This is a genomic window from Micromonospora sp. NPDC051196, assembly GCF_040682415.1.
In the GTDB taxonomy this organism is placed as follows: Bacteria; Actinomycetota; Actinomycetes; order Mycobacteriales; family Micromonosporaceae; genus Micromonospora.
Genome location: NZ_JBFBAY010000002.1, coordinates 277,186 through 507,871, shown reverse-complemented (window position 1 = coordinate 507,871; position 230,686 = coordinate 277,186). Strand labels below are relative to the sequence as shown.

Genomic DNA, 230,686 nt, shown 5'->3' with positions numbered 1-230,686 from the left:
CGCGCTGGTCAGGGGGCGTTTTTGCTGTCCAGGTGAGCGGAGGGTGTGGGATTCGAACCCACGAAGACATCGCTGCCTTACCGGTTTTCAAGACCAGCGCCATCGGCCACTAGGCGAACCCTCCCGGACCGCGCGCCGCGCGGCCGTGCTTAGTCTGCCACGCCCGGCACAGCGCCGAGCGGGGGGAGCTACCCGTTTCGTCATGATCACTCACCCTTCGTACGTGGTACCAGGTGAGGACCGTGAGGTGGAGTACGGGCGCATCGGGTAAGACTGGGGGCATGCGCGCGATCATTGTGTCCGAGCCTGGTGGGCCGGAGGTGCTGAGCTGGAACGAGGTGCCCGACCCGCAGCCGGGGCCGGGTGAGGTGCTGGTCGACGTGCGGGCGACCGCCGTCAACCGGGCCGACCTGTTGCAGCGGCAGGGGCACTACCCGCCGCCACCGGGTGCCTCGGAGTATCTCGGGCTGGAGTGCTCGGGCGTGATCAGCGCCGTCGGCTCCGAGGTGAGCGGCTGGGTGGTGGGGCAGGAGGTCTGCGCGCTGCTGGCCGGTGGCGGGTACGCCGAGCGGGTGGCCGTACCGGCGGGGCAGTTGCTGCCCGTACCGGATGGGGTTGATCTGGTGGACGCTGCGGCGTTGCCGGAGGTGGCGTCGACGGTCTGGTCCAACGTGGTCCAGCTGGCTCGGCTGGCGCCGAGCGAGACGCTGCTGGTGCACGGCGGCGGCAGCGGGATCGGCACGTTCGCGATCCAGTTGGGTACGGCATTGGGTGCGACGGTGGTCGCGACCGCCCGGGCTGCGAAACACGATCGACTGCGGGCGTTGGGCGCCGCCCATCTGATCGACTATCGGGAGCAGGACTTCGTGGAGGAGGTCCGCAAGATCACCTCCGGCGGGGGCGCGGACGTCATCCTCGACATCATGGGCGCGTCGTACCTGGGCCGTAATGTCGCCGCCCTGGCGTTCGACGGGCGGCTCGTGACGATCGGCATGCAGGGCGGGCGCAAGGGTGAGCTGGATCTTGCCGCGCTGCTGGCCAAGCGTGGCACCGTCGCCGCGACGGCGCTGCGGTCCCGTCCGTCGGCGCAGAAGAGCGCCATCGTCCGCGGGGTACGCGAGCAGGTCTGGCCGTTGGTCGAGGCGGGTCGGGTACGGCCGGTGGTCGACCGGCGGTTGCCGATCAGCGCGGCGGCCGAGGCGCACCGTCTGGTCGAGTCGAGCGACCACGTCGGCAAGGTGCTGCTGACCGTCGGTTGAGCTTCAGCGGGGCAGGGTCAGCCGCGCTCCCGGCCCTTCACCGGCCAGTTCGTCGCCCGGGTTGTAGAGGGCGCAGCGACTCAGGGACAGGCAACCGCAGCCGATGCAGCCGTCGAGGTCGTCGCGGAGCCGGTTCAACAGCCTGATCTTCTCGTCCAAGCGGTCCCGCCAGGCGGCCGACAGTTGCGCCCAGTCATCGGCGGTGGGCGTACGCGAGGCGGGCAGTGAGTCCAGTGCGGATCTGATCTCCTCCAGCGAGATGCCGACCTGCTGGGCGATCCGGATGAAGGCGACCCGGCGCAGTTCGCCACGGTGGTACCGGCGCTGGTTGCCGCCGGTGCGGTCGGCCCGGATCAGCCCGAGCCGCTCGTAGTAGCGCAGCGCGGACTGGGCCACCCCACTGCGGGCGGCGAGTTGACCGATGGTGAGTGCTTCGTGCATCACTTTCGCCTTGAGTTGAACCTCGCTTCAACTTGCAGGCTAGTCGCATGTCCTCACTAGCCACCATCACCACCCAGGTCGCCGAGGCGGCCGCACCTCTCGACGGTCGGCATCCGGTAGCCGGGCTGTTGGAACGGGTCCGTGCCGGCCGCGAATTCGGCCCGAACGTCTACTCGACCCTCGACGTGCTGTGGGTGCTCTACGACCGCGTCCTGCGGATCGCTCCGGCGACCGTCGACGACCCCGACCGGGACCGTTTCCTGCTCTCCAAGGGGCATGCGGTGGCCGGCTACTACGCGGTGCTGGCCGCGAAGGGCTTCATCCCGCCCGACTGGCTGGATGACCAGGGTGGGCCGGACAGCCGGCTCGGTGACCACCCGGATCGGACGCTGGTGCCGGGGGTGGAGATCGGTTCTGGTTCGCTCGGGCACGGTCTCGGCCTGGCCGTCGGCAGCGCGCTCGGCCTGCGCGCCCAGGGCCTGCTCGACCCCCGGGTGTACGTGCTGCTCGGCGACGCCGAACTGGACGAGGGCTCGAACCATGAGGCGATCGCGTACGCCGGTGCCGTCGGCCTGGCCAACCTGACCGCGATCGTGGTCGACAACTCCTCCGCCACGTACGGCTGGCCGGGCGGGGTGGCCACCCGCTTCACCGTCAACGGGTGGACCGCCGCCACCGTCGACGGGCACGACCAGGACGCCCTGCACACGGCCCTGACCGGCCACCACGGTCACCGACCGCACGTCGTCGTCGCGGTCGTCAACAACGGAGAGCAGGCATGAACGAGTTGAGCACGGTAGCGGAACTGAGCATGCGGGACTGTTTCGTCGACACCACCACCGCCCTGCTGGCGGAGAGTCCGCGTACCGCGCTGGTGCTCGCCGACATCTCCGCCGCCTCGTTCGCCTCGGCCGCCGTGCGTCATCCCGACCGGCTGATCAACGTCGGCATCCGGGAGCAGTTGATGCTGGGGGTGGCCGGCGGACTGGCGCTGACCGGGTTGCGCCCGATCGTGCACAGCTACGCGCCGTTCCTGGTGGAGCGGGCGTACGAGCAGATCAAGCTCGACCTCGACCACCAGGCGGCGAGCGCGGTGCTGGTCAGTGTCGGCGCCTCGTTCGACCGGGCGGAGTCCGGTCGAACCCACTTCAGTCCGGCCGACGTCGCGCTGTTCGACACCCTCTCCGACTGGACCGTGCACGTGCCGGGGCACCCGGCCGAGGTGTCCGGGCTGCTGCGCGCGACGGTGGCCGCCGACACGTCGGCGTACCTGCGGCTGTCGACGCTGGGCAACGCCCGGCCGTACGCCGATGCCGGGGAGTTGGTGGTGGTGCGGGATGCGGGCCCCGGCGCCGCCCTGCTGGTCGCCGTCGGTCCGATGTTGGACGCGGCGCTGGCCGCTGCTGCGGACCTGCCGGTCACGGTCGCGTACACCCACCGGCCGCGACCGTTCGACGTCGCCGGCCTGCGGGCGCTCGCCGGCACGGAGGTGATTCTGGTCGAGCCCTACCTGGCGGGGACTTCGGCCCGCGTGGTCTCGGCGGCGTTGGCGGATCGGCCGCACCGGCTGCTCGCGCTCGGAGTCGGACGGGATGAGCTGCGCCGCTACGGTTCGGCGGAGGATCATCTGCGCTGGCACGGGCTGGATCCGGCCGGGTTGCGTCGCTCGCTGACCGGCTTCCTCACGCCGGCCATGGCTTCGATCTAGGACTTGACGGCGGTGGGACGGCGGCGAGTGCGCTCGCGACCGAGAATCCAGAGCGCCTCGACCCCGTCCCGCCAGGTGATCTTCTTGCCTTCCTCCCGGCCCCGGGCCCGGTAGCTGATCGGCACCTCGTACGGCCGGATGCGGCGACGCAGCAGCTTGCCGGTCACCTCGGCCTCCATGCCGAAGCCTCGGGAGCGGACGTCCAGCGAACGGTAGAGCGCGATCGGCATCAGCTTGAAACAGGTTTCCAGGTCGCCGATGTAGGAGTTGAACAGCACATTGGCCGCCATGGTGACGCCTTTGTTGCCCATCACATACCAGAAGCTGTAGGCGCTGTGGCTGCCGAAGGTGCGGTTGCCGTAGACGACGGTGGCCCGACCGTCGAGCACCGGGGCGAGCAGTTTGGGGATGTCCTGCGGGTCGTACTCCAGGTCGGCGTCGAGGATGACCATGTACTCACCCTCGGCGGAGGCGACCGCCGTGCGGATCGCCGCGCCCTTGCCCGCGTTGCGCTGGTGCGTGATCACGCGCAGCCGGGCGTCGTCGGCACGGCCGAGGATTTCTCCGGTGCCGTCGCGGCTGCCGTCATCGACCACCACGAGTTCGATCTCGCACGGATATTCCACGGCCAACGCCTGCTTAAGGGCGTCCCCGATGCGTTCTTCCTCGTTGTAGACCGGCATGAGGATCGACAGCTTCACGGGAATCTCCACGAGGGCGGCAGTGTGTCGGCCATAGCCTAGCCTGGCAGCTCAGCACTGTGGTGGCGACTGCCGATGGCGAGCCGGCGTCAGGTATTCAGGCTGATGGTGTTTACTTCCGGCCATGTCGGCCGCCGGCTTTCCGCTCGTCCTGGCCCCTGTCGCCGCCATCGTCGCGCTCACCGTGGCGTTACGGCCACGGGCGGTGGACGGCGTCGCGCCCCGCCGGCTCGCGGTGATCCGGGCGGCCCTGGCCACCGGCGCGTTCGCCGTGTTGACCGTCGAGGTGCTGGGCGCGCTACGACTGCTGACACTACCGGCGTTCGCCGTGACCTGGCTGATCTTCGTGGCCAGTTGCATGGCGGCGGCCGGGTGGCGACGGCGCCACGATCGGGCACACCGGCGGGATGTGTCGACGCACTCCGCGACGGGGGTGTCCCTTCCGGTTTCCGTCGGCCGACCCGCCGCATCGCCGCCCGCCCTGGTCGCCGCCATGTCGGGCGCACCGGCACCGCTGGGCACCGCACCGGCCACCGACATCGGACCCACCGCGCCGGTACCGGCCCTGGCCCTGGCGAAGCCCACGCCGGGCGCGGGCGGTCCGGCCGGCTACCGGTCGGTGGTCACCGGTTTCTGGCGTACGGCGGGTCGGGGCGAACGACTGCTCGCCGGCACCGTCGGTGCCCTGGTCCTGGTCGAGCTGCTGATCGCGCTGCTGGCCGCACCGAACAACTTCGACTCGCAGACCTATCACCTGCCCAAGGTGGAACGTTGGGTGGCGCAGGGTGACCTGACCTTCTGGGCCACCGCGATCCATCGTCAGGTGACCATCCCGCCGGGCGCCGAGTACCTGCTGCTGCATCTGCGGTTGTTCACCGGTTCGGACGCGCTTCACAACCTCGTCCAGTGGGCCGCCGGGCTGGGCGCGCTGCTGGTGGTGACCCGGCTGACCGCCCAGTTGGGCGGGGGTCGACGGGCCCAGCTGTTGACCGCGTTCGTGCTGGCCACCACGCCGATGGTGGCGCTACAGGCCACCAGCACCCAGACCGACCTGGTCTGCGCCGCCTGGGTGGTCTGCGCCGCCACTCTCGCCCTGGACGGCCTGCGGCGCCGCGCCGGCCTCGGTGACCTGCTCGCCCTGGGGGCGGCCACCGGCCTGGTGGCGGTGACCAAGACCAGTGGTCTGCTCGCGGTGGGGCCGCTGCTGGTGCTCTGGGGGCTCGGCCAGTTGCGCCTGGCGTACCTGGCCCGGTCGGCGGGTCGACGGCGGATCCCGGCCGGTGGCCTCGCCCGTACCGTCGGTGCGTCGATGCTGATCCTGGTGGTCGCGGCCACGGTGGTCGGCCCCTTCCTGGGGCGGGTGTACGCCGAGTTCGGCCATCCGCTCGGCCCGGACCGGCTGCGCAAGTCCGTGCCGATGGAGCGACACGACCCACCGTCGGTGCTGGTCAACGCGCTGCGCATCGGGCACACCGCGTTGGACACCCCGCTGGCCCCGCTCCGTCAGGTCACCGCCGAGGCGATCATCGGCGTGGCCGGACTGGTCGGTGTCGATCCGCAGGACCGGGACATCACCTTCGGGCGGGAGAGTTTTCCGGAACCGTCCTGGTATCCGGACGAGGATCGGGTGGCCTTCCCACTGGCCGGGGTAATGGCGCTGCTCGCTGTCGCGGCGGCGGTACGCCGACCGGCCCGGATCAGCCCCGGGTCCGCCGGAGCGTTGCGGGCGTACGGCCTGGTGGTCGTCGTCGCGGTGCTGCTGCACACCACGATGATCAAATGGCAGCCCTGGGGGAACCGGCTGCTGCTCTACGCGGTGGCGGTGGCGGTGCCGCTGGCCGGGCTCTGGTTGGACGCACTGCTGCGTCGCGCCGGACGGGTCACCGGCACAACTGGACGCGCTGCGGACGGACGCCGGCCGATCGCCACGACCCTCGTCGCGGCGGTGTTGGCGACCTGTGCGCTGGCCGGCATGCTGGCGGTGTCGTACGGCTTCCCCCGCCGTCTGGTCGGCTCGGGCTCGGTCTTCACCACCGCCGAGTGGGATCTGCGTTTCCTGCGGCGGCCACAGTGGGCGGAGGAGTACCGGTGGGCCGCCGACGCGGTACGCGCCGCCGAGGCCCGCCGGATCGGCCTGTCACAGCGCAACGACGACTGGGAGTATCCGTGGTGGTTGTTGCTGCGTGACGAGGCCGGTCGGTCGCCCGAGTTGGTCGCGCTCCAGTCGGTGTTGGACGACCGCCCGGCGGCCGATCCGACGTCGGTGGACGCGATCGTCTGCGTCGGCAGCCGGACCCTCTGCGCGGATCTGGTGCCGGACGGCTGGCAGTTCGAGTTCCGCAGTTACGTCGGCTACGCGCTGCCCGGCCGCTGAGCACCTGCCCCATTGGCCCGGTTCGACGCTGCGCGCAAGTATCCCGAGACGTATTCACATAGCTGCATCACGCGCGTTACCGTCCGGTAATTCGATCGACGTCCCGCGATCGAACCGAAAGGAGCGCGTCGATGTCTGGTACCCCTGCCAGGCGTGAACGGACGCCTCGGCGGCGACTCGCCCAGGTCGCCGTCCTCGCCACCGCTCTCGTCCTGCCGATGTTGGCCGGGCCGGCCGCACCAGCCGCCGCGGCCGACCGCCCCGCCGTCCAGCCACTCCCCGCCCACCTCGAAACGATCCGCGCCGCCGAGGCCACCAAGCTTTACGGAGCGCCCGGCGTCCGCCCGCTCGACCAGCGCCGCACCGCACTGATCACGATGGGCGACAGCCAAATCTCCGGCGAGGGGGTGGGCAACTACGTGCCCGGCACCCACCAGCCGGGCAACTGGTGTGACCGCTCGTACGACCAGGCCGTGTTCCGTACCGGCATCGCCGCCGACGAGCGTTACAACATCGCCTGCTCGGGAGCCACCCCGTGGAACCTGATCGCGGGCGGCCCGACCCAGCACAACGAGCTGAACCAGGGCGACCACCTCGCCATCAAGGCGCGCAACACGAACATCAAACTGATCTGGGTGGTGGTCGGCGCCAACGGCGACGGCACGATCCAGTTCGGCCCGGTCGCCACCGACTGCGCGCTACGCCGAGTGCTGTTCCAGGGCCCCTGCTGGCCCACCTACACCGACCAGTGGGCGGTACGCACCGACGGCAGCCGGCGAGCCGTCGAGGACGCGCTGACCGACATCCGCGCGACCATGACCGGCGCCGGCTACCTCAGCTCCGACTACGAGTTGGTGCTGATGTCGTACTCCAGCCCGGCCAGCCCCGACGTGGAGGACAACCCCAACTTCCCCGGTTGGTACGCCGGCGGCTGCCTGCTCTACCTGGCCGACGCCGCGTTCGCCCGCAACAAGGCGGTGCCGCTGTTCGAGTCGGCGCTACGGGCGGCGGCGGCCAACACCGACACCCGCTACCTCGACGGCAGCCGACTGTTCCACGGCCACGAGGTGTGCACCGACAGCACCTCCGTGCGCGGCCTCTACATCGAGCTGGGCGTCTGGGACGAGAACGCGGCCCGCCAGTCGTTCCACCCGAACTACCGGGGCCACGGCATGTTCGCCCAGTGCATCACCCAGTTCTACGCCTCCGGGCAGCGACAGGGCACCTGCGTCGACCCGGCCAGCACCGGCAACGGCGTGGTCTACCCCGGCCTGCTGGAGTTCAAGCAGCTGCGCAACGCCGCCACCGGCACCTGTGTGGACGGCAAGGGATACGACTCGCGCAACAGCACCGTCCAGCAGTCGTACCGCTGCCACGGCGGCCGTAACCAGGGCTTCTGGTACGACCCGACCCGGCAGTCACTGCACTCCGAACTTTCCCACGACCGATGCCTGGACGTCTCCGGCGGCTCGTTGACCTCCGGCACGCCTGTCAACATCTACAACTGCCACGGCGGCAACAACCAGAAGTTCGTGTTCTCCGGCAACCAGATCCGGGCCGCCGGCAACAGCAACCTCTGCCTGGCCTTCGACAACCCGCTGCTGGGTACGCCCCGGCTGCGGCTGGCGAACTGCTCCAGCAGTTCCCGGCAGCAGTGGTCGTTCGCGTCGCGGTCGTTCGCTCAACCCGTGGGGTACGGGCACGACGACTTCATCGGGTCTCGCGTCTACTAGCGCGGGACCTGCATCGACGGCGAGGCGGTGGGTGAGCACCCACCGCCTCGCCGTTCGGGTGCTCAGCGACGATCAGTGGGCCACGACAGTGTGGAACGCGGTCGGACGGACGGCGGACGCCTCCGCCACGGTCGCCAGGATCCGGGGCCGGGTGCTGCGTACCCGGGTGCGGAAGGCGTGGTTGAGCAGCGCGTCGAACTGCCACACCTGCTTCGGGCGCTGGGTACGGATCAGGAAGCGTTCGCGGATGCCGTCGATGGCAGTGGCGGCCAGCTCGACGGAGTGCAGCCGAGGGTCGGGGCTCCAGGTGACGTGGCTCAGCTCGCGCAGCTCGGTGTTGAGATGCAGTTGCAGCCGATGCAGCACCCGGGTCTGCCGAGTGATCACGAGCCGCCGGTGGGTGAGCAGGAGAAGATACTCCCCGGACATCGGCCGATCCGGCCGGCTGCACCGGGTGACCAGGACGGTGGCGTCGCTGGAGCCGACGCAGCGACGGAACACCGGCATGTGCCGGGTGGCGGTCTGCACCGCCAGCCCGGCTTCGGCGGCGGCAGGAAGGAACGTTCGGGAGAAGACGTCCATGACCTTCCAACGACCCTGGTCATGCGGGTGACGTGGCTCACGCAACTGCTTTTTGCAAATTCCACGTTACGAACGCTCGGCTCACGCCGGGGTGAACGGCGCCGGTCAGTCCGGCACGTTGACCAACAGTTCCCCCAGTTCGCAGAGTGCAGGTCAGAGCAGTTCGACGATGGTCGCGTTGGCCATTCCGCCGCCCTCGCACATCGTCTGTAGGCCGTAACGGATGCCGTTGTCACGCATGTGCGCCAGCATGGTGGTCATGATCCGGGCGCCGGATCCGCCGAGCGGATGCCCGAGCGCGATGGCCCCGCCGCGCGGGTTGAGCCGCTCCGGGTCCGCCTCGGTCTCCGCCAACCAGGCCAGGGGCACCGGGGCGAACGCCTCGTTCACCTCGTACACCCCGATCTCCTCGATGCCCAGCCCCGCGCGGCGCAGGGCCTTCGCGGTGGCTGGAATGGGCGCGGTGAGCATGGCGACCGGGTCGTCGGCGGCGACCACGGCGGTGTGGATCCTGGCCAGCGGTCGCAGGCCGTGGCGGCTGGCCCACTCGCTGGTGGTGACGGCGAGCGCGGCGGCGCCGTCGGAGATCTGCGAGGCCGAACCGGCGGTGACCACCCCGTCCGGGCGGAACGGGGTGGGCAACTCACCCAACTTCTCCAGGGAGGTGTCCCGGCGCACGCCCTCGTCCGCCGCGAACTTGCCACCGTCGGCCAGCGCGACCGGGGCAAGCTCACCCTCGAACGCTCCCGCGTCCTGGGCGGCGGCGGCCTTCTCGTGGCTGGCCAGGGCGAACTCGTCAAGCTGGGTACGGGACAGCCGCCAGCGCTCGGCGATCAACTCCGCGCCGACGCCCTGGTTGAACGGCAGCGGTGAACCCTCGGCGACGCCCTCCACGCCCCGGTAGCGGGCCAGGATCTGCTCGCTGAACGGCTGCCCGCCGGCCACGCTGGAGCCCATCGGCACCCGGGTCATCGACTCCACACCGCCGGCGACGACCAGGTCGGCCTGACCGGAGAGCACGGTGGCGGCGGCGAAGTGCAGGGCCTGCTGGCTGGAGCCGCACTGCCGGTCCAGCGTGGTGCCGGGCACCGATTCGGGCCAGCCAGCGGCGAGCACGGCATTGCGCGCGACGTTCCAGGACTGCTCGCCGACCTGGGAGACACAGCCCCACACCACGTCGTCGACCTGAGCCGGATCGATCCCGGTCCGCCCGACGAGGGCCCGCAGCACGTGCGCCGACAGATCCACCGGATGCACCGTGGCCAGGCTGCCCTTGCGCCGCCCGACCGGGGTACGCACCGCACCGACGATGACCGCGTCACTCATATGTACTCCCCGGTAACTTGGGCTGCTTCGATCCTACGCCCACGCCCCGGACGTCCGCCCGCGCTGGCATGCTGGTCGCGTGCCAATCGAGACGACCACGAGGCAGTGGCGGACACCCCCGGCCCTACCGGTGCTCAAGCTCGTCGCGGCGGCCGGCGTTCTCGCCCTGGGAATCCTGCTCGCCGAGGGCGACCTGCTCCGGCCGGTGCTCGGCGCGCTGGGCGCCGCGCTCCTCGCCGGCTGGGGCATCCGAGACGTGATCGCGCCGGTACGGCTGGCGGTGGACCCGAACGGGATCACCGTGCCGGCGGGCTGGACGGGTCGGCGGCACCTGCCCTGGTCCGCGGTGGAAACCATCCGGGTCCAGCGCCGACCCGGACGCGGCTTCGCCGGCCCGGCGCTGGAGATCGACACCAGCGATTCGCTGCACCTGTTCAGCCGGCTGGATCTCGGCGCCGACCCGGAGGACGTCGCCGACGCCCTGGCCGCCGCCCGCCCGGAGCCCACCGACCCGGACCGGGCATGACCGGCTCGGCGGACCGGCCGGGCGTCAGGCGAGCAGGGCGGATCAGGCGAGCAGGGCGACCGTGCGGATCAGGGCCGCACCGAGCAGCAACACCATGATCACCGTTCCGCCCGCTGCCTGCACCAGCGTCCGATGTGATCTCGGGGCGTAGGCCAGCACCAGGGCCATGAGCGCGCCGAACACCAGGCCGCCCAGGTGACCGGCGATCGAGATCTGCGGCACGGTGAACGTGAAGATCAAGTTGATCACCAGGATCGGCAGGATCGCCGAGGTGTCCCGGCCGAGCCGCCGCATGATCACGAAGATCGCCGCGAAGAGGCCGAAGATGGCGGTGGACGCGCCGGCCGACATCTGGTTCGGCGGGCTGAACAGGTAGACCGCGACGTTGCCGCCGAAGCCGGCGATGAAGTAGAGCGCGGCAAAACGCAGCGGACCGAGCACCGCCTCCAGCGATCGGCCCAGCACCCAGAGCGCCCACATGTTGAGCAGCAGGTGCAGTACGCCGTAGTGCAGGAACATCGCGGTGACCAGGCGATACCACTGGCCCTCGGCGACCCCGCCGATGCTGCCGTCCAGGAACATCGCCCGGCCCAGCACGGCACCCCACTCGGTCAGCGGGGTGCTGCCACCCATCAGGCCGCCGAAGCCCGTGCCACCGGCCGCCGCGTCCCCACCCCGGTCGGAGGCGATCGACACCAGCATGGCCAGCACGTTGATCGCGATCAGTGCCTTGGTCACGTAGCCGTGTCGGCCGGCGGCACCGCCACCGAAGGCGGTACGCGCCGGCCGTACGCTGCGACGCCCCTGCGCCACACATTCCGGGCACTGGAATCCGACGGACGCCTCGCGCATGCAGTCCGGGCAGATCGACCGGTCGCACCGGGTGCATCGGACGTACGTCTCCCGCCCGGGATGGCGGTAACAGGCCGGGGTGGTCGGCGCGGACTCACTCACCGCAGGCCCCAGGTGCCCGAGCGCTCAGTCATGCGAGCAAAGGTACCTTGATCCGCCGCAGCGACGGGTCGGGCCGCACCCCGGCCGGATCCTCCGTGGCCGCCACACCCAGGCCCGGGCGGCGGACACGGCCGGACGACGTACGGGTCAGGCGCCCTGACGCTCGATCTCCACCCGCTCGATCACGACGTCCTGAAGCGGTCGGTCGCTCGGGCCGGTGGGGGTGTTGGCGATCGAGTCGACGACCTTCGCGGACTGCTCGTCGGCCACCTGACCGAAGATGGTGTGCCGGTTGTTCAGGTGCGGCGTCGGCGAGACGGTGATGAAGAACTGCGAGCCGTTGGTGCCGGGCCCGGCGTTCGCCATCGCCAACAGGTACGGCCGGTCGAAGCGCAGCTCGGGGTGGAACTCGTCGGCGAAGTTGTAGCCCGGGCCGCCGCGACCGGTGCCGGTCGGGTCACCCATCTGGACCATGAACCCGCTGATCACCCGGTGCGAGATGGTGCCGTCGTAGTACGGACCGCTGCCCGGCTTGCCGGTCCGCGGGTCGGTGTATTCGCGCGTGCCCTCGGCCAGCTCGACGAAGTTGCGGACGGTCTTCGGCGCGTGGTGGGGGAAAAGCTCCAGCCGGATCGGGCCGGCGTTGGTGTGCAAGGTGGCGTAGACAGCCTCGGCCACGGGTACTCCTCACTCGTTGGTCAGTTCCTTGCGGATCCTCCCATGTGCCCGATCTGGACATGCGGAGGCATCCGAAGGTGGAGGATGAGAGAGGACAACTCCCAGGAGGTGGGAACGTGTTTGGATTCGCGCGGCGCAAGACCCAGGGGCAACTGGCCAGGGCCGAACTGAACCGCGGCGTTGGTCACCTGCGGCAGGCCGCCACGCACGCGGCGCGGGGCGCCGGCGCCACGGTCGGTCCACGGGTCCAGGCGGCCCGCAGTGCCGTGACGCCAGCCACCGTCATGATCCGGGACCGCGCGTCTAGCGGCCTGGCGACGACGGCTGCGGCACTCGCACCGCTGACCCTGGCCATGCGGCAGGCGCAGGCCGAAGCAGCCGGCAAGGCTGCTGCCGGAAAGAAGGCCGTCGCCACCAAGCAGGCTGCGGCCACCAGGAAGGTCAAGGCGAAGAACATGAAGTCGAAGAAGAAGTCCCGCCGGAGCACCATGATCGGCCTGCTCGCCGCCGGCACGGTCGCCGGGTTGGCCGGCGCGATGGCCCTGCGGCGCTACCGGGAACAGCAGGTGTGGGCCGAGTACGACGCGGGCGCGGCACTTGAGCCGATGCGCGAGGAGGTGGAGACCATCGAGGTGCGTACGACCGGACCGGCCGGCGCCGGCAAGGCCTCGACCGGCGCGGGCAGCTCCGCGGTGGCCAGCGGCGACAGCGCCTCCACCACCAAGACCGCCACCTCGCCCAAGCCCACCCCGACCGACAAGGTCCCCTCGGTCGCCGAGGGCGCCCGCACCACCACCGGCCGCCCCGCCGACGACCTCACCAAGGCCGTCAACAAGTCCCCCACCACCTCCAACGGCCGCCCCTAACCCACCCGCCCACCCCGCCCCCTTTCTCCCCGTCGATCTTGCACTTTGTGTCGGTGCATAACGGGTGTAAGCCACGAATCCGCGACCAGAACTGCAAGATCGGCGGGGAGAAGGGCGGGGAGGGGGTTAGAGCCAGTCGTTGCGGCGGAACCAGCGGTAGAGGGCCAGGGAGATGGTGAGCATCAGGGCCAGGACCACGGGGTAGCCGTAGGTCATTCGCAGTTCGGGCATGAACTCGAAGTTCATGCCATAGATGCCGGCGATCGCGGTCCAGACGGCGGCGATGGCGGCCCACGCGGCGATCTTGCGCATGTCGTTGTTCTGGTCGACCGTCACCTGGGCCAGCCGCGCCTGGAGGATCGAGTTCAGCAGGTCGTCGTACGAGTTGACCTGCTCGACCGTGCGACTGAGGTGGTCCTGCACGTCACGGAAGTAACGGCGTACCTCCTTGGGCACCTCGCGGTTCATCTGAGTGGTCAACGCGAGCAGCGGACGCTGCAACGGCATCACTGCCCGCTTGAACTCCACCAGTTCCCGTTTCAGCTGGTAGATGCGCTGGATCCGGCCGGTGGCCTGCCGGTCGAAGACCTCGATCTCCAGCACGTCCATGTCGTCCTCAAGCTGGTCGGCGACCTCCAGGTAGAGGTCGACGACCCGGTCGGTGATCGCGTACGCGACCGCCCACGGGCCGTGCAGGAGCAGTTCCTGCCGGTTCTCCAGTTCCTCGCGTACCGGGGCGAGCCGGCAGGCGTCTCCGTGCCGGACACTGATCAGGAAGTGCGGGCCGATGAAGAGCATCACCTGCCCGGTCTCCACGACCTCGGAGGTCTCGGTCAGCTCGGTGTGCTCGCAGTAACGTGCGGTACGCAACACCAGGAAGCTGACCTCACCGAAGCGCTCCAGCTTCGGTCGCTGCTGAGCCTTGACCGCGTCTTCCACGGCCAACTCGTGCAGCCCGTAGCTGGCGGCGATCTCGGTCATCTCGGCCAGTTCCGGCTCGTGCAGCCCCAGCCACACGAAGCCGGTCTCCTCGCTGCGCGCCGCAGCCAGCGCCTCCGCGAAGTTCCAGTTGCCGGGCCGGCGCCTACCGTCGACATAGAGAGCGCAGTCCACCACCGCGCTGCGCGGCGAACCGGCCGGGGCCGCCACGGGCCGCGTTCCGTCCGGACTGAGTCGACGTGTCATGGCCCGTACCGGCGACCAGTTGCGGGGCCGTAGCGCCCGGCCGGCGTCCGCGAGTCGCGCCCGGTCCTGGTCTAGGGGGGTCGTCCGGTGGTCGGCGGTGGAAGTGTTCCGGTCTCGTCTGATCCGATCGGTCATCACGCCCCCTCCGCACGCCTGGTTGCGGCTTGCAGGGTACGCCGCCATGACGATCATGGCGGCTTCCGATGGCCCGACGAGGGTGGCGCCGGGCGGACCGGACCGCTACGGGGGGGGTGAGGCGGCGATCCGGCCCGCCCGGCGCCGTGGGGGCGGGGGTTGTGCTGCCACGTCACCCAAGGGCGTGCGGACGGCCGACTCGCGCCGGGCACGGTTCACGATGGCCGAAGCCCGAAAGGCCGCAGTACGCAGGTGAGTGACGCTCGCAGCATTGTGGGCCGCCGACCGCTCCAGCGGGAGTCCTGGAGCGGTCGGGTTAGCCGTACTGTCGTGAATCCGACAGATATTTCAGCCGCGAACCGCTTCCATGGCCTCGGCCAGCCGCCGTACACCCTCGTCGATGCGATCCGCCGTCACGGCCGAGTACGCCAGGCGGAGCGCATGCCGCCCACCGTCGATGACGAAGTCGCTGCCCTTGACCACCGCGACGCCACGCTCGGCGGCCGCCGGAGCCAACTTCTCGACGTCGACGTCCTCCGGCAGCTCGACCCAGAGGAAGTAGCCGCCGTCCGGCTCCACGAACCGGGCCTCGGGAATGTGCCGGCGCAGCGACTCGGCCAGCACCCGCGCCCGCTCGCCGAGCGCCGCCCGGACCGTCTCGATCGACCGCTCGATATCGCCGGAGACGCAGAACTGGTGCACGATCGCCTGGGCCACCATGCCGGGCGAGATGTAGAGGCTGGTCGCCTTGCTCGCGATGGCACCGATCAAATCCGCCGGGCCGACCAGGTAGCCCACCCGTACGCCGGGGCAGACCGTCTTGGTGAAGCTGGAGGCGTGCACCACAACGCCACGGGTGTCCATCGACAGCATCGACGGCAGTGGCTCGCCACGGAACCGGATGTCGGCGTACGGGTCGTCCTCGAAGATCGTGAAGCCGTACTCCGCGGCCAGCTCCAGCAGCTCCCGGCGCTTGTCCAGGGAGAGGGTCACACCGGCGGGGTTCTGGTAGTTCGGGATGACGTGCGCCAGCCGTGGCCGCACCCCGGACTCCAGCAACTTGCGCAGCTCGGCGGTGTCCAGACCGTCCGGCTGGATGGTGACCCCGTGCAACTCGCTGCCCATCCGCTGAAGGTTGAGCAGGGTGCGGTCGTAGGTCGGCCGCTCCACCACCACGGCGTCACCGGGACGCACCAGGTGGTCGAAGAGGAAGGCGTCGGCCTGCAGGGAGCCGTTGGTGATCAACACCTGGTCGGCCTCGACCCCGTGCTTCTCGGCGATCCACTTCCGCAACGGAAGGTAGCCGACGGAGGTGCCGTACGCGGTCACCCCGGTGGGATCGGCGTCGAACGCGCGGACGGCGGCGGCCTTGAGCCCTTCGACATCGACGATGTCCAGCGAAGGCGCGCCACGGGCGAAGGAGATCAGCTGCTCGGCGGTCATGGCTGTTCAGCGTACGTGCGGTGGTGGGGCGTACGCGGACGGCACGGCAATGTCCGCATCTTGAGCCACCGGGTCGGATGAACCGGCCGACCGGGGACGGTGAGCCGGTTCGACCGTGAGGTCAGCTCGGTCGCTCCGGACCGCGCGGGACACCTGACCGGACGGCGGAGCAGGTCAGGCCGCCTCAGCCCCACGCCACGTCGGTTCCCGGTCGACGAGCACCGGATCGCCGGCCGGTGCCGGGGCCACGGATGCCAACTGTGCGTGCCGGGACAGGCCCGCCACCTCCAGCCCGAGCGAGGTGATCAGCTGCCCCCAGTCGAAGTAGGACCGCCAGGTGACGATCCGGCCCCGCCGCACCCGGACCATGTCCACCACCTCCCAGGAGACGGTGCGCCCGGTCGGCGCGACGGTGCCGAACGGGGTGTGCAGCACCCCGGTGTGGGTGCCGGTGAGACGCTGCTCGACCGCCGCACCGCCGGCCGTGCGTACCGCGCCGAGTGGGTCGACCCGCAGGTCGGGGAAGGCACCCGTCCAGGTACGCAACAGGGCCGGCAACTCGGTCGGGCGTACCGTCACGCCGGGCATGGTGTAGCTGCCGTCCAACGCGTACAGCTCGGGCAGGCGGGCCACGTCCCGCCGCAGGAGCATCGCGTACTGCTGCTCGATCAACCGGTCCGCGCCGCGCATCCTGGCCTCCCTGCCGGCGTACTCAACCACCCCGGCAGGAATTCCTTACCCCCTACCCGCCCCCGCCACACCGCCCCCCGCGATCTTGCAGTTTCGGTCGCCGATTCAGGGCATATGCCCGCTGTAGGGAGACACAAAGTGCAAGATCGCCGAGGGCGGGAGGGGAGCATGGCGGGGGTGGGGGCGGGTGGGGTGGGGCGGTTACTGTTTCCGAGTGCCCACCGAGCCGCTGCGCTGCGCCGGAGCGCTGATCGTCGACCCCGAGGGACGCCTCTTCTTCCAGCGCCGCTCGCCGCACCGCCGCCTCTTCCCCAACTGCTGGGACATCGTCGGCGGCCACCTCGAACCGGGCGAGACCGTCGAGGAGGCCCTGCGTCGGGAGGTCACCGAGGAGACCGGCTGGCAGGTGGCGGAGATCCTCGGCCCGGTCGGTGAGTACCGCTACGTCGGCGACGACGGCCTGGCCCGGATCGAGTCCGACTGGTTGGTCCGGGTCGACGGTGACCTGGCCAGACCGGTGCTGGAGGCCGGCAAGCACACCGAGTACCGCTGGCTCGGGCCCGACGACGTCGACCTGCTGGACGAGCACCGCCACGTCAACGACGGCCTGATCCGTCGGATCGCGGAGCGGGCTTTCGCCGTGCTGCGGTCGACGTCTCCGTGAGCGACAGCGTCGGGCTGGCCCCGCACCGGTTCGCCGCGCTGATCGCGCCCGCCGTCGACCGGGTCTGCGTCGCCGCCGTACAGGCCGGCCAGGACGGCGGTGGGGCCGAACTGAGCCAGCGGTACGGCGGTCAGGCGGCCACTGGTTTCCTGGTGGAGTTGCGTACCCGACTGACCGAACCCGGCGGCACGGTCGACGGCCCCGGTTTCGCCGCCGTCACCCGGTACCGGGACCCGGCCGCCTGCCGTCGGGCGGTGGACCGGCACGTCGCGTACGGGATGGTCCACCGCCGGCCGGACGGCACGCTGGCCGCCACCGAGCGCGGCGCCGCCTTCCTCGCCGAGCTGTACCAGGTGCACGCCGAGGTGGCCGAGGAACTCTGGGCCGGGCACGAGGAGCGGGTGCTCCGGCTCGCCGCCACGGCCGGTCACCTGGTGGCCGCCGCATTGGCGTCGGGAGGCGACCCGGTATCCGACGGCGGGCCCGGCTGCGGCTCGGCGTTCACCGCGCTCGCTCCCCCGTACGAGCCCGACGGCACCCCGGCCGGCGTACTGCTGCTCAACCGGCTCAGCGCGCTCCGGCACCACCGCGCCGACGCGCACGCCCACGCGTGGGGCGCCGCCGGGCACACCGCCGCGAGCATCGTCGAACTGCCCGACGGGCCACAACGGCGGGCCATCGAGCTGGAGACCGACCGCCGCGCTGCCGGGCCGTACGCCACACTGACCGCGGCGCAACGGCTGGACACGCTCGCCGACCTGGCGGCACTGCCCGGCTGAGCCGACAGCATCCCGACGGGCGGCGCTATCCTCCTTCGGTGAACGCCGTGAAGACAGAGACTGATACCGGCATGGTCGGGATGGTGCTGGCAGCTGGTGCCGGTCGCCGGCTCCGCCCGTACACCGACACCCTGCCGAAGGCGCTGGTGCCGGTGGACGGCGAGATCACCATCCTCGACATCGCGCTGCGCAACCTGGCCGAGGTGGGACTCACGGACGTCGTGGTGGTGGTCGGCTACGCCGCGGACGCCGTCCGGGAACGTCAGGCCGAGCTGGAGCGCAGGTACGGCGTCACGATCACCCTCGTGCACAACGACAAGGCCGAGGAGTGGAACAACGCGTACTCCCTCTGGCTGGCCCGGGACTGGTTCGCCCGGGGGGTCCTGCTGGTCAACGGTGACACGGTGCATCCGGTGAGCGTGGAGAAGACGCTGCTGGCCGAGCGCGGTCCCGGTGTCCTGCTGGCGATCGACAACATCAAGCCGCTGGCCGAGGAGGAGATGAAGACCACCTTCGACGCCGCCGGCCAGCTCACCCGGATCACCAAGCTGATGGAGCCGGCCGAGGCGTACGGCGAGTACATCGGGGCCACGTTGATCGAGCCGCAGGTGGCCGAGGCGCTCGCCGACGCGCTGGAGGCGACCTGGCGGCGCGACCCGAACCTGTACTACGAGGACGGGTACCAGGAGTTCGCCGATCGTGGCGGCGAGGTCCGGGCCGCCCCGATCGGCGACGTGTCCTGGGTCGAGGTCGACAACCACGACGACCTGGCCCGGGCTCGGGAGATCGCGTGCCACTACTAGCCCGTACGGTCGCGACGCCGCTGTCGATCGAGGTCCGCCGCGGCGCGGTGGCGGACCTCGGCGCGCTGCTGGCCGATCGGCGGATCTCCGGCGGCGGCGACGTCGCGGTGGTGGTCGGCCCCGGGCAGGGCGAGAAGATCGTCGAGCTGTGCCGGCCCTCGCTCGGCTCGGCCGACATCTTCACCGTCAGCGGCGGCAGCGTCGACTCGGCGAACGAGCTGGGTGACCAGCTCCGGCGACGGCACTACGACGCGGTCGTCGGCATCGGTGGCGGTAAGACCATCGACACGGCCAAGTACGCCGCCACCCGATACGCCCTCCCGATGGTCACCGTGGCGACCAGCCTCGCCAACGACGGCATCGCCTCCCCGGTGGCTTCGCTGACCCACGAGGGCGGCAAGGGCTCGTACGGCGTGCACATCCCGATCGCCGTCCTGGTCGACCTCGACTTCGTGGAGAACGGGCCGGATCGGCAGACCCAGGCCGGCATCGGCGACGCGGTGAGCAACCTGAGCGCCTGCGCCGACTGGGAGCTGGCCCATCAGGTACGCGACGAGCCGATCGACGGGTTGGCCCTCACGCTGGCCCGGACCGGGGCTGAGGCCCTGGTCAACCACCCCGGCAAAATCACCGATGACGGCTTCCTGACCACGCTGGCCGAGGCGCTGATCCTGGGCGGCATCTCGATGTCGATCTGCGGTTCCAGCCGGCCGGCCAGCGGCGGCGACCACGAGATCTCGCACGCCATCGACCACCTCTACCCGGGCACCGGCTCGCACGGTGAGCAGGTCGGCCTGGGCGCGCTGTTCTGCACCTTCCTCCGCGGCGACCTGGAACGCTTCGGCCAGCTCGCCCGCTGCCTGCACCGGCACGGCCTCTCCACCCGGCCGGGCGACCTGGGCCTCACCGACGAGCAGTTCGTCGAGGCGGTCGCCTATGCCCCGCGTACCCGGCCGGACCGCTACACGATCCTCGAACATCTCGCGCTGCCCGCTGAAGACCTACATACCCGGCTGGGAGACTACGTTGACGCCCTCCGTGAGCACCTTGGCTGAGCCATCCCACCCCACCGTCGCCGACTTCCACCGGGTCAACCGGGGCGGCGGCCTGTTCAGCGAGTCGATCAGTCAGTGGATCGGTGCGGTCTTCGCGCTGGTCGCCCAGCGACTCGGGCTCCGGCCGACCGCGCTGACCATCACCAACCTGGTGCTCGGGCTGGCCACCTCGGTCACCGTGGTCGCCCTCGCCGGCCCTGTCGCCGCCGGGGACGTACCGGCCTGGGTGGTCGGACTGCTCGCGCTGGTCGGCTGGCAGGTGGCGTACGCCCTGGACTGCGCCGACGGCCAGTTGGCCCGGGTGACCGGTCAGGGCAGTGCGGCGGGCGCCCGGGTCGACGTGCTCTGTGACGTGGCGGCCCAGATCGCCCTGGTGGCTGCATTGGCGGCGACTGCGGTGGCGCAGCGCCCCTCGACCCCGGTCTGGTTGGTCGCCGCCTTCGCCGGCACCTGGATGGTCAACCTGGTCACCTCGGTGATGCAGTCCGGCCCGAACGCGGCCAGCATGGTCACCTCCACCTCGCTGCCCGTACGCCTGGTCAAGCTGGTCCGCGACTACGGCGCGGTGATCTTCGCCGCCGCCCTGGTGCTGGCCGTCGCTCCGGCGCTGGTGTTCTGGGTTCTCGTGGCGTTCACCGTGGTCAACGGCGGGTTCCTGCTGGCCAGCATCGCCTTCTCCGCCCGCGCTTCGCTATGAGACGCGTCGGGTAGCGGGCTGGTCCACCGGCTAATCACCGCGCGGGTGTGAGGTTTCAGGGCAGCCCGATCCGGTCCAGGATGCTTTCGCTGCGCCAACTTTGAGGTGATCGACAATTGTTGACACCTCAATCAACGCCTGGGAAGATCCCATAGATGGAGATCGCTTCCTGTCGAAGCGGATGTCATCTCTTCCCACACCACCCCACCCTTGGGAGACCTCATGCGCAAAACCGCCAAGCGGATTGCCTCGGTTCTCGCCGCCGCAGCCCTGACCACCACTCTGGCCGCCGCGCCCGCAGCCGCCACCACACCGGAGCGGGAGCCGTTCAAGGTGCCCGACCAGGGCTTGGTCATGTACACCGCGAACAGCGCCTATGTGGTCGCCCGACACACCGCAGTCGATGACCTCTGCCACCCGATGCAGGACGCGGTCACCTTGATCGCCTGGTCCCCCGTGTACGCCGTCGCCTACGCGAGTGACGACTGCACCGGCTACGGATTGGGCCTCAGCGCCTGGCAGGGCTGGAGCCCCGGCGTATTCCTCTCCTACAAGCTCACCTCGTACTAGCCCACCCCACCCGCCCCCGCCCACCTCGCCCCGCCCACCTCGCCCCGTTGATCATGAGGTTGTCGGCAGTCAAGGAGATCAACTTCGCCGTCAACCTCATGGTCAACCACTTCGCGCGCCGACCGGTGGGGTGGGCATGGGGAATGCAGAGTGCCCCGACTCGCGGGTGGGAGTCGGGGCACTTGGAGAGGGCGCGCTAGCTAATCTTGAGGGAGTCGACGAACCTGCGCCAGTCGTGGTCGGTGAAGGCCAGCGTGGGGCCGAACTTGTCCTTGCTGTCCCGGACGGCGACAACGCCGGGCAGGTTGTCCGCAACCTCAACGCAGGCACCACCGTTAGCGTCGCTGCGGGTGGACTTGCGCCACACCGCGCCGGTGAGGTCCGGGTTCGACATGTCAGCCCCTACTTGATCTCGTCAGCGATTCGCAGGATGAGCCTGCGGGACTCTGCCGGCCCCAGCGCCGCAGCTTGAAGGCGACCCCACAGCCGAGTGTAGGCGCGGACAGCCTCGGGGCTGTCGAGGTAATCCGCGTCCGTGAACGTCTCCAGGTAGATGACGTCCGAGGCGACTTCCTCCCCGAACCGCAGGATGATGGCCGCTGCGGTGCGTGAGGTGGCCTAGCGGGTGATCGACTCCGTTACGCCGTAGTGGCGGTATCCCACCCGTCCGGATCCCGCCGTTTCGGCGTAACGGAGTCGATCAACGGTGGGCGAGGTCGGCGTACACGGCTAGGAGTTGCTTGGTGACCACGTCGGGGTGGAAGACCCGTTCGTAGCGGGCTCGGGCGGGGGCGGCCAGCGCGGCGGCGAGCGCCGCCGGCTCCGGCGGAACCACCCAACCGGCCCCACCGGCAAGGACCCCGGCCGGCAGAGCGGACGCCACCCCGGACGCACCGCCCGGCCCGCCGGGGCTGGGTGGTGCGGAGGCCGAGGCGATCACGGCCGGGCCGGTGCCGGCGGGTTCCCGGGGGGTGTCCGCGCCGATCAGGTACGGGATGCCGCCCAACGCCGTGCCCAGGACCGGGCGACCGCTGGCCAACGCCTCGATGATCACGGTCGGCAGCAGGTCATGGCCGCCCTCCGCAACGCCGCCATCAGCGCACTCCGCACCGCCGGCGTCACCAACATCGCCGCCGCCAACCGACATCACGCCCGCGACAGCACCCGCCCACTGGCACTACTCGGCATCACCTGACGACTTTGCCGGGGCCCTGCCTGACCACTCTGGAGGCAGCCGCGTCGGTCAACTCTTGTCGGGTACAAACTCCGTGGCCAACGGCGGATCATGCGTGCGCCCTGCGGTTCTGCAACCCGGCAAGGGTACGAGCGGTGTCCTGTGATGGTTCTCAGCTGACCTGAGACGGCGACCGCCGTGCGGCGAAAGGTCCGACCGCATCGCCGTACGGCTACCTTGCCTGAACCCTGCTCCCAATTCTTGATTGTCGCATACCCGACAGCCGCCGCCGCATTATTCACGGGATATGGTCCATTGACGAGCATCACTGGCGTACCTGAAAGAGGTATACTTTGACGGACGTCGAACTCGACGTCTTCTCCGGAAGGCCGAATCCCCGTTGGACCCTCTCCGCCACCCAACGTGCTCACCTGATCGACCAACTTCGAGCTGGCTCGGTGCCCCTGCTGTCGGCGGCGGCGGGCGAGTCGCGCCTCGGCTACCGGGGTTTCGTCCTGCGATTCGATCCGGAGGAACTGCGCCTACTCGGCGTGCCGGCAACCACCAACCGCGACAACTCAGGGAACATCATCGTGGCGCCCGTGACCGCGAATCGGGGAAACTACAACACGGGCGGACGTCTCGTATGGGGTGCCGGCGACATGGTATCAGTAAGATGACACCATGATCCGATCGAAGAAGGCCATCTCAGCCATACTCGCGCTGACAATGATCGGGCTATCCGCATGCGGCCCGTCCGACAAGGCGGGCTCGGCAGATCCATACAAAGTTCTGGTTGATCTCTACTCGGGCAAAGAGAGCCCCGAGGTCAGTCTGAATACGCAGGTAGCCGACGATCTTTACAGCCAGGTGAATGGCCGGACCGGCGAGTTCGTTGAAACTGACGAACCGGAGCCGACGCTCGGATTCCGGGGATTCCTCGTGACACCCGCCGACGACGCACTGCCAACCCTGCGGATCACCCAGACCGACGTCTACACGATCGATGGCGCCGATCGACGACGACTCGCCGACCCCGGGGGGCACTACTACAAGCTGGTGCTCGACGACATCAGTGGAGATCTCCCACAGGAGGTCCTCAACGCTCTGCCCTGACACGCTCTCCAGCACGAAGAGAGGTTAAGAATGGCGAACGCGATCACCAGGCGGCAGCTCATCGTCTCGGTGGCCATGACGGGGGCCGCCCTCGCGCTGCCCACTTCGGCGGCTGCTCAGTCAAGCGAACGGACCGCTCACCCGACCCACCAACTGGAGACGTGGCTGCTCGGAACCTGCCCCAAGTAGGCACACCAGGCCTCTCGCGCAGGTTGTGGGCCTCCGCTCACCCTCGTTGATCATGAGGTTAGCGTCCCCGAGGAGATCAACTTCGCCGTCAACCTCATAATCAACGATGAGAGGTGGCCGGCCGGGGTCGGCCGTTGGGGTGGGTGGGGTGGTTCAGGGCTGGGCTAGGTCGGCGTACACGGCGAGGAGCTGCTTGGTGACCACGTCGGGGTGGAAGACCCGCTCGTAGCGGGACCGGGCAGCACCGGCGAGCGCGGCGGCACCGGCTGCGGCCAGCGGCAGCGCGGCGGCGAGCGCCGCCGGCTCCGGCGGAACCACCCAACCGGCCCCACCGGCAAGGACCCCGGCCGGCAGAGCGGACGCCACCCCGGACGCACCGCCCGGCCCGCCGGGGCTGGGTGGTGCGGAGGCCGAGGCGATCACGGCCGGGCCGGTGCCGGCGGGTTCCCGGGGGGTGTCCGCGCCGATCAGGTACGGGATGCCGCCCAACGCCGTGCCCAGGACCGGGCGACCGCTGGCCAACGCCTCGATGATCACGGTCGGCAGTACGTCGTGCCAGGTGGAGGTGGCCAGCACCACGGCGCTCGCGGCCAGTGCCGAGCGGACCCCGGCCCGGTTCAGCGGGCCCAGGAAGGTCACGTCGGCGCGTTCGGCGGCCGCCGCCTCGACCATCGGACGCAGCTCACCGTCACCGGCCACCCGCAGCGGCCCCAGGGCCCCGTCCGGATGCCGACGCCACGCCTCCAGCAGCAGACCGAGGCCCTTCTCCGGGGAGAGTCGGCCGAGGAAGAGGAAGCCCTGGCCGAGGGGGGCGGGGGTGCCCGGATCGGGAATGCCGTTCGGCTTCACCACGATCCGAGAATCCGGGATGCCGTAGTCGCGCAGATGGTCGGCGACCGCGCTGGTCAGGGCGATGAACCGGTCCACCGACTTCCAGGTGCCCCGGTGCACGGCCAGGGTGGTGGCCATCAGGGCGCTCTGCGCCCGGGACCCCCGGTAGCAGCGGTGCACCACGGCCGGCACCCCCAGGGTCCGGCCCCGGCAGTCCTGACAGATCACCCCGTCACGGAAGTACAGCCCGGAGGAGCAGACCTGGCGGTAGTTGTGCACCGTCTGCACCACCGGCACCCCGTGCTTGTGCGCGGTCCGCACCACCCAAGGGGAGAGCAAGGGGTACGGGTTGTGCAGGTGCAGCACATCCGGCCGGTGCTCGGTGAGCAGCCGGGACAGGTCGGCCTGCGCCTTCGGGGCGTACATCGGGGAGATCGGCAGCAGGGCCTTAGCCGCCTTCGACATCGACGGGATCTCGTCCGAGCTGCGCAGGAAGGGCAGCACCTGCACACCGGCGGCGGTGAGCTGGGCGATCTCCGCGTCGACGATGGTGTTCTCACCGGAGGGCTGAGCTTCCCGGTACCGGTTGTGCGCCACCACAATCTTCACGGGAAAGAAGGCTACCGTTGGACGATGCCCGAACTACCGGAGGTGGAGGCGCTCGCGGGTTACCTGCGGCAGCGCGCGGTGGGCCGCCGCGTCGACCGGATGGAGGCCGCCGCGATCAGCGCCCTGAAGACGTACGATCCGGCGCTCACCGCCGTCACCGGTCGACCGGTGACCGACGCCCGCCGGCACGGCAAGTTCCTCGACATCGTCTTCGACGGTGATCTGCATCTGGTGGTGCACCTGGCCCGGGCCGGCTGGCTGCACTACCGGGAGGCGTTCGCCTCGACCGTCCCGCTTCGTCCGGGTAAGGGCCCGGTCGCGCTGCGGGTACGCCTCGACGACGGTTCCGGATTCGACCTGACCGAGGCCGGTACGCAGAAGAAACTCGCCGTCTACCTGGTGACCGATCCGCAGGCGGTGCCCGGGGTCGCCAAGCTCGGGCCGGACGCGCTCGCGGCCGACCTCGCCGCGTTCGCCGGGGCGTTGCGCAGTCGCCGGGGGCAGGTGAAGGGGGTGCTCACCGATCAGGCGGTGCTGGCCGGGGTGGGCAACGCGTACTCGGACGAGATCCTGCACGCGGCGAGGCTGTCCCCGTTCGCCCTGACCGACCGGCTCACCGACGATCAGATGGCGGCCCTGCACGCGGCCACCCGGCGGGTGCTCGGCGACGCGGTCACCCGCTCGCTGGGGCAGCGGGCCGCAGAGTTGAAGGGCGAGAAGCGGTCCGGGCTGAAGGTGCACGCCCGTACCGGACTGCCCTGCCCGGTGTGCGGCGACACCGTACGTGAGGTCTCCTTCGCCGATTCCAGCCTCCAGTACTGCCCGACCTGTCAGACCGGCGGCAAACCCCTTGCTGACCGAAGGCTGTCCAAACTTGTACGGTGAGTAACGACACGCTTGACTACGGAGCGGAATCGGACGCGGGGTGCGCAACCACGGTCCGGCACTCTTCCCGGGCCGCCATCCATCGGTATAGTGGCTCGGTCCCCGGCTTCCGGATGGTGTGGAGCCGGCCAGATCCCAGGCGAACACGAGTCCGTCACGCAATGTCCCTCGGGTCGGCGTCGAGACGGAATCCGCGTGGGAAACTGGAACGGTGGGCGACTCGGGCCCTTACGGCGAGTAAGCGGTGCGGGTCATGCGGGAGGACATGGGTGAGGTGACGACAAGCCTCCAGCGCCCGGTAACCAACGAAGGCCGGAGCAGACTCGTGCGGCACGTCGACAGCTTCGAGATCCAGCCGCCGGACCCGCCGTCACACAACGGCGTACCCCGCTCGGCGTGGGCACGAGCCCGGCGACGCGTCTCCCGTTGGCACCGGCCCTACACTGCGATCCTGCTGCTGCTCGACTTCGCGGCGGCGGCCTTCGCCAGCTTCACCGCGATCCGCACCTTCGACCAGGCCACCGCCGGTTTCCACACGGCTCAGGACGACCCGACCTGGTTCTACACGGTCGCCTTCCTGCTGCTGCCGCTGGGCTGGCTGGTCATCCTGTGGTTCAACGGCGCCTATGACCGGCGTTGTCTCGGTCTGGGGCCGGACGAGTTCAAACGGGTGATCCGGGCCGGCGTGGCGGTCTGCGCGGCGGTGTCGTTCCTCGCCTTCGCCACCAAGACCGACCTGTCCCGGTTCACCGTCGGCACCGCCCTGCTGCTGGCCCTGCTGTTGATCCTGCTGGGCCGGATCCTGACCCGTTTCGTGCTGCACGTGACGCGCCGCAACACCCAGCAGGCGGCACACCGGATGGTGCTGGTCGGCACCCTGCCGGAATGCCTTGAGGTCTACACGGCGGTCACCCGCAACCCCGCTGCCGGGCTGGTGCCCGTCGCCATCCACATCACCGACGGTTACGCGGCGGCCAAGGGGGTGCAGACCCCGGTGCCGGTCTACGCCGGCCGTGACGTGCTGGCGCTGGTCCGGGAGGTGGGCGGGGACACGATCGCGGTCTGCGGCTCGGCCAGCGCCGAGCCGGGCGAGCTGCGCCGGCTGGCCTGGCAGTTGGAGGGCTCCGGCGTCGACCTGGTGGTGGCGCCGCAGCTGACCGACATCGCCGGTCCTCGGGTGCACATCCGCCCGATCGAGGGTCTGCCGCTGCTGCACGTCGAGGAGCCCACCCTGTCCGGGCCGGCGCTGCTGGCCAAGAACATGATGGACCGGATCGCCGCCGGCCTGGGTCTGCTGGTGCTGATCCCGGTCTTCATCGCCATCGCCATCGCCATCCGGATCTCCGACCCCGGCCCGGTCTTCTTCCGCCAGCCCCGGGTGGGGCACGAGGGACGCACGTTCCGGGTGTGGAAGTTCCGCACCATGTACGTCGACGCGGAGGACCGGCTGGCCAGCCTGGTCGACCAGAACGAGACCGACGGCATGCTGTTCAAGATGAAGCAGGATCCCCGGGTCTTCCCGGTGGGCCGCTTCCTGCGCGGCTCGTCGCTGGACGAGCTGCCGCAGCTGATCAACGTGCTGATGGGCGAGATGTCCCTGGTAGGGCCGCGGCCCCTACCCGCCGACGACGGCGACTTCCTCGGCGACGTACGGCGCCGGCTGCTGGTCCGCCCCGGGATGACCGGGTTGTGGCAGGTGTCCGGCCGCTCCGACCTGTCCTGGGACGAGGCGGTCCGGCTGGACCTCTACTACGTCGACAACTGGTCGCTGGCGTACGACCTGAGCATCCTGTGGCGCACGGTGGGCGTGGTGCTGGCGCGCAAGGGCGCGTACTGAATCACCTCTTTCCCCATGCCGCCGCAACCAGCAGGATCATCGACGTGGGTGGCAACCTCTCGGCCGTCATCGGAGTCCTGGCGCTGGTCATCGCGCTGACCGGGGCGCTGGTCGCGGTCGCTCGGCTGCGTGGCCGGCGGGGCATCGCCACAGCCAGCCAGCGGGCCACCTACGAGGTGCTGCACACCACCGGGCTGGCTGCCGAGCCGCTGCGCGCCGGACTGAGTCCGGCGGGCGCCGCGAAGGCGGCCCGGCACCTGCGCACCCTGGTCGGCGCGGCGGGGTTGGCGTTGACCGATACCGAGGAGGTGCTCGCCCTCGACGGGCGCGGCGCGCACCACGGTGAGCAACTGCTCGCGGCGGCCCGGCGGGTGGTGGCCACCGAGCGGTCCACCGTCCTCGGCGAGGCGGAGTTGTTCTGCGACCGCATCGACTGCCCGGTACGCGGGGCGGTGGTGGCGCCGATGGCCGGCACGGAGGGCCGGGTGGCCGGTGCCCTGATCGCGGTCACCGACGGCGTGCCCGGACCAGGTCTGGTGCAGGCCACCCTGGAGACCGCACGCTGGGCGGGCAGCCAGCTCGCCCTGGCCGAGTTGGACTCTTCCCGCCAGCGGCTGGCCCGGGCCGAGGTCCGCGCGCTCCGGGCGCAGATCAGCCCGCACTTCATCTACAACGCGCTGACCGCGATCGGCTCGTTCGTCCGCACCGACCCGGAGCGGGCGCGGGAGCTGATCCTGGAGTTCGCCGAGTTCACCCGCTACTCGTTCCGGGCCCATGGTGAGTTCACCACGTTGGCCGAGGAGCTTCGGTCGATCGACCGGTACCTGACCATCGAGCGGGCCAGGTTCGGTGATCGGCTTCAGGTGCGGCTTCAGATCGCCCCGGAGGTGCTGCCGGTGACCCTGCCCTTCCTGTGCCTCCAGCCGTTGGTCGAGAACGCCGTCCGGCACGGGTTGTCGCGCAAGCCCGGCACGGGCATGGTGAGCATCGAGGCGCGGGACGCGGGCGCCGAATGTCACATCACGGTGGAGGACGACGGAGTGGGGATGGATCCGGGCACACTGACCGCCGGGATCGCCGAGCTGGCCGGGGCCACCGGTGATCCGGGGGACGATCCGGGCCAGCACGTCGGCCTCTCGAACGTCGACGAACGACTCCGCTCGGTGTTCGGCAGCGACTTCGGCCTGGTGGTGGAGACGGGCGTGGGGTCGGGCACGAAGGTGAGCATGCGGGTGCCGAAGTTCCACCCCGGCGTACGGGCGCGTTCGTGACCGGCAACGGCGGTGCGCCGGGCTTCCTGCGGGTGCTGGCGGTGGACGACGAACCACCCGCCCTGGACGAGTTGGCGTACCACCTGCGGGCCGATGCCCGGGTGGCCCGGCTGCACACGGCCGGCGACGCCACCGAGGCGCTGCGGGTGCTCCGCGACGACGAGGTGGACGTGATCTTCCTGGACATCCGGATGCCTGGCCTGGACGGGATGGAGCTGGCCCGGGTGCTGCGCCAGTTCGCCCGGCCACCGGCGATCGTCTTCGTCACCGCGTACGACGACGGTGCCGCAGACGCCTTCGACCTGGGCGCCACCGACTACGTCCGCAAGCCGGTACGTGCCGAACGGCTGGCGGAGGCGCTGCGCCGGGTCGTCGGGTCTCGGGTCCTGCCGTCGCATCCGGCTGCCCTGGCCCGCGCCGAGGAGGACCCGACGATCCCCGTGGAGCTGGCCGGCTCCACCCGGATGCTGCCCCGCTCCGCCGTGCGCTGGGTGGAGGCGCAGGGCGACTACGCCCGGCTGCACACCGCGGAAGGCTCGCATCTGGTCCGGGTGTCCCTGGCGACGCTCGCCGACCGGTGGGCCGACGCGGGGTTCGTCCGGATCCACCGGTCCTACCTGGTGCAGTTGCGGCTGATCGCCGAGCTTCGACTGGTCAACTCCGGGTACGTGGTCGTGGTCGACGACGCGGAGCTGCCGGTGAGCCGACGACACACCCGGGAGCTGAAGGACAAGCTGGTCCGGGCCGCCAAGCAGGAATGGGGCCGCTGAGCGTCCACAGCAGACCAGACAGATCGGCGCTGGCCTATCCTCGTGGTGCCGATTCGATACGGGGCGCGGGTCGGCCGGGCAGGTGCCTGCACGGGTCGCCCCGCAGCCTCACGTTTGGACGCCCATGCAATTACCCCCCATCCGCCGGGCCGTACTGGCCGGCATCGCCGCGGTAGCCGTCGTGCTGCCCGGCGCCACCCCGGCCCTCGCCGCCACCACCGGAACGATCACTGGTCGGCTGACCACCAGCGCCGGCACCGCCGCCCCCGACGTTCCGGTCCTGGTATACCGAACCGGGAGCTACAACGTCATTGCGCAGACGTCCACCGACTCCCAGGGCAACTACACCCTCAACGGGTTGGCAGCGGGCTCGTACAGCGTGGGCTACCAACCCGCTGGTCGGCCGGAGCAGTACCACCGGCAGCAGCTCTATTCCTGGGACGCCGACCCCGTCATCGTGACGGCGGGCAACACCAGCACCGTCGACGAGCAACTGTTCGCCACCGGCACGATCACCGGTCGGATCATCGACAGCGTCGGCGAACCGGTGCCCGACCTGCGCGTCGAAGGCCAGGCCATCGGCGCCCCCACCTGGGGCAGCGCGCGCACCGACGACGACGGACGGTACGAGATGGCCGTCATCGCCGGCCGGTACCGGGTCAGCTTCGAGCCGGTGGCCGATTCGTACCAGGCCCAGTACGTGCCGGGGAAGATCGACGAGGACGAGGCCACCGTCTTCGAGGTGACCGCCGACGCGCAGATCGTGGCCGACGACACGGTGCTGCCGGTGGGCAACCTGTCGGGCCGGTTCACCACCGCCGACGGCCAGCCGCTGCGAGACGCGGACATCTCCGTGTACACGCCGAACATGCACACCGGCACCTGGACGCAGACCGACGCCGATGGGAGATTCGACGTCCAACTGCTCGCCGGGGCGTACCGGGTGGGCCTGTATGCGGGCGACCGGCAGCAGTACTACCGGGGACAGCTGGTGCCGGAACTCGCCGATCTGGTGACCGTGCACGGCGGTCAGCAGACCAGCATCACCGACGCCCTGCTCGGCACCGGCGCGCTGCGGATCCGGGCAGTCGACTCGGTCACCGGTGCTCCGGTGGCCAACTTCTGCGCCCACGAGCAGTGCAGCAACGGCACCGGCACGGTACTCATCCCGGATCTGCCGGAGGGCCGGCACGACATCTACCTGTACACGCCGGACCGCCGGTACTTCCCCCGGGAACGCACCGGCGTACGGGTACGGGCCGACCGGACCGCCGAGCTGACCATCAAGCTGCGCCCGGGAGCGGTCATCACCACCACCGTGGTCGACCGGCAGAGCGGGGCGCCCCTGCAGGGCGTGTGCCTCACGGCCTTCCTGGCCAAGCAGGTCACCCTGCCCGACACCAACTTCGAGTGCAGCGACCACAGCGGCCAGGTCAAGGTCGGGCCGCTGCGGGGCGGCGACCACAAGCTGTTCGTCGTGCCGCAGAACCTGACGTACGGCCGGCAGTGGGTCGGCCCGAACGGCGGCACCGGTGACGAGCGGGAGGCCGCCGTGGTCACCACCACGGTCGGTGCCGTGGCCACTGCTCCGACGGTGCAGCTCGACCGGGCGGGGCAGATCAGCGGCCAGGTCACCGACGCCCGGACCGGTGCCCCGCTGCGGAACGTCAGCGTGTCGGTGCTCACCGGCCACCCGGGCGTCGGCGCGGAGGACGCCCGCACCGACGATCAGGGTCACTACACCCTGACCCGGCTGGGCCCGTACGCGTGGCCGGTGGTTTTCAGCCGGCACGAGTACGCGACCGTCTGGTCGGGCGACGCGCCGAGCCGGTTCACCGCCGCACCGGTGACGGTCACCGCCAACTCGGCGGCCACCCTCGACGCGGCGATCAGCCCCGGCGTCGAGGTCACCGGCACCATCACGAACACCGAGGGCACTCCGTTCCGGAGCGGCTTCGTGCTCGCCCACAGCGTCGACACCGGTGACATCACGGGCAGCGGTTGGGTCTCCGACGGGCAGTTCACCATGCGTCTGACCGGCCGCCAGCGGATCTTCCTGAGCTACGACGTGCACCTCGTCGCCGACGGCGAGATGCACTCGGGCCGCTACCTGGTGACCGACCCCGAAGGGGTCCGTCGGCTGGCCCGGTTCACCGTGCCTGCGACTGGGTCGCTGAGCATCGACATGGCCATCCCGACCAGCTGAGTCGGGCGGGAAGGGGGTGGTGGCCATCCATGGTCGCCACCCCTGTCCACCGCTTCGTCCACAGGGTTCGCGGGTTATCCACAAGTTGTCCACAGCCGCTTGACATTCCCGTTAGGCGGACGAGACTGCCGGGGTGGCCGCCGAGGATTCACCACCGGCACCCCGCCGATCCGAGCCAGCCGGAACCGCCGCGCCGCCGCCCCAGGCCGCACCGCCGCCCCGGGCTGCGGAGCCGCTTCAGGCTGCGGAGCCGGCTGACGCGCAGTTGCGCGGATCGGGGCCGCCTGCGCGTACCCGGGTGGTGCTGGCCGAGGTTTCCGGTCGGCGGCACCGGGCCGGCGGCACCCGTACCGAGCTGACCCAGCAGACCCGGGTCGGCGAGACGTTGATCCGCGGCCTGGTACGCGCCCAACTCGCGCTGGCCCTGCAACTGGCGGCGGTGGTCCTGGTCGGGCTGGGCGGGTTGCCCTGGCTGTTCGCCATCGCGCCCTCGGTGGGCCGGATGACCGTGCTCGGCGTCAACCTGCCCTGGCTGCTGCTCGGCGTGCTCTCCTTCCCGTTCCTGGTCGCGGTCGGCTGGACGTACGTGCGGCTGGCCGAACGCAACGAGCAGGACTTCACCGACCTGGTCCAGCGGCCGGAGCGCTGAGGTGAGCAACGACCTCGTCGTACCGGCGATCGTGGCGGTCACCCTGGTCACCCTCGGGATCGGCTTCTACGGGCTGCGGTTGGCCCGCACCACCTCCGACTTCCTGGTCGCCTCGCGGGTGGTCAGCCCGACCTGGAATGCCGCCGCGATCGGCGGCGAGTACCTCTCGGCGGCCAGCTTTCTCGGCGTCGCCGGGCTGATCCTCAAGTACGGCGTGGACGTGCTCTGGTATCCGGTCGGCTTCGCGGCCGGCTACCTGGCCCTGCTGCTGTTCGTCGCCGCGCCGCTGCGCCGCTCCGGCGCCTTCACCCTGCCCGACTTCTGCGAACTGCGGCTGGGCTCCCGCCGGCTGCGCACACTGGCCACCGTCTTCGTGATCTTCATCGGCTGGCTCTACCTGGTGCCCCAGTTGCAGGGCGCCGGGCTGACGCTGGCCACCCTGGCCGGTTCCCCGTACCCGGTGGGGGCCCTGGTGGTCGCCGTGGTGGTGACCGCCAACGTGGCGCTCGGCGGGATGCGGGCGGTCACCTTCGTGCAGGCATTCCAGTACTGGCTGAAACTGACCGCGCTCGCCGTACCTGCGATCTTCCTGGCTCTTCAGTGGCAGTCCGACGGGCGGCCGGCGGTGACTCCGCCCGACGGACCGACCTTCCGGACCGCGACGACCGTCGTGGTCGAGCACCGCGCCGTGCTCACCCTGCCCGACGGGCAGACCCGTCAGGTGCACCCCGGCGACGAGTTGACCTTCGCGGCGGGCGACCCAGTGCCGGAGGTGTCCGGGGTGGCCACCAACGCCTCCGACTGGTTGCTGCCGAGCACCGCCGGTGACGACGACCGGGGGCTGTTCGCCACGTACTCGCTGATCCTGGCAACCTTCCTGGGCACCATGGGACTGCCGCACGTACTGGTCCGCTTCTACACCAACCCGGACGGCACTGCGGCCCGCCGGACCACGCTGGTGGTGCTGGCCCTGGTCGGGGTGTTCTACCTGCTGCCCACGATCTACGGCGTACTGGGCCGGATCTACACTCCACAACTGCTGGTCAGCGGCCAGACCGACGCGGTGGTGGTGCTGCTGCCCGAAGCGGCGCTCGGCGCCGGGACCACCGGCCGGCTACTGGCCGCACTGGTCGCCGCCGGGGCGTTCGCGGCCTTCCTGTCCACCTCGTCCGGGCTACTCACCAGCGTCGCCGGAGTGATCTCCACAGACGTGCTCGGTCGTGGCTCGGTACGCGGCTTCCGGATCGCCACGGTGATCGCCGGCGGGGTGCCGCTGATCCTCGCCCTGAACGTCTCCGGGCTGGACGTCTCACAGGTGGTCGGGCTGGCCTTCGCCGTCGCCGCGTCCAGCTTCTGCCCGCTGCTGGTGCTCGGCATCTGGTGGCGTGGGCTCACCGACGCGGGCGCCGCCGCCGGAATCCTGGTCGGCGGCGGCGCGGCGGTGTCGGCGGTGCTGATCACCGTGCTCGGGCCGCCGCTGACCGGCTGGCCAGCCACGCTCACCGCACAGCCGGCCGCCTGGACGGTGCCGTTGGCCTTCACGGTCATGGTCGCGGTCTCCCTGGCCACCCGCGGGCGCACCCCCGCCGACACCGGTCGCACCATGCTCCGCCTACACGCCCCGGACAGCCTCCGTCTGTAAGGAAGGGCACCTTATTAACGCCTCGTGTATGGAAAGGGCCCCTTTTTAACACTTGCGGCGGATGCGCCTACGACTGCGGGATGAACTCGGCTCGTCCTACGGGCTGGCGGAGCGCTGGCCGCAACCGGATACGGTCAGGCACATGACTGGTGAGTACCCTGCGCTGGCGCTGCGTGGCCTGGCCAAACGGTTCGACGGCAAGATCGCCGTGGCCGGGGTGGATCTGGACGTACCGGCCGGTTCGTTCTACGGGCTGCTCGGCCCCAACGGTGCGGGCAAGACCACCACCCTGTCGATGGCGGTCGGGCTGCTGCGGCCGGACGCCGGCGGCGCCTGGGTGCTCGGACGCGACGTGTGGGCCGATCCGGTCGAGGCGAAACGACTGTTCGGTGTGATGCCCGACGGCGTGCGGCTGTTCGACCGGCTCAGCGGCGCCGAACTGCTGGCGTACCACGGGCTGCTGCGGGGCATGGACCCGGCGGTGGTCGACCAGCGTGCGGCCGAGTTGCTCGACGTGCTCGCCCTCGCCGACGCCGGCCGCACCTTGGTGGTGGACTACTCGGCCGGAATGAAGAAGAAGATCGGCCTCGCCTGCGCCCTGTTGCACGGGCCTCGGCTGCTGGTACTGGACGAACCCTTCGAGGCGGTCGATCCGGTCTCGGGGGCACTGATCCGGGACATCCTCCAGCGGTACGTCACCGGCGGCGGGACGGTGATCTTCTCCAGTCACGTCATGGAGGTCGTGCAGCGCCTCTGCACGCACGTGGCGATCCTCGCCGAGGGCACCATCAAGCGGGTCGGCACCCTGGAGGACGTACGCGGGGGGCGCTCGCTGGAGGAGGTCTTCGTCGAGGTGGTCGGTGGGCGTACGGCAACCGGTGAGGAGTTGTCGTGGCTGTCCCGGTGACCGAACCGGCCAGCCGCGCACGTCCGGTCGCGGCGCGGCACTTCGTCCGGCTCAAGCTGCGGGTGATGGGCAACAACTTCCGGGGCCAAGCCTGGCGGGCCGCGTTGTTCGTGGTCGGATCGTTGATCGGGCTCTGGTTCGCGGTCGGCGCCTTCTTCGGCCTGGCGGCACCCGGACTCGTCGGTGACGACCAGTACGCGCTGCTGGTCGCGGCGTTCGCCGGCGGATTGACGGTGCTCGGCTGGCTGCTGCTGCCCCTGGTCTTCTTCGGTGTCGACGAGACACTCGACCCGGCCCGCTTCGCGCTGCTGCCGCTGTCCCGGCGGACCCTGGTCACCGGACTGTTCGCGGCGGCGTTGGTGAGCGTGCCCACCGTCGCCGTACTGGTGGCGCTCTCCGGCCTGGTGGTCACCGCCGGGGTGTTCGGTGGCTGGTCCGCCGCCACGGTGGCCGTCCTCGGGGTGATCTCCGGGCTGCTCCTCTGCGTCGCCGCGGCGCGGGCAGTGACCAGCGCCTTCGCCACCATGCTCCGCTCCCGCCGGGTACGCGACCTGGCGGCGGTCCTGCTCGCGGTGGCCGCCGCGCTGCTCGGGCCATTGCAGCTCGCCGGTCTCGCCGCGATCCGGGACACCGACTGGGACCGACTCACCGGTGTGGCGACCGTGATCGGCTGGACCCCGTTCGGCGCACCCTGGACGGCCGGCATCGACGTGGCGCAGGGCCGGGTCTGGGCGGCGCCGCTGAAGCTCCTGATCACCGCCGTGACGATCGTCGCGCTGCTGGCCTGGTGGTCACGCTCGCTGGAGTCGGCGATGGTCGGTGCCGCGAGCACCGGCCCGACCCGAGGCAAACCGCAGGTCAGCGGCGGTGCCGTGGGCCATCTGTTCCCCCGGGCCGCCGGCTGGCTGCGCCGGGACCGCTTCGGCGCGCTGGTCGCCCGGGAGGCCCGCTACTGGTGGCGCGACGCCCGGCGACGGGCCAACCTGATCACCATCGCGGTGGTCGGTCTCTTCGTGCCGGTGATGGTCAACGTGGGTGGTCAGGGCTTCAGCATCGACAGCGAGCAGGGCTTCAGCATCGCCGCCGACACCTCGCCGCTGCTGGTCAGCCTCTCCATGCTCTTCGTCGGGCTGCTCGCCGCCATGACCCTGGCCAACCAGTTCGGTTTCGACGGCAGCGCGTACGCGGCCAACGTGATCGCCGGTGTGCCCGGCCGGCTGGAGCTACGCGCCCGGATGGCCGCCTTCTCGCTCTACGTGCTGCCCATGCTGGCGTTCGTGGCCGTGGTGATGGCGTTGATCCTCGGCGAACCGACCTGGATCGGATTCATGGCCGGCACCCTGTTCGCCACCTACGGTGCCGGGCTGGCGGTCAACTCGTTCGTCTCCGTACTCGCCGCCTACTCGCTGCCCGAGACGAGCAACCCGTTCGCGATGAACAGCGGTGCCGGAGTGACCAAGAGCCTGCTGGCTCTGGTGGCCATGGTGGCCACCGCCGCGACCGGCGTACCGACGGTGATCGCCGCCGCGCTGCTCGGCGACGCCTGGCTCTGGCTGGGCCTGCCGCTGGGCGTGCTCTACGGCGTCGGCGTGGCGCTGCTCGGCTCCTACCTGGCCGGTGACGCCCTCGATCGCCGCCAGCCCGAACTGCTCACCGCCGTCACCCCGCGCCGCTGACAGTCCCCGGCCGGTCGCGGCTCAGCGATCGCTGGTCTCGGTCGACGGTCGCGGGCCGGCGGTCGCGGGCCGACGGTCGCGGGCCGACGGTCGCGGGTCGACGCTCGCGGGTCGACGCTCGCGGCTTGGCGGTCGACGCTCGCGGGTCGACGGTCGCGGGCCGGCGCTCGCGGCTTGGCGGTTGGCGGTCGCGGGTCACGGGGCAGGCTGTTCGGGGATGCGGGACGCAATCGTGCGGTGGCCACGGGAGCGCAGGGCGGCCCGCACCTCGGCGACGAAGCCGTCGAAGTCCTCGCGGAGGCGCTTCGCAGTCAGGTGCAGGACGATCCAGTCACCGCCGACCAGCCGGTTGAGCCTTCGGCGATCCGCGTCGAACTGCGCCGGGTCGTCGTGCCAGAGGCCGTCGTACTCGATCGCCACCCGATAGTCGGGCCAGGCAAGATCGAGACGGGCGAGGAACCGACCCTGAGCCGACACCACCCATTGGGTACACGGACGCGGCAGCCCGGCCAGCACGAGCCGGACCCGAGCGCGGGACTCCTGCGGCGACTCGGCACCGGCATCCGCTAGGTCGACCGCGCGCAGCATCGCCCGCCAGCCACGACGGCCCGCCCGAGCCAGGGCGTACCCACGCAGTGTCGACACGTCGGTGAGCCGTCGTGCCAGCAGGGCGTCGATGACCACCACCGCCTCCAGCAGGTCGAGCCAGCTAGACACATCCCAGCAGGTGCGCACGGGCGAGGTGACCGGGATGCCCGCCCGATCGACGACATCGCCCGCATCGACCGGTCCGCGATGGACGCGCAGCCCAGCGGTAGGACCAGCGGGTGTGCCACGCGGGACGAGGACGTCGACCGTGTCATCGAACGTCGTGTGGGCGCACCCGTAGAGCACGGCAGCGGATCGACCGGCGATCGCGGCACCAGCCGGAATGAGCCATCTGCCTGCGGCGGCGCACCGGGTGCGGTGGGTGACCGGCAACTGGGCATCGGCGTACACGTCGCGGAAGAGAGGCCGCCAGGCGGAACTACGAAGCTCGTTCCGGGTGAGCAGGCCATGCGATATCGCCCGCGAACCACGGAAGATGCGCCCCCGCAACTGCGGCGGCCGACGAGGCAATCGGGACATACCCAGACGGTGACAGCTCAGACACCCCGCGCGCTGCCCCTGTGGATAACCCCCCGACTGCCGCCTTCCCCAGCATGATCACGCTCGGCATCGAGCGTCCTCCCGCGCCCCAGCGAGGCGACCCTCGCACACAAAGTCACGCTCGGATCGGACGCCCTGACTCGCCCCAGCGGGTCGGCCCTCGCACAAGATCACGCTTGATGTGGGATCGAGTGGTTAAATGCTGGCAACCAGACCACTCGATCCCAGATCGAGCGTGATCTTGTCGGGTTGCGCCTCGCTGCAACGCGTGTCACCCCACGCCCACGCCTGTGCTCGCATCGCTCGGCGGATGGCCGGGCAGATCACGGCGGGTCAGCGAGGGGCGAAAGGCGATGCTTCGCGGGCCAGAGCGAGAAACGATCGCCAGGCGGCGGGCGTGAAGGTCAGCGCTGGGCCGGGGCGATCCTTGCTGTCGCGCACCAGCACCATCCCGGGCAGGTTGTCCGCCACCTCAACGCAGTTGCCACCGGTGTCGCCGGAACGGATTGCCGTGCGCCAGCGGGGTTCAGCAGCAGTCATGACGTCACCTTCAGCTTTCGGAGCAGGTCAAGCGAGGCGTTTGTGGACAGCGCTTCGCCAAGCAGGCTATCCCACTTGCGGTCGATCAAACGGATCATCTCCGGGTCGTTCACCACGTGCCCCCGAGCGGCGTTCTCCAGGTAGATCGCCTGCTCACCATCAGGTAGATCGGCTAGCACAAACCCGCCGGTGAGCCCGACATGCTCGCCGACGCTGAGCGGCACCACGTGTATGCGGACGTGCGGCCGCTCCGCTTCGGCCAACAGTTGACCGAGTTGCGCGTCGAGTACTGCTGGACTGCCCACCGGCCGGCGCAACGCAGTCTCGTCCATCAGGAACACGCACTGGGGTGGGTCATCCCGTTGCAGGAGTTGTTGGCGTTCCATTCGGACGGCTACCAGCTCGTCGACCATGGGTGGCTGGTGGAGTCCGCCGGCAGAGATCACGGCTCGGGCGTACTCCTCGGTTTGCAGCAGTCCGGGCACCAGGCAGGGTTCGAAGGCGCGCAACCGGGTGGCTTCCTGCTCATAGCCGCGCCAAGCGGCGAACCAGGAGGGGCCGCGCTCCCGATCGGCCTCCTTGAGCAGCTCGGCAAGGAGGCCGCCGGTGTGCAGGGCCTCGTCGGAGGCGATCGCGAACTCCATTGTCGGTCGGCGGCGGCCGGTCTCGATGGCGGCGATGAGCGACGGGCTCCATTTGATCAGGGCCGCGAGTCCTTCCTGGGATACCCCGGCGGCGGCGCGAGCAGCCTTCAACGCCCTGATCCACATTTCGAAGTTCATGCTCACCCATTCGGTAAGTACGCGAACGCGCTGGGTAGTAACCGCTGGCATCCTCCCCTGGGCTCGGCTCGGAGTCCAGGGTGGAAACACGCGGCCCGGCCGGTGGAGGCGACGATCCCGGCGGTCGGTCCTGCGACGGGCCGCCTCGGTCATTCCCCCGGCCGGGGCGGCCCCCGAAGCGAAGGAGGCACCAGTGCTGTTTCCACGACTCAGCTGCTCCCCGGCAGCCGCGACGTGACCGGGCAGCCGCAACGTGACCCGGCTGGTGGCGGCGTGACCTCGGCTAATGGCGCCGTGACCCCTACTGGTGGCGGCGCGACCCGGCTGGTGGCGCATCTGCCGATGCGGCCGCTCTGGCGTTGTCGGGGCTGCGGGGCGCCTTGGCCCTGCCAGCCGGCCCGACTGCGGATGTTGATCGAGTATCGCGAGGACCGGACGGCGCTGCTGGTGTACCTCGGCACGCTCATGCTGGAGGCCGGTGACCAGCTCGCCCAGCTGGGCGGGCAGGGCAGCCGAACCGAGTTGTACGAGCGGTTCGTGGGCTGGGCACGGGCTCGCGGAGCAGCAGAGCAGGTCACAATGTTTCACGTGAATCCAGAGCCGGGCGCCCAGATCCACCACACCGATCCGTTCGCGGTGCCGGCCGACCAGCGATCGCCCGTACGCCAGTTTCGGGGTCGGCTCGCCGCGCCGGTGACGTTGTGGACGGCGCCCGGGCCGGCGGGGCTGACGGTTTCCTCGACGCTGGTGGCCGACGGTGATCCGGGCCGGCTGCTCGGCCTGATCGACGCGGAGTCGGATCTCTGGGCGGCGGTCGAGGAGGCCGAACGGTTCGCGGTGGCGCCGCTCAGCCCGGCGCACCGGCAGCTCGCCGACCGGTTCGCCGGCCTGTTCCCGTCGCCCGGCGGCCTGTTCGCCATCGACACCTGGGCCGAGACGCCCTACGGGCCGGTGCCCGCCGACGGCGGCGGTTGGGCCGGCTGCCGGCTCGACAGCGCCCGGGAGTACGGCTGGAGCCTGCTGGTCGAGGCGACCATCGAGCGGGTGGAGCTGGCAGACGCGGGTGGGCCGCTGCTGCACCACCGCGGCCGGTACCACGAGCTGGGCTGATCCCACCGATACCGAGTCCGGCCGCACCACCCGACCATCGAGCCAGACAACTGACCACCGCTACCGGTCAACGGAGTGAGCCTGGTCACTGGGCGCAGCAGTGTGGCCATTCGGCGCACTCGTCGACCGGCCCCCATATCGCCCCTTTCCGGCGGGGAGCGCGCTTTCTAACGTGCGCGAAACTCCTGACGCCTGTGAAGGTGGTGATCCCACAAATGTCCACGGACACACCCGCAACCACGCCGACCGAGTCGGAACCGGAGCGGTACCTCGCCGTCCAACGGTCGGACGAGTTCGCCGGGCTGCGTCGCGCCCTGCGTGGCTTCGTCTTCCCGATGACCATCGCGTTCTTCCTGTGGTACGCGCTCTACGTGATCCTCTCCGCGTACGCGCGAGGCTTCATGGGCACGCGACTGTTCGGCAGCAACATCAACGTGGCGCTGGTCTTCGGCCTGCTCCAGTTCGTCTCCACCTTCCTGATCGCCTGGCTCTACTCCCGGTACGCCGATCGGAAGATCGACCCGGTAGCCGACAAGATCCGCGGCGAGCTCACCGGAGGTGAGTCGTGAACTCAATCGTTCTCGCGGTCGAGGCGGGCAACACCACCGCCCGCAACTTGACCATCGTGCTGTTCCTGGCCTTCGTGGCCGCCACCCTGGCAATCACGATCTGGGCCAGCCGGCAGACCAAGACCGCCACCGACTTCTACGCGGGCGGTCGGTCCTTCTCCGGCTTCCAGAACGGCATGGCGATCGGCGGCGACTACATGTCCGCCGCGTCGTTCCTCGGCATCGCCGGCATCATCGCGCTCTACGGCTACGACGGTTTCCTCTACTCGATCGGCTTCCTGGTGGCGTGGCTGGTGGCGCTGCTGCTGGTCGCGGAGCTGCTGCGGAACTCCGGCCGGTACACGATGGCCGACGTGCTGGCGTTCCGGATGCGTCAGCGCCCGGTGCGTACGGCGGCGGCGGTTTCCACCATCACCGTGTCGATCTTCTACCTGCTGGCCCAGATGGTCGGCGCGGGCGCCCTGGTGGCACTGCTGCTCGGCATCCGGCCGGGCACCACCTTCCTGGGCATGGACGCGGACACCGCAAAGGTGGCGACCATCATCATGGTCGGCGCCCTGATGATCATCTACGTGACCGTGGGTGGCATGAAGGGCACCACCTACGTACAGATCGTCAAGGCGTTCCTGCTCATGGGTGGCGCGCTGTTGATGACCCTGCTGGTGCTCGCGAAGTACAAGTTCAACCTCTCCTCGCTGCTGGGTGACGCGGCCGCCAGCTCCGGCCAGGGCACCGCATTCCTGGAACCCGGTCTGAGGTACGGCGTCGAGGTCGCCGGCAACGCGACACAGACCTTCTACAACAAGGTCGACCTGCTCTCCCTCGGCATCGCGTTGGTGCTCGGCACCGCCGGCCTGCCGCACATCCTGATCCGCTTCTACACCGTCCCGACGGCGAAGGCGGCCCGTAAGAGCGTGCTCTGGGCGATCGGCATCATCGGCTCGTTCTACCTGCTCACCCTGGCGCTCGGCTTCGGCGCGGCGGCACTGGTCGGCGGCGACGCCATCCGGGAGCAGGACCGGGCCGGCAACACCGCCGCACCACAGTTGGCCGAGGCCCTGGGCATCGACTTCTTCGGCGGCGAACTGGGCGGTGCGGCACTGCTGGCGATCATCGCGGCGGTCGCCTTCGCCACCATCCTGGCGGTGGTCGCAGGATTGACCCTGGCCTCCTCGTCCAGCCTGGCGCACGACTTCTACGCCAACGTCGTCAAACGGGGGGCGGCTTCGGAACGCCAGGAGGTGAACGTCGCCCGGATCTCCGCGCTGGTGATCGGTGCGGTGTCCATCGCCCTGTCGATCTACGCGCAGAACCTGAACGTGGCGTTCCTGGTGGCGCTGGCCTTCGCGGTCGCCGCTTCCGGCAACCTGCCGGCGATCCTCTACAGCCTGTTCTGGAGGCGGTTCAACACCTCCGGCGCGGTCTGGGCGATCTACGGCGGTCTGCTCGCGGCCGTGGTGCTGGTGTTCTTCTCTCCGGTGGTCTCCGGTGCGCCGACGGCGATGTTCCCGGACCACGACTGGCAGTGGTTCCCGCTGTCCAACCCGGGCATCCTGTCCATCCCGTTCGGCTTCCTCTGCGGCTGGATCGGCACGGTGATCTCCAAGGAGAGCGACGAGGAGAAGTACGCCGAACTGGAGGTGCGTGCGCTCACCGGTGCCGGCGCGCACTGACCCGTCCGTTTGTTAATAGGGGCCCCCTGTACCACGCCAGGCGTTAACAGGGGGCCCCTCCTTTAGGCTGATCGGCATGAAGGTTGAGCAGCGTTTCGGCCCCGGTCACCGGGTTCTGGTCACCGGCGGCGCCGGCTTCGTTCCCTCGCACCTGGTGGACGCGTTGATCGCTCGTGGCTGCACGGTGGTCGCGTTGGACAACTTCGTCACCGGGTCGAAGGAGAACGTCGCCCACCTGCTCGACACGCCGACCTTCACCCTGGTCGAGGCGGACGTCTCCGACGGGCTGCCGGATCATCCCGCGCTGGCGGAGCGGTTCGACGCGATCCTGCACATGGCCTCACCGGCCAGCCCGACCGACTTCGAGAAGCTGCCGGTGGAGATCCTGCGGGTGGGTTCGGTGGCCACCCTGCACCTGCTGGACCGCGCGGTCGCCGACGGCGCCCGGTTCCTGTTGGCCTCCACCTCCGAGGCGTACGGCGACCCGAAGGAACACCCGCAGCGGGAGACGTACTGGGGCAACGTCAACCCCATCGGCATCCGCAGCGTGTACGACGAGGCCAAGCGCTTCTCCGAGGCCGCGACGATGGCGTACCGCCGCAGCCGGGGGCTGGACACCGCCATCGTGCGGATTTTCAACACCTACGGTCCACGGATGCGGCCGGACGACGGGCGAGCCATCCCGACCTTCATCTCGCAGGCGCTGCGCGATGAGCCGATCACCGTGCACGGCACCGGCGACCAGACCCGCTCGATCTGCTACGTGGCGGATCTGGTCCGGGGCATCCTGCTGTTGCTCGACTCGACCGAGAGCGGGCCGGTGAACTGCGGCACCGAGCACGAGATGAGCATGCGGGAACTGGCCGAGACGATTGTGTCCCTCTGCGGCAGCAGCTCTGAGGTGACGTACGTCACCCGCAGCGCGGACGACCCGGAGATGCGCCGGCCCGACCTCAGCCTCGCCCGCGAGGTGCTCGGCTACGAGCCGACGGTGACGCCGGAGATCGGCCTGCGACGCACGATCGACCATTTCCGGGAGCGGCTGGCCTAGCCGGTCCGACACGGCGCGGGGGTTCGACGCAGGGCGACAGTGGCCGGGGCTGCGTACCCTGAGTTACATGTCAGCGACCAGCCCCGATGCCCACCGGCTCCCTCACCTGCACCGCAGCGCCGGGCGCGCGGCGGTGCCGGGCCCCGGTCGCGGCGGGCGTGCCGCCCGACCGGCCGACACCGCCCAGTGGCAGCCCGGCTACGACGAGGAGCCGGTACGGGCCGGCGGGCCGGGCGGCCCGCGTGGGCCGCTGGGGCCGGGCGGGCCGGGCAGTGGTCGGCCGCGCGGGCGGCGACCGCACTGGCGGCGCATCGCCCTGGTGGCCGGTGTCATCGTGTTGGCGCTGGCGTTGATCGGTGGCGGCGGGGCCTGGTTCTACGCCCGCAGCCTCGACAAGAACCTCGCCCGGACCGACCCCTTCTCGGAGATCACCGGCGGTCGACCGGCGAAGTCCGTGAACGGCGCGCTGAACATCCTCATGGTGGGCACCGACTCGCGGGATCCGGACGCCCCGATGGACCGGGCGGGTGAGTGGCGGGCCGACACGATCATCGTCATGCACATCCCGGCCGACCACCAGAAGGCATACCTGGTCTCCATTCCACGGGACCTGTACGTGCCGATCCCGCAGAGCGCGGGGGCGGACTGCGGCTCCGGCCAGCGCCGCAAGATCAACGCAGCCTTCGCCTTCGGTGGGCTGCCGCTGGCGGTACGCACGGTCGAGTGCTTCACCGACGTGCACATCGATCACGTGATGGCGATCGACTTCGCGGGCTTCAAGCAGGTCACCGATGCCCTCGGCGGTGTGGATCTGGAGGTCGAGCGGACGATCGCCTCGATCCACAAGCCGTACCGGAAGTTCACCAAGGGCACCAACCACATGAACGGGACCGAGGCGTTGGACTGGATCCGTCAGCGCAAGCAGTTCCCCGACGGCGACTTCGCCCGGATGCGCCACCAGCAGGAGTTCCTGCGTGCCCTGATGGACAAGGCGGCGAGCACGGGCACGTTGACCAACCCGAAGAAGCTCAACGCCTTCCTCCGGTCGGTGACCGACGCGGTCACGGTCGATCACGGCTTCTCGCTCACCGACATGGCGGTGCAGTTCCGCAACCTGCGGGGCGAGAGCCTCACCTTCGTCACCAGCCCGCACCTGGGCAGCCAGACCATCGACGGTGAGTCGGTGGTGGTCTCCGACCGGGAGAAGGCGCTGGCCATGTACCGCGCGATGACCGCCGACACGATGGCCGAGTGGATGCAGGCCAACAAGCCGTCGGCGACCGGCAACGGGTGACGGGGCATCCTGAGTACTCCCTGTGAGCCAACCGCCAATTGTCTAATTGAATCTGCCCGTTCGGACATTTCGGCAGGATGACGCGGCGGAGAACAGTAACTGGCCGTCATGAGAACTCGCTTCGGCAGGTATGTATACGTAAAGTGTCTCCGCCCCCTTTTGCTACACAAGAACTGGAGCGCGCATGCCGGTTCACAGCCCCGCCTTGCTCGAACCACCTCATGCGACCGCCACCCCGCCGCCGGTGTCCGGCGGTAAGAACCGATCCGGTAAGGCCAGGAAGGGGCGTCCGCGACGCAAGGATCCGCTCTGGGCCCGACTCACCGTGGTGGCCGGAGCCGTGCTGATGATGACCAGCGGGGTCGCCATCGTCGGCAGCAAGGCGGTGATCAGTCAGGCCACCGGCAGCATCACCCAGCGCAACCTGCTCGGCGACGCGGGTAAGACGCTGGCCGAGGGTGGGTCCGATCTGAAGGGCCCGATCGACATGCTGCTGCTGGGCGTGGACGCCCGGGAACGCTGGGCCGCCGACGACGTCCGGGCGGACAGCATCATCGTGCTGCACATCCCGGCCACCCACGACCAGGCGTACCTGATCTCGATTCCCCGGGACACCGAGGCACAGATCCCGGCCTGGCCCAAGGGCAACTTCGCCGGCGGGGTCGACAAGATCAACGCTGCGTTCCAGGTCGGTGCCCGCAACGGCGGCGGCTGGGAAGGTGGCGCCCAGGTGATGGCGCAGACGATCAAGAACATGACCGGCGTCAGCTTCGACGGGGCGGCGATCATCAACTTCGGTGGCTTCAAGAACGTCATCGACGCACTTGGCTCGGTGCGGATCTGCCCGAAGCAGGACGTCAAGTCCACGCACATGTCGTACGTCGACGGCAAGCCGATGTGGAACGCGGACGCCAAGAAGACCGGCAAGCCGCGTACTCCGGTGGTGCACAAGAAGGGCTGCCAGGAGATGGAGGGCTGGGCCGCGCTGGACTTCTCCCGGCAGCGCTACGGCCTGGCCAACAGCGACTACGACCGCCAGCAGAACCAGCAGCAGCTGATCAAGGCGATGGCGAAGAAGGCCAGCCAGAACGGCACGCTGACCAACCCGGTCAAGCTGAACGAGTTGATCAAGGCGGCGGGCAAGGCGTTCATCCTCGACACCGGCGGCGTCTCGGTGGAGGACTTCGTCTTCACCATGCGCGGCGTCACCGGCAACGAGCTGATCATGCTCAAGACCAACGGCGGCACCTACAACGCCAAGGGCAACGGCAACGAGGCGCTCGACGAGCAGACCCTGGACATGTTCCGTGCGGTCCGGCAGGACAAGCTCGCCGAGTTCGTGTTCTACAACCCCGAGGTGATCTCCAGCCGGAAGTGACCGGCAGGACGCGAATCTCCGGGAACTCCCATCACCCTTCGTGAACCTTCCCTAGCCTGAAGTGAGCAGGATTCGGGCTGACGGGAGGGGCGCCACGGCCAGGCGGGCGGGCGACGGCGGGACGCGGTCACCGGGGAATGGTTCCCGGCACCCGCGGTGGGCCCGCGTACTGCTCCGGACCGGGCTGGTGGTGGTGCTGCTCGCGGCGGTCGCCGTGGTCGGCCTCCGGGTGCTCGCCGACCGGTACGAACGCACGATCACCCACGAGCAACTGCTGGACCCGTCCGCCCGCACCAAACGCACCGACCTGGATGGGCCGCTGAACTACCTGCTCGTCGGATCGGACCGACGTCCTGGCGACACCGGCCCGGAGCAACGCACCGACACCATCCTCATCGTGCACATCCCCGCCGGGCTGCGCGAGGGCTATCTCGTCTCCGTACCACGCGACCTGCTGGTCACCATCCCGCCCGGCGCCGGCTGGCCGGGCGGCGAAGACAAGATCAACAGCGCTTACGAGTACGGCGGAGGCGGCCAGCCCGGCGCCCAGTTGCTCTCCCACACCCTTACCCGGCTCACCGGAATCCGCTTCGACGGTGCCGCCCTGGTCGACTTCGCCGGGCTACGCAGCGTCATCGACCTGCTCGACGGCGTCGAGATGTGCGTACGGACCGAGGTGCGCTCGATCCACACCAACCGGGTCTTCCAGCCCGGCTGTCAACGGATGGACGGCGCGCAGGCGCTCGACTACGTACGCCAGCGCTACGACCTGCCCGGCGGCGACTACGACCGGCAGACCCACCAGCAGCAACTGCTGGGGGCGATGCTCGAACGTGCGGGCGAGACCCGGGTACGCACCAACCCGGTCCAGTTGCACCAACTCATCCAGGCCGTCGGCGAGTCGTTGACCGTGGACACCAACGGGGTGCCGGTGGAGGACCTGCTGCTCGCGCTGCGCGGGCTGTCCACCGACGGGCTGCGCGGCGTGCAGGTGCCGTCGTACCCACAGACCATCGACCAGGTCTCCTACGTGATGCTCGACAACGGCGGCGAGGAATTGTTCGAGGCGGTACGCGGCACCCGGATGCCGCAGTGGGCCGGCGCGCATCCGCGCTGGGTGACCCGACTCTGACGACCCGATCGGCGCCGCCGGGCTCGTCGGGTCGGCCGAGGATCTACCCTTGGTACCCGTGTTCGGATCCCAGATTCCCACCGTGACCGTTTCCGAGATCACCGATGACACGTACCTGCTCGACGTGCGGGAGGACGACGAGTGGGCCGCCGGTCACGCACCGGACGCCCACCATCTGCCGATGATGGAGTTGCCGGCCCGGATCGCCGAGGTACCGACCGACCGCGATGTGGCGGTCATCTGCCGCTCAGGCGGCCGCTCCGCACAGGTCGTGGCGTACCTGATGCGCAACGGATGGGACCAGGTGCGCAACGTCGAGGGCGGGATGGGCGACTGGGCGACCGCCGGGCGGCCGGTGGTCGCCAGCGACGGACAGCCGGGCCGGGTCCTGTAGGGCGGGCCGGATGGGCGCCCCCCTCGTATTCGCGCACCGAGGCGCGTCGTACGACCTGCCGGAGCACACCCTCGCGGCCTATCTACGGGCCCTCGACGAGGGTGCCGACGGGCTGGAGTGCGACGTGCGGCTGACCCGCGACGGGCACCTCGTCTGCGTACACGACCGCCGGTTGAACCGGACCAGCAACGGCCGAGGGCCGGTCAGCACCCGTACCCTCGCCGAGTTGCAGCAGTTGGACTTCGGCTCCTGGCACCCGGGCTGCGTACCGCCCGACGGTGACGAGGTGCTCGACGACTCGCACACCCGGCTGCTCACCCTCGAACGGCTGCTGGAGGCGGTCCTCGCCGCGGGCCGACCGGTACGACTGCTGGTGGAGACCAAGCACCCGGCCCGCCACGGCGGGGACGTCGAACGCCGACTGGTCGCTCTGCTGCGCCGCTACGGCCTGGCCGAACCGCACCCGGGGGCCCCGGTACAGGTCACCGTGATGTCGTTCTCGCCGCTGGCCGTACGCCGGATCCGGGCCCTGGCCCCCGCGCTGCCGACCGTGCTGCTGCTGGAGGTGCTGCCCCGCTGGCTACGCCTCGGCCGCCTGCCGTTCGGCGCCGGCATCGCCGGGCCGGGCATCGGGCTGGTGCGGGCCCGCCCGATGCTGGTACCAGCCCTGCGAGCGGCCGGCAACCAGGTCTACGTCTGGACCGTCAACGAGCCGGCCGACCTCGACCTGGTGCTGGCCGCCGGAGTGGACGGCGTGATCACCGACCGTCCGGCGCACACCCTCGCCCGGTTGACCCGGTAACCCACTCGGGGGTGCCCAGGAACGCGAAGCGCGTGCACACTCGGGGTCATGCCGGACCGCACCGACTACTCGGCCCTAATCGCTGGGCACACCGTCGTCATCGAGATGATGAACTCAGGTGCTGCGGGCCTGCCGGTCCTGACCCGACTGCTCCGGATGGCCCAGCCGGCACTCGGTGCCGCGGGCATGGCGTTCGTGGAGTTCGCGGCGAGCGGCGGGCGGGTGATCGCCGCGACCGGCGCAGCCGAGTGGGCCATCGGCCGACCGCTGCCGGCCAACGACCCGGCCACCGCCTGCCTGCTCTCCGGGCCCCGCGTGCAATGCGTACGCATCGACCAGCTGACCAACCAACTCGCCCTCGAACTGGCTGAACGTGGCCTGCGGCAGATGGTCGTGTCCCGTGCGGAGATCGGCGGGCACACCGTCGGCAGCCTGCACGCCCTCTATCCCGCCGGCACCGAGGAGCCCGGCACCGAACAACGGGGGGTGGTCGCCTACCTCGGCACCTGCATCGCGCACATGTACGGCGACCAGAACGGCCTGCCGGTGCACAGCGACGGCCCGGTGGTGGCACCGGCCGACGGACTGGCCGTCCGTGACACCACCGACCAGGAACGTCACGACCACGAACGGGACCTTTTCGTCGCGGTCACCAGTCACGAGCTGCGTACCCCGGTGACCGTCATCAAGGGGTACGCCGACACCCTCAACGACCACTGGGAGTCGCTGAGCGAGGCCGACCGGCGGCAGGCGGCCCGGGTCATCGGGCAGCGGGCGAACGAACTGGCCCGGTTGCTCGACCGGCTGCTCTCCTCCGCCGCCGAGGTGTGGCCGGGTGACGGCCCGCCAGCGCCGTTCGACTTCGGCGAGACGCTCCGGGCCGCAGTCGCCGACCTGCCCACCGACCTGCGCCGCCGGACCACGACCCAGATACCGGCCGAACTGCCCCGGGCGGTCGGGCACCGGCAGAGCCTGGCCACCGTGCTCACCGAACTGGTCACCAACGCCGGAAAGTACTCACCGCCCGGCTCACCCATCGAAATCAGCGCGTCGGCCGACGGCCGGACCGTCAGCCTCCAGGTCAGTGATCGCGGCATCGGCGTACGCCCTGAACACGTCGAACGGGCCTTCGACCGGTTCTGGCAGGGCGACTCCGGCGACCGGCGTCGCTATCCCGGCACCGGTCTGGGCCTCTATCTCGTCCGCCGGATCGTTGAACAGCAGAATGGCTGGGTATTCCTTCGACCGAGAACAGGTGGGGGTACGGTCGCAGAGGTGCGACTGCCCCGCAGGTGAACGGTGTGATCACTGGGGCGGAAGAGGGGCAGAGGTGTCGACGGCAGCGGTCGAACGAGCGTGGTGTGTGGTGGTGCCGCACCACGCCACCGGGGCACGGGTCGCCCGGCACCGGCTCGCCACCGAGCTGGCCGAGGTGGTGACCCCGGCCGTGCTCGCCGATCTGGTGGCGGTCCTGGCCGAGTTGGTGGGCAACGCCGTCCGGCACGCCGACCCGCTGCCCGGCGGGGTGGTCCGGGTGTCCTGGCGGCTGCGCGTCACCACCGAGGGGGCGCAGGTCCGGCTCCAGGTCACCGACGGCGGTGCCACCTGCGGTCCGCAGATCCGTCCCGCCGACTCGGGCGCGGCCGACGGCCGTGGCCTGCACATCGTCTCCGGTCTGGCCAGCCGGTGGGGCGTGGAACGCGACGGCCTCGGCCAGAGCGTCTGGGCCGACTTCGACCCCGTACCGCAGCAGCGTCCAGGCCTGGTGGCGGCCGGCTGAACGGCCCGCCGGGGTGACGGGGGTGGGTCCGGCCCACGCCGTGCCGCCGGGGCCTCTAGGCTGTCTGGCCGTGAGCAAGCGTCGAAAGAACCAGCGGGCAGCCACGCCGAGCGCAAAGCGGGAGCGGGTACGGGACGTCTTCGTCCCCCGTCCCTTCGAAGGGCTGGCCGACGAGCCGGAGTGGATCGCCCTGCGCGAACTGGTGCCCGCCGCCTCCGCACCGCTGCGTCTCACGCCGGCGCTGGCCGAGGAGTACGGCGATCGTCCGGTCACGCTGGCCACGGTGCTGCCGATGGCCGCACCGGCGATGAGCCGGCAGGACGGGCGCGTATTCATCGGGCTCCAGCGGCACCAGCAGTCCGGTGACGTTTCCCGCGACCTGGCCGAGTCGTTGCTCTGCGCGCTGCGGACCGAACCGGGTGCCCCGGTCGCCGTGCCACCGCTGCCGGGCCCCGGACCTCGACTCCAGGACATCCTGGTCGACGGGCCGCTGGAGATCACCCTGCACGAGGGGTTCGAGTTCTGGCTGGTTCCGGAGGCCGTCGACGACCCGACCGTGCAGGCGTCGCTGGAGCGGGCCAACGCGGCGATCTACCCGACCGTACGATTGGCCGCCGCACCTGCCGCGTACTGGTGCCGGGTGCCGGAGAAGGCGCACGTGCGCTGGGTGTTGCCGGAGGACGAGGAGGCCGCCCTGAACGCCCTGGCGCGGCTGAGCGCGGCCGGCTCACTGACCCTCGGTGAGTCGACCAAGTTCGCCGGCATGTTCCGCGCGCACGGGCGGCTGGTGCCGGTCTGGGACCTGCCCGAGGCTGCGCCGGCCGGCGACTGGGAGGACCCGGTGGCCGAGTTCGCAAAGCGGTACGCCGAGGCGCTCGCCGAGACCGGGCCGCTCGACGCGGCCGCCCGCCGGTCCCGGCAGGGTCTGCTCGGACGCCAGCTCACCCTGCGCTGAGTCGCCGCGTTCGCCACCCTGGCGTTAACAGGGGGCCCTTTCTCTACCTGAGGCGTTAAGAAGGGGCCCCTCCTTCACCCCCGCAGCAGCGGGCACGACATGCAGCGCGGGCCGCCACGGCCGGAGCCCAGCTCGGAGCCGGCGATCGGGATGATCTCGATGCCGGCCCGCTCCAGTTGTGCGTTGGTCTCGATGTTGCGTTCGTAGCCGATGCACAGGCGGGGGGCCAGCGCCAGCGTGTTGTTGCCGTCGTCCCACTGTTCCCGCTCGGCGGTGACCGGATCGAGCCCGGTGTCGATCACCCGGAGCTGATCCAGGTCCATCGCGTCGGCCGCTGCCCGCAGGAACGGTGCCGGGCCGTCGACCCGCGGGTCGTCGCCGTCGGTGCCGGCGATCACGGTGTACGCCGACAGCGAGCTGGCCACGTTCGGGTACATCAGTACCGCGTCGACGTCGACCATCGTGCAGATGGTGTCGAGGTGCATGGTCGCCCGTTCCTGAGCGATCGGGACGACGAGGATGGTGTGTGCCAGTTCGGCGGAGAAGACCCGACGAGCCAGCCGCTCGGCGCCGGCCGGGGTGGTCCGCTCGCCCACTCCGACGGCGAGCACCCCGGGTGCCAGCAGCAGGACGTCACCGCCCTCCAGGTGCTCCAGCTCGGGCCGATAGACGAACTCGGTGTTGGCGAATCGCGGGTGGTACCGGTAGATCGCGTCGGTCAGCGTGGTCTCCCGCCGACGGGCCGGCATGGCCAGGCTGGTCACGCCCACCCGGTCACGGATCCACAACGACGAGTCCCGGGTGAACAGCAGATTCGGCAGCGGATCGATGACGAAGTCGTGCCGGTCCATCAGGGTGTAGACCAGTCCACCCCGGCGGTCCCGGCCGACTCTCAGCTCCTCGTGTGCCAGACCGGCCACGAGAACGCCGGCGAGAGCGGCCGGATCGAGGTACGACAGGTGCGCGGCGACCCGGGCCCGCAGGGTGTCGCCGAGCCGGGGTGAGCCGAGCACCTGCTCGGTCAACTCGGCGCGGGCATCCGCCACGGCCAGTGCCTCGGTGAGCAGATCGGTCAGGTAGAGCACCTCGACGCCGCGTTCGCGCAGTGCGCCGGCGAAGGCGTCGTGCTCCTCCTGTGCCCGCCCCACCCAGGGGATCGCGTCGAACAACAGGGAGTCGTTGTTTCGCGGGGTGAGCCGGGCGAGTTCCGGCCCCGGTCGATGCAACAGGACGGTGCCGAGTCGACCAACCTCACTGTCCACGTAGTGGGTCACTCTCGCAGCGTAGGTCAGGGTTTGGCGGTATCTGGGAAAACGACTGTGGATGAATACGGCATTCATCCACAGTCATTCCGGCGTTCCGGCTTGCCGACTACCCGGACCGGCAACGTAGGGTAGTGAGAAAGTAACTTCGAGGGACCTTTTGCCGGAGGTCGCGATGACTGTCTTCCCCGCTCGTCGAGCCGTACCCCCCACCCGGGCACTGCCGCCCGTGGCGGTACCGCACCCCCGGACGGAGGCGTCAGGGGTGACCGCGGCCGCTCGTCCATCCCCGTTGGAGTGGGCCCGGCGTCGCCGCGCCGAGCGGGGTGCCCGGCGACTGGAGGCGGCCGGGGCCCGCGCCTTGGGGCAACTCGGTCACCTCGGGCCGGCGTGGCACGTCGTCGACTGGCCACGGGTGGATCACACCGACATGCTGCTCGACGAGAGTGACGACAACCGGGCCGGGTTCCTCGCCATCGGACCGAGCGGGCTCTTCGCCGTCACCATCGCCGACCACGGTCGGGCCCGCGTGCTCGTCGCCGGCGACGTGGTGCAGATCAACGGCAAGCGTCCGCCGTACGTGACGGAGGCCCGGCGGGACGCCAGGCGGGCCAGCAAGGCGCTCACCGCGGCGGTCGGCCATCCGATTCCGGTCACGCCGGTGCTCACCTTCGTCGGCTCCGGCGTCATCAGCGTCTACGGCTTGCCGAAGGACTGCCTGATGGCGACTCATCGGGAGCTCGACCGGTTGCTCGTCGCGGGCGGCAACCGGATCAGCCCGGCCACCGCGGAGAAGCTTTCCCGAGTGGCCCAGCATCCCAGCACCTGGACACCCGGGGGGCATCAGCCAGCGGCGGACTACCGGTGGTACGAGGACGGCCGAACGGCCGCTGACAAGGCGGCCACCCACCGGTAACGTCTGCGGCGACGCCACGCGGCCGGGCGGTCCCGGCTCGGTACTCCGCCGGCCCGCGCCGTTGCCGACCGGGGCACCGATCCCACCGACGACCCGACACACGACGCACGGTCGGCGGTCGCCGCAACGACCGGCTAGCGTGGACGTACCGTCGGTGTACATAGGAGGCGCGGTGGCCCACGTCGAACTCTCGCTCTCGGAAGTGTTCGCGCCCACGACGGGGACATCGACAGAGCCGGGGTACGACAACATCGGCCGCTGGTCGGCAACGGTGTCCAGCGCCGACGAGCCCTGCCTGCTGATCGACGCCGAGACGCGGGTGGTGGCTGTCTCCGCCGCCGGCTGCGAACTGCTCTGCCTGGGCACGCCGGAGGAGCTGATCGGTCTACCCCTGCTCGACGGCGGGTTGCGGCTGCTCGACTTCACCGCAGCCAGGGGCGAGCTGACCGAGCCGGAGATCGACAAGATTCCACCACTGCTCGCGCTCACCTCGGGCCGCCTGGCCCGAGGTCTGCTGCGCATCGAGGCAGCCGACGGCGGATCCGACGCGACCGTGGACGCGGTCTCCACACCGGTGCTCGCCGAAGGCGCCGTCGCCGGCTCGCTGACGTTCTTCTCAGAGGTCTGAGCCCCTTCTTCTCCGAGGTCTGAGCCCGCCGCGCGGGACGAGGCTCGTCGGCGGCCGAGCGCTGCCCTTCCACCACGGCAACGGATCCTCCTACCATGGGCTCGGCCGCCGGCCACCCCATCACGCCCCTGCATTCGAGGACCTCCGTGCCGCCCAGCCCTCTCCGTCGCGCCGCTGCCGGCCACTCACCGGCGGGTCTCGGCCTGTTCCGGCATGCCCGGTGGGCCTGCGGTGCCCTGGCGCTGGCCGGGCTACTGCTGTCCGGCTGTGGCGAGCCTCCGGAGCTGCGCGAAGGCGCATCCGGACTGCCCACTGTCGCAACAACCCCGAGCGCGAGCGGGCCGGAAACGCCGCCGCCGCCCGTCGCCGTACCGCCCGTCGCCAGCACGCCCGTCCCGTCGGCGAATGCCGGCCTGGTCGCGGTGGCCTGCCAGGGCGAACCGTCCGCGCAGCAGATCATCAGTCTGATCCGCGGTCGCGCCGGCCTGCTGCCCCGCAACGCGAAGGTCCAGGCCAGCAATGGTCCGCTGTGCGCCGCGGACTGGCATTTCACCGCCCTCGACGTGACCGGGTACGAGCCGCTGCACGTGGTCACCCGGAAGCAGGCGGGGACGCTGCGGCTGGTCACCGCCGGCACCGACGTGTGCTCGGTCGAGGTACGGGTCACCGCGCCGCCTGGCATCCGTACGCTGGCCTGCGGCGACGACGCTCCGGGCACCGTTCCGCTGCCGACTGGACCGCCGACCACGCCGACGCCGCTGCCGACCACCCCCACTGCGACGCCTTCGGCCTCTTCGACCACCCCGGGTGCGTAGGCTGTACGCCATGCCGGGTACACCGCCGACACGCTTCGCCTTCCTCGGTCCCGAGGGCACCTTCGCGGAGCAGGCGCTGCGCACCCTGCCCGCAGCCGAGCAGGGCACCCGTACGCCGGCCCGCAGCGTCGGCGAGGCGTTGGACGCGGTACGCGCCGGCGATGCCGACGCCGCCCTGGTGCCGCTGGAGAACTCGATCGGCGGCGCCGTCGGCGTGACCCTGGACGAGTTGGCCGAGGACGAGCCGTTGATGATCACCCGCGAGGTGATCCTGCCGGTGGAGTTCGTCCTCGGTGCGCGTGCGGGCACCGACTTGTCGACGGTTCGCACCGTGGCCGCCCATCCGCAGGCGTCCACCCAGTGCCGTGGCTGGCTGCGGGCACACCTGCCGGACGCGACCGTGATCGACGTACTCTCCAACGGCGCGGCGGCGGCCGGCGCGGCCACGGGCGAGTACGACGCGGCGATCTGTGCGCCGGTCGGCGCGACGCGACACCGGCTGGCCGTGCTCGCTGACAAGCTCGCCGATCATCCCGACGCGGTGACCCGGTTCGTCCTGGTCGCCCGGCCGGGTCCGCCGCCGCCGCCCACCGGCGACGACGTGACGTCGCTGGCGGTGTACATCGCGCACGACCGGGTCGGTGCGCTGCTGTCCGTACTGATGGAACTCGCGGTCCGTGGTGTCAACCTGACCCGGATCGAGTCACGGCCGACCGGCAAGGCGCTCGGCGAGTACGTCTTCTTTCTCGACTGCACCGGTCACGTCGCCGATGCCCGACTCGGCGAGGCGCTGCGAGGGCTACGGCGGGTCTGCGCCGACGTACGTTTCCTCGGCTCCTATCCGCGTCACCGGTGGAGCGGGATCGCGGGCCCACACCCGGTTCCCGCCCCGAGCGGTCTCTCCGACACCGATTACGCCAATGCTGCCGCCTGGCTCGCCCGCATCAGGACCGGCGGACTGAGCTGAGGATCCACGCCGCCGCGTAGGTGGTCGTGATGTCGGCGGCCGTGGCCTTGGTGGTCGTGATATCGGCGGCCGTAATGTTGTCGGCCATGCCGCCGGCGGCCGTGGTGCCGGCAGCATGGGCCTTGGTGCCCGCCGCATTCGTGGGCGACCGGCTCAGCGGAACAGACCGCCGAGCACCCCACCCTGGTCCTGCTGGCCGCTGCCCATGATCGGCGGCTCCTCGGACGGCTGGACGACGACGAAGCCCTGCCCGGCGAAACTCATCGTGTACGCCTCGCCGGTGGTGCGGCCCAGCAGCGTGCCCAGACCGAGTTGGTCGGCCCGGTGGTAGCCGGTCTGCAACCCGGCCGACCAGCAGACCGCCGCCTGCGGATCTACGTAGGTGGGCGCGTCGACGGCGAGCACCACGGGGGTGCCCCTCGTGGTCACGGCGATGCGGCCGTGCCCGGTGAAGACGCAGTTGAACAGGCCGGTCGTGGCCATGCCCGCCCCGCCGACCATCTTGATGTCGTAGTGGAGAGTGGAGTCGAAGGCCAGCACGCTGGAGCCGTTGATGGACAGCGCGTCACCCGGCTCAAGGTCGATGATGTGGACGTCCTTGGCGAAGTCGGCGAGGAAGACGTCACCTTGGCCGGTGAGCTTCATCAGCGGCACGCCTTCCCCGGTCAGCTTCTGCTTGAGGAAGTTGCCCAGCCCGCCGGAGCCGAGCGCCTGGAACTGCACCTGTCCCTGGTACGCGACCATCGAGCCGACGCGGGCCAACATCTCACCGTTGAGCTCGACCTTCAGCATCTTGGAGTTCTGTAGCCGCATGCCGGGCTGCGCGGACTCCCGCTCAAGATTCGCCGCTGAGAACAGTTCGCTGCGCATGATTCCCCTCCGTACTCGCCGTGACTGGTCGAGACGGTAGGTCAGCAGCGCAACTGTCAACCCCAACCGAGGTCGTGCAGACGGGCGTCGTCGATGCCGAAGTGGTGGGCGATCTCGTGCACCACGGTCACCGCCACCTCGTCGACGACGTCGTCCTCGGTGTCACAGATCCGCAGGATCGGGTTGCGATAGATCAGGATGCGGTCCGGCAGGACGCCCGCGTAGTCCCAGCCCCGGTCGGTCAGCGCATGCCCCTCGTAGAGGCCGAGCAGATCCTCCCCCGGCGGGGGATCGTCCTCCACGAGAATGACCACGTTGCTCATCAGCGCCAGCAGTTCCTCGGGAACCTCGTCCAGCGCCTCCCCCACGAGCTCCTCGAACCGCTCCCGCTCCATCTCCACCGCCACCCACCCATTCTCCCCCACCCCCAGCCCCACCTTGCAGCGCGATCTTGCACTTTCAGTCGCCACAAACCGGAATGAATACCGCATTTGGCCGACAAGAAGTGCAAGATCGACGCTCGCGGGGTGGGAGGGGAGGGTGGGGTGGGAGGGTGGGGTTTAGGGGGTTAGGTGGGTGGTTAGGGTTATTTGGGCGGCGGGGGAGAGTAGGCGGGAGATCGGGCAGTTCTGCTTGGCGGTTTCGGCCAGTTCGGCGAAGCGTGCCTCGTCGATGCCGGGTACGACACCAACGGTCTCCAGCTCGATGCGGGTCACGGTGAAGCCCGCCTCGGTCTTGTCCAGGTGCACCTTCGCGGTGGTCTCCACCGAGGTCGGCGTCGTGCCGGCGTCGGCGAGGGCCTTGGAGAAGGCCATCGAGAAGCAGCCGGCGTGCGCCGCACCGATCAACTCCTCGGGATTGGTGCCCTCACCCTCCTCGAAGCGGGACTTGAAGGAGTAGTTGCCCTCCAGCCCACCCTTGCCCGTGCGAATGGTGCCGGACCCTTCGGGGAGGTTGCCCTGCCAACGTGCGGAAGCGGTACGAATAGGCATGCAGCTGACGCTAGTCGAATCCGTACCCGCCAGGCGACCGTCCCCGCAGCTGCGTCCACGTTCCATCACGGAAGTGGCCTGCTGTGCCATGATTCGTGGCAGACCTCGCCCTGGCGGTCAGGCCACAAGGAGGCGCAGCGGTGACCCACGACCTCCCCGTCCCCCGGCAGGATGACCGCACCGACGGCACCAGCGTCCTTGAGTGGGGAACCGAGGACGAGGAGGCAACCGCCGGCACGGGCCGGTGGCGTACGGCCCTCGGCGGCCTCGGCCGCGATCACCGGCTACCGCTGCTGCTCGCCGGGCTCGGGGCTGCCGCCGCCCTCGCCTCTCTGCTCGGCGAGTGGGCAACCGTCACCTTTCCCAGCGGCGGCGGCGAGGGGGACGAGCCGGTCGAGTTGCTGAGCAACGTGTCCGAGGTCGGCAATCTGGGGGTCGGCTATCTGGTCGGGATGCTCCTCCTGGGCGTCACGGCCGCACTCGCGCTGCGCGGCACCGTCGCCGTACGCGCCAATGCCCGGGTCGCCGGCCTCGCCCTGGTCCTGGGTCTGGTCGCCGTGCTGGTGGCCACCGCCGTATCGCTCGACGAGGGCGGCCGGCGGGCGATGGGCTACTCGGCCGAGGACGGCTTCCGCATCGAGTACGGGCGGGGCCTGGCCATGGCCTTCGCCGCTGTCCTGCTGTTCGCCGCCGCCCTCGCCCGAACCAGTTCCGGACCGGACGGATCGGCCGGCGAGCCGGGTCGACGTCCACCTCGTCCCCGCCGCCGGACCGATGTCGTGGACGAGGACGAGGACGAGGGCCGGCAGCCGACCGACATCACCGTCACTCCCACCGTGCCGTTCGCCCGCGAGGCCCGGTCCGACTGATCGGTTCCTGCGCCGCCCTGCGGTACACCGAGGGCGCCGGCAAGCAGGCCGAGGCTCGCGCGCGGCAGGCCGGACGTCAAGCAAGGCCCTTCCTTGCGCCGCACCCTGTTCACCTGGAAGCCATGGTTGCGACCCCTTCCGCGAGGTAAGGTTGCTGCCCGCCGTCACGCCGGGTCGCCAACTGACGACCGGAACGGCTGGCTGCGACGGCGGCGGGCGAAGGAGGAAAGATGACCCGCCCGGGCCTGCCCAAGCTGATCGCCACCGATCTGGACGGGACGCTCGTCCGCAGCGACGACACCGTCTCGGCGTACACCCATGAGATCTTGGACCGGGTGCGCGCGGCCGGGATTCCGGTGGTCGGCGCCACCGGCCGGGGCCCACGGTTGACCGAGTTGACCCGCAACGACATCCGCGCCGCGGATTTCCTGGTGATGGCCGGCGGCGGCCGGGTGGTCGACCAGAGTGACCCGTCCGGGCCGGTGGTGCTGCGCGACGAGCGGCTCTCCAGCGAGGTACTGGCCACCCTGTTGGCCGACCTGGAAGCCGCTGTCGGCCCGCTGACCGTGATGGTCGAGGCGTCCGACGAGCACGACGCGCCGCTGTGGGGTGACTACCACCCGGCCTGGCCGTATCAGGACCGATTCGAGGTACGCACCCGTGACGAGTGCCTCGCGGGCGATGTGATCAAGGCGTTCGCGCGTACCGCCGACCATCATGTCGACGAGTTGCTGGCGGCCGCCAGGGAGATCGTTCCGCCACACCTGGCCGCGCTCACCCAGGCCGGGCTCGGCTTCATCGAGATCAGCCCTTCCGGGGTGGACAAGGCGACCGGGCTCAGCGTGGTGGCGCAGAGCCTCGGCGTCGACCCGGCCGAGGTGCTGGTCTTCGGTGACATGCCCAACGACCTGCCGATGTTCGAGTGGGCCGGCTGGGCGCGGGTGGCGGTCGCGAACGCCCACCCGGAACTGCGCGCCGTCGCCGACGAGCTGACCCTGCGCAACGACGACGACGGGGTGGCGATCTACCTCGACCGGCTACTGTCCAGGTGATGGAGGCAATCCCCCGCCTGGTCGCCAGCGACATCGACGGCACCCTGCTACGCGACGACCGTACGCTCAGCGCACACACCGCCGACGTACTGGCCCGGATCTCCGCCCGGGGCATCCCCGTCGTGCTGGTCACCGGTCGGCCGATCCGCTGGCTGAAACTGGTGTACGACCAGCTGACCGAGCCGGTGCCCGCGGTCTGCGCCAACGGTGCGGTGGTCTACGACCCGGTCAACGACGAGGTGTTGCGAGCCGACCCGCTGGCCCCCGAACTGCTCGCCGAGGTGGCCCGTCGATTGCGGGCCGAGGTGCCCGGGGTGAGCTTCGCGGTGGAGATCGTCGACAGTCGGCAGATGCGGCACGAGTCGCACTACCCGATGCGCTGGGATGCCGACGACACGGCGATCCGGGTGGTGACGACTCCGGAGGAGCTGCATTCGCTGCCGGCGGTGAAGCTGCTGGCCCGAGCCGAGGAACAGCAGGATCCGGACCGGTTCACCGAGTTGGTCGCCGCTGCCCTCGCCGGCTTGGCGGAGGCCACCCACTCCTCGCGCTCCGGGCTGGTGGAGATCTCGGCGGCCGGGGTGACCAAGGCGGCCGGGCTGGCCTGGTACTGCCACCGGCTCGGCATCGAGGCCGACGACGTGCTGGCCTTCGGCGACATGCCCAACGACGTACCCCTGCTGACCTGGGCCGGCAGGGCGGTGGCGGTGGCCAACGCGCACCCCGCCGTACTCGCGATCGCCGACGAGGTCACCTCGGCGAACTCGGTCGACGGGGTGGCGGCGTACCTGGAGAAGGTCTTCGGGGTGGACTAGACGGGCTTCGGGGGGTGCGGCACCCGCCGCACCCCCGGCATCGTCAGAGGTACTGACCGGTGCTGTGTCCCTCGCCGCCCGGCACCTGCCCCAGGCCGGGTATTCCCGGCAGGGCCGCGCCGCCCGGCCCGCTCGGCAGCGCCTGGCGACCGGAGCGCATCTGCTCCAGTTGCACCCGGGCCGCCATCTGCTGGGCGACCAGGGCAGCCTGGATGCCGTGGAACAGCCCCTCCAACCAGCCGACCAGCTGTGCGTGGGCGATCCGCAGCTCGCCCTCCGTCGGTGCCTGGTCCTCGGTGAACGGCAGGGAGAGCCGCTCCAGTTCCTCGCGCAGCTCCGGAGCCAGGCCTTCCTTCAGCTCGACGATCGACCGCTCGTGGATCTCCCGCATCCGGTGCCGGCTGGCATCGTCCAGCGGCGCGGCCTTGACCTCCTCCAGCAGCTGTTTGATCATGCTGCCGATCCGCATCACCTTTGCCGGCTGTTCGACCAGGCGGGTCGGATCCTCACCCGGCCCGTCGTCGGTCTGCACGGTGCCGACCGGTCGGCCATCCGGCCCGACCACCACCACGGTGCCCGAGTGCCCGGTGCCGTCCCGGCCAGGCTCGTCGTTCTGTCCAGCGGTACGCGCTTCGGTCATGGCATCCATCTTTACTCAGTCACTCCCGTCGGCGCCCGCCGGCCCGGCCAGGAACATGGCAGCAGACCCGGCCCCTCGGCCGGCGACGAATCGCGCTACCGTCGGCCGATGTCACCCGATCCCCGCGCTGTGCTCAGTCGACCCGCGCCGGCGCCGGACCTCACCGTCGCCTACGGCGAGCATCCCGACCAGATCGCCGATCTGCGTCGCCCGGTCGGCGACGGCCCACCCCGACCTCTGGTGATCGTGGTGCACGGCGGTTTCTGGCGTGTGGAGTACGACCGGCGGCACACCGATTCGCTGGCCGACGCGATGGCCCGGTTCGGCTATCCGGTGGCCCAACTGGAGTACCGCCGGACCGGGCAGCCCGGTGGTGGCTGGCCCGGCACGCTGACCGACGTACGGTCCGGGGTGTCCGCTCTGCCCCGGCTGGCCGCCGCGGCGTTGCCCGGTCGCGTGGCGCCGATGCCGCCGATCCTGGTCGGGCACTCGGCTGGTGGTCATCTCGCGCTGCACACGGCGACACGGTCACCGCAGGACGTCGGCGGGGTGCTCGCGCTCGCCCCGGTATCCGACCTCGCCGAGGCGTACCGGCTGGACCTGGACTCGGGCGCGGTGGCGGCGCTGCTGGGCGGTGGGCCAGCCGATGTCCCCGATCGGTACGAGGTCGCGGACCTCCGAGTCACGGCACCTCCCCCAACACGGACCGTAGTGATTCACGGCACCCTGGATCAGCAGGTGCCGGTCGGCATGAGCAGGGCCTACGTGGCCGCCGCGCAGGCATTAGGTGGCGATATACACCTTGTCGAGCTGCCCGACTGCGAACATTTCGGGCTCATCGATCCGGAGTCTCCGGCCTGGCCGCAGGTTACCGCCGCGTTCCGTTCTCTACACGAAGATCATTAACCATTGACCCAGCGTCGCTAAGCAGGTAGAACGCCGGAGGGGCGGGAGGCCCCGGCAGCACACCGAAGGGAACCCCGTGTCGCAGATGAACCGTAGGCGGGCACTTCAACTGCTGGCCGCGCTCGGTACGGGCGGACTCGTGGCCGGGTGCGCCTCGGACACCGAGGAGCCGGCGAAGCCGAAGAGCCCGGTCAAGGTCGGGCTCATCGCACCGCAGTCCGGCCCCGGCAAGGCCGTCGGCGACGAGTTGCGCAACGGCTTCCAGCTCTACCTGGACCTCAACGACGGAGTCCTCGGCGGCCACCCGGTCAACCTGCTCGTCGCCGACGAGGGAGACAGCGTCAAGTCCGGTCAGGCCGCTGTGGACGGGCTGCTCAAGCAGGGCGTACTCGCGCTGACCGGGGTCGCCTCCTCGGCGGTGATGTTCGGCATCCGGGACGTCATCGAGCAGGCCCGAGTGCCGTTGATCGGTTCCAACGCCTCACCCACCAGCCTGCAGAGCGTCGTCTACATCTGGCGTACCTCGTACGTGCTCGACGAGGCAGGCCGTGCGCTCGGCCGCTATCTGCGCGACGCGTTGGGCCCCGACGACCGGGTGGCGACGATCCTGCCGGAATCGGCCGTCGGCGGTGAAGACGTGCTGCGCGGCTTCCGCCAGGAGTTCGGCGAATCCGATCCGCGAATCGCGGATCCGGTCATCTTCACGTCCAACAGCGCGAACCCGGGCAAGGGCGCCTTCGCCGGGGACATCGACCGCGCGTTGAGCCGTAACCCGTCGGTGGTCTTCTGCTTCTACTCCGGCCCGGCGGCGGCGGAGTTCATCATGCAGCTACGCGACGCCGGCTTCCGGGGCAGCATCTACGCGCCCGGTTTCCTCACCGAGGGCACGGTGCTGGAGAGCATCAGGCCGGCCAACGACGCCCTGGGCATCCGTACCGCGTTGAACTACTCCGCCGACCTCAACAATGCCGCCAACCGCCGGTTCGCCTCGGCGTACCGCAAGAAGCACAACGCCTCGCCGACCACCTACGCGATGGCCTCGTACGACGCGGCGAAGGTGCTCGACCAGGCGATCCGGCTGGCCGGCTCGGAACCCACCCCGCAGCAGGTCAACCTCGCGCTGGGCCGGATCGGTCAGATCGACAGCCCGCGCGGCGCCTGGCAGTTCAACCAGCCGCGCACCCCGCAGCAGAAGTGGTACCTGCGCGAGGTGCAGCACGACGGCCAGGTGTTGTCGAACGTCCTGGTCAACGAGCTGGCCACGCTGGGCTGACGCCCGGATCCACGACGCGAACGAGCGGGGTCGACCTGGTGGCCGGCCCCGCTCGTTCGCGTACCGGTGTCGCGGTGCGACAGCTTCAGGGCCGCAGTTCGGCGATGCAGCACTTCACGCTGCCACCGCCCTTCTTCAGCTCGGCCAGCTCCACCGGCACCGGCGTGTAGCCGGCCGCCTTGAGCCGACCGGCGAGCCGGGTCGCCTCGCTGTTGAGCACCACGTTGGCGCCGTCGCTGACGAGGTTCAGCCCGAAGGCGAGGGCGTCGGAGTCGTCCGCCAGCACTGCGTCCGGAAAGAGCTGGGCGAGCACCTTCTGACCGGCCACCGAGAAGGCTCCCGGGTAGTAGACGATGTTGCCGTCGCCGATCGAGGCGAGTGCCACGTCCAGGTGGTAGAAGCGCGGGTCGACCAGCCGCAGCGAGATCACCGGCCGGCCCAGCGCCTCCTGCGCCTCCGCGTGCGCCGGCAACTCGGTACGGAACCCGTACCCGGCGAGGATCAGCCCGCCGTGCGCCTCCGGGAGGTACGCGAAGTCACCCTCGCCCTCGTTCGTCTCGTTCGGCGCGATGAACCGCCAGCCCTGCGACTCGTAGAAGGCCCGGTGTGCCACCGCCTCAGCCGTGCGCTGGTGGTGTTTGAACCGGGCGCCGTAGACCGTTCCGTCGACCATGAACGCGCCGTTGGCGGCGTAGACCATGTCGGGCAGTCCGGGCTCGGGTGCCAGCAGGTGTACCTCGTGCCCCAGGCCGACCAGGGTCTCCCGCAGGCGATCCCACTGCTTGACCGCCAACTCCGGGTCGACCGGCATGGCCACGTCCATCCACGGGTTGATCGCGTACTCGACCGCGAAATGCTCCGGTGAGCACATGAGATATGTCCGCTTTCGCGGCACTCGCTGCTGGTTCACGGTCACCAAGAGTAGGTACGCTCAGACTTCAGTAACAGCCACGACCATTGCTTCTCAGGGGCGGAACGTTGCAGATCGACGCGGTTGACAAGCGAATCATTGCGTTGCTGGTCGCCGATGCTCGCGCCTCGTATGCGGACATCGGAACCCGAGTTTCACTCTCCGCTCCGGCCGTCAAACGACGGGTGGACCGACTGCGTGCCGCCGGGGTCATTCGGGGATTCACCACCATCGTCGACCCGGCGTCGGTCGGCTGGACCACGGAGGCGTTCGTGGAGTTGTTCTGCGCCGGTCGCACCACCCCGGCACAGATCGGCGCCGCGGTGCGCCGCCACCCCGAGGTGGTCGGGGCGTACACCGTCTCCGGGGAGGCCGACGCGCTCGTGCACCTGCGGGCCGCCGACATCGCCCACCTTGAGGAGGCGTTGGAGCGGCTCCGGGCGGAAAGCTTCGTGACCTCCAGCCGCAGCACCATCGTGCTCTCCCGACTGGTCGAGTCCCCCGGCGTCGGGCCGTCCATCAGCTGATCAGAGCCCCGCATCCGGTGCGGAACCGGACGGCGACCGGCAGCGTCGAAGAAACCATGACGCGGGCAAGCAAAGTGGTCGCGGCCGGCAGCACCCTGATCGCGCTGGCCCTGCTCGCCAGCAGTACGGCCGCCCCGGCACCGGGCCCGCCGACCGGGCCGGTGATGGTGCCCGCCGCCGGCCTGATCTCCTTCGACTCCTGCGCGGACGCCCTCACCGAACTGCGCGCCGCAGCCCGCGCCTCGGTCGGCCCGTACGGCTTCGAGGGCTCCGTACTGTTCGGCGACCGAGCGGCCCTCGCGGCCGGGGCAGAGGCGAAGGGCCAACTCGACCGCAGCGCCACGCCCAACCACTCGACGACCAACAACCACGAGGCCGGCGCGGACGAGCCGGACGTGGTGAAGACCGACGGGCGGCGGATCGTCACGGTCACCGGGGGAGCCCTGCGGGTGATCGACCCGGCCAGCCGCCGGATCATCGGCCAGCTCGACCTGCCCGGCGAGGAGACGGCGGCGTACTGGGGCTCGTACCGTCTGCTGCTGCTCGGTGACCGGGCGCTGGTGCTCGCCGACGGGTCACCGTTCGTCGCGGTGGATCGGGCCTGGCCCGGGCCGCTGGCCGACGCGGCACGCCTGTTCCTGGTCGACCTGGCCGGTCCACCCGCGCTGATCGGCACGTACCGGATCGAGGGCAGCGTGCTCGACGGCCGGCTCACCGGCGGCAGCGCCCGGGTGGTGGTCCGCTCGGTGCCGCGACTTGAATTCCCGTTCGATGCCGACGAGAGCAGCGACCGGGTGCGGACCAGACAGAACCGCGCGGTCATCGACCGCGCCGGGGTCGAGTCCTGGCTACCGGAGTACGAATGGACGGCCGGCGACGAGCGGCACACCGGGCGGGTCGACTGCGACCGGCTGAGCCGTCCGAAGCGGATGACCGGCACCTCGATGCTCACCGTGCTCAGTTTCGACCTCGGTGCCGACCGGCTGGGCGACGGCGATCCGGTCAGCGTCGCCGCCGACGCGACCACGGTCTACGGCACGGCGAGCAGCCTCTACCTCGCCGGTCAGCAACCGCGACGGGAGGCGGATCTGCTCCGCGGGCGACCCACCGCCCGCGACCAGGTCACCGAGATCCACCAGTTCGACACCAGCGAGCCGGGCCGCCCCCGCTACCTCGCCACCGGCGCGGTGCCCGGCTGGCTGATCAACCAGTACGCGCTGTCCGAATGGGACGGGCACCTGCGGGTTGCCACCACCATCGGCGACGTCTGGGGCGAGGGGCGCCGATCCGAGTCGACCGTACGGGTGCTGCGCCGCGAGAGCGGATCGCTGCTGCCGGTCGGGGCGGTCGGCGGGCTCGGGCGGGGCGAACGCATCTACTCGGTGCGGTACCTCGGGCCGGTCGCGTACGTGGTGACCTTCCGGCAGACCGACCCGCTCTACTCGCTCGACCTGACCGACCCGGCCGCCCCGGTGGTGACCGGCGAGTTGAAGATCACGGGCTACTCCGCGTACCTGCATCCGCTGCCCGACGGGCGGCTGCTCGGCGTGGGTCAGGAGGCCGACGGGCAGGGCCGTACGCAGGGCGTACAGGTGTCCCTCTTCGACGTGCAGGACCCGGCCCGGCCGACCCGACTGGACCAGTGGCACCTATCGTCCGGCTGGTCCGCCGCCGAGCACGACCCGCACGCCTTCCTGTACTGGCCGACCACCGGCCTGGTGGTGCTGCCGGTGAACACCGGCCTACGCCTGCTTCGGGTCGACGGCAACCAGATCAGCGAGATCGGCCAGGTCACCCACCCGAGCGCGGCAAAGGACGCGGCACGCGCCTGGATGCGGCCCTCCGTCCACCGTTCACTGATGGTCGGTGACGTCCTCTGGACCGTCTCCGAAGCGGGCCTGCGGGCCTCCGACCCGGCCACGGCCCGAAGCCTCGGCTGGATCCCGACGACCTGAATCCCCCTCCCCCGAGGGGTGGGGCCCGGTTTCTCGGGGTTTCCGGGCCCCACCCCTCGCCCTCAAGCCTCGCTTCAAGCTGCCGGCCGGGCTGCGCGCGGTGATCGGCTCGGGTCACCCGGCACGGCCTCACAGATACATGCCGGTGCGATGCTCACCCCGCCCCGGCTTGTCCCCCTCGCCGAAGAAGCGCTTGCCGCCGAACTCGCCGTGCAGCCGATCGTCCAACTCGTCGGCAAGGCCGGTCATCACCTGCACGGCGAGCATCAGGTGGGTGGGCTGGAAGTTGCGACCGAAGACCGGGATCGACGCCCAGACGGTGTCGTCGGCACAGTAGAGCCGCCCGATCGGCATCCGGTTGGTCAGCTCGGAGAGTTTGACGTACAGCCGCTCGGTGGGCTCGACCTCGGTGAGCACCGGGGAGAAGACGTCGACCAGCGGCGGGTTGTCCCGCACCCGGACGAAGACCATCGCCGAACCGGCCCGGATGTTGATGTCACCGTCGGAGTCGACCTGGACCCGGTCGGGATCGGACTTGAGCATGGTCGACACCACCGTCCGGACCCGCTCGGCCAACTCCAGCACCTCGCTGTCCGCGCCGGCATCATCCGTGGCGGCCAACGCCTCCGCCAGGTCGGTCTCGATCTCCTGGCCCGTGCCGAACTCGCTTCGCGCGGTGCCCAGTGGCTCACCGGGCAGCGGCTCACCCTCGGCGTCGATGATCAGGTAGACCAGGAACGCCGGGTGCGGTGCGCCGTAGATGTCGCGCAGCGTACGCGAGAGCAGGGCGGCCAGCCGAGGGCTCTCCGCCACTGCACAGTGCACGCCGAACTGGTCACCGGAGCCTTCGAGCACCCCGGGCGGAGACCAGCCCAGCGCGACCATGTCGGCGACGGCCGCCCGGTCCAGCCGGTAGCCCTGCGGCAGGGTCGCGTTGCCCACCGCCCGAGCCGTCAGCCCACCGTCCTCGGCGACGTCGATACTGACGGAGTAGACGGCATCGTCGATGCCGGAGGCCGTCGGGTCGAGGGTCAACTCCACGTGCGCGCCCAGCGGCAGGGCGACCAGCCGGTCGGCCAGCGCCCGGGCGAACTCCCGCCACGCGTGGGTCACCTTCGCCCGCAGGTCGGCCGTACTCGGCTCGTCCAACAGGATCGACTCGTGGTGTGCCGGCGTACCTGGCGGTGCCGAGGGGTGGTCTGCCGTCATGATCGCCTCCGTCCGTTCCGGCCACCCTACCGAGCCGATCGCCGAGACGGATCAGCCCGGACCGTGATCGGACATCACCCCTCGCACCGGTCAGCCGGTGCTGCGGTCACCACCCAACTCGACCGGCCAGTTGTTCGCCAGCTCGGTCAGCCGGGCGGCTGCCACAGCAGGATCCGCACCCCGGCCCACAGCCAGACCGAGCAGGTAGGCGGTGACCGGGGCACCCGGCCGTAACACCTGATGGGCCACGTCCCGGGCCAGGTCGAGCACGGGTTGTACCGGCACGTCGGCCGGGTCGACACCCAACTCGGCACAGGCCGCCGTGAGCCAGTCGTCCATCACCGTCATCGCGACCACTCCTCCGCCCTCCGCAGGTCCCGTTCAGTGTCGCAGTCGAACCAGGGTGGCGGGCCGTCGCCGGACCACGTCGTTTCGCGTACGGCCAGCCCGGCGAGCAGATCCCGCAGGGATGCTCCGGCCAACTCGCCGCGTCGTACGGTCAATTGGTCGAGGGCCCCACGCAGCGCTGCCGGACGCCACACCCCGCAGAGTGGCTGCCGCCGCCCGGAATCGTCCACATAGCAGACCCCGTCGATGTCGCCTGCCACGCTGTCGAGGTGGCGCAGCAACTCGCCGACGGCGGACCGGGTCATCAGCGGCAGATCGGCCGCGAACAGGGCGACCGCCGCCACGTCGGCGTCGATCAGGGCCAGCCCTGCTGCGGTAGCGGCCACCGGCCCGCCGCCGGGCGGCGATTCGCGGGTCAGCCGTACGCCCTCGGGAGCCGGCCCGGGCCCGACCAGGATCCGGGGCGATGCGTCGGCGACCGCCGCGAGCACCCGCTCCCGCATCGGCACACCACCGACAGGCAGCGCCGGTTTGTCCAGTCCGCCCATCCGGCGGGCCGCACCTCCGGCGAGCACCACCGCCGCGTAAGCACTCACCGGGTCACCGTAGCTCGCCGCCCGGCTGCCCGGCAGTACTCAGGTCGGGGCAGGATGGTGGGGTGGGACGGGCTACTGACCGCCGCGTGGTGCTCCGCGTGGATCTCGACGCCGCCGCCGACGGGCGCACGCTGACCCGTCGGCCGGACACCCTCGCCGCCGAGGAGCCGCTGGAGATCCGGGTCGGTGCGGCCGGGCCGGGTCGCCGCCGTCCACTGTCGGTCACCATGCGGACTCCCGGCGCCGACCTGGATCTGGCACTCGGTTTCCTGCTCACCGAAGGGCTGATCCGGTCGGCGGACGACGTGTCGACCGCACAACTGTGTGCCGGCGCGGAAACCCCGAACACCTACAACGTGGTGGACGTGGCGCTGACGCCCGGCGTGCCGGAGCCGGCCGTCGAGGCGAGCCGGCAGTTCCTGACCACTAGCGCCTGCGGGGTCTGTGGCAAGGAGAGCATCGAGGCGGTGCGTACCCGGTCGATGTTCGACGTGGCCGGCGACCCGCTGACCGTGCCGGCGGAGTTGCTGGCCGAGTTGCCGCAGCGGCTGCGCGCCGGGCAGCGGGACTTCGACCGTACCGGCGGGCTGCACGCCGCGGGTCTGTTCACCGCCGACGGCGACCTGGTGGTGTTGCGCGAGGACGTGGGCCGGCACAACGCGGTGGACAAGGTGATCGGCTGGGCGGTACGCGAGCGCCGACTGCCGCTGGTCGGGCACGTCCTGCTCGTCTCCGGGCGGGCCAGTTTCGAGCTGACCCAGAAGGCGTGGATGGCCGGCGTGCCCCTGCTCGCGGCGGTCTCGGCGCCGAGCACGCTCGCGGTCGACCTCGCCACCGAGGCCGGACTGACGCTGGTCGGCTTCCTGCGCGGCCGGACCATGAACGTCTACACCGGCCCGCACCGGGTGACCGCCTGACGCCGGGTGCGACTCAGCGGTTCGCGAGCATCTCGAACAGTCCCAGCCGGACCGCGGCGTCCCGGGCGATCAGGAAGCCGGCGATGCCCAGCACCCAGCCGAGCATGCTCCCCGACGACTTGAGGATCCACGCGTTGAGCCGAGCGAGCACCGGCTCGACCAGCCTCGGCCAGGCCACCCGCGCGCCCAGCAACACCGCCGCCGGCAGCACCATCACCAGGCAGTATCCGCCCAGCAGGGCCACCACTGCCGGCACGTCCAGGCCTGCTGTGCCCAGCAGACCGAGGGCACCGAGGTACGGCAGCATCGTCGCCACCTCGGCGAGCGCGGCGAACAATGCCAACCCGACCAGCCAGCGCCCCGAGGAGTCGCCGGCAGTCACCCGATCCCGCCAGCGCAGCACCCGGCCGGTCCCGGTGCCGCGCTTACCGTCGTACCGGAAGCTCAACAGCAGCAGGCCGACCCCGAACACCAACTGCGCCCAGATCACCGGCCGGTTGTCCAGCGCGCCGCCCAGCACCCCGGCCAGGCCACTGCCACCGAAGTAGAGCGCCAGCCCCACCAGGAGATAGAACCCGGCAATGGTGCCCAGGTAGGTCAATATCCGCCGGGCGCTGACCGGTCCGGGTGCCAACAGCAGCCAGACCGGGATGAACAACGTGCCGATGCTGGTGCTGTCGATCAGGGCGAGCCCGGCGAGGGACAGCAGTAGTGCGGCAGTCATGCGCCCCCCGACGCTGGCTGGAACATCTGCCGATTGTCCATCGTTACCGGCTGTCCCGCTGCCCCTGACAACGCGCTCCGGCGCCCCTGACAATGCTCCGCTGCCCTTGACGATGAGCTTTGCTGCCCTGACAAATGTGCTCATCGTGGGCGACGGCGTGACCGGCGCCTCGCCCGGCGCGGTGTCGCCGTCGGCCCGTCGGCCGGCCAACCATCGAGCCGCGACGGGGGCACTCCGCGACGGAGCAGGTCGTCGATCAGCAGGGCGAGCGAGTAGTCAGGATGCTCGGCCAGTACCCGCTCCAACGCCACCGCCGCCAGGGCGCCCTGCCCGGCCCGCCAGGCGGCGAAGGCCAGCAGCGCGCCGGGCGCCGCGATCAGATCCGGCTCGACCCGACGCAGCAGCTCGGTCCAGAACGCGACGTCCTCGTCCCGACCGTCGGTGCGTTCCCAGGCGTGGTCGCGTACCGGGAGATGGGTGAGCAGAAGGCAAAGCCAGGCCACCTCGTCGTCGGTGAGGCGCGCACCCCGACCGTGCCGGCGCCGGGTGAGGCGGTAGGCCGCCACCCCGGCCGCCCGCAGTGCCCGCGCGCCGAGCAGATCCGCCGGGGGTGCCGTCGCCAGCAACTCGGTCAACCGCTGTTCGGCTCGCTCGACGGCGTGGCGGGCGCCTGCCCCGCCGATCGGCGCGAGCTGGGCGGCGAGTGTCGCCCGGTCGGGCAGCGCGACCTGACCGGCGAAGACGGCTGCCGCCGGCACCACGCTGCCCTGCGGGTCGTACACGTTTCCCTCCGGCGGACAGCACTGCGATTCCGTGCAGAGGTACGACCACCAGCGCCCGTCGGTGACCCGCAGCGCGTCGAGCACGGCCAACCCGGCGTCGGTCAGCGCACCCCGGACCGCGTCGAGCGCCGGTGTCACCCGTGCGGCCGGGCCGTACCCGATCACCGTGGCCGAGTCGGCGCCCTGCTGGGCGGTCACTGCGGCGAGGTGCCCGGCCGCCTCGCCGTGATCGGCGTCGCCGGGCAGGTCTCCACGGGCGACGAAGACGACCCGGGAGGCGGCCAACGCCACCACCACGACGCTGTCGGTCGGATGGAAACCAAGCAGGTACGGCACTGCGGCGATGAGGTCGGCAGGCGAGCGGACGGTCAGCCGGGGGATCTCCGTCGAGTTCATGGAGCCAGCCTGCGAGCCGAGCGGTACGCGCCGCCGCCCCTGTGGATGACACGCCGGTTATCCACAGCTACTCACCGTATTCTCCCTGCTCATCGAAGTTCGCTACCCGTCCGCGGCAACGCCAGCGCTCGCCGCGTCCACTGCGCAGGCGTCAACAGGGGCCCTTCCTCTACCGGAGGCGTTAACAAGGGCCCTTCCTTCCCGCCGGAGGCGATACCTTGCGGGCATGGATCTGGCGTATCTGCGGGCGCACCCCGAGCAGCTGCCGACCTTCCTGACCCACCAACGGATCCGGGAGACACCAGTCGGCGGCGGGAGCATCTGTGCCGCGTCCCGACTGACCCTGGACGACGGTCACTCGGTCTTCGCCAAGAGCTGGCCGGAGCAGGCGGGACGGCCGGTGCCGGAGGCGTTCTTCGCCACCGAGGCGGCCGGGCTGCACTGGCTGCGGGAGGCCGGCGCGGTCGCGGTTCCGGAGGTGCTGGTGGCGCTGCCCGAGTTGCTCGCGCTGGAATGGATCGAGCCGGGTGAGCCGAGCCCCGAGGCGGCCGAGCGCTTCGGCCGGGAACTCGCCGACCTGCACCGGGCGGGAGCGCCCGCCTTCGGGGCGTCCTGGCCCGGGTTCATCGGGGCACTGCCGGCGGACAACACCCCGCACGACGGTCCCTGGACGGACTGGTTCGCCCAGGCGAGACTGCTGCCCTACCTGCGCCGCTCGGTCGATGCCGGCGCTCTCGACGGCACCGCCGCCGCCCTGGTCGAACAGGTCGCCGCCCGGATCGACGAGTTCGGCGGGGAGGAGCCGCCGGCCCGCATCCATGGCGATCTGTGGCCGGGCAACCTGCTCTGGGGAGCCGACGACCGGGTCTGGTTGGTCGACCCGGCCGCCCATGGCGGGCACCGCGAGACCGACCTCGCACAACTGGCGCTGTTCGGCGGCCCACCGCACGCCGCCCGGATCCTGGCCGCGTACGACGAATCCTGGCCGCTGGCCGACGGTTGGCGGCAGCGGGTGCCGCTGCACCAGTTGCACCTGATGCTCGTGCACGCCGCCTTATTCGGAAGTGCTCACCGAGATTCGGTCATCGGGCTCGCCCGAGCCACCCTGAGGGGGTCGGGGCGCGCTACCGTCAACGGATGAGCGTCGCGCCGCCCGGCGGCCTCCTCGTCGACCGGTACGGCCGGACCGCTCGGGACCTGCGGGTCTCCCTGACCGACAAGTGCAACCTGCGCTGTACGTACTGCATGCCCGCCGAGGGATTGCCCTGGTTGGCCGGGTCGCAACTGCTCACCGACGACGAAGTGATCCGGCTGATCCGGGTCGCGGTGCAGCGGCTCGGCGTCGACGAGGTCCGGTTCACCGGTGGTGAGCCGCTGATCCGTCCGGGCCTGACCGCCATCGTGACGGCTGTGGCCGCGCTCGATCCGCGTCCCCGGATCTCGTTGACCACCAACGGCATCGGGCTGGCTCGGTTGGCTCCGGCGTTGCGCGACGCCGGGCTGGATCGGGTGAACGTGTCACTGGACACTCTGGACCATGAGCGCTTTCTCCGGCTCACCCGGCGGGACCGGCTGGACGACGTGCTGGCCGGTCTGGCCGGCGCGGCCGCCGCCGGGCTCACCCCGGTCAAGGTCAACAGTGTGCTGATGCGTGGGGTCAACGACGACGAGGCGCCGGCGTTGCTCCGCTTCGCCCTCGACCACGGCTACGAGCTGCGCTTCATCGAACAGATGCCGCTGGACGCACAGCACGGCTGGGATCGCGCGAGCATGGTCACCGCAGAGGAGATCCTGGCCACGCTGGGCACGGCGTACGATCTGCGCCCGGATCCGGTCGAACGGGGCGCGGCACCGGCGGAGACCTGGCTGGTCGACGGCGGCCCGGCCCGGGTCGGCGTGATCGGCACGGTGACCCGCCCCTTCTGCGGTGACTGTGACCGGACCCGGATCACCGCCGACGGTCAGGTCCGCAACTGCCTGTTCGCGACCGAGGAGACGGACCTGCGCAGTGCGCTGCGCCGCGGGGCGGACGACGAGGAGCTGGCTCGGCGTTGGTCGGCCGCGACCTGGGGCAAACGGGCCGGTCACGGCATCGACGACCCGAGCTTCCTGCAACCCGCCCGGCCGATGTCGGCCATCGGAGGCTGATCATGGCGACTCTCACCGTCCGCTACTTCGCCGGGGCACGAGCTGCCGCCGGGCGCAGCGAGGAGATCCTTCCTGCGGGCCGTACGCTCGACGAGTTGTTGACGGAACTGGCTGAGCGGCACGGTGAGCGGCTGGTCCCCGTGCTGGCCGTGGCAAACTTTCTGGTCGATGGCGTGACCTGCCATGATCGTGACAAGCTGCTGCCGGCCGGAGTGACGATCGACGTCCTGCCTCCCTTCGCCGGCGGCTGAGGGGACATCACACGTGCTCGCGGTACTCGGTTTCGTGGCCACCCTTGCCCTGGTCACCGGGTTGATCCACCTCTACCTCTGGAAGCGGCTGGTCAGGGACACCACCAGGGCGGGCCGCTGGCGGCGGATCGGCACGGTCACCGCGGTGGTGCTGGCGCTGCTGGTACCAGCGACCATGGTCGGCACCCGCGCCGGCATGTACTGGCTGGCCTGGCCGGGCTATGTCTGGCTCGCGCTGATGTTCTATCTGCTGGTGCTGCTCGTCGTGCTGGAAGTGCCGATGCTGGTGACCCGCCTGGTGCTGCGTCGCCGGGCGACGGTGGCCGCGCCGGAGCCGGTGCTGGTCGGTCCGGCCAGCACGCCGGGCACGGTGACCGACGAGCCGGCGACGCCCGGCACCCCGCCGACCGCCGACGAGGCGAGCGAGCCGCCGGCCGCCGGGGCGATCGGGCCGGACCACGATCCGGGTCGCCGACTGCTGCTGGCCCGAGGTGCCGCGATCTTCGCCGGGCTCACCGCCGCCGGCCTGGTGGGCAGCGGCGTACGCACCGCAATGGGTCCGCCACAGCTGGACCGGGTGCAGATTCCGCTGGCCAAGCTGCCGCGCAGCATGGACGGCCTGCGGATCGCCACCGTCTCCGACATTCACATCGGGCCGCTGCGCGGTCGGGTGCACACCGAACGGATCGTCGCCGCGATCAACCGCCTGGACGCCGACATCGTCGCCGTTGTCGGCGACCTGGTCGACGGCACGGTGGCGGAGCTGGGCGAGGCCGCGGCACCGCTGCGTGACCTGCGTGCCCGGCACGGCAGCTACTTCGTCACCGGCAACCACGAGTACTACTCCGGTGTCGAGGAGTGGGTGGCCGAGGTCGACCGGCTGGGGCTGCGGGTGCTGCAGAACCAGCGGCTGGAGATCGCCGCCCGGGGCGGCGTACTGGACCTGGCCGGGGTCAACGACGTGAGTGCGGCGGGTACCGGGGTGGCCGCACCGGCCGACTACGCCGCCGCGCTCGCCGACCGCGACCCGTCCCGGCCGGTGGTGCTGCTGGCGCACCAGCCGGTGGCCGCGTTCGAGGCCGCGAAGTACGACGTCGACCTGCAACTGTCCGGCCACACCCACGGCGGTCAGATCGTCCCGTTCAACCTGCTGGTCAGGCTCGAACAGCCGGTGGTGTCCGGCCTCGGTGAGGTGGACGGTACGAAGGTGTACGTCACCAACGGCGCCGGCTTCTGGGGTCCGCCGGTACGGGTCGGCGCGGAGCCGCAGATCACCCTCGTCGAGCTGCGCTCGGCATAGCGCAGCTCACCTTCCGAGCGTGGCGCCGCGCGGGAGCACCGCCGGTCGTGGCAGGATGCGGCGTGCCCCCGTTCAGCGCCGTACCCCCCGGTGGCCTCCCGCCATTCGTCGCGGACCTGCACATCCACTCGAAGTACTCGCGAGCGTGCAGCCGTGACCTGACCCTGCCGAACCTCGGCTGGTGGGCGCGACGCAAGGGCATCGCGGTGCTCGGCACCGGCGACTTCACCCACCCCGCCTGGTACGACCACCTGCGCGAGACGCTGCATCCGGCCGAGCCCGGCCTGTATCGGCTGTCTGCGGAGATGGAGCGGGACATCGCCCGCCGTCTGCCGCCGAGGCTGGCCAGCGAGGCTGATGCCGACCCGGTCCGGTTCATGCTCAGCGTGGAGATCTCCACGATCTACAAGCGGGACGACCGGACCCGCAAGGTGCACCACCTGATCTATCTGCCGGATCTGGACGCGGTGGGCCGGTTCAACGCCGCGCTGGGCCGGATCGGCAACCTCGGCTCGGACGGCCGACCGATCCTCGGCCTGGACTCCCGCGACCTGCTGGAGATCACCCTGGAAGCGAGCGCGGACGGTTACCTGGTCCCCGCGCACATCTGGACCCCGTGGTTCTCCGCCCTGGGTTCGAAGTCCGGCTTCGACGCGATCGCCGACTGCTACGCCGACCTGGCCGAGCACATCTTCGCGGTGGAGACCGGGCTCTCCTCCGATCCGGAGATGAACTGGCGGGTCGGCAGCCTGGACGGCTACCGGCTGGTCTCCAACTCCGACGCGCACTCGCCGCCGGCGCTGGCCCGCGAGGCCACCGTCTTCGCCGCACCACGGGACTACTTCGGCATCCGGGCAGCGCTGCGCACCGGCGACGGGTTGGCCGGCACGATCGAGTTCTTCCCCGAGGAGGGCAAGTACCACGCCGACGGCCACCGGCTGTGCGGGGTGAACTGGGCACCCGAGCGCACCCGGGAGGCCGGGGGACGATGCCCGGAGTGTGGCAAGCCGTTGACGGTGGGCGTACTCAGCCGGGTCGAGGAGCTGGCCGACCGACCCGAGGGGTACCGGCCGGAGCACGCCCGTGAGGTGACCCACCTGATCCAGCTCGCCGAGATCCTCGGTGAGATCAACAAGGTCGGGCCGCGGTCGAAGAAGGTCGAGGGGAAGCTGACCGAGCTGGTCGCCGCGCTCGGTCCCGAGTTGGAGATCCTGACCCGTACCCCGGTGGACGAGATCGGCCGGGTCGGCGGGGAGTTGCTCGCCGAGGGCATCGGTCGGCTGCGTCGGGGCGAGGTGCGCCGGGTGCCCGGCTACGACGGTGAGTACGGGGTGATCACCCTGTTCGATCCGACCGAGCTGGGCGGCGCCGGGTCCTCGGGCGGGCAGGAGACGCTGTTCGACGTGCCGGTTCCGGCGCAGCGTCGGCCCGCTGACCCCGTGAAGCCGGCCGCCAAGGTCAAGCGGCCGACGACCAAGGCCGAACCGAAGCGCAAACCGGCTACGCCGGCCCCGCCGATCGCGCCGCAGCCCTCCCCGCACGAGCCGTTCGAGCCGATGCTCGCCGGGATGGAGGAGGTCGGCACCGGCCTGCTCGACCGGCTCGACGCGATGCAACGGGTCGCCGCCTCCGCGCCCGGTGGTCCGCTGCTGATCGTCGCCGGGCCGGGTACCGGCAAGACCCGTACGCTGACCCACCGGATCGCGTACCTCTGCGCCGAGCTGAACGTCTTCCCCGAGCAGTGCCTGGCGATCACCTTCACCCGGCGGGCGGCCGAGGAGCTGCGACACCGCCTCGACGGTCTGCTCGGTCCGGTAGCCGAGGACGTCACGGTGGGCACCTTCCACTCGCTCGGGTTGACCATCCTGCGGGAGAACGCCGAGGCGGCGGGCCTGCCGAACGACTTCCGGATCGCCGACGACGCCGAGCGGACGGCGGCTCGCACGGAGGCCGGCGACGACCCGGCCCGATACGCCGGGCTGCTGCGTAAGCAGGGCATGGTCGACCTGGACGAGCTGCTCACCCTGCCGGTCGCGCTGCTGCGCGAGGACCGGCAGTTGGTCGAGCGGTACCGGAACCGCTGGCGGTGGATCTTCGTCGACGAGTACCAGGACGTCGACGCGGTGCAGTACGAGCTGTTGCGGCTGCTCAGCCCCGCCGACGGCAACCTCTGCGCGATCGGCGACCCGGATCAGGCCATCTACTCGTTCCGGGGTGCCGACGTCGGTTACTTCCTGCGCTTCTCCCAGGACTTCACCGACGCCCGGCTGGTCCGGCTCAACCGCAACTACCGGTCCTCGGCGCCGATCCTGGCCGCCGCGGTCCAGGCCATCGCGCCGTCGTCGCTGGTCCGGGGCCGCCGACTGGATCCGGCCCGGCTCGACCCCGAGGCCCCGCTGGTGGGTCGGTACGCTGCGGCCTCCGTCGCCGACGAGGCCGATTTCGTGGTACGCACCGTCGACGAACTGGTCGGCGGCCTCTCGCACCGGTCGCTGGACTCCGGTCGGATCGACGGCCGGTCGACCACGCTGTCCTTCTCCGACATCGCCGTGCTCTACCGGACCGACTCGCAGGCGGCGCCGATCGTGGACGCCCTGTCCCGGGCGAACATTCCGGTACAGAAACGCTCGCACGACCGGTTGCGGGATCGACCCGGTGTGCTGGCCATCGCCCGCGAACTGCGGCACGCCGCAGGTGTGGACGGCGCCCTGCCCGCCCGGGTACGCCTCGCCGGGCAGGTGCTCGCCGAGCGGTTCGCCATCCCCACCCTGGACGGTTCCAGCGGGGCGCGCCCGGAGGACGTCCGGACCGCCGTCGACCTGCTCACGCCGCTGGCCCGTCGCTGCGGCGACGACCTGGAGATGTTCCTGTCCCAGCTCGCCACCGGCGCGGAGGTGGACGCGCTCGACCCCCGCGCCGAGGCGGTCACCCTGCTGACCCTGCATGCCGCCAAGGGGCTGGAGTTCCCGGTGGTCTTCCTGGTCGGCGCGGAGGACGGGCTGCTGCCGCTGCGCTGGCCGGGCACGGTGCCCGACGACGACGCGGTCGCCGAGGAACGCCGGCTGTTCTTCGTCGGGCTGACCCGGGCGCAGGACCGGCTCTATGTCAGCCACGCCGCCCGTCGCGTCCGGCACGGCTCGGAGCACGACTGCCGGCCGTCACCGTTCCTCGATGTGATCGACCCTGGCCTGTTCGAGCGCCTCGGCGACAGCGCCGGGCCCCGTCGTCCGAAGGACCGCCAGCTGCGACTCATCTGACGTACCTGCCGGATAGTTGACCCGGCTGCCGTACGGGCCGAGGCGCCGTGGCGTACGCGCTACCGTGACGTGGGTGACGGCTGGGTCATCGACGATGGCTCGCCGGGTGTACCCCATTCAGGAGGGCGTGCATGGCGAACTACGGACCACCGGGCGGCGGCCCGCAGCCGTGGCATGAGCCGCGATCCGGTGAGGTGCACGGCCGTGGTCAGGTATACGGGTCCGGACAGCCCTACGACTCCGGGCAGCACTACGACTCCGGGCAGCCCTACGGCTCCTGGCCGCCGTACGGCTCCGGGCAGGGTTACGGCGGGTATCCGCAGGATGGCCGGGACTACCAGCACGACTCGACGGTGGCCGCGTACGCCGGTCAGCCGACGCCACCGCCGGAGCGCCGGCGTGGCCGTGCCCCGCTGATCGCCGCGCTGGTGGCGGTGTTGGTGTTGGCTGTCGGTGGCGGAACGGCGTTCTACCTGATCGGGCAGGACGACGAGTCGACCCCCGCGGCGGCTGCCGCGCCGACCCAGGACCCGCCGGTGCAGACCACCGATCCGCAGGACGAGGAGGACGACGCCGGAGGCGATGCACCGGCCGCCGGCTCGGCCACCGATCCCCGGTTCGTCCGCCAGGGACAGTGCGTACGCAACGACGCGCCGTCCGGCGGCAAGCCGAAGTTGTTGATCAGCGACTGCACGCCCTCGGCGTACGAGGTGTTGCAGCGGTTCGACGGCACGACCAGCGGCGAAAAGGACGCCGAGGCGAAGTGCGCCCGGGTCGACGGCTACACGAACTGGTACTTCTACGACAGCGAGTTGGACTCGCTCGACTTCGTGCTCTGTCTGAAGCGGCGCGGCTGAGCCAACGATCGGCAAAACTAGTGCTGTCTAGCGTGGATGCTAGACAGCACTAGTTTTATGTCGACGGTCGACACGCCGTAGCCTCGTCTATCGATGTCTAGCCTCTCGGCTAGACGGCCCGATACTCTGCGATTCGTGGATCCGGTCCGCAACCCGTACGCCCCGGGTGCCGGTCAGCGCCCGCCCGAGCTCGCCGGGCGGGGGCGGGAGCTGGACGTCTTCGACATCGTGCTGGAGCGTGTCGCCCGGGGTCGCCCGGAACGCAGCCTGATGCTCACCGGCCTGCGGGGCGTCGGCAAGACGGTGCTGCTGAACACCCTCCGCTCGCAGGCCATCAACCGGCTCTGGGGCAGCGGCAAGATCGAGGCTCGGCCGGATCAGTCACTGCGTCGACCCATCGCCGCCGCCCTGCACATGGCTGTCCGGGAACTCGCTCCCCGACATCGCGCACCGGACCGCATCGACGCGTTCCTCGGGGTGCTCAAGGCCTTCGCCCAACGGGGCGCCCCGACCGGCCGTGGCGGCACCGCGCCGAAGCTGCGGGACCGGTGGCAGCCCGGCATCGACGTACCGGCGGCCAGCGGGCGCGCCGACTCCGGCGACATCGAGATCGACCTGGTGGAGTTGCTCACCGACGCCGCCTCCGTCGCCAGCGACGTCGGCACCGGCGTGGCCGTCTTCATCGACGAGATGCAGGATCTCGGCCCGGAGGAGGTTTCCGCGCTCTGCGCCGCCTGCCATGAGCTGTCCCAACTCGGCGCGCCGCTCATCGTCGTCGGCGCGGGCCTGCCGCACCTGCCGGCGGTGCTGAGCGCGGCCAAGTCCTACTCCGAACGGCTGTTCCGTTACCAGCGCATCGACCGGCTCGACCGGATCGCCGCCGACCAGGCACTCTGCGCGCCGGCCGAGCGCGAGGACGTGGAGTACGAGGCGAAGGCGCTCGACCTGCTCTACGAGAAGTCCGGCGGGTACCCGTACTTCGTCCAGGCGTACGGCAAGGCGACCTGGGATCACGCGCCCCGATCGCCGATCACCGCCGCCGACGTACGGGTTGCCGCCCCGGAGGCCGAGGCGGAGTTGGCGGTGGGCTTCTTCGGCTCCCGCTTCGAACGGGCCACCCCGGCCGAACGCGAGTACATGCGGGCGATGGCCGCGCTCTCCCTGGTCGAGGGGGCGGCGGACGGCGGCGGACGGGACGACATGGACGCGGCGGTGCCGACGGCCGAGATCGCCCGCGCGCTCGGGCGTAAGCCCGCGAGCCTCTCCCCGGCCCGCGACGCCCTGATCAAGAAGGGCCTGATCTACTCCGGAGAACGCGGCACGGTCGCCTTCACCGTCCCGCACTTCGGCCGCTACCTACGCACCCAACCCGCCTGACTGTCGGCCGGCCCGCTGCAACCCGCCTGACTGTCGGCTGGCCCGCTGCCACCACCCGAGCTGTGGCACTCCAGCAGCTCATCACCCGGCGTGTCGCACAGCCCTACTGCCAGCCCCGATGCCGCCAGTCTCGATGCCGCCGGCCTCGGGCAGGTGGCACGGTGAGCGGGGCGGCAGGCACAGCGAAGCCCTCGACCATCCGGGGCGAGGGCTTCGGTTGAGGGCTTCGGTTGAAGGGTGTCAGGCGGTCGGGCTGCCGGCCTTGGCCAGCTCGACGAAGGAGTGCCAGGCCGTTGGCTCGAAGGCGAGCGTCCCGCCGTCGCGGTCCTTGGTGTCCCGGACGAGGACAACGCCGGGAAGGTTGTCGGCGACCTCGACACACGCACCGCCGTTGTTGCCGCTCTTGCTGCTCTTACGCCACTGCGCGCCGGTCATGTCCATGATGCTGCCGCTTCCCTGATGAGTTCTAGGGACTGCGTCCGCGACAACGCCTCGCCACGAATGCGTTCCCACCTGCGGCCCAGGGTAGCAACTTCCGTGGGTTGATCGATGATCTTCGCCTCCGTCTGGCTGTCGGCGTGGCCAAGCACGCTGCCGTCGTCCAGTTCGGCAAGGATGAAGGGGCCGCCCAGCCCTGGGTACATTCCGACCGACGCGGGCACGACGTGGATCGTCGTGGTGGGGTGGGTGCCGCACGCCACCAGGTGCTCACACTGTTCACGCATCAGGGCCCGGTCGCCGTAGGCGGACCGGCGCAGCACCATCTCGTCGAGCACCACGACCAGCATCGGCGGGTTGTCCCGCCGCAGGATCGCCTGCCGCTGAAGGCGGGCCTCCACTAATCGTCCGACATCGTCGGTGGTCAGCTTTTCCCCGGCCAGCGTCGCCCGCGCGTACGCCTCGGTCTGGAGCAGACCCGGCACCCAGGTCAGCTCGAACCAGCGCAGCGCCACCGCCTCGCGCTCGATGTCCACCCACCGCCGGAACCACGCCGGCTCGCGCCGCTTGAGGACGTCCGGCCAAAGCTCGGTCACCTCGCGGCCAAGGACCGCAGCGACCCTCCTGCGAGTCTGCGGGCGGGGGATGCGTCCATGGCTTGCCCACCGCGCGGCGGTCTTCGGGTCGACACCGACCTGAGCCGCGAGGGTGTCGGCGGTTTCGCCCGCTTCGGTCATGGCTGCGACAACGGCACGGTTCACTCCGCGATCCTTCCTGGACGTCCCGGGACACTCAGTATCCATTCCGATACGGGGTGTATGGGGAACGCAATCGCCGGAAAGATGGAAACCAGGACGGCACGCGCCAGTGGAGGACCCGAACCCGCTGGTCGTGCTGTCGGGGCCGCCCCGACTGGGCGTCACCTCCGGGGCGGCCCCTCCCAGATCGAACGAGGAGGACAAGCCGGTGAGCTGTCCGCACGGGGAGCACGTCCCGTCCCGCCCGGCGTGGCGCTGCCGGGCCTGCGGCGCACCGTGGCCGTGTCAACCGGCGAAGCTACGCCTGCTCGCCGAGTACGCGGGCAACATGCCGTCTCTGATGGTCTACCTCGTGGCGCTTCGGGAGGAAGCCGCCGAACACCTCGCCGAACTGGCCTCGGCTACGCCGCCGAAGAACCTGCACCGGCGGTTCACAGACTGGGTACCGGTCCACCGCTCGAAGTGAGGCTCCCGTCCCGGGCCCGTGGCATTCCCCCCGTCACGGGTCCGGGGCGGGTTTTCATTTCTGAACCAGCTCGTTCGCGGCACTTACCGCGCGGTCAGACCTTGGACCAGGGCGGCGGGAAGACCACCTCGCCCTGCGGCGGAGCCGGCTCATCGCTGATCGACGGCGGCAGCACCAGAGCCTGCCACGGCTCGCCCAACCCGGACCAGGGGCTCGTCAGACCCAGCCGGTCGGCCCGGCTGAACCCGAAGCGCCGGTAGTACGCCGGGTCACCGAGCACCACGACCAACCGTTCACCGAGTTCCGTGGCCGCTTCCAGGCCGGCCTGCACGACGGAGGCGCCGAGCCCGATCCGCTGGCGGTGGGGTGCCACCGCCACCGGGCCGAGGGCCAGCGCCGGGGCACTGCGCCCTTCCGAACACACCATGACCCGGGTGAACAAGGCGTAGCCCACGATCTCACCGCCGTACTCGGCGACCATCGCCAACTCCGGGAGCCAGGCATCGCCACCACGCAGCTCGTCTACGAGCCGTACCTCCGGGGGGTTTGCCACGTCGGGTCGGGCGAAGGCCGCGGCCAGCACCCGGCGGACCGCGCCGGTGTCGGCCGGGTCCTCGGGTCGTAGCCGCAGCGTTGTCACGCGGCGAGGTTACCGCCTGTGGCCCGTCCATCCGAGACGGTCGCTCGAATCGGCGCGCCGTCCGGAACCACCCGGTCGATCGAGATCGGCCGTTGTGGGGCGTGGCGTCGGTCTGGACGGGGTATGACTGACCCATGACGCCCGTCCGGTTCCTCGCCCGCGCCATGCTCAGCAGCGTCTTCGTGATCAGCGGCGCCCGCAGCTTCGCCAACCCCGAGCGCCTGGTACCCGTCGCGAAACCCGTCACCGATCGAGTGACGCCCCTGTTGGAGCGGGTCGATCCACGCGTGCCCACCGACACCGCGACGCTGGTCCGGGCCAACGCCGCCATCCAGGTCGGTGCCGGGCTGATGCTCGCCACCGGGCGGTTCACCCGACCGGCGGCCCTGGTCCTGGCCGGCACGATGGTGCCGGTTACCCTCGCCGGGCATGCCTTCTGGCAATACGACGATCCCGCACAGCGCAAGGGCAACCAGATCCACTTCATGAAGAACATCGGCCTCATCGGTGGGTTACTGCTCGCCGCCGCCGACACGCAAGGCAAGCCGGGACTACACTGGCGGGCCGGACATCGCATCGGCCACTCGCGACGGTCCGTGAGCCGCGCCGTGCGCACCGCCCGCCGCGAGGCCCGCATCGCTGCCCTGGCCGCAACCACCGCCCGTCGACTTCCCGGCTGAGCTGCGATTATCGGCCCCCACCCCCCGCTAAGGCCGCGAATCACCTGAACCGCCCGCTAGGCGTTAACGCGGTGGAAATGTCAAAAGATGGTGTGGGATCGGACACGGTCGCATAACGCGGGAGGCACTGACGTGAGGCGCCGTTCTAGGCTCCGTAGCGGACCTGGACGGGTAGGACGATCTTGGTACGGGGGTGGCCACGCCATGCCGACGAACGTCGGTAGAAGGCTGGACCGCCTCGCCGCAGTCCGTCGCGTAACGCGTGGGATCGATCGAAGGACAGTCGTACGGACCGGCATCGTGGCCGCCGTCGCCTACGCCGCATGGCTTGCCATCGGCGCATTCGGGCGGCCGTACAACTTCTTCGACATGAAGATCTACCACGGTGCGGTGGTCTGGTGGGCGAGCGGTCACGAGCTGTACGAGTTCGTCGCACCCGACACCACCCTGGGCTTCACCTACCCGCCGTTCGCGGGCCTGGCCATGCTGCCCATGGCGCATCTGCCGGTGACGATGGCCGGTCTGGTGAACGCCCTGATGAGCATCGCCGCCCTGGCCGTGGTGCTGGCCGCGCTGATGCGTCCGATCGTCGACCGGATGGGCTGGCCGCTGTGGTACACGGTGGCCATCGCCACGCCGCTCGCCGTCGCCATCGAGCCGGCCCGGGAAACTCTCGGATACGGACAGGTCAACCTGCTGCTGTTCGCTCTGATCATGGCGGACATGGTGGCCCTGCGCTGGCGGTCCCGTCGTGGCACGCACCAGGCCGACACCGACGGTCCGCTACTGCGGTTCGTCTACAGCGGCGCCTGGGCGGGCATGGGCATCGGCCTGGCCACGGCGGTCAAACTGACCCCGGCCCTGTTCATCTTCTACCTGATGATCACCCGGCAGTGGCGGGTGGCGTGGACTGCCATCGGCACCACCATCTGCGTCACGATCGGCAGCTTCGGCATCGTCGGGGCCGAGTCCCGGGCCTACTTCGGCAGCGTGCTGTGGCAGACCGAGCGGGTGGGCGCGGCGGACATGACGCCCAACCAGTCCCTGGCCGGGCTGCTGGCCCGGCTCTACGACTCGATCGAGACTCCCGGCCTGCTCTGGCTCGCGTTCTCCGTGCTGGTGCTGACACTCGGCCTGTCCCGGGCCGCCAACGCGCACTCCGAGGGCGACGAGCTGACCGCCTTCACCCTGGTCGGCCTGACCGCCAACGTGATCAGCCCGATCTCCTGGACGCATCACCTCGTCTGGGTGATTCCGGCGATCATCGTGCTGGCCGACGCGGCGATCCGCCGCCGCGACGCGAGCCGGGGTCTGGTCGCCCGCGCCACCGCGGGACCCTACGGTGGGCCTCCGGGAGTGTCCGCGCTACGTCCGCCGATCTGGTACCCGACGTTGACCGGAATGCGGCACGGTATCGCCGCCGTCGGGCTCTACCTGCTCTTCTTGATCTCGCCGATCTGGCCGTACGAACACCAACTGCCGGAAGTCTCGCACTACGACGACGGGCTGTTCGGCGCCCTGATGGAGAACTCCCTGATCCTGGCCCTGATCGTGCTGGTCGCCGCGCTGCCGTGGCGGCCGGGCGCCGAGCCCGCCTTCCTGACCGACCGGATGGCCCGCAACGCCCTCCAGTACGGCCGGCGGTAGGGCGTCAGGGGCAGTTCACCCACTCCTCGGTGCCGTCGTGGAAAACCTGCCGCTTCCAGATCGGCAGCCGGGCCTTCACCTCGTCGACCAGGCGTGCGCAGGCGGCGAACGCGGCGGCCCGGTGCGCGGTACTCACCGCCGCCACCAGGGCCGCGTCGCCGATGGCAAGTGGCCCGATCCGGTGCGACACCGCCACCGCGTACACCGCAGGGTCTGCGGCTATCTCCGCAGCCACCTCCCGCAGCACCCGCTCGGCGCTCGGATGGCCCTCGTACTCCAGGCTGGCCACGGCACGTCCGTGGTCGTGATCGCGGACCACCCCGGCGAACGAGACCACCGCGCCGGCCCGGTGGTCGGCCACCGCGGCCTCGTGCGCGGCGAGATCCAACGGCTGGTCGGTAACCGCCCCGATCAGGATCACCATGTCCGCTCCCCGGGTGACAACGGCAACGGTACGACGGGCACCCGGTCACCGGCCGCACCGGCGGTGCCGGGCGCGATCACCGCGAACCCGTCGGCGCCGGACAGGCCACGCAACATCGCCGAGCCGACGTGCCGCACCGGGTGCGCGGTCCCGGCCACCCGGTCGAGCCGGACCAGGGCCAGGTGGGTGTGTTTCCCTCGGCCCGCAACGGGGCCGGCGAGCGTGGCGTGCGGCAGGACCGGCATCGGCCGACCGGCGAGACCGGCCAGCAGCGGAACGACGAGCGAGACCAGGGCGATGACGGCGGACTGCGGGTTGCCCGGCAGGCCGGCGACGAATCGGGCCCGCCCGTCAGGACCGACCACCCGGGCCAGCAACATGGGAAAGCCGGGTCGCACCGCGACGGTGTTGACCACGTAGTCCGCGCCCAGTGCCGCCAGTGCGGGATGCAGGTGGTCGACCGGGCCGTGCATGGTGCCGCCAGTGGTGCAGACGAGGTCGACCTCGGCCAGTGCGCCGCGCAGCGCCGCCTCATGAGCGGGCAGCGTGTCGGCAACCGGTCCGACCACATCGGCCGTACGCACCTGGCAGCCGTACCGCCGCAGCCAGGCCGGCACCGCCGGCCCGAGCGCGTCGCGGACCCGGCCGACGGCGGGCGGGCCATTGGTCAGCAACTCGTCGCCGAAGACCAGCAGCGCGGCCCGGGGCTGCGCCCGGACCCGCAGCGTGTCGTGCCCGCAGGAGGCGGCAAGACCGATCACCGACGGGTCGACCGGGGTCCCGGCCGGCAGCAGTTCCTCACCGGCGGTGGCCTCCTCGCCGGGCAGCCGCCACTCCGGCGCCGGTCGCGGCACACCGTCGACAAACCCCTCGGGCGTACGCGTCGACTCCTCCACCCGCAGCACCGCCGACGCCCCGGAGGGCACCATCGCACCGGTCGCGATCTCGACGGTCGTCCCGTCCTCGGTCAACGGGGCCGGGGTCGTGCCGGCCAGCACCCGGCCGACGATCCGCCACGGTCCGGGACCACGCACCGCCCAACCATCCACACTGGACGTGATGAAGGCCGGCAGATCGGTCCGGGGAGCCAGTGGTTCGGCGAGGGTGTGTCCGTCGGCCTCGGCGAGCGGCACATCGATGCCGGGAAGCACGGCGGCCAGGCCGGCCGCGTACACCCGCGACCGCGCCTGTTCCCAGCCCATCGGCTGTGCCGCGGTGGCCAGGTCAGCGGCGGCTGCGGTTTCCGTGCTCACCAGCGAGAGCCTATCGGTTTCGCTAGTGGTCGCTACCTCGCAACTGCTCAATCGTGTGCGTGAGGATCGGCCCCAGCACGGCGAGCCCGTCCCGTGCTCCACCCGTCGAGCCGGGCAGGTTGACCACCAGCGTTCGACCGGCCACCCCGGCCAATCCTCGGGACAGCGCCGCAGTGGGCACCTTGTCGCGGCTGTAGGCGCGGATCGCCTCGGCGATGCCGGGAATCTCGTAGTCCAGCAGTTCCCGGGTCACGTCCGGGGTGCGGTCGGTCGGGGTGATTCCCGTCCCACCGCTGGTCAGCACCACGTCAACGGCATCCGCCACGGCCGCCCGTATCGCCAGACCGACCGGCTCACCGTCAGGCACCACCACCGGTTCGTCCACCGTGGCGCCCAACGCGCGCAGGCCCGCGACGAGCAGCGGGCCGCTGGTGTCGGCGTAAACGCCGGCGGCTGCCCGGTTGGAGGCCACCACCACCCGGGCGCGGATCACGGCCGGTCCGACGGACGCTGCCAGAGACCGGTCTTGCCGCCCCCCTTGCGCAGTACCCGTACCCCCTCGACACTGGCCGCCGGATCCACCGCCTTCACCATGTCGACCAGCGCCAACCCGGCGACCGCGACCGCGGTCAGCGCCTCCATCTCCACGCCCGTACGGTCGGCCGTGCGGGCGGTCGCGGTGATCTCGACCGTGTCCGTGGTCAGAGACAGGTCGACCGTGACGCCGTGCAGCGCGATCGGGTGACACAGCGGAATCAGGTCGGGCGTACGTTTCGCGCCCATGATCCCGGCCAGTCGCCCGACCGCCAGCGCGTCGCCCTTGGGCAGCCCGTCGCGGCGCAGCAGCTCGATCACCTCGACGGTGGTACGCAACCGGCCGGCGGCAGTCGCGCAACGGCCGGTGACCTCTTTGGCGGAGACATCGACCATGCGGGCCGCGCCGGTCTGGTCGACGTGGGTTAGTTCGGCGGGTTGGGTCACGTTGGCGAGCCTATCTTTTGCCCTCCGGAGTGTTGGAAGGTACGACAGCACTGTGCCGCCCCCTCCTCACCGGCCCGCCGCAGATGGCTGGGGCATCTGACGGCGGGGGTCGCAACGAGATCCTGCGGTAGCGGAATCTCCCCCGTCGGCGAACGGTCGAACGCTACCGACCTCGGCGGTAAGAACTCGATAAGAACCTTTCCCGAACGGCTCGCGCCCGGGCGGCCGCACAGCTCAGCGTGCCGACCGGTCGAAGGCCCTGATCAGGAAACCGGGTCCGGCCGAACCGTCTGGGCCAGGCGGCGTTCGACCTCGAACTGCTCCGGCACCCCCATCCGCCGGAAGATCGCCAGTGCGCGCTCCCAGTGCCGGCGGGCCTCCGCCGGATCGGTGGCGAGCAGATGCTCGGCCAGCCCGGTCAACGCCCGTCCCTGCTCGTACGGATGGGCGATCCGGGTTGCCACCCGCAACGCCTCATGGTGCAGATCGAACGCGCGGCTGCCGTCTCCCAGGACGACCAGGGTCACCGCCAGGTCGTTGAGCGCCGCCGCCCGTACGTGCGGTTCACCCGCCTCGACTGCCAACTGCCGGGCCGCCTCGTGGTGCCCGACCGCTTCGACAGCCCGCCCCAGGCCGCGCAGCGCGATGCCGAGGTCGTTGCGTACCTCCGCCTCCGCGAATCGGTGCCCGGTACGCTCCCGCAGCACCAGGGCGGCTCGCAACGCGCGTATCGCCGCCTCATGGCGCCCGATCCGACACTTCACCGCACCGATGTGGCTCAGTGCGTTGAGCAGGTGGAACTGGTTACCGTATTGGCGGGCCAGGTAGAGATGCAGGCGGTGCAGACGCAGCGCCTCGTCGTAGCGGCCGAGCAACGCCAGGGCGAGCCCCACGTTCGGCAGGGAGCCGTTAAGCCCGTCGTCATCGTGGCCGTCGCGCCACCGCAGTCCGTTGAGCCCTACCCGCACCGCCTCGTCGAGTTCGCCACGGATCCAGTGAATGGCGACAGAATTAGCCCGATAGCGGTCACCGTTCACAAAATCGCCGTTTTGCTCGGCGAGACTCACCGCAGCACGGACGTGCTTCAACGCCTCGGCATAGTTGCCTTTGCGTAGATAGGCGGAGCCGACGTAATTGTGCATCATGGCGGTGGCGGATTCATCATCCGCAGCCCTCGCGGCGTCCAGCCCAGCGAGTTGCGTCCGGATGATGTCGTCGTAGTGGCCGCGGACATACAGGAATCGCCAGAGCACTCGCGCCAGGCGCCATGCATGGCCATGGTGCCCCCATTCGCCGGCCCGCACGACGAGCGCAGCCAGAGTCGACCGCTCGTCCTCCATCCATTCTTTCGTACGCGGCGCTGTGCGGCCCAAGAGATCCGGCAGTCGTGGCGGATCGAGCGTCACATACTTACGCACGCCCCCCGACTCAAGCTCTTCGGCGATCGGAAAGGACAGGTGCAGCATGACGTCGATCAGATCCAGGAACGCCCGGCCACGTGTCTGCATGCAGTCCTGCTCGACGGACAACTCGTGGGCGTACTGTCGGATCAGATCATGCATGCGATAACGCCCCGCCTTCACCTCGTCAATCAGATGACAGTCGAGGAGTTCGTTCAGCGCGGCGAGGGTTTCGTCTGCTGAAAGGCCGGAAACAGCGGCGGCGACCAACGTGTCGAACCAACCACCCGGATGTACGCTCAGCAACCGGAACAAGCGCCCCGCCGGCGTGCTCAGCGACTCGTACGACGCCGCGAATGCTCCCGCCACACTCCGGTCACCTGAGGCGAGATGGACCAGCCGATGCGTGTTGCCCACCAGCAGCGCCGCGAGGTCGGCCACCCGCCAGGTGGGACGGTGCGCGAGCCGGGAGCCAGCGAGCCGGATCGCCAGCGGCAGGTAACCGCACTGCTGCACCACGGTCGCCGACGCCTCGGGCTCCGCCGCCACCCGTTGCGCGCCGGCGGCGGACGCGAGCAGGGCGACACCCTCGTCCAGCGTCATCACGGACAGGGAGACCGGCGGTCCTCCGTCCAGCCAGGTGATCCTCCGCCGGGACGTCACGATCACCACGCTGCCCGGCCCGCTGGGCAGCAGCGGGAGAACCTGCTCGGCGCCGGCCGCGTTGTCCAACACGACGATTCCCCGTCGGCCGGCCAGTTCCCGACGCCAGAGGGAAACCTGCTCGTCGAAATCGGTCGGTAGCCGGCTGCCCGGCACACCGAGTTGCCGCAGCAATGCCGCGAGGGCGGCCGCCGGTTCCACCGCCTCGGCCAGGTCGTGCCCCTTCAGGTCGATGAACAGCTGCACGTCCGGGAAGGAGTCCGCTAGCTCGGCAGCGACGTGCATGGCCAGGGATGTCTTGCCGCTACCAGCCATGCCGTCGATGAAGTGCACCGCCGAGGCGAAACCCGACGCTCGCCGGGTCTCGGACAGCAGACGCTCGACCGCGTCAGCTCGGCCGACGAAGTCCGGTAATGCCCTGGGCAGGAACGGGAAGGATCGGTTCACCTGTTCGGTGGGCGCGGGAACGGCCGTGGCCGGCGATCCCTCCTGTGCCGCACGATCTGTGGCGCGTCCGTCGTGTGCAGCGCGTCCGTCGTGTGCGGCTATCCGCAGGTAGAACTGCCGAAGGTCACCACCGGGTTCGATGTCGAGCTGCTCACGCAGGGTCTTTCGAGCCGTGGCATAGGCGGCCACCGCCCCGGCATGGTCACCGCGCAGGTGCAGCGCCTGCATGAGGAGCAGGTGAGCCGGCTCGCGGAGCGGCTGCGTGATCAGCAGGTTGCGTAGCACCGGCAGGGCCTCGTCGTAGTGGCCGAGCTGGATCTGCAACCTGGCGTACAACTCGGCCGCGAGCATTCGATCCTCGGCCGCGGCTGCGACCTGGGCGGAAAGTAGCGGCCCGAGCGGGATTCCCGGGAGTGCGGGACCCCGCCAGCGCGCCAACGCACGGGACAACCGAGCCGCTGCCGCCACCTCATCGGAACGAACCAGCCGACGCGCCTCGGCAACCTCCGCCTGGAAGACGAACACGTCCACGTCCGAACACTCGACGTGCAGGCGATAGCCGTCCTGGACGCGGGTCAACACCTCACGCTCCGGCACCAGCGCCGCAAAGCTCCGGCGCAGATTAGCGGCATAAGTACGGACATTGGGTATGGCTGACTGCGGTGGCCCGTCCGGCCACAGCTCATCGACGAGCTGACCGACCGACACCAGCCGCCCAGGATTGCATACGAGCATCGCCAGAACTGTCCGCTGTTTCGGAGTCCCGAGGGGCAGCACCGCTGACCCGTGACGCACCGCGAGACCGCCGAGGACTTGAATCTGCACGAGCCCCTCAGCCGCACTCATAGGATCACCGTGTGCAGCTTAGCCAGCTCAGAACTGGCTAGCATGTCCCAGGATCCGGCAATCCCGACCGAAGCGATGATGAAACAAGCAAACTTCGTGGGGACACTTGTTCGACCAAAATGCTCCGGCCGACCGAACGGGCCGAAAGATAAAACTGGATCTGCCCACGGAATTGGACCCTCCGTCAGGGGCATGAGACGGAACGTGACAGATAATTGCCGTATTAGCCCATTCTGCGCAATACGACACTTATTGGTACCAACCGGCCGCAAGCCCCTCTAGATTCTGCGACAGCACCAGCCGAATCCAGTTGGGGGTCGAAGATGAACTCGCACGAATGGGCCTGATCCTTGCTTCTCGACGAGAAGCAGCCGAAGTACGCTTGCGGAGCGCAGCCCCTCGGTGACGAATGGGGATGACGGTTGGCTACGCAAGACCGACAGACCGGGACCGATCGGCGGCTACGGCCGCTAGTCGGTCTCGTCGTCGTTCTGGCCGGCATCGCCGGCGCCGTCTCCGTCGCCAACCTGCCGAACTACGGGGTCATCACGGCCACCCTTCTCTGGCCTGTACTGATCTCCCTGGTGACGCTGGGCTTCATCGTCAAGGTCCGGGTCCGGATTCGTTCCACCAACCACCACATCGCCTGGACCGAGACGGCGATCGTAGTCGGCCTCGCCGTGGCACCCCCGCCCGTGGTGATCCTCGCCACCGGCTTCGGCGTGGCGATCGCCACCACCCTGATCCGCTTGCCACCGATCAAGCGGTTCTTCGGCATCGGCAAGAACATGCTGGTCGCCACCGCCGCCAGCCTCGTCCTGCAACTGTTCGAATGGCCGCCGACGAACTCCGACATCACCGGCACCATCGTCCCGCTGGCTGCCGCCTACCTGGCCGCCGTTCTGCTGGACGAACTCGTCACGTTGCCGGTCATCGCCATGGCCACCGGCACCTCGCTAGGGAAGTTGTTTCGCGAGGACTGGGGTCTGCGACTGACCGCAACTGTCACCCGCCTCATCGTCGTCGTCGGCACGGTCCTGACGATCAGAACCGACATCCGAATGCTCCTGGCCGTACCACCACTGGTACTCAGCCTTCACCTGTTCTACCTGACCCGGGTCCGCGGGCGCACCGAGCAGCAGGCGTGGCAGCGACTCGCCCAGACCACCGACGCACTCAACGTCGTCGAGTTGGACGAGGTCCTCACCACCGCGGTAACCCGAGCCGCCGAACTGTTCTCCGCCGACGACGTGGAGGTGGAACTACGCGACGCCGCCCGTCTCGTCCGGGGCAACTCCGACGGCGTCAGCTACGACGGCCCCACCGCCGAGGCCCCCGCCGTGCCGGGTGCGGTCGTGCCCGCGCCCCTGGAGGGGCACGACCGGTCCATCGACGTGGGCGTGCTGCGGCTGCGGTTCCGTGGATCCGTGCAGCTCAACGAACGCGAGCGATACACCCTGCACACCTTCGCCTCGGCACTGTGCACGGCGGTACGCAACGCCCAGGCGTACGCCGAACTCGCCCGGGTCGCGCAGGCCCACGCACACGCCGCCGCCCACGACGCGCTGACCGGGCTGGCCAACCGGCGCCACCTGCTCGACGAAGGCAACGAACAGTTGCACCAGCGGCACGCCGACGGGATCACCGCCCTGGTACTGATCGACCTCAACCATTTCAAGGAGGTCAACGACACCCTCGGGCACGCCGCCGGCGACCAGATGCTGATCCAGGTGGCCGAGCGGTTACGCGCCGCGGCCCGCACCGACGACCTGGTCGCCCGGCTCGGCGGCGACGAGTTCGCCGTACTGCTGCGCGTCCTGCCCGCCCCCGCGGTAGCCGCACACCGGGCCGAGACACTGCTGGCCGTACTGCACGAACCGTACGACATCGAAGGCATGCAGATCAGCGTCGAGGCCAGCGGCGGCATCGCGATCGCACCGGCCGCCGGCGGGATGGTCGAGTTGCTACGCCGAGCCGATGTGGCGATGTACCAGGCCAAACGGGCCGGGCAACGCGTCGCCACCTACGCACCGGCCAGGGACACCGCCGACCTCGGCCGGTTGACCCTCAGCGGCGAACTGCCCCGCGCGGTCGCCGATCAGGAGTTCACCGTCAACTTCCAGCCCATCGTCGACCTCGGCACCGGTGAGGTGATCGCCGCCGAGGCACTGGCCCGCTGGCGGCACCCCACCCACGGCATGATCGACCCACTACGGTTCCTGGAAACCGTCGAACGGTCCGGGCTGCTCCCCGCGTTCGCCGAGGCGATCCTCGACCAGGCACTGATCGCCGCCGGCAGTTGGCGCGACGCCGGCTTCGACGTACCGGTGGCGGTGAACGTCTCCCCACGCAGCCTGCTCGACGCCCGATTCCCCGGCGCCGTGCTGGCCCGACTGCGCGCCCACGACCTACCGCCCGACCGGCTGATGCTGGAACTCACCGAAACCCTCACCCTCAGCCAACTCGACGTGGTCGACCAGGTACTCACCCGGCTCCGCGACTCCGGTGTCCGGCTCGCGCTGGACGACTTCGGGACCGGCTACTCCTCACTGTCCCTACTCTCCCGGATCCCCGTGCACGAGCTGAAGATCGACCGCAGCTTCGTGACCGCGATGGAGTCCTCCACCGAAGCCGCCGCCATCGTCCGCTCCACTCTCGACCTCGGCCGAAGCCTCAATCTGGCAGTGGTGGCTGAAGGCGTGGAACGGGAACCGCAGCGCCTCGCCCTCTGGGAACTCGGCTGCGTCGCCGGCCAGGGCCACCTCTTCGCCCGCCCACTGGCCGCCGGAGCGCTGCTCGCGGCGCTGCAACGCGGCACCGCTGGTCGACCCGGCCACCTCGCCACCGCCCTGCACGACACCGGCGCGGTGGTCCGGCTACCACCGGGACGGCGTCAGGGGGGCCGAGGCCGCCACCAGCCGGCCTGACACACTGACCCGGGTGAGCAACGCCACCGCGACCGTCCCCCGCCCCGGATGGTGGCACCGGATCGACTCAGCCGGCGGCGGCCTCAGCCTCGATCTCGGCCTTTACGCCAGCTCAACCGCCTTCGCGGCGATCACCGCCGCAACCTCCACCCTCACCTCGCACCGCCACTGGGGTGGTCTCGCCGCCCTCGGCTACCTCGCCGCCGCACTCCTGGTCGCCGGCCAACTCCTCGTCCGCCGCCAGCGTCCCGACTCCGCCCTTGCCGGCGTACCGGCCCGCTGGCTGGTCACCGGCCTCGCCTGGGCCACAGCCGCACTGCTGCCGCTGACCTGGCAGAGCGTCCAGCGGTCAGCCGGGCGGACCGACCGGGCACAGGAGGAGGTGCTGGTCGTCGAGGAATCCGGCCGTCGCCTGCTGGAAACCGGCACCCCGTACCTCGGACCCGACGCGATCGCCGCCCTGCCACCGGGCGAACAACTGCTCGGCTACACCCCGTACCAGCCGGGCATGGCCCTGTTCGGGCTGCCCCGCGCGCTGCACGACACCTGGTGGACCGACGCCCGGGTCTGGTTCGCCGTCGGCACCGCCCTGGCCCTCCTCCTCGCCCTGCGCCTGCTGCGGCCGACCCCCGGACGGCCAGCCCGTAACCCGGCCGTCCTGCTACGTGGCACACAGGCCGCCACCGTACTCCCGGTCTGTGCGCTGACCCTCGCCACCGGCGGGGACGACCTGCCTGTACTCGCCCTCTGCCTGCTGGCGCTCGCGTTCGCCGGCACCGCACGTCCCGGCTGGGCCGGCGTCGCGGTCGGACTGGCCGGTGCGCTCAAGCTGTTCGCCTGGCCGGTCGCCGTGGTGCTGGTCATCTGGGGCCTCACCCGACGCGCCGGCCTGCGAGTCGCCGCCGGAGCGTTCGGGCTACCCGCCGCCGCGCTGCTGCCCGTCCTGCTGGTCGACCACGAAGCCCTCGTGGAGAACGTGCTGCGCTTCCCGCTCGGGCACGGCCTGGTCGCCAGCCCCGCACAGTCACCGTTCCCCGGACAGCTGATCGCGGCCAACCTGCCGGCCGGTCGCGCCGTCGCCGCCGCGCTGCTGGTCGCGGCGGGCCTGGCGATCGCCATCCGACTCGCCCGCCGCCCGCCCCGCACCGCCCGGACCATCAGCCTGATCTGCGGGTACGGGCTACTCGCCGCCATCCTGCTGATGCCCACCACCCGGTTCGGCTACCTGCTGTACCCGATCGCGTTTCTCGCCTGGGCGCCCGCGCTCGACCTCCCCCGGATCCGGCAACCGGCAGGCGAAGCGGCCCCGCAAGGCGTACACCTGAGGTCATGACCACCTACCGCGACCGCAGCGAGGCCGGCCGGGCACTCGCCGACCGACTCACCGCCCTGACCGGCCAACCGGACGTCACCGTGCTCGGCCTGGTACGCGGCGGGGTACCCGTCGCGCAGGTCATCGCCGCACGCCTCGGCGCGCCGCTGGACGTGCTCGTGGTCCGCAAGCTCGGCATGCCGTGGGCACCCGAGGTCGCCTTCGGCGCCCTCGGCCCGGGCGGGGTACGCGTGCTCAACGACCTGGTGGCCGGTCAACTCGATGCCGACGACATCGCCGAGGTCCAGCGTCGGGAACAGGCAGAACTCGACCGACGGGAACAGCTCTACCGGGCCGGCCGCCCCCCGCTTCAGCTGACCGGTCGTACGGCCGTCATCGTCGACGACGGCCTGGCCACCGGCGCGACCGCCCGAGCCGCCGTCCAGGTCGCCCGGCACCTGGGCGCCCGGCGGGTCGTGCTCGCCGTACCGGTCGGCTCACAGGAAGCCTGCGAGATGCTGGCCGCCGAGGCCGACGAGGCGATCTGCGCCCAGCGACCGGTCAACTTCGGGGCGGTCGGGGCCTACTACGACGACTTCCACGAAATCTCCGACGAAGAAGTCACCGACGCGCTGACCGCCACCGCGTGAGCCGACCAGGTACCTTCGGGTAATGAGCCTGACCTGTCCCAAGTGTCACGGAGAGATGCGCCAGTACGAGCGCAGTGGCGTCGTCATCGACCAGTGCGGCGAGTGCCGGGGCATCTTCCTCGATCGCGGTGAGCTGGAGAAGCTGTTCGAAGCCGAGGCCAACTGGAGCGCCCAGCAGACCCCGCCCGCTCCACAGCCGACCCAGCGCGTCACCCCGCCGAGTGGTGGTTACCCGCCGCCCGCCCCCGCCCCGCACCAGCCGGGCTACGGCACGGTGCCTCCGCCTCCGCCGCCCGGCTACCCCGCGCCGGCACCGGTGTACGGCCACGGGCAGCAGCAGCACTACGGCTACCACGGCCACTACCGGCGCAAGAAGCGCAAGAGCTTCCTCGACGACATGTTCGGCTGAGCCCGCACGTCCTCCGCTCCGGCGCCGGGTCAGACGGCGCCGGAGTTGGGACGCCGTCGGCATGAAGTCCTGGTCACAGTCGACGGCCCTCGCGTCAGACGATGGCCATGTCCACAAACCGCGACAGGTGCAGCTGAGCCGCCACGGTCACCGTGTCGGTCGGACCATTTCTGTGCTTGGCGACGATGAAATCCGCCTCCCCCGCTCGCGGCGACTCCTTGTCGTAGTAGTCGTCACGATGCAGCAGGATGACAACGTCGGCATCTTGCTCGATCGAATTGTGAGCGGCGATGCCGTTGGCGATGAAGTTGTGCGTACCCAGCACGGTCGCGTCAAAGACGTCCTGCTCGCCGACCGGCTCGATGGATACGATCTCGTCCCAGAAGATGTCGTTGGTGGCGTGTAGGTCGAGGTCGACAGCATCGAGCACCTGGGCGATGCTGGCCAGCCTTGAGCGGCTCGGTGAGTGCTTCCACATGGCGCTACCGGAAAACTGTGTGCCAACTGCCCTGGCGAATTCGCGATGGGTCATGCCCCTGTCAACGAGAATCCCGCGGACCTGATCCCAGACCTCACGCGGCACGGTGTCGACGTTCGTGTTGCTCTTCGTCAACTCCAAGGCAGCAAGCAGGCGCCCACAGTCGGTCGATCTGTTGCCATACACACCGATCTCACGAAGGAACCGCAGTTGGTCGTCTCGTCCAGAGACGTCGAGCGTGTACTGCGTGCGGTGTCGCGCCACCGGTACGGCCTTCAAACGCGCGGTGATGCCATACCTGAGCAACAGTCGAGAGACATCCTCAAGCAGTCGTCGACTCGTCGAGGAGTAGTAGATCCGCCCGCCACGCCCGGACTTGTTGACGTGAACGCACCCGTCGGTGGCCCACAGGTGCCGGACGAACAGCGTCACCTGCTCCTTGGGCAGGCTGAAGATCTGCTGCGGCACGAACTTCTCGTGCGGCCTGAGCCCGAAGAGACCAAAACCGTCAAGCCATTCGGCGATCGGGTTGCGTCGGCCACGGGCAAGTCGATAGGGAGCAGGTAGCCGCAGTGTGGTGACCCGAGCCGCCGGATAGTCATCCCGGACAGCCGTGATGCCGAAGTGCTTGGCGGCCTCGGCGACCGCCGTCAGATTGGCTTCGTCGACGCTGGCATATCGCACCGGCTGACGCCGGACGAACGACCCGTCACCGAGCAGGTGAGCAAGCAGGATCACCTCCGGCTCAGCCATAGGTCGGACACTCAACGGTGGCGGTAGGTGCCGAGGCGTGGCGAGCCGCGTACCCGCAGTCAACTCAGCGAGCGGCATCCAGCCGGTGAAGGTAAGAAACGGGTGGTTGGCCGTCGCGTCGATCTGTTTGCCCGACGCCAGCGTCATCCGGAACACCGGTCGGCGTCCACTCGGGAAAACGTGCGTCATCGTGCGTGGGGTGTATCGCAGGCTTTCGTCCAGAGCCCAGACGGGCACATCTCTGGCCCCCTGCGCGAGAAGCTGACCGAGAGTGACTTCGGAGTTGTCGTCGGCGCGGATGAGTCGGGTTTCGGCCGCCAGGCAGCCAGATTCCCGCAAATCAGACAATTGCGGCCGCTTGTCGGTACGTTGCTCCGGACCTCGGTTCAGCTGACTCACCGCGATGACCGGGCACTCGACCTCCTTGGCCAACAGCTTGAGGCCTCGGGACAGGTCCGCGACCTCCTGCTGTCGGCTCTCGGTGCGCTTCGGCGAGGTCATCAGCTGGAGGTAGTCGACCACGATCAACTTGAGGTCGTGTCGCTGCTTGAGCCGGCGAGCCTTGGCCCGGATCTCCATCAGGTTCATGCTGGGCGTGTCGTCCACGAACAGCGGCGCCTCGCTGATCTCGCCCATGCAGCGGGCCAGCTTGGTCCAGTCGTCGTCGGAGAGCTGCCCGCTGCGCAGCACGTGCAGGGGTACGCGTGCCTCGGCCGAGAGCAGTCGCATGACGATCTCGACCTTGCTCATTTCCAGCGAGAAGATGGCGGATGCCTGATTGGCTCTGATAGCAGCATTCCGGGCGAAGTCCATGCTCGCGGTGCTGTTGTGCGTGGGAATCATCGACCGACCGGCCAGGTACAGATGGTCCTCGTTGTCGACCGTCACGCACCGCACGGGGACGCTCGGCACCGGTCGCACGTCCACGATGTAGCGGGACCGGGTATCCGCGTGTCGGCGCGTTGCGTGCGACTCCCGCTTCCGGGTCAACCGGAAAACCTCGTCGGAGGTCGAGAAGTTCAGCGTGAAAGCCGTCGAGCTCTCGGGAGCGCGACCGTCGACCGGCTTACGGTTGATCGAGCATCGGTAGCCCAGGCTGACGACGAGCTCGTACACGTCCTCGGCCATCCGCTCCGAGGTGGTGGTGTATTGGACGTGTCCGGCTGGCGCGACGGTACCGTCGGTGTCGAGCAGTCCGGCCAGCAACTCCCGTCGCTGCTCCTCCGATGCTCGGAGGTAAGGCTGCGGAATGTGCTTGTCGTTCAGGACACCGCTTCCCGGGGTGACCAGGAAGCCGTCGGCTTCGCCCAGCCACACCCCAAGCGTGTACGGGGGGATCGGCAGGTCCTCGCGGGTCGGAAGGGACAGCGGCCGAGCATTGTCCACCGCGTGGTTCGCGCGCCCGTCAGCCGGATGCCGCAGTGTCGCGGCGATGTGCTCGGTGGTGACGGCCCGAGAATGTGCCACGGTCGTCTCGCTGTTCATGCCCCGAGGCAGGACATTCCGGAACTCGGAGCCGGCGATCGCCACGGCTTCCCGGTACGTGACGAGCCGGTCGGGGGCGGCGGTGCCGGCCCGGTGTACGGCTGCCGCCTTGGCGCGTAACGGAGCGTCCCACTGGTAGCGCGGGCGGAGCTCGTTCTGTTGGCGGCGTGCGGCCCTGGTGGTCGTCGTCCACAGGTGCTCGGCATCGGCGACGATGACCGAACCGTCGGAGAACTCGACCTCGTAGCAGGGGCGATCGTGGCGGACCTCGTAGGCGTGCGTGACAGTGGTAGGTCGGCCGTCCGCACCGATCAGCTGATCGCCTACCTTCACCTCGCCCATCGTCGTCCAGCCGGTCGGAGTCGGCAGGGGTGTGTCGAGCGCGAGCGCCTTACCCAGACCCGGCCGGCCGGCCACGATGATCAACTGTCCGGCGTGCAGGCCGTTGAGCAGCCGGTCCAGGTCGGTGAAGCCGGTGGGTACGCCGGTCATCACCCCGCCCTGGGCGCCGACCGCCTCGATCTCGTCCAGGGTCGGTTGCAGCATGTCGGCCAGGACGGCGAAGTCCTCGCTCACCCGGCGCTCGGTGACGTCGTAGACGGCCTGTTGGGCCAGATCGACGATGTCGTCCACGTCCCGGCTACCACCGCTCGCGGTGCCGTAGCCGAGCTGGACGATCCTGGTGCCGGCCTCGACAAGTCGCCGCAGCACTGCGCGCTCGCTGACGATCCGCGCGTAGTAGGCCGCGTTCGCGGCCGTGGGCACGCTCGCGATCAGCGTGTGCAGGTAGGGGGCGCCACCGACGCGGGCCAGGTCACCGGAGTCCGCCAGCGCCGCCGCCACCGTGATCGCGTCGGCCGGCTCGCCACGGCCGTAGATCTCCAGGATGGTGTCGAAGATGGTGGCGTGCACCGGCCGGTAGAAGTCGTTGGTCTTGAGGATCTCGACAACGTCCGCGATGGCGTCCTTGGACAGCAACATGCCGCCCAGGACGCACTGCTCGGCGGCGATGTCCTGCGGCGGGGTCTTGTCGAACTGGCCGTCGCGTTGCGGCGGGCCGGATGATGGACCGCTCGGATACGACTCCGTCCGTATGTCGTCGGTGACCGACACCGGGCCCCCCTCCACTGCGTCGGTGCGGTTCCGGGCACGATCCGCCCGGGTACCACCAGGTTGACCGGCCGCGTCGATCGGGGGCCATCGGGCGGTCGGCTTGGGCAACCATACGGAACGCGAGCTCAGGGCCTCAACCACAGCGGTGGACGAGCCTCGGGACAACCTGTGGACACCCGGGGGGTGAGATGTGCGCAGGGTGTGCACAAGGTGTGGATAACTGTTGAGGACATCCCGGCAATGCCCTGTTCAGCTGCACGGATACGATCCACAGCCTGTGGACAAGAATTTCCGGGTAGGGCTTTGTCCCGATACTCCCGTAGGATCGGTGGCCTACGGCTACACCTGGACAGCGGATTGCGCTTTCGGTTGAGAAGGGTCACGCTCCGGCCGTGAGTTACCGGGACTGGGCACGCGGGGAGGATGGCCCGCGTGAGCGACGGCCGGCCGCCTCGTGGGCCGATCCCGTCGAGGGCGGTCCGGACGACCGCTACGACTCCGCCGTGGAGCGTTACCGCACCCCGAGCCGACGCCGGGCGATCGAGCGTGGGCAGGACGAACCGGCCGAGCCGTACCTGCCCCGCTGGGCGCTGGAGTCGGGCGTACGCAGTGTCGACGGCGGCGGCCGGCATGCGGCCCCGGACGACGATGACGATGACGACGGCCCCCGCTATGCGGGAGGTCGCCGCGCCTCGGAGCTAAGAGGTGGCCGGCGGGCCAGCGATTCGACCTGGCGCGAGTCCTCGTCGGCGGCTGCCGAGGTCTCGTCGGACCATATTCGGGAGTGGCGGTTCGAGCGTCCGCAGGACGGGGGTTACGTCGGCAGCCGGCGAGCTGACGACGATGATCCGGTGTCCGGGTTCACGCCGCAGAGCCGGCCCCGCCGGGCGCAGTCTCGTCGACGTCAGGTGACCTGGTCGGGCCTGGCGGAGGAGGGAGAGCAGTCAACCGGCTCGGAGCCGGCTGTGGAGCCGCCCGCGCGGCGACGGCGTCGCTCGGTGGAGTCCGCTGCCGGCCCGGCCGTGGATCCGTGGGAGCGGGCGGCCGAGCCGTGGGATCGCAGGGCGGAACCGGAGGCTGTTCGGCCTGCGGTGGATCCGTGGGACGCCTCCGGCCTGCACGCTTGGCAGCAGCCGGTCGAGCCCGGCAACCGGGTCGAGGCTGGTTCCGCCGATCCTTGGGACGCCGACAGCACCAGTCAGTGGCTCCGGACGTCCGCATCGGATCAGTGGCCCGAGCCGGACCAGACAGGTCAGTGGCTCCAGCCTGACACCACGGGCCAGTGGGAGCGTCCCGCCGAGGCCGACCGGTGGGACCGGCGACGCGGCCAGAATCGGTGGGACGGGGACCGTACGCAGCCTCCGGGCTCTGGTGCCACGTCGGGTGCGGGGCAGTGGTCCTGGTCCGAGGCGGTTGAACCGGAGCCGGCGCAGGAGGGTTTCTGGCCGGGCACCCGGTTGGCCGGGGACGATCCGCGATGGGTTGACGCCAGCGCTTCGGCACCGAGATCGCCGGTGGTCGGTTACACCGCGCCTCGTCCGCGTTCGGCTGCCCGGCGACGCCCGGCGGCGGTGCCTCCGCCTCGGCAGACCGGTATGGCGTCGGTGCGCCGTCGGATCGAGGCGGTCGGCGCCAGCGGGTGGAGTCGGCGGCTGGAAGACGACCTGCTGGATCCGGATCCTGGGGCACCGTGGTTGCCGCTGCTCTACACGGCGGCCTGCTATCTCCTGCCCGCAATGGTGATCTTCGTGTGGCTGCTGACCTTGGACGGTGCACCGCCCACCGGCTGCGTGACCGACATCAGCGGCGGGGGTTGCGAGTCGGCGCGGGCCCGAGCCTTCGGGGCAATGGTGGCGGGGACTCCGCGCTTCGGGCTGGCGTTGGTGAGCAGTCTGGTGGTCGCCACGCTGTTGCGACGGGTGGGTACGACGTGGAAGCCGACGACGGTGGCGCTCGCGGCGGCGGTGGTCGGTGGTGGCCTGTCGACGGTGTTGATCAGCGCGGTGACCGGGGAGCCCATCGGCTGAAGGGCGGGCTCGTCGTCCGCACCACGGCGGTGGTCGTCCGGCCGCCACCTGGGTGGCGGGTTCGTCTGACGTGACGAGGCCTGCACCACTGGTGATGGTGCAGGCCTCGTCAGTTGCCGTCGGTGAGGGCTCAGCCCTGCATGACGTTGAGGTTGAAGGTGGCGGTCACCTCGGGGTGCAGCTTGATCCGCACCGGGTGCGATCCGATCGACTTGATGTGACCGGACACCTCCAGCCGACGACGGTCGAGCGACGGGCCGCCGGCCGCCTTGACGGCGTCGACGATCTCGGCCGGGGTGACCGAGCCGAAGAGTCGGCCGCCCTCGCCGGCACGGGCCTTGAGGTTGACCTTGAGGGCCTCGAGCTGACCCTTCACCTCGTTGGCGTGGCCGAGGTCGCGGATCTCCCGGGCCGAGCGGGCCCGCTTGATCAGGGTGACCTGCTTCTCCGCGCCCTTGGTCCAGGCGATCGCGAAGCCCTGCGGCAGGAGGTAGTTACGGCCGTAGCCGTTCTTGACCTCCACGATGTCGCCCGGGGCGCCGAGCCCGGACACCTCCTGAGTCAGGATGATCTTCATGTCGGCACCTCCTCTCAGCGGGCCGTCGCCGTGTACGGCAACAGCGCCATCTCACGGGCGTTCTTGACCGCGCGGGCGATCTGCCGCTGCTGCTGCGAGGTCACGCCGGTCACCCGCCGAGCGCGGATCTTGCCGCGGTCGGAGATGAACTTACGCAGCAGCGCGGTGTCCTTGTAATCGATGTAGGTGATCCCGTCCTTGTCGAGCGGGTTCACCTTCTTCTTCGGCTTGCGCAGTGCCGCAGCCTTCGCCATTGCTCTTGCTCCTGGTTTACGATCACGGGCGCTCGGCGCCATTAGAACGGGGGCTCCTCATCGAAGTTGCCGCCACCCGAACGTGAGGGTGCCGGTGCGGCCGAAGCCCAGGGGTCGTCGAAGTTGCCTCCGCCGCCGCCCTGGCCACCACCACCGCCGCCGCCGAAGCCGCCGCCGCTGCCACCGGAGCGGGACATCTTCTGCACCTTCGCCGTGGCGTAGCGCAGCGACGGGCCGATCTCGTCGACCTCCAGCTCGATGACGGTGCGCTTCTCGCCCTCGCGGGTCTCGTAGGACCGCTGACGCAGCCGGCCCGACACGATCACGCGGGCGCCGCGCTGGAGCGACTCCGCCACGTGCTCCGCGGCCTGACGCCAGACGGTGCACGAGAGGAACAGCGGCTCGCCGTCCTTCCACTCGCCGGAGGCCTTGTCCATGAACCGGGGCGTCGAAGCGACCCGGAACTTGGCGACTGCGGCCCCGGAGGGGGTGAACCGCAACTCGGGGTCATCGGTCAGGTTGCCGATGACCGTGATGGTGGTGTCTCCTGCCATGACCATCTCCTCGCGCACTCATGCGTATGCCGTACAGGTTCTCAGAACCCTCCGACAGCACGAATGAGGCAGATCCGGGTGGGGGCTGGGTGGAATGCTTAGCGCATCTCCGGCCGGATGACCTTGGTGCGCAGCACGGACTCGTTGAGCCGCAGCTGACGATCCAGCTCGGCCACGGCCTCCGGCGTTGCCTGGAGGTCGACGACGGCGTAGATGCCCTCGGCCTTCTTGTTGATCTCGTACGCGAGGCGCCGGCGGCCCCACACGTCGGTCTTCTCCACCGAGCCACCCGCGGTCCTGATCACGTTCAGGTACGTGTCGAGCGACGGGGCGACGGTGCGCTCCTCGAGGCTGGGGTCGAGGATCACCATGATCTCGTAATGACGCAAGACTTACTCACCTCCTGTGGGCTAAGCGGCCACGGTCCTTCCGTGGCAGGAGGTCGTGCGTCGTGGCCCGTCCCGTCCGGGGGAACCCGGCCCGGGAGCGGACAACCGGACCAGGATACCCGGCCCGGACGATCACCAGCATCGAGGTGACCGGCACAGCGAACCGGGGGCCCGCGCCGACGTCGCTGTCGACACGGGCCCCCGGTCACGTGACCGCAGGGCGCCTCGTCCGCATTCCTTGGGTGGGACCTGGGGAGGAACGACCACACCGATGAGGTTGGACCGGAGACGCCCCGCGGAGCTTTATCACGTTGTTACCTGACGTTAGCGCGGAAGTGGGCGCTTCACAGGGCAAATCCTAAAATTGCCGACATTTTTCTCGGCCGATGCGAACCACTGCCGCCGAGTCGGACCCTGGCCGACGACGAGCTGCCCCCTCTGCAGTTGTCGCATCCACCGAAATCAACGACTCCGATCAGACGCGGTGACGCGACCGGCGGTGGGTCGCCACGTCTGTCGGGGACGCGACGTAGGCTCGCCTGCATGCTTATCGGAGCCCATGTCGATCCGACCGACCCGGTGGCGGAGGCGACTGCCCGAGCGGCCGACGCCGTTCAGTTCTTCCTCGCCGATCCCCAGGGCTGGAAGGCACCGCAGCCCCGCGCCGACGCGGAGCAGCTACGCACCGCAGGCGTCGACGTCTATGTGCACGCGCCGTACGTCGTCAACGTCGCCACCGGCAACAACCGCATCCGGATTCCCAGCCGCAAGCTGCTACTCGCTCACGCGAAGGCGGCGGCGGCGATCGGCGCGAAGGGTCTGGTCGTCCACGGTGGGCATGTCAACGCCGGCGACGATCCGGCGACCGGCTTCGACAACTGGCGCAAGGCCCTGGCCTACGCGCAGGAGGCGGGCGGGTTCGGGCTGCCGGTGCTGATCGAGAACACCGCCGGGGGCGACAACGCGTGCGCGCGCCGACTCGACTCGCTCGCCCGACTCTGGGACGCCATCGGTGATCACGAGGTGGGTTTCTGCCTCGACACCTGCCACGCCCATGCCGGTGGCGAGGAACTGCTCGGCCTGGTGGACCGGGTCAAGGCCATCACCGGGCGGATCGACCTGGTACACGCGAACAACTCCAAGGACGCGTTCGGGTCCGGCCGCGACCGGCACGACAACCTGCACGGCGGGACGATCGACCCGGAGCTTCTGGTGACGGTGATCCGGGCAGCCGGGGCCCCGGTCATCGTCGAGACGCCGGGCGGCACCACCGGGCAGAGCGACGACATCGCTTTCCTGCGTGCGCAACTCGGCGCGGAGACCTCGGTGTGATGACGACCGACCAGTCCCCCTCGGGCGGCCCACGGCCGACCGCAGACGACAGCCAGGCCGTCGGTGATCCGGCGCCCGGCAGGCAGGTCGACAGCGAGCCGGAGGCCGAGGAGCCGACCGCCGCCGACGAGGATCCGGCCGCGATCGACAAGGCCGACGGGGGCGAGCCGGGCGCCAACCAGACGGAGGTCGACCGCAAGGAGCAGCAGCCCGGCGGCCGAGAAGGCCGGGAACAGTCCGCCAAGGACGGCACCGACGGTCAGGAGAAGGACCAGGCCGGCAAGAGCGCGCTTCCGGGAGACGACGGTAAGGCCACGGACCGGGCCGACAAGAGCGCGGCCCCGGGAGACGAGGGCAAGACCGCCGAGCAGACCGGCAAGGACGGTAAGGCCGACGGCCCGGCGACCGGTGCGGGCAAGGAGCCGGGGGACGGCGAGGGCAAGGACAAGGGCCAGGTCGACGACAAGGATCCGTGGGCGGCATTCGGGCCCGCACCCGAGCCGGTGCCGAGATGGTACGGACGACTCGCCCGCCGGTCCGGCCGGCTGCTGATCCACGAGTGGACCCTGGCCGCTCTCGGTTCCCTGGCGTTGGCCGTGCTGATGACCTGGCCGACCCTGCGCTACCCACGGCACACCCTGCCCCAGGACTACTGGGACCCTGGCCTGCAAGCCTGGCAGATGGCCTGGTCGGGGCACGCCCTACGAACCGATCCGGCCCAACTGTGGCACTCCAACGCCTTCTTCCCGGAGCGGTGGACCTTCGCCTTCTCCGACACCCTGCTCGGCTACGCACCAGCCGGCCTGATCGGTAGCGGCCCCGAGGACGCCCTGCTCCGCTACAACATCATGTTCGTGCTGGCCCACGCGCTGGCCACCTTCGGGGCGTACGTGCTGGCGCGTCAGCTCGGCGCGAGCCGGATCGGTTCCGCAGTGGCCGGGGTCAGCTACACCTACGCGCCCTGGCTGCTGGCCCAGGCGGGGCACCTGCACGTGATCTCCAACGGGGGCATCCCGCTGGCCCTGGCCATGCTCGCCCGAGGCCACGGTTGGTCACTGCGGCACGGCTATCGACCCGAGCGCCGGCACGAGGGCTGGGTCTACACCGGTTGGCTGGTCGCCGCCTGGCAGCTGAGCCTGGGCTTCGGCATCGGCCTGCCGTTCGCGTACGTCCTCGCCGGCACGGTCGTCGTGGCCGCCGTGATCTGGTTCGCGAAGCGGATCTTCTGGCGGGTGAAGCGGCCCTTCGGCCAGCGTTTGTTCGTCGCCGACCTGATCGGCGGGCTGATCTTCGCCGGTGTCGGTGTGCTGCTGGCGATCCCCTACTTCACCGTGGCACAACTGCATCCGAACGCCGAGCGGACGATCGATGACATCTCCGCCTTCTCGCCTCCCGCCAGCGGCTTCGTCACCGCGCCGGGCGAGTCCCGCATCTGGGGTGGGCTGCACGAGGGCGCTCGGGACATCCTGCCGTGGCACCCGGAGATGACGCTGCTGCCCGGCTTCGCGCTCTACGCGCTGGCTCTCGGCGGCCTGTTCTTCTCGATCTGGACGGTCCGCCAACGCCTGTTCCTGCTCGCCGGGGTGCTGGTGGCGATGACGTTGTCGATGGGCACCCGGTTCTTCGGCGGTGACTTCACCTACGTGCCGCTCTTCGACCACCTGCCAGGCTGGAACGGCATCCGTACGCCGGGCCGGCTCATGCTCTGGGCCACCCTCCTGCTGGGGCTGCTCGCGGCGGGCGCGGTCAGCGCGTTCGCCGAGCGGGTCCGGGAGGTCTCCGCCGAGCGGATCCCGTCCTGGCCCAGCCCGTGGCTGCGGCTGGCCACCCTGGTGCCGCTGATGCTGGTCCTCGCCGAGGGCACGAACACCACGCCGCATCCGGTGGTGCCGCCCCAGCCGGCCGCCATGCGGACGGTCGGCGGCCCGTTGCTGGTGCTGCCCAGCGACCAGAACCACGACCAGCCGGTGATGCTCTGGTCCACCACCCGGTTCCAGGACATCGTCAACGGTGGCAGCGGGTTCACCCCGCGCCAGCTCGCCGACGTACGCCAGGTGACCATGACCTTCCCCGACCAGACCAGCGTCGACTATCTGCGTACCCTCGGGGTGCGTAACGTGCTGGTGCTGCGCGACAAGATCGCCGACACGCCGTGGGAGGTCAGCGTCGACGCACCGCTGGACGGGCTGGGCATCACCCGCGAGGAGATGGGCTCGGTCATCCTCTTCCGACTCTGACGGTCCGGGGCACCTCAGCGGGGTGCCCCGGCGTTCAGGTGGTCGGGACGGGGGTCGGCGTCGGCGTGGGGGCGGGTCGACGGTTGCGAAGGCGGTCGAGCCAGGGCGCGTCCGGGGTGCCGTCGAGTAGGCCGCCGTCGGGATCGTCGGCGTAGTTGCGGCGTACGGCGTCCTGCTCGGGATGCAGGATCTCCCGGACGACCAGTACGCACAGCGTCACCACGGTGGCCAGGCGCAGGCTCGCGGCCAGCACGAACACGCCCTCCGGGATGACCGGGGTACCGGTCGAGGCGCCGAGCAGTTGACCGTAGAAGGCGACGAAGTAGCCGACCTCGGCGATCTGCCAGGCGAGGAACGCTCCCCACTTGGGGCGGGCGAGCACCAGCAGCGGCAGCAGCCAGAGCACGAACTGCTGCGACCAGACCTTGCTGAAGATCAGGAAGGCGGCGACCACGAGGAACGCGAGTTGCCCGAGGCGGGGACGGCGCGGGGCGAGCAGTGCGAGCGCACCGATGGCGAGGCAGGCCAGCCCGAACAGCGCGTACGACAGGTAGTTCAGGGTGGGGATGTTCGCGTTGAGCCACTGGAACGGGCCGATGGCGGCCGGGTCGCCGAACTTGCCGTCCAGGTAGCGGCCGATGTACCAGAGCGTTCCCCAGTCGATCGGACGTTCGGTGTTCAACTCGAAGAACCGGTTCCAGTTCTCCCGGTACGGAATCGCCGCCGGAAGGTTCACCAGCACCACCGTCACCGCGGCGGTGATGATGGACAGCACGGCGGCGAACACCCGGTTGGCGCGGATCGCGAGCACCAGAATCGGGCCGAGGATGAACAGCGGCCACATCTTGGCCGCGCCGCCGAGCCCGATCAGCACTCCGGACAGGGCCGCGAGTATCAGCCCGGTTCGGTCGTCCCGGGTGCGTGCCCAGACCAGCAGACCGAGGGCGGCCAGGCCGATGGCGAGGAAGTCCCAGTTGACGGTGGCGGTGAGCAGCAGCGCGGGGGAGAGCGCGAACATCGCCGCGTCCCAGGGTCGTCGCCGACGCAGCGACAGCAGCACCATCACCGTGGCCAACGCCAGCGCACCGAGCACGAGCGCGTTGACGTTGTAGAACCACTGCCCCTGGTTGATCTCCGGGTTGCCCTCACCGGCGGCGTGCACCGGCAGCCCGAGAGCACCCATGAAGTACCCGGTCAGCACGGGGTATTCCACGGGGTGGTCCCGGTAGGGCACGGCACCCTCGTTGAGCCGCTCGGCGTAGTAGAGCGCCAGCACGTCGGTGTAACAGAACCGGGTGTACTGCTGGTTGTTCGCCCAGGCGCCGTCCTGGCAGGGCGACTTCTGCACCCAGTGCAGGACGAGGGTGAGGCAGGTCAGCGCCAGCACGATCCGGACGGCCGTCCAGAACCGTCCCGGCCCGCCGCTCGGGCGGTCGCGAGCAACGGCGTGATCGCCGAGCGGGCCGCCGATCAGCCCGGACAGCCCACGAACGAACCCGTCGGAGCGGGACGGGTGGTCGATGACATCAGATTCATCGATGCCTGGCGTCGACTTCGTGCTCATGACCGTGCATCCTGCCGTATCAGTTGCCCGGGTAGAAGCCGAAACCACCGCGACACCACAGATCGCCGTACGGCCGCTGGCAGAGCCCCTTGCCCGGAACGCGCCGTGGGCGGCCGGACAGGTGTCCGGCCGCCCACGGGTCGACGCGATTAATCCCGATCTGTCGATCTCGGTGGCAGCAGTCCGCCGCCGCCACCGCCACCCGGTGGAGTGTCGCCACCGCCGGGCAGTGGGTTGGTCGGGATGGTCCCACCACCGTTGTTGCCCCGGCCACCGCCACGGTTGTCGCCGTTGCCGCCACCGTTGTTGCCGCCGCCCAGCCGGCAGAGGAAGTCCGTCGGCTCGCACTCGGGCTGCTCCGGGGGCGGCGGCGCCGGCGGTACGCCGTTGCCGGCCTCCGCGTCCCCGATCCCGGCGATGTTGGGCAGGTCGGAGGGGTCGTAACCCTTAAGCGCCTGCTCCATGTACCGCTTCCACAGCTGGCCTGGCAGACCGCCACCGCCGATGTTGCTGCCGCCTCGGTCGACGATGGCCCGCTTCTTGACGTCGCGGCTACCGATCCACACCGCTGTGGCGATGTTCTTGTCGTAGCCGACCATCCAGGCGTCCTGGTTCTTGCCGGTGTCGCCGAGCTGCCAGGTACCGGTCTTGGCGGCCACCGGACGGTTCGGCACGCTGGCGTTGTTCTTGCCCGGGATCTCCTTGAGCACGGCGGTCACCTCGTCGGCGACCTCCGGACGGATCACCTGCTGCGGCTTGAGCTTCTCGCCGGTGCCCGGAACCTTGTCCCACTTACCGGTCGCCTTGTTCAGCTTCTCCACCGTCCGCACGAAGTGCGCCTTGTTGTACTTGCCGCCGTTGGCGAACGTGGCCATGCCGTTGGCGTGGTCGAGCACGGTGATCGGGTACTGACCGTAGGCGGCCACCCGGTCGAACTGCCCCGGCGCGAGATCCTCCGGCTTGTTCTTCATCAGGTCGAACGCCTTGAGCTTGTCGTTCCACATGGTGCGGACGCCGGCCCGGCGAGCCATGTCGATCACCTTGTCCGTGCCGATCTGCTCCGCGATGTGGAAGAACGGCACGTTGTACGACAGCACGGTCGACTCCTGCAGGGTGCAGGACTTGTTGCAACTCTTCCGCACGTCCCGGCCGGCGTTCACGATCTGGTCCTTGAAGCCCTCCGGCTTGAACGGCGTGGCGTCCCAGTACGACTTGACTGAGATGCCGGCGTCGATGGCCGCGGCCAGGGTGTAGACCTTGAACGTCGAGCCTGGCGGGTGGCCGCCGACGAGGTTGCCGTTCTCGTCGGTGTTCAGGCCCGCGTAGTCGAAGTCCGCGCCGCTGTTGCCGCCGTAGTAGGCCAGTACGCGGCCGGTCTTCGCCTCGACGGACACCACGGCCGGCATCAGGTTCTTCGGCTGGTCCGCCAGGAACGCTCCCTTGCGGCCCACCTGGGCGATCTCCTCCAGCGCCTTCTGCATCTTCGGGTCGAGGGTGGTGGTGATCCGGTAGCCACCCTCGCGTAGCTCGTCACGGCAGCTGGGTTTGTCAGCGGCGCCGGAGTTGGAGCACAGCCCCCACTCCTCCATCTCCTTGCGGACGTAGTTGATCACGTTGCCGCGCGGAGAGGCCACGCCGAAGCCGTTGTCCTTCTTGACTTTCTGGATCTTCGGGTACTCGGTCGGGCGCTCGGGCTTGCCCGCCACCCCCAACCAGCCCTCCTCGACCATGCCGTTGATCACGTACTCCCAACGGATCTTGGCGTCGGTCGGGTTGGTCTCCGGGTCGAAGCCCTTGTGGGTCGCGCTGGCGTCCGGCTGCTTGATCATCGCGGCGAGCACCGCGCCCTGCGCCACGTTCAGCTTCTTGGCACTGACGCCGAAGAACGTCTGCGCCGCCGCCTCGATCCCGTACGCCCCGCGACCGAAGTAGATCACGTTGAGGTAGTTCTCCATGATCTCGTCTTTGGTGAACTGGTCGTTCAGCTTGGAGGCGAGAATCGCCTCCTTCACCTTCCGGGCGTAGCTGACGTCCTGGAGGTTCTCGTAGGCGTTGCGGGCGTACTGCTGGGTGATGGTCGAGGCACCCTGCTTGTCGCCGCCGGAAAGGTTGTTCCAGGCGGCGCGGGCGATGCCCTTGTAGTCCACACCCGAGTGCCGGTAGAAGTTACGGTCCTCGGCGGCGGCGACGGCGTCGCGCACGTGCTGGGGGATGTTTTCGATGGTGACGAAGGTGCGGTTCTCGTTGCCGAGCTTGGCCACCAGCGTCTTGCCGTCCTTGGCGTAGACGGTGGTGGACAGCGGCAGAGGGATCTCCTTGGGCAGCACCACGTTCGTCGAGTAGTAGGTGAACCCGACGACGCCGATGCCTGCCAGCATGATGAAGACGGCGAAGCTGGCGATCAGCAGGTTCATCCGCTTACGCCTACGGGCCCGGGCGACCGCCTTCGGGTCGCGGCCGCCCCGTCCGGGACCAGCCGGTCCACCCGGGCCGCCAGGCCCACCTGGACCACCGGGCCCACCCGGCCCACCCGGAATGCCGACGCTGGCCCGCGCCACCGCAGCCCGGCCACCGGGGCCGCCCACGGCCGCCGAACCAACGCTCGCCCGGCCGGCCGACGCCGCGCCGACGGCTCCGACCGAGGCCCGCCCCGCCGGCCCGCCGTGAGCCGGCGACACCGGCACCGACGCACGACCAGCGCGACCCGGCGCGGGTGAGACCGGCACCGAGGCCCGACCGCCGGGGGCGGGTGAAACCGGCACCGACGCACGACCGCCCGGCGCCGGGGATACCGGCACCGACGCACGACCCGGCCCGGCGCGACCGACCGGAGCCGATCCGGCGGCGGATCGACCCTGCGGCGGTACGCTCGCCGAGCCGCCGACGGAGGCTCGCCCGCCTACCGAGGCGCGAGCCGACGAGCCCGCGCCCTCAGGTCCGGTTGACCAGTTGACTCCGCGCGGGTCACCGCTGGGGCCGCGGTACGCGTCGTCCGCCTGCCCCGAGTCGTCCTGGCCCGGTATCCGGGCCCGGCCGCGCGAGGAGCTGGGATCACCGTACGAGTTCATTCCTCACACCCTGCCGTCGCGGTGGAGCGCAGTCGCGCCGCCACCGGTTTGCCGTGAGATGCGACACCCACGCGCACGGCACAGCGGTGCCGTGGAGCCGGCATCAGATCCGAATCATTCGGACTATTCGCACTTACGAGCTGTCGGTCGCCCCGGCCAGGTACGTCACGGCCGGGGCGGGCCGATCGCGCTCGAATCACCGTTGGGCCTCTCGCCTTCGCCGAGCATTCACTCCAGCAGCGGCGGCAACCCCGCCGGCCGTTTCATGCTCGGCCTCGCCGTCGGTCAGTCCGTCCCGCCCGAGCAGGTACTGCTCCACCAGATGGTTCCAGTCACAGCCGAGGCACACCTCCACCACGAAGACCTGAAACTCACGCAGCGTCATCGCCAGCACCGACAACTCGGCCACCGTACGGGCCTGGCCGGCGGACTGCTTGAGTTCGTCGCCGTAAATGTAGTGGACGTGGGTGAGGTTCTCGCTTCGGCAGATCGGACACCGCTGGTCGGTGGGCTCGCCATGGAACCGAGCCGCGTTCTTCAGGTACGGAGACGCGTCGCACAGGTCATAGGTGCCGACCCGGCCGGCGACGAGTTCACGCAGCAGCGCTCGCCTCCGAAGCGAGTAGTCGACGACCTGGCGCTGCGTACGCATGCGGCAAAGGGTACGCGGTCTCGTCTGACGAGGCGACCACCGTGACGATCTGTAACCAGGGGACCTCGGACCGAGGGTTTACCGATCAGGGGTTTGCCCCGGCCGAATTGAGCCGCTACGGTGCGATGTATCGGTCCGATACATCGCGGTGGTTAGCGTTCCACGCACAGGGTAAGGGGAGGGTGGCCCGATGCTTGAGCTGGCCATCCTCGGCCTGTTGCAGGAGGCTCCTATGCACGGCTACGAGCTGCGCAAGGAGCTGACCGCCAAGCTCGGGGCGATCCGGGCAGCCATCAGCTACGGCTCGCTCTACCCGACCCTGCGCCGCCTGCAGGCGGCGGGCTGGATCACCGAGGCCGCCGAGACACCCGCCACCGCCGAGGAGGTTCCCGCGCTGACCAGCCGACGAGGTCGGGTGGTCTACACCATCACCGCGGAGGGCAAGGAACGCTTCGCCCAGCTCATCGCACAGACCGGGCCGGAAACGTACGGCGACACCGGCTTCGGGGTGCACTTCGCGTTCTTTTCCCGCACCGACCGGGCGACCCGACTCCGCATCCTGGAGGGTCGCCGTCGCACGATCGAGGAGCGTCGTGAAGGACTTCGCGACATGCTGGGCCGAGCGGCCGAGCGCCTCGACGCGTACACGCTGGAGCTGCAGCGCCACGGCCTGGAGGCCTGTGAGCGTGAGGTCCGCTGGCTGGAGGAGCTCATCGCCAACGAGCGCTCCGGCCGTGCCCCGACGGTCCCGAACGACGGGACGGCCGGCGGCCGACGAGAAGACAACAGCCCGCCTCCGCCTGGAGAGTCCAGGAAAGAGCGGCCGTGACAGAAAAGAAGGAGGCACACGCGATGGGCTCCGTCCGCGTCGCCATCGTCGGTGTGGGTAACTGCGCCTCGTCCCTCGTGCAGGGCGTCGAGTACTACCGGAACGCCGACCCGAACGACCGCGTCCCGGGTCTCATGCACGTCACCTTCGGCGACTACCACGTCTCGGACGTGCAGTTCGTCGCGGCGTTCGATGTCGACGCCAAGAAGGTGGGCATGGACCTCGCGGAGGCGATCGTCGCCAGCGAGAACAACACCATCAAGCTCTGCGACGTGCCGCCGACCGGCGTCACCGTGCAGCGCGGCCCGACCTTCGACGGTCTCGGCCAGTACTACCGGGAGATCGTCGAGGAATCGGACGCCGAGGCGGTCGACGTGGCCCAGGCGCTGCGCGACGCCCAGGTCGACGTCGTCGTCTCCTACCTGCCGGTGGGCTCGGAGCAGGCCGACAAGTTCTACGCCCAGGCCGCCATCGACGCCGGCTGCGCGTTCGTCAACGCCCTGCCGGTCTTCATCGCCTCCGACCCGGAGTGGGCGCAGAAGTTCACCGACGCCGGTCTGCCGATCGTCGGCGACGACATCAAGAGCCAGGTCGGTGCGACCATCGTGCACCGGGCCCTGGCGAAGCTCTTCGAGGACCGTGGTGTCGAGCTGCTGCGCACGTACCAGCTCAACTTCGGCGGCAACATGGACTTCATGAACATGCTGGAGCGCAACCGCCTGGTCTCGAAGAAGATCTCGAAGACCCAGTCGGTGACCTCCCAGGTGCCGCACGAGATGGCCAAGAGCGACGTGCACATCGGCCCGTCCGACCACGTGCCGTGGCTGGACGACCGCAAGTGGGCGTACATCCGCCTGGAGGGTCGCTCGTTCGGCGACACCCCGCTCAACGCCGAGCTCAAGCTCGAGGTGTGGGACTCGCCGAACTCGGCCGGTGTCATCATCGACGCGGTCCGCGCCGCCAAGATCGCCCTGGACCGGAAGATCGGCGGCCCGATCCTGTCGGCCTCGTCGTACTTCATGAAGTCCCCGCCCGTGCAGTACGCCGACCACGACGCGCACGCTGCCGTCGAGGCGTTCATCGCCGGCGAGACCGAGCGCTGACGCGCTGACACAGCAACACCTGTGAGGGCCGGGTCCGCACGGACCCGGCCCTCACAGCTACCCGCACCCCGCCCCAAGCAGAGAAATCCTGGTACGGAAGGGCGTCTTCGCACCAGGATGGTCCGGACGAGCCCGAGGATGAGGCGGTACGGCCAGCGGCAACGGCTGGCACCCGCCAGCTTGACGGTCAGGACCAGGCTTGCTGGAGGGCGACCCGGGCTTCCAACTCCAGCAGCTTGACCTTGCGGTCCAGGCCGCCGCCGAAGCCGACCAGCTTGCCGCCCGCGCCGATGATGCGATGGCAGGGCACGATGACCGGGATCGGGTTGCGGTTGCAGGCCACCCCGACCGCCCGTGCCGCGCCGGGGTCACCCACCAGCCGGGCCACCTGCCCGTAGGTCAGCGTCTCCCCGTACGGGATGTGGGTCATCTCCCGCCACACCGCCCGCTCGAAGTCGGAGCCGCGAGGCACCGTCACCGGAACACCGAACTCGGTCAACTCCCCGGCGAAGTAGGCCCGCAGCTCGGCCACCGCCCGCCGGGACACCTCGTCGGCCGGCGTCTCGGTCGCGGTCTCGACCGGGCCGAAGTGAGTCCCGCACACGCTGCCACCGTCGGTGGCCACGGAGAAGATTCCGATCGGCGAGTCGAGCAGCGTCCAACGCATCTCCCCATTGTCCCCCGGCCACCGACATCGAACACGCGCCGGGCCGTCGCCGCCCTCGCGACCACGACTTGCACTCGACCGCGAACGCGACGCGCAGACCGCACCGACGTGGCACCTGATGCCTCAACGGGCGACGCCCGCCGGAGCGGCCCGGAGTGTCCGGGTGCTCCGGCGGGCGCCGGATGGTGCGTGCTGTGCTACGCGGCCGAGACGGTGAACTTCTCGCCCTTGCCGAGACCCAGCTCGAACTCGAACCACTTGATGGTCTTGTTCGAGATCAGCTGCTTGGTGCCGGCCGATCCGGCGGAGACCGCCTGGTTGTCGCTGGCCCGGAAGAAGACCGTGCCGTCGCCGTTGTAGTCGAGGAAGTCGAAGGTCTCCCACACGCCGCGCGACTTGGCGCTGGCGATCAGCGGCTTGGTGCCCTTGCTCGCGGCGGTCACGTACTTGCCGTTGGCCAGGGCCTTGAGGCCGAAGAAGCCGTCACCGACGTTGACGATCTGGAACTTCGCCGACGTGGTGACCTTGCTGCTGCTGGCGATCAGCGGCTTGCTGCCGGCCACGACGTACTTGCCGTTGGCCTTCGACTTGATGCTGATCACCGGAGCCGGCCGGTCGATGGTGAACTTCTCCGACGTACCGATGCTGGTCTTGCTCGCCTTCAACGACGAGGTGCCGGACTTCGGCGCCGTGACGTACTTGCCGTTGATCTTGGACTTGAGGCTGACCGTACCGTCGGTGTGGTTGATGATCTGGAACTTCGCCGACGTGACGATCGTCTTGTGGCTGGCGATCAGCGGCTTGGTGCCCTTGCTCGGCGCCACCACGTACCGGCCGGTGTTCTTGGAGCGCAGCGCGATCAGGCCGCTACCGGCGTTGACGAAGTCGTAGCGCTGCGCGGTGCCCAGGCTCTTGCCGTTGTTGACCAACGCCTTCGTGGTGCTGGCGGCGGTGACGAACTTCCCGTTGGACGTGGCCTTGAAGGCGAAGCCGCTGCGGGTCGAGGTGATCGAGCCGACCGTCAACATCCGGTCGATCGAGCCCTTCGTGTCGTAGACCGCGCCCGCGACGCCGGTGGTGACGATGCGGTCACGGACCTGCTTCGGCGTCCAGCTCGGGTTGGAGTGCAGCAGCAGAGCCGCCGCTCCCGCCACGTGCGGAGCGGCCATCGAGGTGCCGCTGTAGCCCACGCTGCCGGTGTTGCTGTCGTGCCGCGCCGAGACGATGCTGACGCCCGGTGCGAACACGTCGAGGCACTTGCCGTAGTTCGAGAACCAGGCACGCATGTCGACCCGGTCCGTCGCCCCGACGGTGATCGCGTCCGGCACCCGGGCGGGGGACGTCTTGCAGGCGTCCATCATCGAGTTGCCGGCAGCGAGCGAGTAGGTGATGCCGGAAGCGATGGAGCGCTTCACGGCCTCGTCGAGCGACGGGATCGTGACGACGTCGCCGAGGCTCATGTTGGCCACGGCCGGCTTCTGTGCGTTCGCGGTCACCCAGTCGACGCCGGCGATGACCTGCTCGGTCGTGCCGTAGCCGTCGCAGTCGAGCACCCGTACGCCGACCAGCTTGACGCTCTTGGCGACACCGTACTTCGTGCCACCGACGGTGCCCGCCACGTGCGTACCGTGGCCGTTGCAGTCACCGTTCGCGTTGGCCTGAACGCTGCCCGGAGGGTCGGTCGGCTCGGTGGGCTCGGGGTCCGGAGTGGGCGGCGGCGGGTCGATGGCGTCGTACCCCATGCTGGCCCGGCCGCCGAAGTCCTGGTGCTTGACGTTGATGCCGGTGTCCAGGATGTACGCGGTGACCTTGCTGCCCGTGTTCGGGTACTTGTAGGTCTTGTTCAGCTTCGCCGTGTACTGGTCGAGCCGGTCGAGGCCCCACGGCGGGCTGCTCTGCGTACCGTTGGCCGACAGCCGGCGTACCGGCTCGACGTAGGCCACAGCGGGATGCGCCGAGATCTTGTCCGCCTGCCGCTGGTCCATCGCGGCCGAGTAGCCGACAAGAGCCTTGTCGAACACCTGCCGGACGGTGCCGCCGTTCTGCTTGGCGAGCGTCGAGGCGAGCGCCCGGACCTTGCTGTAGCCGGCCTTCTTGTCCTTGAGGACGACGATGTAGCGGCCCGGCACGACACCGGTGCCTTCACTGCCGCGCACCTCGGCGCGAGCCGAGTCGGCGGGAGCGGCCATCGCGACACCGCCGGTGGCGACGGTCAGGATGGAGGAGGCGGTGGCGAGGGCAAGCCCCGCTGCCGCCGAGCGGCGCAGTACGCCACGTCGTTTCACTAGGCGATCTCCCCGTTTGTCGTCGACCGCTACCGGCGGTCGAACGGGCAATGGAATGTCCCACTCCGGCAGATGACGCGAGTAGAGACGCCCCAACATCATGAATGAGCCGCGCAAGGCGCGGCTCAACCGTTTGGTCGGAACGTGGGCGTTTCGTCGTATCGACCGTCGACACAGGACGGCGCCAGGCACGGACAGATGAGATTTTCCCGGACCGCCCCGGCCGACGCTCAGCTACCGATGCCCTGCTCGCGTGCCCAGCGCAGCAGTTCGGCCTCGGCCGTGTCGCGGTCCAGCGGCCCGCGCTCCAGGCGCAGGTCCTTCAGGTACTTCCAGGCCCGCCCCACGATCGGACCCGGCGGTACGCCGAGCAACTCCATGATCGCGTTACCGTCCAGGTCGGGCCGGACCCGGGCCAGGTCCTCCTCGGCGGCGATCCGGGCGATCCGCTCCTCCAGCGCGTCGTAGTCCGCCGACAGTTGGGCCGCCTTGCGCCGGTTGCGGGTGGTGCAGTCCGACCGGGTCAGCTTGTGCAGCCGGGACAGCAGATCACCGGCGTCGGTGACGTACCGGCGGACCGCCGAGTCGGTCCACTCGCCCCGGCCGTACCCGTAGAAGCGCAGATGCAGCGCGACCAGGGCGGTGACCTTGGCGGTGACGTCCTTCGGGTAGCGCAGCGCCTTCATCCGCGCCTTGGTCAACCGGGCACCGACCACCTCGTGGTGATGGAAGCTGACCCGACCGTCCGAACCGACCGCCTTGGTCGCCGGCTTGCCGACGTCGTGCATCAACGCCGCCATCCGCAGGATGAAGTCCGGCCCCTCCTGCTCGTACGAGATCGCGTTGCGTACCACCGTGAGGGTGTGCTCGTAGACGTCCTTGTGCTGGGCGTGCTCGTCGATCTCCAGCTTGAGGCCGGTCAACTCGGGCAGGAAGCGCTCGGCCAGGCCGGTGTCGACCAACAGCCGCAGACCGGTGATCGGGTCGGCACCGCAGAGCAGCTTGGTGAACTCGTCGCGGATCCGCTCGGCGGTGATCCGGTCCAGGTCGGTGGCCATCCGGGTCATCGCCGCGTACACGTCCGGATGTACCGCGAACCGCAGTTGCGCGGCGAAGCGGGCGGCCCGCAGCATCCGCAGCGGGTCGTCACCGAACGACTCGGCCGGCGTGCCCGGGGTACGCATCACCTTCGCGGCCAGGTCGGCCAGGCCGCCGTACGGATCGGTGAACCGATGATCCGGCAGGCTCACCGCCATCGCGTTGATGGTGAAATCCCGCCGACGCAGGTCCTCGGTCAGGCTGGTGCCGTACTCGACCACCGGGTTCCGGCTCACCTGGTCGTACGACTCGGCGCGGAAGGTGGTTATCTCCAGCCGCAGGCCGTCCCGCTGGCAGCCGATGGTGCCGAACTCGCGTCCGGTCTCCCAGATCGCCTCGGCCCAGCCGCGCACGATGTCCAGCGTCTGATCCGGGTGCGCGTCGGTGCAGAAGTCGAGATCCTCGCCGAGGCGGCCGAGCAGAGCGTCGCGCACCGAACCGCCCACGAGGTGCAGTTCGTGACCGGCGGCGGCGAAGCGGCGGCCCAACTCGTCGGCGACCGGGGAGACCCGGAGCAGTTCGGCGACGGCGTTGCGCTGCGCGGCGCTGAGTTCGCGGCGGTCGGTGGCGTGGGATGCGGCGGCGTCGGACATCGGATCAGCAGCCTATCGGTCCTGACGGGCATCTCCTCCGCCGGGCGCGGGTAACGGGCCGGGGTTGACTAAGGTCTGTGGCGTGCGGGCCGGTGCGGGCTCCGGTGTACCCCCTTTGGAGGCACAGATGAGCGGCGGGCTCTACCGCAGCGCGAACGCCCAGCAGGGCGGTGCGCCCGGCGGCCGGCCGGGCGACGGTGCCACGTTCATCTCCGCCGATCCGCTCAACCAGCCCGCCGCCGAGTCGGTCGCCCCGCCACCGGAGCAGGTCGCCGAGAGCAGCGCCGCGACCAACAGTGCGGTCATGGCGATCGGCAGCCTGGTCAGCCGAGGTACGGGTTTCCTACGCACCTTGGCGATCACCGCTGCGCTCGGCTCGGCGATCGGTGACGCGTACACCACCGCCCAGATCCTGCCCGGGATGGTGTACGAGTTCCTGCTCGGCGGCATCCTCACCAGCGTGCTGATCCCGGTGCTGGTGCGGCGGCGCAAGTTCGACCAGGACGGCGGTCAGGCGTACACCCAGCGGTTGCTCACCCTGGCGGTGGTCGCGCTCGGCGCGGCGGCGTTGCTCGCGGTCGCCATGGCACCGGTGCTCACCTGGCTCTACGCGAGCGACCAGGCGCCCGGCGACTATCGGGCGCTGGTCACCTCGCTGGCCCGGCTGATGCTGCCGATGATTTTCTTCACCGGCCTGAGCGCTCTGATCAGCGCGGTGCTCAACACCCGGGGACACTTCGCCGCCCCGATGTGGGCGCCGATCCTGAACAACATCGTGGTGATCGCCACCGCCGGGCTCTACATCGCGATCTTCAGCACCGACATCCTCGCCCCCGACGAGATGACCACCGGCCGGATCCTGTTGATCGGCGGCGGCACCCTGCTCGGTGTGGCGATCCAGGCCGCCGGGCTGCTGCCCGCCCTGCGCAAGGTCGGCTTCCGGTGGCGTTTCCGGTTCGACTTCCGGGCACTCGGCCTGGGTGAGCTGGGCCGGCTGGGCGCGTGGATGTTCTGTTACGTGGCGGTCAGCCAGATCGGCCTGATCGTGGTCTTCAACCTGCTCAGCCGCACCAGCGGGCAGGCCGCCGGCGCACTGATCTACAACAACGTGTTCCTGTTGCTGATGATGGCGCACGGGATCATCGCCGTCTCGATCATCACCGCGCTGATGCCTCGGATGAGCGCCGCCGCCGCCGACGGCCGGTTCGCCGACCTCGCGGCCGACCTGTCCCGGGGCACCCGCACCGTGTCGGCGGTGCTCGCCCCGATCGCCGTCTGCTACGCCGTGCTGGCCACCCCGCTCGCCTTCACGCTGTTCCGTTGGGGAGCATTCACCGACCAGAACGCGAAGGCCACCGCCCCGGTGCTGTTGTTCGCGGCGGTGGCGCTGGTGCCGTTCGCGGTGAGCCAACTGTTCACCTTCGCCTTCTACGCGCTGCCGGACACCCGCACGCCGGCCCTGGTGAACATCCCGGTGGTGGCGCTGCGTGCGCTGGTACAGATCGGGCTGTTCGCGGCCTTCTCGGCGAGCTTCGCCGCGTCCGGAATGATGATCGGCAATACGATCTCGTACCTGGCCGCCGCCATCGCCTCCGCCTGGCTGCTGCGCCCGAAGGTGGGTCGGATCGGGCTCGGCGCGATCCTGCGCACCCTGGGCCGGGTGGCGGTGGCCGCGCTCGGTGCCGCGCTGGTCGGTCTGCTGGTGGTCGCTCTGCTGCCCGGCGGCGACACGCCGACCCGGCTGGAGGCGATCGTCCAACTGGTGGTGGGCGGCGCGGTGATCGGTGGTACGTACCTCGGCCTGGCGATGGCGCTCCGGATCTCCGAGATCACCGATGTGATCGGCCTGATCCGTCGCCGGCTCGGGCGCTGATCGTCAGGTTCACCCAGCGTGATCGAGGATCACCAGGCTGGGGATGCGCCTGTGGATAACTCCGCGCGTCGCCGCTCAGCTACCGGATCGGCCTGTGGATAACCAACCGGAAGTCCGAGTGTGGTCAGCCGATCGACGGGAACCCCGCTGGCACCTGACCCACCGCGTACAGCCCGCTCCGCCCCGGCGACGGCTGGTTGTTGGCGGCCTCTAGATTGGCTGGTACATGTACCAGCAACGTGGCTGACATCGGTCGCAACCGGACGAGTGCGCCCTACTGCGAACTCCTCTGTCGGTCACGGCGGGAAGATGACATGTCGGGGAGACGGCCAACCCAGGTAAGGTCGCTCTCGACGGGTACGGCAGGCACCGGCTCGCGTCGGAACCGGTCGCCCCGTGTCAGACGAATGCGGAGCGGGAAGTCACATGCCCAGCAGCGCGGGTCCATCGATCGACAAGATCACCGAGGGAGGACGGGTGACCCAGGTCGGCGAGGGTCAGGACGCGGACGAGACCACTCCGCCGGTCATGACCTTCGGTGCTCCGACGGCCGGTGAGGTCCTCGCCGAGCGTTACGAACTGGTCGAGCACATCAACAACGACAGCGCCGGCCGGCTGGTCTGGCGTGGGGTCGATGTGGTGCTGCGCCGTCCCGTAGCGGTCGTGCTGCGCTATCCGGGTGGCGATTCCGCCACCGAGATGCTCCAGGCCGCGGTCGCGGCCAGTCGGGTCATCCACCCCAACCTGGTCGGCGTCTACGACGCGATCGACGAGGCCGAGCGGGCCTACGTGGTACGCGAGTGGGTCGACGGGCAGTCGCTGCGGGAACTGGTTTCCGGCGGCCCCCTGGACGCCGCCCGGGCCACCGCTGTCGGCAACGCGGTCGCCAGTGCCCTGGCGGCAGTGCACGCCACCGGCATGGTGCACGGCAACGTGCACCCGGGCACGGTGATGATCAGCGACGACGGCCGGGTGGTGTTGGCCGACGCCCGGACCGACGGTGCGGACAGCCAGCAGAGCGACGTCCGCGCGGTCGGCGGCCTCCTCTACTTCGCCCTGACCGGCTACTGGCCGCACGCCGAGGCGCCGCTGCGGGGCGCCACCGCCGGGCACGGCCGGGCGGCCATCCCCGACGCCGTACGCGACGCCAATGGTGCCGCTGCGGCCCCGCGTCAGGTACGTGCCGGTGTGCCGGCCTACCTGGACGACCTCACCATGGATCTGCTCGACGCCGACATCGCGCCGCCCTCCTCGGACGTCCTGGCGGCGGAACTGGCCCGGCTCGACGTACCCGACGACGACTACCTCGACACCAACGGTCCGCTGCGCTTCGCCGCCGAGACCGGTGACGAGCCGTCGCCGTTGGCCGCCGCCGGTGGCCGCAAGGTCGCCCTGGGCATCGCGGGTCTGCTCGCGGTCGCCCTGGTCGGCCTGCTCATAGGCATCAGCACCCTCGGCGACGGCGAGGACACTCCGCAGGCCAACCCTGTCGCCGCGCCCAGTTCCAGCACGCCGGTGAGCGAGGAGCCAGCGGCGCCGACGATCCGGAACTTGAAGATCAGCGCCGCCCGGATCATCGACCCGGACAGCCGGGACCGGGCCGAGGTCCGTGACGCCGAGAAGGTGTTCGACGGCGACCGGGACGAAGGCTGGTCGACGCAGACCTATCGGGGCAGCAGCAACTTCGGCAACTACAAGCGCGGCATGGGCGTCTGGATCGACCTGGGCGGCGAGCACACCATCAAGTCGGTGCAGGTGAACCTCTCCGACACCGGCGCCTCCGCCGAACTGCTCACCGGCACCATCGACCAGCCCTCGACCAACAAGGGCGACGACGCGATTCTCCAGGCGTACAAGAAGAACCCGATCGGTCAGCCGTTCGAGGCGCACGACGGGACCACGATGACCTTCAACGGTTTCGACGCCGACCAGAAGTACCGTTACCTGCTGTTCTGGATCACCGACCTGCCGCCGAACGGGAGTGGCTACAAGGTCGGGGTCAACGAGATCACGGTCCAGGGGTCATGAGCCGAGCCCGGCCGAAGTGGTGCCCCGATCGGGCCTGACGATGGCGGCAGCGAGGGGTAGCGGTTCGGGCCGGGCAGGTGGAGCAGCGGTGGACGAGACGGTCAGTGACCTCGACCTGCTGCACGCCCACGTGGCTGGTGACCGGCATGCCTTCGGTGAGCTGTTCCAGCGGCACCGGGACCGGCTCTGGGCGGTGGCCCTGCGTACGCTCGGCGACCGCGAGGAGGCCGCCGACGCCCTCCAGGACGCCATGTTGTCGGCGCACCGGGCCGCCGGCCGGTTCCGGGGCGATGCGGCCGTCACCACCTGGCTGCACCGGATCGTGGTGAACGCCTGCCTCGACCGGATTCGCCGACGCCAGGCCCATCCCACCGTGCCACTGCCCGACGGGGTCCGGGAGCCGAGCGACGGCCACGGCACCGGTGGGGTCGAGCCCGCCGCACCGGTACGCGACCACGACACCGCGCTGGTCGTCCGGGATGCCCTGGCCACGCTGCCGATCGAGCAGCGGGCCGCGTTGGTCCTGGTGGACGTGCAGGGTTACCCGGTCGCCGAGGTCGCACGGATCCTCGGCGTGGCCGAGGGGACGGTCAAGAGCCGGTGCGCCCGAGGGCGAGCCCGGTTGGCCGTGCTGCTCGGGCACTTGCGGACCAACAGTGATGAGGCAGCTTCGGAAGTGCCGGCGGTCACCCGAGGGAACCCGAGAGCCCAGCGGGGCGTCCGATCGGGGTCGGGACGGTCCTGGGGGCCGGATGTCAACCAGGAGGAAACGTGACTGCCGGGGAGTTCAGCGAGGTCGACCACGACCTGCTCGCCGACTACCTCGGCGGTGCTCTGGAAGGCACCCCGGAGCAGGCCGAGATCGCCCGACTGATCGCGCAGGATCCGTCCTGGGCGCGGGCGCACGCGCTGCTGGCTCCGGCCGTCGCCGAGGTCCGCACCGATCTGCTCGGCTGGGGCGAGAGCACGCTGGAGATGCCGGCCGAGATCGCCGATCGGATCCACGCCGCGCTCGACGCCGCCGATCTTCCCGCTGCCCTACCCGACGACGGCGACACCGACCTGCTGGTCTCGGACGCCCCGGCAGTGGGCTCGGACCACACCGATGATCACGCTTCCACCGGTATCGGGCGGCCGTCCCTGGTGCCGGCCCAACCACTCGGTGGCCGTCGGCCCGGCGGCACACCACGGCCCGGTCAGGATCGGACCGCCACCCGGCCGGGTCGGCGAAGCCGCCGCTGGGCCCGGGTCGCCGGGCCGGTCGCCCTCGCCGCCGCGGCGGTCGTCGGATTGGGGGCGCTGCAACTGGTCCGGCCGGACCAGGGCGGCGACACGGCAGCGGGCACCGCGCTGAGCGATCAGGTCGTCACCCCGTACGCACAGGAACGCCCGGACGGCCCCGAGCAGGCTGCGGCGGGCGCCTGGCCGGAGCGGAGTTCGGTGCCGGGAGGCACTCCCCAGCGGCACACCGAGACGGACTACACCCCGCAGGAACTGGCCACGGAGCCGGACGCAAAGATCAGCACGTTCGCCGGCCCTGAGGCACCGGACGCCAGCGCCAGCAGCGAGCGGATGGCCGGCCCCGCAGACCTGGCCAGACTCGACGACCAGTCGGCGCTGACCGCCTGCCTGGCTGACATCGGCACCGAACACGGCTCACCGCCGCTGGTCTTCGAGGACATCGAGTACGCCCGCTTCCAGGGACTCCCGGCGCTGGTGGTCCGCTTCACCGACGCCTCCGGCACCCGCTGGGCGTGGGTCAGCGGCCCCGAGTGTGGTATCCCCGGGTCCGGCTCGGACAGCCGCTACCGTACGCGGGTAGGGTGAGTCGGCAGTCACCGGACGTTTGGCCGTCCACGTGACGTGACCCACCGGATGACCGGCTCGGGAATCCCCGGTTCCTACGATGACGTTCTGGAAGTCAGTTGCCGCCGCGTCGGCACTCGGTTCGACATCGGCGCATTCGTCGATGTCGACAGTCAACACGATTGGGAGACGGCAGTGGACGAGGTCCGCAACCTGATCATCATCGGCTCCGGGCCGGCCGGCTACACCGCAGCGGTCTACGCAGCCCGTGCCAACCTCAAGCCTCTGATCATCGAGGGCGTGCAGTCCGGCGGCGCGCTGATGACCACCACCGAGGTGGAGAACTTCCCCGGCTTCGCCGACGGCATCCTCGGCCCCGAGCTGATGGACAACATGCGCAAGCAGGCCGAGCGGTTCGGCGCGGAGTTCCTGACCGATGACGTCACCCGGGTCGAGCTGACCGACACCGGCCACCCGGGCGCGCTCAGCACCGTCTGGGTCGGCGACACCACCTACCAGGCCAGGGCCGTCATCCTCGCCACCGGCTCCGCCTGGCGTCCGCTGGGCGTACCGGGTGAACAGGAGTACCTGGGCCACGGTGTCTCCTCCTGCGCCACCTGCGACGGCTTCTTCTTCCGTAACCAGCACATCGTGGTCGTCGGCGGCGGTGACTCGGCGATGGAGGAGGCCAGCTTCCTGACCCGCTTCGCCGAGTCGGTGACCATCATCCACCGTCGGGACTCGTTCCGCGCCAGCAAGATCATGGCCGAGCGGGCGCTGGGCAACGACAAGATCAAGGTCGAGTGGAACTCCGTGGTGGAGGAGATCCTCGGCGCGGACGGCAAGGTCTCCGGGGCGCGGGTCCGCAACGTGCACACCGGCGAGACCAAGGTGCTCGACGTGACCGGCGTCTTCGTGGCGATCGGCCACGACCCGCGCAGTGAGCTGTTCCGCGGGCAGGTGGAACTGGACGACGAGGGGTACGTGAAGGTCGAGGCACCCAGCACCCGGACCAGCATCCCGGGTGTGTTCGCCGCAGGTGACCTGGTCGACCACACCTACCGGCAGGCCATCACCGCCGCCGGCACCGGCTGCGCGGCCGCACTCGACGCGGAACGCTTCATCGCCACGCTGCCCCAGGACTGAACGAGACACACCGATGCAGGAGGGACCAAACAGTGGGAGCAACCAAGTCGGTCACCGACGCTAGTTTCGCCGTCGACGTACTCAAGTCCGACAAGCCGGTCCTGGTGGATTTCTGGGCCGAGTGGTGCGGACCGTGCCGGAAGGTGTCGCCGCTGCTGGAGGAGATCGCCGGCGAGATGGGTGACCAGGTCAGCATCGTCAAGCTCAACATCGACGAGAACCCGGAGACGGCGCGTGCCTACCGGGTGATGTCGGTACCGACCCTCACCGTGTTCAAGAACGGCGAGCCGGTGCAGTCGATCGCGGGCGCCAAGCCCAAGGGTGAGCTGGTCAAGTTGATCCAGTCGGCTCTCTGAGACCGGCAACACCGCCATTTCGACCCCGTGTCCGGCTCGCCGGCACGGGGTCGAGGCGTTTTCCATCCCTGCGGATCGCCAGCGCATAACCTCGAATCCAGGGGACGCCGGACGCCGGTGACCACCTGGTCCTCGTCGCGGTTCGCGCGCCGCCGACGGGCCCGGCCAGCCACCGACCGTACAGAGGGGGTCGTGCGTGCGTCCGATCCGTCCCGGTGACCGGGGACCCGCTGTTACCGAAATCCGTGCGGTGCTGACCAGCCTCGACCTGCTCTCGAAGGCCACCGGCCCGTACAACGACGAGTTCGACGCCGCCACCGAGCGGGCGGTACGCGCCTTCCAACAGTCCCGGGGGCTCAGCGTCGACGGTCGGGTCGGCGCCGAGACCTGGCGTGCCCTCGACGCTGCCCGCTGGCGTCTCGGTGCCCGCACCCTCTACCACGCGGTGCCGGTGCCGCTCACCGGCGAGGATGTCCGGTCATTGCAGGAACGGCTCCTGGAGATGGGGTACGACGTCGGTCGAGCCGACGCCATCTACGGCATCCGAACCTCGCGGGCGGTAGCCCAGTTCCAGCGTGAGGTGGGGCTGACCCCGGACGGCACCTGCGGCCCGCACACCATGGGGGCGCTCCGCCGGCTCGGCCGCAAGGTGGTCGGCGGCCGACCGCAGTGGCTGCGCGAGTCCGACGCCATCCGGCAGTCCGGTCCCACGTTGGTCGGCCGGACGGTGGTCATCGACCCAGGCCACGGCGGCACCGACCCCGGTGTGGTCGTGCCCGACGGGGCACTGTGTTGGACCGAGGCGGATCTGATGCACGACCTCGCCAGCCGCCTGGAGGGCCGGCTCGCGGCGTCGGGCGTACGGGTGCAGCTCACCCGGGGACCCGCGCCCGAGACTTGCCTGCCCGACATCGACCGGGCCCAGTTGGCCAACTCCCTCGGCGCGGACGTGTTCATCTCGCTGCACACCGACGGGCACGCCAATCCGGACGCCGAGGGGGTCGCGACGTACCACTACGGCACCGACAACGGGGTGACCTCGGCAACCGGCGAACGGCTGGCCGGACTGGTCCAGCGGGAGATCGTCACGCGCGCCGGGCTGCGGGACTGCCGTACCCACGCCAAGGCGTGGGATCTGCTCAGGCTCACCCGCATGCCGGCGGTACGCATCGAGGTCGGCTACCTCACCTCGCCGAAGGACCGCGGGCGGCTGATCGATCCTCGGTTTCGGGACAAGCTCGTCGAGGCGATCGTGGCCGCCGTGCAACGGATGTACCTGCCGGTCGAACGCGACGTGCCGACCGGTTCGCTCGATGTCAGCGAGCTGCGGGCCGCCGTCGCCGCCGGGAACGTGGTCGACTGAGCAACGCTCGGGCCTCCCGCCCAGCCCGTGGTGTCCCGCGCCCGGCCGTGGTGTTCTGCGGCTCAGCCTGGTGTTCGGCGGATCAGCCTGTGGTGGTGCGGGTGGCCGGGGTGGGGCGTACGGGGCGCAGCAGCGACTCCGGGCTCATTGAGCCGAGCAGTTTCTCCAACGCGTACTCGACGTCCGACTTCCAGCTCAACGCCGTCCGCAGTTCCAGCCGCAGCCGGGGATAACGGGGGTGCGGCCGGACGGTCTTGAAGCCGACCGAGAGGAAGAAGTCGGCAGGTGCGACACAGGCGCCCGCCGGGTCGGCCGCGTCGCCGAACTTGGCGTCGCCGAACGCCTCGATCGCCTTGATCCCTCGCTTGGTGAGGTCGCGGGCGACTCCCTGCACCAGCATCCGGCCCAGTCCACCACCGGCAAAGGCTGGTACCACGTTCGCCGTCATCAGCAGCGCCGCGTCGGCGGAGACCGGGGAGGTGGGGAACGCCATGGAGCGGGGCACGTACGCCGGCGGGGCGTACATGACGAACCCGGCCGGCATCCCGTCGACGTAGATGAGTTTGCCGCAGGAGCCCCACTCCAGCAGGGTCTGTGAGACCCAGGCTTCCTTTTCGAGGCCGGGATCGCCGGCCGCGCAGGCACGGTCGGCGGAAACCGGATCAAGCTCCCAGTAGACGCATTGCCGGCAAGGACGGGGCAGGTCCTCCAGCGTGTCCAGGGTCAGGCTGACCAGACGTCGCGACATCGTGTGCTTCCCCACACTAGGCTCGGCAGTGGGACCGGCTCGGACGCCACCCGCCGCATTCCTGCCCCGACGAGCGATCGTACGCCGCCGATCGGCGGCGCGGGAGAGGACACGTAAACGCCCACCTCAGGGCGCTCCTCGACCGGCCCGGTATGTGGAAGGGCGTGGAATCACACGCGCCGTGGGCACTGTTCGGGGGCTAGGATCGGCACTCGGCGCGCCGTGCCGCCATGGTCGCCGGTGTCCCGGGTATTCGGGACGAGAGCCGTCCGCGCAGCATCGAGGTGATGTCATGACCGGCACAACGCTCGACGACTACACCGACCGGTACGCCCGCCGGGTGCGGGGGATGACCGCCTCGGAGATCCGGGCACTGTTCGCGGTCGCCAGCCGACCGGAGGTCGTCTCCCTCGCCGGCGGCGCCCCGTACATCGCCGCGCTCCCGCTGGACGCCGTGGGCGAGATGCTCGGCCGGCTCAGCAGCGAGCACGGCACCACCACCCTCCAGTACGGCATCGGCCAGGGCACGCTGGAGTTGCGCGAGCGGATCTGCGAGGTGATGGCTCTCTCCGGCATCGACGCCTCCTGCGGCGCCTCACCGGACGACGTGGTGGTGACTGTCGGCGGGCAGCAGGCACTCGACCTGGTGGCTCGACTCTTCCTCGACCCGGGTGACGTAGTACTCGCCGAGGGTCCGACCTACGTCGGCGCTCTCGGGGTCTTCCAGGCCGCCCAGGCGCAGGTCGTACACGTGCCGATGGACGAGGACGGCCTGATCCCGGAGGCATTGGAGACGGCCATCGCGGACCAGGCCCGGGCCGGCCGGCGGGTGAAGTTCCTCTACACCATCCCGACGTACCAGAACCCGGCCGGCGTGACGCTGACCGAGGAGCGCCGGGAGCGGGTGCTGGACATCTGCGAACGCGCCGGACTGCTGGTCGTCGAGGACGACCCGTACGGCCAGTTGGGCTTCGAGGGGGAGGCGCCCGCACCGCTGCGGGCCCGGCGCCGGCACGGTGTCTTCTATCTCAGCACCTTCTCCAAGACGTTCGCTCCGGGGCTGCGGGTCGGTTGGATCCTCGCCCCGCACGCCGTACGCGACAAGCTGGTCATCGCCAGCGAGGCGCAGATCCTCTGCCCCAGCGCGTACGCGCAGTCGGCCGTCAGCACGTACCTGAGCACCATGCCCTGGCGCGAGCAGCTGAAGGTGTACCAGGAGGTCTACCGGGAGCGGCGGGACGCGATGCTGGCCGCACTGGCGGACCTGATGCCGGCCGGGACCAGGTGGACCACCCCGGGCGGCGGCCTCTTCGTCTGGGCGACCCTGCCGGAAGGGCTCGACTCGAAGGCGATGATGCCTCGGGCCATCGCCGCGCGGGTCGCCTACGTGCCGGGCACCGGCTTCTACGCCGACGGCAACGGTACCGGCCACATGCGGCTCAACTTCTCCTTCCCGCCGCCGGAGCGGATCCGGGAGGGTGTTCGCCGGCTGGCCGGTGTGATGGAGCAGGACATCGCCATGCGGCGGGTGTTCGGCGCGGTCGGCGGGCCGGGCACGCGGCGTGGCCAGGCCGGCTCGGACACCCCAGGACCCGACTTGGCATGATGCCCGGCATGGGTGCCACCGCTGCCGAAGAAACTCCTGTGTCCGGTCACGCCGCCGAAGACCTGCACGTGGTCGTGCTCGCCGGTGGCCTGTCGTACGAGCGGGACGTGTCCCTGCGCTCGGGTCGGCGGGTGCTGGACGCGCTGCGATCGGTCGGGGTGGACGCTGAGCTACGCGACGCCGATGTGGCTCTGCTTCCGGCACTGACCGCCGATCCGCCCGACGCCGTGGTGATCGCGTTGCATGGTGCCACCGGGGAGGACGGGTCGCTGCGTGGCGTGCTCGATCTCTGCGGCGTGCCATATGTCGGGTGTGACGCGCGGGCGTCCCGCCTCGCCTGGGACAAGCCGTCGGCGAAGGCGGTGCTCCGGGAAGCCGGCATCGCCACCCCCGACTGGGTCGCGCTGCCGCACGACCGGTTCAGCGAGTTGGGCGCGGTGGCGGTGCTGGATCGCATCGTCGACCGGTTGGGGCTGCCGTTGATGGTGAAGCCCGCCCAGGGTGGCTCCGGTCTCGGCGCCGCCGTGGTCCGGGACGCGGCGTCGCTGCCAGCCGCCATGGTCGGTTGTTTCGCGTACGACCCCACCGCCCTCGTGGAACGCTACGTGCCCGGCATGGACGTCGCCGTCTCCGTCATCGACCTGGGCGACGGCCCTCAGGCTCTGCCGCCGGTCGAGATCGTGCCGCGCAACGGCGTCTACGACTACGCCGCGCGCTACACCGCCGGTCGGACCACCTGGCACACGCCGGCGCGACTTGAACCGGCGGTCGCCGAGGCGGTGGCCCAGGTCGCGCTGGCCGCCCACACGGCGCTCGGGCTACGCGACCTCAGCCGGGTCGACCTCATCGTCGACTCGACCGGTCAACCTCATGTCCTTGAGGTCAACGTCTCGCCGGGGATGACCGAGACGTCGCTGCTGCCCCTGGCGATACAGGCGGCCGGGCTGGACTTCGGACGAGTGCTCGGCGCTCTGGTCACCCGCGCCGCCACCCGCCGCTGATCGTCCCGAGGGCAGCGCAACCCTTCGGCCGCCTGCCGCACTGCTGGCCCTGTTGAATTCAACTCTGGGTGTGTGCCTGGTCGGCCCACCGCGCCACGTTCAGGACTTGACCGCGTCGGCCGGCCCGGCAGTGTCGTCCCCGTGCGCCTTGTCAGCCGGACCCGGTGTCGACGTGTCGCTCTGTCCGGGCCGCCCGGAAGATGAGCCGGTCGCATCCGCCCCAGCGGCCACAACACCGGCTCCGCTGCGCGGCGCCTCGTCAGCCGGCTGCTCGGGTCGTGACAAGGGGGCGTCCGCGTCGGCTGCGGCCTCCTGTTCCGGGATGGTACGGCCCGCTGCCGGCCGCGGTGCCGGGTCCTCGGTCGGGCTGGCTGAGCTCGTTACGGTCTGCGCTGTCTTACCGTCAGCGGGAGGCACGGTCACGGCGCCCGGCGCATCGGGTGGGTCTGCCGTCTCCCCGATGGCGTCCAGCAGCGATCCGCCCTCGGTCGGCTCGCGCTGGGCCGGCGCCGACTGCGCGGCAAGACTGGACGGAGCCTGCCACTGGATGCGGGGCGGCTCGGCCAGCGGACGCCCACCGAACTCCGCGAGCCAGGCGGCCACCAGGGCCAGATTCTCCCGCCATTTCTCCTCCGAGATGGGCGGCAGGATCGAGTCCCAGAGGGACAGGAAGGTACCCCGCAACTGGAGCCGCCCGTACGGGCGGGCGAGGAACCACATGTGCAGGTGAGCCGAGCCGTCACCCCAGCGGTTGACGTGGACTCGGGCCACCCCGTCCAACGACCGGATAGCGCGTTCGAGTCTGACCGTCATCACACCCAGTTCGGCGGCGAGCAGATTGGGCAGATCCCCGAGATCCAGGTGCGACCGGGATTCCAGGATGAGGACCATGGGCAGGCCGGTCGGACGATCCATGGCGCGTACGCGCCACCGCTCGCCAACCCAGATGTAGGCGTCATCCGGCGCCTGGCAGGCAGTGCAATCCCGGTGTGCCTCGCCCTTGCGGGGCGGTTCGACCGAGACCGGGTCGTCGAGGCGTTTGACTCGGAGGTCGCCCTCGAAGGGGAAGGACGGCCACTGGGTGAAGTCCGGAACTGAGGGAGGGGTGTCGTGCACGAGGCTGACCCTAACCGAGTCCGACACCCCTGTCCCCTACCCGAATCGAGTTCGCCTCCGCTGGCGGAAATTTCGCGTGGACCCGGCCATCCCACCCGTTGTCCCCAGAGATATCCACAGGCTGCCCGATGCTCTCGGCGCACCTGCTAAGCCTGCTTCGACAAGGGGTTTTAGTCGGTGTTCCACGTGAAACGACGGCAGGCTGTGGATAACCGGTGTGGATAACATTTTGGGCCTCGGGCGCTTGGTGCACGCCTTCCACCCGCCCCGGACCGCAGTGCGTTTCACGTGAAACCGTGTCCGCCTTCATTGACACGACGACGCCTGCGCCACGTAGGTCATGTTGAGTCTCAGGGCCCACGAGGCTCGCGCGGATTCGGTGGGCGGCTGGCCGGGTCTTCACCTACAACAAGTTCGTGACGGTGGCCCGCCGGCCCTGACCACATCCCGCCTCATGCCGTCCGGGTTCCCGCTGCCGATCCCATCTGCAACTGGCGTCGGCAGTTGGCTGCGGGCGCCTGCGCTTCTGTGCCCGTCTCACCGAACGACGGGTGCGTCATCGGTAGCGACCTTGGTCCAACAAGTCGACGCCCACGAAAAGCGCAGCTGATCGGCGGCCCTGAGACCGCACGCCAGCGCAGCCGCAGCCCGCACTCGTAAACGCCGCTGTGGTCCAGGTGGACGGCCTCGAAGGTGTTCACGCCACCCCCAGCAACCCCGTAGCTTCTCAGCTGGTCCAGTCGTGTCCAGAGCGGCTTTCCGGCCCATGTCACGTTCGAGCCACAGCCAGTTCGGCTATCTATCAACGCGAGCAGCGCGAGGGGAGGAGGCTGGCGCGAAGGTCACCCTGCGCGGCGACCGGGTGCGGGAGTTCCTGGACCGGCTGCGCCGAAGCGGAAGCGTCCGGCAGCCTGTTTCACGTGAAACGGGCCCAAAGAAACGGCCGCATCTCCGGAAGGAGCGTGCGGCCGTTCACTGGGGGCGGCGTTCAGTCTTCCGACTGCTCCCGGTTGACCCCGATGAGGTCAACGATCCGCTCCAGGTCGTCAACCGTGGCGAACTCGATTGTGATCTTGCCTTTGCTCCGACCGATGTCGACCTTCACCCGGGTGTCGAAGCGATCGGAGAGCCGATCGGCTAGATCGTTGAGCCCGGGAGCGTGCGGCTTGGCGCGACGCTTGGCCGACTCCTTCTTGCCCGTCCCGTCGCTCAACGACAGCGCGACGATCTCTTCCGTCGCCCGCACCGACAGGCCCTCGGCCACGATCCGCAGCGCGAGCTGTTCCTGCGCCTGCGGATCCTCCAGGCTCAACAGTGCCCGTGCGTGCCCTGCGGAGAGCACTCCCGCGGCGACCCGTCGCTGCACCTGCGCCGGCAGGTTCAGCAGTCTGATGGTGTTGGAGATCTGTGGCCGGCTCCGCCCGATCCGGCGGGCCAACTCCTCGTGGGTCGCACCGAACTCCTCCAGCAACTGCTGATAGGCCGCGGCCTCCTCCAGCGGGTTCAGGTTGGCCCGGTGGATGTTCTCCAGCAGCGCGTCGCGCAGCATGGCGTCGTCGCGGGTGTCCCGAACGATCGCCGGGATGGTCTCGCGGTCTACGGCCTGGGCAGCTCGCCACCGCCGTTCGCCCATGACGAGTTCGAACTTCTCGTCGTCGAGCTGCCGCACCACGATCGGTTGAAGGAAACCGACCTCTCGGATGGAGGTCTTCAGTTCCTCCAACGCCTCCTCGTCGAAGACCTGCCGGGGTTGCTTCGGGTTGGGCACGATCGAGTCGACCGGGATCTCGGCGAAGCGCGCGCCGGGTACCGGGCTCAGGATCGGGTCAGGCACGCTCGCCGGAGCCGGCGATGACACCGTGGGTGGTACGTCGTCGACGGTCGGCGCCGCGCTCGCCCCGCCTGTGATCGCGGCGGAGCCAGCGGCAGCTTCCGGTGCCGGCCCGGTCGGGATCAACGCGCCCAGGCCTCGTCCCAGACCGCCCCGAGGACGGTTCTTCATGCCACGCCTCCCAGCGCCTCATCCGCACTACGCATTCCGGCCCACCGGCTCCTTGACGCCTCGCTCGGCAATCTCCTGGGCGGCCTCGAAGTAACTCGTCGCCCCCCGTGAACCGGGATCGTAGGTCATCACCGACTGGCCGTAGCTGGGCGCCTCGGAGACCCGGACGTTACGCGGAATGACCGCCTGGAGCACCTTGTCGCCGAAGTGGTTCCGCACGTCCTGCTCGACCGCATCGGCGAGCCGGGTCCGGCGGTCGTACATGGTGAGCAGGATCGTGGACACCTCAAGCCGAGGGTTGAGGTGTTGGCGGACCAGGTTGATGTTGTTGATCAGCTGGTTCAGCCCCTCCAGCGCGTAGTACTCGCACTGAATGGGGATGAGGACCTCCTGGGCGGCCACCAACGCGTTCACCGTCAACAGGCCCAGCGACGGCGGGCAGTCGATGAAGACGTAGTCGAAGTGCCCGGGGTAGGCGGCGATGGCCCGGGCCAGCCGCGATTCACGGGCCACCACGGAGACCAGTTCGATCTCCGCGCCGGCCAGGTCGATCGTGGCCGGTACGCACCACAGGTTGGGGATGCCCTCGACCGCCTGGGCCACATCCTCCAAGGGCACGCTGTTGATGAGGCAGTCGTACACATCGGGCACACCGGTGTGGTGCGGGACGTTGAGCCCGGTGGAGGCGTTGCCCTGTGGGTCGAGGTCGACCACTAGTACCCGGTTCCCGTGCAGGGCAAGCGCCACCGCAAGGTTGACCGTGGTTGTGGTCTTACCCACGCCGCCCTTCTGGTTCGCGACGCACATGACCCGGGTCCGCTCCGGCCGAGGCATGGTCACCTCGCCACTCGGATTCAGAATCTGCACGGCGCGCATCGCCTCCATAGCCAACGGTGGGTCATCCTCTTCGCGCGTCGGGGTTTCACGTGAAACGTACGCGGCCTCGGCGGTTGCCGGCTCGTAGGGCCCGGCGGGCGTGTCGGCCGGAGGCCGCGGATCCGGCACCGGCTGGTACGACGGCGCCGGCTCGAATCGTGCCGAAGCCGAGGTGTTTCGGCGGATCGGGATCACGCGTGCGTCGGGACTGGCATTGACCGGGCGAGCCCCGGCATCCGATCCGTCCCGGCCCGGTGACCCCTCCCCGCCCCGGGGCCACGGAGCATCCGGCGGGGGAGCCTCTCCGCGAGGGTCTGACGGGTTCGGTGAGGCCCCGGAGGGCCGCCAACCCGGGTATTCGGTTTCACGTGAAACAGGGTCGCTCGCTGACCCGGTCACGCGAGGATCGTCATACCTACCGTCGTCATGCACCTGTCATCCCTGCCCGCTTCGGATGGTCGGTCCGCACCCGCCAGCCGGGCCACTCGCGCTGTTTCGCAGAGGTGTCGCCCGGCAGGAGCGGCAGGCCCCGGAGGAGATCCATCGCCGCCCGCTCCACACTATCGACGCGCGGCCAGCCTACGGCCCATGGGCGTGGCCGGTCCATGTTGGGTTCGCAACCCGCCGGCCCACACCCACGTCGGGGTCAAGTCGAGAGGGACGTGAGGCACAGTCACCGGCGATGCCGGGACCTACTTGCCCGGGTCTTCTTCGCCGACGCCCGAGGCGTCGGGCCCACCATGCGGTCCCGCACGATCTCGACCACGACGGTGGGCGGGTCCACGATGCCCTCACCGCAGCGACGCAGCACGGGCTCCGCGCCACCGAGACGATGCACCGCAGATGCATGCTCGACGACCTCTTCGGCAGCCGAGGCGCCCTTGAGGGCCACCAGCCGTCCGCCGAGTACCGCCAGCGGCAGGCACCAGGCGGCCAGCCGGTCCAGGGGTGCCACCGCGCGGGCGGTCACCACGTCACCGCGTACCGGATCGGGCCCCGCAGCGACCTCCTCGGCCCGCCCGCGCAACACCTGAACCGAATCGTGCAGCCCCAACGTCTCCACCGCCTCGGCAAGGAAGGCGGTGCGCCGGGCCAGCGGTTCGAGCAGCGTCACCTGGAGGTCAGGGCGGGCGATGGCGAGCACCAGTCCGGGTAGTCCAGCCCCGGAACCCACGTCGATCACGGTCGCATCGGTCGGGATCAGCTCGCCCACCACCGCGCAGTTGAGCAGATGCCGGTCCCAGATCCGAGGTGCCTCGCGAGGCCCGATCAGGCCGCGCACGACCCCGTCGGTGACCAGCAGTTCGGCGTACGCGGCAGCCAGGTCGAGGCGGTCACCGAAGAGTCGCGCGGCCGCCTCGGTCAACTCGGGCGGCAACAGCGCCGAGGCCGGGTCGGGTGGCGGGCCAGGGAGCTCGGGACGGACAGCCGGCGGCCCGGGCGGCGTGCCACCCGGGCCGGTCGGGGTACCACCCCTGAAGTCGTCTCGGTTCACCCGCTCAGCCCGCGGGGCGGACGACGATCCGCCGGTTGGGCTCGACACCTTCGGACTCGCTCTCCACCCCGTCGATCGCGTTCACCACGTCGTGCACGCACTTGCGCTCGAACGCGGACATCGCCTCCAGCCGCACCGACTCGCCGTGCTCCTTGACCTTCTCGACGGCGTTACGCGCCACCGCCGCGAGTTCCTTACGCCGGCTGGCCCGGTAGCCCCCCACGTCGAGCAGCAGTCGGCTCGGCGACCCGGTCTGCCGGAACACGGCGAGTCGGGCCAATTCCTGGAGCGCTTCGAGGGTGGCGCCGCGCTGGCCGACGAGGTTCTGCAGCCGGCCGCCGACCACCTCTACGACCGGCCGACCACCCGACACCAACTCGTCGATGTCACCGTCGTAGTCGAGGATGTCGAGGAGTCCCTCGATATAGTCGGCTGCGATCTCACTCTGCCGGAAGAGGTCGCCGTCACCCTTGGACGGCACCGCCTCCGCGTCGGTCTCCTCAGGCTCGCCGTCGACCGGAGCCGCCGCAGTCGGCTCGTCGTCCAAGGACTGGTCGGCGCGGGGGATGCTGGTGTCGGTCACGGTGTCATCTCCGTACTCGCTCGGCCGGACCTGCGGTCCGCTGGTTCCCCGGGGCCGGCGGGACGTCGCCGGTGCCCACGGGCACGTCTGTAGGGCAGTTTCGCCCGTTCACCGCGACCTGCGCGGCCCTTCGCGCTTGCGGCGCCAGCCTTTCGGCGGCTGCACGTCATGCGACAGGCCGCCGCCGGCTTCTCGGCGACGGCCCGGACGGTTCAGCCCTGCCGCTTGGCGGGGCGGCCCTTCTTCGGGTTGGCCGGCTTGGCGCCCGGCTTCGGGCCGGCGACCTTCGGCGCAGCCGGCTTGGTCGGTGCCGGCGCGGGCTTGCTGCGGCCGAACAGACCGGTGGTCTTCGCCGGCTGCGCGCCGGTGCCCGGCTTGCTGGTCGCGGTCACCGGCGGGGGGAACTTACGCAGTACCCACTGCTGCTGGCCGAGGGTGAAGAGGTTGTTGGTGACCCAGTAGATGATCACACCGATCGGGAAGATCGCACCGGAGACCAGCAGCGACAGCGGGATGCCGTAGAGCATCAGGCGCTGGATCATCCGCTGCTGCGGATCCTCCGCCCAACCGGTCTTGAGAATCATCTGGCGGCTGGTGAGGTAGGTGGTGCCCATCATCACCAGCACCAGGATGCCGGCCATGATCTTGACCGTGGTGCCGTTCGCACCCAGCTGGGCCAGCTCAGCCGCCGTCGAGCCGAACTTGCTGGCGATCGGAGCGGTGAACAGCGTCGCGTCGGAGGCGCTGTTGAACTGCTCGACCGTCCACCCGTAGATGTCCTTGTTGGCCTTCGCCGGGTCCGGGTTGAGGCGGCGCAGCACGTGGAACAGGCCGAGGAAGACCGGGATCTGGAGGAACATCGGAAGGCAGCCCATCAGCGGGTTGGCCTTTTCCTTCCGATAGAGCTCCATCATTTCTTTCTGGAGCGTCTCCCGGTCACCCTTGTGCTTCTCCTGCAGGGCCTTCACCTGCGGCTGAAGCGCCTGCATCGCCCGCTGCGACTTGATCTGCTTGACGAAGATCGGGAAGAGGATCACCCGAACGGTGACCACCAGGAAGACGATGGCCAGGATCCAGGACCAGTTGGTGCCGATGACCGCGGTCTCCGGGACCCCGATGGCGTCCCAGGCCGAATGCCAGGCCAGCAGGATCCACGAGATCGCGTAGTAGATCCAGTCGAGACTAAACACTCAGGCTCCAGTCACGTCGGCAGCTCGGCGGACGCCCGGCTCCGGCACCGGGTCGTATCCACCAGGATTGAATGGATGGCAGCGCGACAACCGCCGGACCGTCAGACCGGCTCCCCGAAGCGCGCCGTGTCGGGTGACCGCCTCCAGGGCATACGCACTACACGACGGGTAGAACCGACAGCGGGCCGGCAGCGCCGGACTTATCCACCGACGGTACGCGATGATAGGAAGGGTCAGCACTCGGGCACCGCCGGTAGCCGGACGCCCCCCATTCGGGTCTGTGCTCACCGCCGCCGTCCCCGACTGGTCCGGGCAGCGCTCAGCGCGTCGCCCAGGTCGGCACCGAGCCGCTGGTACGTGGCCTCGGCGGCGGCCGGCAGGGCTCGTACGACGAGAGTGCTTCCGGCCGGCAGGTCCTGAAGCCGTTCCCGGACCAGGTGCCGCAACCGGCGACGGACCTTGTTCCGGGTCACTGCCGGCCCGACAGCCTTGGAAACCACGAAACCGGCACGGGAAATCGGCGCGGAGTTCTCCTCCGTGCCGCCCCGCACCGGTTCCGGCGCTACGTCTGGTGTGCCCCCGGCTGTCCCCGGCAGTGTCAGGTGCACGACCACCGTGCCCCGACCAGCCCGACGGCCACTGCGGACCGCTGCGGCGAAGTCGCTACTGCGCCGCAGTCGCTGCGCGGCTGTCAGCACGACTGCCAGTCCCCCGGGAGCGGGCCCGGTCGGCCTCAGGCCGACAGGCGGGCGCGACCCTTGGCGCGACGAGTCGAGATGATGGCGCGGCCGGCCCGGGTGCGCATACGCAGCCGGAAGCCGTGGGTCTTCGCGCGCCGGCGGTTGTTCGGCTGGTAGGTGCGCTTGCTCACGTCAGGCTCTCCGTTGTCGGACGGCCACGGCGTGAAACGCCGAGGTCGTGGTGGTCCAGGCCGCCGCGGTGGCGACCTCGATCGGTGCTGCCCGGACGGCGCGATGGCCGCACACTCCGCAGTATCTCAAGGACACCGGAAGCCATCAGCCGGAAGCCATCACAGGCAGCGAGCACCCATCACCCTAGCAGAGGGCGTGAGAGCAGCCCCTCCAGCCTAGGTCGGGGTGCAATCACCGTCAAACCGGCGGATCCGTACGGTCTACCTGCACCGAAGTACGACCGAAGCGGTGGTTTTCACTGATGCCGACAAGGGGCCAGGCGCGTCGACGGTTGATGATGCGGCGACAACGCTGTTACCGTGCCCGATTGCGGTCAGCGTCTCCAGGTCCGGGATGTCGCCGGCAGGGCAAGACCGGACACGGTGGTGAATCGTTCGGCACGGTGAACCCCGCTTCAGCACCCGGCCACGGCAGGGGGGTAGGTCCGACCCACGCCCGGCAGGCGGCCACAATCGGTCGGTACACAGGCTGTGGATAACTTGTGGAGAACGACCGGGTGGGACGACGGGTGGGTTACCGGTCACACCTGCCCGGCACTGGGCCTCCGGATGGCCGGGGGACGGCGGCATCCGGGAGCAGAGGCGAGGGGGTGGCACGACGGTGGCCGGTACGACCGACCTTGCCGCGGTGTGGACGGCGACCACGGATGAACTCGCCGACGAGATCATCTCTGCACAGCAGCGGGCGTACCTACGGTTGACCCGGCTGCGGGCCATCGTCGAGGACACCGTGCTGCTGTCCGTACCCGACGCCTTCACCCGAGACGTGATCGAATCGCGACTGCGGCCGGCCATCACCGAGGCGCTCACCCGCCGGCTCGGCCGACCGATCCAGGTAGCGGTCACCGTTCGGGTACCCGAGGACGGCCGTACCGAGGGCACCGTCTATCACAGCGCGACCGAGCCGGGGCCGAACGTTCACGACAACGGCCCGGTCGACTACAACGGCCCGGTCCACTACAGCGATCCTGCGGCCGAGCAGGACGCGATGGCCGACGACCGTCAGCAGCTCCCGCTCATTCCCGAGCAGCACCACCCCAACCGGTTCGACCGACCCGTACCGGACCCCGCCAACGCCGCCGAGGGCGGCCCGCGTACCGGTCCACCCGTGGCCGACGGTCAGGAAGCCCTCTTCGGCACGGCGTTCGTCGAGCCGTCGCGGCCGACGAACCGGCCGGGTGAAGTCCGGCGGTCACCCCAGCGACTCGGCTTCACCGAGCAGGCCGGCCGGCTGGACCCGCCGGCCACCGGCCCGCGTGGCTTCGGCAACCGGTACGGCGACGAACCCGGGGTCTCCCCCCGCGACCAGCACGTGATCCGGCCGCTGCCCGGCGACAGTGGCACCGACAGCGGGCCCGGCCGCAGCGGCACGGACCATCGCCCCCGCGACGACCGGCGGCTGCCCACCGGCGCGGACAGCGGCGGTAACCGCCTCAACCCCAAGTACATGTTTGAGACGTTCGTCATCGGCTCGTCCAACCGGTTCGCGCACGCCGCCTCGGTGGCGGTGGCCGAGTCGCCGGCGAAGGCGTACAACCCGCTGTTCATTTACGGCAGTTCCGGGCTGGGCAAGACCCACCTGCTGCACGCCATCGGGCACTACGCCACCACGCTGGGCAACGCCCGCTCGGTCCGGTACGTCTCGACCGAGGAATTCACCAACGACTTCATCAACTCGCTGCGGGACGACAAGACCAGCGCGTTCCAGCGCCGCTACCGCGACGTCGACATCCTGCTGATCGACGACATCCAGTTCCTGGAGAACCGCGAGCGGACCCAGGAGGAGTTCTTCCACACCTTCAACACCCTGCACAACGCCAACAAGCAGATCGTGATCACCTCCGACCGCTCACCGAAGCAACTGGCGACGCTGGAGGACCGCCTGCGGACCCGGTTCGAGTGGGGGCTGCTGGCCGACATCCAGCCACCGGACCTGGAGACCCGGATCGCGATCCTGCAGAAGAAGGCGGCGCAGGAGCGGCTCTACGCCCCGCCGGACGTGCTGGAGTTCATCGCCTCGCGGGTGTCGAACTCGATCCGGGAACTGGAGGGTGCGCTGATCAGGGTCACCGCCTTCGCCAGCCTGACCCGATCGAGCGTCGAGTTGTCGCTGGCCGAGGAGGTGCTGCGGGATTTCATCCCGGACGGTACAGGCCCGGAGATCACCGCCGACCAGATCATGGTCTCCACCGCCGACTACTTCGGGGTCAGCCTGGAGGACCTGCGGGGACACTCCCGCTCCCGGGTGCTCGTCAACGCCCGCCAGGTGGCCATGTACCTGTGTCGCGAGCTGACCGACCTGTCGCTGCCCCGGATCGGCCAGGCTTTCGGTGGCCGGGACCACACCACGGTCATGCACGCCGATCGCAAGATCCGTCAGCAGATGGCCGAACGGCGCTCGCTCTACAACCAGATCGCCGAGCTGACCAACCGGATCAAACAGAACACCTGAGGGGCGTACGCGCCCCGAGCGGGCCCGGCTGGGATCACCCGGCCGGGCTTTTTCGTGCTCGCAGGTTGACTCTCGATGAGGTGTAGACCACAGCATCGAGACCGTGACCACACAAGTTCCCACTCGTTGTCCACAGCTCGTAACTCACAGCCTGTGGACAACCACGTACTGCATATGGCCGGTTACCCACAGGCTGTGGAGAAAAGCTGGGGACAACGCTGTGGACGCCTGTGGACGCCTGTGGACAACCGTCCGCTCTGTCCACCGCGGACGATGCACCTGTGGGGAAGCTGTTGAAGGTTCTGGGGAAAACCGGCATCGCGACGGCCACCGCGATCCACAGGGCTGGGGAGAAAGTCGGTGGATAACCGGTGGATAACCGGTGGACAGCGGTGGACAACTGGGGACACCGGACCCACCTGTGGACCGAGGGCCCAGTTGTACCCCGGGTTCTCCACAGCAAACCCACCGGTGGATAACGCGCTGACCTGGGCAGATGAGGGTTCTCCACAGTTTGCACAGGTGCGATGAAGACGATGGGTTATCTCTTCTGAAAGAACGAAAACCAATCATCACCGTTGGACTTCCTGTGGATCGGCCGATCGCTGCCGGAGAAACCCGTCAGCATCGACACGATCCACGGGGTCGGACGCACAGCCGATACCCTCGCGCCCTAAGGTGCGATGGGTACCGCACGCCAGGCGGGTCGGTGGGCAGCGGCCGGCATGAGAGAGTTGACGACGTCGACGTCGACGCGGAGGCATTGATGAAGTTCCGAGTGGAGCGCGACGCGCTCGCCGAGGCCGTGGCCTGGACCGCAAAGAGCCTGCCCAACCGGCCGTCCGTACCGGTGCTGGCCGGCGTGATGCTCCGTGTCACCGACGGCAGCCTGCAGGTTTCCGGCTTCGACTACGAGGTCTCCAGCCAGGTGACCGTGGAGGTGCAGGGCGACGCCGACGGCGCCGCGCTCGTCTCCGGCCGGCTGTTGGCCGAGATCACCAAGGCGCTGCCCGCCAAACCGGTCGACATCGCCGCGGTGGGTGCGCACCTCGAACTGGTCTGCGGCAGCGCCCGGTTCACCCTGCCCACCATGCCGGTGGAGGATTACCCGACCCTGCCGGAGATGCCGGAGAGCGCCGGCACGATCGACGCGGCCGCCTTCGCCGCCGCTGTCGCTCAGGTGGCCATCGCGGCCAGCCGGGACGAGACGCTGCCGATGATGACCGGCGTCCGCGTCGAGTTGTCCGGTGGCACGCTCGCCATGCTCGCCACCGACCGCTACCGGCTCGCGCTGCGCGAGATGGAGTGGAACCCGGACGACCCGGAGATCAGCATCAACGCGCTGGTGCCGGCCCGTACCCTCAACGACACCGCCAAGGCCCTCGGTCCGCTCGGCGGCCAGGTCACTCTGGCCCTGTCCCAGGGCTCGGCCGGTGAGGGCATGATCGGATTCTCCGGCGGCACCCGGCGTACCACCAGCCGCCTGCTCGACGGGGCCAACTACCCACCGGTGCGCTCACTCTTCCCGGCCAGCCACAACGCCGAGGCCCGGGTGCCGGTCAGCACCCTCATCGAGGTGGTCAAGCGGGTCGCCCTGGTCGCCGAGCGAACCACCCCCGTGCTGCTCAGCTTCAGCGCCGACGGACTGGTCGTCGAGGCCGGTGGCACCGAAGAGGCACGGGCCAGCGAGGCGATGGAGGCCACCTTTACCGGCGAGCCGCTCACCATCGGCTTCAACCCGCAGTACCTCATCGACGGGCTGGCAAACCTCGGCGCCCAGTTCGCCGTACTGCAGTTCGTCGACGCCTTCAAGCCTGCGGTTATTTCCCCCGCCGGCGAGGATGGCGAGCTCATCGCTGGGTACCGGTACCTCATCATGCCGATCCGCGTGTCCCGCTGATCGCAGAGACACCCGCACCCACGAAAGGTAACCACGAGATGCAGCTCGGCCTGGTAGGACTCGGCCGGATGGGCGGCAACATGCGCGAGCGTCTGCGCGCCGCCGGGCACGAGGTGGTCGGTCTTGACCACAACGCGGAGCTGAGTGACGTTGCGAACGCGTCGGAACTGGCCGACAAGTTGGCGGCACCTCGGGCGGTCTGGGTGATGGTGCCCGCCGCTGTCACCGACGCCACCATCGACGAGTTGGCGGAAGTGCTCGGCGAGGGCGACATCGTCATCGACGGCGGCAACTCGCGGTTCAGCGATGACGCTCCCCGAGCCGTTCGGCTCAACGAGCGCGGCATCGGCTATGTCGACGTGGGGGTGTCCGGGGGCGTCTGGGGCCGGCAGAACGGCTACGGCCTGATGGTCGGCGGCTCCCAGGAGCACGTCGACCGGCTCATGCCGATCTTCGAGGCGCTCAAGCCCGAGGGCGAGTTCGGATTCGTGCACGCCGGCCCGGTCGGCGCCGGCCATTACGCCAAGATGGTGCACAACGGCATCGAGTACGGCCTGATGCACGCGTACGCCGAAGGCTACGAGCTGATGACCGCCTCCGAGCTGGTGACCAACGTGCCCGGCGTGATCAAGTCCTGGCGGGAAGGCACCGTCGTGCGTTCCTGGCTGCTGGACCTGCTCGACCGCGCACTCGACGAGGACCCGGAGCTGGCACAGCTGACCGACTACACCGAGGACACCGGCGAGGGCCGCTGGACGGTCGACGAGGCGGTCCGCCTCGCCGTACCGCTGCACGTCATCACCGCCTCGCTGTTCGCCCGGTTCGCCTCCCGTCAGGACGAGTCGCCGGCCCTGAAGGCCGTCTCCGCACTGCGGCAGCAGTTCGGCGGCCACGCCGTCCGCAAGCGCTGACCGGCACCCGGCCCCCGTGTACGTCCGCCGGCTCGAACTGGTCGACTTCCGCTCGTACGAGCGGGTCGGTGTCGACCTCGAACCGGGGCCGAACATCCTCATCGGTGCCAACGGCGTCGGCAAGACCAACCTGGTCGAGGCGCTCGGCTACGTGGCGACGCTGGACTCGCACCGGGTCGCCACCGACGCGCCGCTGGTGCGGATGGGCGCCTCCGCAGCGGTGATCCGCTGCGCCGTGGTGCACGAGGGCCGGGAACTGCTGGTCGAACTGGAAATCGTGCCCGGCAAAGCCAACCGGGCCCGACTCGGCCGATCACCGGCCCGCCGGGCCCGCGACGTGCTCGGCGCGCTGCGGCTGGTGCTCTTCGCCCCGGAGGACCTCGAACTAGTCCGGGGCGACCCGACCGAACGCCGCCGCTACCTCGATGAACTGCTGGTGCTGCGCCAACCCCGCTACGCGGGCGTACGCGCCGACTACGACCGGGTGGTCAAACAGCGCAACGCGCTGCTGCGCACCGCGTACCTGGCCCGCAAGACCGGAGGTACCCGCGGCGGTGACCTGTCGACGCTGGCCGTCTGGGACACCCACCTCGCCCGACACGGCGCCGAACTGCTCGCCGGCCGGCTGGAACTGGTCGCCGCGCTCACCCCACACGTCACCAAGGCGTACGACGCGGTGGCCGCCGGGCGCGGCGCGGCCGCGATCGCGTACCGGCCGTCCGTCGAGCTTACCGAGGCGACCACCGACCGGGAGAACCTTGCCAAGGTGCTCGCCGCAGCACTGGAGGAACAGCGCTCCGCCGAGATCGAGCGGGGCACCACGCTGGTCGGCCCACACCGCGACGACCTCACCCTCAGCCTCGGCCCACTACCCGCCAAGGGGTACGCCAGCCACGGCGAGTCATGGTCGTACGCGCTCGCGCTCCGGCTCGCCGGCTACGACCTGCTGCGCAGCGACGGCATCGAACCCGTGCTCGTCCTCGACGACGTCTTCGCCGAGTTGGACGCCGGACGGCGGGACCGGCTGGCCGACCTGGTCGGCGGCGCGAGTCAACTGCTGGTGACCTGTGCCGTCGCCGACGACGTACCCGCCGCACTGCGCGGTGCCCGGTACGAGGTGGCAGAGGGGACGGTGCGCCGTGCCGGATGAGCCGAAAAGCCCCGCCAACGGCGGTGACCCGAAGCCCGCCGACGTACCGGACGGGGTTTCCGGGCCGGAACTGGCGCGTGCGGTACTCGACGCGGCGAAGGCCCGACGGGCCGCGACCGGGCGACCCCGCCGCCCGACCGGTGGTGCCGGCGGCGAGCGGCGACTACGCGGCTACTCCGGCCCCGGGCCGGACCCGCGCGACCCGCAACCGCTCGGCGCCGTGCTGAACCGGCTGGTCAAGGCACGTGGCTGGCAACAACCGGCGGCCGAGGCGACAGTCTTCGGTGCCTGGGAGCGGGTCGTCGGACCGGAGGTGGCCCAGCACAGCCGGCCGGTGAAGCTGGAGAACGGCGAGCTGACCGTGGAAGCCCGGTCCACCGCCTGGGCGACCCAACTGCGTCTGCTCGCCGGCTCACTGCTGCAACAGATCGGACGTGAGATCGGCCACAACGTCGTACGCAAACTGCACATTCACGGCCCGGCCGCGCCGTCCTGGTCCCGGGGGCCCCGCCGAGTACGCGGCCGCGGCCCGCGCGACACCTACGGCTGACCCGACCTGCGGGCCGCCGCCGGGCCGAGCCCTCAGGAAGCCGACGACGGGCTACGACTGGGCGGCCCGGCGCGGCGCTGCCGACTCGGCGTACACGGCGAAGCCCCGGTCGGCGCAGCGCCGGTAGAAGGCCGCCACCACGCTCAACTCCGCACATGTGAAGGTCCACTGCGGTGCGGCCCCACTGTCGTCGCGCAGCGCCTCCAGCCGGCTGTCCAGCCAACGCAGCTGCTGCTCGGCCAGGCGGCCGTCGGACAGCAGCGAACGCAGCACGATGCCGACCGACTCGAAGCCGACCGCCTCGCCGTGCGGCCGGTGCGCGGCGACGAACCGCTCGATGCCGCTGGCGATCCAGGCGCACCCGTCCGGGTCGATGACCGGGTCCTCGTCCTCCGCGGCCGCCTCGGTGGCGTAGAGCACTCCGTCCAGACCGAGGATCAGATCCACCACCTCGGTGTACGCGGTGGCCCGGACGGTGCCGGTCTTCGCGATCAGCTCCGCGAGCGCGGCGGTCGGCGCCGAGATCCCCGGCACGTCGACGATGTCGCCGAAATCGACGAACTCGGCCGGTGCGACCGGGTCGTAGAAGCGGCCGGTCCGCGGCCACTGGACCGCGACGTTGTCCAGCCCCATCTGGTGTCCACCTCTCCACAAGCACGGGTCGTGTCGATCGGGTCGATCGTCCGGTTCTGGCCGGGAAAGATCAAGGCCGACCGCTGACCTGAGTGCCGGAAAACGCCCGCCGTGGACGGTACCGGCTCACTGTCGGCGAGTGTCGGACCCTCGGCTGCATCGCCGTCACGCGGCAGATCGGCTGATCATGCCTTGGCGTGTAGGGGGAGTCGCAGACGGCGCGGTTCGGCCCGCTACGTGAATCTGAGCCGCCGCGAAGGGGTGCCGAGTGGTGGTTCTGTCGCCCGCGCACAGTAAGATTGGTGTGAGACGAAGACCCGGTGCGGAGCGACGCTTCGTGGGCCCGGTGCGGGCCCACGAACATTGTCCGACTCGGGTCGAGCCGATCGCGATCCGCGGGCAACCGCGGCGACCGGCGCGTTCGACCCGTACTCCGGAATTGTCCCAGGTACCGGTCCGCGTGCCGACGTCGCGCCCTGTCCGCCGAACCCGCGCCCGACGTGCCTGCCGGCACGCCCGGGTGCGAGAAAGTGGCCGAGGGTGGCAGCGCAGGAAAATCAGCAGTACGGGGCCGAGTCGATCACCGTCCTCGAAGGGCTGGAGGCGGTCCGCAAGCGGCCCGGTATGTACATCGGCTCCACCGGTGAACGCGGCCTGCACCACCTGGTGTGGGAAGTCGTCGACAACGCGGTGGACGAGGCGCTGGCCGGACACTGCGACACCATCGACGTGGTGCTGCTCGCCGACGGTGGTGTCCGGGTCACCGACAACGGCCGTGGCTTCCCGGTCGACCTGCACCCCAAGCTGAAGAAGCCGGGTGTCGAGGTCGCGTTGACCGTGCTGCACGCGGGCGGCAAGTTCGACGGCAAGGCGTACGCGGTCTCCGGCGGCCTGCACGGTGTCGGCGTCTCCGTGGTGAACGCGCTCTCCACCAAGATGGCCGTCGAGATCCACAAGGACGGCTTCGTCTGGCGGCAGCAGTACGACCACTCCAAGCCCTCCGCGCTGGAGAAGGGCGAGCCCACCGACCGGACCGGCTCGGCGGTCTCCTTCTGGCCCGACCCGGACGTCTTCGAGACCGTCGACTTCGACTTTCAGACCATCTACCGGCGCCTCCAGGAGATGGCCTTTCTCACCCGCGGCCTCACCATCCACCTGCTCGACGAGCGGGTCGCCGAGGGCGAGGACGGCAAGCTGCGCGAGGTCACCTTCAAGTACGACGGCGGTATCGCCGACTTCGTCCGCCACCTCAACGCCTCGAAGACCCCGATCCACAAGACCGTGATCGAGTTCGGTTCCGAGGAAGAGGGCATGTCGCTCGAGATCGCCATGCAGTGGAACGAGTCGTACGGCGAGTCGGTCTACACCTTCGCCAACAACATCAACACCCACGAGGGTGGCACCCACGAAGAGGGCTTCCGGGCCGCGCTGACCAGCGTCGTCAACCGCTACGGCGCAGACAAGAAGCTGCTCAAGGGCGACGAGAAGCTCTCCGGTGAGGACATCCGCGAAGGCCTCGCGGCGATCATCTCGGTCAAGCTGACCAACCCGCAGTTCGAGGGTCAGACCAAGACCAAGCTCGGCAACACCCCGGTCAAAAGCTTCGTCCAGCGGGTCTGCAACGACCGGTTGGTCGACTGGCTGGACCGCAACCCCGCCGAAGCGAAGATCATCATCACCAAGGCGTCCCAGGCCGCCCGCGCCCGGATCGCCGCCCAGCAGGCACGCAAGCTGGCCCGCCGCAAGTCGCTGTTGGAGTCCGGCTCGATGCCCGGCAAGCTGGCCGACTGCCAGTCCACCGACCCGCGCGAATCCGAGGTCTTCATCGTCGAGGGCGACTCGGCCGGCGGCTCGGCCAAGCAGGGACGTGACCCGCGTACCCAGGCGATCCTGCCGATCCGCGGCAAGATCCTGAACGTGGAGAAGGCCCGAATCGACCGGGTGCTGAAGAACAACGAGGTCCAGGCGCTGATCACCGCGCTGGGCACCGGCATCCACGACGACTTCGACATGGAGAAGCTGCGCTACCACAAGGTGGTGCTGATGGCCGACGCCGACGTCGACGGCCAGCACATCCAGACGCTGCTGCTCACCCTGCTGTTCCGGTTCATGCGCCCGCTGGTCGAGCTGGGTCACGTCTACCTCGCCGCACCTCCGCTTTACAAGATCAAGTGGAACAAGAAGGGCGACGACGCGCAGTACGCGTACTCCGACCGGGAACGCGACGGGCTGATCGCGCTGCGCCAGCAGAAGAAGCCGAACGCCAAGCCGGACGACATCCAGCGGTTCAAGGGCCTCGGCGAGATGAACTACCCGGAGCTGTGGGAGACCACGATGAACCCGGCCACGCGTACCCTGCGTCAGGTCACCCTGGACGACGCGGCAACCGCCGACGAGCTGTTCAGCGTGCTGATGGGTGAGGACGTCGAGGCGCGCCGCTCGTTCATCCAGCGCAACGCCAAGGACGTCCGCTTCCTGGACATCTGACGGGCGCGGTGGCCAGGTCGGAGCTGACCGACCGGCCGCCGGTCCACAGAGTTATCCACAGGTTGGTCGTTATCCACAGCCGTTATCCACAGCACGAAAACGACTCTGAGTCTGATAAGGGTAAACAGTGACCGAATCCCCCGAGTCCACACCTAACGAGCCCGAGGTCCCCGAGGCGCAGGCCGCCGTCGTCTCGCACGACCGGATCGAGCCGGTCGGGCTCGAGGTGGAGATGCAGCGCTCCTACCTCGACTACGCGATGAGCGTCATCGTCGGGCGGGCGCTGCCGGACGTCCGGGACGGGCTCAAGCCGGTCCACCGCAAGATCCTCTACGCCATGTTCGACTCGGGCTACCGGCCCGACCGTGGCTACGTGAAGTGCTCCCGCGTCGTCGGCGACGTGATGGGCCAGTTCCACCCGCACGGCGACTCGGCCATCTACGACGCGCTGGTCCGGATGGCCCAGCCCTGGTCACTGCGCTACCCCCTGGTCGACGGCAACGGCAACTTCGGTTCGCCCGGAAACGATCCGGCTGCCGCCATGAGATACACGGAATGCAAGCTCGACCCGCTGGCGATGGAGATGCTGCGGGACATCGACGAGGACACCGTCGACCTGCAGGACAACTACGACGGCCGGGCCAAGGAGCCCACCATCCTGCCGTCGAGGATTCCGAACCTGCTGATCAACGGCTCCGAGGGCATCGCGGTCGGCATGGCTACCAAGATCCCGCCGCACAACCTGCGCGAGATCGGCGCGGCGGTGCAATGGTGCCTGGAGAATCCGGAGGCGGACGAGCCCACCACGCTCGAAGCGCTGCTGGAGATCGTCAAGGGCCCGGACTTCCCCACCTACGGTCTGATCGTCGGCCAGGCGGGCATCCAGGACGCGTACCGCACCGGTCGGGGTTCGATCCGGATGCGCGCCGTGGTGGAGGTCGAGGAGGACAAGCGCGGGCGGCCGGCGTTGGTGGTCAGCGAACTGCCGTACCAGGTGAACCCGGACAACCTCGCCGAGCGGATCGCCGAGCTGATCAAGGAGGGCAAGCTCGCCGGCATCGCCGACATCCGCGACGAGTCCTCCGGGCGTACGGGCATGCGGATCGTGCTGGTGCTCAAGCGCGACGCGGTCGCGAAGGTGGTGCTGAACAACCTCTACAAGCACACCCAGCTCCAGGAGACCTTCGGCGCGAACATGCTGGCGCTGGTCGACGGGGTGCCGCGTACGTTGAACCTGGCCCAGTTCCTCCGCTACTACGTCGAGCACCAGATCGAGGTGATCCGGCGGCGGACGGCGTTCCGGCTGCGTAAGGCGGAGGAGCGGGCGCACATCCTGCGCGGCCTGTCCAAGGCGTTGGACGCACTGGACGAGGTGATCGCTCTGATCCGGCGTTCACCCACGGTCGAGGATGCGCGCCAGGGCCTGATCCGGCTGCTGGAGATCGACGAGATCCAGGCGACCGCGATCCTGGACATGCAGCTGCGTCGGCTCGCCGCGTTGGAACGGCAGCGGATCCTCGACGATCTGGCCAAGCTGGAGCTGGAGATCGCCGACCTGAAGGACATTCTGGCCAAGCCGGAGCGGCAGCGGCGGATCGTTTCCGAGGAGTTGGGCGAGATCGTCGCGAAGTGGGGCGACGATCGGCGTACGCAGATCATCCCGTTCGACGGCGAGGTCTCCATGGAGGACCTCATCGCCCGGGAGGACGTGGTGGTCACGATCACCCGGACCGGGTACGCCAAGCGGACGAAGGTCGACCTGTACCGCTCGCAGCGGCGTGGGGGCAAGGGCGTCAGCGGTGCGACGCTGCGCCAGGACGACATCGTCAGCCACTTCTTCGTCTGCTCGACGCACGACTGGATACTGTTCTTCACCAACAAGGGGCGGGTGTACCGGGCCAAGGCGTACGAGCTCCCGGAGGCCAGTAGGGTGGCCAAGGGTCAGCACGTGGCGAATCTGCTCGCCTTCCAACCGGATGAGCAGATCGCGCAGATCATCGAGATTCCGAACTACCAGGTGGCTCCCTATCTGGTCCTGGCGACGAAGAACGGCCTGGTGAAGAAGACGCGGCTTGAGGAGTTCGACTCCAACCGATCCGGCGGCATCATCGCGATCAACCTGCGCGATGAGGACGAGCTGGTCGGTGCTGCGTTGGTCGGCCCCACCGACGACCTGCTGCTGGTCTCCAAGAACGCCCAGGCGATCCGGTTCAACGCCACCGACGAGGCGCTACGGCCGATGGGCCGGGCCACCTCGGGTGTGATCGGCATGCGGTTCAGCGATGACGACGAGCTGTTGGCCATGGAGGTCGTCCGGGAGGGCCTGGACGTCCTAGTGGCCACGAACGGTGGATACGCGAAACGTACCCCGATCGAGGAATACCCGGTGCAGGGCCGGGGAGGTAAGGGTGTACTGACTGCGAAGATCACCGAGCGGCGCGGTGGTCTGGTCGGTGCTGTGGTGATCGACCCGGACGACGAGCTGTTCGCCATCACCAGTAACGGTGGCGTCATCCGGACTCCGGTGAAGCCTGTACGCCGTACGCGTGACCGGAACACAATGGGGGTCAAGCTGATGGACCTTCCGGATGGCGTGACTATCGTGGCGATTGCTCGCAATGCCGACGAGCCTGACGAACAGGACTAGTTGAATGACGGAGACACAGGCGAAGTCGGGGAACGCGGGAACCTCGGCCAACCCGGTCGACGAGGAAGCCGCGCAGAACGGCACGCCAACGACCGGCCGCGCGGCCGTAGGCCGGGCCACGGTCCCCGCCGACGCGCCTGCCCCGAAGTTCACCCGGGCTCCCGGTATGGCCCCGCCGCCCGACAAGCCCGGTGACGACCCGGGGGCCGATGCTGCGGAGGAGAAGGCCGGCGGCGAGACTGCCGGTGCGGCGGGTGCCGCCACCGCCACTGCAACCGCCGGTAAGCCATCGGTCACCCAGCCGATCGCCACTCGGGCAGGGCAGTCTCCGTCCGGCATGACGTCGGGCACCACAGGTGTGCTGCCGACAGCCGGTACGGGTACGACCGGCACTCAGCCGCGGGTGACCGGGCTGAGCCCGAAGCCGGACGCGACCCGGCCGCTGAACACCGGTCGCCCGGCGAACGGTGGCGGGCTTCCCCCGGGGGTCGGCACGGCCGCCGTGGGCGCGGCGCGCGTGGGTGAGGCGGTACGCGCAGCGCGTACCTCGGTGAGCTCGGCCGCTTCGCGCGGACCGCGCCGGGCCCGGCTGAACCTCAAGCGGATCGACCCGTGGTCCGTGATGAAGTTCGCGTTCGCCGTGTCGGTGGTGCTGTTCATCGTCATCGTCGTCGCGACCTCGGTGCTGTACCTGGCCTTGGACGCGATGGGTGTGTTCTCCAGCGTGAACGACAGCCTGAGCGATCTGGTCAACGCCGGTGGTGGTCAGGGCACCAGCGGCTTCCAGATCACCGCGAAGGGCGTGATCTTCAGCTCGATGCTGATCGGCGCGGTCAACGTCGTGCTGTTCACGGCCCTCGCCACGCTCGGTGCGTTCGTCTACAACGTCTGCGCCGACCTGGTGGGCGGCATCGAGCTGACCCTCGCCGAGCGCGACTGACAGCTCTCTGCACATGCAGCCGGGCCGACCACGTAGGTCGGCCCGGCTGACTGCGTTCCGCTTGCCGCACCGTGGTCGTCGCTGACACACGCCGTATCGCCGAAACGGCGGGGTGCGCAGTGTCCCGGAAGCCACCGTTCCGGCGGAACGGAGTTGATCACTGTGCTTGCTCTCACGGCCGCCTGTCTGTGCCCGGACGACCCCGCCGGCCGTAGGTATCTCGGTGGGCTCACCGCCTGTTCTCCGGTAGGTTCAGGGGCAACGGCGTTGAGCAGGGCCCGGCCGACCCCCGATTTGGGGCGGCGTGGGCGGATGGGTTAACCTTGCTCGTCGCTACGCGGGGCTATAGCTCAGTCGGTTAGAGCGCAGAGCTGATAACTCTGAGGTCGCTGGTTCGATTCCAGCTAGCCCCACCGCACATGGTCCGACGGCCACGTCGAGCGTGAGGGGTAGCCCCGATGTTCAAGAAGCTGTTGATCCTGGCTGGTGTCGTCGGTGTGGTCGCTGTGGTGGCCATGAAGATGAAGGAAGCCAACGACGAGCGCGCTCTCTGGCACGAGGCGACCACCTCGCCGGATCTGCGCTGACCGCGTACGCTCCGACCACCTGGGCGGCACCGCCCGTCACGGGGCCCTAGCTCAACTGGCAGAGCACTGCCTTTGCAAGGCAGGGGTTAGGGGTTCGAGTCCCCTGGGCTCCACCAGCACTTTCCTTGGTTGATCTCGGTCCGAGTGCAGCCATCCGTACAGCCAAGCCGGTCACGTTGTCCCCTGATTCGGTTGGACTACGACCGTTGCAGGGGCACGTCCAAGACCTCTGGCGTGAGCACTGGGCCAGCCCAGGCGGGTGGGGCGGCCACTAGGCGGAGAGCGACAGCGGTGCCGTACGTCTCACGAGCATTCGCGAGCTTGCCTAGGACTCGGAGCGCCTCGTCTGGATCACCGATGAGCAGTCCCCATGCGCTTGAGCGAGCGTCGAACGTGGCGCCCGTGCTCTTCGCCAGTTTCCGCTGAGCTTCCCACCGCTCCTCGTCGGCGGGAGCGAGCTGGATGTGCACTTCAATGAGTAGCCCTCGGTCAGTAGTCACATACCGAAGGTATCGACCCTGACCGAGGGCTCTCAAGACCGCTATGACGCCTTGGCGGGGCGCGGAGCGGTCGTCACAGGTGCATCGCGCCGCTGTACGGACTTCCAGGGTGCGTGGGGTACTGGACGATCCACCGGTCGTCCTCCTCAGCGAAGACTGATCGGCAGGCAGGGCAGAGGCAACGCGGGTTGTCCGGGTTCCGGCACCAGGTGGCGTCTTGGTCTTGAGGTGCAAGACTTGTTGCGGGTCGGTTCGGCATGGCTGGACTCCTTCGAATCGGTCCAGGGGCTACGTCCGTTGCAGCGGACGTAGCCCCACTTCTCTATCTAGGTGTCACCTCGTGACCGTCATTGGCCGGCTGACCCCAGCGGCTGATCGCAGATCGGGAGTAGCCAGTGAGTTCGGCGATGCGCCGGTAAGGCACCCCTGCGGCCACAGCATGTTGAACGCGGGGGCGCAGGGCTCCGTCCACATGGTTCAACTCATCGAGCAGGCGAAGGCGTTCGGCTCCAAGACCTGCAATCGCACTCACAGCTGCCGCTCGGTCATGCTCGGGTAGGTCGGGAGTCGAGATCACTTCGAACCGATAGCGTCCGGCGGTGAACGAGTGGTTGTCTGCGGACGTTGGCGTCTCAGCCGTCTCCGCGACCACCTGTCGGTCGCGCTGGCGCTGGCGCTTACCCATGTCCCGATGGTGCGCCTGTTGTCCCGATCGGGACAAGCCGTCTCGGGCTGATGCGCTGCCGAATGGGTTCGACCAGACGGGACAGGATGCTGAACAGCCGTGGGGCGGGTAGGCGGATAGCCAGCGGAGCACCTCGGCGATCAGCGGAAGACGATCGAGTGAGCAGTCAGGCCGCGATTGCGGCGGACAGCCGTGCTGCACGGACGCCGGTGCGGGTCACGGGATGCCTGACAGAGCGCCGGTCGGTTGGGTTGGTGTCGTGTGTGGCCTTGGTCGACTCGGAGCTTTCTGTGATCTGTTGCCGAATTGGCCTGTATTAGATCAAGCGCGCTCCGCGCGGCGCGGGCCGGGCGCGGTAACCGGCTCCTGACGGAGCCGCCGCCCCGCCCGCCTTCGGCGGCGGGGCGGTAAGTCAGCCGGCCCGAAAGCCACGCCCGCCCCGCGCGTCACCCACTGGTTCCGTGAAGGGAACCGGTGACGAGTCCCGGAGGTCGACCGGGACCAGGACGACAACGTCCTACCTCACGTCACGCATCCAGCCTCACGACGGGAACCGCGCGGACCGGTCGACGGCCAGGCCGGTCGAGTTGCCGAACGAAATCACGCCGACCGCTCACGGGTCCGAGGTGGGAAAGAGGTGAAGGTGGGAAAGGGTGCGGAGGATGAGGGCGGGTTGGGGTTAGTCCTTGTCGCCTCTGGCGGGGGCCAGACGACTCCAGGATGGAGTTGCCGAACGGTTGCGGCCGTGGGTGGTAGTGGTTGAGGGGATGCCATCCCGCCTACCGCCGACCCAGGCAAGCCGAGCAGACCAGGGCCAGGGTGACAAGGTCGTTCGTCCGGTAGGGCGCTCCACCTTGTCACCCTGGCCCTGGCCCGCTCCACCGAGGTGTGGGTCGGCGGCAGACGGGATGGCATCAGCAAAGGCGGAGCCTTGTCGATACACTCGACCCGTGCTCCCAGGGCTGCAATTCACCGACTTTCACAAATTCCTTGTAAGTGTCGGCGGCCTATCCCTTGCGAGCGGGATTGCGTTACCTCTGCTCTTATTGCGATCCCAAAAAGCCCTACTGGTGTCCGAAAAAGACATCTCACTTCTGGCGCCGTCGGCCGCGAAGGCCGTTCGCTCGCAGCAGGATCAGTTGGCGTGGCTTATTCGTTACTGGCCGATCGTATCGGTGGTATTAGTAGTTCTAGGCGCCTCGCTCGTCGTAAAAGGCGCCATCATGTGGAAACGTCGACAGGATCGCCTTAACGAGAGAGATGACGCAGAAATTGATCGCGTGAAGGCGGAGCGAGAAAAGTTCCATCAAGAGACTTTACTCCTCGCCCGGCAACACCAAGAGTCACCAAGTCAGGCTGATGTCAGCCTAGAGGAAAAGGCGGCCGAATCGGTAGGAGAGGAGAATTCTGAAGGCCGGCCATCTGTGCCTGCCGCCGACGACGACGACGGAACTTCTGCGGGGCCCTCGCAGCCTTCGGTTCCAGAGCAGCGGGCCGACGAGGAGACTGCCAGTAAGAAGCAGCTCCGCGCCATGACACTTCAAGTGGAGGCGGAGGAGCTAGTTCTTCGGAAGGTCCGTTCTCTTTATCGGGGACACCTCGATATGGTTCGTGATGTCCGAATCGGTAACGTACGGGCCGATGCGCTAGCGATGTCACGATCGCCGGATATGCCGAGCTTGATTCTTGATATTCGGACAGTGCTCGTCCGCCCTGATTGGCTTACTCACTTCCGCCGCAGATTCCAAGAGAGCCTTCGGTGGATGTCTCAAGTAAAGGACGTGGCTGCCACTGAACTGCATGCCGATGTTAAGCCTGTAGTGTTATTTGTGTTCAACCAAAACCCCTCCGAGAAGACCGTGCTCTCGGTTAGGCGACTGATTTCTCGCCTATTGGATGACTATCGGGCGGTCGAGCGAGGGCCGGTTCATGGCTTGATTGCTCTAACGACTGTTTCTGATTTACTTAAGACGGATTCCATAGTGGCTGATTTGATTTCGCGGGGCGAGTTTGGGGCGGTGGATACCCTCAATCCCCAGTAACATCGAAGTGATTCGATCAGTAGGGGGCTGCGCGTGACCCCGACGAGACGCAGGACCGGGCAGGGTATGCCATTTCGGGCCAGCAGGTCAGGTGAGGCTAAGGTGCGTGGGCCGATCAAGTGATGCATGGACAAAGGCAGCGCAGAGGCAGCTAATCAGCCAGCAGTCGCCAACGACGCCTGGCGCTGGTTGGCACCACGGGCAGGCTCAGTGGCGCCAGACGACAACGGCCGACAGCCGAGGGTGCACCGTGCTGGCGTTCGGGACGAAGTGGCCGGCTTCGTCCTGCCGAACTGATACTGCCGAGCTGCTTGGCCTTACCATTTGCCATGTGCAAGACGACAGCAGCGGGCACATCTGGCGCGAAGAGGTGGCGAAGAGAGTGCCGCTGGCTCATGACGCCCAGGTGCTCGGTCGGCTGATCGAGTACGACCGTGACCCGTCTGAGGTCGCGTACTACGAAGCGTTCGCGGACCCGGACGCGCAGGCGGTGGACGATGCGCAGCGGTCCTACGCCGGGCAGTACCTCCGTAAGTTGCGGCGGCTTGACGAGCGACGCAAGCACGCCAGGAGCGACCGCGAGGCCTGACGGCTGTACAGCCATCCGTACAGCCAAGACGACCGACGGACGCGGTCAGGGGCCGACGGTAGGCGACACAGCGAGCAGGCCAGCCACGGTCACCGACGCCAGCCGACAGAGGTCTTGATCTTTGCAAGGCAGGGGTTAGGGGTTCGAGTCCCCTGGGCTCCACCAACTTCCGCTGCGAGTTCAACGCCCGAGTGGCCAGGGTCTCCGCAGCAGGACTGGCCGACTGGACCGATGCGTCATTTGCAGGCAGGAATGCCAGGCCTCGTCGGCTCGCTGGAACGTCCGCCGGGCCGCTGATCACATAGCGGGCGGTGCCTTAGCGCGCGGTGTACACGGCCAGCGCCCAGGACGTGGGAGAGTCCGAGGGGGCGTCGGCCAAAGTGTCCAGCTGCTGCCATTCGAGCCGGAGCTGGTCCCCGTCCCGCGGTAACCAGGCAGGGTCGATGGTCTGCGTCAGCTCCGGGCCGTGACGGTGCGGGCAGACAAGGAATTGAGCGCCTTGGGTGTCCGGGATGTCGGCCGCGCTTCCGCCAGTGTGCGTCCACGACATTCCCAGCTTGAGCGCGGACCTCGCGCTGTTGGTGTGTAGGACGGGGAGCCGGCAGGAGGCACGCACCACTATCGGTCGCGAGGTCGCCGGCACCTGGACGGCCACCGAGTTCTGGGAGGTCGTCTTCAGCATGACCAAGTGGACTCGGTCGTAGCCAACGCCGTTTACGGTGATCGACTGCGGCAGCTCGCGGGTGTTCGCGGTGGGCGGGACGGTGAATCCGATGACCAGGCACGCCGCCACGACGACGGCGACGACCGCGACGCCGGCCAGCCACCGCAGTCTGCGACCCTGCCCGGTCACCATCATTCGAGTCTATGGGCGGGGTCCGTCTGTTCGTGGAGCGTGATGAAGGTGGGGTAGGCCGAGGGCGGCGGCCAGGGTGAGTCGTGGGTCCGGGGTCAGTTCACCGGTCAGGCTTCGTGACCTGATAGCAGGGCGAGGAGGCCGTGACCGTCCTCGACTCGGGCATCTGGTTGCAGGTCGGGGTGGGGCGGCTCGTGGTCGGTGCGAGGTGAGCGCATGAGGATCGCGGCACCGGCACCCGCCTGACGGGCGCAGGCGATGTCGCGGTGCACGGTGTCTCCGACGAACCAGCATTCGCTGATCGGTACGCCGATGGAGTCGGCGGCCAACCAGGCCAGCCGGGGGTTGGGTTTGCGGAGTCCGGCCTCGTCGCTGTAGAACTCGGCCGCGAAGAGGTCGGAGAGCCCGGCGGTGGCGAGGAAGTCCCGATGCGCGGCTCCGCAGAGCGCGTTACTGACCACCGCCATGGGCAGGCCCGCATCCGCTGCGGCCCGCAACGCTTCCGGGATTCCGGGACGGATCTGCCATTCCGGTCGCCAGGCCCAGGCGTACGCCAGCGGGGTCGCCGCTTCCTCGACTGCGGTGCGGGCCTGCTCGGGCCAAGCCTGGGTCACGAAGTCCGCCCACACCTGGGTGTGTGGCAGTTCGATCGGTTCGTCGGTGCGGCCGGCGTCGTCGCGCCACCGGGCGTAGGCCCTGCTGCCCTCGGTCAGGTCTGCGGTGATCTGCTCGACCGGAACGGTGTCGCCGACCAGGTCGGACAGCCGCCGAACCAGGCCCGGTGGAGCCGGTGTCTGTCGCGGAGCGTCGGCCAGGACGCCACCGAAGTCCAACAGGAGCGCACGAGGCGATCGCAGCATGACGCTCATCCTTCCCTATGTCGGATTCGAGAGCAGGAGGCGGAAGCTGCATTGATCGCGGGTGGCAGGGGAGGACGGGGCTGCCGGATGCGGGCCGGGCCAGGGCGAGTCGATCTGGACTTTACCGGGGCTGCGGCGGGAATCCGGTGGTCGCAGGCTAGCGTCGAGGGCGTGAACAGCCGCTCTCCTCGTGTCCTGCCCGCCGACGGTGATCTCGCCGAGGCGGCGTCCGTGCTGCGTACCGGCGGGTTGGTGGCTTTTCCCACCGAGACCGTCTACGGCCTGGGGGCGAACGCGTTGGACGCGCGGGCGGCGGCCCGGATCTTCGAGGCGAAGGCACGGCCCAGCTTCGATCCGCTGATCACCCATCTGGCGGACGTCGCCGACCTGGAGCCGCTGGTCGGGGCGGTGCCGCAGGCGGTGGCCGCGTTGGCGGCGCGGTTCTGGCCGGGGCCGTTGACACTGATCGTGGACCGGCCGGCGGTGGTTCCGCCGATCGTCACCTCTGGGCTGGCGACCATGGCGGTGCGGGTGCCGGACAACGAGTACGCGCGGCGGCTGATCGCGGCAGCGGGGGTGCCGGTGGCCGCGCCGAGCGCCAACCGGTTCGGTCAGCTCAGCCCGACCCGGGCCGAGCACGTGGTACGCGGGCTGGGCGCCGCCGTGGACGTGGTGCTCGACGGTGGGCCGACCCGCTGTGGGATCGAGTCGACGATTGTGGACGCCCGGGGGGAGCGTCCGGTGGTGCTGCGTCTCGGCGCGTTGCCGGTCGAGGAGTTGGAGAAGGTGACCGGCCCGGTGACGATCCGTCCGGGTAGCTCGGGGCAGCCGGTGGCGCCGGGTACGCTGGCCGCCCACTATGCCCCGCGTACGCCGTTGCGGCTGCTGGGCGCCGGTGAGCCGCCGGCCGAGGGCGGAGAGCGGCGGGGTTACCTGGCCTTTCGGGACCGGCCGGCGGGCGACTGGGCGGCGGTGGAGGTGCTCTCGGTCTCCGGTGACCTGACCGAGGCGGCGGCACGACTCTTCGAGGCGCTGCACCGGCTGGACGCGGCCGGCGTCGGCGAGATCGTGGCCGAGCCGGTGCCGGAGAACGGTGTCGGCCGGGCGGTCAACGACCGGCTGCGGCGGGCCGCCGCCACCTGGCGGCCCCACTAGGGCCGGGTGGACCGGGCCGGCCGGCTCGGGCGGGCGGCGCGGTGCCGGTGGCCGGCAGTGTCCGTCGAGTGCTTCCTACATCCGATGTACCGATCGGTACAGAACGTGGTCCAGCTCACCAACCGATCGGTACAGAATCCTGCTACGGTTGACTTAGAACCGAGCGGTACAAAACGCGGACATGGGTCCGCTCCACTCGGACGGTCGATCGGGATCAACCGATCGGCGTCAAGAGAACGGAAAAATGATCATGAGCTCTGTTGCGACTGACTCGCGTATGTCGACCCAGGAACTGCGCGACTTCTACCTCCGGTATGTCGAGCTGGCGAACAAGCGCGAGTTCGAGCGCATGGCTGATTTCGCCCACGAAGAGGTCATCATGAACGGCACCCCGGTCAAGATGGCCGACATGGTGGCCGAGTTCTACAAGCACGTCGACGCCGTGCCGGATCTCCACTGGGAGATCCAGGAGATCGTCGTCGAGGGCGACCGGATCGCCGCCCGTCTGATCGACACCGGGACGCCGGTCAAGGAGTGGAACGGCCTGACCCCCTCCGGGGCGTCGGTGACGTTCGCCGAGACCGCCTTCTACCAGCTCGAGGACGGCAAGTTCAAGTTCATGTGGTACCTGATGGACACCGACTCGGTGCGGCGACAGCTCGCCGGCTAACTGGTGTGGACCGGCTCGGCCCCGCCGTCCGGCTCGGGTGGACGGCGGGGTGTTCCGTCGGGCTGCGGCAGCCGGGCCACCAGGCGGGTCAGGGCGCCGTTGGCGAAGGTGGCGCCGAGGGCGGAACCGGTGGCGATGGTCCAACCGACGGGCCCGAGCGGGGTGCACCCGAAGAACTGGCTCACCCCGGGCGTCTGCACCACCGCGACCAGTACGCCGAACGACGCGGCGGTCGAGGCGAGCACGGTCGGGCTGGTGCCGCCGGCCAACACGGTCTGCCCGAGTTGCGTACCGACCAGGGAGACCAGGGCGACGGTGCCGGCGCGCCGACGACGGCCGGTGTAACGGGCCAACGTCCAACCTGCGGTCGCGCCCAGCGTGGTAGCGGCGGCCCGCAGCCCGATCTCCCTGGTCATGGTCTGGCCGAGCGAGGTGTCCGGCCCTTCACGCAGCATGCCGTCGGCGTGCTCGGCGGCGGGTGGTCGGACGGCGATGGCCATCGCGGGTGCCATGTCGGTGAGCAGGTTGACCAGCAGCAGTTGACGTCCGTTGAGCGCCGCCTGACCGGTGGCGGCGGCGGTCAGCACGCTGAACGCGATCTCGCCGAGGTTGCCGCCGACCAGAATGCTCAGCGCGTGACGTACCGAGGACCACATCGCACGGCCTTCGACCAGGGTGGCGATGATGGTTTCCAGCCGGTCGTCGGTGACGACCAGGTCGGCGGCGGCCCGGGCGGCGGGGGTGCCGCGTTGACCGAGGGCGATGCCCACGTCGGCGAGCCGGATCGCGGGCGCGTCGTTGGCGCCGTCACCGGTCATCGCCACGGTTCTTCCACGCTTCTGCAACGCCTGGATGATCCGGACCTTGTGGGTCGGGGTGCACCGGGCCACCACGTCGGTCGCGGCCAGCCGGTCGGCGAGGGTGTCGTCGTCGAGTTCGTCGAGGTCGGTGGCGGTGACGACACGTTGGGCGTCACCTTCGCTGATGGTGGCGGCGATCGCCTCGGCGGTCGCCGGATGGTCCCCGGTGATCATGATGGTGTGCACGCCGGCCTGCCGGATGCGGCGTACGGCCGGCGCGGCACTGGCGCGCACCCCGTCGGCGATGGCCAGGAACCCGGTGAAGGTCAGGCCGGTCACGTCGTCGTCGGTGATGACGGAATCGCCGACGACGCATTCGGCGACGGCGAGGATGCGGTGTCCGGCCCCGGCGCGTTCGCCGAGCTGCCGCTGGAGTTCGGCCCGGCCTGCGTCGTCCAGCGGCTCCTCCCGGCCGCCCGTGCGGCGGGCGGCACAACGGGGCAACACCTTCTCGGGCGCGCCCTTCACACTCAGCAGCATCCGGCCCTGGGTCTCGCCGACGCTGGCGTGGTAGCCCCGGGACGGTTCGAACGGCAGGCCGCCCGATTCCCGCCAGCCCGGCGCTGCGTCCTGCTCGTGGACTCCGGCGGCGCGGGCGCCCCGTAGCACCGCGCGGTCGGTCTGCATGGACAGTTCCTTCGGATCCTCGGCGGCGGGAGTGGCACGCAACGCTGCCGCGAGGGTCCGCCGCAACCGGTCGTCGAGTTGCTCTGTCGAGGCGTAACCGTCCGCGTCGCCGACGCCGGCCAGCAGCAGATGCCCCTCGGTGAGGGTGCCGGTCTTGTCGAAGCAGAGGACGTCGACGCGGCCCAGCGCCTCGATGGTGCGCGGGTTGCGGACCAGCGCGCCGTGCTCGGCCAGCCGTCGAGCGGCAGCCAGTTGGGCGGCGCTGACCAGGAACGGCAGTCCCTCGGGCACCGAGGCCACGGCCAGGTTCGCGGCGGTCGCGGCCGTCTGGGCCAGGGGTACGCCGCGCAGCAGCCCGGCACCGACCACCGCCACGGCCGATCCGGCGGCCAGGGGGATCGCGGCGCGGGTCAGGTTGCCCAGCCGGGCTTCGACTCCGCTGGCGGGTGGTGCCTGTCGGGCCAGGGCGAGGCTGCGTCCGGCTTCGGTGTCGGTGCCGGTGGCCACCACCACGGCGGTGCCCTGCCCGGCGGCGATGGTGGTTCCTTCGTAGAGCATCGATCGGCGTTCGGCGACGGCTGCGGCGACCACCGGCTGGTCGGTCTTGCTGACCGGCAGCGATTCGCCGGTCAGGGAGGATTCGTCGGCCTCCAACCCGACGGAGTCCAGCACCCGGCAGTCGGCCGGTACGGCATCGCCGGATTCGAGCACGATCACGTCACCGGGTACGAGGTCGTCGGCGGGTACCACCCGTTCGGTGCCGGATCGGCGGACCCGGGCGGTGACCGCCGAGCGGGACAGCAGTTGGGCCAGCGCCTTCTCGGTGTTGCGTTGGTGCACGGCGCCGACCAGCGCGGAACCGCCGACCACCCCGCCGACCAGGGCCGCGTCGACCAGGGAGCCGAAGCTGGCGGACAGTGCCGCCCCGGCGATGAGTACCGGTGTGAGCGGGTTGACCAGTTCGTCGGCGAAGGCGTGGAACAGTCCACCCGGGCCGGCCACCTCGCCGGGGCCGGCGCTCTGGCGGCGTTCCGCCTCGGTGTCGGTCAACCCGTCAGGCCCGCTGTCGAGTTGGTCGAGGACGGTCGGCACCGGCATCAGGTGCCAGGCGGTGATCGCCGGAGCGGGTGTTTCGGTGTGCTCGGACAGCCGAGTGGCCCGCCAGACGCCGTGGCCGAACGCCAGTGCCGCGGCGCCGTTGACTGCGGCGAGGGTACGAATGGGAAGTGCGGCACGGTCGGCGGTCAGTGCACTCAGTGCGCCCAGACCGGTGCCGGCCAGGCCGACGCGCATGTTCTGTGCGGTCATCCGACGGGCCACCCCGGCCGCTTCGATGATCAGTGCGGCCACCCGCAGGTCGGTGCCGATCAGCAGATGGGCACCCCAGGGTGGCAGCGCTTCCGGGTCGGCGACGCCGAGGCCGCAGTCCGCTGCGGCGAGCGCCGCCCGGTCGCCGGAGACGAGCATCACCATCGCGCCTTCGCGTTGCAGCACGCGAATCGATGCGGCCAATTCGTCGCCGCCGGGCAGCAGCGCATCAGCGGAGGTGTGTCGCGGCGCAATGCTGCCGGCCACGATGAGCCGCAGGCCCGCCTGCCGAGCGACGGCCGGCAGGCTGTCGACGCCCGGCGCGGGTTCCGGCTCCACCCGCAGCACGGCCGCCAGGGTGTCACCCTGGGCGAGGCCGAGCAGGTCTCCACCACGCTCGCGCAACCGGCGGCTGTCGTCGGTGTCGCCGGGGTCGTGTGCGTCGAGCTGTTCGAGCGGGCCGAGTTGCCATCCGTCGAGACGGCGTACCTCGCGTGGAGCGTCCGGCTCGAAGAGGGCGAACGCCCGTGCGGCCACCTGAGATGTGTCGGCGCCGGGCAGCGGGGCCAGGTCGGCCAGTACGCCCCGGTCGGTGCCGAGTACCCGGGTGTCCAGCACCAGGGTGTCGATCCGGTCGAGCTCGCGCAGAACGCTTCGGTCCATGGCGATGACGCCGCGCTTGGCGAGGATCCGGCCGAGCTGGGCGCCGTACCCTTCACGGCCGCTGCCCGGTGCCTTCGGCAGCGCGGACAGGCCCAGCGCGGCGGCCCGTTTCGCGCCGATCACCGGCGTGGCCGCGGCGAAGGCCGCGGCACCGCTGCCGAGCATCCGGGTCTTGTAACGGTCGACGATGCTGTCCGGCTTCGGGCAGGGACGTTCACCTTCGGGCGTACGGGCGACGGCCCGGTCCGGTGCTCCGGTGAGTCGCGGCTCGGCCTTCTCCCAAGCGCGCAGCTGGGCCAGTCCTTCGCCCCACTGCACGACCCGTTGCGCCCCGTCGAGCACGATTCCCGTCCAGCCACCGGCGAGACCCTGCACCACCGCTTCGGCGAGCGGGAACAGCAGGTCGGCGCGGGGATCGCTGCGCACGCCCAGGCCGGCGAGAGTGTGCAGCCGGGGGTGCAGGTCGACGGCGCCGAGCAGGCCGGCGACCTCGGCGGGAATCGGCGTGATGGGCAGGATGCGGGTGGCTGCCGAGATGGTCAGGCCGAGCGCGTCGGAGGCGAGCGCGCCAAGGGTACGGGCGGTTCGCGGTCCCTCCTCGGGCGGTTGCGGCGGTGGGATCTCCGGGTCCGGCTCGTGCGGGCAGGTGCGTTCGGTGCGGGCGATGGTGGCGATGAGTTCGCGTACCTTCGGCCCGGGTGTGTCGACGGCGACGATGACCCGGCCGGAGGGTGCGTTGACCCGGGCCCAGAGCACGCCAGGCATCCGTTGCAGCGCCGTTTCGACCTGGCGGGCGAGGACGTCGCCACCGTCCTGGCAGACGCCGTGCACCTCGATGTGGTGTCGTCCCGGCCGGGACCAGACCCGGCGGCTGCTCAGCCCGATCGTGCGGGCCAGCCGGGTGACGGCCGCGCCGGCGTCACGGGCGACATCGTGCACCAGCGGTACGTCGACCGGTGGCCGGAGGCGGCGGACGAGGCCGCCGAGCGACGTCATCGACGGGTAGGACGGATCGGGTGGTTGCTCAGCCTCCCGCTGCTTCTGCCGTACCGCATCTCGCCTCCTACCGATCGTGCCCGGCGGCCTGGCTTCCCGCCCGGGCGTCCCTTATGCCCGTCCGGGTGGGGGAAGTTTTCCTGTTCGGGTGGGCATGAGCCGGTCCGGTAGGTGGAATGCCGGATGACCAACGGGCAAGGGGAGGTCGAGATGAGTGGGGGCCGGGGAGGCCTGGCGAATCCCGTGATCGGCCGCCGATGAGCTTCCTGACGCTGCTGCCGCTGGCGGTGGTCATGGTCGCTGGCACCCAGTTGGTGGCGGCGGTCTTCTTCGCCTCGTCCGACCGGCCCAGGGCCGCGTCGCTGGGCTACCTGGCGGGTGCGGCGATCGTGGTGGGTGGCGGTACGACGCTGGCCTGGCTGGCCATCCGCCTATTCAAGATCAGGTTATCGACCGGTGGTGGACGGAGCGGTATCGAACGGAACATCGACTGGCTCGTCCTCGGGCTGCTCGTGGTGCTGGCGATCGTGGTGTATCTGCTTCGCCACCGTGGTCCGCCTGACTGGATGGGCCGGCTCCAGCATGCCAGCCCTCGGTACGCGTTCCGGATCGGTCTGCTGCTCTTTCTGGCCATGCCGACCGACGGCCTGACGATGATCGCGGTCGGGGCGGCTGCCGCCCGGCATGATCAGGCCTGGTGGCATCTGCTGCCGTTCGTGCTGCTCACCTTGATCCTGCTCGCCCTGCCACTGCTCGCGCTGCTGCTGCTCGGGCGCCGGGCGGCGACGGTGCTGCCCAGGATCAGGAACTGGGCCGACACCCACGCGTGGATAGTCAGCGAGGCGGTGATCGCACTCTTCTTCGTGATCACCGTTCTTGATCTGGTGCGATGACACGTTCGAGGGAACGGCGGGAAGGCGAGCCTCTTTCCCGTTAGGCCCGTCCTAGGGTCGGATCATGCTCACGTTCGTCGCCACCAGCATCCTGTACGTCTGTGGGTTCGTCTTCCTGTACGGGGTGATCCGGCTCGCCGTCCGACATGCCCTTGAGGATGTCGAGACGCGCCGCGTCCAGGCCCAGCGGGCGGAGGAGATGGCCGCGGCCCGGGATCGCGCGTTGCTGAACAAGCACGGCTACCTCACCAACAACGGCTGAGGGACGCTCGGCTGGTCCTGCAGCCGGGATGGCTCGGGTGATTCGGGCGGCTGCCGGCGGTGTGACCTGCGGGGGATGCGACGATCTCAGCTGTGATGGGAACGTTGAAGACCGAGCCCGCCCGTACCCGCCCCGACCTGCTGGCCGCGCCCGTCGCCGCCGCGCTGGCCGCATGGCCGACCGACGCTCCGGCGGAGGTCGACTCGGTGCTGGTCGCACCGATCGACGCAGAACTCGCCGACACCGCCGAGTTCTGCGCCGCGTACGAAGTGGGGCTGGACGAGTCGGCCAACTGTGTCGTGGTCGCCGGCAAGCGTGAGGGTGTGATCCGCTACGCGGCCTGCCTGGTGCTCGCCACCACCCGGGTCGACGTCAACGGAGTGGCCCGGCGGGCCCTGGACGTACGCAAGGCCAGCTTCGCGCCGATGGCCGACGCGGTCGAGTTGACCGGCATGGAGTACGGCGGGATCACGCCGATCGGCCTACCGGCGCAGTGGCCGATCCTGGTCGACGCGCGGGTGGTGGCCGCGCCGTACGTCATCATCGGGTCGGGCGTACGGCACAGCAAGATCGCGCTGCCCGGGGCGGCGCTGGCCGCCCTGCCGAACGCGCGGGTGGTGGAGGACCTGGCCAAGCCGGCCTAGATGCTGATCTTCCTCGATGTTGTTGCACGTGAAACATCGGGGCGATCACTCAGTTGTCAGCAGCCTCGCGCTGCTCGACCTCGGCCAGGGCGGCCAGCAGCGTGGCCGGCGCCTGGGCGCCGGAGACCGCGTACTTGCCGGCGAGCACGAAGGTGGGCACGCTGGTCACCCCGATCTGACGGGCGGCGGCCAGTTCGGCGGTGAGTTCGGTGACCCCCTCGTCGGAGCCGAGGAAGCGGCGGGCTTCGGTGCCGTCCAGGCCGACTTCGGTGGCGAGGGCGGCGAGCGCCTCGGCTGACCCGATGTCGACGCCGTCGGTGAAGTGGGCGCGGTGCAGTGCCTCGACCGTCTCACCGCCGCGACCTCGCTCGTCGGCCCAGGTGATCAGCCGGTGCGCGTCGAAGGTGTTGGCCGCGATCGCCCGCTCGAAGTGGAAGTCCAGCCCGATGCCCGCACCGATCTCGGTGACCCGGCCGACCATCTGCCCGACACGATCCGCTCCGCCGAACTTCTCGCCCAGCGCGTCCAGCAGCGGTCGGGGCTCGCTGACCGGCGTCGGATCGAGCTGGAAGGGCCGCTGCCGGACGGTGACCTTGCCGTCGTACGAGGCCAAGGCCATGTCGAGTTGCCGCCGGCCGATCCAGCACCAGGGGCAGACCACGTCGGCGTAGATGTCGATCTCCATAACCGGCGTCAACTCGCCGGTTCGGCGATCTGTTCCCGCACCTGCCGCTTGAGTCGGCCCAGGATGGCGGTGCCGCCGCGCACCCGCAGCGGGCTGATCGCCTGCGCCAGGCCCATCCGCTGATACAGGTCGTCCGGCACGGCGAGCACCTGCTCGGGGCTGGCTCCGGCCAGCCCCTCGGCGAGGATGCCGGCGAACGCCCGAGTGGTCGGTGCCTCCGGCGGACAGTCGAACAGGGTGCGTACCGTGCCCTCAGGCGTCAACTCGGCGCGCAGGAAGAACGGCGTCTGGCACTCCGGTACCTGCTCCATGCCTTCGTGGCCCTCCTGACCGGCAGGCAGCGGCGGCACCGCGTCGGAGTACTCAAGCAGCATCTCCAACACCACGTCACGCGGCGCGGCGGCGAACTCGTCCACGATCTCGGCCAGCTTGCTCGGCATCTCGGGCATCCCGCCAGGCTACCGGCGTGCCGTCCTCACAGCGTGGGGGCTTGCTCACTGATCTGCCCGAGGGCGGACTGCGGGTCGAACTGCACGGCCAGGTCGCCGAGGGAGACGATGCCGACCAGCTTGCGCTCGGCGTCGCAGACCAGCACCCGGCGTACGCCCCGTTCGCGCATCAGTGCCGCCGCGTCGCCCGCGGAGCAGTTCTGCTCGATCATCACCACTTCGCGGGTGGTGATCGAGCCGATCGTCGTACTGGTGGGGTCGCTGTTGGCGGCGACCGCCCGGACCACGATGTCGCGGTCGGTGAGCAGCCCGGCGAGGGTGGCGCCGTCGGTGACGACGACGTCACCGATGTCGGCCTCCTTCATCACCCGGGCCGCCTCGTCGAGGGTGGTTTCCGCCGGCAGGTAGATGACCTGTCGGGTCATCACGTCAGCGACGCGGTAGTCGGACATGAGAGCCTCCATGCAACGTTCGGCCGATCGAAATGCGGTACCCCGTTCTCCGGCGACTACACCCCATCCGGCACACGGGTCACCGGTCTACCGGCGGCGCCAGGTGGGCGAACAGGTCGGCCAGCGGCAGTTCGGTGCGCTCGCCGGTGGCCCGGTCGCGTAGCTCGACGTACCCGTCGGCGAGGCGGCGTCCGACCACGACGGTGCGCGGGATGCCGATCAGCTCGGCGTCGGTGAACTTCACCCCGGCCGAGACACCGGCCCGGTCGTCCACGAGCACTCGCAGGCCGGCGGCGGACAGCCGTGCGCCGAGGTCGAGCGCCGCGTCGAGCTGCGGACCCTTGCCCGCAGCCACCAGGTGTACGTCGCACGGTGCCACCGAGGTCGGCCAGACCAGTCCCCGCTCGTCGTGATGCTGCTCGGCGATGGCCGCCACCGCCCGGGACACCCCGATGCCGTAGCAGCCCATGGTGAGTCGCACCGGCTTGCCCTGCGGACCGAGCACGTCGACGGCGAAGGCGTCGGTGTAGCGGCGGCCGAGTTGGAAGATGTGTCCGATCTCGATACCCCGACGCATGGTCAGCCGACCGTCGGCGCAGGCCGGGCAGGGGTCACCGGCGCGCACCTCGGCGGCCTCGACCGTGCCGTCGGGGGTGAAGTCCCGGCCGCACACCACGTTTGTGGCGTGCCGGCCCGGCTCGTTGGCGCCGGTCAGCCAGGCCGTCCCGGCCACGACCCGGGGATCGACCAGATACCGGATGCCGAGCTTGTCGAGCACCTGCGGCCCGATGTAGCCACGGACCAGCTCGGGACGGGTGTCCCAGCCGTCGAAGATGTCCACGGCGGCCGGCGACAGCGCGGCACCCAGCCGCTTCAGGTCCACCTCTCGGTCGCCGGGCACCCCGACGACGAGCAGTTCCGCCTCGTCGGCGCCCGGACGGCGTACGGTCAGCACCACGTTCTTCAGGGTGTCGGCGGCGGTCCAGTCGGTCCGACCGGCGAGCGCCCGGTCGTTGGCGAGCGCGACCAGGCCGGAGATGGTCGGCGTCTCCGGAGTGTCGTGCACATCGACGGCCGGCTGCCGGTGCGGGTCGCCGGTCGGCGGGGCGACGGTCGTGACCGCCTCGGTGTTGGCCGCATAGGCACAGCCGGTGCAGCCGACATAGGTGTCCTCGCCGACCGGCGCGGCGGCCAGGAACTCCTCCGATGCGGAACCGCCCATCGCCCCCGACACGGCGTGCACCACCGTGTAGTCCAGGCCGAGCCGGTCGAAGATCTTCTGGTACGCCTCGCGGTGCCGGCCGTACGCCGTCCGTAGCCCGTCGTCGTCCAGGTCGAAGGAGTACGCGTCCTTCATCAGGAACTCGCGGCCACGCAGCAGCCCGGCGCGGGGGCGGGCCTCGTCGCGGAACTTGGTCTGGATCTGGAACAGCGTCACCGGAAGATCCCGGTACGAGCTGAACAGGTCCTTCACCAGCAACGCGGCCAGCTCCTCGTGGGTGGGCGCGAGCAGGTGCTCGGCGCCGCGCCGGTCGGCCAGGGTGAAGATGTCGTCGCCGTACTCCGTCCACCGCCCGCTGGTGCGGTACGGCTCGGCCGGCAGCAGCGCCGGGAAGTGCACCTCCTGGCCGCCGATCGCGGTCATCTCGGCCCGGACGATCTCGGTGACCCGATCCAGGACCAGCTTGCCCAACGGCAGCCAGGTGTAGCCGCCCGGTGCGGGCCGCCGCAGGTAGCCGGCGCGCAGCAGCAGCCGATGGCTCGGCACCTCGGCGTCGGCCGGGTCCTCGCGCAGGGTCCGGAGCAGCGTGGTGGACATCCGCAACAGCATTGCCGCAGCGTACGACCGCAGGGCCGGTGTCGGCGAACGCATTGCGCACCAGCGGTGGTCAGGTGGCTCGCTCAACCCGGCCCGGTGCGCCGGGGATCGGGCCGGGCCGGTCGGGGCGCGGCGGCGAGCCGCAGGCAGTGATCGCCACAGACGACGTGTCACCCGGTGGTTCCTGTTCGGAGCCACCGGGTGACAGCATGGTTGTGCTGCTAAGCGTGCGGCAGTCGGGTGCGGCGTCGAGCCAGGAGCAGCAGGATGCCGCCAACCGCCAGCATGGCGAGACCGACACCGGTGATCAGCCCGGCCGGTGGACCGGTGACCGGCAAACCACCCCCACCCCCGCCGCCGTCGTCCTTGGGGAATGCGGCGACCACGACGGCGAAACCGTCCTGGTTGTCGCTGACGTCCACATCGGCTGCCGGTACGGCGACCGCGTTCGCCGGCAGTCGGGTCCGCTTGGCAGCGGAGCGGGCTTCCGCCCGCTCGGTCAATCCTTCGACCTGGACCATGCCGCCCTTCAACGTGACAGGCGCCTTGGTGTCGGCCGGTACATCTATCACCATGCCCAACTCGACAGCGGAGTAAAGATCCTCATTGTGGTTCTCCTCCTCCGCTGGTACGAGCGCAAGGCGGTCGTAGGTGCAGACCGCCGTCCGTCCGTCACTGCCGATCACACATGCTTCCTCCGGCTGATTGAACGTCACGCCCTCGGGCAGGCGGATCGTGACCTTGAGGCCGCTGACCGCCTTTCGGCCGTGGTTGGCGACCAGGTATCCCAACCCGCCCGCCTCCCCGGGGTTCAACGGTCCATGAGGTTCGAGCGGGCCCGGATCGACGGGCACCGACTGAGTCACGTCCGGTGCCTTCACCGACAGGTCGGCTTCGGAGTTGTCGACCACGTTGAGCGTGAACCGCTTCCTGGTCTCGACGGGCCTGTGGTCATCCCAGGACATGCCGGCCGAGACACCGAACTCGCCTTCGAAAGGCTCCTTCGTATTTGTGCTGACGGTAATGAGGAGGGGAATTTCGACGGTCCCGCCGGGGGCCGGAATGAGGTGAGGGTCATCGACCGAATTGATGTCACACCCCCAGGCCCCCCAGTCCCCGTCGCAAAGGCCGGAGCCGCGCGCCCACTCCACGGTGGCCCTGAACCCGCCCCCACTGGTGAAGAACCACTCCGGTCCGAAGCCGCCGACGGAGAAGGAGATCGCACCCGGGGCCTCGTCGGTCAGGTTGGTCAACCTCAGGTAGATCCTCTTCTCCAACGACCCCAGCGCAATCGTCGTGCTGGACAGCTCGAAGGCGAATTTCGCTTCCGGCTCGACCGCCGAGGCGGGAGCGGCGGGGACGGCCAGACCGGTGAGCAGGAGAAGCGTGGCGGCGGCTGTTCGCGACAGCCACCGACGATTACCTGAGGCCACAGCGGAATCCTTCGGGTGAGCGGACAGTGTGGCTGGAAACACTATTCGTGCCCGAGCCGCAGTGCTATCCGTCGATCATGCAGAGCGCGCGACGCGAAAACCGACATCGTCGACGGTGAACGTCGGATGGCTGCGACGGCGTACGGAGGCGCGGCAACTCCACTGCTCGTCGAACCAACCCCCGCCGCGCAGCACCCGGTAGCTGCCGTAGACCTCGGCGTCGTAGACGTCCCAGCACCAGTTCCACACGTTGCCCAACATGTCGTACAGGCCCCAGGCATTGGGCTGTTTGCCCGCCACCTCGTGGATCCGCTCGGCCGAGTTGCCGCGATACCAGGCGATCTCGTCCAACGGCCCGTAACGCGGTCCGGTCGTGCCGGCGCGGCAGGCGTACTCCCACTCGGCCTCGGTCGGCAGCCGGTATCCGTCGGCGTCGACGTCCCAGTCGATTCGCTCGCCGTCGAGCCGGTACGCCGGTGTCAGGCCCTCCCGCTGGGACAGCGCGTTGCAGAAGCGGATCGCGTCCCACCAGGAGACGCTCTCCACGGGAAGCCGATCGCCGGCTGCCGCGCTGGGGCGTTCGCCGGTGACCTGTGCGTACTGCTCCTGGGTGATCGGGACCGCGGCGATGTCGTACGGCTGGAGCCGCACCGACCAGCGCCGCTGAGTACGCCGATCCGACAGCGTCACCAGCCCGGCCGAGATGGGGATCATGGCAAGCTCCACCGTCACGAGCAGCGAGCGTACTCGAATCGGCAGGCGATGACCTCCGCCACGATCCGGCCTCAGGGGCAGCCGGGGATGCCTGCCTGGTGCCAGACTCTGCGACGTTAAGAAGGGGCCCTTCCTATACCGCAGGCGTTAACTAGGGGCCCTTCCTTACACCTCCGAAACTCCTCTGATGAAGGAGCAGTGGTGCGCTGGCGCAGTTACGTCGCGGTCGGGGACAGCTTCACCGAAGGCCTGGACGACCCGTACCCGGACGGCAGCTTCCGGGGCTGGGCTGATCTGGTCGCCACCCGGCTCGCCGCCGAGGCCGGCCCCGATTTCCAGTACGCCAACCTGGCCATCCGGGGTCGCACCTTCCCGAACGTGGTGGCCGAGCAGGTACCCATGGCACTGGCGATGAAGCCCGACCTGATCAGTTTCGCCGCCGGCGGTAACGACGTGCTGCGCCGGACCTTCGACCCGGACGCCCTGGTCGATCGCTTCGACCAGGTGGTAAGCCGACTGCGCGCTGACGGCGCCGACGTGGTGCTGTTCCGGTTCGCCGACGTGATGGCCCGGCTGCCCGGCCAGCGGTTCATCGCACCCCGGGTCGCGCTGCTCAACCGCGCGGTCGGCGAGACCGCGCAGCGGCACGGCGCGATCCTGGTCGACCTGTACGCCGACGACACCTACCTGAACCCGATGCTGTGGAGCACCGACCGGCTGCACCTGTCTCCGGCCGGTCACCGTCGGGTCGCCGGCCAGGTGCTCAGCGCTCTCGGCGTCGGCTGCGACGAGGAATGGTTGCTGGTACCGCCGTACCCGCAGCCGACGCCCTGGTTGTCCGCCCGCGCGGCCGACCTGCGCTGGGCCGGACAGCACCTGGCTCCCTGGGTCAAGCGACGCATCACCGGCCGCTCGTCCGGCGACACCCTGACCGCCAAACGTCCCGTACTCGGCCCACTTTCACCAGAGTCGCCTCGCTGACCAGGAAGCCGTCAGCACGACGACTTCCTGGTCAAGCGGGTGGGTGCCTCAGCCGTTACGCGTGCGGCAGGCGGTTGCGGCGTCGGGCGAGCAGCAGCATGAGGCCGCCACCGGCCAGTAGGACGACGCCGATTCCGGCGATCAGCGTGGTCTGCGATCCGGTGATCGGCAGCTCGCCCCCGCCTCCGTTGCCGCCGTCGTCCCCACCGCTGCGGGGGGCGGCGACCACGACGGAGAAACCGTCCTGGTTGTCGCTGGCATCCACATCCGCCGCCGGTACGGCTACCGCGTTCGCCGGCAGCTTGGTACGCACCCGGTCGGACTTGGCGACGACCTCCTCGGTCAGGCCCTCGACCTGCACGGTGCCGCCCTGCAACGTGACGGGGGCCTTGGTGTCGGCCGGCACAGTCACCAGATTGTGCAACTCGACCGCGGAGTGGATGTCGTCCTTGGGGTCGGTGTCCTCGGCGACCGGTACGAGGGCCAGGCTGTCGTAGGTGCAGACCGCCGAGCGTCCGTCCTCTTCGACCGCACACTCCTTGGGCGGCTCGGTGAAGGTGACGCCCTCGGGCAGGCCCAGGGTGACTTTGACCCCGCTGACCGCCTTTCGGCCCTGGTTGACGATCCGGTAGCGCACGGCGGCCGTCTCGCCCGGGTTCAGCGGACCGGTCGCTTCGAGCTTGCCGTCCGCCGCTACCCGCACGGACTGCTTCACGTCCGGGGCGAGCACCGACAGGTCAGCCTCGGCCTCGTCGACGATCTTGATCGGGAACGTCTTTCTGACGTCGGGCGACCGCACGTTCCCCCAGTACGCGTGCACGATGACGTTGACCGTGGCCTCAAACGGCTCGTCCTTCTTGCGGACGTGCAGGTCAAGCGGAATCTCGACCGTCTCGCCGGGTCCCGGCGTGAACTCCGGATACACGGATGCAGCGAGGAAGCAGTAGAAACGGTCGGGCTCACCGTCGCACTCGCCGATGGCAGTACCCCTCCCTGGCCACTGGATGGAGGCGTCCTGGAACGGTTCCAAGTTGTTGGGGCCGAGATTGAACTGCCACGCGGTCGGGGTTTCGTCAGTCGTCAGGTTGGTGAATCTCAGATGGATCCTCTTCTTATCGACTCCCAGCGGAGCCGTCGTGCTGGTCAGATCGAAAGCGAATTTCGGTTCCGGGTCAACCGCAGCGGCGGGACCAGCGGGGAGAGCCGTACCGGCAAGAACTAGCAACGTGGCGGCCACGGTTCGTGACAGCCAGCGACGACCAACAGTCACAGCGAAACCTTCCAAGTGAACGGCCAGGGTTGTTGCAGACGATATTCCTGAGGGCCTCGTCGCGCTGTCCCGTCACCGGAGCGTGCCACCCGGCAGCCCGCAACTGGGTACCTTGGGGATCATGCCTGTGCCGAGTGATCCCGATCCCCGACTCCAGTCCTACGCCGACCCGCAGCGGCTGGTCACCACCGAGTGGCTGGCCGAGCACCTGCACGATCAGGGGCTCGTCGTCGTCGAGTCCGACGAGGACGTACTGCTCTACGACACCGGGCACATTCCCGGTGCGGTAAAGGTCGACTGGCACCTGGAGTTGAACGACCAGGTGACCCGCGACTATCTGGATGCCGAACGGTTCGCCGAACTCTGTGCCGCCAAGGGCATCGGCCGTGATGACACCGTCGTCTTCTACGGCGACAATTACAACTGGTGGGCCGCGTACGCCCTCTGGGTTTTCACGCTTTTCGGCCACGCCGACGTGCGCCTGCTCGACGGCGGGCGGCAGAAGTGGATCGCCGAGGGGCGGGAGTTGACCCGCGACAAGCCGAACCGGCCGCGGGCGCAGTACCCGGTGCCGCAGCGCGACGATGCGCCGGTGCGGGCGTTCCGCGAGGAGGTGGCGACGCACGTCGCGGCGGGTCGCCCGCTGGTGGACGTGCGTTCACCGGGTGAGTACACCGGCGAGATGCTGCACATGCCGGACTACCCGCAGGAGGGTGCGCTGCGCGGTGGGCACATCCCGGGCGCGGTGAGCAAGCCGTGGAAGTCCGCCGCCAACGACGACGGCACCTTCAAGCCGGCCGAGGAGCTGCGCGCCATCTACGCCGACCAGCTCGGGCTGAGCCCCGACGACGACGTGATCGCGTACTGCCGGATCGGGGAGCGTTCCAGCCACACCTGGTTCGTGCTGCGCCACCTGCTCGGCTACCCGCAGGTCCGCAACTACGACGGCTCCTGGACCGAATGGGGCAACCTGGTCCGCGCCCCCGTGGTGAAGGGCCCGAACCCGACCTGACCCGGGAGATCGATCATGAAGTTGCCGGGCGGGCTGCTCGGCGACTTCATGATCGATCGATGGGGATGTCGCCCTTCAGATAGCGCTGGATGGTGGGGCCAGCCAACTGCGTAGCTCGGCGGTGCCGTTCGATGGATTGCCGAGCCGGCATCGGTACGCGCTGACGGTGTCCCAGTCGGTCACCGAGCAGGTGCTCGCCGAGCAACTCGCCGAGGTGGGCGGTGAGGTGCTGCGCCCGTACCGGCTGACCGGCCTGGATCACGACGCTGCCGGCGCGGTGGCGCGGTTCGACGCTGCAACCGTGCGGACCCGGTGGGTGATCGCGGCCGACGGAATCCACAGCACCGTACGCACGGCGGTCGGCATCCCCTTCACCGGACAAGCCGACGCGGAATCGTTCGTGCTGGCCGACGTGCTCATGGACAGCACGTTGCCCCGCGAGGGGGCGTCGATCTTCCTCGCCCGGGGCGGGCCACTGGTCTGGGTGCCGCTCCCCGACGAACAGGTGCGCCTGGTCGCCACGGTGACCGACCCGCCGGCCGAGCCCGACGCCGCGTACCTGCAACGGATCCTCGACCAACGCGGCCCCGCCGCCCGGCCCGACCGGGTTCACGAGGTTCTGTGGTCCTCGCGCTTCCGACAGCACCGTCGGATCGCCGAGACGTTCCGCGCCGGGCCGATCCTGCTCGCCGGTGATGCCGGTCACGTCCACAGCCCCGCCGGTGGTCAGGGTATGAATCTCGGCATCTGTGACGCGGTCGACCTCGGGGAAACCCTCGCCGAGGTGCTGGCCGGCGGTCCCGACAGCCTGCTCGACGAGTACGCCGCCCGGCGCCGTCCACTCGCCGACGAGGTGGCCGGCTTCGCCGACCGGCTGACCCGGCTCGCCGTGGTGCCGCCGCCTGCCCGACCGGCTCGGGACGCACTGCTGCGCCTGGTTTCGACGCTGCCGCCGGTACGCCGCCGGGTCGCCCTGCGGCTGTCCGGGCTGCACCAACGGGCGTGACCGCTGGGGTCGATTTGTCCCTCTGGGCGGGTGCGGCCTGCCACCCCGGGAGGTTTTCGGGAGCGCTGTCGGGCTGGCGTTCCCGGCAGGCGGACTGGCGGGTAACCGAGCCTGCCCCCCGTCATCAGCCTGGGTCTACGCTTGCCCGGTGACGGTGGAGCAGCGGGCCCGCGGCGCGAACAGCGGGGCCACGGGGACGGGGCGGCGCCGGTCCCGCAAGGACGAGATCCTGGAGATCGCGGTGGGGCTTTTCGCCTCGCGCGGCTACCACGGCGTGTCGATGGACGACATCGGCGCGGCGGCCGGGGTGACCGGCCCTGCTCTCTACCACCACTTCGCCGGCAAGGAGGCGATGCTGGTCGCCGCGCTGGTGCCGGTGAGCGAAGGGTTGCTCGACGGCGGTCGACAGCGCGCCGCCGCCCACCCGGGTGAACCGCGCGCCGTACTGGAGTCGTTGATCGACTTCCACGTCGACTTCGCATTGGCCAATCCCGCTGTCATCGCGTTGCACCTGCACGAGCTGGACCGGCTGCCCGAGGAACCCCGACGGCGGATCCGTCGCCTTCAGCGGCTCTACGTGGAGGAGTGGGTCACGGTGTTGACCGCCCTGCATGCCGGGTTGCCCGACGGGGAGGCGCGGGTGCTGGCCCACGCCGCGTTCGGCCTGATGAACTCCACCCCGTTCCTCGGCGGTGAGGTCGATCGTCGCCGCCGCGCCGAGCTGCTGCGCGCCGCCACCCTCGCCGCCCTCCTCGCTCCCACCGAACCAGCCTGAGGTTCACTCTCCGCCGGCATCTGCGGCGCGGCCAGCTGTTCAGCAGTGTCAATAAGGAGCCCTTGCTCTACCGGAGGCGTTGAGGGGGCCCTTCCTTGCTCCGTGGCGGTGCGCCTGCCTAGCATGCGGTCCCACCATCTGGACGCTCGGAGGACCCATGATCGAGTCGTTGCTGGTCGCCAACCGGGGCGAGATCGCCCGCCGGATCATCCGTACCGCGAGGCGGCTCGGCGTACGCGCGATCGCGGTGCACTCGGAGGCCGACGCCGATCTGCCGTTCGTGCGCGAGGCCGACGAGGCGGTCTGCGTCGGGCCGGCCAACCCGGCGCAGAGCTACCGCAACACCGAGGCGATCCTCGCCGCCGCCGAGTCGACCGGTGCGCAGGCCATCCACCCCGGCTACGGCTTCCTGTCGGAGAACGCCGACTTCGCCCGTACGGTCGAGGCCGCCGGCCTGATCTGGGTCGGACCGGGGGCGGACGCGATCAGCGCGATGGGCGACAAGATCAACGCGCGGAACCTGATGGCCGCCGCCGAGGTTCCGGTGGCCCCCGGCACCACCGAGCCGGCGGCCGACCTGACGGCGGCGCTCGCGGCTGCGGACGAGATCGGCTATCCGGTCATGGTGAAGGCCGCCGCCGGAGGTGGCGGTATGGGCATGGGTGTGGCCTCCGACGAGAGCGCGCTGCGCACCGAGTACGACAAGGTGCGCGCGTTCGCGGAGCGGATGTTCGGCGACGGGTCGGTGCTGATCGAGCGTTACTTCCCCCGCGTGCGGCACGTCGAGGTGCAGATCCTCGGGCTGGCCGACGGCCGGGTGGTGGCCCTCGGCGAGCGGGAGTGCTCGGTGCAGCGCCGCAACCAGAAGCTGGTCGAGGAGTCGCCCTCCCCGGCGGTGTCGCCGGAACTGCGGGCCCGTCTGCTCGCTGCGGCGGTACGGGCCGGCGAGGCGGTCAACTACCGCAACGCGGGCACGGTGGAATGTCTGCTCGTCCCGGGCGCCGACGAGTTCTTCTTCCTGGAGATGAACACCCGGCTCCAGGTGGAGCACCCGGTGACCGAGCTGGTCTACGGCCTGGACCTGGTCGAGGAGCAACTGCGGGTGGCCGCAGGCCTGGCGCCCTCCTTCGACCCGGACGCGCTCAGCCCACGCGGCCACGCCATCGAGTTGCGGATCAACGCCGAGGACCCGAAGCGGTTCCTGCCCGGCCCTGGGGTGATCAAGACCTGGGTGGAGCCCACCGGCGAGGGGGTACGCGTCGACTCCGGCTACGTCGAGGGCAACACGGTCACCCCGTTCTACGACAGCCTGATGGCCAAGCTCATCGTGTACGGCGCCACCCGCACCGAGGCGCTCGCCCGTGCCCGCACCGCCGTAGCCGATTTCGCCCTGGCCGGCCCCAAGAACAACCTTCCCTTCTTCACCGAACTCCTGGACAACCAGGAGTTCACCTCCGGCACCTACGACACCGCCCTGATCACCCGCATGCGCTGACCCCGCTCTGCCCGGTTGATCAAGAAGTTCGCGTCTGATCCGGGCGGCTCCCAGACGCAAACTTCTTGATCAACGAGGGCAGGCGGGTGGGGTGCCATGCTGAGGAGAGGAAGAGGAGAGGTTGAGGTGCACAGTGAGGTGGCCGGGATGAGGGAACTGCCGGAGTTCGTGTCCATCCGGGAGGTCGGGCCGCGCGACGGGCTCCAGAACGAGGAGCCGATTCCGACCGAGGCGAAGGTGCGGCTGCTCGACGCTCTCTCCCGCACCGGCGTACGGCGGATCGAGGCGGTGTCGTTCGTGCACCCCAAGGCGATCCCGCAGATGGCCGACGCCGACGAGGTGTGGCGACAGGCGACGAAGGTTGACGGGGTCCGCTATTCGGCGCTGGTGCCGAACACGCGAGGTGCCCAGCGTGCCCTGGCCGCCGGGTTCACCGAGATCGAAGTCGTCGTCTCGGCCAGCGACACGCACAATCGGCGCAACGTCAACCGCGGCACCGACGAGTCGCTGGACGACATCGCCGAACTGATCGACCTGCTGCACAGCGCCGGCGCGCGGGCCGAAGTGATCATCGCGACCAGCTTCGGCTGCCCGTACGAGGGGGACATCGACCCGGCCCGGGTCGCGGCCATCGTGGACCGGGTGGTCCGCGACGGCGCCGACCGCGTGGCCTTCGGCGACACCACCGGCATGGGTACGCCCCGACGGGTCCGTGACCTGCTCACCGCCGTACGCGACCGCAACGCGGACATCCCGGTGCTGCTGCACTTCCACAACACCCGGGGCACCGCACTGGCGAACCTGTTGACCGCGCTGGAGTTCGGGGTGACCGAGTTCGACGCCAGCGTCGGCGGTCTCGGCGGCTGCCCGTACGCCCCGGGCGCCAGCGGAAACCTGGCGACCGAGGAGGCGGTGCACATGCTGCACGACATGGGCATCGACACCGGCATCGACCTCGAAGCCCTGATCGACGCCGCCAGGCTGGCCGAGGAACTAACCGCCCGCCGCCTCCCCTCCGGCGTCCTCCGCGCCGGCCCCCGCACCCACAAAACCCCCCTCCCCTAACCCCACCCCACCCCACCCCCACTGCGCCCGCGATCATGCACTTTGTGTCGCGTGAACGTGGCCTTTGAGGTGATATGCGGCGACCGAAAGTGCAAGATCGCGAAGGCGGGGTGGGCGCGGGGCGTGGTGGGGGGTGGGTGGGGTGGGGTAGATTAACGATCGTTCAGGCCGATCGGGTTGGGAGCCGTGGTGACGGTTGACGGTGGGGCGCTGGAGCAGCTCGGCAAGCGGGTTCGGGCCGGTGGTGCGGAGAAGTACCATGCGGCGAACGCTGCCAAGGGGAAGCTGTTCGCGCGGGAGCGGGTCGCGCTGCTGGTCGACGAGGGATCGTTCGTCGAGGACGGGCTCTATGCCAACGCGCTCGCCGACGGGCTGCCCGCCGACGGGGTGGTGACCGGCACCGCCACCGTCGACGGTCGTCAGGTCTGCCTGATGGCCAACGATTCCACCGTCAAGGCCGGCAGCTGGGGTGCGCGTACCGTCGAGAAGATCATCCGGGTCATCGAGCGGGCGTACGACACCGGTGTGCCGATGGTCTACCTGGTCGACTCGGCCGGGGCCCGGATCACCGACCAGGTCGAGCTGTTCCCCGGCCGCCGTGGCGCCGGCAAGATCTTCTGGAATCAGGTACGCGCCTCCGGCTCGATTCCCCAGGTCTGCGCGCTGTTCGGGCCGAGCGCGGCCGGTGGCGCGTACATCCCGGCGTTCTGCGACGTGGTGGCCATGGTGGACGGCAACGCCAGCATGTACCTCGGCTCCGACCGGATGGTCGAGATGGTCACCGGTGAGAAGACCACCCTGGAGGCGATGGGTGGGGCCAAGGTGCATTGTGCCGAGTCGGGCGTCGGCCACTTCCTCTGCAAGTCCGAGGCCGAGGCGCTCGACGTGGTCAAGCGCTACCTGTCGTACCTGCCGGCGAACTGGACCCAGCAGCCGCCGACCGCCGAGGCGGTCGAGGCGCCCGCCAAGGCGGACCTGGCCGCGCTGGTGCCGGCGAGCGAGCGGCAGGCGTTCGACATGCGACGGTACGTCAAGGGCCTGCTCGACGAGGGTTCCTTCTTCGAGATCCAGGCGCTCTGGGCCAAGGAGTTGACCATCGGGTTCGGTCGGCTGAACGGCGAGGTCGTCGGCGTGGTCGGCAACAACTCGATGTTCAAGGGCGGGGTGCTCTTCGTCGACTCGGCGGACAAGGCGACCCGGTTCGTGCAGCTCTGCGACGCGTTCAACGTGCCGCTGCTGTTCCTGTCCGACGTGCCCGGCTTCATGGTCGGCAGCGCGGTGGAGAAGCAGGGCATCATCCGGCACGGCGCGAAGATGATCACCGCGATCTCCGAGGCGACCGTACCCAAGATCTGCGTGGTGGTCCGCAAGGCGTACGGTGCGGGTCTTTATGCCATGGCCGGGCCGGGCTTCGAGCCGGACGCCACCATCGCGCTGCCCACCGCGAAGATCGCGGTGATGGGCGCGGAGGCCGCGGTCAACGCGGTGTACGCGAACAAGATCGCCGCGATCGAGGACGAGGCCGAGCGGGCCGCCTTCGTCGCCGCCAAGCGCGCCGAGTACGAGCAGGACATCGACATCGTCCGGCTGGCCAGCGAACTGGTGATCGACACGATCGTCGAGCCGCACGAACTGCGCGCCGAACTGGTCCGCCGGTTCACCGCAGCCCGCAGCAAGGATCGCCACTTCTCCCGGCGCCGGCACGGCGTCACTCCGGTCTGAACCGTCGGCCAGGTCGGGCAAACAACCGTCCGAACCGTCGACCGCACCAGCCAGCACAATCACCGTCAGCGGCGTCACGAGCGCCCGGCGGCCCGTCCACCCAGGAGGAACCCCCGATGGACTTCCGGCTCTCCGAGGAGCACCAGGCGCTGCGCGACAGCGTGCGGGACTTCGCCCGCGAGGTGGTCGCGCCGGTCATCGCCGAGCACTACGAGCAGCACACCTTTCCGTACGAGATCATCCGGCAGATGGGCAAGATGGGGCTGTTCGGCCTGCCCTTCGGCGAGGAGTACGGCGGCATGGGCGGCGATTACTTCGCCCTCTGCCTGGCGTTGGAGGAGTTGGCCCGGGTCGACTCCAGCGTGGCGATCACCCTGGAGGCGGCGGTCTCGCTCGGCGCGATGCCGATCTACCGGTTCGGCACCGACGAGCAGAAGGCCCGCTGGCTGCCGAAGCTGCTCAGCGGCGAGGCGCTGGCCGGGTTCGGGCTCACCGAGCCTGGCACCGGCTCGGACGCCGGGGGCACCGAGACCCGGGCCGTGCTGGACGGAGACGAGTGGGTGATCAACGGCTCGAAGGCGTTCATCACGAACTCGGGAACGGACATCACCGCCCTGGTCACCGTCACCGCCGTCACCGGCATCCGACCGGACGGCTCGAAGGAACTGTCCACCATCATCGTGCCGAGCGGTACGCCGGGCTTCACCGTCGCTCCCGGCTACTCGAAGGTCGGTTGGACCGCCTCTGACACCCATGAGCTGACCTTCGACGACTGTCGGGTGCCGGCGGGGAACCTGCTCGGTGAGCGCGGCCGGGGCTTCGCCCAGTTCCTGCGCATCCTCGACGAGGGCCGGATCGCCATTGCCGCACTGGCCGTCGGCCTCGCTCAGGGCTGCGTCGACGAGTCGGTCAAGTACGCCGGCCAGCGGCACGCCTTCGGCCGGCCGATCGGCAACTACCAGGCGATCCAGTTCAAGGTCGCGGACATGGAGATGAAGGCGCACACCGCGCGACTGGCCTACTACGACGCGGCGGCCCGGATGCTGGCCGGCGAGCCGTTCAAGCGGCAGGCGGCGATCGCCAAGTTGCACGCCAGCACGATCGCGGTGGACAACGCCCGGGAAGCGACGCAGATCCACGGCGGGTACGGCTTCATGAACGAGTACCCGGTGGCCCGGTTCTGGCGGGATTCCAAGATTCTTGAGATCGGCGAGGGTACCTCCGAGGTGCAGCGCATGATCATCGCGCGGGACCTGGGGATGTGAGGATTTGCGGGGCGCCGGTGTCTGGCTGACCCCGGCCCTTCCTGTCGGGTTTCCGCATCGGCCGGTCGGGTGGTTGACGCTCGCGTGTCGGTTGTCGGTCCTGGCCCGTAATGTCCCTGGCCATGACTTTGGGTCATGATCGTTCATCGGGTTCGACCGAGCCGTCCGGCCTCGCGGAGCTGTTGCGAGGGCACCGGCGGGCCGCCGGCCTCACCCAGGCCGAACTGGCGATTCGTGCCGGCGTAGGCGTGCGGACGATCCGTGACCTGGAACGGGGACGCTCCTCGCGTCCGCAGCGCACCACCGTCGAACTGCTTGCCGACGCGCTCGAACTGGCCGGTGCCGCCCGTAGGGCCTTCGTGGCCGCCGCTCGAAGAACCGCTGTCGGCAGCGCCCGGTCCGACCTCGGTACGCCGAGGCCCATCCCGCCACCACCGGAGCTGATCGGGCGGGAACGGGAGCTGGCTGAGTTGGTCACCCTGCTGACCGAGTCGCGTGGGCCGCAGGTGGTCAGCCTGGTGGGACTGGCCGGTGTCGGCAAGACCGCACTCGCGCTGGCCGTCGGACACGCCGTCGCCGCCGCCCACCCGGGTGGCGCGAGTGGGATGCTGGTCGGTGCCGGGTCGGACGCCGCCGACGTGCTCGCCGCCTCGTTGAGCGTCTTCGGGGCGGCCCGGATGACCGAGTTGGCTGCCCGACTCGGCGACCGCCCGGCGTTGCTGCTGGTGGACGCGGCCGAACGGGCGCCCGATTCGGTGGCCGGGGCGTTGCAGCGGCTCGTCGATGCCGTGCCCTCGCTGCGGATCCTGGTCACCGGTCGGCATCCGGTGGGCTTGCCGGACGAGTGGGTCCGGCCGGTGTCGCCGTTGGAGGAGCCGCCGCCGGATGTCACCGACCCGTCGACGCTTGCCGGCTATCCGGCGGTGGCGCTGTTCACCGCCCGGCTGACCCAGGTCCGTCGGGAACCACCGACCGCCGCCGAACTGCCCGCGCTGGCCGCACTGGTACGGCGACTGGGCGGGCTTCCGCTGGCCATCGAGCTGATGGCGGCGCGTGGCCGGCTGCTCAGCTTGACCGAGCTACTTGACCGGTACGGCGACCGGGTGCTGGACCTGGACACCTCGGTAGCGGCCCGTAGCGGTTGGGAGACCGGTCAGGCGCGGCCGGACGAGGCCCGAGCGGCGGTGGTGGAGACGCTGCGCGACGCGGTGGCGACGAGCTATCGACTGCTCGACGACGAGGAGCGCGCGGCGCTGCGCCGGTTCGCCGCGTTCGGCAACCGCTGGTCGATCGAACTGGCGGAGGAGATGCTCGCGAATACGGCCATCACCGCCGATCCCGTACGGTTGCTCAACCGGTTCCTCGAACTGGGGCTGCTGAACGTACGCGGGGATGGCCCGTTTCGCTTCCGGCTGCTCGACGCGGTCCGGGACTATGCCATCGAGCGGGCGTCCGGCGCCGGTGAGTCGACGGTGATCCGTCGTCGGCATGCCCGCGTCATCACCCGTCTCGTGGAGCACACTGCACCAGGGCTGGCCGGCGACGAGGCCACCGAGGCAGCGCACCGACTCGACGAGGTCTCCGGGGATATCAGCTCCGCGATGGTGTACGCGGCGGTCGACGACCCCCACACCGCGTTGCGTCTGGCGGCCGGCCTGCCGCTCTGGTGGCGGCTTCGCGGGCGGGCCGTTCCGGGCCGGCAGTGGCTGCTGCGGCTGCTCGCCGATCCGCGTACCGCCGATGCCGAGCCGGCGCTGCGCGCTCGGGCGTCGCTCGGAGTGGCGTCGCTCGCCGATGAGCACGGCGCTGCCGTGGAAAAGTCGTCGAGGGCCCGCGATCGGTCCGGGCAACGTGGGGTGGTGGCGCGGGCGAGGAAGCCCCCTGTTGCCACCCCTCGCTCATCGCCCGCGCCGGCACCCCCCGTTGCGCCCCCGCTGACCCGAGACTAGCGATGCGGTGCGAGGCCATCTGTCGGTTTTGATGGCCTATCACCGTTTGACCGACTGGTTCTGCCGCTCTTTCTGCCGCTGGCGTCACCCTCGGCTGGTCAGCCGAACACCGGTAGTTCCCGGCCGGGGTTGTGGACAGAACAACCGCTACGCGGGGATGATCAGCACTGGGTGGGGTCGGCATCCTCGGTGAGGGTGGCTGAGTCGCCGCTGCCGGCCGTGGCGCAGGGATGTACCGCGTCGCGCACCCGCCGCAGACCGTCGAGCAGCGCATTGAGCGCCGCCGGATCCAACTGGCCGGTGAACCAGTCCTCGATGAGTTGGAGGTGGCCTGGTAGGCACTCGTCGAGGCGGCGCAGGCCGGCCGGCGTCACCACCGCGAACGAGCTACGCCGGTCGGACGGGCAGGCGCGTCTGGTGATCAGCCCGTCGCGCTCCATCCGGTCGACCACCCGGGTCACGCCGCTGGTGGACAGCGAGGTCTGGGCGGCGAGGTCGGTCATTCTCAGTTGATTGCCGGGCGAGCGGGTGAGTCGGGTGAGCACCTCGAACTCGACCGAGGACAGCCCGTGTTCTTCCAGTTGGGCGGCGAATCGGGCGGACAGCCCGGCGTGTACTTCGAAGAGGAGGCCAACTGCCGTGATGCGAGGGTCATCGAACACGTTCGGGTTCACCAGGCCATCCTAGCAGTACTTGACACATGGAATATTGCTTCGAGTATAGTTGCTTAGGAAGTCGTTGGGCTACTAACAATCTCCCGGAGGGCAGTTTCTCATGACCAGCAGCACCGAGTCGGTTACCCGCGAGTGGAACGGCCTTACCATCCCGGCGGCCGGCACCTACCTGCTGGACGCCGCGCACAAGCGGGTCGGCTTCGTGGCCCGGCACATGATGGTGTCCAAGGTGCGTGGTGAGTTCACCGAGGCCAGCGCGACCATCACCATCGCCGAGGACCCCCTGGAGTCCACGGTCAACGCGACCCTCCAGGCGGCCAGCATCACCACTGCCCAGGCCGACCGGGACGCTCACCTGCGCAGCCCGGAGTTCCTCGACGTCGAGAAGTTCGCCACGCTGGAATACCGCAGCACCGGTGTGAAGTCCCACAGCGGCAACGAGTTCGTCCTCGCCGGCGAACTCACCGTCAAGGACGTGACCCGTCCGGTCGACCTGAAGGTCGAGTTCGAGGGTGTCGGCCGCAGCCCGTTCGGGCAGGACATCTTCGGTTTCTCGGCGAGCGCCGAGATCGACCGTGAGGACTTCGGTCTGACCTGGAACGTCGCCCTGGAGTCGGGTGGCGTCCTGGTCGGCAAGAAGATCAAGATCGAGATCGAAGGTGAGGCCGTCCGCCAGGCCTGACCCCGGTACGACCGACAGGCCCGCGCCCACGCTGCGCGGGCCTGTCGGCTGTCCGCCGCCGGGACCACCGCTGGTCGTCCACGTCGGCTCACTTCCGCTCGTGCAAGCCGCCATCGTCGGTGCAAAATGTCACAGATTGTTAGCCGGGTGACCGGTTGGCCGCGGCAACACGGCTGGGTAGGAGGCGATCCAGCGCTTCCGACCTGGTTAAGTCGCTGGTCAAGGCGGCGTTGCCGGGCGGTGGACTGCGGCAACGGACCGATCTTCGGGCAGCCTTGTTCGGCAGGTCAGCGAGTAAGGTTCACACTGCGCTGCGGAACGGCACCGTTCCGTCGCGCCGCGCGCCGGGAGGAACATATGGGCAGGGATGTCGACCGAGCCACATTCTCCCGTGAGGACCGGGTTCTCTACCGGCAGAAGGTCCGCCGCTGCCTGGACGTCTTCGCTCTGATGCTGGATGACTTCGGCTTCGACGCAGACCGGCCGATGACCGGCCTGGAGATCGAACTCAACCTGGTGGATCCGACGGCCGAACCCGCGATGCGCAACGAGGAGATCCTCGCCGCCATCGCCGATCCGCTGTTCCAGACCGAGCTGGGACAGTTCAATCTGGAGTTGAACGCCAACCCGCGACTGATTTCCGGTGGGGGATTCAGCGACTACGAGCGCGGCCTGCTCGGCAGCCTCAACCGGGCGGGCGAGCGGGCGGCCCGGTCGGACACCCGGATCGTCCTGGTCGGCATCCTGCCGACGCTGACCGAGTGTCACCTGGTGGCCGACAACCTGTCCACGAACGAACGTTACCGAGTGCTCAACGACCAGATCGTCGGTGCGCGGGGCGAGGACATCGAACTCGACATCCGTGGTGTCGAGCGGCTGCGTACGCACACCGACTCGATCGCGCCCGAGGCCGCCTGCACCAGCCTCCAGTTCCACCTCCAGGTGGCACCGGACAGCTTCGCCGACTACTGGAACGCCTCCCAGGCGATCGCCGGCGCCCAGGTCGCGGTGGGCGCCAACTCGCCCTTCCTGTACGGCCGACAGCTCTGGGCGGAAACCCGGATCGCCCTCTTCGAACAGGCCACCGACACCCGCCCGGACGAGCTGAAGGCGCAGGGCGTACGACCTCGGGTGTGGTTCGGGGAACGCTGGATCACCTCGATCTTCGATCTTTTCGAGGAGAACGTCCGCTACTTTCCGCCGTTGCTGCCCATCTGCGAGAGCGAGGACCCGGTCGAGGTCCTGCACGCCGGTGGGGTGCCCGAGTTGGCCGAGCTGCGACTGCACAACGGCACCGTCTACCGCTGGAACCGCCCGGTGTACGACATCATGAACGGCCGTCCGCATCTGCGGGTCGAGAACCGGGTGCTGCCGGCCGGGCCCACCGTGGTCGACATGCTGGCCAACGCCGCCTTCTACTTCGGGCTGGTACGCGGCCTGGCCGAGGCCGACCGTCCGATCTGGAGTCAGCTCACCTTCAGCTCCGCCGAGGAGAACTTCCACGCCGCCGCCCGACGGGGCATGGACGCCGTCCTGCACTGGCCACGCCTCGGCGAGGTGCCGGTGACGGGGTTGGTTCTCGACGTGCTGTTGCCCATCGCGGCCGCCGGGCTCGACGGCTTCGGGGTGGCCCCGGCCGAGCGCGATCGGCTACTCGGCATCATCGAGCAGCGCTGTCGTACCGGCCGCAACGGTGCGGTGTGGCAGACGGCGACGGTATGGGCCGCCGAGCGGCGACGGGGCCTCGACCGGCGGACCGCCCTGCACCACATGCTCCAGCGCTACGCCGAGTTGCAGGGCACCAACGAGCCGGTGCACACCTGGCCGATCGACTGACGCTCAGCGAGCCCGACGCGGTGGGCGGGCCCGTCGGCCCGGAGTCTCCGGCTCGGTATCGGATGCCGGCTCGGCCTGCCGGCCCGCAGCCGAACCGCCCTGCGCCTCGGTCGAGGTGATCTCCGTCGACACCTCCGACGCATGCCCAGCCGGTGCCGGCTCGGTGGTGACGCCGGTCGACGCCGGCTCGATGGTGTTGCGTCCGGTCTGCCCGCCGGTGCCGTCCTCGGCCGGCTCGCCGGTGGCTGGTGTGTCCGTGCGGTCGTTGTCGCCGACACGCTGTCGAGGCACGAGCGGGGTGGGTGCCTGGTCGGTGGCCGGACGGGCCGACCCGCGCCCGGCAGTCCGTTGGGCGAGCGCCGCGACGAGAACGGAACCGCCGACTCCGACTATCGCGGCGTACGGGGCGATGAGGTGAGCGGACACCTGCTCCGGGCTGATCGCCGTCAACCTCGGTACCGCCAGGAAGTAGGCGACCGCCACCAGCAGTGGACCGGCCGCACCGGAAGCGGTGGCGCCGACCCGTCGACGGGAGTCGCGTACGCCACGACGGGCGGCCAGCACCCCGATCACCAGTGCCGACCCGAGGGAGAGGATCGCCCCGGGCCAGTAGAAGTAGTCCCGGATCCAGAACTGGTCGCTGTCGGAGCTGAGCTGCCAGATGCCCAGCTGGGCGGTGGTCAGGCCGCGGCCGGCGAGCACCGAGTCGACCACGGCGACCACCGCGAGCAGCCACAGCCAACTGGCGGTGGCGATGACATTGGTGGCTGCCGCCCGGCAGCGCAGTGACCAGAGCGCCACCAACGCCCCCACCAGCACGCCGACTGCGGCGTACCCGGCGGCCATGTCCCGGGGATCGGGGGTGTCCGGCACCACCGCGACCCGGGCGGGCACGGCGACCAGCAGGACGGTGATCAGTGCGCCCAGCGCGGCGGCCCCGGCCAACGCGATCCACCACAGGCCGTCACCACTGGGTTCGCCGGCCTCCGGCAGTTGACCTGCATCGGCCGGCCCGGCGTCGGACGGGGACGTGCTCGGGCGCCGGTCGCGCAGCCGCTGCGCGCAGACCGCACCGAAGATGGTCGACGTGGCGGCGATCCAGGTGGCCCAGATCAGGCTGGCGACCCAGGCCGCCGTGCCGGCGGTCGGATCGGCCGGTGCCCAGTTCAGAATGCCCAGGCCGTACCCGAAACCCAGTTGGGCGGCACCGGCGCCGGCTGCCACGCCGGCTGCGGTGGCGATCGATGCTCCCCAGCCCTGTCTGGCCATGCCGGGCAGCGTAACCTCCTGTGCTCGGTGCGGCGAGTCGTACGCCATACCGGGGCGATGAAGGTGACGGACGGTGCTTGGCATCGGTGAGTACGGTCGCCGGTGATGAGGCGGTGGGCGTAATGACGGACGGGATCACGGACGCGGGGCCGGAGCGGGCTGGCACCGACCGCAGGACGATGCTGGTCGGTGGTGGCGTTGCCGCAGTGCTGCTCTCGGTGATCGGTGCCGCCGGTGGCTGGGTGCTCGCCGGCGACCAGAAGCCGACGACAAATCGGTCCGTCGTCGCGGACGGGAGCCGCAGCCCCAGCGCACAGGCAACTCCGACACCGCGTGAGCGGCCCACGCCAACGTCCGCGTCGACCAGCGCCACCGCACCGCGTCCGACCGGACTGACCGTGCCGGACCTGGTCGGCATGGACTTCGAGGAGGCCCGGGACGAGCTGCGCAAGCGGGGACTGGGCTGGAAGTTCGTTTTCGGCAGCGGCGACAACCCCAGCGTACGGAGCACTGACCCGGCGGCCGGTACACCGGTGAAGCGCGGTGTCACCGTCTCGATCACCGTGGCCGGGGCGGCACCGCTGAACGAGGTGCCGGACCTGGTCGGGAAGAGGTGCCGGGAGGCGGCGGCCGAACTCGTCGACGACGGCTTCTCGCCCCGCTACCCTTCCGGGCGGTCCGGGACCGTCACCGCCCAGGAACCCGTCGGTGGCACCGTCGGACGATGGGATGACGTCGTATCCATCTTCTGCGGCACTCCACCGCCAGACGCGGAGAGTCCTTCGCCGCAGTGACGGGCACCCGACACGCTGATGCCGACCGATGGCCTGCGGAACCGCTAGGTTGACCCACGTGGGGATGCCGTCATGAGCGAGCGGGGCGAGGCGCAGCCGGACGACCAGACACGTCCGCTGCCTCCGGCCGCCGGGGATCCCGACGAGACCGCTGCACTGGGCGGTACGCCCGGCCCGGAGGCGGACGAGACCGTGCTCGTGCCACCGACGCGGCGGTCCGATTCGGCGCCGTGGTCGGGACGTGCGGAGGTGCCGCCGCTGCGCCCGGGTGACGACCGTGAACTGGCGGCCGGCGAATGGTACGGCGACGAACAGGCCGGGCGGCGCTGGTGGCTGCCGATCGTCTGGGGCATCGTCCTGCTGTTGTTGGTCGGTCTGCTCGGGGTCGGGCTGTGGCTGGCGCGTCAGGCGGTGGACGAGGGAGGCTCCGCGCCGCCATCGCCGCAACCGACGACGTCGACGGCACCGACGAGCGTCTCGGCTTCACCGACCCGCTCGCCCTCGGCTGCGCCGACGACCAGCTCGGCGCCGGCTGCGCTGCCGATGCCGCCACTGATCGGACTCTCCGAGGAGGCGGCCCGGGCGTTGCTGGACCAGCTCGATCTCGAACACCAGGTGGAGTACCGCCCGTCGGAGCAGCCGGCCGGCACCGTGATCGCCACCGATCCGGCGGCGGGTGATCCGGTCGAGTCGGGCGACGTGGTCAGGTTGGTGGTCGCCACGGCCAGTCCGAGCCCGTCGACGACGGCACCGACCGCAGGGCCGACGACCACCGAGCCGACCGCTGATCCGACGGTCACGTCGAGCCCTACCGGATGATCGGCGTACTCACCACATCCGCCGTCTGGTGCCGACCAGACCGAGTCCGGCGAGGGAGATGGCCAGCCCGAACACCCCGGACCAGAACAGTGACCGGCTGAGCTCGTCGGAGCTGTGTGCACCGGCGGAACCGTGCGACGTCGCCGCCCGGTGCGGGGTGCCGGCGGACGGTTCGGAGTCGCCGGGCAACACGGCCGAGTTGTCGGGCGTCAGCACGGCGGAGCCGTCGTCGGCGAACTCGTCCCAGGCGGGTGGTAAGCCTCCCGGCCCCGTCGGCGTGGTTTCCACCACCGTGATCTCGGGGGCGGGAACCGGCTCGGCCAGCCGGGTGGACGACAGGGCGGGATCCCGGACCAGCACCATCAGGGTGGTGGCGGCACCGAGCAGTGCCAGGATTCCGAAGGCGTAGGTGATACGGGACCGATGGGGCCGCCGCGCGGACAGATTGACCATGGCCATCCCAGGTTCGGGGTCCTGGACGCGCGGGGTGGAGACGTGCCGGGGTGGGCACACCGATTCTATGGCGCCGGTGTGCCCGTCGGCGGGTGTTCCGGATGCTCAGCCCACGCGGATCGGAGTCCGGGTGACCGGTCGGCGGGCCGAGCGGACAGTGTGCTGTCGCGGCTGCGGGGCGGCCTGCACCAGTTGCAGCCCAGCCCGCTGGACGAAGATCGAACGACGGTTGACCGCGTCCCCCGCCGCGTTTAACTCGTAGCCTTCGAGCCAGAGCCAGCCGTCATAGGTGGGCCGGTCCAGCACCCGGATCACCCGGAAGTGAATGGGTTTGATGAACTGGACACTCGCCGCGCTTGTCACGTGCAGTACGTCACCGGAGCGGGGAAGCACATGGGCTCCTGAAGGGTCGGCCGGCGGGGAAGGCCGGCGGGGCTGATCTGGGGAGGTGGGGGCTCCGGCGACGAGGTCGCGTCTCGGAACCTTGACGGGTCTCGCTGCGCTGGTGGCGTACTCGGCCCCGCGATGTCTCGGCTGTTCAGGGAAGATGACTGAGGCCGCTGCGACCGTCGGGCGTTGGTGACCGGCCGCCGGATTCACAGGCCCGACCGTCTTCCCCGTCTGCACGATGGTGATCACAGTGGGAGACTGGGTCGGGACGGTGCGTAGCCCGTGTCATACGGACAGAGTGCATCAGTGTCGTGCTTCATGCAAGTTGCATGTCGACTTTTGCCGATACGTGAGCGGCTCGCGCGAAACGGCGCTTGAACGTGCTGCCACCCAAACGGCACACTGAGACCGGTTTCGCCCGTCGCGGCCGGTCGAGGACCGGCTCCACCCCATTGCCGCGAAACGCCCGCCGCATAAGGTCGCGCCCCAGGCGGGCGGCAAGCAGCGGCGCGTCGAGGCGGAAGGTGACACCGTGAGCGAGCGGCGCAGTCCGACCATCCGGCGGCGCCGTCTCGGCGCGGAACTACGCCGCCAGCGCGAAACCGCCGGAATCACCATCGAGGCCGTCGCCGAGCAACTGGAATGCTCGGCGTCGAAGATCTCCCGGATCGAGACCGGTCACACCAGTGCGACACCCCGGGACGTACGGGACATGCTGCGGATCTACGGTGTGGTCGGTGCCGAGAGCGACGAGCTGGTGCAGATCGCTCGGGAGGCACGGCAGAAGGGCTGGTGGCATCCGTACAGCACGGTGTTGGTCGGGGCCTACGTGGGCCTGGAGGCTGCGGCCAGTTCGATCCGTGCGTACGAACAGCAGGTGGTTCCGGGCCTACTGGAGACCGAGGACTACGCCAGCGCGATGATCCGTGCCGCCCGCCCTGATTTCACCGCGGAGCAGGTTCGGCAACGGGTGCGTGTCCGACTCGGTCGTCAGTCGTTGTTGACCCAGGATGATCCGGTCGATCTGTGGGTGGTGCTCGATGAGGCGGTGATGAGCCGTCCGGTGGGCGGGGACACGGTCATGCGTGACCAGCTCAAGCGGTTGGTGGAGGTAGCACAGCTGCCGAACGTGACGTTGCAGGTCCTGCCGTTCGACGTCGGGGCCCACGCGGGCATGGACGGCACCTTCACGATCCTGAGCTTCCCCGAACCCGGTGATCCGGATGTCGTGTACGCGGAGAACGCCACGGGTGGGCTCTTCCTGGAGAAGAGCGACGAACTACAGAAGTACAGCTTCATCTTCGATCACATTCGAGCAGCGGCCATGCGTCCGGAGGAGTCCGTCGGATACATTGCAAAACTGGCAGAGGAGCCGCTGTGGAAATGGCGACGCAAGGATTCCCCGTGGACCTGACGCAGGCGCACTGGTTCAAGAGCTCGAAGAGCGGGCCGAACTGTGACAACTGCGTTGAGGTCGCCTACGTGACCGGGGCGGTCGGCGTCCGGGACTCGAAGGACAAGGCCGGTCCGGCCCTGGTCTTCGCCCCGGGTGACTGGCACGCCTTCGTCGCCAGCACACGGGACGGCGTCTTCGGGCGGGGTTGATCCCGTAGCAGTGACGTGGTCCCCGATCGGCACGGCCGGTCGGGGACCACGTCGTATTTCCGGGCCGCTCGGGCGTCCTGCCGCAGCGTATGACCCGGCTGCCGTCGCCACTTCGTATCCGTCTCGTTGTACCTCTCGGTACGCGCTGGTCGACATCCCCCCGAGCAGGGCGGGTAACCGAGCGAGGCAGGCGAGACTGATGACGAGTATCGGATCGGACAACCTCACCAACGGGCCGGGCAAGCCGGAACGGTTCGGCGGGAAATATCGCGGGGCTCGACGGGACACCGTGTTGACCGAGGTGGTGTCGACGGACGCCGAACACGCCGGGCGGGATGCCGCGCCGCCGACCGAGCAGGTCACGTCGCCGCTGACCCTGCCGTCGTTGGATCCGAACCCGCTCACCGAGCCGTCGTTCCCAGCCACCGGATGGTCGACGGTTGACGACGGCTCCCTGGCGGACCATCCGCTGCTGCGCGGTCTGCTGCTGGAATTGCCGCCGAGGGGCAGCGTGCCGCCTCCGGGCTGGCTCGACCGCTGGTTCGAGGCGACGCGGGCGATCCTGGAGCTGCTATACGTGCAGGGCGCCGGCCGGGCTCGCTGAGTTCGCGGACCGCTGCGGCATGGCCCGCTCGGCGAGCCGATTGTGCCGTAGCGCGTGGCGGACGCCGATGGCCCCGACGCCCAGCACCCCGATGGTGACCGCCGGCCCGGTGATGCCCGGCCCGAAGAACTCGGCGGCACCGCTGGCCGTGATCAGCGCGGGCAGCAGGGCCAGGCCGGTCACCTGCAACGGCAGTCCGATCAGCGGGTGGGCGGCGGCGGCCCGTAGCCCGTGTGGCGCGGGCGTCCGAGCGGTGACGGCCAGCGCGCCCGCTCCGGCGCGAAGCCGACGCACCCGGCGTACGGTGCAGAGCGCCACGACCAGCGCCGGTAGCGCGGCGAGCGCCAGCCCAGCGGCGGCTCGGTCAGCCAGGGTCGCCCCGGCGGTGGTCAGACCGGCGATCGGCAGAGCCACCGTCAGGCCGAGCCCGACCAGCGTGAGCCCGAGCAGCCAGCTGGCATGTCGACGAAGCTCGCGCGCGTGTGTCATCCGGGGCAACCCCTCCGCGAGGTAGCCGGCGGCCCACCAGACGACGGCGACCGGGAGCAGGAGGACGAGGTGGTTCTGCATGCCTGTCAGCCTTGCCCGTTCTCCGGCTCGCCGAATCCGGGACCGCCCCCCGTTCGTCCCGTAGCCGCCCCCGTAGGGGAACCATCGTTTCATGTTATGAGGGATCCGACATGTTTATCTGTGTCCATGCCTCGAACTACCCTCTCCTTGATCGGCAGTCATCGATCAATTGGCCATGAGCAATGCGACGAGGGCTGCCGACAGAGGGAGGTAGGAAGATGGTTCTTCGACAGAGGTCCGTTTTCGTCGGACTGGCCGCGTTGGCCATGGTGGCGGCAGCGACGCCCGCCATGGCCGCCGAGCCGGTCGGCACGATCCGAAGCGCCGGCGGCGCCACCGCCGTCAAAGACAGCTACATCGTCGTGTTCAAGGACAGCGAAGTGAGCCGTGCCGCGGTCGGCTCCTCGGTGGCCCGGCTGCTGAGCCGGCACGGCGGAGCGACGGCCCGTACGTACAGCGCGGCCATCCGCGGCGCCGAGCTGCGGCTCAGCGCCAAGGCGGCGGCCCGGATCGCCGCAGATCCGGCGGTCGCGTACGTCGAGCAGAACCACACCGTGCAACTCGCCGCCACCCAGACGAACCCCCCGTCCTGGGGTCTGGACCGGATCGACCAGCGCAATCTGCCGCTGAACAGCTCCTACACGTACCCCAACACGGCCTCGAACGTGACGTCGTACATCATCGACACCGGCATCCGGACGTCCCACTCGGACTTCGGGGGCCGGGCGACCTGGGGCACCAACGCGGTCGACTCCAACAACACCGACTGCAACGGCCACGGCACCCACGTCGCCGGTACGGTCGGCGGCACCGCGTACGGCGTCGCCAAGGCGACCCGACTGGTGGCCGTCAAGGTGCTCAACTGCGCCGGCAGCGGCACCAACGCCGGAGTCATCGCCGGGGTCGACTGGGTCACCGCGAACGCGGTCAAGCCTGCCGTGGCCAACATGAGCCTCGGTGGCGGGGCGAACGCCACGCTCGACAACGCGGTGATCAACTCGATCAACTCGGGTGTCACCTTCGTGGTGGCCGCCGGTAACGGCAACAGCCTCGGTGTCCGGCAGAACGCCTGCAACTACTCCCCGGCCCGGACCGCGCCGGCGATCACCGTCGGTGCCACCCAGAACAACGACGCCGCCGCGAGCTTCTCCAACTTCGGCACCTGCGTCGACATCCTGGCGCCCGGCGTGAGCATCACGGCCCCGTGGATCACCAACGACACCTCGACGAACACCATCAGCGGTACCTCGATGGCCTCGCCGCACGTCGCCGGTGCCGCCGCCCTGGTGCTCTCGGCCAACCCGTCCTGGAGCAACCAGCAGGTGCGGGACTACCTGGTCAACAACTCCACGCCGAACGTGATCAGCAACGTGGGCACCGGTACCCCCAACCAGCTGCTCTACGTGGTCAACGGCAGCACCCCGCCGCCGACCAACGACTTCTCGGTGTCGGTGTCGCCGACCTCGGGTTCGGTTGCGCCGGGCGGTTCGGCGACCGCCACGGTGTCCACCGCCACCACCAACGGCTCCGCCCAGTCGGTCAGCCTCTCGGCCAGCGGCCTGCCGTCCGGGGCGTCCGCCTCGTTCAGCCCGGCCACGGTTACCTCGGGCGGGTCCTCGGCGCTGACCATCAGCACCTCGGCCAGCACTCCGGCCGGCACGTACCCGGTGACCATCACCGGTAGCGCGGCCTCCGGCACCAAGACCGCCACCTACACGCTGACGGTGACCGGCAGCGGTAGCGGCAGCTGCTCCGGCACCAACGGCACCGACGTCTCGATCCCGGACGCCGGCTCGGCGGTGACCAGCTCGATCACGATCTCCGGCTGCAACCGCAACGCTTCGTCGAGCTCGACCGTGGCGGTGAACATCGTGCACACCTACCGTGGCGACCTGGTCATCGACCTGCTCGCCCCGGACGGCTCGTCCTACCGGCTGAAGAACAGCAGCGGCTCGGACAGCACGGACAACGTGAACGCCACCTACACGGTGAACCTGTCCAGCGAGGCGGCGAACGGCACCTGGCGGTTGCAGGTGCGCGACGTGTACCTCGCTGACACCGGCTACATCAACACCTGGACCCTGAACCTCTGACACTGGTACGACATCGGGCCCCCGGCTGCACAGCCGGGGGCCCGATCGTCGTCAACTCCGGGGCGCGGGGTCGGCGTACCGTCAGACCGCGAAACCGGCCGGCCGTTCGGTGGCCGGCGCGGGCGGCCGGGCCTTCCACAGGCCGGTCTTCTGGGCGAACAACCGGCTCAGGTACGCCGGGTTGAGGATGACGTACCGCCGCCACAGTCGCTTCGGCTCCAGGCCGAACCGCCAGAACCACTCCAGTCCGGCCCGCTGCATCCACGGCGGTGGCTGGCGCAGCAGCCCGGCGTGGTAGTCGAAGGCCGCACCGACGGCCATCAGCGGCATGTCCAGCAGGGGGCGCATCGCGTACGTGAAGATCTCCTGGCGGGGGCAGCCCAGGCCGACCAGGACGAGCCGGGCGCCGCTGGCCTTGATCCGGTCGGCGATCTCCACGTCCTCGCCCGGCTGGACGGCACGGAACTTGGACGGCTCCACCCCGGCGATCTTGAGTGCCGGGAACATCCGCTCCAGCGCCGGGATCAACCGGGCCAGGGTCTGTTCGGTCGAGCCGTACAGGTAGACGGGCAGGCCCTCGTCGGCACAGCGGGAGAGCACGTGCAGGGTCAGCTGCGGCCCGTAGACCCGGTCGGTGAGCCCTGCGCCGTGCAACAGGTTCAGCGCCCAACGGACCGGCTGGCCGTCCGGAGTCACCAGGTCGAAGGAGTTCAACCGGGCATTGTGCGCCGGGTCCAGCACCCCGGTCATCACCCCGTGCACGGCCAGTGCGGTCAGCGCCAGCGGTCGGCGATCCTGCGCGGCGGCAATGACCTGCTCGGTCGCCGTCGCATAGTCGGTGGCGTCGACCAGGACGCCGAGCACGTTGCGCTTGCTCACGGCCGGACCTCGCCGTCGTTCGCCGGGACCCACTTGTCCACGTTGGCCTCGTAGATCTCTCGCATGATCATGGGTACGTCGTACACCTGTTTCCAGTCCGGGTAGTCGGCCTGGAACGCCTCGTTGGAGCCGATCCACCACTTGTGGTCGCCGATCCGGTTGGCCTCGACGTACTCGGTGATCATCTCCTGGCCGGTGATCTGCTCGGCCAGCGCGAACGCCTCCCGGTTGGAGGTGTTGGAGTGCCGGCCGCCACCCAGGTTGTAGACCGCCGCCGAGCGCGGGTTGCGGAAGAAGGCCTCGAACGCGGAGACCACGTCCGAGCTGTGGATGGCATCCCGGACCTGCTTGCCCTGGTAGCCGAAGATCTTGTAGGTGCGGCGCTCCATGTTGGCCCGCATCACGTAACCGAGGAAGCCGTGCAACTCGGTCGCCGAGTGCGCCGGCCCGGTCAGCGTGCCACCCCGGAAACAGGCCGTCTTCATCCCGAAGTACCGGCCGTACTCCTGCACCATCACGTCCGCCGCGACCTTCGAGGCGCCGAAGATCGAGTGCAGGCAGGCGTCGATCGACATGTCCTCCCGGATGCCCCGCTCGTACGGGTGCCCCGGCTCGATCTCCCAGCGGGTCTCCAGCTCGATCAGAGGCAGGCTGTTCGGCCGGTCACCGTAGACCTTGTTGGTCGAGCAGTGGATGACCGGCGCCTCGATGCAGTGCTCGCGCACGTTCTGAAGCACGTTCAGGGTGCCTGCGGCGTTCACGTCGAAGTCGGTGAACGGATCGCGTACCGCCCAGTCGTGCGAGGGCTGCGCGGCGGTGTGGATCACCACCGACACGTCCCTGCCGTACCGCTTGAACAGCGCACCGAGCGCGCCCCGGTCGCGGATGTCGATGCTGTGGTGCGAGTACGCGTCACCCAGGTCGTCGGTGAGCCGGCGTACGTTCCACGCGGTGGACGCCTCCTCGCCGAAGAACTCCTGCCGCATGTCGTTGTCGATGCCGACCACATCGAGACCCAGGCCGGCGAAGTGCCGGACCGCCTCAGAGCCGATCAACCCGCCCGAACCGGTCACGAATGCGACACTCACGAGCCACTCCTGGTCCGTTGAAGGCAGAAACCAGCGAAGCATAGCGTGACGTCCGGTACGCCCAGATAAAGAGCGAGGGCCCCGCATATTTGCGGAGCCCTCGTCGCTGGTGGGGAAGGGGGGAGTTGAACCCCCACGCCCTTTCGGGCACACGGACCTGAACCGTGCGCGTCTGCCATTCCGCCACTTCCCCGTGGCATGACCTCGGACAGCGTAATCAGTGCCGACACCGCTGTCGCCAGCGGGGCCTCGGCCATATTACGTGGCTCCGGTCTTCGCCGCGAATGGCGTTCGCTGCTCGCAGCGGTTACCGTTCGTGGCGGACGAAAGAGTAGCACGACAATCCTGAGCCGTCCGAACGAGGCGTGGCCTGCCGGCCGAGCGGCGTGTGAGCTGCGTGCGCTCTGGACGGATACCATCATGTCCTCGGGACCCGAGGAGGAGCCGGTGAGCGTGCTGCAACGCTTCGAGAAGCGTCTGGAAGGCCTGGTCGAAGGGGCTTTTGCCAAGGTCTTCAAAGGGGTCGTGCACCCCGTGGAGATCCTCAACGCCATGCAGCGGGAGGCCGAGGCGCACAAGGCCATCCTGGCTGGCGGGCGCACGTTGGTGCCCAACCGCTACGTGATCGATCTCTCGCCGTACGACCACAGTCGGCTGGCGCCGTACGCCGCCGCGCTGGCCCAGGAGTTGGCCCAGTCGCAGGCGGAGTTCATCGGCGAGCAGGCGTGGACCGTCTACGGCGACGTGATCGTCGAGATCGAGCGCGGTGAAGGGCTGGACACCGGCATGTTCCGGGTCACCGCAGAGGTCTACACCGGTGGCGAGGTCGCCCCGGTCTCGGCGCCCGGCTACGACGCCGGCCCGGGCGGTTATCCCGCGTACGACCAGGGTGGCGGCTACGGCCCGCCGCCGGGGCACGGTGCCGGTCGTAACGTGCGACTGGTCTCCGGCGACGGCCGCACCTACCCGCTGCAGATGGGTTCGACCGTGATCGGTCGCGGGGATCAGGCCAACCTGCGCCTGCCGGATGTCGGCATCTCCCGCCGACACGCCCGGCTGGATTTCGACGGTGGGCAGGTCGTGCTGACCGATCTCGGCTCCACCAACGGCACCATGGTCAACGGCCAGCGCGTCTCCGCCGTGGCGCTGAACCCCGGTGACATGATCCAGCTCGGCACCACCACGCTGACCTTCCGCGTGGACGGCTGATCCGCCTTGCCGGAACTCGTCATCACCGTCGCCCGGTTCGGATTTCTCGTCCTGTTGTGGATCTTCGTGTTCACGGTGGTCGGCGTCATCCGCCGGGACCTCTTCGCCGGGGCCCGGTCGGGCCGACTGGTGGCCGCGCCCCGGGCGGTGGGCGCGTCGACCGGTCAGGGTGCGGCGAAACCGGCGAAGGTGAAGCGGGGCCGGGCGGCCCACCAGCTGGTGGTGACCGCCGGTCAACTGGCCGGCACCAGGATCACTTTGGGTGAGGCTCAGATAACCATCGGTCGTGCCGAGGATTCCACCCTCGTCATCACCGACGACTACGCCTCGGCGCGACACGCCCGGCTCTTGCCCCGTGAAGGGCAGTGGTTCGTCGAAGACCTCGGTTCGACTAACGGGACGTACCTGGATCGCGCTAAGGTCACCGGACCGACCCCCGTACCCCTCGGCGTGCCGATCCGGATCGGCCGCACCTCTCTCGAATTACGGCCATGACTCTGACCCTGCGCTATGCGGCCCACAGCGACCGCGGTCTGATCCGAGACGGCAATCAGGATTCCGTCTACGCCGGACCGCGGCTACTCGCCGTCGCCGACGGCATGGGCGGTATGGCCGCCGGTGACGTCGCCAGCAACATCGTCATCGGTGCCATGGCGCCGCTCGACGAGGACGTCCCTGGTGACGCCCTGGTCGACGCGCTGCGCTCCGCCGTGGGCACCGCCAACCAACAGCTCCGCGAGACCGTGGACGCCAACCCGCAGTTGGAGGGGATGGGCACCACACTCACCGCGACCCTCTTCTCCGGCAGCAAGCTGGGCATGGTCCACATCGGTGACTCGCGTGCCTATCTCCTGCGCGACGGCGACTTCAACCAGATCACCAAGGACGACACGTACGTCCAGATGCTCGTCGACGAGGGTCGGATCAGCCCGGAGGAGGCGAGCAGCCACCCGCAGCGGTCGCTGCTCACCCGTGCCCTCGACGGCCGGGACATCGACCCGGAGTACTCGGTCCGTCAGGTGTTGCCCGGTGACCGTTACCTGATCTGCTCGGACGGCCTGTCCGGGGTGGTCAGTGCGGAAACCATCGCCGAGACCATGCGCGAGTATGCCGACCCGCAGCAGTGCGTCGAGCGACTCGTCCAGCTCGCCCTGCGCGGCGGTGGTCCGGACAACATCACCGTGATCATCGCCGACGCCACCGACCGGGACATCGTCGAAGCGGCCCCGATCGTCGGCGGCGCGGCCGCGCGGGACCGGGGCATGGCGACCTCGGCCGACGTCTCCACCCCGGCCGCCCGTGCCTCGGCGCTCTCCGCTCCCCGGCCGCCCGTGCCCGAGGAGCCGGCCGGAACCGGCGACGACGAGCCGGAGGTGCGCCGTCGCCCGCTGCGTGCCCTGGCGATGACCACCGCCCTCCTGGTGATCATCGGGGGTGGTGTCTTCGCCGGGTACGACTACACCCAGCGGCAGTACTACGTCGGGGCGACCGAGGACGGCCAGGTGGCCGTGTTCCGGGGCATCCAGGGCGAGATCGCCGGCATGGATCTCTCCACCGTGCACTCCAAGAGCACGGCCCAGCTGGACGATCTCACCCTCGCCGCTCAGGAGCAGGTCAAGCAGGGCATTCCGGCCAGGAACGAGCCGGACGCGGCACGCCGGCTGGCGGAGTTGACGATGGACAGCCCGACCAACGTCAACCTCAAGCCGCTCTGCCCGCCCACCTCGACTCCGAGCGTCGACCCCACAACAGAGTCGACCTCCCCGCCGCCGAGCACTCCGGCCGGCTCGGCGAGCCCGGTCGGCAGCGGCTCGCCGTCGCCCGACAGTGGCTCGTTGGCCCCACCGGTGAGCACACCGGACGCCCCGCCCACCGACGCCTTCACGCCCACGGTCGACCCGGCGGCCTGCCGGTCGCCCGAGTAGGCGTCGGCTTCCGACCCGAGGACGATCGTGACCGCAGCGGCCACCCCGGCATCCTCGCCCGCCACCGCGGGCGAGCGGCCTGGCGTACGCCTGGCGCGGTCCCGGCGCAACGCCGAACTGTCGCTGCTGCTGCTGGCCATGGCGCTGGTCGCCGCGTACGGGGCGATGGTCGAGGCGAACGTGCTCGACACGGTCACCTCGGATTTCTGGGTGCCGGCCGCCGTGCTCACCGCCGTGTTCCTCGGCGTGCACATGGTGATCCGGTTCCTGGCGCCGTTCGCCGACCCGGCCCTGCTGCCGGCGGTGGCGCTGCTCAACGGTCTGGGGGTCGGCTTCCTGCGCCGGCTCGACCTGGCCCGCGCCGCTCCGGAGGACCGCGCGGAACTGGCCGTCTTCGCCGGCACCGGTGGTCGGCAACTGGCCTGGACGCTGATCTCGGTGGTCCTCGCGGCCGGGCTGCTGGCCCTGGTGCGCGACCACCGCTCGATCTCGCGGTACGCGTACACCCTGGGGCTGTCCGGCATCGTGCTGGTCATGCTCCCGGCAGTGCTGCCGGCCAGCATTTCCGAGATCAACGGCGCGAAGCTCTGGGTACGCATCGGCAGCTTCTCGATCCAGCCCGGCGAGTTCGCCAAGCTCGCCCTGCTGGCCTTCTTCGCCTACTACCTGGTTCGCAAGCGCGAGGTGCTCTCGCTGGCCAGTCACCGGTTCCTCGGCATCGACTTCCCGCGCGGCCGTGACCTCGGCCCGGTGCTGGTGGTCTGGGCGATCAGCCTGCTGGTCCTGATCTTCGAGAAGGACCTGGGCACCTCGCTGCTCTACTTCGGCATGTTCGTGGCGACGGTCTACATCGCCACCGAACGGGTCAGTTGGCTGCTCATCGGTCTGGTCCTCTTCTTCGGTGGCGCCTACCTCGCGTATGTGCTCGGCGAGGCGATCGGTGGGCCGTTCGCCAACTTCTACGTACGGGCGCAGATCTGGCTCGACCCGTTCGCCAAGCCGTACGACGAGGGCTACCAGCTCGTGCAGGGGCTGCTCGCGTTGGGCACCGGCGGGCTGTTCGGGGCCGGTCCGGGCGGCGGCCAGCCGATGGAGCTGCCCGAGGTGCAGAACGACTTCATCTTCGCCGGCCTCGGTGAGGAGATCGGCCTGTTCGGGCTGTCGGCCCTGCTGGTGATCTACCTGCTGATCGTCGAGCGCGGGTTGCGCGCCGCTCTGGCGGTGCGGGACTCGTTCGGCAAGCTGCTCGCCGGCGGTCTGGCGTTCACCCTCGCGCTACAGGTCTTCGTGATCGTCGGCGGGATCAGCAAGCTCATCCCGTTGACCGGTCAGACCACGCCGTTCCTTTCTGCCGGTGGCTCCTCGCTGATGGCCAACTGGCTGCTCATCGCGGTGCTGATGCGGGTCTCCGACGCCGGCCGCCGGCCGGTCACCGGCGGCGGCAAGGTGAACCGTCCGGCCGGGGGCCCGCCCGAGCAGTTGCACGGTGCCCCCACGGAGGTGATCAGGCCGTGAACGCACCCCTGCGCCGGGTCGGCGTCGTCGTCATCGTCCTGTTCGGCCTGCTCTTCGCCAACCTGAACTGGATTCAGGCGTACAAGGCCGACGAGTACCGCACCAGCGACTACAACAGTCGGGTCCAGGTCGCCGAGTACGAGCGCCGCCGGGGCAACATCGAGGCCGGCGGCACCGCGCTGGCGGTCAGCAAGGAGACCGACGGCAAGCTGACCTTCCTGCGCACCTACCCGGGTGGGGCCAAGTACGCCCACGTGCTCGGCTACAAGCCGGTCAACCTCGCCGACACCGGCATCGAGAGGTCCGAGAACGACTTCCTCGCCGGCACCAGCGACAAGCTTTTCGCCAACCGGATCAAGGACATGTTCACCGGCGACCGCACCGCCGGGGGCAACGTGCTGCTCACCCTCTCCCCCCGCGCCCAGGACGTCGCGTACGACCAGTTGCGCAACAACAACCGGGGAGCGAGCAAGGGGGCGGCGATCGCCATCGATCCGCGTACCGGTGCCGTGCAGGCGATGGTCTCCATGCCCAGCTTCGACCCGAACCCGCTGGCCAGCCACAACACCAACGAGGCCACTGCGGCGTACAACAAGCTGGAACAGGACCGGGCCCGCCCGCTGCGCAACCGGGCTCTCGGTGAGGTGCTGCCGCCCGGCTCCACCTTCAAGATCGTGGTGGCCGCCGCAGCGCTGGAGAACGGCATCGGCAAGGACACCAACATCCCGGCCGGGCCGAGCTACACCCCGCCCACCTCCGGGCAGTCGATCACCAACGCGGCGCCGTCGATCTGCCCCCAGGCCCAGGTGACCCTCATGACGGCGGTCACCGACTCCTGCAACACCGGGTTCGCCAAGCTCGGTGTGCAGCTCGGCCCCGACGTGATCAAGAAGAAGGCCCAGGACTTCGGCTTCGAGCAGGAGGACCTGACCGTCGGCCGGCTCGGCGAGGGCGGTCATCCGGTGGCGGCGAGCCGCACCGGCACCATGGAGAATCCGGACGGCGGCCCTGACCCGGCCGCGCTGGCCCAGTCCTCGATCGGGCAGCGTGACGTGCGGATGACCCCGTTGGAGGGGGCCATGATCGCTGCGGCGGTGGCCAACAACGGCAGTCAGATGCGGCCGTACCTGGTGCGTCAGCTGCTCGCGCCGGACCGCACCACCGTCTACGACACCGCGAACCCGCGCGAGCTGCGTCGGCCGGTCAGCGGCCAGGTCGCCGCCGACCTGCGGGAGATGATGGTCAGCGTGGTGCGCAACGGCACCGGCCGCAACGCGCAGATCAACGGCTACACCGTGGGCGGCAAGACGGGCACCGCCCAGTCCGCGCCGGACCGGCCCGACCACGGCTGGTTCATCGGTTTCGCACTGGACTCCGACGGCAACCCTGTCTCCGCCGTCTGCGTCGTGCTCGAAGAGGCCGGCAGCGGCGGCAGCGCCGAGGCCGCCCGGATCGCCGGCCAGATCATGCGCGCCGCAATCGCCGACCCCGGAGGGCGCTGACATGCTCAGTCCGGGAGTACAGCTCGGCAACCGGTACCGCCTCGACGAGCGGATCGCCAGCGGCGGCATGGGCGACGTCTGGCGCGGCACCGATCAGGTGCTGGGCCGTACGGTCGCGGTCAAGAGCCTGCTCCCGGCGTTGCTGGACGAGCCGGGGTTCGCCGAGCGGTTCCGGGGCGAGGCCCGGACCATGGCGACGATCAACCACCCGGGCGTGGTCGACGTCTACGACTTCGGCAGCGACCAGCAGATCGCCTTCCTGGTGATGGAGTACATCGAGGGCGATCCGCTGTCGGCCACCCTCAGCCGGGTCGGCCGGCTCACCCCGGCCCGGACGATGGCGCTGGTCGCGCAGGCCGCCGACGCCCTGCACGCCGCCCACCTCAAGGGCATCGTGCACCGGGACGTGAAGCCGGGCAACCTGCTGGTCCGCCCCAACGGCACGCTGGTGCTGACCGACTTCGGCATCGCCCGATCCGAACTGGTCGGTCAGCTGACCGCGGCCGGTTCGGTGCTCGGTACCGCCTCGTACATCTCGCCGGAGCAGGCCACCGGTCAGGTCGCCACCCCCGCCTCCGACGTGTACGCCCTCGGTGTGGTCGCCTATCAGTGCCTCGCCGGACGTCGGCCGTTCGAGGGCGACAATCCCCTCGACATCGCCATGCGGCACGTCCGGGAGACTCCCCGCCCGCTGCCGTCGGACATCCCGCCGCAGGTCTGCGCGCTGGTCGAGCGGGCGATGGCCAAGGACCCGAAGGACCGCTGGGCGAGCGCCGCCGTACTGGCCGGGGCCGCCCGACAACTGAAGGCGGCGCTGTCCCGGCAGGCACGGTCCGGTGGGCCGGCGCCCATCTCGGCGGCCCCGGCGTCACCGGCACCCGGGCGTGCCCCGACGGCATCGACTCCCGGCCGGGCCCAGGTACCGCCGCCGCAGCCGCCCCGCCCGCCGGCGGCGCCCCACTCACCGGCCGCGCCCCGTCCGCCGGTCGTCGGCCACAACCCGGCCGCACCACACGCTCCGGCGGCGGGTCACCGGCCGGTCACCGCGCGTCCGCCGATGGCGCAGCCGCGTCCGACGACGGTCGCACCGGCGGTGACCGGCTATCCACGCGGCGCGGCCCCGATCCCACCGGCGTACGCCCCGCAGCCCGGGCAGTCACGGCCGGCACCCAAGCGGTCACGTTCCGGCATGGTGTTCCTGGCGATCCTGCTGGGCACACTGGTCGTGGTCTGCTCGGGCGTGGTTTCCTACAGGCTGCGGGACAGTATCAACAGCGGCATGCCGGTTGAGGTGTCCGTGCAGGCGGTGACGTCCGGCGCGCTGCGGCCCGACGGGCGAGACGATCCGGCCCAGACGGCGTACCGTCGACTGGATCAGCCCCGACCGGGCGACGAGACGACGACGAGCGAAGGACGACGGACGCGATGACAGCGCAGGCCCGCCTGCTCGGTGGCAGGTACCAGGTCGGCGAGCTGCTCGGGTATGGCGGCATGGCCGAGGTGCACCGTGGTCGCGACCTTCGGCTCGGCCGGGACGTCGCGATCAAGATGCTTCGTACGGACCTCGCCCGGGACGCCACCTTCCAGATGCGTTTCCGCCGCGAGGCACAGAACGCCGCCTCGCTGAACCACCCGGCGATCGTCGCGGTCTACGACACCGGCGAGGAACAGGCACCCACCGGCGAAACCCTTCCGTTCATCGTGATGGAGTTCGTCAACGGGCGCACCCTCAAGGAGGTGCTCGGCGCCGAGGGCCGACTGCAGCCCCGGCGGGCGTTGGAGATCTGCGCCGACATCTGCGCCGCCCTGGAGTTCAGCCACCGGCACGGCATCATCCACCGCGACATCAAGCCCGGCAACGTGATGCTCACCCAGACCGGCCAGGTCAAGGTGATGGACTTCGGCATCGCCCGCGCCCTGGCCAGCGGCGCGACCACGATGACGCAGACCAGCGCGGTCATCGGCACCGCACAGTATCTCTCCCCCGAGCAGGCCCGCGGCGAGGCCGTCGACGCCCGCTCCGACGTGTACGCCGCCGGTTGTGTGCTCTTCGAGCTGCTCTGCGGGCATCCGCCGTTCGTCGGCGACAGCCCGGTCAGCGTCGCGTACCAGCACGTCCGGGAGGCCCCGCCGACGCCGAGCGACCTCAACCCGGAGGTCAACCCGGCGGTCGACGCGATCGTGCTCAAGGCGCTGTCGAAGAACCCGCTCAACCGCTACCAGAGCGCTGGCGAGATGCGCGCGGACCTGCTCCGGGCGGCGGCCGGCCGGCCGGTGATGGCCACCCCGGTACTGCGCGACGACGAGACCGTACCGATGTCCGCAGCCGGCGGCCCGGGCTACCCGTCGGCCGGGGCGACGCAGACCCGGCAGATCCCGGCCCGGGTGGGTGACCCGCGTCAGCGGCGCGCCTCGTCCTGGCTGATCGCCATGTTCGCCGCGCTCGGTGTGCTCGCGGTGATCGCCCTGGTGGCCGCGCTGCTGTTCAACGACAAGACGGTCGAGGACGTGCCGGTGCCCACGCTCAGCGGGATGACCCAACAGGAGGCGTTCGCCCGGCTGGAGGCGGACGGCTTCCAGCCGGCGCGCGGTGACGACGTGTTCACCTCGGACTGCCGCAAGGGACGGGTGACCACCCAGGCCCCGCCCGCCGGGGAACGGGTCGCCCCGAACAGCACAGTCACCGTGCAGGTCTGCGGCGGCAAGCCGGAGGCGATCGTTCCGGAGGGCCTCGTCGGCGGCAAGGTCGACAGCGCCAAGCTCCGCATTGAGGAGCGCAAGCTCCGGGTCAAGATCGTGGAGAAGGACAGCCCGGACGCCGCCGGGCTGGTGCTCGAGGTCGACCCGAAGGAAGGCGAGAAGGTCGCCGAGAACACCGTGATCACCCTCACCGTCTCCAAGGGCAACGTGGTCCGGGTACCGAACGTGGAGAACCTCACCGAGGCCGACGCGAAGCGGGAACTCGAGAACGCCGGCTTCGGGTGGGAGGTGGAGATCGGCCCGGAGGTGCCCGCCGACCGAGCCGGTCGGGTGACCGACCAGAATCCGAACGCCGGCAGCCAGCGGACCAAGGGCAGCAAGGTGACGATTTTCGTGTCGGTGCCGGAGCCCGAAGACGACGACCCGCCGACCGGAGAGCCGCCGACCGGGGAGCCGACCACCCCGCCGCCGGACGGCGACGGTGGTGGCAGCGGTGGCAGCGGTGGTGGCAGCGGTGACGCTCCGGAACTGCCGACCTTCCCGCCGTTCCGCCTGCCCGGAGAGTGACCGCGCCAAGCGGACCGCACGAACCACCGGTCAGCCCGGTGGCCCGGGCGAGTCGCTGGCGACCGGTGCGCCGGGTGGCCGCCCTGGGGCTGGCTGCGCTTCTGCTCGCCAGCCTGCCGTGGATCTGGACGACCGTCGCCGCGTACGGCCACGTCCACGCGGTCGACGAGGCGCCGGCGGTGGACGTGGTGATCGTCCTCGGCACGGCGGTGACCGAGGACGGACGTCAGCCGGGCATCCGGTTGGCGGGTCGGCTGGAGACCGCCGCCGACCTGGTACACAGTCAGCGGGCCCGGGTGGTGCTCGTCTCGGGCGACGGGCACGGGGCGTCCGGGGACGAGACAGCGGCGATGACCACACACCTCACCGAGAAACTCGGCGTCGATCCGCAGCGCATCGTCGCCGACCCGTACGGCCTGGACACGTACGACAGTTGCCGCCGCGCGCGGGAGGTGTACGGGGTCGAGCGGGCCCTGATCGTCACCCAGTCCTACCACCTGTCCCGAGCGGTGACGCTCTGCCGGCACCTGGGCGTGGACGCTGACGGGGTGCCCGCCCGCTGCTCCGGCTGTGGCACCGGCCTGCTGCTGGAGAAGGCGGTACGGGACTACTTCGCCAGCGGCAAGGCAGCCTGGGACGCGATCCGAAGCCGGCCCGCCGCAGTCGACTCGCCGGCACACTCCGGTGTGCGGGACGCGCTGACCAACTGAGGCTGCTTCCGCGCGGCGGACCGGGCCGCCACTATCGGGCGGACTTCGACCCGCGCCCCGGCGCCGACCTCGAATCCGGCTCAGGTGGTGGCGAAGGCGGCCAGACGACGGGCGTCGACCTCGGCGGCCAGTTCCGGGGCGCGCTCCAACGCCTCAGGGTGACCGCAGGTGGCGAGCCAGTTGGCCAACATCAGATGACCGCCCTCGGTGAGCACCGACTCGGGATGGAACTGGACCCCCTCGACGGGCAGGGTGCGGTGGCGCATCGCCATCACGATGCCGGAGTCGGTCCAGCCGGTGACTTCCAGCTCGTCCGGCAGCGTCTCGCGCAGCACCGCGAGAGAGTGATAGCGGGTCGCCGTGAACGGATCGGGCAGCCCGGTGAGGACCCCGCTGTTGTGGTGGTGGACCTGCGAGGTCTTGCCGTGCAGCAACTCCGGCGCCCGGGTGACGGTGGCTCCGAACGCCTCTCCGATCGCCTGGTGCCCCAGACACACGCCGAAGATCGGCAGCTTCCCGGCGTACTCGCGGATGACGTCCAGGCAGATGCCGGCCCGGTCCGGGCTCCCGGGACCCGGCGAGAGCAGCACGCCGGCTTCGCCGAGCCGGCCCACTTCGGCGAGGTCGATCTCGTCGTTGCGTCGTACGTCGCAGTCCACGCCAAGCTGGCCGAGGTACTGGACCAGGTTGAAGACGAACGAATCGTAGTTGTCGATCACCAGGACGCGCATCGGTCTCACTCGTCCTCGTCAGGGGGTGGGGTGTTGTTCTGCTCGGTGTCGTACGGCAGGTCGTGTTCGTCGCCCGCCGGGGCATCGTCGGCCGGATCGGTGCCGGGCCCCACGTCACCGGGGGCACCCGGCACCTCGGAGTCCTGCTGGGTGACCTGCACGTCCTCGCCGGTGAAGGGCAGCAGTGGCCCGGCCCAGGGGAAGATCACGTACCAGAGCAGCGCGACCGCCGTGGTGGCGAGCAGCAGACTGCCGACCAGCTTGCCGGGCAGCCCGAAGGGCAGCTTGCGCCAGATCCAGGAGTACATCGTCAGGTCCCCAGCTCGGCCGGGCGTCCCTCGTCCTTCGACTGGGTACGCGTCAACTCTGCGTGGATGATCAACCGCTCGTAGTTGTCGAACTTCGGGTTGCAGGTGGTCAGGGTCAGCATCCGTTTCGTCGGCTTCACCCCGGGGCGCCCGGGCACCGGTGCCACCACCTCGACCTGGTTCGGCTTCACGATCAGGTTCTCGGTCACCTGGTAGACGTACCACTCGTCCCGGCTCTGCACGATGATCGGATCGCCCTTGCGAAGCTCGTCCAGACGCCAGAAGGTGGCCCGATTGCGGTGCCCGGCGACGGAGAAGTTCCCTACCTGGCCCGGCATGGCGCTCTCCGGGTAGTGGCCCGGGGCGTACCGGATGTCCTTCTGGGTCACGCCCTCGACCACGATCCATTCCTTGTCGAACTTCGGAATGTAGAGACCGGCGATGGGCTTGCCCTGGACCGGCGGCTTGGGTGAGGCGGAGGCGGAAGGACTGGCCGAGGGGGCCACTGTCGGGTCCCCTTCGGGCCCCCATGCCTGGGCCAACTGCTGGCTCAGTTCGTCCTGATGAGCGTCGACGATCGCCGACTTACCCCAGATCTCGTAGCCGGCGAAGAGCAACACCACCAGGCCGAAGGTGATCAGCAGCTCACCACCGAAGCGCAGCCCGGTGCGCACCCGGGACCAGAAGGACGGGCGGGTCAGCTCCGAGTAGACGCTCTTATAGCCCTCACCCGTCTGCTGCGGCCGCAACTGCACCACCCGGTCGCCCCGGCGTGGCTTGGGCGGCTCGGCCGGTTGGCCGGCGCCGTCGGGCTCCTCGATCTTCGGCGTCTTGGGTACCGCGCCCATCAGGGCCGTCGATTCCATAGCGGGCGGAGTACCCCGCCGGACACCGGTGACCGCCGGAATCAGGGCGGTGGCCGCCTCGTCGGCCCGCCCGTCGGCCCCGGCGGGGCCGACCTGCTGGTGTGGCCCGGGCCAGGCAGGCTGCTGGTCGGGCCCCGCCGGACCAGCCTGATGGTTCGGCGTTGCCGGACCGGGTTGCTGGCTGCTCCCTTGATGGTTCGGCGTCGTCAGACCGGGTTGCTGATTGACGCCGGCCGGGGTCGGGCCGGCCGGGTCCGGTGACCGGCTGCTACGCCCTGCCGAGGCCGCTGCCGCCCCCGTGGTGGCGCTATTGATCATGGGCATCAGCGCGGTCGGGCCCTCGTCGGGCCGGCCCTCCGGATTCGCGGCGGCGCGGTTGTCCGGGGCGGGCGCGGCAGCCGCAGTGCCGGGTCCTTGCGACGGCCAGGCCGGCGTCGACTGCGGCCGGAAGCCCTGAGCCTGCTGCGTTGCGGGATCGCCCGGCCACTGCTGGCTGCCGATCCGTTGCGGCGCCTCCGGCCCGGTCGGTGCCCCCTGCCCCGGCGTCGCGCCGTGCCCCTGGGAAATGCCGTGCCCCGGCGTCGCGCCGTGCCCCTGGGACATGCCGTGCGGGTACGGCCTGCCACTCGCGTGCGGCGAGGCGGACGGGTGTGGTGCGGTGAACCCGTCTGGCTCAGCAGGCATGTGCGGCGCCATGGGGCGGTGCGCCGGCGTGGAACCGTGTGGCGCTGTGGGCCCGAGCGGTCCCCTGAGTCCCTGCGGCGCGGCGTGACCTTGCGATGCGGCGGGGCTTTGCGATGCGGTGGGGCCATGCGGCCCGGTGGGTCGGTGCCCGCTCGGCCCCGGTGGCGCGGTGTGTGCGGTCGCCGGACCACCGGCGAGCCCGCCTGCGGGCTGCCCTTGCGGCTGCCACCCGCCCTGGGCTTCCTGCCGAATGAACGTGTTGGCAGGGGGGCCCTGCTGGGCCGTTGTGCCGGACTGAGGTCCGTGCGGGGCTGCTGAGCCGGGGTAGGGGCCTTGCGGGGCTGGTGTGCCGGGCTGGGCTCGCTGCGGAATGAAGTCGTCGGCCGAGGGCCGTTGGCGGGCTGGTGCGTCGCCCTGAGACCGGTGTCCGGCCAGTGGCTGAGGCACGTGGGACGACCGCTCCGTCGGGGGCCCGGCCTGGGACGATTGTCCGTAGCTCTGCCCGGCCTGGGACGGTTGTCCGTAGCTCTGCCCGGCCTGCGCCGGTTGTCCGTAGCTCTGTGCGGCCTGCGGCTGGCTGCTCTGCGAGCCCTGGTCGGTCGGCCGGCTCGGCTCGAACGCTCCCCGCCAGGGTGTCGGCCCGACGGGGATGTCCGGCTGACCCGACGGCAGCGGTACGCCGGTGTTCTGGATGCTGCCGGTGTTCGACCGCCAACCGGCGGCGTCGCTGCTCCGTTGGTCGGTGAAGGCGTTCCACGGTCCTGCCGCCGTACGATCCGTGGCTGGCCCGGCATCCCAGCGTCCCGGTGCCGCGCCGTGCTCCTGGCCCGGCGCGGTCTCGCGTCGGTTGGCCGGCGTCGGGTCGCCGGTGGGCGCGTGGGAAGGCGAACGTGGCGGCACCGGATCAGGCCAGGCACCACCCGGGCGGGTGGGAGTCAGGCCCGGCTCGGCTCGCTCGATCCGGGGCAGGAAGGCGGTCGCCTCGTCAGCCTGGTCGTGGTGCCGACCGTCGGGGCGTTCGCTCATGACAGCGCTTCGGCCCCGTCACGAGACACCGACAGGCTGAGCTGACGTTCGCTCATGACGGCCTCATTCCGGCACCGTCGCCGAGCGCAGGGTGGTGGAGTCCTCGAACGCGGGCACGGTGACCGTGGACGCATACTCGGAGTAGCCGAGTTGGTAGTTTTCCACCGCGTTCCTGAACCACCGGACTCCCTCGGAAGCGGCGAGGGCCTGCCGAAGCGCGCCGGGATCGCCAATTGCTACGATCTTGAAAGGTGGGGAGTACACCCGGCCGTGCAACAGCAGGGTGTTACCCACGCAGCGTACCGCGCTGGTCGCCAGAACGCGGACATTCATGATTGACATCGCTTCGGCACCGCCGGCCCAGAGCGCGTTCACCACCGCTTGCACGTCGCCCTGGTGCACGACGAGATCGTCGTTGCTGGCCCCTTCGGGAAGCTTGCTGAGCTGTGGCGCGTCGTTGAGTTCGACCGTCAGCCCGGGACCGGTGAGGGCGGTGAAGCCGGCGGCTGCGAGACTCTTGGCGGCCCGTTCCTGCTGCTCCTTGATCGGAGTGTCCGAGTCCGCGAGGTCGGTCGTACGACTCTCGACCTGCCGGCGGAGCGTCGCGGCCCGCTGCTCGTTCGCAGCCACCCGGTCTCTGCGGTCCTCGATCAGCTCGGTGAGCTGCGGGCGACGGTCCTCGCGCAACGCGGTGCCGCCAGCGGTGGTGGCCGTGGTGGTGAACAGCAGGCCGGCGGCGGCGGCGATCAGCGGTACGCCGATCGACCAGCCAGGACGCCGCTGCCGCCCGCGCCGCAGCAGACCGGCGACGAGGCGTCGCAGCACCTTCTGCCACGAGGCCGCGCCGGACGTGTACTCCACGACCGTTTTCCCCCTGTCTCCGGCTCCGACGACCACACCCGTGCGGTCCTGGCGGGCCTCGTCCCGCCAACCGTTGCCGGGCTGCCCGGCAATGGTCTGGCCCCATTCGTGGATTGAGCGGGGCTTCCGGACTACGCTAGCTCTCGAACATTATTGGCCATGGACCGTCGCCCTCGCGCCCGGTTGTCAGGCCGGACGAGGTCGTAACCCCTCTGGAGAGCGTCGTGCCCAAGTCTCAGGTCCGCAAGAAGAAGGTGTACACCCCGCCCACGGACGTCCGCCCGGCGGCAACAGCGGCGACGCGCAAGCCCAGCCCTCTCTGGCTGCCGGTCACCGCCGTTTCGCTGATCGTGTTCGGCATCGGCTGGCTGGTGGTCTACTACCTCTCCGAGCAGGAGTACCCGGTCATGGAACTGGGGTACTGGAACCTGGCGGTGGGTTTCGGCGCGATGGTCGGCTCTCTGATCCTGCTTTCCCGCTGGCGCTGATCCGCAGGCCATCCGGCAGTTTCCCGGGTCACTCGCCGAGGGCCCGGTGAGCGGTCGCTGCGGCTGCCTCCTAAGGTGTGCGCAGGGCGGCGTGGCCCAGGTGCGAGAAGACTCACGTTACTGCCGAGTAACCTTGCGCGTAGGCTGCACTGCATGACCGAGCGGGAAGGTCATCGACCGGTCCGGTTCGAGGCGCGGCAGCGGGTGAGGTCCCGTACGCATCTCTGACCCGACTCCGGTCGCCGAGCCGCTCGCCAGGCAGCAGACCGGGAGGCCAACTCGATGGGCAGCGTCCAGATCGTCACCACGATCCTCGCGGCCGCCATCACCGCCGTTGCGGTGTGGCTTGCGGTGCGCGCGGTCATGCAGATGACGGCCGTGATCCGGCTGGGTCAGCCCGACCCGTCCCGGTTCGGCGACAAGGCCAGCCGCACCAGGACCATGCTCGCGGAGACCGCCGGGCATACCCGGATGCTGCGCTGGAGTGTGGTCGGCGCGGCGCACTGGTTCGTGATGGTCGGTTTCATCGTGCTGTCGCTGCTGGTGCTCGAGGCGTACTTCGAGGTGGTGTCCCCGACCGGTGGGCTGCCGCTGATCGGCGGCTGGGCACTCTACGGCCTGGTCACCGAGTGGATCGGCATCCTGGGCGTGGTCGGCATCGTGGTGCTGATCGCGATCCGGCTCGCCAACCGGCCCACCCGGGCCGGTCGCCGCTCGCGCTTCACCGGGTCGACGATGTGGCAGGGCTACTTCGTCGAGGCCGTCGTCCTCGCCGTACTGATCATGGGTTTCCTGATCCGGGGCTTCAAGGTGGCCACCGACCACTTCGAGTACCCGACCTGGGCCACCCCGCTGAGCCACGCGGTCGGCTCGGCGCTGCCGGACTGGGAGTCCGGGGTCAGCGTCGCCGCCCTCATCAAGATCGCCATCTCGATGACCTGGCTCATCGTGATCTCGCTGAACGTGACGATGGGCGTGGCCTGGCACCGCTTCCTGGCCTTCCCGAACATCTTCTTCAAGCGCAAGCCGGGGGCGGCCGGCTCCGGCCTCGGCCCGCTGCGGCCGATGATGAGCGACGGCAAGCCCCTGGACTTCGAGGAGGCCGACCCCGAGAAGGACCAGTTCGGGGTGGCTCAGGTCGAGCAGTTCACCTGGAAGGGCCTGCTGGACTTCAGCACCTGCACCGAGTGCGGCCGGTGCCAGTCGCAGTGCCCGGCGTGGAACACCGGCAAGCCGTTGTCGCCGAAGCTGCTCGTGCTCAGCCTGCGGGATCACGCGTACGCCAAGGCGCCCTACCTGCTGGCCGGCGGCGGCAAGGACCTCACCGGCGAGGAGAAGGCCACCGCCGCGCAGTTGGCCCACGTCGACGTGCTGGCGCTCGCCGAGGCGGAGAAGCCGCTGATCGGTGACGCCGAGGCGGGCGGGGTGATCGACCCGGACGTGCTCTGGTCGTGCACCACCTGCGGCGCCTGCGTCGAGCAGTGCCCGGTGGACATCGAGCACGTCGACCACATCGTCGACATGCGGCGTTACCAGGTGCTCATCGAGTCCAGCTTCCCGTCCGAGGCCGGCGTGATGCTGCGCAACCTGGAGAACAAGGGCAACCCCTGGGGTGCCCCGCAGAACACCCGCGAGGACTGGACCAAGGGCCTCGACTTCGAGGTTCCCCGGGTCGGCGAGGTGGAGGACTTCGAGTACCTGTTCTGGGTGGGCTGCGCCGGTGCGTTCGAGGACCGGGCCAAGAAGACCACCCGGGCGGTCGCCACGCTGCTGAACGAGGCCGGCGTCTCCTTCGCCATCCTCGGCGAGGGCGAGACCTGTTCGGGTGACCCGGCCCGCCGCATCGGCAACGAGTTCGTCTTCCAGATGCTCGCCCAGCAGAACGTCGAGACCCTCAACGAGGCGTTCGAGGGCCGGGAGAAGGCCAAGCGCAAGATCGTCGCAACCTGCCCGCACTGCTTCAACACCCTCGGCAACGAGTACGGCCAGCTCGGCGGCGAGTTCGAGGTGGTACACCACACCCAGTTGCTGGCGCACCTGGTCGCCACGGGCAAGCTCACCCCGGTGCAGCCGGTCGACGGTGGAGTCACCTACCACGACCCGTGTTACCTCGGGCGACACAACCGGGTCTTCACTCCGCCACGTGAGGTGCTTGGAAGTGCCTTGGGCGACGGCGAGATCACCGAGATGCCGCGTAACAGTGAGCGGTCCTTCTGCTGCGGTGCCGGTGGTGCCCGGATGTGGATGGAAGAGCGGATCGGCAAGCGGATCAACGTGGACCGGGTCGAGGAGGCCATGTCCACCGGGGCCCGGACCATCGCGGTCGGCTGTCCGTTCTGCTCGACGATGCTCACCGACGGGGTGAACGGCAAGGGCGCCGGCGAGCAGGTCGAAGTGGTCGATGTGGCGAGCGTCCTACTGCGGTCGGTCCGGCCCGAGCAGGGCCGTGGCGCCGCGGAGAGCGAGCCGGTCACCAGCAGCTGACCAGGCTTTACGGTACGAGGACGGCGGGCCGGCGTGGCCCGCCGCACCATCGTATTCAAATTGACGTGCGTGACTATAACGAAATGATCGACACCCTTTGTGTGCGACCGGTCGCGCAAACGTGAATCGACCGTTGGTCGCCTTGATTCCGCACCGCTCCTTCCCTAATGTGAGGCACCGACCGCCGTAGGTCGTCTGTCCCGCACCCAACCGCTCGCGGGACGCCCGGTGGTCGGTTGCAAAGGAGTCGCTGCCGGTGGCAACCATGCCCCTCCATCGTCATCTGCCCGGACGGTCCAGCCGTCCAGGTGGCCTGCGGAGAGCCGCTCACCGTCTGGTCGTCCTGGTGGCCGCCGCCGCGGTCGGCGCTGGCCTGCTCTCCGCCCCCGCGTACGCCGAGCCTTCGGTGGAGGAGATCGAGCGCCAGATCGACAAGCAGTGGCAGCAGCTTGAGCCCACGATCGAGCAGTACAACAAGGTGCGTTCGCAGCTGAAGGTCAACCGGAAGAAGTCGGGCGATCTGCAGAAGAAGATCCAGCCGCTGGCCCTGGAGGCCGAGCTGGCGATGAACCGGGTCGCCGACCTCGCCTCCCGGTACTACGTCAACGGGCCGTCGCAGGAACTCGGCGCGGTGCTGCTGAACGCGAAGCCGGACACGCTCGGCGAGCAGATGGCCTTCCTGGAGCGGTTGGCGTCGTACGAGCGCCAGCAGCTCGAGAGCGTGATGAAGGTCCGCAAGAAGTACGACGACCAGAAGGCCAAGCTCGACGCGCTGATCGCCGACCAGGAAACCAAGGAAAAGCAGCTGGCGGCGAAGAAGAAGCAGATCGACGCCAAGATCAAGGAACTTGAGCGGTCGCTGCCGGTGACCACGGTGAAGACCACCAACTGCCCGACCATCAACGGGGTGGTCAGCGAGGCGGCCCGGACGGCCATCAGGGTCGCCTGCGCCCAGGTCGGCAAGCCGTACGTCTGGGGGGCCACCGGCCCGAACTCGTTCGACTGCTCCGGGCTGACCCAGTACGCGTACAAGGCCGCCGGCATCTACCTGACGCACTTCACCGGGGCGCAGTGGAACGAGGGCAAGGCGATCTCCCGCTCCGACGCCCGCCCCGGCGATCTGGTCTTCTTCCGCAGTGACCTGAGTCACGTCGGCCTCTATCTGGGCAACAACCAGATGGTCCACGCACCCAGAGCGGGCAAGCCGGTCAACGTCTCCCCGATCACCACCATGCCGATCGCCGGCTTCCGCCGACCCGGCTGAGCCCTCGCACAGGAACATCACCACGGCCCCCGGTCAAGCGACCGGGGGCCGTGTTCGTTGTCGGAATTGAGCACCGAGAGTGATGGCGTGGATGTGTTGCGTATCGACAGGGGTCGTCCCTACGCTGGGCAATCGTCGGCCCGATGGCAGCTCTGCCCACCAGGGGCGGTAACGGTCCGACACCGCCGAGTCGCTTGCACGAGCCGGGGACCCAGGTACCCGGGGTGAATCCGCGATCACCGCGGTAGGGCGCCCCCTTCCCGCCCGAACCCGTCAGCTAACCCGGTAGGCGGTCTGGGAAGAAGGAGTACGGAGCCCGGTGGCACACCATGCCCCGCGGCTACCGTCACCACGGCCGGCGACGCCCGGCCCGATGACGGCTGCGCCGCGATCCCGCTGGTACCGCTGCACCACCGCACTCGCCGCCCTGTCCGCGACCGCCGTCATGGTGACCGGCGGCGCGACGGCGGCTCACGCCGAGCCGTCGGTCGACGCCATCGAGCGCCAGATCGACGCGGACTGGAACCGGCTCGAACCACTGATCGAACGACACAACGCCACCCGGCAGGACCTCGCCGGCAAGCGTCGGGAGGCCGACGCCCTGGCCGCCCGGATCGTGCCACTTCAGCAGCAGGTCGACGTCGCGATGACCCGGGTGGGTGCGCTGGCGGCGCGGGCGTACAAGGGCGGCACGGTCGGCGCCGTCAACGCCCTGTTGGGCAGCCGGTCGCCGGGCGAAGTCGTGGAGCAGATCGGACTGCTCGACCGCTACGCCCACTACCAGCAACAGGACGTACGACAGGCGAGCGAACTGCGCGACGAACTCACCGCCGCCAAGGCCGGGCTGGACCGCACCATCGGCGTGTTGACCCGCACGGAGACCGATCTTGCGGGGAAGCGGCGGCAGATCGACGCCGAAATCGACCGGTTGCAGCGGCTGCGCCTGCGGGCGTACGGCAACGGAGGCGGCGGCCCGCTACGCCCAGCGCCCTGTCCGGCGAGCTATCCGGGCGGGCCCGCTGGAGTAGCGGTGAAGTTCGCCTGCGCCCAGATCGGCAAACCGTACTCGTGGGGGGCCGAGGGGCCGAACGCGTACGACTGCTCGGGTCTGATGCTGGCCGCATGGGCGCGGGCCGGGGTGGCATTGCCGCACAACGCCGTCCGGCAGCGTCAGGTGACCGTGTCGGTGGGCCGGAGCGACCTGCGCCCGGGTGACCTGGTCTTCTACTACCGCGATCTGCACCACGTGGGCATGTACGTGGGCGGCGGCTGGGTGGTGCACGCCTCTCGCGCAGGCCAGCCGGTGAAGTTGAAACAGATGGACAGCAGCCCCATCCACAGCTTCGGCCGGCCTGGCTGAGGTGTGATCCTGGCTGAGCTGCGGTCAGCGAGTCGGCCAGGTGCGCCAGTTCTGCCAGGCCCGGCTCGGCGTCGGGCCGCGCTGGCCCTGGTAGCGGGAGCCGTAGACGGCCGATCCGTACGGGTGCTCGGCGGGCGAGGAGAGCCGGAAGATGCAGAGCTGACCGATCTTCATGCCGGGCCAGAGGGTGATCGGCAGATTCGCCACGTTGGACAGCTCCAGCGTGACGTGCCCGGAGAAGCCGGGGTCGATGAAGCCGGCGGTGGAGTGGGTGAGCAGGCCGAGTCGACCCAGGCTCGACTTGCCTTCGAGTCGACCGGCCAGCTGGTCGCCGAGGGAGATGACCTCCAGTGTGGAGGCGAGCACGAACTCACCCGGGTGCAGCACGAAGGGCTCGCCGTCGGGCACCTCCACCGGGGAGGTCAGGTCGTCCTGCCGGGTCGACGGGTCGATGTGCGTGTAGAGGTGGTTGTTGAAGACCCGGAACAACTTGTCCAGGCGTACGTCGATGCTGGACGGCTGCACCAGCGTGGGCTCGAAGGGCTCCAGCGCGAGGGTGCCCGCCTTGATCTCGGAGACCAGGTCGCGGTCGGAGAGCAGCATCGCCACACCATACCGATATGGCTGACCTGCGTGTCGCGCTACCTGGCTAGAACGTATGTTCGATAAGATGTCGGCATGGCTTCCTGGTCCGATTTCGCCGCTGACGAGCCTCGACTCGCCGACGCGATCCGCCTTCTCATGCAGCAGTACGGCCCGGGCTTCGGCTACCTGGCCACGGTCCGCGCCGACGGCGGGCCCCGGGTGCACCCGGTCTCCCCGGTGATCACCGACGACGGTCTCTACTGCTTCTTGATCGACTCACCGAAGCGGCGCGACCTGGAACGCGACGGGCGCTACGCACTGCACTCCTTCCCGCCCGAGGAGCGCGACGACGAGGCCTACGTCGCCGGTCGGGCCTGGCCGGTCACCGACGACGCCACCGTGGCACGCCTGGCGCTTGCCGCCCGCGCCGCGCCGCACGTCGACTGGCGGTTGTTCGAGTTCACGATCGAGGTGGCGATGCTCAGCCGCCGCGGGCACGCCAACTCCGACGTGCCGGGCGAGCACGGTGGGGAGTCGGCCGTCCAGGTCTGGCTCGATCCGGCGGCCACCACCCCGCAGACGCAGCGCCCCACGTCGTTGACCGCCCACTCCGCCCGGCGCGCCCGCTGCGCGGCCTGACGCCAGCCGGTGCCGGCCCCGTCGAACGGGACCGGCACCGGAGCGGTACGTGCCGAAGGGCTCGCGTCAGGCGGCTCGGTAGGTGTTCCAGGCGCTGATCATGCGGCTGGCCTGGCCCGGAGTGAACTGGTACATGCAGGAGTCGTACGAGTAGTCCATGAAGTTGGTGATCGGGTCGAGACCCGGGGCGGAGCAGGTGTCCCGACCGGTCGGGCAGCCGCTCGCCGGCGAAGCCTCCGCCGGGGTGTCCGAAACCTGGTCACCCGAGCCGGAGCAGCCGCCCTGGAAGGTGTGGTACAGGTTCAGCCAGTGACCGACCTCGTGGGTGCCGGTGTCGCCCTGGTTGTAGTTGGTGGCCGTGCCGCCGGGCAGCGACTCGCTCAGCACCACGACGCCGTCCATGCTGTTCAGCGTGCGCTGCGGGAAGGTGGCCCAGCCGAGCAGGTTGTTGCTCAGCGCACCAAGGTAGATGTTCAGCGTGTTCTTGCCGCCGACCCGCAACTGGGTCTTCATCTGCCGCTCGGCGGTGGTGCCCTGCCGGATCGGGTACCACGAGGTGTTGGTGACCCGGTTGATGCTCTGCAACTGGAAGGCGAAGGCGGTCGCCGCTCCGCCCGACGCACCGCTGAACGCCTGGTTGAGCACGTTGATCTGCGACTGGATCATCGAGTCGGGGATGTTCCCGCCGGCCCGGGTGGTGTCCCGCCGGATCACGTGCACCACGACCGGGATGGTGACCGACGCGGCGGCGGCCTGGGTGCCGAGCGAACGCTGACCGACCCGCTTGGCCCGCTCCTGGAGCAGGTCGGCGAACTCGGCCTCCCGCTGGATGACCTGGCTCTTGGTCAGCTCGTTCGGGTCGTGCGCGAGGACACCGCCACCACGGACCCGGGCCGCGCTGCCGGTCGGGTCCGCACACTCCTCGTCGGCGTGCGCGTGCCCGGCGGCCATCGCCGGGCTGGCGGAGATGGTGGCGGCCGGCAGCGCGCCCACCGTTACCAGGCCGAGCGCCATGACCAGTGACGTCGATGCGATGCCGGCGAGGCGCCGGTTCAGCAGGACGGGACGGAGTCCCATAAGCCCACCTCTTTCTGTCGACGCGACCGGGGGGTTGTGTCGCGCCGTGCGGAAAACGTGGGGCAGACGTTACAACCCATCGATAGATTTGAGAATGGGCATATGTTGCTGGCCTGAAACTTCTTGCCGGTCGGTGGGTCGCTCCCTGGGTTGGCCGGCGGTTGGGTGGCGGGCGGGGTGCCTGGGTGCACGGGGGCAGTGACTCAGGTACAGTGGTCCCGCTTGCGGGTGTAGTTCAATGGCAGAACATCAGCTTCCCAAGCTGACAGTGCGGGTTCGATTCCCGTCACCCGCTCCACGTACGGAAGCCCTGGTCAGGACCGATGTCCCGCCAGGGCTTCCGTGGTTCTAGGTCATGCTGAAACAGGGATGGGCCATTAGCGGGCCATTAGCTCGCCTCGGCGGCCGGTCCGTCGCCCTCGGCAACCCGCTTGACCTTGCGCTTGCTCGGCTTGCGCCGGGCCGCCTTGACCGCCTTGTCGATCGCGTCGGCGATGCCCTGGTCGGCCTCCCTGTTGGCATGTTGGTAGATCAGCGCGGCGCGCGGACTGTCGTGCCCCATCCGCGCCATGATGTCCCGCAGGCTTGCCCCTGGTGCCCGCGACGCGAGCGTGTTGCCGGTGTGCCGCAGGTCGTGAAAGTGCAGGCCGGGCACTCCCACGGAAGCGACCACCTCGGGCCACTTGACCAGCTTGTTGAAGTTGCCGCGCCAGAGGTTCCGGCCGCTCTCGCCAGTGAACACAAACGCCTCGGGTGCCTCGCCGACGTGGCTGCTCATGTGCTGTTTCAGCACAGGCAGGGCCGCCTTGGGTAGGGCGACGGTCCGCACGCCCGCCCGCGACTTCGGCGGGCCGAGGATCAGGCCGTTACCTCGGTGCTCCACGAACGCCTGTCGCACCCGCACCGTGCCAGCCGCTAGGTCGACGTCGCAGCGTTGCAGGGCGATCGCCTCGCCCCACCGCAGGCACCCGAACGTGGTGACCAGGATTAGCGCCCGGAAGCGCTCCGGCATCCGCTCGGCCAGCGCGAAGATCTGCGGAACGGTGAGAACCGGCCGCTCTGCGGGCTTCTCCTGGTCGGCACCGACGACGCGGCACGGGTTGACCCTGATCAGTTCGTCCTCCTTGACGGCGGTCATCAGGACCGCGCGCAGCAGCCGGTACGCCTTGGCAGCCATGGTCACCGATACGCCCTCGGCCAGCAGCCGTGCCCGCCACTCGCGGACCATGGGCGTGTCGATCCGGTTGAGCGGCATGTCGCCGAGGTGCGGCGTGATGTGCCTGCCGAGCGTCCAGCGGTACAGGTGCACGGTCCGGGGCCGCAGGTTCGGCCGTTCGGTGATCCACCGCTCGGCGTAGTCGCGTAGCCGGATCTTGCCGCGCTCAGGGTCGATCCACTCGCCCCGCACCATCTGAGCCTCGATCAGCGACAGGTACTTTTCGGCCTCAGCCTTGCGGGCGAACGTCTGCGGGGCGGAACGCATCCGTCCGTCCGGGCCGGGGTAGCGAGCCTGGTAACGGCCGGACTCGCGCTTACGGATGTTGCCGAATCGGCGGTGTCCCTCTTGGTTGGCCATGATCAGGCGACACTCCTCAATCCGCGCCAGACAGTCTCTGCGGTCATGGGCTCGACCCGTCCGGCGTGGACGAATGCGGCCAGGTCGGCGGGGTCGATCCGGATCGACCGGCCGAGACGGTGGAACGCGATCTGTCGCTCGGCGACGGCGCGGCGTACGTAGCGCACGCTCATGCCGATGCGGCTTGCGGCTTCTTCGATGGTCAGCAACTCGGCGGGCAACTCCAGGACCGGCGTGTTCTGGATGATCCGCTTAGCCATCGGGTGTCCTTTCCGGGCAGTGCGGCCAATCAGGGGTGATGCGGTAGGGCGTTGAGAGCGCCGGTAGCGGCCTCTCTGACGGCGGGGGCGGTTCGGGGAGGGGCGGCGGGCCACGCTGGCAGAGAGCCGTACGGCGGCCCGCTGAGAGCCACGCTGAGCCAAGATCTCGGGTGTCCTGGTGTCTTCGTATGGGTCTGTGCTGAAACAGCCATATAACCCCCTGTTTCAGCACGTTCGACAGGGTCACGGCCGGAGTCCGGCTGTCTTCGAGGTGTCCCCCTCGTTTTCCCTGCTCAGAGCCGGTTGGGGGACACCGGGGACAGCGGGGACACCGGGGACTCGGTACCGGCCGCCGGTGTCGGCGGCGAGTTGCCCGTCGGCGAGCATCCGCTGACAGGTCCGCTTGACGTTGTCGTAGGCGAGGCCGACCCCCTCGGCGATGACCTTGGGCGTGCTGCCGGGTGCGGTCCGCAGGAAGCGCAGGATCGTCGCGCGCGTCTCGCCCACCTGATGGTCTTCGGCCGGGCCATCGAGCATTTGCCACGCCCCGGCGGCCGGGTCGAACGTCAGGGCGTACTCGTTCTCGTCGACGTCGCGGCCGGTCACGTGCAGCACGCCGTCACCCTGGTTACGCGCCCGCTTGAGCACGAGGGTGGCGTCGGCGGCCCCTGCGAGGCCGTTGGTCCCCGAGACCTCGGTGAGGAAGTCGTCGGATCCGGCCTTGCGTACGTGATGGACCAGGACGAACGCCACGCCGTAGTCGTCGGCGACCTTCTTTGCCCGGCCCACGGCTGCATAGTCGGCGTCGTAGGCAGACGCGCCGGGGGCTGAGTGGCCTCGCAGCTTGGCGAACACGTCGATGATGACCATCCGCGCGGCCGGGTTGCGGTCGAGCCACGCGGCGATGGCCTGGTCGCCACCCTGCGGCAGCGGCGGGCACTCGGTGGCGAGCGTGAGTCCAGCCGGGGCCTTGCGCTGGCCGAGGACCTTGCCGAGCCGGTTTTGCAGGCGGCGGGCGGTGTCTTCCAGGGCGAGGTACAGCACCGGGCCGCGCTCGACCGGGATCGCGCCGAACGCCTTGCCGCCGAGGGCAACGTCGAGACCGAGGCCGAGCGACATCCACGACTTACCGACCTTCGGCGGCCCGCAAAGCAGGTTGACGCCCTCGGACAGCACACCGGGCACTGCCCACTTGGGCGGGGCGAACTCCATCGCCATGATGTCGGCGGCCGACCAGGATGTGCGAATCCGGGCGGGCCGCGTCTGCTCCGGCGACAGAACCTCGGCGGCGTCGTCTGGCCCGGCGACGTGCAGGTTGGGGCGGTCGGGCCGTTCGGCCGGTACGCGGCTCATGCGGCCACCGTCCGGGGGCGACGGGCACCGGCGGCGAGGCCGGAGCGGATCGTGCGTAGCGTCTCGAACCGGGTGAGGCCGATCGACAGCGCGGTCTCTTCGAGTAGCGCGGCGGCCTGGTCGACGGGCAGCGCTCCCCCGGCGGCGAGCTGGCCGAGGGCGACTGCGGAGACGTAGAGGGTGTGGTTGCGCTCGCCCTCGGTGGCGTGCCGCAGGTGGTCGAGCTGGCGGCCGATTGCGGCGTCCAGGTAGGCGCCGGCCCGCCCGGTCGGCAGATCGACGACAACCGGCCGTTGCGCAGGTAGCGGCGCGGGGGCGAGGCGTTCGGCGAGCCAGCCTGGCAGGTCGGCGACCGGCAGGTCACGGGCGACCGCGTACGGGCGGCCCGCGACGGTGCTCCCGGCCGCGACGACGTAGCCGCCGTGGGCGCGGGTGTCGACCAGCCAGCCGAGGCCGTTGCCGCGCTCTCCGGCCGTGTTGCGCAGGGCCAGCCCAGCGGCCGGGTGCCGGAAGTACAGGTGTGCGCCGCCTCGGCCCGTGGTCACGGCGTAGGTGTCGTCGGGCAGCGGATGTCCGGCGGCCTTGCACAGCGCGGCGAACACCTCGACGCCGTTCGTCGCGGTCGGGTGTGGGCAGCCGGGCGGCGGGACCTGGTCGGGCTTGCGCACGTCCAGGTCGACGACGACTAGCCCGGACGGGCCGCAGGCGATGCCGACACCGTATGGGGTTTCGGACCAGCCGCGCCGGATCCGGTCAGGGTCGGTGGTGGCGCGGGCTTCCCAGCCGGTGTGTCCGTTGCGGCAGCGCGGGTCTCGGCCGGTGCAGGCGTCGGCGACGTGGTCGGGGAACGCGGGTCGCTTGTCGTCGGGCCGTAGGGGGAAGACGTGCCAGCCGCACGCGGCGGCGGCGAGAGCCGTTTCGCGCAGGGTCGCGGTGTCGGGCATGGTGTTCGGCCTCCGGGTGTCGGGTGTGGATGGCTGGGTCTTGAGGTGCTTGTCGTGGGCGCACGCGGTGCAGTAGCGGGCCTTCTCCCACCGGGTGACCTGCAACGGCAGGCCGGACATGGTGTCTTCGGCGGCGACGGTCCGGTCGCAGATGTGCGGGTACGGCAGGTCGGCTGGCACGAGGCGGCCGAGGGCCTTGCTCGCGCCGATCCAGTGCCCGCGGTTCATCGGCCCGGCCGCCCGTCGTGGCAGTCCAGGCACTCGCCGAGCGAGTGCGGGATGTAGTAGCCGCGCACCTGGCCGCAGGTCGGGCAGGTGCGGCGGGCGCGTAGCGCGGCCGAGATCGCGCGGCGCTGGGCCGGGGTGGCGGTCCGCTTGGGGCGGGCGAGGTCGAGCCGGTAGAGGTACGCCACGCGGGTGCCGCCGACGCCGCGCCAGAGGATCTGCGCGGCGATCGGCTGACCGCCCGGCCGCAGGCCACGTGCGGTGAGCTGCCGCCGGGTGGCGTAGCCGTCCGGCGCGCCCTGCCACCAGAACGTAGGGATCCCGTACCGGTCGCCCTCGGGATCGAAGTAGGAGGCCCGGATTCGCGGCATCAGGCGGCCCTCCTGCCGAGCGCAGGCCGGTCGGCGGCCCGGCCGCGCAGAGCGGCGGGCCGGATCGCGGCGACGGCGGCCAGCAGCTCGCGGCACAGGTGCAGCGCGAGACCGAGTTGCCGCCGGGCGGTGTCCTCGGTCGGGCTGAGCGGCACGCGGATACGGATCTCGGCGTAGTCGGCGTCGGCAGCGCGGACGCGGGTGATGATGGCCCGGCCGCCGAGCGGCCCATCGGCGATGATGTCCGGGGCCTGGTGCAGAGTGACCCCGCAGCGGTGATCGCGGGTGCACCAGTTGGTGTGCGGCGTCGCGGTCCGGCTGAACCGGGCCATGGTCCGGGCGGCCATCAGCGCGTGCCCTTGCCGTGCAACTCGCGCAGGCTGTTGATGATCCGGCGGCCGACACGCAGCCGGCGTCCGTCGCCGTGGCAGCGGCGGCAGAGGCCGAACGCGCGGCCGAACGGGCTACGGCGCGTGCCGGTGCCGGAGCACTTGCGGCAGGCTCCGAACGGCCAGAGCCAGCAGCCGAGGGCGTAACACAGAGTGGCGATCATGGCGGCGAGGATCAGTACGCCGATCATGGTGGTTTCGGGGGTCGCGGTCGCGGCGAGGGCAGGCACAGTGAGCCTCCTGAGGCGGTTTTTGGGCGTGAAGGGCTGGCGGCGCAACCCGCGACCGGTCAATGTCTGCGCTGACCAGGCCGGTCGCGGGTTGAGTCGCGGTGACGCGACCGGTCGCGGACGGGCCGCGACCGGCTACGCGGCCTTGCGGCGGGCGATCGCGGCGTCGATGTCGTCGGCCTTGGCTCCCTTGAGGGCCTTGCCGGAGCGCTTGACGTCTACGCTGCGTACACCGAACGAGCGGACCTGAGCCGAGACCGACTCGGCGGTCACGTCCGCGTACGCCTCGGGCAGCCGGTCGGCGAGGCGGGCCGCGATCTCTTCCCACTGCGCGCCGGTCTCGCCGCGCTCGATCACGCTGCGGACGTCGGCGAGCACGTCGCGGATCTCGCGGGCGACGTCCTCTCCTGCCGCCATGCCGGACAGAGTCCCGGCCGCTTCGCGCAGCTTCCGGGCGGCGATCAGGATCTTTTCCGCGTCGTCGGCGTCGGCGAGGTACGTACGCACAGTCGGGGTGGCGTCGGACGCGCCGCGCAGGATGCCGACGCCCTTGTAGCTGGGCAGCAGCGTCGACGAGTCGTAGCCCTCGGAGTTCGCCCCGGCCCCAAGGACCAGGTCGGAGACGTTCCACGAGCCGGTACGCAGGGAGAACCGCACCTGGTGGTTGTCGCGGAAGCTGATGAACTGCGTAGCGACCTGCCCGCCGCCAACACCCGAGGGCCGCTGGGTGGCGTCAACGAACCCGACACCGGCCGCCGGGGCGACCTTGACCAGGTAGACCAGCAGTGATGCGATCTCCTTGCTGATGTCGCCGAGGTCGAAGTACTCCTGGAACTCGTCCAGGACCACCAGCCGCACCGGCATCCGGTACTTCGGGTCACGGGCGATCTCGCGGGTCAGCTTGCCCTCGGGGCAGATGTCGACCGGCAGCTTGGACAGCCGCTCGTAGCGGTCCTGCACGTCGGCCTTGATTTCGCGCAGCGCTTCGAGCGCGATCTCGGCGGGATCGCCGTCGCGGGTCATCGCCAGACCGAACGCGTACCGATCGGCGACCAGGGAGAACTTGCGCCAGTCCGGCTTGCCGCCACCGTCCAGCACCGTCAGCTTCACGTACGGGTCCAGCGCGGCGTACAAGGCCAGCGAGCGCGCGGCGAACGTCTTGCCCTGCCGAGGCTGCGCGCCGATCAAGATGCTGTTCCACATCAGGTCGACGCTCACCTTGTTGCCGCGCTCGTCCAGCCCGAACGGGGCGGGCTGCCAGATGTCAGTGGGCTTGCACCGCAGCAGCGGCGTCCGACCCGCGCCCTGGGCGAGCGGGTCGCGGTCGGCGACCCACAGCGTGTGCCGCCGGTGCGAGCTGGGATCGCGGGTGATGAACACCTGCGAGACCGCCACGTCCAGGCCCGAGGCGATCGCGCCACGCGCCTTCACCGCGTCGTCGAACGTCTTGCCGTACGGCAGGTCGATCGACACCTGAGAACCGGTGCCCGAGGCGTCACGGGCCATGGTCGAGCCAAACCCGATCTGCTGGTGTGCCTTGTCCGGGTGCCCGAGACCGGCGGCGTAGTAGGCCCGCAGGATGATGTCCGGGTTCACCCGGCGGAAGCGGCCCGAGACGGTGGCCGGGGTGATGATGCGCCGATCCTCGGGGCGGCCGACGTGTGCCAGGAACGCGACCAGCAGGCAGGCGGTCAGCACCAGCGCCCACACCGGGGCGACGGCGTAGAGCACCGGGCCGCCAACGCACACCGCGACGGCCTCGGCGGCGAGCACGATGCCGCGCCACATACGGGTGGCCTTGACCTCGCGGTGCAGCTTGAGCCACATGGCAGGGTCGTTAGCGTCGGCGGCGGCCTGCCGCAGTCCGTACTGCTCCGACACCCACCACCACTTGAGCTGGCGGCCGATCAGTCGGAACGCGCCGACGCTGGCCCAGAACGTGGCGAGGGTGGCGTACCAGGGTGCGCGGACGGCGTGGAACCCCGCGCGGTAGCCGGTCAGCGCGGCGGCCTGCGCGAGGCTGTGTCGGATGTTCGGCCACGTCGACCAGTTGGCCGGCACGATCGGCCGCTTGCCGGACGCGTCGACCGGCGGCAGCTCAACGGGCATCCCGCCGCGCTGCGGGGTCTCGTCCAGGTTCACCTCGAAGTGCGTGCCCGCGTCGGCGGCCCGGCGGGTGCGCGCGGCGTCTAGGTCGACCACGTCGGCGACGTCGGCCTCGGCGGCGGTCCGGTCGAAGTTCTCGGGGTTCGGGCTGGATGCAGTCATGATGGAGGTCTCTCCTGAGGTCTGGTGACTGATCGGAGGGCCGGTGACGCGGCGCTTGCTTGGCGGCTGGTGGCCGCGTCACCGGGCGGAGCTAGGCGGCGGCGAGAGTGGGCGTTTCCGCAGGTACCGGGGCAGATGGTGACGCATCGGTGACGCGCAGGGCGGCGAGGTGACGCCGCGCGGTCGAGACCGAGACACCGGCCTTGGCGGCGATCTGCGAGACCGGCGCGTCGGGCATCTTGGCGGCAACCTTGGCGACCTTCTCGGCCGACACCGGGCGCGGTGTGACCCGCTTGACCGGCGTCTTCTTGACTGCCGAAGCCGGAGCGACCTCGACCGTGGGAGCCGGTGCGGCAGGCGTCTCCGGTCCCCAGACGTCCTCGTTGGTGTAGACCGGCTTTGACCCGATCAGGTCGGCGGGGTCCGGGGCAGGCTCGCTGACCGATGCGGCCTCGGTGAGGGTGCGAATCCGGCCGCCGATCTCGACCAGGCTGATCGACGCGACCACGATCAGGCCATCCACGCTGAACGGCAGCAGGTAGGCCGAGGAATCGGCCTCGCCGTACCGGATGGCCACGCCCACCATGTGCCAGTACGACACCCACGCCGCGATGCCCGCGATGACGGCGGTAGCGC

210 protein-coding genes, 5 tRNA genes, 3 pseudogenes and 1 riboswitch (1 of these 219 cut by a window edge) are annotated in these 230,686 nt (G+C 69.9%); of the genes and pseudogenes, 126 read left to right on the top strand and 92 right to left on the bottom strand.

The window, feature by feature from the left end:
- Positions 1-37: 37 nt before the first annotated feature.
- Positions 38-124: transfer RNA gene (locus AB0M35_RS08175), tRNA-Ser, on the bottom strand.
- A 157-nt stretch (positions 125-281) separates the two neighbouring features.
- Here AB0M35_RS08175 and AB0M35_RS08170 point away from each other — a divergent pair.
- Positions 282-1,259, top strand: a complete 978-nt coding sequence (locus AB0M35_RS08170; protein WP_363742938.1) for an NAD(P)H-quinone oxidoreductase — start codon at positions 282-284, stop codon at positions 1,257-1,259.
- 3 nt (positions 1,260-1,262) lie between these two features.
- Here the strand turns inward: AB0M35_RS08170 and soxR are convergent, their stop codons facing one another.
- Positions 1,263-1,700: a redox-sensitive transcriptional activator SoxR gene (gene soxR / locus AB0M35_RS08165; RefSeq protein ID WP_363742936.1), complete on the bottom strand. Its 438-nt coding sequence runs from the start codon at positions 1,698-1,700 to the stop codon at positions 1,263-1,265.
- A 47-nt stretch (positions 1,701-1,747) separates the two neighbouring features.
- Between soxR and AB0M35_RS08160 the strand changes: the two genes are divergently transcribed.
- Together AB0M35_RS08160 and AB0M35_RS08155 are read left to right on the top strand one after the other, a co-directional pair.
- Positions 1,748-2,482 (top strand): transketolase, encoded by a 735-nt coding sequence (locus AB0M35_RS08160; RefSeq protein ID WP_363742934.1) that lies wholly within the window; start codon positions 1,748-1,750, stop codon positions 2,480-2,482.
- Positions 2,483-2,511: 29 nt separating this feature from the next.
- Positions 2,512-3,408 (top strand): transketolase, encoded by an 897-nt coding sequence (locus tag AB0M35_RS08155; protein WP_363743056.1) that lies wholly within the window; start codon positions 2,512-2,514, stop codon positions 3,406-3,408.
- On the opposite strand, the gene AB0M35_RS08150 is transcribed toward AB0M35_RS08155, so the two are convergent.
- A complete protein-coding gene (locus AB0M35_RS08150; RefSeq protein WP_363742933.1) occupies positions 3,405-4,109 on the bottom strand; it encodes a glycosyltransferase family 2 protein in 705 nt (234 codons plus the stop codon). The genes AB0M35_RS08155 and AB0M35_RS08150 overlap by 4 nt on opposite strands.
- A gap of 124 nt (positions 4,110-4,233) precedes the next feature.
- Here AB0M35_RS08150 and AB0M35_RS08145 point away from each other — a divergent pair, with 124 nt between their 5' ends.
- Both AB0M35_RS08145 and AB0M35_RS08140 read left to right on the top strand, forming a co-directional pair.
- Positions 4,234-6,483: a hypothetical protein gene (locus AB0M35_RS08145; RefSeq protein ID WP_363742931.1), complete on the top strand. Its 2,250-nt coding sequence runs from the start codon at positions 4,234-4,236 to the stop codon at positions 6,481-6,483.
- A 131-nt stretch (positions 6,484-6,614) separates the two neighbouring features.
- On the top strand, positions 6,615-8,216 hold the full coding sequence (locus AB0M35_RS08140) for a ricin-type beta-trefoil lectin domain protein (protein ID WP_363742929.1): 1,602 nt from the start codon (positions 6,615-6,617) through the stop codon (positions 8,214-8,216).
- Between the two features lie 72 nt (positions 8,217-8,288).
- Here the strand turns inward: AB0M35_RS08140 and AB0M35_RS08135 are convergent, their stop codons facing one another.
- Both AB0M35_RS08135 and AB0M35_RS08130 read right to left on the bottom strand, forming a co-directional pair.
- The gene (locus AB0M35_RS08135) at positions 8,289-8,798 is read right to left on the bottom strand and encodes a hypothetical protein (RefSeq protein ID WP_363742927.1); all 510 of its coding nucleotides are present in this window, start codon (positions 8,796-8,798) and stop codon (positions 8,289-8,291) included.
- Between the two features lie 153 nt (positions 8,799-8,951).
- On the bottom strand, positions 8,952-10,124 hold the full coding sequence (locus AB0M35_RS08130; RefSeq protein ID WP_363742925.1) for an acetyl-CoA C-acyltransferase: 1,173 nt from the start codon (positions 10,122-10,124) through the stop codon (positions 8,952-8,954).
- Positions 10,125-10,209: 85 nt separating this feature from the next.
- On the opposite strand from AB0M35_RS08130, the gene AB0M35_RS08125 reads away from it, so the two are divergent.
- Positions 10,210-10,650: a PH domain-containing protein gene (locus tag AB0M35_RS08125; protein WP_363743054.1), complete on the top strand. Its 441-nt coding sequence runs from the start codon at positions 10,210-10,212 to the stop codon at positions 10,648-10,650.
- 42 nt (positions 10,651-10,692) lie between these two features.
- Here the strand turns inward: AB0M35_RS08125 and AB0M35_RS08120 are convergent, their stop codons facing one another.
- Together AB0M35_RS08120 and AB0M35_RS08115 are read right to left on the bottom strand one after the other, a co-directional pair.
- The gene (locus AB0M35_RS08120) at positions 10,693-11,604 is read right to left on the bottom strand and encodes a rhomboid family intramembrane serine protease (protein WP_363742923.1); all 912 of its coding nucleotides are present in this window, start codon (positions 11,602-11,604) and stop codon (positions 10,693-10,695) included.
- Between the two features lie 147 nt (positions 11,605-11,751).
- Complete coding sequence (locus tag AB0M35_RS08115; protein ID WP_363742921.1) at positions 11,752-12,282, bottom strand: peptidylprolyl isomerase; 531 nt, start codon at positions 12,280-12,282, stop codon at positions 11,752-11,754.
- A gap of 59 nt (positions 12,283-12,341) precedes the next feature.
- Here AB0M35_RS08115 and AB0M35_RS08110 point away from each other — a divergent pair, with 59 nt between their 5' ends.
- On the top strand, positions 12,342-13,148 hold the full coding sequence (locus tag AB0M35_RS08110; RefSeq protein WP_363742920.1) for a hypothetical protein: 807 nt from the start codon (positions 12,342-12,344) through the stop codon (positions 13,146-13,148).
- A gap of 126 nt (positions 13,149-13,274) precedes the next feature.
- Here AB0M35_RS08110 and corA read toward each other — a convergent pair whose 3' ends face one another.
- The 3 genes from corA to AB0M35_RS08095 form a co-directional block, all read right to left on the bottom strand.
- On the bottom strand, positions 13,275-14,333 hold the full coding sequence (gene corA, locus AB0M35_RS08105) for a magnesium/cobalt transporter CorA (protein ID WP_363743052.1): 1,059 nt from the start codon (positions 14,331-14,333) through the stop codon (positions 13,275-13,277).
- A gap of 483 nt (positions 14,334-14,816) precedes the next feature.
- A complete protein-coding gene (locus tag AB0M35_RS08100) occupies positions 14,817-15,911 on the bottom strand; it encodes a PLP-dependent aminotransferase family protein (protein ID WP_363742917.1) in 1,095 nt (364 codons plus the stop codon).
- Positions 15,912-16,085: 174 nt separating this feature from the next.
- Positions 16,086-16,601 carry an ester cyclase gene (locus AB0M35_RS08095; RefSeq protein WP_363742915.1) on the bottom strand — a complete coding sequence of 172 codons (516 nt, stop codon included), beginning with the start codon at positions 16,599-16,601 and terminating at the stop codon, positions 16,086-16,088.
- 214 nt (positions 16,602-16,815) lie between these two features.
- Between AB0M35_RS08095 and AB0M35_RS08090 the strand changes: the two genes are divergently transcribed.
- The 6 genes from AB0M35_RS08090 (at position 16,816) to AB0M35_RS08065 (ending at position 21,169) form a co-directional block, all read left to right on the top strand.
- The gene (locus AB0M35_RS08090; protein ID WP_363742913.1) at positions 16,816-17,265 is read left to right on the top strand and encodes an NUDIX domain-containing protein; all 450 of its coding nucleotides are present in this window, start codon (positions 16,816-16,818) and stop codon (positions 17,263-17,265) included.
- Positions 17,262-18,044, top strand: coding sequence for a hypothetical protein (locus AB0M35_RS08085; RefSeq protein WP_363742910.1), 783 nt, complete (start codon positions 17,262-17,264; stop codon positions 18,042-18,044). Before AB0M35_RS08090 ends, AB0M35_RS08085 begins: the two co-directional genes overlap by 4 nt.
- Positions 18,045-18,115: 71 nt before the next feature.
- Positions 18,116-18,847, top strand: a complete 732-nt coding sequence (locus AB0M35_RS08080) for a phosphocholine cytidylyltransferase family protein (protein WP_363743051.1) — start codon at positions 18,116-18,118, stop codon at positions 18,845-18,847.
- Positions 18,835-19,902 (top strand): iron-containing alcohol dehydrogenase family protein, encoded by a 1,068-nt coding sequence (locus AB0M35_RS08075; protein WP_363742908.1) that lies wholly within the window; start codon positions 18,835-18,837, stop codon positions 19,900-19,902. Before AB0M35_RS08080 ends, AB0M35_RS08075 begins: the two co-directional genes overlap by 13 nt.
- A complete protein-coding gene (locus tag AB0M35_RS08070) occupies positions 19,886-20,599 on the top strand; it encodes a CDP-alcohol phosphatidyltransferase family protein (protein WP_363742906.1) in 714 nt (237 codons plus the stop codon). Before AB0M35_RS08075 ends, AB0M35_RS08070 begins: the two co-directional genes overlap by 17 nt.
- A 222-nt stretch (positions 20,600-20,821) precedes the next feature.
- Positions 20,822-21,169, top strand: a complete 348-nt coding sequence (locus AB0M35_RS08065; RefSeq protein WP_363742904.1) for a hypothetical protein — start codon at positions 20,822-20,824, stop codon at positions 21,167-21,169.
- A gap of 196 nt (positions 21,170-21,365) precedes the next feature.
- On the opposite strand, the gene AB0M35_RS08060 is transcribed toward AB0M35_RS08065, so the two are convergent.
- The 3 genes and pseudogenes from AB0M35_RS08060 to AB0M35_RS08050 all read right to left on the bottom strand — a co-directional run.
- Positions 21,366-21,563 carry a DUF397 domain-containing protein gene (locus AB0M35_RS08060; RefSeq protein ID WP_363742902.1) on the bottom strand — a complete coding sequence of 66 codons (198 nt, stop codon included), beginning with the start codon at positions 21,561-21,563 and terminating at the stop codon, positions 21,366-21,368.
- 8 nt (positions 21,564-21,571) lie between these two features.
- Positions 21,572-21,757 carry a Scr1 family TA system antitoxin-like transcriptional regulator gene (locus AB0M35_RS08055; RefSeq protein ID WP_363743049.1) on the bottom strand — a complete coding sequence of 62 codons (186 nt, stop codon included), beginning with the start codon at positions 21,755-21,757 and terminating at the stop codon, positions 21,572-21,574.
- A gap of 112 nt (positions 21,758-21,869) precedes the next feature.
- Positions 21,870-22,241 (bottom strand): annotated as a pseudogene (locus AB0M35_RS08050) (glycosyl transferase family 1); the annotation flags it as partial.
- On the opposite strand from AB0M35_RS08050, the gene AB0M35_RS08045 reads away from it, so the two are divergent.
- The 3 genes from AB0M35_RS08045 to AB0M35_RS08035 all read left to right on the top strand — a co-directional run bounded on the left by AB0M35_RS08045 (position 22,239) and on the right by AB0M35_RS08035 (position 23,459).
- Positions 22,239-22,364, top strand: coding sequence for a hypothetical protein (locus AB0M35_RS08045; RefSeq protein WP_363743065.1), 126 nt, complete (start codon positions 22,239-22,241; stop codon positions 22,362-22,364). The pseudogene AB0M35_RS08050 and the gene AB0M35_RS08045 sit on opposite strands and share 3 nt — an antisense overlap.
- A gap of 332 nt (positions 22,365-22,696) precedes the next feature.
- Positions 22,697-23,023: a hypothetical protein gene (locus tag AB0M35_RS08040; protein ID WP_363742901.1), complete on the top strand. Its 327-nt coding sequence runs from the start codon at positions 22,697-22,699 to the stop codon at positions 23,021-23,023.
- 4 nt (positions 23,024-23,027) lie between these two features.
- Positions 23,028-23,459 (top strand): hypothetical protein, encoded by a 432-nt coding sequence (locus AB0M35_RS08035; protein ID WP_363742899.1) that lies wholly within the window; start codon positions 23,028-23,030, stop codon positions 23,457-23,459.
- 342 nt (positions 23,460-23,801) lie between these two features.
- On the opposite strand, the gene AB0M35_RS08030 is transcribed toward AB0M35_RS08035, so the two are convergent.
- Entirely contained in the window at positions 23,802-25,088 is a 1,287-nt protein-coding gene (locus AB0M35_RS08030; RefSeq protein ID WP_363742897.1) for a glycosyltransferase, read from the bottom strand.
- 24 nt (positions 25,089-25,112) lie between these two features.
- Here AB0M35_RS08030 and AB0M35_RS08025 point away from each other — a divergent pair, with 24 nt between their 5' ends.
- The 9 genes from AB0M35_RS08025 to AB0M35_RS07985 all read left to right on the top strand — a co-directional run bounded on the left by AB0M35_RS08025 (position 25,113) and on the right by AB0M35_RS07985 (position 36,931).
- Positions 25,113-25,973 carry a DNA-formamidopyrimidine glycosylase family protein gene (locus AB0M35_RS08025; protein WP_363742896.1) on the top strand — a complete coding sequence of 287 codons (861 nt, stop codon included), beginning with the start codon at positions 25,113-25,115 and terminating at the stop codon, positions 25,971-25,973.
- A 265-nt stretch (positions 25,974-26,238) separates the two neighbouring features.
- A complete protein-coding gene (locus AB0M35_RS08020) occupies positions 26,239-27,810 on the top strand; it encodes a sugar transferase (protein WP_363743046.1) in 1,572 nt (523 codons plus the stop codon).
- Between the two features lie 44 nt (positions 27,811-27,854).
- A complete protein-coding gene (locus AB0M35_RS08015) occupies positions 27,855-29,081 on the top strand; it encodes a histidine kinase (RefSeq protein ID WP_363742894.1) in 1,227 nt (408 codons plus the stop codon).
- Positions 29,078-29,851, top strand: coding sequence for a LytTR family DNA-binding domain-containing protein (locus AB0M35_RS08010; RefSeq protein WP_363742892.1), 774 nt, complete (start codon positions 29,078-29,080; stop codon positions 29,849-29,851). Before AB0M35_RS08015 ends, AB0M35_RS08010 begins: the two co-directional genes overlap by 4 nt.
- A 124-nt stretch (positions 29,852-29,975) precedes the next feature.
- Positions 29,976-32,057, top strand: a complete 2,082-nt coding sequence (locus AB0M35_RS08005; RefSeq protein ID WP_363742890.1) for a carboxypeptidase-like regulatory domain-containing protein — start codon at positions 29,976-29,978, stop codon at positions 32,055-32,057.
- Between the two features lie 265 nt (positions 32,058-32,322).
- The gene (locus tag AB0M35_RS08000; protein WP_363743044.1) at positions 32,323-32,706 is read left to right on the top strand and encodes a hypothetical protein; all 384 of its coding nucleotides are present in this window, start codon (positions 32,323-32,325) and stop codon (positions 32,704-32,706) included.
- A gap of 1 nt (position 32,707) precedes the next feature.
- Positions 32,708-34,348, top strand: coding sequence for a cation acetate symporter (locus AB0M35_RS07995; RefSeq protein WP_363742887.1), 1,641 nt, complete (start codon positions 32,708-32,710; stop codon positions 34,346-34,348).
- A gap of 142 nt (positions 34,349-34,490) precedes the next feature.
- A complete protein-coding gene (locus AB0M35_RS07990; RefSeq protein ID WP_363742885.1) occupies positions 34,491-35,255 on the top strand; it encodes an ABC transporter ATP-binding protein in 765 nt (254 codons plus the stop codon).
- The gene (locus AB0M35_RS07985) at positions 35,240-36,931 is read left to right on the top strand and encodes an ABC transporter permease (protein WP_363742882.1); all 1,692 of its coding nucleotides are present in this window, start codon (positions 35,240-35,242) and stop codon (positions 36,929-36,931) included. Before AB0M35_RS07990 ends, AB0M35_RS07985 begins: the two co-directional genes overlap by 16 nt.
- Positions 36,932-37,126: 195 nt before the next feature.
- On the opposite strand, the gene AB0M35_RS07980 is transcribed toward AB0M35_RS07985, so the two are convergent.
- From AB0M35_RS07980 to AB0M35_RS07970, 3 genes are all read right to left on the bottom strand, one after another.
- On the bottom strand, positions 37,127-38,059 hold the full coding sequence (locus AB0M35_RS07980; RefSeq protein ID WP_363742879.1) for a hypothetical protein: 933 nt from the start codon (positions 38,057-38,059) through the stop codon (positions 37,127-37,129).
- Between the two features lie 354 nt (positions 38,060-38,413).
- Entirely contained in the window at positions 38,414-38,620 is a 207-nt protein-coding gene (locus tag AB0M35_RS07975; RefSeq protein WP_363742876.1) for a DUF397 domain-containing protein, read from the bottom strand.
- Positions 38,617-39,402 (bottom strand): helix-turn-helix transcriptional regulator, encoded by a 786-nt coding sequence (locus AB0M35_RS07970; protein WP_363742874.1) that lies wholly within the window; start codon positions 39,400-39,402, stop codon positions 38,617-38,619. Before AB0M35_RS07970 ends, AB0M35_RS07975 begins: the two co-directional genes overlap by 4 nt.
- Before the next feature lie 414 nt (positions 39,403-39,816).
- Here AB0M35_RS07970 and AB0M35_RS07965 point away from each other — a divergent pair, with 414 nt between their 5' ends.
- The 12 genes from AB0M35_RS07965 to AB0M35_RS07910 all read left to right on the top strand — a co-directional run bounded on the left by AB0M35_RS07965 (position 39,817) and on the right by AB0M35_RS07910 (position 51,540).
- Entirely contained in the window at positions 39,817-40,512 is a 696-nt protein-coding gene (locus AB0M35_RS07965) for a flavin reductase family protein (protein WP_363743042.1), read from the top strand.
- Between the two features lie 215 nt (positions 40,513-40,727).
- Positions 40,728-41,081, top strand: coding sequence for a DUF485 domain-containing protein (locus AB0M35_RS07960; protein ID WP_363742871.1), 354 nt, complete (start codon positions 40,728-40,730; stop codon positions 41,079-41,081).
- The gene (locus AB0M35_RS07955; protein ID WP_363742869.1) at positions 41,078-42,754 is read left to right on the top strand and encodes a cation acetate symporter; all 1,677 of its coding nucleotides are present in this window, start codon (positions 41,078-41,080) and stop codon (positions 42,752-42,754) included. The genes AB0M35_RS07960 and AB0M35_RS07955 overlap by 4 nt, the downstream gene beginning before the upstream one ends.
- Before the next feature lie 76 nt (positions 42,755-42,830).
- Complete coding sequence (locus tag AB0M35_RS07950) at positions 42,831-43,805, top strand: NAD-dependent epimerase/dehydratase family protein (RefSeq protein WP_363742867.1); 975 nt, start codon at positions 42,831-42,833, stop codon at positions 43,803-43,805.
- A gap of 67 nt (positions 43,806-43,872) precedes the next feature.
- Complete coding sequence (locus tag AB0M35_RS07945; RefSeq protein WP_363742864.1) at positions 43,873-45,099, top strand: LCP family protein; 1,227 nt, start codon at positions 43,873-43,875, stop codon at positions 45,097-45,099.
- A gap of 184 nt (positions 45,100-45,283) precedes the next feature.
- The gene (locus AB0M35_RS07940) at positions 45,284-46,477 is read left to right on the top strand and encodes an LCP family protein (protein ID WP_363742861.1); all 1,194 of its coding nucleotides are present in this window, start codon (positions 45,284-45,286) and stop codon (positions 46,475-46,477) included.
- 193 nt (positions 46,478-46,670) lie between these two features.
- Positions 46,671-47,609: an LCP family protein gene (locus AB0M35_RS07935; protein ID WP_363743040.1), complete on the top strand. Its 939-nt coding sequence runs from the start codon at positions 46,671-46,673 to the stop codon at positions 47,607-47,609.
- A gap of 58 nt (positions 47,610-47,667) precedes the next feature.
- Positions 47,668-48,003: a rhodanese-like domain-containing protein gene (locus AB0M35_RS07930; RefSeq protein WP_363742859.1), complete on the top strand. Its 336-nt coding sequence runs from the start codon at positions 47,668-47,670 to the stop codon at positions 48,001-48,003.
- A 10-nt stretch (positions 48,004-48,013) separates the two neighbouring features.
- The gene (locus AB0M35_RS07925) at positions 48,014-48,805 is read left to right on the top strand and encodes a glycerophosphodiester phosphodiesterase family protein (RefSeq protein WP_363742856.1); all 792 of its coding nucleotides are present in this window, start codon (positions 48,014-48,016) and stop codon (positions 48,803-48,805) included.
- 48 nt (positions 48,806-48,853) lie between these two features.
- Positions 48,854-50,101, top strand: coding sequence for a HAMP domain-containing sensor histidine kinase (locus AB0M35_RS07920; protein ID WP_363742853.1), 1,248 nt, complete (start codon positions 48,854-48,856; stop codon positions 50,099-50,101).
- Between the two features lie 67 nt (positions 50,102-50,168).
- Positions 50,169-50,585 carry an ATP-binding protein gene (locus tag AB0M35_RS07915; protein ID WP_363743038.1) on the top strand — a complete coding sequence of 139 codons (417 nt, stop codon included), beginning with the start codon at positions 50,169-50,171 and terminating at the stop codon, positions 50,583-50,585.
- A gap of 70 nt (positions 50,586-50,655) precedes the next feature.
- Positions 50,656-51,540 (top strand): DUF5926 family protein, encoded by an 885-nt coding sequence (locus AB0M35_RS07910; RefSeq protein WP_363742851.1) that lies wholly within the window; start codon positions 50,656-50,658, stop codon positions 51,538-51,540.
- A 74-nt stretch (positions 51,541-51,614) separates the two neighbouring features.
- Here AB0M35_RS07910 and AB0M35_RS07905 read toward each other — a convergent pair whose 3' ends face one another.
- Entirely contained in the window at positions 51,615-52,814 is a 1,200-nt protein-coding gene (locus AB0M35_RS07905; RefSeq protein ID WP_363742848.1) for an arginine deiminase, read from the bottom strand.
- Between the two features lie 163 nt (positions 52,815-52,977).
- Here AB0M35_RS07905 and AB0M35_RS07900 point away from each other — a divergent pair, with 163 nt between their 5' ends.
- The 4 genes and pseudogenes from AB0M35_RS07900 (at position 52,978) to pheA (ending at position 56,128) form a co-directional block, all read left to right on the top strand.
- Positions 52,978-53,718 carry a hypothetical protein gene (locus tag AB0M35_RS07900; RefSeq protein ID WP_363742846.1) on the top strand — a complete coding sequence of 247 codons (741 nt, stop codon included), beginning with the start codon at positions 52,978-52,980 and terminating at the stop codon, positions 53,716-53,718.
- Between the two features lie 172 nt (positions 53,719-53,890).
- Entirely contained in the window at positions 53,891-54,346 is a 456-nt protein-coding gene (locus AB0M35_RS07895; RefSeq protein WP_363742844.1) for a hypothetical protein, read from the top strand.
- A gap of 236 nt (positions 54,347-54,582) precedes the next feature.
- Positions 54,583-55,044, top strand: a pseudogene (locus AB0M35_RS07890) (hypothetical protein); the annotation flags it as partial.
- A gap of 127 nt (positions 55,045-55,171) precedes the next feature.
- Positions 55,172-56,128: a prephenate dehydratase gene (gene pheA, locus AB0M35_RS07885; RefSeq protein ID WP_363742842.1), complete on the top strand. Its 957-nt coding sequence runs from the start codon at positions 55,172-55,174 to the stop codon at positions 56,126-56,128.
- Positions 56,129-56,281: 153 nt separating this feature from the next.
- Here the strand turns inward: pheA and AB0M35_RS07880 are convergent, their stop codons facing one another.
- The 3 genes from AB0M35_RS07880 to AB0M35_RS07870 form a co-directional block, all read right to left on the bottom strand.
- Complete coding sequence (locus tag AB0M35_RS07880) at positions 56,282-56,998, bottom strand: AIM24 family protein (RefSeq protein ID WP_363742841.1); 717 nt, start codon at positions 56,996-56,998, stop codon at positions 56,282-56,284.
- 56 nt (positions 56,999-57,054) lie between these two features.
- The gene (locus AB0M35_RS07875) at positions 57,055-57,399 is read right to left on the bottom strand and encodes a metallopeptidase family protein (RefSeq protein WP_363743036.1); all 345 of its coding nucleotides are present in this window, start codon (positions 57,397-57,399) and stop codon (positions 57,055-57,057) included.
- Positions 57,400-57,558: 159 nt separating this feature from the next.
- The gene (locus AB0M35_RS07870; RefSeq protein ID WP_363742839.1) at positions 57,559-57,990 is read right to left on the bottom strand and encodes an OsmC family protein; all 432 of its coding nucleotides are present in this window, start codon (positions 57,988-57,990) and stop codon (positions 57,559-57,561) included.
- Between the two features lie 140 nt (positions 57,991-58,130).
- Here AB0M35_RS07870 and AB0M35_RS07865 point away from each other — a divergent pair, with 140 nt between their 5' ends.
- The 3 genes from AB0M35_RS07865 (at position 58,131) to AB0M35_RS07855 (ending at position 60,726) form a co-directional block, all read left to right on the top strand.
- On the top strand, positions 58,131-58,859 hold the full coding sequence (locus AB0M35_RS07865) for a hypothetical protein (protein WP_363742837.1): 729 nt from the start codon (positions 58,131-58,133) through the stop codon (positions 58,857-58,859).
- A 230-nt stretch (positions 58,860-59,089) separates the two neighbouring features.
- A complete protein-coding gene (locus AB0M35_RS07860; RefSeq protein WP_363742834.1) occupies positions 59,090-59,911 on the top strand; it encodes an HAD family hydrolase in 822 nt (273 codons plus the stop codon).
- Positions 59,911-60,726: an HAD family hydrolase gene (locus AB0M35_RS07855; RefSeq protein ID WP_363742831.1), complete on the top strand. Its 816-nt coding sequence runs from the start codon at positions 59,911-59,913 to the stop codon at positions 60,724-60,726. Before AB0M35_RS07860 ends, AB0M35_RS07855 begins: the two co-directional genes overlap by 1 nt.
- 43 nt (positions 60,727-60,769) lie before the next feature.
- Here the strand turns inward: AB0M35_RS07855 and AB0M35_RS07850 are convergent, their stop codons facing one another.
- A complete protein-coding gene (locus AB0M35_RS07850; protein ID WP_363742828.1) occupies positions 60,770-61,375 on the bottom strand; it encodes a bacterial proteasome activator family protein in 606 nt (201 codons plus the stop codon).
- A gap of 99 nt (positions 61,376-61,474) precedes the next feature.
- On the opposite strand from AB0M35_RS07850, the gene AB0M35_RS07845 reads away from it, so the two are divergent.
- Both AB0M35_RS07845 and AB0M35_RS07840 read left to right on the top strand, forming a co-directional pair.
- Positions 61,475-62,272, top strand: coding sequence for an alpha/beta hydrolase (locus AB0M35_RS07845; RefSeq protein ID WP_363742825.1), 798 nt, complete (start codon positions 61,475-61,477; stop codon positions 62,270-62,272).
- A gap of 76 nt (positions 62,273-62,348) precedes the next feature.
- On the top strand, positions 62,349-63,545 hold the full coding sequence (locus tag AB0M35_RS07840) for an ABC transporter substrate-binding protein (RefSeq protein ID WP_363742823.1): 1,197 nt from the start codon (positions 62,349-62,351) through the stop codon (positions 63,543-63,545).
- A gap of 85 nt (positions 63,546-63,630) precedes the next feature.
- On the opposite strand, the gene ddaH is transcribed toward AB0M35_RS07840, so the two are convergent.
- The gene (gene ddaH / locus AB0M35_RS07835) at positions 63,631-64,464 is read right to left on the bottom strand and encodes a dimethylargininase (protein ID WP_363742820.1); all 834 of its coding nucleotides are present in this window, start codon (positions 64,462-64,464) and stop codon (positions 63,631-63,633) included.
- Between the two features lie 59 nt (positions 64,465-64,523).
- On the opposite strand from ddaH, the gene AB0M35_RS07830 reads away from it, so the two are divergent.
- Both AB0M35_RS07830 and AB0M35_RS07825 read left to right on the top strand, forming a co-directional pair.
- On the top strand, positions 64,524-64,982 hold the full coding sequence (locus AB0M35_RS07830) for an Lrp/AsnC family transcriptional regulator (RefSeq protein WP_363742818.1): 459 nt from the start codon (positions 64,524-64,526) through the stop codon (positions 64,980-64,982).
- A gap of 56 nt (positions 64,983-65,038) precedes the next feature.
- Complete coding sequence (locus AB0M35_RS07825) at positions 65,039-66,937, top strand: beta-propeller domain-containing protein (protein ID WP_363742816.1); 1,899 nt, start codon at positions 65,039-65,041, stop codon at positions 66,935-66,937.
- A gap of 129 nt (positions 66,938-67,066) precedes the next feature.
- Here the strand turns inward: AB0M35_RS07825 and AB0M35_RS07820 are convergent, their stop codons facing one another.
- The 3 genes from AB0M35_RS07820 to AB0M35_RS07810 form a co-directional block, all read right to left on the bottom strand.
- Positions 67,067-68,146 (bottom strand): hypothetical protein, encoded by a 1,080-nt coding sequence (locus AB0M35_RS07820; protein ID WP_363742814.1) that lies wholly within the window; start codon positions 68,144-68,146, stop codon positions 67,067-67,069.
- 90 nt (positions 68,147-68,236) lie between these two features.
- Positions 68,237-68,494 carry a DUF6457 domain-containing protein gene (locus AB0M35_RS07815; RefSeq protein WP_363742812.1) on the bottom strand — a complete coding sequence of 86 codons (258 nt, stop codon included), beginning with the start codon at positions 68,492-68,494 and terminating at the stop codon, positions 68,237-68,239.
- Positions 68,491-69,090, bottom strand: coding sequence for an NTP transferase domain-containing protein (locus AB0M35_RS07810; protein ID WP_363742811.1), 600 nt, complete (start codon positions 69,088-69,090; stop codon positions 68,491-68,493). The genes AB0M35_RS07815 and AB0M35_RS07810 overlap by 4 nt, the downstream gene beginning before the upstream one ends.
- A 62-nt stretch (positions 69,091-69,152) precedes the next feature.
- On the opposite strand from AB0M35_RS07810, the gene fdhD reads away from it, so the two are divergent.
- Positions 69,153-70,007, top strand: a complete 855-nt coding sequence (gene fdhD, locus AB0M35_RS07805; RefSeq protein WP_363742809.1) for a formate dehydrogenase accessory sulfurtransferase FdhD — start codon at positions 69,153-69,155, stop codon at positions 70,005-70,007.
- Positions 70,008-70,020: 13 nt separating this feature from the next.
- On the opposite strand, the gene AB0M35_RS07800 is transcribed toward fdhD, so the two are convergent.
- Both AB0M35_RS07800 and AB0M35_RS07795 read right to left on the bottom strand, forming a co-directional pair.
- Positions 70,021-70,731 (bottom strand): GAP family protein, encoded by a 711-nt coding sequence (locus tag AB0M35_RS07800; protein ID WP_363742807.1) that lies wholly within the window; start codon positions 70,729-70,731, stop codon positions 70,021-70,023.
- A 140-nt stretch (positions 70,732-70,871) separates the two neighbouring features.
- On the bottom strand, positions 70,872-71,909 hold the full coding sequence (locus tag AB0M35_RS07795) for a DUF4192 domain-containing protein (RefSeq protein WP_363742806.1): 1,038 nt from the start codon (positions 71,907-71,909) through the stop codon (positions 70,872-70,874).
- Between the two features lie 226 nt (positions 71,910-72,135).
- Here AB0M35_RS07795 and AB0M35_RS07790 point away from each other — a divergent pair, with 226 nt between their 5' ends.
- The 7 genes from AB0M35_RS07790 to AB0M35_RS07760 all read left to right on the top strand — a co-directional run bounded on the left by AB0M35_RS07790 (position 72,136) and on the right by AB0M35_RS07760 (position 81,099).
- A complete protein-coding gene (locus AB0M35_RS07790; RefSeq protein ID WP_363742804.1) occupies positions 72,136-73,050 on the top strand; it encodes a fructosamine kinase family protein in 915 nt (304 codons plus the stop codon).
- Entirely contained in the window at positions 73,047-74,057 is a 1,011-nt protein-coding gene (gene moaA / locus AB0M35_RS07785) for a GTP 3',8-cyclase MoaA (RefSeq protein WP_363742802.1), read from the top strand. The genes AB0M35_RS07790 and moaA overlap by 4 nt, the downstream gene beginning before the upstream one ends.
- Positions 74,058-74,059: 2 nt before the next feature.
- Positions 74,060-74,308 carry a MoaD/ThiS family protein gene (locus AB0M35_RS07780; RefSeq protein WP_363742801.1) on the top strand — a complete coding sequence of 83 codons (249 nt, stop codon included), beginning with the start codon at positions 74,060-74,062 and terminating at the stop codon, positions 74,306-74,308.
- 13 nt (positions 74,309-74,321) lie between these two features.
- Entirely contained in the window at positions 74,322-75,608 is a 1,287-nt protein-coding gene (locus AB0M35_RS07775; RefSeq protein WP_363742799.1) for a metallophosphoesterase, read from the top strand.
- A 62-nt stretch (positions 75,609-75,670) separates the two neighbouring features.
- Positions 75,671-78,865: a UvrD-helicase domain-containing protein gene (locus tag AB0M35_RS07770; RefSeq protein ID WP_363742797.1), complete on the top strand. Its 3,195-nt coding sequence runs from the start codon at positions 75,671-75,673 to the stop codon at positions 78,863-78,865.
- 131 nt (positions 78,866-78,996) lie between these two features.
- Positions 78,997-79,722 (top strand): flagellar basal body protein FliL, encoded by a 726-nt coding sequence (locus AB0M35_RS07765; protein ID WP_363742795.1) that lies wholly within the window; start codon positions 78,997-78,999, stop codon positions 79,720-79,722.
- A 135-nt stretch (positions 79,723-79,857) separates the two neighbouring features.
- Positions 79,858-81,099 carry an ATP-binding protein gene (locus AB0M35_RS07760; RefSeq protein ID WP_363742793.1) on the top strand — a complete coding sequence of 414 codons (1,242 nt, stop codon included), beginning with the start codon at positions 79,858-79,860 and terminating at the stop codon, positions 81,097-81,099.
- A gap of 240 nt (positions 81,100-81,339) precedes the next feature.
- Here AB0M35_RS07760 and AB0M35_RS07755 read toward each other — a convergent pair whose 3' ends face one another.
- Positions 81,340-81,534 carry a DUF397 domain-containing protein gene (locus tag AB0M35_RS07755; protein WP_363742791.1) on the bottom strand — a complete coding sequence of 65 codons (195 nt, stop codon included), beginning with the start codon at positions 81,532-81,534 and terminating at the stop codon, positions 81,340-81,342.
- Complete coding sequence (locus AB0M35_RS07750) at positions 81,531-82,298, bottom strand: DUF5753 domain-containing protein (protein WP_363742788.1); 768 nt, start codon at positions 82,296-82,298, stop codon at positions 81,531-81,533. The genes AB0M35_RS07755 and AB0M35_RS07750 overlap by 4 nt, the downstream gene beginning before the upstream one ends.
- Before the next feature lie 205 nt (positions 82,299-82,503).
- On the opposite strand from AB0M35_RS07750, the gene AB0M35_RS07745 reads away from it, so the two are divergent.
- Complete coding sequence (locus tag AB0M35_RS07745; protein ID WP_363742786.1) at positions 82,504-82,761, top strand: flavin reductase; 258 nt, start codon at positions 82,504-82,506, stop codon at positions 82,759-82,761.
- A 94-nt stretch (positions 82,762-82,855) separates the two neighbouring features.
- Here the strand turns inward: AB0M35_RS07745 and AB0M35_RS07740 are convergent, their stop codons facing one another.
- Positions 82,856-83,401, bottom strand: coding sequence for an N-acetyltransferase (locus AB0M35_RS07740; RefSeq protein WP_363742784.1), 546 nt, complete (start codon positions 83,399-83,401; stop codon positions 82,856-82,858).
- 134 nt (positions 83,402-83,535) lie between these two features.
- Here AB0M35_RS07740 and AB0M35_RS07735 point away from each other — a divergent pair, with 134 nt between their 5' ends.
- Both AB0M35_RS07735 and AB0M35_RS07730 read left to right on the top strand, forming a co-directional pair.
- Entirely contained in the window at positions 83,536-84,081 is a 546-nt protein-coding gene (locus AB0M35_RS07735; protein ID WP_363742782.1) for a DoxX family protein, read from the top strand.
- A 204-nt stretch (positions 84,082-84,285) separates the two neighbouring features.
- Positions 84,286-85,728, top strand: coding sequence for a glycosyltransferase 87 family protein (locus AB0M35_RS07730; RefSeq protein ID WP_363742781.1), 1,443 nt, complete (start codon positions 84,286-84,288; stop codon positions 85,726-85,728).
- A gap of 4 nt (positions 85,729-85,732) precedes the next feature.
- On the opposite strand, the gene AB0M35_RS07725 is transcribed toward AB0M35_RS07730, so the two are convergent.
- From AB0M35_RS07725 to AB0M35_RS07705, 5 genes are all read right to left on the bottom strand, one after another.
- Positions 85,733-86,152, bottom strand: coding sequence for a molybdenum cofactor biosynthesis protein MoaE (locus AB0M35_RS07725; protein WP_363742778.1), 420 nt, complete (start codon positions 86,150-86,152; stop codon positions 85,733-85,735).
- The gene (locus AB0M35_RS07720) at positions 86,146-87,354 is read right to left on the bottom strand and encodes a molybdopterin molybdotransferase MoeA (RefSeq protein ID WP_363743034.1); all 1,209 of its coding nucleotides are present in this window, start codon (positions 87,352-87,354) and stop codon (positions 86,146-86,148) included. The genes AB0M35_RS07725 and AB0M35_RS07720 overlap by 7 nt, the downstream gene beginning before the upstream one ends.
- A 73-nt stretch (positions 87,355-87,427) precedes the next feature.
- Positions 87,428-87,898 carry a MogA/MoaB family molybdenum cofactor biosynthesis protein gene (locus AB0M35_RS07715; RefSeq protein WP_363742776.1) on the bottom strand — a complete coding sequence of 157 codons (471 nt, stop codon included), beginning with the start codon at positions 87,896-87,898 and terminating at the stop codon, positions 87,428-87,430.
- Positions 87,895-88,386, bottom strand: coding sequence for a cyclic pyranopterin monophosphate synthase MoaC (gene moaC / locus AB0M35_RS07710; RefSeq protein ID WP_363742774.1), 492 nt, complete (start codon positions 88,384-88,386; stop codon positions 87,895-87,897). The genes AB0M35_RS07715 and moaC overlap by 4 nt, the downstream gene beginning before the upstream one ends.
- Positions 88,387-88,649: 263 nt before the next feature.
- Positions 88,650-91,742 (bottom strand): BTAD domain-containing putative transcriptional regulator, encoded by a 3,093-nt coding sequence (locus tag AB0M35_RS07705; RefSeq protein ID WP_363742771.1) that lies wholly within the window; start codon positions 91,740-91,742, stop codon positions 88,650-88,652.
- 422 nt (positions 91,743-92,164) lie between these two features.
- Here AB0M35_RS07705 and AB0M35_RS07700 point away from each other — a divergent pair, with 422 nt between their 5' ends.
- Genes AB0M35_RS07700 through AB0M35_RS07685 form a run of 4 tightly spaced genes read left to right on the top strand, consistent with a single transcriptional unit; the run spans position 92,165 to position 97,040 of the window.
- Positions 92,165-94,669 (top strand): bifunctional diguanylate cyclase/phosphodiesterase, encoded by a 2,505-nt coding sequence (locus tag AB0M35_RS07700; RefSeq protein WP_363742769.1) that lies wholly within the window; start codon positions 92,165-92,167, stop codon positions 94,667-94,669.
- A gap of 13 nt (positions 94,670-94,682) precedes the next feature.
- Entirely contained in the window at positions 94,683-96,002 is a 1,320-nt protein-coding gene (locus AB0M35_RS07695; protein ID WP_363742767.1) for a glycosyltransferase family 87 protein, read from the top strand.
- On the top strand, positions 95,999-96,631 hold the full coding sequence (locus AB0M35_RS07690) for a phosphoribosyltransferase (RefSeq protein ID WP_363742765.1): 633 nt from the start codon (positions 95,999-96,001) through the stop codon (positions 96,629-96,631). Before AB0M35_RS07695 ends, AB0M35_RS07690 begins: the two co-directional genes overlap by 4 nt.
- 22 nt (positions 96,632-96,653) lie before the next feature.
- Positions 96,654-97,040 (top strand): zf-TFIIB domain-containing protein, encoded by a 387-nt coding sequence (locus AB0M35_RS07685; RefSeq protein WP_363742763.1) that lies wholly within the window; start codon positions 96,654-96,656, stop codon positions 97,038-97,040.
- 94 nt (positions 97,041-97,134) lie between these two features.
- Here the strand turns inward: AB0M35_RS07685 and AB0M35_RS07680 are convergent, their stop codons facing one another.
- Positions 97,135-100,869 (bottom strand): replicative DNA helicase, encoded by a 3,735-nt coding sequence (locus AB0M35_RS07680; protein ID WP_363742761.1) that lies wholly within the window; start codon positions 100,867-100,869, stop codon positions 97,135-97,137.
- 392 nt (positions 100,870-101,261) lie between these two features.
- Between AB0M35_RS07680 and AB0M35_RS07675 the strand changes: the two genes are divergently transcribed.
- On the top strand, positions 101,262-102,896 hold the full coding sequence (locus tag AB0M35_RS07675; protein ID WP_363742759.1) for a hypothetical protein: 1,635 nt from the start codon (positions 101,262-101,264) through the stop codon (positions 102,894-102,896).
- 130 nt (positions 102,897-103,026) lie between these two features.
- Here AB0M35_RS07675 and rplI read toward each other — a convergent pair whose 3' ends face one another.
- The 4 genes from rplI to rpsF all read right to left on the bottom strand — a co-directional run bounded on the left by rplI (position 103,027) and on the right by rpsF (position 104,670).
- Positions 103,027-103,473 (bottom strand): 50S ribosomal protein L9, encoded by a 447-nt coding sequence (gene rplI / locus AB0M35_RS07670; RefSeq protein ID WP_363742758.1) that lies wholly within the window; start codon positions 103,471-103,473, stop codon positions 103,027-103,029.
- A gap of 14 nt (positions 103,474-103,487) precedes the next feature.
- Positions 103,488-103,727, bottom strand: coding sequence for a 30S ribosomal protein S18 (rpsR, locus tag AB0M35_RS07665; protein ID WP_007073789.1), 240 nt, complete (start codon positions 103,725-103,727; stop codon positions 103,488-103,490).
- Between the two features lie 41 nt (positions 103,728-103,768).
- The gene (locus tag AB0M35_RS07660) at positions 103,769-104,299 is read right to left on the bottom strand and encodes a single-stranded DNA-binding protein (protein ID WP_357531261.1); all 531 of its coding nucleotides are present in this window, start codon (positions 104,297-104,299) and stop codon (positions 103,769-103,771) included.
- 80 nt (positions 104,300-104,379) lie between these two features.
- Positions 104,380-104,670: a 30S ribosomal protein S6 gene (gene rpsF, locus AB0M35_RS07655; RefSeq protein ID WP_013736576.1), complete on the bottom strand. Its 291-nt coding sequence runs from the start codon at positions 104,668-104,670 to the stop codon at positions 104,380-104,382.
- Positions 104,671-105,213: 543 nt separating this feature from the next.
- On the opposite strand from rpsF, the gene AB0M35_RS07650 reads away from it, so the two are divergent.
- Entirely contained in the window at positions 105,214-106,002 is a 789-nt protein-coding gene (locus tag AB0M35_RS07650) for a deoxyribonuclease IV (RefSeq protein WP_363742756.1), read from the top strand.
- Positions 106,002-108,239 (top strand): hypothetical protein, encoded by a 2,238-nt coding sequence (locus tag AB0M35_RS07645; RefSeq protein WP_363742753.1) that lies wholly within the window; start codon positions 106,002-106,004, stop codon positions 108,237-108,239. The genes AB0M35_RS07650 and AB0M35_RS07645 overlap by 1 nt, the downstream gene beginning before the upstream one ends.
- Positions 108,240-108,273: 34 nt before the next feature.
- On the opposite strand, the gene AB0M35_RS07640 is transcribed toward AB0M35_RS07645, so the two are convergent.
- The 3 genes from AB0M35_RS07640 to AB0M35_RS07630 form a co-directional block, all read right to left on the bottom strand.
- Positions 108,274-109,803 carry a glycosyltransferase 87 family protein gene (locus AB0M35_RS07640; RefSeq protein ID WP_363742751.1) on the bottom strand — a complete coding sequence of 510 codons (1,530 nt, stop codon included), beginning with the start codon at positions 109,801-109,803 and terminating at the stop codon, positions 108,274-108,276.
- A 149-nt stretch (positions 109,804-109,952) separates the two neighbouring features.
- The gene (locus AB0M35_RS07635) at positions 109,953-112,871 is read right to left on the bottom strand and encodes a transglycosylase domain-containing protein (RefSeq protein ID WP_363742749.1); all 2,919 of its coding nucleotides are present in this window, start codon (positions 112,869-112,871) and stop codon (positions 109,953-109,955) included.
- A 196-nt stretch (positions 112,872-113,067) separates the two neighbouring features.
- Positions 113,068-113,523, bottom strand: a complete 456-nt coding sequence (locus AB0M35_RS07630; protein ID WP_363742748.1) for a DUF5318 family protein — start codon at positions 113,521-113,523, stop codon at positions 113,068-113,070.
- A gap of 190 nt (positions 113,524-113,713) precedes the next feature.
- Between AB0M35_RS07630 and AB0M35_RS07625 the strand changes: the two genes are divergently transcribed.
- Together AB0M35_RS07625 and AB0M35_RS07620 are read left to right on the top strand one after the other, a co-directional pair.
- A complete protein-coding gene (locus AB0M35_RS07625) occupies positions 113,714-114,352 on the top strand; it encodes a PadR family transcriptional regulator (RefSeq protein WP_363742746.1) in 639 nt (212 codons plus the stop codon).
- Between the two features lie 23 nt (positions 114,353-114,375).
- Entirely contained in the window at positions 114,376-115,455 is a 1,080-nt protein-coding gene (locus tag AB0M35_RS07620) for an inositol-3-phosphate synthase (RefSeq protein ID WP_363743032.1), read from the top strand.
- Between the two features lie 187 nt (positions 115,456-115,642).
- Here the strand turns inward: AB0M35_RS07620 and AB0M35_RS07615 are convergent, their stop codons facing one another.
- The 3 genes from AB0M35_RS07615 to AB0M35_RS07605 form a co-directional block, all read right to left on the bottom strand.
- Positions 115,643-116,122: a methylated-DNA--[protein]-cysteine S-methyltransferase gene (locus AB0M35_RS07615; RefSeq protein WP_363742744.1), complete on the bottom strand. Its 480-nt coding sequence runs from the start codon at positions 116,120-116,122 to the stop codon at positions 115,643-115,645.
- Between the two features lie 197 nt (positions 116,123-116,319).
- Positions 116,320-118,407, bottom strand: coding sequence for a S8 family serine peptidase (locus AB0M35_RS07610; RefSeq protein WP_363742743.1), 2,088 nt, complete (start codon positions 118,405-118,407; stop codon positions 116,320-116,322).
- A gap of 230 nt (positions 118,408-118,637) precedes the next feature.
- Positions 118,638-120,098 carry a CCA tRNA nucleotidyltransferase gene (locus AB0M35_RS07605; protein ID WP_363742741.1) on the bottom strand — a complete coding sequence of 487 codons (1,461 nt, stop codon included), beginning with the start codon at positions 120,096-120,098 and terminating at the stop codon, positions 118,638-118,640.
- A gap of 127 nt (positions 120,099-120,225) precedes the next feature.
- On the opposite strand from AB0M35_RS07605, the gene murJ reads away from it, so the two are divergent.
- From murJ to AB0M35_RS07570, 7 genes are all read left to right on the top strand, one after another.
- Complete coding sequence (gene murJ / locus AB0M35_RS07600) at positions 120,226-121,971, top strand: murein biosynthesis integral membrane protein MurJ (RefSeq protein WP_363742739.1); 1,746 nt, start codon at positions 120,226-120,228, stop codon at positions 121,969-121,971.
- Between the two features lie 426 nt (positions 121,972-122,397).
- Positions 122,398-123,999, top strand: a complete 1,602-nt coding sequence (locus AB0M35_RS07595; protein WP_363742737.1) for a protein kinase family protein — start codon at positions 122,398-122,400, stop codon at positions 123,997-123,999.
- Positions 124,000-124,087: 88 nt separating this feature from the next.
- Positions 124,088-124,774 (top strand): RNA polymerase sigma factor SigM, encoded by a 687-nt coding sequence (gene sigM, locus AB0M35_RS07590; protein WP_363742735.1) that lies wholly within the window; start codon positions 124,088-124,090, stop codon positions 124,772-124,774.
- Positions 124,771-125,826 (top strand): hypothetical protein, encoded by a 1,056-nt coding sequence (locus AB0M35_RS07585; RefSeq protein WP_363742733.1) that lies wholly within the window; start codon positions 124,771-124,773, stop codon positions 125,824-125,826. Before sigM ends, AB0M35_RS07585 begins: the two co-directional genes overlap by 4 nt.
- 174 nt (positions 125,827-126,000) lie before the next feature.
- The gene (trxB, locus tag AB0M35_RS07580; protein ID WP_363742731.1) at positions 126,001-126,951 is read left to right on the top strand and encodes a thioredoxin-disulfide reductase; all 951 of its coding nucleotides are present in this window, start codon (positions 126,001-126,003) and stop codon (positions 126,949-126,951) included.
- Positions 126,952-126,983: 32 nt separating this feature from the next.
- Positions 126,984-127,307 (top strand): thioredoxin, encoded by a 324-nt coding sequence (gene trxA / locus AB0M35_RS07575; protein WP_131307833.1) that lies wholly within the window; start codon positions 126,984-126,986, stop codon positions 127,305-127,307.
- A 196-nt stretch (positions 127,308-127,503) separates the two neighbouring features.
- Positions 127,504-128,670 (top strand): N-acetylmuramoyl-L-alanine amidase, encoded by a 1,167-nt coding sequence (locus AB0M35_RS07570; protein WP_363742729.1) that lies wholly within the window; start codon positions 127,504-127,506, stop codon positions 128,668-128,670.
- Between the two features lie 82 nt (positions 128,671-128,752).
- Here the strand turns inward: AB0M35_RS07570 and AB0M35_RS07565 are convergent, their stop codons facing one another.
- A complete protein-coding gene (locus AB0M35_RS07565) occupies positions 128,753-129,418 on the bottom strand; it encodes a GNAT family N-acetyltransferase (RefSeq protein WP_363742728.1) in 666 nt (221 codons plus the stop codon).
- A gap of 292 nt (positions 129,419-129,710) precedes the next feature.
- Here AB0M35_RS07565 and AB0M35_RS07560 point away from each other — a divergent pair, with 292 nt between their 5' ends.
- Both AB0M35_RS07560 and AB0M35_RS07555 read left to right on the top strand, forming a co-directional pair.
- Positions 129,711-131,024: a PLP-dependent aminotransferase family protein gene (locus AB0M35_RS07560; protein ID WP_363742727.1), complete on the top strand. Its 1,314-nt coding sequence runs from the start codon at positions 129,711-129,713 to the stop codon at positions 131,022-131,024.
- An 8-nt stretch (positions 131,025-131,032) separates the two neighbouring features.
- Positions 131,033-132,025: a D-alanine--D-alanine ligase gene (locus AB0M35_RS07555; protein ID WP_363742726.1), complete on the top strand. Its 993-nt coding sequence runs from the start codon at positions 131,033-131,035 to the stop codon at positions 132,023-132,025.
- 99 nt (positions 132,026-132,124) lie between these two features.
- Here AB0M35_RS07555 and AB0M35_RS07550 read toward each other — a convergent pair whose 3' ends face one another.
- The 9 genes from AB0M35_RS07550 to rpmH all read right to left on the bottom strand — a co-directional run bounded on the left by AB0M35_RS07550 (position 132,125) and on the right by rpmH (position 140,158).
- Positions 132,125-133,141, bottom strand: coding sequence for a hypothetical protein (locus AB0M35_RS07550; protein WP_363742725.1), 1,017 nt, complete (start codon positions 133,139-133,141; stop codon positions 132,125-132,127).
- Between the two features lie 988 nt (positions 133,142-134,129).
- Positions 134,130-135,143, bottom strand: coding sequence for a ParB/RepB/Spo0J family partition protein (locus tag AB0M35_RS07545; protein WP_363742724.1), 1,014 nt, complete (start codon positions 135,141-135,143; stop codon positions 134,130-134,132).
- Positions 135,144-135,170: 27 nt separating this feature from the next.
- Complete coding sequence (locus tag AB0M35_RS07540; protein ID WP_363742722.1) at positions 135,171-136,451, bottom strand: AAA family ATPase; 1,281 nt, start codon at positions 136,449-136,451, stop codon at positions 135,171-135,173.
- A gap of 241 nt (positions 136,452-136,692) precedes the next feature.
- A complete protein-coding gene (gene rsmG / locus AB0M35_RS07535) occupies positions 136,693-137,400 on the bottom strand; it encodes a 16S rRNA (guanine(527)-N(7))-methyltransferase RsmG (protein WP_363743030.1) in 708 nt (235 codons plus the stop codon).
- 118 nt (positions 137,401-137,518) lie between these two features.
- Entirely contained in the window at positions 137,519-138,097 is a 579-nt protein-coding gene (locus AB0M35_RS07530; protein ID WP_363742720.1) for a R3H domain-containing nucleic acid-binding protein, read from the bottom strand.
- Between the two features lie 212 nt (positions 138,098-138,309).
- The gene (gene yidC / locus AB0M35_RS07525) at positions 138,310-139,287 is read right to left on the bottom strand and encodes a membrane protein insertase YidC (RefSeq protein ID WP_363742718.1); all 978 of its coding nucleotides are present in this window, start codon (positions 139,285-139,287) and stop codon (positions 138,310-138,312) included.
- Positions 139,288-139,527 (bottom strand): membrane protein insertion efficiency factor YidD, encoded by a 240-nt coding sequence (gene yidD, locus AB0M35_RS07520; protein WP_363742716.1) that lies wholly within the window; start codon positions 139,525-139,527, stop codon positions 139,288-139,290.
- A 44-nt stretch (positions 139,528-139,571) separates the two neighbouring features.
- On the bottom strand, positions 139,572-139,985 hold the full coding sequence (rnpA, locus tag AB0M35_RS07515) for a ribonuclease P protein component (RefSeq protein WP_363742714.1): 414 nt from the start codon (positions 139,983-139,985) through the stop codon (positions 139,572-139,574).
- Between the two features lie 35 nt (positions 139,986-140,020).
- Entirely contained in the window at positions 140,021-140,158 is a 138-nt protein-coding gene (gene rpmH, locus AB0M35_RS07510) for a 50S ribosomal protein L34 (protein ID WP_013736606.1), read from the bottom strand.
- 661 nt (positions 140,159-140,819) lie between these two features.
- Between rpmH and dnaA the strand changes: the two genes are divergently transcribed.
- The 5 genes from dnaA (at position 140,820) to AB0M35_RS07485 (ending at position 147,181) form a co-directional block, all read left to right on the top strand.
- A complete protein-coding gene (dnaA, locus tag AB0M35_RS07505) occupies positions 140,820-142,670 on the top strand; it encodes a chromosomal replication initiator protein DnaA (RefSeq protein WP_363742712.1) in 1,851 nt (616 codons plus the stop codon).
- 766 nt (positions 142,671-143,436) lie between these two features.
- Positions 143,437-144,570 (top strand): DNA polymerase III subunit beta, encoded by a 1,134-nt coding sequence (dnaN, locus tag AB0M35_RS07500; RefSeq protein ID WP_363742710.1) that lies wholly within the window; start codon positions 143,437-143,439, stop codon positions 144,568-144,570.
- 38 nt (positions 144,571-144,608) lie between these two features.
- Complete coding sequence (gene gnd, locus AB0M35_RS07495; protein WP_363742708.1) at positions 144,609-145,481, top strand: phosphogluconate dehydrogenase (NAD(+)-dependent, decarboxylating); 873 nt, start codon at positions 144,609-144,611, stop codon at positions 145,479-145,481.
- Between the two features lie 16 nt (positions 145,482-145,497).
- Entirely contained in the window at positions 145,498-146,631 is a 1,134-nt protein-coding gene (gene recF / locus AB0M35_RS07490; protein ID WP_363742706.1) for a DNA replication/repair protein RecF, read from the top strand.
- A complete protein-coding gene (locus AB0M35_RS07485; protein ID WP_363742704.1) occupies positions 146,621-147,181 on the top strand; it encodes a DciA family protein in 561 nt (186 codons plus the stop codon). The genes recF and AB0M35_RS07485 overlap by 11 nt, the downstream gene beginning before the upstream one ends.
- 51 nt (positions 147,182-147,232) lie before the next feature.
- On the opposite strand, the gene AB0M35_RS07480 is transcribed toward AB0M35_RS07485, so the two are convergent.
- Positions 147,233-147,814, bottom strand: coding sequence for a hypothetical protein (locus AB0M35_RS07480; protein WP_363742702.1), 582 nt, complete (start codon positions 147,812-147,814; stop codon positions 147,233-147,235).
- 540 nt (positions 147,815-148,354) lie between these two features.
- On the opposite strand from AB0M35_RS07480, the gene gyrB reads away from it, so the two are divergent.
- From gyrB to AB0M35_RS07450, 6 genes are all read left to right on the top strand, one after another.
- Positions 148,355-150,301 carry a DNA topoisomerase (ATP-hydrolyzing) subunit B gene (gene gyrB / locus AB0M35_RS07475; RefSeq protein ID WP_363742700.1) on the top strand — a complete coding sequence of 649 codons (1,947 nt, stop codon included), beginning with the start codon at positions 148,355-148,357 and terminating at the stop codon, positions 150,299-150,301.
- 127 nt (positions 150,302-150,428) lie between these two features.
- Positions 150,429-152,948 carry a DNA gyrase subunit A gene (gene gyrA, locus AB0M35_RS07470; RefSeq protein ID WP_363742699.1) on the top strand — a complete coding sequence of 840 codons (2,520 nt, stop codon included), beginning with the start codon at positions 150,429-150,431 and terminating at the stop codon, positions 152,946-152,948.
- A 4-nt stretch (positions 152,949-152,952) separates the two neighbouring features.
- Positions 152,953-153,888: a DUF3566 domain-containing protein gene (locus tag AB0M35_RS07465; protein WP_363742697.1), complete on the top strand. Its 936-nt coding sequence runs from the start codon at positions 152,953-152,955 to the stop codon at positions 153,886-153,888.
- 339 nt (positions 153,889-154,227) lie between these two features.
- Positions 154,228-154,301: transfer RNA gene (locus AB0M35_RS07460), tRNA-Ile, on the top strand.
- Positions 154,302-154,346: 45 nt separating this feature from the next.
- Positions 154,347-154,475: a DLW-39 family protein gene (locus AB0M35_RS07455; protein ID WP_363742696.1), complete on the top strand. Its 129-nt coding sequence runs from the start codon at positions 154,347-154,349 to the stop codon at positions 154,473-154,475.
- Between the two features lie 40 nt (positions 154,476-154,515).
- A tRNA-Ala gene (locus AB0M35_RS07450) sits at positions 154,516-154,591 on the top strand.
- A 706-nt stretch (positions 154,592-155,297) separates the two neighbouring features.
- On the opposite strand, the gene AB0M35_RS07445 is transcribed toward AB0M35_RS07450, so the two are convergent.
- A complete protein-coding gene (locus AB0M35_RS07445) occupies positions 155,298-155,660 on the bottom strand; it encodes a hypothetical protein (RefSeq protein ID WP_363742694.1) in 363 nt (120 codons plus the stop codon).
- A gap of 950 nt (positions 155,661-156,610) precedes the next feature.
- Between AB0M35_RS07445 and AB0M35_RS07440 the strand changes: the two genes are divergently transcribed.
- Entirely contained in the window at positions 156,611-157,702 is a 1,092-nt protein-coding gene (locus AB0M35_RS07440) for a hypothetical protein (protein ID WP_363742692.1), read from the top strand.
- Positions 157,703-158,033: 331 nt separating this feature from the next.
- Complete coding sequence (locus tag AB0M35_RS07435) at positions 158,034-158,291, top strand: hypothetical protein (protein WP_363742690.1); 258 nt, start codon at positions 158,034-158,036, stop codon at positions 158,289-158,291.
- A gap of 316 nt (positions 158,292-158,607) precedes the next feature.
- Here the strand turns inward: AB0M35_RS07435 and AB0M35_RS07430 are convergent, their stop codons facing one another.
- Positions 158,608-159,147: a hypothetical protein gene (locus AB0M35_RS07430; protein WP_363742688.1), complete on the bottom strand. Its 540-nt coding sequence runs from the start codon at positions 159,145-159,147 to the stop codon at positions 158,608-158,610.
- A gap of 107 nt (positions 159,148-159,254) precedes the next feature.
- Entirely contained in the window at positions 159,255-160,007 is a 753-nt protein-coding gene (locus AB0M35_RS07425) for an HAD family hydrolase (RefSeq protein ID WP_363742686.1), read from the bottom strand.
- Positions 160,008-160,202: 195 nt separating this feature from the next.
- Between AB0M35_RS07425 and AB0M35_RS07420 the strand changes: the two genes are divergently transcribed.
- Both AB0M35_RS07420 and AB0M35_RS07415 read left to right on the top strand, forming a co-directional pair.
- Positions 160,203-161,162: an L-threonylcarbamoyladenylate synthase gene (locus tag AB0M35_RS07420; protein ID WP_363743028.1), complete on the top strand. Its 960-nt coding sequence runs from the start codon at positions 160,203-160,205 to the stop codon at positions 161,160-161,162.
- A gap of 277 nt (positions 161,163-161,439) precedes the next feature.
- Positions 161,440-161,832: an ester cyclase gene (locus tag AB0M35_RS07415; protein ID WP_363742684.1), complete on the top strand. Its 393-nt coding sequence runs from the start codon at positions 161,440-161,442 to the stop codon at positions 161,830-161,832.
- Here AB0M35_RS07415 and AB0M35_RS07410 read toward each other — a convergent pair.
- Positions 161,829-166,286, bottom strand: a complete 4,458-nt coding sequence (locus AB0M35_RS07410) for a cation-translocating P-type ATPase (protein WP_363742682.1) — start codon at positions 166,284-166,286, stop codon at positions 161,829-161,831. The genes AB0M35_RS07415 and AB0M35_RS07410 overlap by 4 nt on opposite strands.
- Before the next feature lie 257 nt (positions 166,287-166,543).
- Between AB0M35_RS07410 and AB0M35_RS07405 the strand changes: the two genes are divergently transcribed.
- From AB0M35_RS07405 to AB0M35_RS07395, 3 genes are all read left to right on the top strand, one after another.
- Positions 166,544-167,179 carry a GAP family protein gene (locus AB0M35_RS07405; RefSeq protein ID WP_363742679.1) on the top strand — a complete coding sequence of 212 codons (636 nt, stop codon included), beginning with the start codon at positions 166,544-166,546 and terminating at the stop codon, positions 167,177-167,179.
- A gap of 64 nt (positions 167,180-167,243) precedes the next feature.
- Positions 167,244-167,441: a hypothetical protein gene (locus AB0M35_RS07400; protein ID WP_363742677.1), complete on the top strand. Its 198-nt coding sequence runs from the start codon at positions 167,244-167,246 to the stop codon at positions 167,439-167,441.
- 95 nt (positions 167,442-167,536) lie between these two features.
- Positions 167,537-168,085 carry a YbaK/EbsC family protein gene (locus tag AB0M35_RS07395; protein WP_363743026.1) on the top strand — a complete coding sequence of 183 codons (549 nt, stop codon included), beginning with the start codon at positions 167,537-167,539 and terminating at the stop codon, positions 168,083-168,085.
- A gap of 49 nt (positions 168,086-168,134) precedes the next feature.
- Here the strand turns inward: AB0M35_RS07395 and AB0M35_RS07390 are convergent, their stop codons facing one another.
- The 6 genes from AB0M35_RS07390 to AB0M35_RS07365 form a co-directional block, all read right to left on the bottom strand.
- Positions 168,135-168,770: a DsbA family oxidoreductase gene (locus AB0M35_RS07390; RefSeq protein WP_363742675.1), complete on the bottom strand. Its 636-nt coding sequence runs from the start codon at positions 168,768-168,770 to the stop codon at positions 168,135-168,137.
- An 8-nt stretch (positions 168,771-168,778) separates the two neighbouring features.
- On the bottom strand, positions 168,779-169,219 hold the full coding sequence (locus AB0M35_RS07385) for a SufE family protein (RefSeq protein ID WP_363742673.1): 441 nt from the start codon (positions 169,217-169,219) through the stop codon (positions 168,779-168,781).
- Between the two features lie 26 nt (positions 169,220-169,245).
- Positions 169,246-169,671, bottom strand: a complete 426-nt coding sequence (locus AB0M35_RS07380; RefSeq protein WP_363742671.1) for a CBS domain-containing protein — start codon at positions 169,669-169,671, stop codon at positions 169,246-169,248.
- A gap of 79 nt (positions 169,672-169,750) precedes the next feature.
- Positions 169,751-171,502, bottom strand: a complete 1,752-nt coding sequence (locus AB0M35_RS07375) for a proline--tRNA ligase (protein ID WP_363742670.1) — start codon at positions 171,500-171,502, stop codon at positions 169,751-169,753.
- 209 nt (positions 171,503-171,711) lie between these two features.
- Positions 171,712-172,641: a hypothetical protein gene (locus tag AB0M35_RS07370; RefSeq protein ID WP_363742668.1), complete on the bottom strand. Its 930-nt coding sequence runs from the start codon at positions 172,639-172,641 to the stop codon at positions 171,712-171,714.
- Between the two features lie 357 nt (positions 172,642-172,998).
- Positions 172,999-173,637 carry an SUMF1/EgtB/PvdO family nonheme iron enzyme gene (locus AB0M35_RS07365; protein ID WP_363742666.1) on the bottom strand — a complete coding sequence of 213 codons (639 nt, stop codon included), beginning with the start codon at positions 173,635-173,637 and terminating at the stop codon, positions 172,999-173,001.
- 201 nt (positions 173,638-173,838) lie between these two features.
- On the opposite strand from AB0M35_RS07365, the gene AB0M35_RS07360 reads away from it, so the two are divergent.
- Complete coding sequence (locus tag AB0M35_RS07360) at positions 173,839-174,618, top strand: SGNH/GDSL hydrolase family protein (protein WP_363742664.1); 780 nt, start codon at positions 173,839-173,841, stop codon at positions 174,616-174,618.
- Positions 174,619-174,673: 55 nt separating this feature from the next.
- Here AB0M35_RS07360 and AB0M35_RS07355 read toward each other — a convergent pair whose 3' ends face one another.
- The gene (locus tag AB0M35_RS07355) at positions 174,674-175,543 is read right to left on the bottom strand and encodes an LPXTG cell wall anchor domain-containing protein (RefSeq protein WP_363742662.1); all 870 of its coding nucleotides are present in this window, start codon (positions 175,541-175,543) and stop codon (positions 174,674-174,676) included.
- Positions 175,544-176,009: 466 nt separating this feature from the next.
- Between AB0M35_RS07355 and AB0M35_RS07350 the strand changes: the two genes are divergently transcribed.
- The 8 genes and pseudogenes from AB0M35_RS07350 to AB0M35_RS07315 form a co-directional block, all read left to right on the top strand.
- Positions 176,010-176,900, top strand: a complete 891-nt coding sequence (locus tag AB0M35_RS07350; protein ID WP_363742660.1) for a sulfurtransferase — start codon at positions 176,010-176,012, stop codon at positions 176,898-176,900.
- Between the two features lie 121 nt (positions 176,901-177,021).
- Positions 177,022-177,906, top strand: a complete 885-nt coding sequence (locus tag AB0M35_RS07345; RefSeq protein WP_363742658.1) for an FAD-dependent monooxygenase — start codon at positions 177,022-177,024, stop codon at positions 177,904-177,906.
- A gap of 148 nt (positions 177,907-178,054) precedes the next feature.
- Positions 178,055-178,681, top strand: a complete 627-nt coding sequence (locus AB0M35_RS07340) for a TetR/AcrR family transcriptional regulator (protein WP_363742656.1) — start codon at positions 178,055-178,057, stop codon at positions 178,679-178,681.
- Between the two features lie 157 nt (positions 178,682-178,838).
- On the top strand, positions 178,839-180,176 hold the full coding sequence (locus AB0M35_RS07335; RefSeq protein ID WP_363742654.1) for a biotin carboxylase N-terminal domain-containing protein: 1,338 nt from the start codon (positions 178,839-178,841) through the stop codon (positions 180,174-180,176).
- A gap of 156 nt (positions 180,177-180,332) precedes the next feature.
- Entirely contained in the window at positions 180,333-181,241 is a 909-nt protein-coding gene (locus AB0M35_RS07330; RefSeq protein WP_363743024.1) for a hydroxymethylglutaryl-CoA lyase, read from the top strand.
- A gap of 189 nt (positions 181,242-181,430) precedes the next feature.
- On the top strand, positions 181,431-182,963 hold the full coding sequence (locus tag AB0M35_RS07325; protein WP_363742652.1) for an acyl-CoA carboxylase subunit beta: 1,533 nt from the start codon (positions 181,431-181,433) through the stop codon (positions 182,961-182,963).
- Positions 182,964-183,079: 116 nt separating this feature from the next.
- Positions 183,080-184,228, top strand: a complete 1,149-nt coding sequence (locus tag AB0M35_RS07320; protein ID WP_363742650.1) for an acyl-CoA dehydrogenase family protein — start codon at positions 183,080-183,082, stop codon at positions 184,226-184,228.
- A 122-nt stretch (positions 184,229-184,350) separates the two neighbouring features.
- Positions 184,351-186,048, top strand: a pseudogene (locus AB0M35_RS07315) (helix-turn-helix domain-containing protein); the annotation flags it as partial.
- A gap of 290 nt (positions 186,049-186,338) precedes the next feature.
- Here AB0M35_RS07315 and AB0M35_RS07310 read toward each other — a convergent pair.
- Complete coding sequence (locus AB0M35_RS07310; RefSeq protein ID WP_363742647.1) at positions 186,339-186,851, bottom strand: MarR family transcriptional regulator; 513 nt, start codon at positions 186,849-186,851, stop codon at positions 186,339-186,341.
- A 100-nt stretch (positions 186,852-186,951) separates the two neighbouring features.
- Between AB0M35_RS07310 and AB0M35_RS07305 the strand changes: the two genes are divergently transcribed.
- On the top strand, positions 186,952-187,533 hold the full coding sequence (locus AB0M35_RS07305; RefSeq protein ID WP_363742645.1) for a YceI family protein: 582 nt from the start codon (positions 186,952-186,954) through the stop codon (positions 187,531-187,533).
- A 357-nt stretch (positions 187,534-187,890) separates the two neighbouring features.
- The gene (locus AB0M35_RS07300; protein WP_363742642.1) at positions 187,891-189,369 is read left to right on the top strand and encodes a glutamate--cysteine ligase; all 1,479 of its coding nucleotides are present in this window, start codon (positions 187,891-187,893) and stop codon (positions 189,367-189,369) included.
- Between the two features lie 3 nt (positions 189,370-189,372).
- Here AB0M35_RS07300 and AB0M35_RS07295 read toward each other — a convergent pair whose 3' ends face one another.
- Positions 189,373-190,638 (bottom strand): hypothetical protein, encoded by a 1,266-nt coding sequence (locus tag AB0M35_RS07295; protein ID WP_363742640.1) that lies wholly within the window; start codon positions 190,636-190,638, stop codon positions 189,373-189,375.
- A gap of 122 nt (positions 190,639-190,760) precedes the next feature.
- Here AB0M35_RS07295 and AB0M35_RS07290 point away from each other — a divergent pair, with 122 nt between their 5' ends.
- Complete coding sequence (locus AB0M35_RS07290; RefSeq protein ID WP_363742639.1) at positions 190,761-191,432, top strand: PASTA domain-containing protein; 672 nt, start codon at positions 190,761-190,763, stop codon at positions 191,430-191,432.
- Positions 191,433-191,504: 72 nt separating this feature from the next.
- On the top strand, positions 191,505-192,251 hold the full coding sequence (locus AB0M35_RS07285; RefSeq protein WP_363742637.1) for a PASTA domain-containing protein: 747 nt from the start codon (positions 191,505-191,507) through the stop codon (positions 192,249-192,251).
- 9 nt (positions 192,252-192,260) lie between these two features.
- On the opposite strand, the gene AB0M35_RS07280 is transcribed toward AB0M35_RS07285, so the two are convergent.
- Positions 192,261-192,710: a hypothetical protein gene (locus tag AB0M35_RS07280; protein ID WP_363742635.1), complete on the bottom strand. Its 450-nt coding sequence runs from the start codon at positions 192,708-192,710 to the stop codon at positions 192,261-192,263.
- 99 nt (positions 192,711-192,809) lie between these two features.
- Positions 192,810-193,097, bottom strand: coding sequence for a hypothetical protein (locus AB0M35_RS07275; RefSeq protein WP_363742633.1), 288 nt, complete (start codon positions 193,095-193,097; stop codon positions 192,810-192,812).
- A gap of 529 nt (positions 193,098-193,626) precedes the next feature.
- Here AB0M35_RS07275 and AB0M35_RS07270 point away from each other — a divergent pair.
- From AB0M35_RS07270 to AB0M35_RS07260, 3 genes are all read left to right on the top strand, one after another.
- Positions 193,627-194,508, top strand: coding sequence for a helix-turn-helix transcriptional regulator (locus AB0M35_RS07270; RefSeq protein WP_363742632.1), 882 nt, complete (start codon positions 193,627-193,629; stop codon positions 194,506-194,508).
- Entirely contained in the window at positions 194,478-194,699 is a 222-nt protein-coding gene (locus tag AB0M35_RS07265) for a DUF397 domain-containing protein (protein WP_363742629.1), read from the top strand. The genes AB0M35_RS07270 and AB0M35_RS07265 overlap by 31 nt, the downstream gene beginning before the upstream one ends.
- Positions 194,700-194,898: 199 nt before the next feature.
- On the top strand, positions 194,899-195,303 hold the full coding sequence (locus AB0M35_RS07260; protein ID WP_363742626.1) for a hypothetical protein: 405 nt from the start codon (positions 194,899-194,901) through the stop codon (positions 195,301-195,303).
- Here the strand turns inward: AB0M35_RS07260 and AB0M35_RS07255 are convergent.
- Entirely contained in the window at positions 195,271-195,873 is a 603-nt protein-coding gene (locus AB0M35_RS07255) for a hypothetical protein (protein ID WP_363742623.1), read from the bottom strand. The two genes, AB0M35_RS07260 and AB0M35_RS07255, sit on opposite strands and share 33 nt — an antisense overlap.
- 218 nt (positions 195,874-196,091) lie before the next feature.
- On the opposite strand from AB0M35_RS07255, the gene AB0M35_RS07250 reads away from it, so the two are divergent.
- Positions 196,092-197,966, top strand: a complete 1,875-nt coding sequence (locus tag AB0M35_RS07250) for a S8 family serine peptidase (RefSeq protein WP_363742620.1) — start codon at positions 196,092-196,094, stop codon at positions 197,964-197,966.
- 81 nt (positions 197,967-198,047) lie between these two features.
- Here AB0M35_RS07250 and AB0M35_RS07245 read toward each other — a convergent pair whose 3' ends face one another.
- The 3 genes from AB0M35_RS07245 to AB0M35_RS07235 form a co-directional block, all read right to left on the bottom strand.
- Positions 198,048-198,845, bottom strand: a complete 798-nt coding sequence (locus AB0M35_RS07245) for a WecB/TagA/CpsF family glycosyltransferase (RefSeq protein ID WP_363742617.1) — start codon at positions 198,843-198,845, stop codon at positions 198,048-198,050.
- Positions 198,842-199,975: an NAD-dependent epimerase/dehydratase family protein gene (locus AB0M35_RS07240; protein ID WP_363742614.1), complete on the bottom strand. Its 1,134-nt coding sequence runs from the start codon at positions 199,973-199,975 to the stop codon at positions 198,842-198,844. The genes AB0M35_RS07245 and AB0M35_RS07240 overlap by 4 nt, the downstream gene beginning before the upstream one ends.
- 65 nt (positions 199,976-200,040) lie before the next feature.
- A tRNA-Leu gene (locus tag AB0M35_RS07235) sits at positions 200,041-200,126 on the bottom strand.
- Positions 200,127-200,353: 227 nt separating this feature from the next.
- On the opposite strand from AB0M35_RS07235, the gene AB0M35_RS07230 reads away from it, so the two are divergent.
- From AB0M35_RS07230 to AB0M35_RS07195, 8 genes are read left to right on the top strand one after another with little or no spacing between them, the layout of a single operon-like run.
- A complete protein-coding gene (locus tag AB0M35_RS07230; protein ID WP_363742611.1) occupies positions 200,354-201,142 on the top strand; it encodes a DUF3662 and FHA domain-containing protein in 789 nt (262 codons plus the stop codon).
- Between the two features lie 6 nt (positions 201,143-201,148).
- Complete coding sequence (locus AB0M35_RS07225; RefSeq protein ID WP_363742608.1) at positions 201,149-201,637, top strand: FHA domain-containing protein; 489 nt, start codon at positions 201,149-201,151, stop codon at positions 201,635-201,637.
- Positions 201,634-203,067 (top strand): protein phosphatase 2C domain-containing protein, encoded by a 1,434-nt coding sequence (locus tag AB0M35_RS07220; protein ID WP_363742605.1) that lies wholly within the window; start codon positions 201,634-201,636, stop codon positions 203,065-203,067. The genes AB0M35_RS07225 and AB0M35_RS07220 overlap by 4 nt, the downstream gene beginning before the upstream one ends.
- 27 nt (positions 203,068-203,094) lie before the next feature.
- Complete coding sequence (locus tag AB0M35_RS07215) at positions 203,095-204,582, top strand: FtsW/RodA/SpoVE family cell cycle protein (RefSeq protein ID WP_363742602.1); 1,488 nt, start codon at positions 203,095-203,097, stop codon at positions 204,580-204,582.
- A complete protein-coding gene (locus AB0M35_RS07210; RefSeq protein ID WP_363742599.1) occupies positions 204,579-206,084 on the top strand; it encodes a penicillin-binding protein 2 in 1,506 nt (501 codons plus the stop codon). The genes AB0M35_RS07215 and AB0M35_RS07210 overlap by 4 nt, the downstream gene beginning before the upstream one ends.
- A 1-nt stretch (position 206,085) precedes the next feature.
- Positions 206,086-207,513, top strand: a complete 1,428-nt coding sequence (locus tag AB0M35_RS07205; protein WP_363742596.1) for a serine/threonine-protein kinase — start codon at positions 206,086-206,088, stop codon at positions 207,511-207,513.
- On the top strand, positions 207,510-209,351 hold the full coding sequence (gene pknB, locus AB0M35_RS07200; protein ID WP_363742593.1) for a Stk1 family PASTA domain-containing Ser/Thr kinase: 1,842 nt from the start codon (positions 207,510-207,512) through the stop codon (positions 209,349-209,351). The genes AB0M35_RS07205 and pknB overlap by 4 nt, the downstream gene beginning before the upstream one ends.
- Positions 209,352-209,389: 38 nt before the next feature.
- Positions 209,390-210,061 (top strand): YdcF family protein, encoded by a 672-nt coding sequence (locus AB0M35_RS07195; protein WP_363742591.1) that lies wholly within the window; start codon positions 209,390-209,392, stop codon positions 210,059-210,061.
- Between the two features lie 80 nt (positions 210,062-210,141).
- Here the strand turns inward: AB0M35_RS07195 and AB0M35_RS07190 are convergent, their stop codons facing one another.
- The 4 genes from AB0M35_RS07190 to AB0M35_RS07175 all read right to left on the bottom strand — a co-directional run bounded on the left by AB0M35_RS07190 (position 210,142) and on the right by AB0M35_RS07175 (position 214,537).
- Positions 210,142-210,792, bottom strand: coding sequence for an aminodeoxychorismate/anthranilate synthase component II (locus AB0M35_RS07190; protein WP_363742589.1), 651 nt, complete (start codon positions 210,790-210,792; stop codon positions 210,142-210,144).
- A 5-nt stretch (positions 210,793-210,797) separates the two neighbouring features.
- Positions 210,798-211,100, bottom strand: a complete 303-nt coding sequence (locus tag AB0M35_RS07185; protein ID WP_363742587.1) for a hypothetical protein — start codon at positions 211,098-211,100, stop codon at positions 210,798-210,800.
- A gap of 2 nt (positions 211,101-211,102) precedes the next feature.
- A complete protein-coding gene (locus AB0M35_RS07180; protein WP_363742585.1) occupies positions 211,103-212,650 on the bottom strand; it encodes a class E sortase in 1,548 nt (515 codons plus the stop codon).
- 1,089 nt (positions 212,651-213,739) lie between these two features.
- Positions 213,740-214,537 carry a DUF881 domain-containing protein gene (locus AB0M35_RS07175; RefSeq protein ID WP_363742584.1) on the bottom strand — a complete coding sequence of 266 codons (798 nt, stop codon included), beginning with the start codon at positions 214,535-214,537 and terminating at the stop codon, positions 213,740-213,742.
- A gap of 224 nt (positions 214,538-214,761) precedes the next feature.
- Here AB0M35_RS07175 and AB0M35_RS07170 point away from each other — a divergent pair, with 224 nt between their 5' ends.
- From AB0M35_RS07170 to AB0M35_RS07155, 4 genes are all read left to right on the top strand, one after another.
- Positions 214,762-215,025, top strand: a complete 264-nt coding sequence (locus AB0M35_RS07170) for a cell division protein CrgA (protein WP_363742582.1) — start codon at positions 214,762-214,764, stop codon at positions 215,023-215,025.
- Positions 215,026-215,307: 282 nt separating this feature from the next.
- Positions 215,308-217,509: a (Fe-S)-binding protein gene (locus AB0M35_RS07165; protein WP_363742581.1), complete on the top strand. Its 2,202-nt coding sequence runs from the start codon at positions 215,308-215,310 to the stop codon at positions 217,507-217,509.
- Positions 217,510-217,774: 265 nt separating this feature from the next.
- The gene (locus AB0M35_RS07160) at positions 217,775-218,773 is read left to right on the top strand and encodes an NlpC/P60 family protein (protein ID WP_363743022.1); all 999 of its coding nucleotides are present in this window, start codon (positions 217,775-217,777) and stop codon (positions 218,771-218,773) included.
- Positions 218,774-218,946: 173 nt separating this feature from the next.
- Positions 218,947-219,080, top strand: a riboswitch (cyclic di-AMP (ydaO/yuaA leader).
- Between the two features lie 66 nt (positions 219,081-219,146).
- Positions 219,147-220,133, top strand: coding sequence for an NlpC/P60 family protein (locus AB0M35_RS07155; RefSeq protein WP_363742579.1), 987 nt, complete (start codon positions 219,147-219,149; stop codon positions 220,131-220,133).
- Positions 220,134-220,157: 24 nt separating this feature from the next.
- On the opposite strand, the gene dcd is transcribed toward AB0M35_RS07155, so the two are convergent.
- The gene (gene dcd / locus AB0M35_RS07150; protein WP_363742577.1) at positions 220,158-220,736 is read right to left on the bottom strand and encodes a dCTP deaminase; all 579 of its coding nucleotides are present in this window, start codon (positions 220,734-220,736) and stop codon (positions 220,158-220,160) included.
- Positions 220,737-220,811: 75 nt separating this feature from the next.
- Here dcd and AB0M35_RS07145 point away from each other — a divergent pair, with 75 nt between their 5' ends.
- On the top strand, positions 220,812-221,357 hold the full coding sequence (locus tag AB0M35_RS07145; RefSeq protein WP_363742575.1) for a pyridoxamine 5'-phosphate oxidase family protein: 546 nt from the start codon (positions 220,812-220,814) through the stop codon (positions 221,355-221,357).
- 66 nt (positions 221,358-221,423) lie between these two features.
- On the opposite strand, the gene AB0M35_RS07140 is transcribed toward AB0M35_RS07145, so the two are convergent.
- Entirely contained in the window at positions 221,424-222,434 is a 1,011-nt protein-coding gene (locus tag AB0M35_RS07140) for a zinc metalloprotease (RefSeq protein WP_363742573.1), read from the bottom strand.
- Between the two features lie 224 nt (positions 222,435-222,658).
- On the opposite strand from AB0M35_RS07140, the gene AB0M35_RS07135 reads away from it, so the two are divergent.
- Positions 222,659-222,732: transfer RNA gene (locus tag AB0M35_RS07135), tRNA-Gly, on the top strand.
- 90 nt (positions 222,733-222,822) lie between these two features.
- On the opposite strand, the gene AB0M35_RS07130 is transcribed toward AB0M35_RS07135, so the two are convergent.
- The 9 genes from AB0M35_RS07130 to AB0M35_RS07090 form a co-directional block, all read right to left on the bottom strand.
- Entirely contained in the window at positions 222,823-224,010 is a 1,188-nt protein-coding gene (locus tag AB0M35_RS07130) for a tyrosine-type recombinase/integrase (protein WP_363742571.1), read from the bottom strand.
- A 2-nt stretch (positions 224,011-224,012) separates the two neighbouring features.
- Positions 224,013-224,270 (bottom strand): excisionase family DNA-binding protein, encoded by a 258-nt coding sequence (locus AB0M35_RS07125; RefSeq protein WP_363742569.1) that lies wholly within the window; start codon positions 224,268-224,270, stop codon positions 224,013-224,015.
- Between the two features lie 243 nt (positions 224,271-224,513).
- Positions 224,514-225,623, bottom strand: coding sequence for an AAA family ATPase (locus AB0M35_RS07120; protein WP_363742567.1), 1,110 nt, complete (start codon positions 225,621-225,623; stop codon positions 224,514-224,516).
- A complete protein-coding gene (locus AB0M35_RS07115; RefSeq protein ID WP_363742565.1) occupies positions 225,620-226,795 on the bottom strand; it encodes a bifunctional DNA primase/polymerase in 1,176 nt (391 codons plus the stop codon). Before AB0M35_RS07115 ends, AB0M35_RS07120 begins: the two co-directional genes overlap by 4 nt.
- Positions 226,792-227,163 carry an RRQRL motif-containing zinc-binding protein gene (locus tag AB0M35_RS07110; protein WP_363742562.1) on the bottom strand — a complete coding sequence of 124 codons (372 nt, stop codon included), beginning with the start codon at positions 227,161-227,163 and terminating at the stop codon, positions 226,792-226,794. The genes AB0M35_RS07115 and AB0M35_RS07110 overlap by 4 nt, the downstream gene beginning before the upstream one ends.
- Complete coding sequence (locus AB0M35_RS07105) at positions 227,163-227,510, bottom strand: hypothetical protein (RefSeq protein WP_363742560.1); 348 nt, start codon at positions 227,508-227,510, stop codon at positions 227,163-227,165. The genes AB0M35_RS07110 and AB0M35_RS07105 overlap by 1 nt, the downstream gene beginning before the upstream one ends.
- On the bottom strand, positions 227,510-227,782 hold the full coding sequence (locus AB0M35_RS07100; protein WP_363742558.1) for a hypothetical protein: 273 nt from the start codon (positions 227,780-227,782) through the stop codon (positions 227,510-227,512). The genes AB0M35_RS07105 and AB0M35_RS07100 overlap by 1 nt, the downstream gene beginning before the upstream one ends.
- 135 nt (positions 227,783-227,917) lie before the next feature.
- Entirely contained in the window at positions 227,918-230,050 is a 2,133-nt protein-coding gene (locus AB0M35_RS07095) for a cell division protein FtsK (protein ID WP_363742556.1), read from the bottom strand.
- Between the two features lie 91 nt (positions 230,051-230,141).
- On the bottom strand, positions 230,142-230,686 hold the 3' portion of the coding sequence (locus AB0M35_RS07090) for a DUF2637 domain-containing protein (RefSeq protein WP_363743020.1). It continues 220 nt past the right edge of the window; 545 of the gene's 765 nt are visible here — the last part of the coding sequence; its start codon lies beyond the right edge, outside the window; the stop codon is at positions 230,142-230,144.

Coding starts and splice junctions, on each gene's coding strand:
- AB0M35_RS08170 (WP_363742938.1), top strand. CDS start 282: ATGCGCGCGATCATTGTGTCCGAGCCTGGTGGGCCGGAGGTGCTGAGC.
- soxR (WP_363742936.1), bottom strand. CDS start 1,700: ATGCACGAAGCACTCACCATCGGTCAACTCGCCGCCCGCAGTGGGGTG.
- AB0M35_RS08160 (WP_363742934.1), top strand. CDS start 1,748: ATGTCCTCACTAGCCACCATCACCACCCAGGTCGCCGAGGCGGCCGCA.
- AB0M35_RS08155 (WP_363743056.1), top strand. CDS start 2,512: ATGCGGGACTGTTTCGTCGACACCACCACCGCCCTGCTGGCGGAGAGT.
- AB0M35_RS08145 (WP_363742931.1), top strand. CDS start 4,234: ATGTCGGCCGCCGGCTTTCCGCTCGTCCTGGCCCCTGTCGCCGCCATC.
- AB0M35_RS08140 (WP_363742929.1), top strand. CDS start 6,615: ATGTCTGGTACCCCTGCCAGGCGTGAACGGACGCCTCGGCGGCGACTC.
- AB0M35_RS08135 (WP_363742927.1), bottom strand. CDS start 8,798: ATGGACGTCTTCTCCCGAACGTTCCTTCCTGCCGCCGCCGAAGCCGGG.
- AB0M35_RS08130 (WP_363742925.1), bottom strand. CDS start 10,124: ATGAGTGACGCGGTCATCGTCGGTGCGGTGCGTACCCCGGTCGGGCGG.
- AB0M35_RS08110 (WP_363742920.1), top strand. CDS start 12,342: ATGCGGAGGCATCCGAAGGTGGAGGATGAGAGAGGACAACTCCCAGGA.
- corA (WP_363743052.1), bottom strand. CDS start 14,333: ATGACACGTCGACTCAGTCCGGACGGAACGCGGCCCGTGGCGGCCCCG.
- AB0M35_RS08100 (WP_363742917.1), bottom strand. CDS start 15,911: ATGACCGCCGAGCAGCTGATCTCCTTCGCCCGTGGCGCGCCTTCGCTG.
- AB0M35_RS08095 (WP_363742915.1), bottom strand. CDS start 16,601: ATGCGCGGCGCGGACCGGTTGATCGAGCAGCAGTACGCGATGCTCCTG.
- AB0M35_RS08080 (WP_363743051.1), top strand. CDS start 18,116: ATGGTCGGGATGGTGCTGGCAGCTGGTGCCGGTCGCCGGCTCCGCCCG.
- AB0M35_RS08065 (WP_363742904.1), top strand. CDS start 20,822: ATGCGCAAAACCGCCAAGCGGATTGCCTCGGTTCTCGCCGCCGCAGCC.
- AB0M35_RS08060 (WP_363742902.1), bottom strand. CDS start 21,563: ATGTCGAACCCGGACCTCACCGGCGCGGTGTGGCGCAAGTCCACCCGC.
- AB0M35_RS08045 (WP_363743065.1), top strand. CDS start 22,239: ATGGCCGCCCTCCGCAACGCCGCCATCAGCGCACTCCGCACCGCCGGC.
- AB0M35_RS08035 (WP_363742899.1), top strand. CDS start 23,028: ATGATCCGATCGAAGAAGGCCATCTCAGCCATACTCGCGCTGACAATG.
- AB0M35_RS08025 (WP_363742896.1), top strand. CDS start 25,113: ATGCCCGAACTACCGGAGGTGGAGGCGCTCGCGGGTTACCTGCGGCAG.
- AB0M35_RS08020 (WP_363743046.1), top strand. CDS start 26,239: ATGGGTGAGGTGACGACAAGCCTCCAGCGCCCGGTAACCAACGAAGGC.
- AB0M35_RS08005 (WP_363742890.1), top strand. CDS start 29,976: ATGCAATTACCCCCCATCCGCCGGGCCGTACTGGCCGGCATCGCCGCG.
- AB0M35_RS07990 (WP_363742885.1), top strand. CDS start 34,491: ATGACTGGTGAGTACCCTGCGCTGGCGCTGCGTGGCCTGGCCAAACGG.
- AB0M35_RS07980 (WP_363742879.1), bottom strand. CDS start 38,059: ATGTCCCGATTGCCTCGTCGGCCGCCGCAGTTGCGGGGGCGCATCTTC.
- AB0M35_RS07975 (WP_363742876.1), bottom strand. CDS start 38,620: ATGACTGCTGCTGAACCCCGCTGGCGCACGGCAATCCGTTCCGGCGAC.
- AB0M35_RS07970 (WP_363742874.1), bottom strand. CDS start 39,402: ATGAACTTCGAAATGTGGATCAGGGCGTTGAAGGCTGCTCGCGCCGCC.
- AB0M35_RS07960 (WP_363742871.1), top strand. CDS start 40,728: ATGTCCACGGACACACCCGCAACCACGCCGACCGAGTCGGAACCGGAG.
- AB0M35_RS07950 (WP_363742867.1), top strand. CDS start 42,831: ATGAAGGTTGAGCAGCGTTTCGGCCCCGGTCACCGGGTTCTGGTCACC.
- AB0M35_RS07945 (WP_363742864.1), top strand. CDS start 43,873: ATGTCAGCGACCAGCCCCGATGCCCACCGGCTCCCTCACCTGCACCGC.
- AB0M35_RS07940 (WP_363742861.1), top strand. CDS start 45,284: ATGCCGGTTCACAGCCCCGCCTTGCTCGAACCACCTCATGCGACCGCC.
- AB0M35_RS07925 (WP_363742856.1), top strand. CDS start 48,014: ATGGGCGCCCCCCTCGTATTCGCGCACCGAGGCGCGTCGTACGACCTG.
- AB0M35_RS07920 (WP_363742853.1), top strand. CDS start 48,854: ATGCCGGACCGCACCGACTACTCGGCCCTAATCGCTGGGCACACCGTC.
- AB0M35_RS07900 (WP_363742846.1), top strand. CDS start 52,978: ATGACTGTCTTCCCCGCTCGTCGAGCCGTACCCCCCACCCGGGCACTG.
- pheA (WP_363742842.1), top strand. CDS start 55,172: ATGCCGGGTACACCGCCGACACGCTTCGCCTTCCTCGGTCCCGAGGGC.
- AB0M35_RS07880 (WP_363742841.1), bottom strand. CDS start 56,998: ATGCGCAGCGAACTGTTCTCAGCGGCGAATCTTGAGCGGGAGTCCGCG.
- AB0M35_RS07870 (WP_363742839.1), bottom strand. CDS start 57,990: ATGCCTATTCGTACCGCTTCCGCACGTTGGCAGGGCAACCTCCCCGAA.
- AB0M35_RS07860 (WP_363742834.1), top strand. CDS start 59,090: ATGACCCGCCCGGGCCTGCCCAAGCTGATCGCCACCGATCTGGACGGG.
- AB0M35_RS07855 (WP_363742831.1), top strand. CDS start 59,911: ATGGAGGCAATCCCCCGCCTGGTCGCCAGCGACATCGACGGCACCCTG.
- AB0M35_RS07850 (WP_363742828.1), bottom strand. CDS start 61,375: ATGGATGCCATGACCGAAGCGCGTACCGCTGGACAGAACGACGAGCCT.
- AB0M35_RS07845 (WP_363742825.1), top strand. CDS start 61,475: ATGTCACCCGATCCCCGCGCTGTGCTCAGTCGACCCGCGCCGGCGCCG.
- AB0M35_RS07825 (WP_363742816.1), top strand. CDS start 65,039: ATGACGCGGGCAAGCAAAGTGGTCGCGGCCGGCAGCACCCTGATCGCG.
- AB0M35_RS07820 (WP_363742814.1), bottom strand. CDS start 68,146: ATGACGGCAGACCACCCCTCGGCACCGCCAGGTACGCCGGCACACCAC.
- AB0M35_RS07815 (WP_363742812.1), bottom strand. CDS start 68,494: ATGACGGTGATGGACGACTGGCTCACGGCGGCCTGTGCCGAGTTGGGT.
- AB0M35_RS07800 (WP_363742807.1), bottom strand. CDS start 70,731: ATGACTGCCGCACTACTGCTGTCCCTCGCCGGGCTCGCCCTGATCGAC.
- AB0M35_RS07795 (WP_363742806.1), bottom strand. CDS start 71,909: ATGAACTCGACGGAGATCCCCCGGCTGACCGTCCGCTCGCCTGCCGAC.
- AB0M35_RS07790 (WP_363742804.1), top strand. CDS start 72,136: ATGGATCTGGCGTATCTGCGGGCGCACCCCGAGCAGCTGCCGACCTTC.
- moaA (WP_363742802.1), top strand. CDS start 73,047: ATGAGCGTCGCGCCGCCCGGCGGCCTCCTCGTCGACCGGTACGGCCGG.
- AB0M35_RS07780 (WP_363742801.1), top strand. CDS start 74,060: ATGGCGACTCTCACCGTCCGCTACTTCGCCGGGGCACGAGCTGCCGCC.
- AB0M35_RS07765 (WP_363742795.1), top strand. CDS start 78,997: ATGGCGAACTACGGACCACCGGGCGGCGGCCCGCAGCCGTGGCATGAG.
- AB0M35_RS07755 (WP_363742791.1), bottom strand. CDS start 81,534: ATGACCGGCGCGCAGTGGCGTAAGAGCAGCAAGAGCGGCAACAACGGC.
- AB0M35_RS07735 (WP_363742782.1), top strand. CDS start 83,536: ATGACGCCCGTCCGGTTCCTCGCCCGCGCCATGCTCAGCAGCGTCTTC.
- AB0M35_RS07730 (WP_363742781.1), top strand. CDS start 84,286: ATGCCGACGAACGTCGGTAGAAGGCTGGACCGCCTCGCCGCAGTCCGT.
- AB0M35_RS07725 (WP_363742778.1), bottom strand. CDS start 86,152: ATGGTGATCCTGATCGGGGCGGTTACCGACCAGCCGTTGGATCTCGCC.
- AB0M35_RS07720 (WP_363743034.1), bottom strand. CDS start 87,354: ATGGGCTGGGAACAGGCGCGGTCGCGGGTGTACGCGGCCGGCCTGGCC.
- AB0M35_RS07705 (WP_363742771.1), bottom strand. CDS start 91,742: ATGAGTGCGGCTGAGGGGCTCGTGCAGATTCAAGTCCTCGGCGGTCTC.
- AB0M35_RS07690 (WP_363742765.1), top strand. CDS start 95,999: ATGACCACCTACCGCGACCGCAGCGAGGCCGGCCGGGCACTCGCCGAC.
- AB0M35_RS07685 (WP_363742763.1), top strand. CDS start 96,654: ATGAGCCTGACCTGTCCCAAGTGTCACGGAGAGATGCGCCAGTACGAG.
- rplI (WP_363742758.1), bottom strand. CDS start 103,473: ATGAAGATCATCCTGACTCAGGAGGTGTCCGGGCTCGGCGCCCCGGGC.
- rpsR (WP_007073789.1), bottom strand. CDS start 103,727: ATGGCGAAGGCTGCGGCACTGCGCAAGCCGAAGAAGAAGGTGAACCCG.
- AB0M35_RS07650 (WP_363742756.1), top strand. CDS start 105,214: ATGCTTATCGGAGCCCATGTCGATCCGACCGACCCGGTGGCGGAGGCG.
- AB0M35_RS07645 (WP_363742753.1), top strand. CDS start 106,002: ATGACGACCGACCAGTCCCCCTCGGGCGGCCCACGGCCGACCGCAGAC.
- AB0M35_RS07640 (WP_363742751.1), bottom strand. CDS start 109,803: ATGAGCACGAAGTCGACGCCAGGCATCGATGAATCTGATGTCATCGAC.
- AB0M35_RS07635 (WP_363742749.1), bottom strand. CDS start 112,871: ATGAACTCGTACGGTGATCCCAGCTCCTCGCGCGGCCGGGCCCGGATA.
- AB0M35_RS07630 (WP_363742748.1), bottom strand. CDS start 113,523: ATGCGTACGCAGCGCCAGGTCGTCGACTACTCGCTTCGGAGGCGAGCG.
- AB0M35_RS07625 (WP_363742746.1), top strand. CDS start 113,714: ATGCTTGAGCTGGCCATCCTCGGCCTGTTGCAGGAGGCTCCTATGCAC.
- AB0M35_RS07620 (WP_363743032.1), top strand. CDS start 114,376: ATGGGCTCCGTCCGCGTCGCCATCGTCGGTGTGGGTAACTGCGCCTCG.
- AB0M35_RS07615 (WP_363742744.1), bottom strand. CDS start 116,122: ATGCGTTGGACGCTGCTCGACTCGCCGATCGGAATCTTCTCCGTGGCC.
- AB0M35_RS07605 (WP_363742741.1), bottom strand. CDS start 120,098: ATGTCCGACGCCGCCGCATCCCACGCCACCGACCGCCGCGAACTCAGC.
- murJ (WP_363742739.1), top strand. CDS start 120,226: ATGAGCGGCGGGCTCTACCGCAGCGCGAACGCCCAGCAGGGCGGTGCG.
- AB0M35_RS07595 (WP_363742737.1), top strand. CDS start 122,398: ATGCCCAGCAGCGCGGGTCCATCGATCGACAAGATCACCGAGGGAGGA.
- AB0M35_RS07565 (WP_363742728.1), bottom strand. CDS start 129,418: ATGTCGCGACGTCTGGTCAGCCTGACCCTGGACACGCTGGAGGACCTG.
- AB0M35_RS07560 (WP_363742727.1), top strand. CDS start 129,711: ATGACCGGCACAACGCTCGACGACTACACCGACCGGTACGCCCGCCGG.
- AB0M35_RS07555 (WP_363742726.1), top strand. CDS start 131,033: ATGGGTGCCACCGCTGCCGAAGAAACTCCTGTGTCCGGTCACGCCGCC.
- AB0M35_RS07545 (WP_363742724.1), bottom strand. CDS start 135,143: ATGAAGAACCGTCCTCGGGGCGGTCTGGGACGAGGCCTGGGCGCGTTG.
- dnaN (WP_363742710.1), top strand. CDS start 143,437: ATGAAGTTCCGAGTGGAGCGCGACGCGCTCGCCGAGGCCGTGGCCTGG.
- gnd (WP_363742708.1), top strand. CDS start 144,609: ATGCAGCTCGGCCTGGTAGGACTCGGCCGGATGGGCGGCAACATGCGC.
- AB0M35_RS07480 (WP_363742702.1), bottom strand. CDS start 147,814: ATGGGGCTGGACAACGTCGCGGTCCAGTGGCCGCGGACCGGCCGCTTC.
- AB0M35_RS07465 (WP_363742697.1), top strand. CDS start 152,953: ATGACGGAGACACAGGCGAAGTCGGGGAACGCGGGAACCTCGGCCAAC.
- AB0M35_RS07455 (WP_363742696.1), top strand. CDS start 154,347: ATGTTCAAGAAGCTGTTGATCCTGGCTGGTGTCGTCGGTGTGGTCGCT.
- AB0M35_RS07445 (WP_363742694.1), bottom strand. CDS start 155,660: ATGGGTAAGCGCCAGCGCCAGCGCGACCGACAGGTGGTCGCGGAGACG.
- AB0M35_RS07430 (WP_363742688.1), bottom strand. CDS start 159,147: ATGGTGACCGGGCAGGGTCGCAGACTGCGGTGGCTGGCCGGCGTCGCG.
- AB0M35_RS07425 (WP_363742686.1), bottom strand. CDS start 160,007: ATGCTGCGATCGCCTCGTGCGCTCCTGTTGGACTTCGGTGGCGTCCTG.
- AB0M35_RS07415 (WP_363742684.1), top strand. CDS start 161,440: ATGTCGACCCAGGAACTGCGCGACTTCTACCTCCGGTATGTCGAGCTG.
- AB0M35_RS07410 (WP_363742682.1), bottom strand. CDS start 166,286: ATGACGTCGCTCGGCGGCCTCGTCCGCCGCCTCCGGCCACCGGTCGAC.
- AB0M35_RS07405 (WP_363742679.1), top strand. CDS start 166,544: ATGAGCTTCCTGACGCTGCTGCCGCTGGCGGTGGTCATGGTCGCTGGC.
- AB0M35_RS07400 (WP_363742677.1), top strand. CDS start 167,244: ATGCTCACGTTCGTCGCCACCAGCATCCTGTACGTCTGTGGGTTCGTC.
- AB0M35_RS07395 (WP_363743026.1), top strand. CDS start 167,537: ATGGGAACGTTGAAGACCGAGCCCGCCCGTACCCGCCCCGACCTGCTG.
- AB0M35_RS07390 (WP_363742675.1), bottom strand. CDS start 168,770: ATGGAGATCGACATCTACGCCGACGTGGTCTGCCCCTGGTGCTGGATC.
- AB0M35_RS07385 (WP_363742673.1), bottom strand. CDS start 169,219: ATGCCCGAGATGCCGAGCAAGCTGGCCGAGATCGTGGACGAGTTCGCC.
- AB0M35_RS07380 (WP_363742671.1), bottom strand. CDS start 169,671: ATGTCCGACTACCGCGTCGCTGACGTGATGACCCGACAGGTCATCTAC.
- AB0M35_RS07375 (WP_363742670.1), bottom strand. CDS start 171,502: ATGCTGTTGCGGATGTCCACCACGCTGCTCCGGACCCTGCGCGAGGAC.
- AB0M35_RS07365 (WP_363742666.1), bottom strand. CDS start 173,637: ATGATCCCCATCTCGGCCGGGCTGGTGACGCTGTCGGATCGGCGTACT.
- AB0M35_RS07350 (WP_363742660.1), top strand. CDS start 176,010: ATGCCTGTGCCGAGTGATCCCGATCCCCGACTCCAGTCCTACGCCGAC.
- AB0M35_RS07335 (WP_363742654.1), top strand. CDS start 178,839: ATGATCGAGTCGTTGCTGGTCGCCAACCGGGGCGAGATCGCCCGCCGG.
- AB0M35_RS07320 (WP_363742650.1), top strand. CDS start 183,080: ATGGACTTCCGGCTCTCCGAGGAGCACCAGGCGCTGCGCGACAGCGTG.
- AB0M35_RS07305 (WP_363742645.1), top strand. CDS start 186,952: ATGACCAGCAGCACCGAGTCGGTTACCCGCGAGTGGAACGGCCTTACC.
- AB0M35_RS07300 (WP_363742642.1), top strand. CDS start 187,891: ATGGGCAGGGATGTCGACCGAGCCACATTCTCCCGTGAGGACCGGGTT.
- AB0M35_RS07295 (WP_363742640.1), bottom strand. CDS start 190,638: ATGGCCAGACAGGGCTGGGGAGCATCGATCGCCACCGCAGCCGGCGTG.
- AB0M35_RS07290 (WP_363742639.1), top strand. CDS start 190,761: ATGACGGACGGGATCACGGACGCGGGGCCGGAGCGGGCTGGCACCGAC.
- AB0M35_RS07285 (WP_363742637.1), top strand. CDS start 191,505: ATGAGCGAGCGGGGCGAGGCGCAGCCGGACGACCAGACACGTCCGCTG.
- AB0M35_RS07280 (WP_363742635.1), bottom strand. CDS start 192,710: ATGGCCATGGTCAATCTGTCCGCGCGGCGGCCCCATCGGTCCCGTATC.
- AB0M35_RS07265 (WP_363742629.1), top strand. CDS start 194,478: ATGGCGACGCAAGGATTCCCCGTGGACCTGACGCAGGCGCACTGGTTC.
- AB0M35_RS07260 (WP_363742626.1), top strand. CDS start 194,899: ATGACGAGTATCGGATCGGACAACCTCACCAACGGGCCGGGCAAGCCG.
- AB0M35_RS07255 (WP_363742623.1), bottom strand. CDS start 195,873: ATGCAGAACCACCTCGTCCTCCTGCTCCCGGTCGCCGTCGTCTGGTGG.
- AB0M35_RS07250 (WP_363742620.1), top strand. CDS start 196,092: ATGGTTCTTCGACAGAGGTCCGTTTTCGTCGGACTGGCCGCGTTGGCC.
- AB0M35_RS07240 (WP_363742614.1), bottom strand. CDS start 199,975: ATGCTTCGCTGGTTTCTGCCTTCAACGGACCAGGAGTGGCTCGTGAGT.
- AB0M35_RS07230 (WP_363742611.1), top strand. CDS start 200,354: ATGTCCTCGGGACCCGAGGAGGAGCCGGTGAGCGTGCTGCAACGCTTC.
- AB0M35_RS07220 (WP_363742605.1), top strand. CDS start 201,634: ATGACTCTGACCCTGCGCTATGCGGCCCACAGCGACCGCGGTCTGATC.
- AB0M35_RS07205 (WP_363742596.1), top strand. CDS start 206,086: ATGCTCAGTCCGGGAGTACAGCTCGGCAACCGGTACCGCCTCGACGAG.
- pknB (WP_363742593.1), top strand. CDS start 207,510: ATGACAGCGCAGGCCCGCCTGCTCGGTGGCAGGTACCAGGTCGGCGAG.
- AB0M35_RS07190 (WP_363742589.1), bottom strand. CDS start 210,792: ATGCGCGTCCTGGTGATCGACAACTACGATTCGTTCGTCTTCAACCTG.
- AB0M35_RS07185 (WP_363742587.1), bottom strand. CDS start 211,100: ATGTACTCCTGGATCTGGCGCAAGCTGCCCTTCGGGCTGCCCGGCAAG.
- AB0M35_RS07180 (WP_363742585.1), bottom strand. CDS start 212,650: ATGCCTGCTGAGCCAGACGGGTTCACCGCACCACACCCGTCCGCCTCG.
- AB0M35_RS07165 (WP_363742581.1), top strand. CDS start 215,308: ATGGGCAGCGTCCAGATCGTCACCACGATCCTCGCGGCCGCCATCACC.
- AB0M35_RS07160 (WP_363743022.1), top strand. CDS start 217,775: ATGCCCCTCCATCGTCATCTGCCCGGACGGTCCAGCCGTCCAGGTGGC.
- AB0M35_RS07155 (WP_363742579.1), top strand. CDS start 219,147: ATGACGGCTGCGCCGCGATCCCGCTGGTACCGCTGCACCACCGCACTC.
- dcd (WP_363742577.1), bottom strand. CDS start 220,736: ATGCTGCTCTCCGACCGCGACCTGGTCTCCGAGATCAAGGCGGGCACC.
- AB0M35_RS07145 (WP_363742575.1), top strand. CDS start 220,812: ATGGCTTCCTGGTCCGATTTCGCCGCTGACGAGCCTCGACTCGCCGAC.
- AB0M35_RS07140 (WP_363742573.1), bottom strand. CDS start 222,434: ATGGGACTCCGTCCCGTCCTGCTGAACCGGCGCCTCGCCGGCATCGCA.
- AB0M35_RS07130 (WP_363742571.1), bottom strand. CDS start 224,010: ATGGCCAACCAAGAGGGACACCGCCGATTCGGCAACATCCGTAAGCGC.
- AB0M35_RS07125 (WP_363742569.1), bottom strand. CDS start 224,270: ATGGCTAAGCGGATCATCCAGAACACGCCGGTCCTGGAGTTGCCCGCC.
- AB0M35_RS07120 (WP_363742567.1), bottom strand. CDS start 225,623: ATGAGCCGCGTACCGGCCGAACGGCCCGACCGCCCCAACCTGCACGTC.
- AB0M35_RS07115 (WP_363742565.1), bottom strand. CDS start 226,795: ATGAACCGCGGGCACTGGATCGGCGCGAGCAAGGCCCTCGGCCGCCTC.
- AB0M35_RS07110 (WP_363742562.1), bottom strand. CDS start 227,163: ATGCCGCGAATCCGGGCCTCCTACTTCGATCCCGAGGGCGACCGGTAC.
- AB0M35_RS07105 (WP_363742560.1), bottom strand. CDS start 227,510: ATGGCCGCCCGGACCATGGCCCGGTTCAGCCGGACCGCGACGCCGCAC.
- AB0M35_RS07095 (WP_363742556.1), bottom strand. CDS start 230,050: ATGACTGCATCCAGCCCGAACCCCGAGAACTTCGACCGGACCGCCGCC.